This is a genomic window from Pseudomonas sp. ANT_J12 (genome assembly GCF_008370045.1).
Lineage (GTDB): Bacteria > Pseudomonadota > Gammaproteobacteria > Pseudomonadales > Pseudomonadaceae > Aquipseudomonas.
Genome location: NZ_VOBN01000006.1, coordinates 114575 through 345260, shown reverse-complemented (window position 1 = coordinate 345260; position 230686 = coordinate 114575). Strand labels below are relative to the sequence as shown.

The window sequence follows — 230686 nt, the reverse complement described above, 5'->3', positions numbered from 1 at the left end:
CTGCGAACGTCTGACGTTGTCACTGCGGGCGGCTCACAGACTGCTCAAAGTCGCCCGTACGTTGGCGGACCTTGAACAGGTTAACGGGATCAACCGCGAGCACTTGGCGGAAGCGTTGCAATATCGACCTGCCTCAACATAACCAATGGGCATCACCGCAAATAATTTATGCAGATCACTATTTACAGGGAGCATCAGAAATACATGGATCTACTAAAAAGTCATTGGATCAGATTTGTTTATTGCCTGTTAAGCATTGCTATCGTATGGGCGGCGCTCTTACAGCAGGAATTTGTTGTTGGCTCCCCGACCACCCTGAATAACTTTTCCTACATTGGCACTGTAATTACGATCGTCGCGCTCATCATTTCAATATCTGAAGTTTTGCACACTGTTCGTTACTCACGCAGTATCAGTGCAGAAGCCAACAGAATACTCAAGGACGCAAAAGCCGTAGAGGGCGCCTCAGCCGTCAGTGAATGCATTGCGACGCTCAATGAAACAGCAGGTTATGTTGACACCGAAAACTACCCATTGGCGCTGAAGTGCTATCAGCATTTCAGGATTCTGTTTGCCAAAATACCCGGTACAGGTCAGGAGTTCGAAAGGATTGACACTATCCTTGGAGAAACAGAAATCAGTATCAGAAAAGGAGTTTTCGCGACGGCAACCACCCCGCTCGAAAAGCCGGTCAGAATCCTTCTTCATCACAATCTTGAAAACATCAAAGAAAACCTAGAAAAAGTTAATCCAGCCAGAGGGCGCCAATATGCTACCGCCTAGATTTTTCGATTTCATCAAAGCACTCACCGCGAGAACGGAGCGGGGTGAATTCACCTGGAGTTACGACGACAACAATTCGTTTGTGAAACTCAAAGAAAAGGAATTTTCTCTTTCATTGCGTTACAGCTTCAACGCCGATGAGAAGTATGCGGAGTACGTCATTTATTACATCGATGAGATCAGAAATAAGGAACACCGGTTTTATACCAACCAAACCTGGAATGACTTCGATTTCATCCGGCGTCTGTTCGACGCTGCACAAGCCTCAGAAATGAGACTTCCCTTCTAGCCCTTTAATGAGCAGCGGAAACAGGTATCCACCGCTCATCTCGTAAGGCCGCTTATTCTTTGGACAAATCCACCAACGGCGCCTGCCTCACCTCAGTCGCCCGTCCACCCTGAATCTCACTCACCCGCGCCAATGCCTTATCCACAGCCCCTTTATCCGCCAACAAGCTATAGCGAATCTGGAACTGCTTCTGCTCTTTCACCCCAATCGTCGGCACCAAACCGAGCGGCCGTTGATACCGACGGTTGTAGGAAAAACTCGTCCCCGGCTCCAGCCCCGTCACATACCCCTGCCCTTGGGTATCGGTGTTTTTCCACAACGAGAACACCGGCAACTGATGAGTATTGAAGCCCACCGAAACCCCAAGGCTGCCCGCCTTGTTGTGCAGCACGGTCAGGGTGTCGCCCTTGGCGTCGCCGTACGGCACGACGTTGTAAACCGTTTCGTCGTAATCCTTGGTCGGCGCACGGTAAGTCTGCCAGTCCGGCAAGTCACCCTTGGCCTTGTCGTTGAACGGCGAAACCTGTTTCACCGGTGCGACAAAACGGGCGCCTTGTTCAAGGAACGGAGTGCTGAAATTGCTGTGGTACAGCGCCTGATACTCCTTCGGATAGTCGCCGTTGTTGGTCAAGGTATCGTTGAGGGCAAACGCCACGCTGCCGGGCTCGGTGACCAGTTCGGTATGCACCGAGAAATCGACTTTCTTGAACGCCTGTTCCTTCAACTCGCCGCGCAGGCTGATGGCGTACGGCGGCTTTTCATCTATATGCAGGGTGACTGTGCTGGCCGGGATGTTGGCGGCGCGGCCATGGAGGGTCAACAGTTCGCCATTGTCCAGGCCGGGGTGGCCGACCCATTCGTAGCCGCAGCGGGCGACGAGTTCGTTGAAGCCTTCGAGCCAACCGAGACCGCCACGACCATTGAGTTCGATGAAGGACGGATTGACCACGTCCTTGACCGGCGAATCCCAACCCATGCGCACATTGCCTACAGACGCTTGCAGGACGTTCATCCCGCGAGTCGGCACCACCGAGAGTTTCAGCGTGCCGTTGTCGATGTCGACGATGCTGACGCCCTCCTGCCGACCACCGTGCAAGGTGCGCAGGGTCACGGAGAAGGGTTTGTCGGTTTTCACCCCCAGTTGCTGGCTGGTGATTTGCCAGTTCTGGGCAGCTTTGTCGGTGTCGAGGAGGACGTAATCCCAGGCCATGGCGTGGGAAGCGGCGGACAGCGCGCCAAGGGTGATGACAAGTTTGAGCGGGGTCATGGGGGAAGCCTTTCTTGGATTTGTGTATTTTTTATAGCGCTGATGAAACGATTCAGCAAGGTTAAAAAATGCACACGTCCCGGCGCTCCCCAGCAAATACACATCAACCTCAAGCAGCCTCTTGATTCTTGCACTAGTCTCAAACGGTTTTGGACCATCGACTGATTGACGGCGACATCATAATGACATTAAGGTCGCCAGCTAAATGCAGGAGCAAGTACAGACATGTTTGTCTGACATTTTGCGCAACGGATCATATGGAGTTTGGATGCGCGGGGCACTATTACGCAGCGGTAAGAGCGGGTCATTCACTGCCCTGGGCGAAACAGGTCAACCGGTCTACCGGGCAGCCCTGCAATTGCGCGAAGCCATTCGCCGCAAGAACCCCGAGCTGGTCGATCACCTGGCCATTCCTCAAAGCGATGAACTCGGTAACCAGATCGACTGGTACAGCGGCCTCGACGGCGATGTGATCCCGTGGAGCAGCGCCACCGAAGAGGAGCGCGCGCCTGCCCGTCGCCAACTGGAAGCCCTGAAGACGGCGCTCGACGAGTTGAGCCTGCGTTTCCTGGGCACTGACCCGGCCGAACAGCAGCAAGGCGATAAAGCCGTGTTCGGCAAGTTGCTCAAGCGCGTCATTCATTTCCCCGACGAAAACTTCGTTTACCTGGTGCAAGGCAAACCGGTGCTGACTTTCTGGGGTTTCGAGCATGCCGGTGCCGACCGCAATCGCGATCCATTGCACTGCCTCTATTCGGTTCCGCCCGTATTCACCCTGCCACCGGTGGTCGAAGCGCCGGTGGTTGCGCCTGTCGTGCCGGTGGTGATCGCTCGTCCGTGGTGGCGTCGCTGGTGGTGGCTATTGCTGCTGCCCTTCTTGCTGCTGCTGTTGTGGCTGTTGCTCGGCTTGCGCGGTTGCGTGCCGATTCCGCTGGTGGCGGTTGATCTGCTGCCAACGGGCCTCGTCCCGGTAGATAACCAACGGGAAGAACCACAACTGACCGGCACAGCCACGACGCTGAATGGCGTTCCCGTGACCGGCACCGTCGCAGGCTCTACCACCGCTGCTGCCGTGGAAGGCACCCACGGTGTGGAAGCGCCAGCGGTCGAAGGCGACGAGGCGGACGCTGCGCCTGCCGACATCACCCAGGACCCGGCAGCCGAAGCCCCGGCCACGCCACCTGAAAACAAAACTGCGCCGCCAGCCGTCACACCGCCCGACGCGGAAAAAGCCGCTGCCGCCAAACCCGGCCCGGCGCTGAGCATTCCACCGGACGCCGCCGACGGTGCCGCCGACTTCCTCGATGGCCAGTACCGCGCGGGCGCCGGCATTCAGGACCGCCGAACCGGCAAGCCGCTGCGCCTGGAATACCAGTTCAAGGACGGTAAAGGCGAAGTCACCGTGCACCAGGCCGACGGCTCGAAATGCAGCGGCCCGGTCACCGCCGCCATGAAGGGGGGCAGTCTGGCCATCGACAGCCAGGGCCAGGCCGTGTGCGGCGATGGCAGCACCTACGACATGCCCAAGGTCAACTGTCGCAAAGGGGCGACTACGGTCGCGGACTGCACCGGCGGTTACGGAAAAGATCAATTCCCCATGTCCATGCGGCAAGCGGGCGAATAAATACGGAATAACCTGACATGTTGCCTGAAGTCACCCAATTCGAAGACACCGTCACCCTGGTCAGCGACACGGGTATCCAGTTCATGGATTTCGCCCTGCGCCTGGATCCTCGCAAGGAACCGGCGGGCGAGTTCGCGCCGATGATCAGCGGGCTGATCTGCCGGCTGATGTACAACGAAGAGAAAGACTTCTACTTCTACGAGCCCGAACCGGAAAAGGTCGAGAAGGCCAAACCAGCGTTCAGCGTCGACATGAAAAGCAGCCTGGAGCTGCTCGACGGTGTCTGGCTGCCGATCCCGTTTTTCCGCTTTATGCCGCCGTACCGCTTCGACGAAGGCCCGAGCAACTGGTCGCGCATGCGCCTGGTGAAACTGGCCACACCCGATATCGACGGCAACACCCACCGACTGACCATGGCCTTCGACAGCCGCGTCATGCCCAAGCGTGACGGCACCGCCTACCTGGCGCCGAACGAAGAAGACATCAGCTCCGGCGTGTCCTTCAAACTGGCGACCAAAGCCAGCGAAACCCGTTGGTTCCTGTCCCAGCCGTGGGTCAACGAATGGCTGCTCGAAGTGTTCAACGAAGGCAACGCCCACCGCTCCCGGGAAGAGCTGGACATCGACATCCGCGCCAACCATCACCTGGCGCACTACCTCAATTTGCTGAGCCTGTTGAGCAAACCGTCAGTGGCCGCGCAGTCGACGGCGCGGCCGAAGGTCGAAATCCCCGAACTGAAGGTGGTCGCCAACGACAGCAATGGCCTGGTCAAGCCGATCCTGGTGGATCTGGTACTGGACGTCGGCAACTCTCGCACCTGCGGCATCCTGATCGAAAACCACGGTCAGGCCGGCTCCGGGCTTAAGCAGAACTACGTGCTGGAACTACGTGACCTGATCACCCCCGAGCACACCTACAACCAACCGTTCGAAAGCCGTGTGGAATTCGCCCAGGCGAATTTCGGCAAGGACCATTGCTCGGTCAAGAGTGGCCGCCACGATGCGTTCCAGTGGGCAACCATCGCCCGGGTCGGTAATGAGGCTGGCCGCCTGGCCAGCCGCCGTCGCGGCACCGAAGGTTCCACCGGGCTGTCGAGCCCGAAACGTTACCTGTGGGACGAAAACGCCTACGGCCACGGCTGGCGTTTCAACTGCTCGTACATCAAGACCGACAACGAACCGTACGCCACGGCGGCGCCGTTCTCGCACCTGATCAATGAAACCGGCGAGGCGCTCTACAGCCTTGAAGAAGACGATCGCCTGCCGGTGTTCATGCCCCGTTACTCGCGCAGTTCGCTGATGACCTTCATGCTCGCCGAAGTCCTGGCCCAGGCGCTGTCGCAGATCAACAGCCCGGCCCAGCGCTCGCGCCAGGGTCACACCCGTTCGCCGCGCCAGCTCAATAGCATCACTCTGACCGTGCCGCCGGGGATGCCCCAGGCCGAGCGCAGCATCCTCAACGAACGCATGTTGCAAGCCATCGGCCTGGTGTGGAAAAGCCTCGGCTGGCATGCCGGCGAGGAAGATCCGCATCAGGACCCGGCCATCAGCCCGCGCACGCCGATCCCGAGTATCCGCGTCGAATGGGACGAAGCCTCCTGCGGCCAATTGGTGTACCTGTACACCGAGGTCAACGAGAACTTCGCCGGTCACCCGGAAGAGTTTTTCGACACCATCGCGCGCCCCGACAAGTCCGACCGCGAGCGCATCACGCTGGCGACGATCGACATCGGCGGCGGCACCACCGACCTGGTGATCACCGACTACCGCCTCGACCGCGCCGGCAACACGGGCAGCGGCAGCAACGTGCACATCGTGCCGGAACAGCGTTTCCGCGACGGTTTCAAAGTCGCTGGCGACGACATCCTGCTGGACGTGATCCAGGACTTCATCCTGCCGAGCTTCGAGAAAGCCTTGCAGAACGCCGGGGTCAAGGCCCCGGATTCGCTGATGTCGCGCTTGTGCGGCGATGAATCGGTCAGCGCCCAGGACATGATCCTGCGCCAGCAATTGAACCTGCAGGTGTTCTCGCCGCTGGGTCTCGCATTGCTCAAGGCCTACGAGCATTACGACCCGCAAGTGCCGCAGGAAGTCAGCCCGCAAAGTTATCGCCAACTGCTGGGTGACAACGCGATCAGCCAGACCGTGCTCGATTACGTCAACGCCGCCGTACGCCGCGATGTTGGCGGCCAGAGCGGTTTCGACCTTTATGAAGCGCCGATCAGCTTCGACCTGCAAAAGCTCCACGCCGCGTTCCTCAACGATCAGATCAACATCACCAAGATCCTCGGCGCACTGTGTGAAGTGGTCGCGCATTACCCCTGCGACGTCCTGCTGCTGACCGGCCGCCCTTCGCGCCTGCCCGGCATCCAGGCCTTCATCCGCAAGGTGTTGCCGCTGCCACCGGGGCGCATTCTGGCATTGCAGAACTACCGCACTGGCGGCTGGTATCCGTTCCACAAGAATGGCCGGATCGACGACCCGAAAAGCACCGCGTCGGTCGGCGCGATGCTGTGCCTGCTGTGCGCCAACCACAGCGTGCCGAACTTCTATTTCCGCTCCTCGGCGCTCAAACCGTATTCGACGGTCAAGCACATCGGCGTCATCGACCTGAACAACGTGATCAAGGATGCCGACGTGCTGTACCGCGACATCCAGTCCGAAGACTACAAAATCAAGCTGCCGGAAATCGGCACGGGCGACGACGCCGACACGCCGCAACTGGAAATGCGCGGCGACCTGCGCCTCGGTTTCCGCCAGTTGGCCGCCGACCGCTGGGCCGCTTCGCCGCTGTACACCTTGCGCTTTACCAAAGCCGGCCGGGAGAAGTTCTCCCGCGCGGTCGGTGAAAACGGCAGCGCGCCGCTGCTCAAGGTGCGCTTTGAGGTCAAGGCTGCGGACAAATACACCCGCAAGCAGGATCTGGTCAGCGATCGCCTCTCGGTACGCGACATTGAATCCAACAGTAACAACGTCAACTTCAACCCGCGCAGCGACCTCGAGCTGGAACTCAACACAATGCTCGACGCCGGCCTGAGCGAGACCAAGTACTGGCTCGACAGTGGAAGTGTGAAACGCAAATGAATGACCTGACCCCCGATCAACAAAAGCTCTCTGCCAGTTGGGCCGCTGTTTATGAAGGTGCCGGTCAGGCGCTGGAATGGATTGGCCAGACGCGCGTCAACGCGCCCCGCCTGGACAGCGAAGCCGACAACCTGAACATCCGCCTGCACCGCGCCCGCAACCTGGCCCACAGCCTGGGTCGCGTGGCCTGCACGCCGATGACCATTGGCTTCTTCGGTTTGTCCCAGGCAGGCAAGTCCTACCTGATCTCGGCCCTCGCGGCCGGGCAGAACGGCAAGCTGGAAACCCATTACGGCGGCCAGCGCCTGGACTTCATCAAGCACATCAACCCGGTGGGTGGCGGCAAGGAAGCCACCGGCCTGGTGACGCGCTTCAGCCGTCGTGCCACGCCGAGCACGGACGATCAGTTTCCGGTCGAGCTCACACTGTTCAAGGAAATCGAACTGGCGAAGATTCTCGCCAATTCCTGGTTCAAGGACTTCGATCTGGAGCGGATTTCCTACGAGATCGACGAAGAACGCATCCAGCGTGTGCTCAAGCCGTTCGAAGGTCGGGAAAACGGGCCGATCCAGCCCGGGGTCAACGCTGACGACCTGGTGTCGTTGTGGGATTACCTGCGGGACAACTTCCGCAACTCGGTGAAGAAACTCGAACACCTGTATTGGCCGAAGGCCTTGCAACTGGCACCCCGCCTGAATTTCCAGGAGCGCGCCGAACTGTTCGCCATCCTTTGGGGTGAACAGAGCGAGTTGACCCGGGTGTACCAGCAACTGGCCGGCGCCCTGCACAAGCTGGGCCTGCCCGAGACCGTGTTCGCACCGTTGAAGGCCTTGGTGAGTTTCGAAAACGACACCTACAGCCAGCGCGACAGCATCATGAACGTCGACATCCTCGAACGCTTCGGCAGCCCGCGGGACTTGCCGATCGACGTGCGGCCCCGGATCGACGGGCGCCTGCAAAACAGCCAGGGCATTCCCGTCGCGCAACTGGCGGCCTTGACCGCCGAAATGACCTTCTGCCTGATCGAAGCCCCGGCCGACGACATCGTCAACCAGGTCGATCTGCTGGACTTCCCCGGCTATCGCGGGCGCAAGAAGTTGCACGAAATCGCCGACTCCAACGACCCGGAATCCGCGACCAAGGACAATTCCGTCTCGCAGCTGATCCTGCGCGGCAAGGTCGCGTACCTGTTCGAACGCTACACCGACAACCAGGAAATGAACGCGCTGGTGGTGTGCACCGGTTCGACCAAGCAGAGCGACGTCAACGACGTGGGCCCGGTGCTGACGCGCTGGATCGAGAAAACCCAGGGCGCCGACGCCGCCGCGCGCAGCAAACGCAGCACCGGCCTGATCTGGGCGCTGACCATGCTCGACCTGCGCATCACCAACTCCCTGAGCCTGACACCGGATCAGTACGACGAGAGCTGGAACGGCATGGTCAAGCTGACCATGCTCGAGCGCTTCGGCAGCCTGAGCTGGATGAACGACTGGGCCGGCACGCCGTTCCAGAACACCTTCCTGGTGCGCAAACCGCGCATGGATGCGGCGTTCATCGGCCAGGACGCCAGCGGCGCCGAAACCGGGATCAATGCCGGCTATCAAGAACGCATCGATGCCCTGGGCAGCAGTTTTGCGAGCAACGCACTGGTGTGCAAACACATCAACGCCCCTGCCAACACCTGGAAGGAAATGCTGCGCAACGATGACGGTGGCATCAGCCACTTCAGCGGCAGTTTCAAGGGCGTGGCCAACATCGATTTCAAACTGCAACGCATCCGCGAGCAACTGGACGAGTGCCTCGAAGGTCTGACCACCCACGGCCTGAGCACCTGGTATCACGCTGACGGTGATGGCGCCGCCGCCGCCAAGAAAGCCCAGGCGCAGATGATTCTGTCAGGCCTGGGTCGTCGCCCGGCGGTACTGGGCGAGTTCATCGATCAACTCGACATGCCGAGCGAAGAGGTACGCGACCTGTACCTCAGCGGCGTGTACGAAACCGAGGACGAATCCGCCGCCAGCGATGAACCGGTCGCTCCGACCGCAAACCAGAGCCTGTACGGCAATGACGCCGGTTTCGACTTCGATTTCGGCGACGACCTGGGCCACGACACACCGCCCAGCAGCAAGACCGGCGCCCCGGCACCGGAACTGCAAAGCAACGAACACCGCTTTGCCAAAGCCGCGTTCAAGGCCTGGATCGCGCACCTGCGTGAACTGACCACCCGGCAAAGCCTGCTCAACCTGCTGGGCCTGGAAAAAGCCTTGCTCGAAGCGGTGGTCGACGAACTGATCACCGCCGGTTACCGCCAGGACCTGCCGGGGCAACTCAGCCGTGCCGTGCTCAAGCGTGCGCAAAGCGGCGCGCGAAGGGATCAACTGGTCGAGCGCCAGGTCCTGGAAGTGCAACGGGTCCTGCGGGATTTCGTGTCCTGGTTCGGCTACATCCAGAAACCGGTGAGCGAGCGGCCGATCAGCCGCGCCGGGGCCAAGGCACCGTTGTTTTCGTTCTACTCCGACATCGGCCCGGGCCAGGTGCCCGTGCTGCCGGCGCAACCGGCGAACCAGGCGCAGCGGTTCCTGGGCGACTGGCTCTCGGGTCTGGCCTACATCACGATGGACAACGCCGGCCATGGTGCCGGTCGCGAAATCACCCCTGAACAGAACGAACGGCTGGGCCATGTGCTCTCAGCCTTCGCAGCGAGATAAGCAATGCCAATTCGTGTCGACCTGCTCGCCTTAGAGCCCAATGTGCCTGGCCAGGCCAACCTCACTGTGAAGAAATGGCAGGGTGGCGAAGAACGGCTGGAGTTTTCCATCCAGCGTAATCAGGACGGCTTCTACCTCCAGGACAAAAAGGCCTGGAGCAACAATCCGTTCTGGTTCCAGGTCGCACGCTTCAACGTCGCGGCCAGTGGCGAAGCCCTCGAAACCCCGGTCGGTGCGGATGTGCTCGACCCGTTGCTGGAAGGCAGCGCCGGTTCGCAATTCCAGATCGAACTGCGTGAACAAGGACTCGGGCATTCCGACAAAGGCGTGGTGCGCCCTGGCGTCGGGCTGCTGCCGTCCACGGCTGGCGGCCAGACCCGCCCGACTTACGGCGGCGCAGAATTGACGGCGCCAAAGGAGCCGGAACCCGAGATCCCGGAACTGCCTGAACTGATCCTGCCAACGGCCGAGCCGGAAGCGGAGCCGGAACCGCTGGTTGCCGAACCCGTCTACACCCCGCCACCGGCCCCGGTGAAAAAGAGCAACAAAGGCCTGATCGCCTTGTTGATCGTGGTGCTATTGCTGCTGGCCGCGGGCGCCGGGTTCTGGTTCTACAAACGCACCCCGGCGCCTGCCCCGGTGGTCGCAGCTGCCGCACCGGCCACGGCCAACGCCGAAGCCTGCACCCTCGACAGCATGAACAGCCTGCCCGAACTGACCTTCGTCCAGACCTGCATCAAGGCCGCGCCCGACAGCGCCAAGCTGCTGGAGATCATCAACCAGGCCAAGGCCGGCAAACACTGCGGCGTCGCCCAGCGCCTGTACGCCAACCGCGCCCAGGCCGGTGATCCGCTGATCGCCAATGCCTATGCCCGCGAGTACGACCCGAAATACCTGAAGGCCAGCGAGTGCTTCCCGGTCGCGGACAACGCCACCGCTGCCTATTGGTACGAAACCATCCTGACCCAGGACCCGAACAACGCCGAAGCCAAGCAGCGTTTCGAGGAGTTGCAGAAGTGATGCGTTCGCCCGTGAGTCGTTTCCTGTTGAGTGGCGCCGCGTTGCTGGCGCTGTGCATCAGCCCGTTGTCCCAGGCCGATGACAAGCCGCTGATCCAGGCCGGTAAAAAGACCTTGTTCCAGCGCGTACTGACCACCCCGGGCTGCAAAATCAGCCCGACGGCCGGTGGCGCGGCAGGTGATGCGCAACCGGTGTTCAGCCGTTTCTACGTCTACGAGCGGGCCCAGGCCGCCAATGCCGAATGGCTGAAAGTCGGCCCCGACAGCTACGGCAAGACCATTGGCTGGCTGCCCGCCGCGTGCACCACCGACTGGAAGATGCAACTGACCCTGGCCTTCACCAACCCGGCCAACCGCGATCGTTTGTTGTTCTTCAAGGACCGCGCCACCGTCGAAGGCATCCTCGATGCGCCGGACCCGGTGAGCAAAGTCGCCCCGCTGCGGGCAACGCTGAAGAAGGGCCAACAAGCCCCCGGCGTGCTCGCCGAAGAACCGGAATACTTCGTCGACCTGCAAAAGCAGTTCTACCTGTTGCCGGTGCTCAGCGGCGAAGAAGTCATGACCGAGGGCGGTTTCCGCACGCGCCTGCTGAATGTGGCATCGGTGAGCAAGCCCGATGACAAGGATCCCAAGGGTGGTGCAGCCAAAAACGGCGCCACCGGTAGCAAAGAGGCCGATGAAAAGGCCGCCAGTCAACTGAAGGAATTCAGTGCGGCGGTGGTGTTTGTCATCGACTCGACGATTTCCATGGACCCGTACATCGACCGCACCCGCGAGGCGATCCGCAAGGTCTATCAACAGATCGAATCGCAGAACCTCGGCAAGCAGGTCAAGTTCGGCCTGGTGGCGTTCCGTTCCAGCACCCAGGCGGTGCCGGGCCTGGAATACACCACCAAGATGTACGCCGACCCGACCCAGGTGAAGGACAGCTCCGACTTCCTGGCCAAGGTCGCCGACCTCAAGCAAGCCAAGGTGTCGAGCAGCAGTTACGACGAAGACGCCTTCGCCGGGGTCATGCACAGCATCGACAAGATCGACTGGAGCCAGTTCGGTGCGCGCTACGTGGTGCTGATCACCGACGCCGGCGCCATCGAAGGCGACGACAAGCTCTCGCAGACCGGTTTGAGCGCTTCCCAGGTCCGCCTCGAAGCCGCCAATCCTGGCGTGGCGATTTACACCCTGCACCTGAAAACCCCGGCCGGGGTCAAGGATCACGCCAAGGCCGAGGCGCAGTACCAGAATCTGTCGACCTATCCGGGCACCAACACCTCGCTGTATTACCCGGTGAATGCCGGTGATGTGCAGGAGTTCGGACGCAAGGTCGATGCCCTGGCCACGGCCATCACCTCCCAGGTGAAAGCCGCCTACATGGGTGAAGACGCCATCGGCAGCGCGGCGAATGCCAAGCAGGATCCGGCCGAGAAGAAAATGCTCGAAGACGCCGCCCTGATCGGCCACGCCATGCAACTCGCTTATCTGGGCGAACGCACCAACAGCAAGGCCCCGCCGGTGTTCAAGGCGTGGATCACCGACCGTGACCTGATCAAGCAGAACATCCCGACCACCGATGTACGGGTGCTGCTGACCAAGTCCCAGCTCAGCGACTTGAGCGACGTGATGAAGCAGATTCTCGACGCCGCCAACGAAGGCCTGATCTCGCCAACCGAGATGTTCGATCGCCTGCGTGCGGTGGCCGCGACCATGGGTGCCGATCCGAACCAGCTCAAGCAGAACGGCAACGCCAAACTGGCGGACATGGGCGTACTCGGCGAGTACCTCGAAGACCTGCCGTACCAGAGCGAAGTGCTGAACCTGGACGAAGAGACCTGGAAGAGCTGGGATGGCCTGGCCCAGGAGAAATTCATCCGCACGCTCAACACCAAACTGCGGCACTACCAGCGCTACAACGCTGACGTCGACCGTTGGGTGGCTTTAGCCAAGGACAGCGACGCACGGGACAACGTTTACCCCGTGCCCCTGGAAATGATGCCTTAACGAGACACCGATGCTCGATATCAAGAACCTGCTGGTGCGCCGTGGTGAAGGCGCGCTGGCCCATCATGTGCGCCTGCCGCACTTGCAGGTGGGTGCCGGGGAAATCCTCGCCATCACCGGCGAGAGCGGCAGCGGCAAAAGCACGTTGCTCGAAGCCATCGGCCTGTTGCTGGCACCGGTCGAGCTCGAGCGCTTTCGCCTGGGTCCGGCGCGGGCGGGCGGGCACGAGGCGCAGGACATCGCCCGACTGCTGGCCAGCGACGACCAACCGGCCCTGGCGGCGGTGCGTTCGCGGCATTTGGGATTCATTTTGCAGAGCGGCGGTTTGCTGCCGTTTTTGAGCGTGCGCGACAACATCAGCCTGCCCCGGCGCTTGCTCGGGATGTCGACGCAGAGCGCGCACATCGACCACGCGGTCGAGGTGCTGCGCCTGCAAGGCTTGCTGGATAAACACCCCCAGGCGCTGTCGATTGGCGAACGCCAGCGGGTGGCCTGCGTGCGGGCGATTGCCCACGAACCATTGCTGCTGCTGGCCGACGAACCGACCGCCGCGCTCGATCCCCACAGCGCCCGGCGCCTGTTCGAGTTGCTGCTGAGCCTGGTGTCGAGCATGGGCCTGAGCGCGCTTGTTGTGTCCCACGACTGGGCCCTGCTGAAGGATTTCGGCTTGCCGCGACTCGGCGCTATCAGCCGTCAGGGAGAAACACTGTTTGAACCGATGGACTGATCGCCTGCGCCTGCTGGCCACCCTGGCCCTGCAAGATCTGTGGCACGACCGCAAGGTGTCGTTGTGCATCGCCGCCTCGCTGGTGGCGGTGATCGCGCCGCTGTTGCTGCTGTTCGGCCTCAAGCACGGAGTGGTCAGCCAGTTGCAGGACGAACTGCTGCGCGACCCGCGCAACCTCGAAGTGAAGATGCTCAGCAACGGCAATTACGACGGTGCCTGGATCGAGCGTTTGCGCCTGCGTCCCGAGACCGGGTTTGCCCTGGGCCAGACCCGCTCGCTCAACACCCAGGCCGACTTATTGATCGGCCTGACACGCTTTGTCGAAAGCGCGGAAATCATCGCCACCGAACCCGGCGATCCGCAGTTGAACCTGCCGCAATTCAATCCCGTCGACCATCAAGTAATCCTCAGCGCCCGCGCCGCGCAACGCTTGCAGGCCAAGGTTGGCGACAGCGTGCAACTGCGAGTGCTGCGGCGCCTGGACGGTGCCAATGAGCGCGGCGAACTGACCTTGACCGTGCTCGCGGTGCTCGACGGTGCCCGTTTCGGCCGCGCGGCGGGGTTTGTCGCCCCGCCGCTGCTGCTGGAGCTGGAGCGTTTTCGCGACGGTTATCAGGTCGCCGCGTTCGGCATCGCCACCGGCAAACCGATTGGCGACCTGCCACCGCTGTATGCCCGGGCCCGGGTCTATGCGCGGGATATCGATCAAGTCGCGCCGCTGGAGCGCTGGCTCAACGAACAACACATCGAAACCTCGAGCCGACTGGCCGACATCGACAACGTCAAAGCCATCAACCATGTGCTGGGTCTGATCTTCGGCGTGATCGCACTCGCCGCGCTGATCGGTTGTGTGGCGTCGATGGTCGGCGCGTTCCTGGCCAATATCGACCGCAAGCGCAAAAGCCTTGCGGTCCTGCGCCTGCTGGGCTTCAAACGCACGGCGGTCGGCGGTTTCGTGGTCCTGCAAGCGCTGCTGCTGAGCCTGGCCGGCTACCTCGGCGGGCTGGGGTTTTATGCGGTCGGCAGCCATTTGTTCGACTACCTGCTCGGCAGCAGCCAGGCCACCGGCACCTTCGTCTGTCACATCACTATCTGGCATGGCCTCGCCGCCCTGCTCCTGACCTTTCTGGTCGCTGCACTGGTGGCCGTGATCGGCGCCGTGCGAGCCATCAGCATCCAACCTGCGGAGAGTCTGCGTGAGCTATAAACGTTTTGGCTTGCTGTTGCCCCTGAGCCTGGGCTACGTGCTCGACGCCTCGGCGGCGGGCTGGGAAGAGAAGTATTACAACCCGATGCCCGAGGCCAGCGATGTGGTGCTGCCGATGCCATGCGAAGGCTCGATGGTGTTTCGCAAGGTGTTCATCCCGGTGGCCGGCCCCCTCGACGACTACCCGATCAACATCGGCCAGGACGGCGCGGAATACGGCTACGTGGAGCAAACCCGGCCGACGTTTATCGCCGGCAGCTTCACCGGCGCCAAGACCGACAAGTCCCGCTATTACCTGATGGCCAAGTACGAGATGAGTCAGCTGCAATACGCGGCCTTGACCGAAGACACCTGCCCCACCGCCGCCACCAAAATGCGCTTGCCGCAGGTGTCGGTGAGCTGGGTACAAGCCGTCGAAGCGTCCGACAAGTACAACCTGTGGCTGCGCAAAAACGCTGCGGACAAACTGCCGAAAGAAGATGGCGCGCTGGGTTTCCTGCGCTTGCCGACCGAAGTGGAGTGGGAGTTTGCGGCCCGTGGTGGCCTGGAAGTCGGTGCCGCGGAATTCCGTGATACGCGCTATCCGATGCCCGAAGGGATCAACGCTTACGAGTGGTTTGCCGGGGCGCAATCGTCCAACGGCAAATTGCAGTTGTCGGGCCTGCAAAAGCCCAATCCCCTGGGCCTGCACGACATGCTCGGCAACGTCGACGAGATGATGTTCGAGCCATTTCGCCTGAACAAACTCGACCGCCAGCACGGTCAGGCCGGCGGCTACGTGGTGCGTGGCGGCAACTACCTGACCGCCCAGGCCGAACTGCGTACCGCGTTGCGCAAGGAAGAGCCCTACTACAACGCCGACGGCCAGGTGAAGAACAAGACCACCGGCCTGCGCCTGGTGCTGGTCTCGCCGACCCTGACCTCCCGCGAACGCGTGGCCAGTCTCGAAAGCAGCTGGAAGAAACTCGGCACCGGCAGCAAGGAAACCGAGTCGGCGGACAAAGGCACGGTGCAGTCGCTGAACAACCTGGCCTCGGGCGTCGAGGACAAAGCCCTCAAGGAAAAACTCCAGGCCCTGGAAAACCAGTTGCGCGCCAGCAACCAGCAGCAGGAAGAAACCCGCGACCAGGCGATCCGCGCCAGCCTCAACCTGGGCGCGTTCCTGTGCACCAAGATGCTCGACGACGGCCAGTACGTGGATTTCCTGCAAAAGAACTACAAGCTCAATTGCGAATCCGCCGACAAGGACGCCAGTTGCGACATGCGCAAAGGCAAGCTCGACGAGCAGAAGGATCGCCTGCACAAACTCAGCCGCTACTACGCCAGCAGCCTGGTGGAATCGGCCACCTTGTACGGCCAGCCACTGCTGGAAGCGCAAGTGCCGGTGATGGAAGAAATCATCACCCGCAACAAACAACTGCAAGACCTCAAACCCTACTTGCGGACCCACTGGGCGAACCAGAAGACCTTCCTGCAAAAGCAGAAGATCGACACGGACGCCTGGCTGACCAGTTGCAAAACCGTGACTCAATAATTCTTCGAAAAACAACACGCCAACACCGCCACCAAGGAGTTTCACCATGTCGCGCAGCCTTTGGACTCGCTTCAAGCTACAGATCGCTTTCGTCCTCGCCGGCAGTTTGCTGCTGAGTGGTTGTGCCAACACCGGCAGTTCGATGCTCGGCGGCAGCGACGGTACCGACCCGCGCCTGACCCAGGGCAATGACGCCCAGTTCTTCAGCAAATCCGGTTACCAGGCCTGCGCCGTCGGCGCCGGTGTCGGCATCCTCGGTTGCGCCCTGTCCAACAGCAGCAACAAGGCCGTGTGCGCCATCGCCGCCGGGATCACCGCCTGTGGCGTGGCCATGGGCGCGAATTACTACCTGGATCAGCGTCGCAGCGAATACTCCGACACCACCACCCGCCTGGCGAAGATGAACAGCGACGTCGAGCAAGACACCCAGAACGTGATCGCCCGTACCGCGACCGCCCAGCAGGTGATCAACGACGATCAGGCGCGCATCGCCCAGATCAAGAAGGACATCGCCAGCAAAAAGGTCGACAAGACCAAGGCCCAGGCGCAAATCGCCGAGATCGACCAGAACATCGCGCGCCTGCGTAAAGACCTGGGCAACATGCGCACCAAAGTCACCGAGTACACCAAAGTGGCCAACGCCGAGCGGACCCAGGGCAGCAGTGCCGAAATGAAGCAAGTGGACGTGAGCATCCTGAAAATGAATGAGAAAGTCGCCGCCTTGCAAAAGGAAGTCGACGGTCTTTACAGCCAGCGCTCCGCGATCACCCTGGGCTAAGCACATGACTCTACGACAACTGGCGGTCCTCACCGCCGTCCTGGCCTTGAGCGGTTGCGCGACCAAGCCTGGCGAATGCGATGCGACCAATCGCGACAGCAGCATGCTGACCAAAATGAACTGCGACTACTCCGGTGGCTACAGCGACCAGGTCAAGCAAAAGGAACTGGTCCTGGCCGCGTCCCGTCAGGAAAACGCAATGTTCCGCCAGGTGTACGAGAACATTCAGGCCCAGCAACTGAGCACCAGGACCGACCTGGCCAGCCAGCAGAAATCCCAGGCGGCATTGAATCAGTCGCTGGGGCAATTGCTGAGCTCGCTGAAGTCCCGGCACGGCAATGAAAGCCAGATCCAGAAGCAGATTGCCGGGCTGGAACAGCAGCTCCAGGCAACACAGGTGGCCCCCACGACCAAGGCCACGCCCGCGTCGCTGGCTGCCAAGCAGGAACAGCTGAAAACACTGCAGAAGAAAGTCAATCAACTGCAATTCAGCCTCGGTTACGAAGAGTAACTTTTCACCCCCGCAGGCCTCCCTCTGGAGGCCTGCACCTTTTTCCAGGAATCGTCGTCATGCAGCGGGTCATCAGGGATGCGCAAGCCACACCGGAGGGGATGAGTGCGCTGCAAGCCAAAGTCGCCCTTATCCAGAAACACTTTCCACCGAACGTCGCCAGCCTCTTCGCCATTCCGCGAATGGGCAGCGGCGAGGTGCTGGAATGGTGGACCGAACTGGGTGGCCAACCCACGCCCTATGCCGAGCTCAACGAAGACGCGCAACGACGTTTGCTGGACACCTACGAAGTACGCCAGAAGTCCCTTGAACTGCTGGCGGACGAACTGCAAAAACGCGGTCAGCCGACCGTAGCCGACGAGTTGCGCAGCCTGCTCGGCGCGCCCGAACTGGACAAACTCTACAGCCTCAACGGCGAACCGTTGGCGGTGCGCTGGAACCAGCGTCCGCCGAGGCCGATTCCGCCGCCGGTGATTCCGGTGGCCCCCGTGGTGCCGGTCGTGGCGCCGTCGCGCCGTGGCTGGTGGGTCGCCGCCGCCTTGCTCGCGCTGCTGTTGCTGCTGTTGGCGTTGTGGCTTTACTGGTTCCTGCACCGTGAACCTGTGGTCGTGGTTGAACCCGTAGCGCCAGTGGTGACACCCGTCGAGAAACCGGTGGTCCCGGCCCCCGAGCCTGAACCCGTCGTGGTGCCCGCTCCAGAACCCGAACCGGAACCCGAGCCCGAGCCAGTCCCAACACCCGCGCCCGTTCCACCGCCAAAACCCGTGGTCGCCGCCCCGCCACCGGCGCCAACGCTGGATAACTTCGCCTGCCGTAAAAAAGCGCCGGATACCAAGATCCCGCAATTTGTGGTGGTGCTCGACACCTCGGGCTCGATGGACATGAACATCAAGTCGGTGAAGGCCGATGAGGACTGGTTCTTCAGCAACGAGCTCAACAAGTACCTGGACCCCAACCGCACCGTGCAGATCTTCGCCAAACCCACGCGCATGGACGTGGCCAAGGATTCGCTGGCGGGCATGATCAACGGGCTCGACCCGAAGATCGACACACGCCTGATCACCTACGAAGGCTGCAACAGCACGCCGGACCAGGGCGTCTTCAAGTTCGGCGACCGCCAGCGCCTGATCAACGGCATTCGCGGCCTGCGCCCCAACGACGGCACACCCCTGGCCGACAGCCTGGCCAAAGCCGCCAGCACCGTGGATGGGCGCAATAACGATGCAGTGATCGTGATGTTCGTCGACGGCGAGGACAACTGCCAGAAAGACGTATGCGCCGTCTCCCGCCAGATCGCCCAGAACCAACCGCGCCTGCGGGTCAACGTGGTGAACATCGGCACCGGCGGCCCGTCGCGCTGCATCGCGCAAAACACCGGCGGCCGGGTTTACTCCAGCAACGACGCGGCGGAGTTGGGCAAGCAATTGAAACTGGCGAGTAAGGAAGTGGCGAGTAATGCCAAGTGTAATTAGGCATTGCCGGAAATTTCCGACAACTACTCGGCGACTTGCATACGCCACTTCGGCCGCTACGGCGGCCCGGTGTTCAAATGGGTTATTCACGGGTATCGCATTGTTTGGTGTTGATGTGGTTTGAATGAGTATGCTGTTCCAACCGCAACGCAAAGGTGTATTCCCTATGCTGGGCCAGATAACGAAATCGGAGAGAAACCTGTGAGGCTCGACAAGTTGCGCGTACAGAACTTCATCGTTACGACCCATAGTCCTCAAGTGCTGAGTACCGTACGGCGTGAAAACATCCGCGTCATCGGGAAAGACGCCCAGGGCCAATTGATTGCATCACAGCCGCTTGCCATGACCTACGGTGAGCCCAGCAATAGCGTGCTGCACGGTGTGATGCAGGTTGATCCGCAGCCTCCGGTGAGTGAGAAGCCGGATTTGCTGCAGCTCACCTAATGGTGAGCGCGACGCCCCTCATTTGCGCTGAACAGATTCGATCAGTTAACCCACTGGGTCCACAGCCTGAAAACCTCAACGGGCGCCCACCTGGGCGGGACACCCTGATTGAACCTCAACGGAACCGATCAACCTCATGCCGCAGGCCTGCCGCCAGGGATTCCAGCTCCTTGGCGGTGATGGCCAGGTTCGACACCACTTCGCGCTGCTCGCTGTTGGCCAGCGCAATGCTCTGCAAGTTGCTGCTGAGCAAGGTCGCGGTGCTGCTCTGTTCCTGGGTCGCAGTGGTGATCGCCGCGAACTGCTGACCTGCCGAACGACTCTGCTCATCAATCCGCTCAAGTGCCGAGGCGACGTTGGCATTTCGGGACAAGCCTTCCTGCATCAGCACGTTGCCCTGCTCCATGGTGCTGATGGCGTTGCCGGTTTCCTGCTGGATGCTCTGGATCATTCCGGAGATTTCATCGGTCGCTTCACGGGTGCGTGACGCCAGGTTGCGCACTTCATCGGCCACTACCGCAAAACCCCGGCCCTGCTCGCCCGCACGGGCGGCTTCGATGGCGGCGTTCAGCGCCAGCAGGTTGGTCTGGTCGGCAATCGCGGTAATTACCCCGACGATCCCGCCGATTTCCTGGGAGCGCTGCCCGAGGGTGTTGATCACCGTTGCGGTGCTGTTCAGTGCGCCAGCGATTTGCTCCAGTGAAGAAGAAGCTTCCTGCATCGATGTACGACCGATCTGAGTTTGCTGTGCGTTTTCCTGGGCCATGCGCTGGGTGTTGCCCATGTTGTCGGCGATGTTCAGGGACGTGGCGCTGAATTCTTCGACGGCGCCGGCCATGCTGGTGATTTCGCCGGACTGCTGCTCCATCCCTTCATAAGCACCGCCGGACAGACCGGACAAGGCCTGGGCGCGGCTATTGACCTCTTCCGACGCCTTGCGGATGTGCTCGACCATGGTCGACAGGGCCTGGCTCATCTGGTTAAAGGCCCGGGCCAATTGACCGATTTCGTCGTTGCTCGACACATTTAGGCGCACGCTCAAATCACCGGCGCCCAAGGCTTCGGCTTGACGTACCAGGTCGCCCAGCGGTGCCAGTTTGCTGCGCAACAACCAGACCGCCGAACCCACCGCGATCAACATCGCCAACAGGCTGCCGATGGCCAGTTGAATGCCGACGCTCCAGGTCACGGCGCTGATTTCGGCTTTCGGCATGCTCGCCACTACCGACCACGGCCCGCCTTCGAACGGCACCGCAAGGCTGTAGAAATCTTCGGATTTGTCGCTCCAGAACTCGCCTTTACCCGGCGTCTTCGCCAAATCGGTAATGGTCGGCACCGCCTTATCCAGCGCTTGCACACCGGCAATCGGCACCAGCCATTTGCTCTGTTCATCCAGCAGTGCCAACGAGCCGGTCTTACCGATACGGAAGCGTTTCAGATTCTCGAACTGCGCATTCTGCGCGTCGGTGTAATCGAATCCTACGAACAGCACGGCAATCACCTTACCGCCGCTGTCACGTACGGGGGTGTACTGAGTCATGTAGGAACGTTCGAACAGCAAGGCGCGACCGACGTAGCTCTGGCCCGCGATCAAGCGCGCGTAGGCCGGGTGGGCGTGATCGAGCAAGGTGCCGATGGCCCGGGTGCCGTCCTGTTTGCTCAGGGAGGTGCTGACCCGAACGAAGTCTTCGCCGCTACGTACGAACAAGGTCGCGACGCCGGCGGTCATTTGCTTGAACTCGTCAACTTCCTTGAAGTTGTTGTTCAGCACCTCGCTGCCCAGGTGCAGGCCCGGGGTCTGCACGCCGGCCACGGTCACCGGGTCATCCGGGTGCACGCTGAGGCCGGCGCTGAAGCGCTTCTCGAACAGACCACTGAGACGCTGGGTGCTTTCCCGCAGCGTGCCGTGGAACGTGCTGAGCTGATCGGCGAGCAGGCGGGCCTCACTGGCCAGATGCTCTTCGCGGGTGGCGAGGTTGGCGGTGTCCAGCGAGCGCAGGGCGAACACGGTGCTGCCGCTGATGACAATCGCCAGAATCACGGCAAGCGCGAGACCAAGCTGTGAGGCGATCCGGGCACGGGGTTGAGACATGACAGCTCCTGGCCAAGCGACCGGATCCTCCTTGATCAGGCTCTGCGCTCAGCAAAATTTCGAATAATGGGAATAACGCGAAACCGGCACGAAGGTTCCACTAGCAGATATTCGGCGGCAAACCTGAATACTTGAGCTATTAGCCCGGTTATAGCCTGGGGCCACTATATCGTTTCAGCTCAGGCGTTCAACGTCCGGCAATTCCATGGCCCGCACTTCGCCCTGTAGGAAATCGCTGAGCCGGCGCATACGCTCACCACCGGGACGGGTTTTCGGCCAGACCAGGTAATATTTCTCACCGCTGGCAACGGCGGTCGGCCACGGCAAACTCAGACGCCCCTGGGCCACATCCTCGGCCACCATCAGCAAATCCCCCATCGACACGCCATACCCCCGGGCGGCGGCAATCATGCCCAGCTCCAGGGTATCGAACACCTGCCCGCCCTTGAGCGACACCTGATCGGCCAGTCCCATGCGCTCCAACCAATTGCGCCAGTCACGGCGGTCCGGCGCCGGGTGCAGCAGTTCGGTGGTGGCCAGTCGGGCGACGTCCCAGGGCTGGTCGTCCAGCAGATTGGGCGCGCCGACCGGGATCAGTTCTTCCGGGAACAGCAACGTCGTCTCCCAGTCCGGTGGGAAATTGCCTCGACTGAGGATCACCGCGCAATCGAAGGGTTCGTGGTTGAAGTCCACGGTGTCGATGTCCATCCAGGCGCTGGTCAGTTGCACTTCGTTGCCCGGTTGCAGGTGCCGGAAGCGACTGAGCCGCGCCAGCAGCCAGCGCATGGTCAGGGTCGATGGGGCTTTCATGCGCAGGATGTCGTCTTCGGCGCGCAAGGTATTGCAGGCGCGCTCCAGCGCGATGAAACCTTCACGAATGCCCGGCAGGATCAGCCGCGCCGACTCGGTCAACTGCAGGTTGCGCCCGCTGCGGTGAAACAGTCGGCAGGCAAAATGCTCTTCGAGCGTACGAATATGCCGACTGACCGCACTTTGGGTAATCGACAGTTCTTCCGCCGCGCGGGTAAAGGAGCTATGCCGCGCCGCCGCTTCGAATGCGCGCAGGGCATACAAGGGAGGAAGCCGACGAGACATGCAGAAAGCTCCTATAGCGGGATGGGGCCAACTTATCAGAAAGTCCGCTGGATGAGTTTTAATCATGCCACCCATCCTTTTTATCCCTTTGTGCAAACCCCGCAGTGCGCCGAGAATCGAGCCTTTCCCATTAATACTGCCAATGGAGCGTGATGACCATGCAGCATCCAGCACGTACCGAACTCTGGGCCATCCTGCGGCTGGCGGGGCCGTTGATTGCCTCGCAGTTGGCGCACATGTTGATGGTCCTCACCGACACCCTGATGATGGCGCGCCTGAGCCCCGAGGCGCTGGCCGGCGGCGGCCTGGGCGCGGCGACTTACTCGTTCGTGTCGATTTTCTGCATTGGCGTGATCGCGGCAGTCGGCACGTTGGTGGCGATTCGTAAAGGCGCGGGCGATATCGTCGGCGCCGCGCGGTTGACCCAGGCCGGGTTGTGGCTGGCGTGGTTGATGGCGCTGGTGGCCGGGCTGCTGCTGTGGAACCTCAAACCGGTGTTGCTGCTGTTCGGCCAGACCGACACCAACGTCCACTCCGCCGGGCTGTTCCTGACGTTCCTGCCATTCGCCCTGCCCGGCTACCTGAGTTTCATGGCCCTGCGCGGTTTCACCAGCGCCATCGGCCGGGCAACGCCGGTGATGGTGATCAGCCTGTGCGGCACCGTGGCCAACTTCGCACTCAATTACGCGTTCATCACCGGCATGTTCGGCTTGCCGAAAATGGGTCTGGTGGGGATTGGTCTGGTGACTGCGATTGTCGCCAACCTGATGGCTGTGGCGTTGGCGCTGCACATTCGGCGGCATCCGGCTTACGACGCTTACCCGTTGCGCCAGGGCTTGTCGCGGCCGAACCGCCAGTACCTGAAAGAACTGTGGCGCCTGGGCCTGCCGATTGGCGGCACCTACGCGGTGGAAGTCGGGTTGTTCGCCTTCGCGGCGCTGTGCATGGGCACCATGGGCAGCACGCAACTGGCGGCGCATCAGATTGCGCTGCAGATTGTCTCGGTGGCGTTCATGGTCCCGGCGGGGTTGTCGTATGCGATCACCATGCGCATCGGCCAGCACTACGGCGCCGGGCAGTTGCTCGATGCGCGGTTGTCCGGTCGGGTCGGGATCGTATTTGGCGCGGCCTCGATGGTGGCCTTCGCCATGGTGTTCTGGCTGTGGCCGAATCAGTTGATCGGTTTGTTCCTGGACCATAACGACCCGGCCTTCCGCCCGGTCATCGACCTGGCCGTGAGCCTGTTGGCGGTGGCGGCGTGGTTCGAGCTGTTCGACGGCACGCAAACCATCGCCATGGGCTGCATCCGCGGGCTCAAAGATGCCAAGACTACATTCCTGGTCGGGCTCGGTTGCTATTGGCTGATCGGCGCGCCGGCCGCGTGGGTGATGGCGTTCAATCTGAACGGGGGGCCGACGGGGGTCTGGTGGGGCTTGGCGTTGGGGCTGGCGTGTGCGGCGGTGAGTTTGACGCTGGCGTTTGAGTGGAAGATGAAGCGGATGATTCGGCGCGAGCCTGCGGTGCAGGCCAGTTTCAGGGTGATTCAGCCGGATTAGGACCCCTGTAGGAGCGAGGCTTGCCCGCGAAGGTGTCGTGTCAGTTAACAACGATGTCGACTGATACGACGCCTTCGCGGGCAAGCCTCGCTCCTACAGGGGTCGGCGTTAGCTCACGATTTCGAGGGCGGGCTGTTGGCTGCTGCCAAACGTCAGATACTCCACCAACTCCGCCAACGGCAACGGCTTGCTGATCAGATAACCCTGCACCTGATCACACCCAAACCCGCGCAACAAATCCAGCTGCTCCGGGGTTTCCACACCTTCAGCCACCACTTCCAGGTTGAGGTTGTGCGCCAGGTTGATCATCGCGTGCACCAGTTTGCGGTTCTCTTCCCGCTCCTCCATGCCGCCGACAAAGCTCTTGTCGACCTTGAGCAAGGTGATCGGCAGGCTGTTGAGGTGCACGAAGGAGGAGAACCCGGTGCCGAAGTCGTCGAGGGAAAAACGCACACCGAGGCGGCCGAGGGCGTCCATGGTCTGCTTGACCAGGTCGCTGCGGCGCATCACGGCGGTTTCGGTCAGTTCGAATTCCAGCCATTGCGCTTCGACGCCGCGCTCAGTAATCAAGCGGCTCAACGTCGACAACAGCTGACTGTCCTGAAACTGGCGGAACGACAGGTTGATCGCCATGTGCAACGCCGGCAAACCCCGTTCGCGCAACGCCTGCATGTCCCGCAGGGCCCGGGAAATCACCCAGTAACCCAGCGGCACGATCAAACCGCTTTGCTCCGCCAGCGGCACAAATTCGCTCGGTGGCAGCAAACCCCGCTCAGCGTGACGCCAGCGCACCAGGGCTTCGAGGCCGACGATCTGGCCGTCTTCAAGATTCAGGCGCGGCTGGTAATGCAGTTCCAGTTCATCGCGACGCAAGGCCCGGCGCAGTTCGCTTTCGAGGTCGGCAATGCTGCGGGCGTTGCGGTTGATGCGTTCGTTGAAGATATGAAAGGTGCAGCCCTGGGTGCTCTTGGCCTGCTGCATGGCAATGTGCGCGTGCCACATCAACGGGTCGGCGCCGGCCTGGGCCCGGGCGTGAGCAATGCCGAGGCTGGAGCCGATCAACAGGCTTTCGCCATCGATCCAGTAAGGCTCGGCCAGCGCTTCGGTGATGCGCTCGGCCATCCACTCGGCCCGTTGCGGGGCGCGGCGGGTGTCGATCAACAGGGCGAATTCATCGCTGCCCAGTCGTGCCAGTTGATCCCCGGCCTCGAGTTGGCTTTTGAGTCGCGCGACCACTTGCAGGATCAATCGGTCGCCGGCCTGATGGCCGAGGGCGTCGTTGGCGTGCCGGAAGTTGTCGAGGTCGAGGTGCCCGAGGGCCAGGCCGCGACCGTCGTTTTCCGCCAGACGCGCCGCCAGCAAGGTCTGGAAACCCTGGCGGTTGGCGATGCCGGTCAACGGGTCTTGCTCGGCCAGGCGTTGCAGGGTGTTTTCCAGCACGCCGCGTTCGCGCACATGGCGCAGGCAGCGGCGCAACATGCCAGGATCGAGCAGATCGCGCACCAGCCAGTCGCTCACACCGTCGGGCGGGGTCAGCGGTTCGTGTTCGAGCAGCAACACCATCGGCAGGCTGCACCGGCCGGGGGCGGGCTGAAGGGCCGGGATCGTCAACAACACCGCGTTGCGGTTGTCATCGAACAGACTGCTGACCGACTCCCAACTCGGCGCGCTGATCAGCACTGCCGAGCTCCCCATTGGAGCCAGACACTCGCGCAACAACGCTGTCCACGCTGGCTCTTCGGCCAGTAGCAGCAAACGCAAGGGTTCGACAGGCGTAGACAAGCTAGCTCCCTAGACTCTGCAATGATGTAGGCGGCGGGCATTATGCCGCGCCGGTAACCAATGACCAAATGACACCGGTTATCAAACACGGCTTTGTGTCTGGAATACGAACATTAGCCGCAAATTCTCCGCGCATCCTGCGTGAAAGTAACAAAACCGGCAAATAGAGATCGCGTGCTGCGTCACAAGTCGGAGAGAGCAGCACAATTCGCTGAGCCTGTTAAAATGCCGGCCCATTTCACAGATGACTCCCTGATTCCGTATGTCCCGACTCAATCCCCGGCAGCAAGAAGCCGTGAACTACGTCGGCGGCCCTCTATTGGTGCTCGCCGGTGCAGGCTCCGGCAAGACCAGCGTGATCACGCGCAAGATCGCGCACTTGATCCAGAACTGCGGCATCCGTGCCCAGTACATCGTCGCCATGACCTTTACCAACAAGGCTGCGCGGGAGATGAAGGAACGGGTCGGCACCCTGCTCAAGGGCGGCGAAGGTCGTGGCCTGACCGTGTGTACCTTCCACAACCTGGGCCTGAACATCATCCGCAAGGAACACGTGCGGCTGGGCTACAAGCCGGGCTTCTCGATCTTTGACGAGACTGACGTCAAAGCCTTGATGACCGACATCATGCAGAAGGAATACGCGGGCGACGACGGCGTCGACGAGATCAAGAACATGATCGGCTCGTGGAAGAACGACCTGATTCTGCCGCCCGAAGCCCTGGAAAACGCGCGTAATCCCAAGGAACAGACCGCCGCCATCGTCTACACCCACTACCAGCGCACGCTCAAGGCGTTCAACGCGGTGGACTTCGACGACCTGATCCTGCTGCCGGTAAAACTTTTCCAGGAACACGCCGACATCCTCGAAAAGTGGCAGAACAAGGTGCGCTACCTGCTGGTGGACGAATACCAGGACACCAACGCCAGCCAGTATTTGCTGGTGAAACTGCTGATCGGCACGCGCAACCAGTTCACCGTGGTCGGCGACGATGACCAGTCGATCTACGCCTGGCGCGGTGCCCGGCCGGAAAACCTGATGCTTTTGAAGGACGACTACCCGTCCCTGAAAGTGGTGATGCTGGAGCAAAACTACCGCTCCACCAGCCGCATCCTGCGCTGCGCCAACGTGCTGATCTCGAACAACCCCCACGAGTTTGAAAAACAACTGTGGAGCGAGATGGGCCACGGCGACGAGATCCGCGTGATCCGCTGCCGCAACGAAGACGCCGAAGCCGAGCGCGTGGCCGTCGAGTTGCTGACCCTGCACCTGCGCACCGACCGGCCGTACAGCGATTTCGCGATCCTCTATCGCGGCAACTACCAGGCCAAGCTGATCGAGCTGAAGCTGCAACACCATCAGATTCCTTACCGACTTTCCGGCGGCAACAGCTTTTTCGGCCGTCAGGAAGTGAAAGACCTGATGGCCTACTTCCGCCTGATCGTGAACCCGGACGACGACAACGCCTTCCTGCGCGTGATCAACGTGCCGCGCCGGGAAATCGGTTCGACGACCCTGGAAAAACTCGGCAACTACGCCACCGAACGCAAGATCTCGATGTACGCCGCCACCGACGAAATCGGCCTGGGCGAGCATCTGGACACGCGGTTCACCGATCGCCTGTCGCGCTTCAAGCGCTTCATGGACAAGGTCCGCGAGCAGTGCGCCGGCGAAGACCCGATCTCGGCCCTGCGCAGCATGGTCATGGACATCGACTACGAGAACTGGCTGCGCACCAACAGCTCCAGCGACAAGGCCGCCGACTACCGCATGGGTAACGTCTGGTTCCTGATCGAGGCGTTGAAAAACACCCTGGAGAAAGACGAAGAAGGCGAGATGACCGTCGAAGACGCCATCGGCAAACTGGTTTTGCGCGACATGCTGGAACGTCAGCAGGAAGAGGAAGACGGCGCCGAAGGCGTGCAGATGATGACCTTGCACGCCTCCAAGGGCCTGGAATTCCCCTACGTGTTCATCATGGGCATGGAAGAGGAAATCCTCCCGCACCGCTCCAGCATCGAAGCCGACACCATCGAAGAAGAACGCCGACTGGCCTACGTCGGGATTACCCGGGCGCGTCAGACTCTGGCCTTCACTTTTGCCGCCAAGCGTAAGCAATACGGCGAGATCATCGACTGCGCACCGAGCCGCTTCCTCGATGAACTGCCGCCGGACGACCTGGCCTGGGAAGGCAACGACGACACGCCCGTTGAAGTCAAAGCCGTTCGCGGCAACACCGCATTGGCGGATATACGCGCGATGTTAAAGCGCTAGAATCGACTACTTTTTAACCAGCCCTGGACGCACAGGCGTCCGTAGAGGAAAGCTTCATGGAAGCACTGCACAAGAAAATTCGCGAAGAAGGCATCGTGCTTTCCGATCAGGTCCTGAAAGTCGACGCCTTTCTGAACCACCAGATCGACCCGGCCTTGATGAAGCTGATCGGCGACGAATTCGCCACGCTGTTCAAGGACTCGGGCATCACCAAGATCGTCACCATCGAAGCCTCGGGCATTGCCCCGGCGATCATGACTGGCCTGAATCTGGGCGTGCCGGTGATCTTCGCCCGCAAGCACCAGTCCCTGACCCTGACCGAAAACCTGCTGTCGGCGACCGTTTATTCGTTCACCAAGCAGACCGAAAGCACCGTGGCCATCTCCCCGCGCCACCTGACCAGCAGCGACCGCGTGCTGATCATCGATGACTTTTTGGCCAACGGTAAGGCGTCCCAGGCGCTGATCTCGATCATCAAGCAGGCTGGCGCGACGGTCGCCGGTTTGGGGATCGTGATCGAGAAGTCGTTCCAGGGTGGGCGTGCGGAACTGGATGCGCAGGGTTATCGGGTTGAGTCGTTGGCTCGCGTTCAGTCGTTGGCTGGCGGTGTCGTGACCTTCATCGAGTAACCCCCGCAATGATCGTTCCCACGCTCCGCGTGGGAATGCAGCCCGGGACGCTCCGCGTCCCATCCAAGCCGAACGCGGAGCGTCCGAAGAGGCATTCCCACGCAGAGCGTGGGAACGATCAGCATGTCGTGCCAAATGTTGTAGTCGACATAACCCCTGTAGGAGCGAGGCTTGCCCGCGAAGGCGCCCTCACTGCTGGCCGGTGGCTTTCAGGCCGGTGAGCAGTAGCCGCTGAAACAAATCCTCTTTCAACCCGTCCGTGTCAGTCAGCTGCATCCGCTCCAAATGTTCCGGGTATTGCGATGCTTCAGGCGCATCCAGCGCAGCCTTGCCCAATTCCAGAATCTCGCTCAGCTTGAACTTGCTCTTCAACCAGTTCAGCGCCCGCAACACATCCCGCTCCACCTCGGTGAAATCACAGCCCAGCGGATACTCCGGAAATAAATTCGGATGCCGCGCCTGGATCGCCTGCAAACGCTGTGGATGGTTGTCGGCAAAGCGCGGATCGAGGCGGAAGTTCTTCGGCAGTTTGCCGACGTTCTGCGCCTGTTCAATCAGCCCCGGCTGGAAGCGTGAATCGCTGATATTGAGCAACGCCTCGATCACCGCCGAATCGGTCTTGCCGCGCAAATCGGCGATGCCGTATTCAGTGACGACGATATCCCGCAGATGCCGGGGAATGGTGCAATGGCCGTACTCCCAGACAATGTTCGAACTGACCTCCCCGCCCGACTCGCGCCAACTGCGCAGGATCAGCACCGAACGCGCACCTTCCAGCGCATGGCCCTGGGCGACGAAGTTGTACTGCCCGCCGACGCCGCTGAGCACCCGCCCGTCTTCCAACTGATCCGCCACACCGGCCCCCATCAGGGTCATGGTGAACACGGTGTTGATGAACCGCGCATCCAGGCGCTGCAAACGCTTGAGCTCTTCCTGGCCGTAGAGTTCGTTGATGTAGCTGATGCGGGTCATGTTGAATTCGAGGCGCTTGCTTTGAGGCAACTCGCGCAGGCGCTCGTAGAAACTGCGCGGGCCGAGGAAGAAGCCGCCGTGCACCGAGATGCCGTCGGTTTGCGCCGCTTCGTCGAGGGTGCCGTCGTTGGCCTGTTGCTGGGTCGGCACGTCCGGGTAGACCTTGCGCCGGATGATGCCGGCGTCGCCCAGCACCAGCAAACCGTTGACGAACATCTCGCTGCAACCATAGAGCCCCTTGGCGAAAGGTTCGACGCCGCCCTCGCGCTCGATCAACTGCGCCCACTGGCTCAGGTTCAGGTCAGCCAGCAGCGCCTTGTACCCGGCGTTATCCGCCTGGCGCGCCAGCAATGCCGCGGTCAGCGCATCCCCCATGGAGCCGATGCCGATCTGCAAGGTGCCGCCATCGCGCACCAGCGTACTGGCGTGCAGGCCGATGAAGTGATCCTGGAAACCCACCGGCATGTTGGGCGTCGAGAACAGCGTGGTGTTGTCCTTCTCGTCGATCAGCAGGTCGAACGCGTCCATGCCGACTTCGGCATCACCGGGCATGTAGGGCAAATCGTTGTGCACCTGGCCCACCAGCAGGATCGTCTCCCCCGCCTCACGCCGTTTGGCGATCATCGGAAACAGGTCGAGGGTGATGTCCGGATTGCAGCTCAGGCTGAGGCGATCGGGATGGTCGCCATGGCTGGCCACCAGTTGCGCCACCAGATTCAGCCCGGCGGCGTTGATGTCCCGGGCGGCGTGGCTGTAGTTGCTGCTGACGTAATCCTGCTGAGCCTGGGCGCTGTGCAACAGGCTGCCGGGTTGCATGAAGAATTGCTGGACCTGGATGTTCGGCGGCAGGCTGTCTTTTTGCAGCGGCGCCAGAAACTCCAGCTCTGGATAATCGCCGAAGACCCGTTCAATGAAGGGTTCGAGGAAGCGCTTTTGCAGGCCATCGCCCAAGGAGGGCCGGCCGAGGCACAGGGCGGTGTAGATCGTCAGCCGCCGCTCGGGCAGTTGCGCGATACGCTGGTACAGCGCGTTGACGAAGTGGTTGGGTTTGCCCAGACCCAGGGGCAGGCCCATGTGAATATGCGCCGGCAACCGCGCCAGTACGTCATCGACCGCCTGTTCGATAGAACACAACTGCACCATCTGATCCTCCCGCACGTTCCGTGAATTGGGGTTGGACCGAGCTTGCCGGGTCTTTGCTGCAAAGAATAGTCGCGCAGGCAAATCGCAGGCACAAAAAAGCCGCTCGCAAGCGGCTATTTCGCTGAAGATGGGGGCTTATTTCAGGCCGGACATCTTCTCGATTGCGCCCTTCAGCTCAGGATCGGAGCAGTCGGCGCAGGTGCCTTTTGGCGGCATGGAGTTGATGCCGGTGATGGCTTTGGCCAGCAGACCGTCAAGCCCGCCTTGTTCTTTGGCACGTTTGCCCCAGTCAGCCGCATCGCCTATTTTTGGCGAGCCCAACAGGCCGGTACCGTGGCAAGCGTTGCAATGTTTTGCAATCACTTCGTCAGGGGTCTTGGCCCCACCACCGCCGCCCGCCGAAGCCGCGACTTCCATCCCTTTGCACTCTTGACCCGTTACACAAACCTGACCCACAGGCTCAAGGCGTTTAGCAATATCGTCGTTCGTTGCAGCTTGTGCGCTCACAGCCCAAAGGGCCAATACAGTTGCTGGTGCAGCCAGCATTTTCATAATTAGGTTCACGCGTTCACCCTCAATGGTGGCTATTCACGCCCGCGGCCACGGTTCGCAGGCGGGCGCAAGTATAACGGCAAGCCCGCCACACTGAAACAACCCCAAAGTCGAAGGGGTCTTGTTGCGTGGCGTAAAACGGTTCAGGCGCCTTCGCAATGCTTACAGGACGCCTCTTTTTTAGAAGTTCGCCGGTGTGGCTGCGCTGATTAGTCGCGCCGGTGCGTCGAACGGATTCCGGAAACGGTGCGGCTTGGTACTTTCAAAGTAGTAGCTGTCGCCGGCTTCGAGCACAAAAGTTTCAGCGCCGACCACCAACTCCAGCCGCCCTTCCACCAGAATCCCGGTTTCCTCGCCCTCATGGGTGAGCATCTCGTCACCGGTGTCGGCGCCTGGCGGGTAGATTTCATTGAGGAACGCGATAGCCCGGCTCGGGTGCGCGCGGCCGACCAGCTTCATGGTCACGGCGCCATCGGAGATATCGATCAGCTCGTTGGCCTTGTAGACGATCTGGGTCGGTTTTTCCTGCAGGATTTCTTCGGAAAAGAACTCGACCATGGACATGGGAATCCCGCCCAACACTTTGCGCAGCGAACTGATCGAGGGGCTGACGCTGTTTTTCTCGATCATCGAAATGGTGCTGTTGGTGACGCCCGCGCGCTTGGCGAGCTCACGCTGCGAAAGACCTTTGAGCTTACGGATGGATTGCAGTCGTTCACCGACGTCCAATGCTGGAGCCTCCAGGGATTCAGGTTGTAAGGATATTGAGCGTTATCATGGCGACAGCGTTCAGTATTTACAACACTTTGGCCTGAATCCCATTCGGCGAGGCGACTTCCGACGCGCGTCGTTTCGTCTCAAGCCCCGGAATAGAGCAGCGGCACCCGGCGCAGGTTGCAGAAGATCTGGTACGGAATCGTGTCGGCGGCCATGGCCACTTCGCTGGCCAGGATGTTTTTGCCCCACAACTCGACGGTCGAACCGAGCCCGGCTTGCGGCACATCGGTCAGGTCGATGCAGAGCATGTCCATCGACACCCGGCCCAGCAACTGGCTGCGTTGCCCGGCGACCAGCACCGGCGTACCGGTCGGCGCATGACGCGGGTAGCCGTCGGCATAACCCATGGCGACCACGCCAATGCGCATCGGCTTCTGGGTGATGAATTTGGCGCCATAGCCAACCGGCTCGCCGGCCGGCAGTTCGCGCACGCAGATCACTTTCGATTCCAGTGTCATCACCGGTTGCAGGCGCGAGGCCACGGCGTTGGCTTCTTCAAAAGGTGTGGCGCCGTAGAGCATGATGCCCGGACGTACCCAATCGCTGGGGATCTGCGGCCAACCGAGCACCGCCGGCGAGTTGCGCAGGCTGATCTCGGCGGACAAGCCCTGGCGCGCCGCCTCGAACACCGCAACCTGCTCGGCACTGGCCTGCTCATGCAGCTCATCGGCCCGGGCGAAGTGGCTCATCAAGACGATTTTTGCCACTTTGCCGCTCGCCAGGAGCCGTTGATAACCCGACTGGAAATCCTTTGGATGCAGACCGACCCGGTGCATGCCGGAATCGAGTTTGAGCCAGACCGTGATCGGTTTGCTCAGCGCGGCTTTCTCAATCGCTTCGAGCTGCCACAGCGAATGCACCACACACCAGAAGTCGTGCTCGACAATCAGCGACAGCTCATCGGCTTCGAAAAAACCTTCCAGCAACAACACCGGCGCCTTGATACCGGCGGCGCGCAGCTCCAAGGCTTCTTCGATGCACGCCACGGCAAAGCCGTCCGCCTCGGCTTCCAGCGCCTGGGCGCAACGCACCGCGCCATGGCCGTAGGCATCGGCCTTGATCACCGCGAGGGCTTTGGCCCCCGGCGTGAGTTCACGGGCGATCTGGTAGTTGTGACGCAGGGCTTGAAGGTCGATCAGGGCACGGGCAGGACGCATGGCGGCAGACTTCTAGGCGGTCATGGGAATAAAAACCGGCGCTGGCTGACGGCGTGAACCGCCAACAGCACCGGGAGAGGGATAGTTACGACCGGTTAAGGCAGTGCGGCAACCACTGACAGCTCAACCAGGATTTGCGGTTCGCACAGCTTCGACTCAACCGTGGCACGGGCCGGGGCGACGCCTTTTGGCAGCCACTTGTCCCATACCGAATTCATGCCGGCGAAATCGGCGTTGATGTCTTTCAGGTAAATCGTCACCGACAGTATGTGGTTCTTGTCGGTGCCGGCCAGGTCGAGCAACCGCTCGATGTTGGCCAGGGTTTCACGGGTCTGCTGTTCAATCCCGGCGCTCATGTCATCGCCGACCTGCCCTGCCAGGTACACCGTACCGTTGTGGGCGACGATCTGACTCATGCGTTCATTGGTGAGCTGGCGCTGGATTGCCATGCTTTGCGGACTCCTTGATTTTGCTGCCATAACGGGAAATATCGAGGCCTTCGGCGCTGATCTGCGGCGTTTTCTTCGCCATCAGGTCAGCCAGCAAACGACCGGAACCACAAGCCATGGTCCAACCGAGGGTGCCGTGGCCGGTGTTCAGGAACAAGTTGCTGAACGGGGTGGCGCCAACGATCGGTGTGCCGTCCGGGGTGGTCGGACGCAGGCCGGTCCAGAAACTCGCCTGGGCCAGGTCGCCGCCCTGAGGATAGAGGTCGTTGACGATCATCTCCAGGGTTTCGCGCCGACGCGGGTTAAGCGACAGGTCAAAACCGGCGATTTCCGCCATGCCGCCCACGCGGATGCGGTTATCGAAACGGGTGATCGCGACCTTGTAGGTCTCGTCGAGAATAGTCGAGGTCGGGGCCATTGCCGGGTTGGTGATCGGCACGGTCAGGGAGTAACCCTTGAGCGGATACACCGGGGCCTTGATGCCCAGCGGCTTGAGCAGTTGCGGCGAGTAGCTGCCGAGGGCGAGGACGTAGCGGTCAGCGGTTTCCAGCTTGCCGTCGATCCACACGCCATTCACGCGATCACCAGCGTGGTCGAGGCGCTGGATGTCCTGGCCGTAGCGGAACTCCACACCCAGCTTCACGGCCATTTCGGCCAGGCGGGTGGTGAAGATCTGGCAGTCGCCGGTCTGGTCGTTCGGCAGGCGCAGGGCACCGGCGAGGATGTCGGTGACAGCCGCCAGGGCCGGTTCAACCCGGGAAATGCCGGCGCGGTCGAGCAGTTCGAACGGCACGCCGGACTCTTTGAGCACGGCGATGTCTTTCGCGGCGCCGTCGAGCTGAGCCTGGGTGCGGAACAGTTGTGTAGTCCCCAGGCTGCGGCCTTCGTAGGCAATGCCGGTTTCAGCGCGCAATTCGTCGAGGCAGTCACGGCTGTACTCGGACAGACGCACCATGCGCTCCTTGTTCACCGCATAACGGTTGGCGGTGCAGTTGCGCAGCATCTGCGCCATCCACAGGTATTGGTCGATGTCGGCAGTCGCCTTGATCGCCAGCGGCGCGTGGCGCTGCAGCAGCCACTTGATGGCCTTGAGCGGCACACCCGGCGCGGCCCACGGCGAGGCATAACCCGGCGAGACCTGCCCGGCGTTGGCGAAACTGGTCTCCATGGCAGCGGCCGGCTGCCGGTCGACCACCACCACTTCAAATCCGGCACGGGCCAGATAGTAAGCACTGGCGGTACCGATGACGCCGCTACCCAAGACCATAACGCGCATTTTTGTATCCCTCATCGCGGCTTACCGCTGACGTGTGTTGTGCAGACCGAAGATGTGGGCAGTTTAAAAAAGATTAGCCAGTGCATTTCACTATATAAGTGCCTATATTTGGCGACAATTCTCGGCAAAAACCCTTTTCACGGAGGCGCATCCCCTATGCGTACCAACACTCAGACCAAACGTGAGCTGGACAAGATCGACCGCAACATCCTGCGGATCCTGCAAGCGGACGGGCGCATCTCCTTCACCGAGCTGGGGGAAAAGGTCGGCCTGTCGACCACGCCCTGCACCGAGCGGGTCCGTCGGCTGGAGCGCGAAGGAATCATCATGGGCTACAACGCCCGGCTCAATCCGCAGCACCTCAAGGGTAGCCTGCTGGTGTTTGTCGAGATCAGTCTCGACTACAAATCCGGCGACACTTTCGAAGAGTTCCGACGCGCCGTGCTGAAACTGCCCCACGTGCTGGAGTGCCATTTGGTGTCAGGGGACTTCGATTATCTGGTGAAGGCGCGGATTTCCGAGATGGCGTCGTACCGCAAATTGCTGGGCGATATCTTGCTCAAGCTGCCGCATGTGCGCGAGTCAAAGAGCTATATCGTGATGGAAGAGGTGAAAGAGAGTTTGTGTTTGCCGATTCCGGATTGACCTCACGCCGATCGTTCCCACGCTCTGCGTGGGAATGCCTCAACGGACGCTCCGCGTTCGGCTCTTGGGGACGCAGAGCGTCCCGGGCTGCATTCCCACGCGGAGCGTGGGAACGATCACACGAGGACCTGCCGCGTCGAAGCCATGTACTCATGAATCTGCTTCTCCACCCGTGGATGAATCAGCTCCACCGGCCCGCGCCCGTTGGGGCATGGCAAGGTCTTGGTGGTGCCGAACAGCCGGCAGATCAGCGGCCGCTCGCCATACACGGTGCAGCCGTCGGGCCCCAGGTGGACGCAATTGAGCTCATCCATCGCCGCATCCTGCTCGGCGCGGGTCTTTCGCGGCAGGCGGGACATTTCTTCCGGTGAGGTGGTGACCGGCCCGCAGCAGTCATGGCAGCCCGGCACGCACTCGAACGAGGGGATTTGCTGGCGCAGGGTGCGAATCTTCTGACTGTTGCAGCTCATCGAAGTGGTGACCAAAAGCGGAATAGAGCGCGATTCTGACGCATCCGGCCCGATCCATACAGCCGCAACTGACCAGTGTTGCCCGCGTCGGAAGGTCCGGCTTATGCTCCGTCAACTTTTTCAAACACACGCATCAGGAATCCACGCATGAATGCCCCTGCCCGGCACACCGCCTCTTATTACGCCGCCAGCAGCCTGCCACAGCCCGATCATCCGGCGCTGCAGGGCGAGTTGACGGCGGATGTGTGCGTGGTCGGCGGCGGGTTTTCCGGGTTAAACACCGCACTGGAACTGGCGGAACGCGGCTTCAGCGTGGTGTTGCTGGAAGCCCACAAGATTGGCTGGGGCGCGAGCGGGCGCAACGGCGGGCAATTGATTCGCGGGGTCGGCCATGGCCTCGATCAGTTCACCAACGTCATCGGTGCCGACGGCGTGCGTCAGATGAAACTCATGGGCCTGGAAGCGGTGGAAATCGTCCGACAGCGAGTCGAGCGTTTTCAGATCCCCTGCGACCTGACCTGGGGTTATTGCGATCTGGCCAACAAACCTCGAGATCTTGAAGGCTTCGCCGAGGAGGCCGAAGAACTGCGCGGCCTCGGTTATCGCTATGAAACCCGACTGCTGCAAGCCAATGAAATGCATTCGGTAGTCGGCTCCGATCGTTATGTTGGCGGCTTGATTGATATGGGTTCCGGGCATCTTCACCCGCTTAACCTGGCGCTCGGCGAAGCGGCAGCCGCACAGCAATTGGGCGCAAGACTGTTCGAACAGTCGGCAGTCACTCGCATCGAGTACGGCAGCGAAGTGAAGGTCCACACCGCCCAAGGCTCCGTCCGCGCCAAAACTCTGGTGCTGGGCTGCAACGCCTACCTCAACGATCTCAACCCCGAACTCAGCGGCAAAGTGCTACCCGCCGGCAGCTACATCATCGCCACCGAGCCGTTGAACGAAGAGCAGGCGCACGCCTTGCTGCCGCAGAACATGGCGGTGTGTGATCAACGGGTAGCGCTGGATTACTACCGGCTCTCGGCGGATCGGCGCTTGCTGTTCGGCGGTGCCTGCCATTACTCGGGTCGGGACCCGAAAGACATCGCAGCGTATATGCGGCCGAAGATGCTGGACGTATTCCCGCAGTTGGCCGGGGTGAAGATCGACTATCAATGGGGCGGCATGATCGGCATCGGCGCCAACCGACTGCCGCAGATCGGCCGGCTCAAGGACCAGCCGAACGTCTATTACGCCCAGGCCTATTCCGGTCACGGGGTGAATGCCACGCACCTGGCGGGCAAGTTGCTGGCTGAAGCCATCGGCGGCCAACACAGCGGAGGGTTCGATCTGTTTGCCCAGGTGCCGCACATCACCTTCCCGGGCGGCAGGCATTTGCGTTCGCCGTTGTTGGCGTTGGGGATGTTGTGGCATCGGATGAAAGAGTTGGTCTGATAGCTCTTTAGCGTCTGTAAGGGCGCCTTCGCGGGCAAGCCTCGCTCCTACAGGTTACGCGTCGTTCGTTGGATCAACGCTAAACCGCAGGAGCGAGGCTTGCCCGCGAATGGATCGAAAGATTGACACAAGACTCAGATCCGCCAGAACGGCTTAAGCCCCTCCGCCAATGCCTGCTCCCGACTCAACCCAACATCCCGCAACTGCTCCGGGGTCAGGCTCAGCAACGCCTTGCGCGTGTGCAGACGATGCCAGAACAGACCCCAGCGCCCCAGGCAGGACGGCGCGTTGCGCATTTGCGCCTCACGGGTGCCGTGGTTCTGCCCTGCCGCCAGTTCCTGACTGTGTAACGTCAGCCGCACATCGCTCAAGCCGTTCATGTTGATCGCTCCTGTTTACTTGGGTAGCCAGAGGTTTCATCATGCGCGGACGGCGAAAAGCATTACAGATTCAAAGCCGCTGTATTATTTCCATACAGATTGACCGCTTAAACCTCTGAATCACGTATTTTTGCCCCATCTGTACTGGTTAACCGAATCACCCGCATCGAGGCAGTGTCATGACCCTTTACGTTAATCTCGCCGAATTGCTCGGCACACGTATCGAACAGGGCTTCTATCGTCCCGGCGACCGGCTGCCGTCGGTGCGGGCGTTGAGTGTCGAGCACGGGGTCAGCCTGAGCACGGTGCAGCAGGCGTATCGGGTGCTGGAAGACAGCGGGCTGGCGACGCCGAAACCCAAATCCGGGTACTTTGTGCCGGTCAGTCGCGAGCTGCCGGAACTGCCTGCCGTCGGCCGTCCGGCGCAACGTCCGGTGGATATTTCCCAGTGGGACCAGGTGCTGGAGCTGATCCGCGCCGTGCCGCGCAAAGACGTGGTGCAACTCGGTCGCGGCATGCCGGACATCACCACGCCAACCATGAAACCGTTGCTACGCGGGCTGGCGCAGATCAGCCGTCGCCAGGACATGCCCGGCCTGTATTACGACAACATCCACGGCAACCTCGACCTGCGCGAACAGATCGCCCGGCTAATGCTCGATTCCGGTTGCCAACTGAGCGCCGCTGACCTGGTGGTCACCACCGGTTGCCACGAAGCGCTGTCCACCAGCATCCGCTCCATCTGCTCACCTGGCGACATCGTCGCCGTGGATTCGCCGAGCTTCCACGGCGCCATGCAGACCCTCAAGGGCCTGGGCATGAAGGCCCTGGAAATCCCCACCGACCCGATCACCGGCATCAGCCTCGATGCGCTGGAACTGGCCCTGGAACAATGGCCGATCAAGGCCATACAGTTGACCCCCAACTGCAACAACCCGTTGGGCTACATCATGCCGGAGGCGCGTAAACGCGCATTGTTGAACCTGGCACAGCGCTTCGACGTGGCGATCATCGAGGACGATGTGTATGGCGAACTGGCCTACACCTACCCGCGTCCCCGCACGATCAAATCCTTCGATGAAGACGGCCGCGTGCTGCTGTGCAGTTCGTTTTCCAAGACGTTGGCGCCGGGGCTGCGCATCGGTTGGGTCGCACCGGGCCGGTATCTGGAACGGGGGCTGCACATGAAATACATCAGCACCGGCTCCACCGCGCCACAAGCGCAGATCGCCATCGCCGATTTCCTCAAGGCCGGGCACTTCGAACCGCATTTGCGGCGGATGCGCACCCAATACCAGCGCAATCGCGACATGATGATCGATTGGGTCACGCGCTACTTCCCCGCCGGCACCCGGGCCAGTCGTCCCCAAGGCAGTTTCATGCTGTGGGTCGAACTGCCGGAAGGCTTCGATACCCTGAAACTGAATCGTGCGCTGCACGACCAGGGCGTACAGATTGCCGTCGGCAGCATCTTTTCGGCTTCGGGCAAATATCGTAATTGCCTGCGGATGAACTACGCTGCCAAGCCAACAGCGCAGATCGAAGACGCCGTGCGCAAGGTGGGCGCGGCGGCGATCAAACTGCTTGCGGAAACTGATTGCCTCAACGACTGACCTTTATCCGAAAACCCGCGTCCATATGCCGACCCTAGCCAATCGGAACGATCCCACGTGAGCCTCAGACAGCCCCTACTCGCTCTGCTGTTACTCGCCTCGTTCCTCAGCGGTTGCGCCAGCCTCGACGTGCCCCGCGAACCGAGCCAGGCATTGCCCGCAACCGACTCAAGCTTCGGCCGCTCAATCCAGGCCCAGGCCGCGCCGCATCAGGGGCAATCCGGCTTTCGCCTGCTGTCCAACAGCACCGAAGCCTTCATGGCCCGGGCCGAGTTGATCCGCAACGCCCAGACCAGCCTCGACTTGCAGTACTACATCGTCCACGACGGCATCAGCACGCGCATGCTGGTGGAAGAATTGCTCAAGGCCGCTGATCGCGGTGTGCGGGTGAGGATCCTGCTCGATGACACCACCAGCGATGGCCTCGACCAGATTATCGCGACCCTGGCGGCCCATCCGCAGATCCAGATCCGCCTGTTCAACCCGCTGCACCTGGGGCGCAGCACGGGCGTGACGCGGACCATGGGCCGTTTGTTCGACTTGTCGCTGCAACACCGGCGCATGCATAACAAGCTGTGGCTGGCGGACAACAGCGCGGCCATCGTCGGCGGGCGCAACCTGGGCGACGAGTATTTCGATGCCGAGCCCAACCTGAACTTCACCGACATCGACATGCTCAGCGTCGGGCCGGTGGCCGAGCAACTCGGGCACAGCTTCGACCAGTACTGGAACAGCGCCCTGAGCAAGCCGATCGACGAATTCCTCTCCAGCAAACCGACGCTCAAGGACCTGAAAAACACCCGCACGCGCCTGGAAGAATCCCTGGAAGAAACCCGCAAGCAGAACCACGCGCTGTATCAACAACTGATGGTCTACGACAAATACCCACGCCTGGACATCTGGCGCCGGGAGCTGATCTGGGCCTGGAATCAGGCGCTGTGGGACGCGCCGAGCAAAGTCCTGTCCAAGGGCGAGCCCGACCCGCAGTTGCTGCTGACCACGCAATTGGCGCCGGAACTGCGCGGCGTGAGCAAAGAGCTGATCATGATTTCCGCCTACTTCGTGCCCGGCCAACCGGGGCTGGTGTACCTGACCGGGCGCGCCGACGCCGGGGTCTCGGTGAGCCTGCTGACCAACGCGCTGGAAGCCACCGACGTACCGGCGGTGCACGGTGGTTACGCGCCGTATCGCAAGGCCTTGCTGGAGCATGGCGTGAAGCTGTTCGAACTGCGTCGCCAGCCTGGCGCCGGCAGCGGCAGTGGTCCGCATCTGTTCCGGCGTTCGGCCTATCAGGGCTCGGATTCGAGCCTGCACAGCAAGGCGATGATCTTCGATCAACAGAAATCGTTTATCGGCTCATTCAATTTCGACCCGCGCTCGGTGCTGTGGAACACCGAAGTCGGCGTGCTGGTGGACAGCCCGGAGCTGGCCGCGCATGTGCGTGAATTGGCGCTGCAAGGCATGGCGCCACCGTTGAGTTATGAGGCGAAACTGGAGAAGGGGCAGATCGTTTGGGTGACCGAGGACAACGGCAAGTTGCATACCCTGACCAAGGAACCGGGAAGCCTGTGGCGCCGGTTTAATGCGTGGTTCAGCACCACCGTCGGCCTGGAGCGGATGTTGTAGTCAAGGTTTACTGATCAATTGTGGCGAGGGGGCTTGCCCCCGCTGGGCGGCGAAGCAGCCCCAAAGTTGACGACACGAATCTACCCGTTATGTCGCGGTGGATGGTTTTACGACTGCTGCGCAGCCGAACGGGGGCAAGCCCCCTCGCCACACAAGCTCGCTTCCACAGGTTTTAAGCGGGCTCGGCCACCGCGCCAAACGCCCCTTGGCGCATCAGCAAAACCACCAACCCTAACGCCCCCACCGCCATTAGCAACGGCAACGCATGCCCGCTGATCCACTGGCTCCCCGCCCCGGCCGCCAAGGGGCCGATCAGGCACCCGATTCCCCACAACTGCGCGATATGGGCATTGGCCCGCACCAGCGCATCGTCGCGATAACGCTCGCCGATCAGGATCAGCGACAGGGTGAACAATCCACCGGCACTGGCGCCGAACAACACCCACAGCGGCCAGATCAGCAACGTATCGATCAGCAGCGGAATCGCCAGGCTGGACAGCAGCAAGACTACCGCGCAGCCCGTGAACAGACTGCGCCGGGACAACCGATCCGCCAGCGCACCGATGGGAAGCTGCAGCAAGGCATCGCCGACCACCACGGTACTGACCATGGCCAGGGCGATTTCCGCAGTGAAGCCCTGGCGCAGGCAATACACCGGCAACAAGGTCAGGATCATCGCTTCAAACGCGGCGAACAGCGACACCGCCCAGGCAATCGCCGGCAACCCCCGGCAGAAGGTCCACAAATCGCCGAAGGTCACGCTGCTGGCTTCACTGCTCGGTGCGCCGCTGCGGCCCAACAGCAGCAACGGCGCCGTCAGCAATAACCCGACACCGACCCAGAAGCCGTAATCGTGTTCCGTGCCCAACGCGCCCAACAGCAACGGCCCGCCCAGTTGGCTCAACGCATAGCTGCTGCCATACAACGCCACCAGGCGCCCACGCCACTTTTCGATCACCAGTTGGTTGATCCAGCTTTCACCGAGGATAAAGACCAGGGTCAGAATCACCCCGATCATCAGGCGCAGTACCAGCCAGATCGGATAACTCGGCAACAGCGCCAGCAATCCGATGGACACCGCCCCGGCCCACAGGCACAGACGCATCAGATTCGCGGTGCCAAGACGCGCGGCCAGGTGACTGGAGATCTTCGCCCCTAGCAGCACACCAATGGCCGGCATCGCCGCCATCACACCAATGGCAAACGAACCGTAACCCCAGCTTTCCAGGCGAAACGACACCAGCGGCATGCTGACGCCCAGGGCCAGGCCGACACTCAAGACCGACGCCAACACGGCGAAATAAGTCGCCCAACGCATGTTCCACGCTCCTGTGGATAGTGTTTTTCAAACAACAGAGACGACACAGCCGGACCTTCCTTTGAGGAAAGTCCGGCTGCGGCGATAGACCTGTGGTACCGCGTCGCCCCGCCCTACGCGATCTCTGTAGGAGCGAGGCTTGCCCGCGAAGGCGTGATCAGCAACACCGCAGGCTTGAGACTTACAACTTGATCCAGGTCGCCTTCAGCTCGGTGTACTTGTCGAACGCATGCAGCGACTTGTCGCGACCATTGCCCGACTGTTTGAAACCACCGAACGGCGCAGTCATGTCGCCGCCGTCGTACTGGTTGACCCACACGCTACCGGCACGCAGGGCCTTGGCGGTCAGGTGTGCCTTGGAGATGTCCTTGGTCCACACCGCAGCGGCCAGGCCGTAGGGCGTGTCGTTGGCAATCGCAATGGCTTCTTCGGCGGTATCGAAAGCGATGACCGACAACACAGGGCCAAAGATTTCCTCCTGGGCGATTTTCATCGCGTTGTTCACGCCGTCGAAAATCGTCGGTTCAACGTAGGTGCCGCCGGTTTCCTGCAGGATGCGCTTGCCGCCGGCCACCAGTTTGGCGCCATCGGTGTGGCCGGATTCGATGTAGGACAGCACGGTGTTCATCTGCTGGGTGTCCACCAACGCGCCAACGTTGGTCGCCGGGTCCAGCGGATTGCCCGGCTTCCAGGTTTTCAGTGCTTCGATCACCAGCGGCAGGAAGGTGTCCTTGATCGAACGCTCGACCAGCAGACGCGAACCGGCGGTGCAGACTTCGCCCTGGTTGAAGGCGATGGCGCTGGCGGCGGATTCGGCGGCGGCTTGCAGGTCCGGGGCATCGGCGAACACGATGTTCGGGCTCTTGCCGCCGGCTTCGAGCCAGACGCGCTTCATGTTCGATTCGCCCGAATAGATCAGCAGTTGCTTGGCGATCTTGGTCGAACCGGTGAACACCAGGGTGTCCACGTCGTTGTGCAGGGCCAGGGCCTTGCCGACGGTGTGGCCGTAGCCTGGCAGCACGTTCAGCACGCCTTTCGGAATGCCGGCTTCAACAGCCAGCGCCGCGATACGGATAGCGGTCAGCGGGGATTTTTCCGACGGCTTGAGGATCACCGAGTTACCGGTGGACAGCGCCGGGCCGAGTTTCCAGCAGGCCATCATCAGCGGGAAGTTCCACGGCACGATGGCGCCGACCACGCCGACTGGCTCGCGAGTGACCAGACCCAGTTGATCGTGCGGAGTGGCGGCCACTTCGTCGTAGATCTTGTCGATGGCCTCGCCGCTCCAGCTCAGGGCTTGCGCCGCGCCGGGAACGTCGATGTACAGGGAGTCGCTGATCGGCTTGCCCATGTCCAGGGTTTCAAGCAGGGCGAGTTCTTCGGCGTGCTGTTTGAGCAGGCCGGCGAAACGAATCATGGTGGCTTTGCGTTTGGTCGGCGCCAGGCGCGACCACACGCCGGAATTGAAGGTGGCGCGGGCGTTTTCCACGGCGCGCTGGGCGTCGGCGGCGTCACAGCTGGCAATCTTGCCCAGCAGACGGCCATCGACCGGGCTGATGCACTCGAAGGTCTCGCTGGAGACGGCATCGGTGTATTCGCCATTGATGTAGGCGCGGCCTTCGATCTTCAGATCGCGAGCCCGTTGTTCCCAGTCGGCACGAGTCAGGGTGGTCATTCGAGTGTCCTCCTCTTGTTGAATACGAGAGCCCCGCGTTCTTCGCGGGTGCTGTCAGGAATTCTGCCCGGCACAGCCTACTATCGGCCCGAGGCACCTGCCACCCTAAACCAGTGGCCGGGGTTGTTTCAATATATTTGACACAAGGTCGGAAAACGGCCTTGCAGTGTTCATTTTAATAAACATAGACTTTGGGTCTTTTCAGCCATTGCGCCGCAATCACGGGGGATTACAACAAAATGAATATCCAGGATGTCGTCGACTTCAGCCAAGCCACCACCCAGCCCGATCGCTATCGGCCGGACCCGGCCAAAGTCCTCAAGGGCGACCCCGAGCAAGCGGTGTACAACCACTACAACAGCCCGTGCGGGCAGATGAGCGCTGGTGTGTGGGAAGGCGAAATCGGCCAGTGGCTGGTGAATTACACCGAACATGAATACTGCGAGATCGTTCAGGGCGTGTCGGTTCTGCGCGATAACGATGGCAACAGCAAGACGCTGCGGGTGGGTGATCGTTTTGTGATTCCGGCGGGTTTTCGCGGGACCTGGGAAGTGCTGGAGTCGTGCCGCAAGATTTATGTGGTGTTTGAACAGAAGGCTTGAGGATTAGTGGATTTGTGTTGTCCGGGCCGGCCTCTTCGCGGGCAAGCCTCGCTCCTACAGTTCAGTGTGATCCGCAGGGGCGAGGCTTGCCCGCGAAGGCGTCCTGACAGGCAATGCATAACCCACAGGCAACAAAAAAGGCCCGTATCTCGCGATACGGGCCTTTTTTGTAAGAGAGAAAAATCAATTACTTGATTTTGCCTTCTTTGTACATCACGTGCTTACGAACGCGCGGGTCGAACATGCGCTTTTCGAGCTTGTCCGGGGTAGTACGCTTGTTCTTGTCGGTAGTGTAGAAGTGACCAGTACCGGCGCTAGAAATCATTCGAATCAATTCACGCATGATTAGCTCCCTTAGATCTTGCCAGCTTTGCGGATTTCGGCCAGCACGACAGTGATGCCACGCTTGTCGATGATACGCATGCCTTTGGCAGATACGCGCAGACGCACGAAACGTTTCTCTTCTTCAACCCAGAAGCGATGATGCTGCAGGTTCGGCAGGAAACGACGACGGGTTTTGTTGTTTGCGTGGGAAATGTTATTCCCAGTTACCGGACCCTTACCGGTAACTTGACAGACTCTCGACATGCCTCAGCCCTCTAAAACCACATGCCCAACCCGGCATGGGTTGGCCGCTTAATCTCTCAGTCATTTGGCGCCAGGCGCCGCGTTTCTTTAGAGGTCTTACCGGCTACACCTACAGTGAAGGAACCGGGCCCCTAGAAAAGAGCGCTGCTTTATACCAGAAAGACCAGAGAGCAACAACATTCGGTGTGCGATGAATTCACAAAAAGCCCATTTTCCGGGCTACGAGCGCCTTGGACAAAGGCTGTCGTCGATGGCGACCGCTCGTCGCAGAGCATCGGCCAACACGCCAATCAAGGGCTTTATGAAACCGCGCACACCCAAATAAGGCGCCTATAGTCGCCTCAAAATGAAAATGGGGATAGTCATTTGCAAAAGAGCCCACTAGGGTAGGCCTTTTCCAGACTGCACTTGCAGATGGGCCTTCGATCTGTAAAGGAATCCGACCATGCGCCTCGCTGCCCTACCGCTGCTGCTTGCCCCATTGTTACTGAGCCCGCTGGCCCAAGCCGCCGCCCTGACCGTCTGCACCGAGGCCAGCCCTGAAGGGTTCGACGTGGTGCAGTACAACTCGCTGACCACCACCAACGCCTCGGCCGATGTACTGATGAATCGCCTGGTGGACTTCGACACCGCCAGCGGCAAAGTGGTCGCCAGCCTTGCGGACAGCTGGGAAGTCTCGCCCGACGGCCTGAGCTACGTCTTCAAATTGCACCCGCAAGTGAAACTCCACAAAACCGAGTACTTCAGCCCGACTCGCGATTTGAGCGCCGAAGACGTCAAATTCAGCTTCGACCGCATGCTCGACCCGGCTCACCCGTGGCACAAAGTCGCCCAGAGCGGCTTCCCCCATGCCCAGTCGATGCAACTGCCGGCACTGATCAAAAAGATCGACGCCCTCGATCCGCTGACCGTGCGCTTCACCCTCGATCACCCCGACTCGACCTTCCTCGCCACCCTGAGCATGGGCTTCGCCTCGATCTATTCCGCTGAATACGCCGACAAACTGCTGAAGGCCGGCACGCCCGAAAAGCTCAACAGCCAGCCGATCGGCAGCGGCCCCTTCATCTTTACGCGGTTCCAGAAAGACGCCGTGATCCGCTACAAGGCCAATGCCGACTACTTCGGTGGCAAGCCGTCAGTGGATCCGTTGATCTTCGCCATCACCCCGGACGCCAATGTGCGTTTGCAGAAACTGCGCCGCAACGAGTGCCAGATCGCCCTGTCGCCCAAGCCACTGGATGTGGTGGCCGCCAAGCAAGAGCCGACGCTGAAAGTGGAAAAGACTGACGCGTTCATGACCGCATTCGTCGGCATCAACAGTCAGCATCCACCGCTGGACAAGCCCGAAGTACGCCAGGCGATCAACCTCGCGTTCGACAAGGCCAATTACCTCAAGGCTGTGTTCGAGGACACCGCCGAAGCCGCCAACGGCCCTTACCCGCCGAACACCTGGAGCTACGCCAAGAGCCTGCCGGGTTATCCCCACGACGTGGCGAAAGCCAAGGCATTGATGGCCAAGGCCGGCCTCAAGGACGGTTTCCAAACCACCATCTGGACTCGCCCGTCCGGCAGCTTGCTGAACCCCAACCCGAGCCTCGGCGCGCAACTGTTGCAGTCCGATCTGGCGGAAATCGGCATCCAGGCCGAAATCCGCGTGATCGAATGGGGCGAGCTGATCCGCCGCGCCAAGGCCGGCGAGCATGACCTGCTGTTCATGGGCTGGGCCGGCGACAACGGCGACCCGGACAACTTCCTCACGCCGCAATTTTCCTGCGCGGCGGTCAAGTCCGGCACCAACTTCGCCCGTTACTGCAACCAGGACCTGGACAAGCTGATCAGCGCCGGCAAGACCACCAGCGAGCAAGGCGTACGCACCAAGCTCTACGAACAGGCCCAGGCGCAGATCCAGCAACAGGCGTTGTGGCTGCCACTGGCGCATCCGACGGCGTTCGCGTTGACGCGCAAGGATGTGCAGGGTTACGCCGTCAGTCCTTTCGGCCGGCAGGATTACTCCAAAATCAGCTTCAAGCCGTAAGCTGCAAGCTGCAAGCTAGAGCAGGCCGTGCACTGCTTTAGCTGGCCGCTTGAAGCTTGAAACCTGCAGCTGCTTCTACATCCAGCCGTACTCGGCCATCGACAGCGGATCACCGTCGCCGACGATGAAATGGTCGAGCACTCGCACATCAACCAGCTCCAGCGCCTCCTGCAGCCTCTTGGTCAGCATTCGGTCCGCCTGACTGGGGTCGGCGTTGCCGGAGGGGTGGTTGTGGCACAGGATCAGCGCTGCGGCGTTGTGAGCCAGGGCACGCTTGACCACTTGTCGCGGATAAACGCTGGTGTTGTCGATGGAGCCGCGAAACAGCGCTTCGAACGCCAGCACCCGATGCCTGGAATCCAGAAACAGACAACCGAATACTTCGTGAGGCTCATGGCGCAGCATCGCTTTGAGGTAATCACGAACAGCCTGCGGGTTTTCCAGCGCCGACTTCTGCCGTGAGTGTTCCGCCAGATGCCGTCGCGACATTTCCTGAACGGCCTGCAATTGAGCGAATTTCGCCGGCCCGAGCCCCAATTGTTTGCTGAATGTTTTTTGATCAGCCTCCAGCAGCGAACGCAGGTTGCCGAACTGACTCAACAAGTGTCGCGCCAGGTCCACCGCGCTTTTGCCGGAGACGCCGGTCCGTAAAAAAATCGCCAGCAGCTCGGCATCCGAAAGACTCGCCGGGCCCAACTCCAATAACCTCTCCCGCGGCCGCTCCGCCGCTGGCCAATCACGAATACTCATAACACCTCCCTGGTCTGTGGGCGCCGCTGTTCCGTAGCGGTCGCTGTGATATCGTAGCCCATCTTTTTTGCGGACGAATTCATCCCTGGGGAGGGGGTTTCGCCACGCAGTCATCAACGAAATGAAAGGCAGACCTATGCAGCGGCTGTATCGGAAACGCATCGTTCTGGGCGTCGGCGGCGGCATTGCTGCCTACAAGAGCGCCGACCTGGTTCGCCGCCTGATCGACCAGGGCGCCGAAGTGCGCGTGGTCATGACCCGTGGCGGCAGCGAGTTCATCACCCCGTTGACCATGCAGGCGCTGTCCGGGCACCCGGTCCATCTCGACCTGCTGGACCCCGCGGCCGAAGCCGCCATGGGCCACATCGAGCTGGCCAAATGGGCCGACCTGGTGCTGATCGCCCCCGCTACTGCGGACTTGATCGCCCGCCTGGCCCAAGGCATCGCCAATGACCTGCTGACTACGCTGGTGCTGGCCACCGACGCCGTGGTCGCCGTGGCCCCGGCGATGAACCAGGCGATGTGGCGCGATCCTGCGACCCAGGCCAATCTGCAACTCCTCGAAAGCCGCGGCATCAAGTCCTTCGGCCCGGCCTCCGGCAGCCAGGCCTGCGGCGACGTCGGCATGGGCCGCATGCTCGAAGCCACCGACCTCGCCCAGTGCGCGGCGGACTGCTTCCAGCGCATGGCGCTGACCGGCAAACACGTGCTGATCACCGCCGGCCCGACCCAGGAAAACATCGACCCGGTGCGCTACATCACCAACCACAGCTCCGGGAAAATGGGCTTTGCCCTGGCCGAAGCCGCAGTGGAAGCCGGCGCCCGCGTCACGCTGATCACCGGCCCGGTGCATTTGCCGACGCCGGATCGCGTGACGCGCATCGATGTGGTCAGCGCCCGGGACATGCTCGCCGCCTGTGAAGCCGCGATCCCCTGCGACTTGTTTATCGCCTCGGCAGCGGTCGCGGACTACCGTCCGGAAGTGGTCGCCCCACAAAAACTCAAGAAAGATCCTACGAACGGCGACGGCTTGTTGCTTCAAATGGTGCGCAATCCAGACATTCTGGCCAGCATCGCCACTCGCCCTGACCGTCCGTTCAGTGTCGGTTTTGCCGCCGAAACCGAACACCTGCTTGATTACGCTGCGCGCAAGCTGAAAGACAAAAACCTCGATTTGATCGTCGCCAATGACGTCGCCAACCCGAGTATTGGCTTCAACAGCGAAGAAAACGCCTGCAGCGTGATCGACCGGGACCTGCACGCCACGCTTTTCGCCCAGACCAGCAAGAGCAAGATTGCTCGCCAGCTGATCACTTTTATCGCCGACCGTCTGAACCAGGTTTAATTTACATGCACGCTTTGCAAGCCAAGATCCTCGACCCCCGCATCGGTACCGACTTCCCGCTGCCACAGTACGCCACCCCAGGCTCCGCCGGCCTCGACCTGCGCGCCATGCTGGAAAAAGACACCGTGATAAAGCCGGGCGAAACCCTGCTGATCCCCACCGGCCTGTCCGTCTACATCGGCGACCCGGGCCTGGCGGCGCTGATCCTGCCGCGCTCCGGCCTGGGCCATAAGCATGGCATCGTGCTGGGCAACCTGGTTGGCCTGATCGACTCCGATTACCAGGGCCCGCTGATGGTTTCGTGCTGGAACCGCAGCGACAAGGAATTCACCCTGGAAGTGGGCGAGCGTCTGGCTCAGTTGGTTCTTGTACCGGTGGTTCAAGCGCATTTCGAGATGGTCGAAGAATTCGTCGAAACCGAGCGCGGTGCCGGCGGTTTCGGCCATTCCGGTAGCCATTGATCCGATAGATGCCCCCTTTGTGGCGAGCGAGCTCCCTCGCCACAAGTGCATTTCAGGGTACAAATTGCACAGCCGTCATCTGGAAGGTTTACCACTGAATATCAAGGGATTGGCGGGCCAAATGCGCGCCGATGCCGCGGTCATGGCCTTTGCACACCACGAACTCTCTGTGGAAAACGCCGTCATACCCTTCAGTTTGAGCCTGCCGACAAGTTAATTCCTGGCAGGTCCAGTCACTTTCGAAATGGAGCAATCCCACAGATGAGCAGTCCAGCCCAAGTCACACCCAAGTTCCCCGACAGCATCTTCCGCGCCTACGACATTCGCGGCACCGTCCCGGAATTCTTGAACGGTGAAACCGCTTACTGGCTCGGCCGTGCCATCGGCGCCCAGAGCCTGGCTCAGGACGAACCCAATGTTTCCGTCGGCCGCGATGGCCGCCTGTCCGGCCCGGAACTGGTCGAACGCCTGATTCAAGGCCTGGCCGACAGCGGCTGCCACGTCAGCGACGTCGGCCTGGTGCCAACGCCTGCGCTGTACTACGCCGCCAACGTACTGGCCGGTAAATCCGGTGTCATGTTGACTGGCAGCCACAACCCGTCGAACTACAACGGTTTCAAGATCGTCATTGCCGGCGACACCCTGGCCAACGAACAGATCCAGGCCCTGCACGAACGCCTCAAAACCAACAACCTGACCAGCGGCAAGGGCAGCATCACCCAGGTCGAGATCCTCGATCGCTACAACACCGAAATCGTCCAGGACATCAAACTGGCCCGTCGCCTCAAAGTCGTGGTCGATTGCGGTAACGGCGCGGCTGGCGTGATCGCCCCGCAACTGATCGAAGCGCTGAATTGCGAAGTCATCCCGCTGTTCTGCGACGTCGACGGCAACTTCCCGAACCATCACCCGGATCCGGGCAAGCCTGAAAACCTCGTGGACCTGATCGCCAAGGTCAAGGAAACCAACGCCGACCTGGGCCTGGCTTTCGACGGTGACGGCGACCGCGTCGGCGTGGTGACCAACACCGGCAGCATCGTCTACCCGGACCGCCTGCTGATGCTGTTCGCCCGCGATGTTCTGGCGCGCAACGCCAACGCGGAAATCATCTTCGACGTCAAATGCACCCGCCGCCTGACGCCACTGATCAAGGAATACGGCGGTCGTCCGCTAATGTGGAAGACCGGTCATTCGTTGATCAAAAAGAAAATGAAACAAACCGGCGCTCTGTTGGCCGGCGAAATGAGCGGGCACATCTTCTTCAAGGAGCGCTGGTTCGGCTTCGACGACGGCATTTACAGCGCCGCGCGGTTGCTGGAGATCCTCAGCAAGGAAAAATCCACCGCGGAAGAGCTGTTTGCGACCTTCCCGAACGATATTTCTACGCCTGAAATCAATATCCATGTGACCGAAGAGAGCAAATTCAGCATCATTGATGCTCTGCACGACGCGAAGTGGGGCGAAGGCGCCGACCTGACCACCATCGACGGCGTGCGGGTCGACTACGCCAAAGGCTGGGGCCTGGTGCGCGCCTCCAACACCACACCGGTGCTGGTGTTGCGTTTCGAGGCTGATGACGAGGCTGAACTGCAGCGCATCAAGGACGTATTCAAAGTCCAGTTGAAGCGTGTTGCCCCTGATCTCCAACTACCGTTTTGATCTTCTGATTCACCCGGAGCCCTGAATGACCCTCGAACGCGAAGCCGCCGCCAACACCGCCAAGGTCCTGTCCGAAGCGCTGCCTTACATCCGCCGTTATGTCGGCAAGACGCTGGTGATCAAATACGGCGGCAACGCGATGGAAAGCGAGGAGCTGAAAACCGGCTTCGCCCGCGACATCGTGCTGATGAAAGCCGTGGGTATCAACCCGGTGGTGGTTCACGGCGGCGGCCCGCAAATCGGCGACCTGCTCAAGCGCCTGTCGATCGAGAGCCACTTCATCGATGGCATGCGCGTGACTGACGCGCAGACCATGGACGTGGTGGAAATGGTCCTCGGCGGCCAGGTGAACAAGGACATCGTCAACCTGATCAACCGTCATGGCGGCAGCGCCATCGGCCTGACGGGTAAAGACGCCGAGCTGATTCGTGCGAAAAAGCTCACCGTGACCCGCCAGACGCCGGAGATGACCCAACCGGAAATCATCGACATCGGGCAAGTGGGCGAAGTGGTCGGGATTAACACCGACCTGCTGAACCTGCTGGTCAAAGGCGATTTCATCCCGGTGATCGCGCCAATCGGCGTGGGCGCCAACGGCGAGTCGTACAACATCAACGCCGATTTGGTGGCCGGTAAAGTGGCCGAAGCACTGAAAGCTGAAAAGCTGATGCTGCTGACCAACATCGCCGGCCTGATGGACAAGCAAGGCACGGTACTGACCGGCCTGACCACCCAGCAAGTCGACGACCTGATCGCCGACGGCACGATCTACGGCGGCATGTTGCCGAAGATCCGTTGCGCGCTGGAAGCGGTACAGGGCGGCGTGGGCAGCTCGCTGATCATTGATGGCCGGGTACCGAATGCGATTCTGCTGGAGATCTTCACCGATACCGGTGTGGGGACTTTGATCAGCAATCGCAAGCGTCCGTAAGCGACACCTACAAAAAGACCCCGCTCAGCCTGGCTGAGCGGGGTCTTTTTTTGCCTGCGATCCCTGCGTCTATTTGTGGCAAGGAAGCCCGCCCCACAGGGAGATCAGCGTTAAACGCCGAACTGGGCGCGGTAGGCTTCTACGGCAGGCAAATGCTGCTTGAGCTGCGGATCATCGGCCAGGAATTGCAGGACCTGGGTCAGCGACACAATGCTGATGACCGGGATCTTGAAGTCACGCTCCACTTCCTGGATCGCCGACAACTCGCCGTTGCCACGCTCCTGACGGTTCAGGGCGATCAGCACGCCGGCGGCTTTGGCGCCGTCCTGGCTGTCAATGATCTGCATCACTTCGCGGATCGCGGTGCCGGCGGTGATCACGTCGTCAATGATCAGCACTTCACCGGTCAACGGTGCGCCGACCAGGCTGCCGCCTTCGCCGTGGGCCTTGGCTTCCTTACGGTTGAAGCACCATGGCAGGTCACGGCCGTGATGTTCGGCCAAGGCCACTGCAGTGGTCGCCGCCAACGGGATGCCTTTGTACGCAGGGCCAAACAGAACATCGAAGGGAATGCCGCTCTCAACGATGGCTGCCGCGTAGAAACGACCCAGTTGCGCCAGGGCCGAACCACTGTTGAACAGGCCGGCATTGAAGAAGTAAGGACTGGTGCGCCCGGACTTCAGGGTGAACTCACCGAAGCGCAAAACGCCGCGATCGATGGCAAAACGAATGAAATCGCGCTGATACGCTTGCATGAAAAAAACCCCAAATACCACGGATTTAGCTAATTAGGTTGACGCCGTGTATCATACACGCACGCGATTTTTGGGGCCATTTATGCGGATCATCAGTGTGAACGTCAATGGTATTCAGGCTGCAGTGGAGCGAGGTTTGCTCAGTTGGCTGCAAGCACAGAATGCCGACGTCATCTGCCTGCAGGACACCCGCGCCTCCGCCTTTGAACTGGACGATCCAGCCTTCCAACTGGATGGCTACTTCCTTTATGCCTGCGAAGCTGAAGTTCCCGCCCAGGGTGGCGTGGCTTTGTACTCGCGGTTGCAACCGAAGGCAGTCATCAGCGGTCTCGGCTTCGAGACGGCCGACCGCTACGGGCGCTACCTGCAAGCCGATTTCGATAAGGTCAGCATCGCGACCTTGCTGCTCCCTTCGGGGCAGAATGGCGATGAAGACTTGAACCAGAAGTTCAAGCTAATGGACGATTTCGCCCGTTATCTGGATAAACAGCGACGCAAGCGTCGCGAGTACATTTATTGTGGCTCGCTGTACGTGGCGCAACAGAAGCTGGATATCAAGAACTGGCGCGACAGCCAGCAATCCCCGGGCTTCCTGGCACCTGAACGTGCCTGGATGGACGAGATTGTCGGCAATATGGGTTATGTCGATGCCCTGCGCGAAGTCAGTCGTGAAGGCGACCAGTACAGCTGGTGGCCGGACAACGAACAGGCTGAGATGCTCAACCTGGGCTGGCGTTTCGACTACCAGTTGCTGACCCCGGGCTTGCGCCGCTTTGTACGCAGCGCACGCCTGCCACGTCAGCCACGGTTCTCGCAACACGCACCGCTGATCGTGGACTACGACTGGACGCTGACTATCTAAGCGTCGATTCGCCGATAAAAAATGCCCGTATCGCAAGATACGGGCATTTTTTTATGCATCAGTCGACATGACCCGAACCTCAGGCAACGGCAAAAAACGGCAGCGCAAGGTACAACTTGATCACGATGACGTTAATGATGTCGATAAAGAACGCACCCACCATCGGAACCACGAGAAACGCTATCTGCGAAGGCCCGTAGCGCTGCGTCACCGCCTGCATGTTAGCGATGGCCGTAGGTGTGGCACCCAGCCCGAAACCGCAGTGCCCTGCCGCCAACACCGCCGCATCGTAGTTACTGCCCATGATTCTGAACGTCACGAAAATCGCAAACAGCGCCATGACCAACGCTTGCGCAGCCAGAATGATGAAGATCGGCAAGGCCAGTGCCGCCAGGTCCCACAGTTTGAGCGACATCAAGGCAATCGCCAGAAACAGCGACAGGCTGACATTCCCCAGCACCGAGACTTCACGCTCGAATACCTGATACAAGCCCAACGCTGAAAGCCCATTGCGTAAAACGACACCCACGAACAAGACACAAACGAACGTCGGCAATTCAAGTGCCGTTCCTTGCAGCCAGCCATTCAGAAGATTGCCGGCCAATAAGCTGACGGCAATCAGGGCAAGTGTTTCGATAAACGAAAATGGCGTAATCGAGCGCTCTTTGTTCGGCTGCTCAAAGCCCTTTGGCAACTGTGGTGTTTCCTGAGGATGGCAGCCTGGTACTTGAACACGCTTGATCAGCAGGCGAGCGACCGGACCACCAATCAAGCCACCCAACACCAGGCCGAACGTCGCAGAGGCAATCGCCAGCTCGGAGGCCGACGCCAGACCATACTTCTCGCTAAACACCGTCCCCCATGCAGCGCCTGTACCGTGACCGCCCGACAACGTAATCGAACCGGTCAGCAGTCCCATCAAAGGATCGAGCCCGAGCATTTTTGCGAGGCCGATGCCCATGGCATTCTGGACGATCAGCAGTCCGGCCACCGCCAGCAGAAAAACGCCCACTACGCGACCGCCCTTCTTCAGACTGGCGAAGTCCGCACTCAAGCCGATCGTGGCGAAAAAAGCCAACATCAACGGCGTCTGTAATGAAGTACCGAAGCGGACTTCAATATCAAAAGTTCGCAATATCAGGAGAGCCAGGGCAACCAACAGACCGCCGGCAACGGGTTCGGGAATATTGTAATTACGTAGAAAACCAACACGTGTAACAAGTCCGCGCCCCAGCAAAAGCACCAAGGAGGCGGCCACAAGCGTTCCATAAAAATCGAGCTGAATCATTGGGATTATTCTTGGCTATATATATTCAAAGGCGAACTTTTTACCTGCGCACGCCTCTTGAACCGGCTGAGTTTCTCAACACTGATTGCTTGAAATTCAAGGACCTTCGATGGCTTGAATATGTCGAAATATTTCTTAGTGAATATAACGTGGGGCAACTCTATCAACCGTAAAGTCTCATTGCCAAGGACGCAGCCAATGTTGAGGCATTACAGTTGTGACTAAAGATGTAAGAGTGATCGCTGATATAGAACTGCGGCGCAGTTATCACCCGCCCCGTGCGCCAGAGATGTGAATTTAACTGCAAAAATACAAATGCCCTGACAAGTCAGGGCATTTGTTTTACAGCGCTCAATGTAAGGCGGGCCTGTCCGGCTTGATCGTTACTTGATCACCCGCCAGGTGAACGGATATCGATAAGGCACCCCTTCATTGGCTTTCACGCCAGCGATGATCGTCAGCACCAACGCGCCGATGGCGATCAGGCCCAGCAGGAAGAACCCGATGACCACCAACATCAAAAAGAACGATAGGGTCGCGGCGATGGCGACGGTGATCTGAAAATTGAGCGCTTCCTTGCCCTGCGCATCAATAAACGGATCACTCTCGCGCTTCATCTGCCAGAGAATCAACGGGCCAATCAGCGTACCAAACGGAATCCAGATCCCCAGCAAGGCGGACAAGTGACAAAACATTGCCCACTGACGAACCTCCTGGCTCGGCGTGGGTAGCAGTTGCTGATCACTCATGGCGTCCTCCTTGGTGTGGAAAGGTTCGATCAGTCAGCCAGGGCGGCTTTCTGCAGTTCGAAAATTTCATTCATGCCTTTCTTGGCCAGTTCCAGCATGGCGTTCAGCTCTTCCGGCTGGAACGGCGCGCCTTCAGCGGTGCCCTGGACTTCGATGAAGCCGCCAGTGCTGGTCATCACGACGTTCAGGTCAGTCTCGGCAGCCGAATCTTCCAGGTAGTCAAGGTCAAGCACAGGTTCGCCCTGGTACATGCCCACCGAAACGGCCGCGATCATTTGCTTGAGCGGGTCGCCGCCTTTCAGGCCGCCGCGCTTCTTGATCACTTTCAAGGCATCGACCAGCGCAACCATGGCGCCAGTGATGGATGCGGTGCGAGTCCCGCCATCAGCCTGGATCACGTCGCAATCGACGTACAGGGTGACATCGCCCAGCTTGGACATGTCCAGCGCAGCGCGCAGGGAACGGCCGATCAGGCGCTGGATTTCCAGGGTGCGCCCGCCTTGCTTGCCACGGCTCGCTTCACGCTGGTTACGCTCGCCGGTGGCGCGCGGCAGCATCCCGTATTCAGCGGTCAACCAGCCTTGGCCCTGACCTTTAAGAAAACGTGGCACGCCGTTCTCGACGCTGACGGTGCAGATGACTTTGGTATCACCGAACTCGACCAGCACAGAACCCTCGGCGTGTTTGGTGTAGTTGCGGGTAATGCGGATCGAGCGGAGCTGATCGGCAACGCGACCACTTGGACGTTTCATAGGGAATACCTGTACTGGGGACGGAAAACTGCGAAGCATTATAGAGCCGCCAGCCACGACTGGGCACTTCTAAAAAATCCGGCCGACGGTTGAAGGCGGCAAAAAGTGCCTAACCGACGGCCTGCTGCCCTTTGTCACAGGGTGTGTTTGGGCGCATCCGCCCCACTGCGCTACAATCCTGCGCCTTTGCTGCCAGTCGGCTTACATTCATTGATATCGGGTCCGCGAAGCCCTACGGGTTTCGCGCCGGCCTGCATTGCGAGGTACCTCCATGGTGCACAGCATGACCGCCTTCGCCCGTGTCGAAAACGCCGGCGTCCAAGGCACCCTGAGCTGGGAACTGCGCTCGGTCAACAGCCGCTACCTGGAACCGCACCTGCGTCTGCCGGAATCCTTTCGCGACCTCGAAGGCGCCGTCCGCGAAGCGCTGCGCCAGGGCATTTCCCGAGGCAAGCTGGAATGCACCCTGCGTTTCACTGAAGAAAGCACTGGCAAAACCCTGCAAGTGGATCGCGAGCGCGCCGCGCAATTGGTCGCGGCCGCCGAAACGATTGCCGGCCTGATCAAGAACCCGGCGGCGTTGAACCCGCTGGAAGTCCTGGCCTGGCCCGGCGTGCTGGTGGGCGACGCTACTGACCCGCAAGCCCTGAATGCCGAGGCACTGGCGCTGTTCAATCAAGGCTTGAAAGAGCTGAAGGCCGGCCGCGAGCGCGAAGGCGCGGAGCTGGCTCGCCTGATCAACGAGCGCCTGACGTCCATTGAAGAAGACGTCGTGACCCTGCGCGAACTGGTCCCGCAGATGCTCGCCACCCAGCGCCAGAAAGTCCTCGATCGCTTTGCCGACATGAAAGCCGATATGGACCCCCAGCGCCTGGAGCAGGAAATGGTCATGCTCGCGCAAAAGAGCGACGTCGCCGAAGAACTGGATCGCCTGAGCACCCACATCATCGAAGTGCGCCGGGTGCTCAAGTCCGGCGGTGCGGCCGGTCGGCGCCTGGACTTCCTGATGCAGGAACTCAACCGCGAAGCCAATACACTGGGCTCCAAAGCCTTCGATCCGCGCAGCACCCAGGCGGCGGTCAACCTCAAAGTGTTGATCGAGCAGATGCGCGAACAAGTACAGAACATAGAGTAAGGCTACCCCGACATGACCCACAGCACCGGCACCCTTTACATCATTTCCGCGCCTTCGGGCGCGGGCAAGAGCAGCCTGGTCAAGGCCCTGACCGACTCCGACCAGGAAATCCGCGTCTCGGTTTCCCACACCACCCGCGCCATGCGTCCCGGTGAAGTGGACGGCGTGAACTATCACTTCGTCTCGCGCGAAGCGTTCGTGAAGATGGGCGAACACGGTGATTTCCTGGAGCGCGCCGAAGTGTTCGGCAATCTCTACGGCACCTCGCAAAGTCACTTGCAGCAGACCCTGGACGCGGGCCACGACCTGATCCTGGAAATCGACTGGCAGGGCGCCGAGCAAGTGCGCAAGTTGATGCCGCAAGCCCGTTCGATCTTCATTCTGCCGCCGTCCCTGGAAGCCTTGCACCAGCGCCTGACCAATCGCGGCCAGGACAGCGACGAGATCATTGACGGCCGGATGCGTGAAGCGGTCAGCGAGATGAGCCACTATGTCGACTACGACTACCTGATCATCAACGACGATTTTGCCCACGCCCTGCACGATTTGAAGGCGATTTTCCGTGCCAATCAGCTGCATCAGAAGCGTCAGCAGCAGCGTAACGGAAAACTTTTGGCTGAATTGCTCGGCTAAACAGCTCTTCCCAAAACCGCTGCGGGGGCTTTACATTGGCACTTGCAGCGCGTTGAAGGGCTTGGTCAAAAAATCAGCGCTTCCCTAATCGCTGGTGATTTTTTAAACTGTTGAGTCCGCTCGCCCAACCGGGCAGCGCGCATATTGCATTCGCTCCGAGGAATACCATGGCCCGCGTAACCGTTGAAGACTGCCTGAACCACGTGGAAAACCGTTTTGAGCTGGTCATGCTGTCCACCAAACGTGCCCGTCAACTGGCCACCGGCGGCAAAGAGCCACTGGTTCAGTGGGAAAACGACAAGCCTACCGTTGTAGCGCTGCGTGAAATCGCTGAAGGCCTGATGAGCTATGAGTTCATCGCCAATGCTGAAATCGTCGAAGACGAACCGCTGTTCGCAGCGTTCGAGGACGAGTCCAACGAGGCCGTCTAAGCCTATGCCTGGTCGACGTAGCACGGCGCGGGGTCACAGCGAACGGCAGGAGTCATCATGCCGAGCATAGACGCCCTCGCCGATCGCTTATCGACCTACCTCGGCAAGGACCAGGTGAACCTGGTCCGCCGAGCGTATTTCTACGCCGAACAAGCCCACGACGGCCAACGCCGCCGCAGCGGTGAGGCGTATGTCACGCATCCCCTTGCCGTGGCGAATATTCTTGCCGACATGCACATGGACCATCAGAGTTTGATGGCCGCGATGCTGCATGACGTGATCGAAGACACCGGGATTGCCAAGGAAGCGCTGCAAGCGCAGTTCGGCGAAACCGTGGCCGAACTGGTCGACGGGGTCAGCAAACTGACCCAGATGAACTTCGAGACCAAAGCCGAAGCCCAAGCCGAAAACTTCCAGAAAATGGCCATGGCCATGGCGCGCGATATTCGCGTGATCCTGGTCAAGCTCGCCGACCGCCTGCACAACATGCGCACGCTGGAAGTGCTGTCCGGCGAAAAACGCCGGCGCATCGCCAAGGAAACCCTGGAAATCTATGCGCCCATCGCCAACCGGCTGGGCATGCACGCCATCCGCATAGAATTCGAAGACCTCGGCTTCAAGGCCATGCACCCGATGCGTTCCGCACGGATCAACCAGGCGGTCAAACGCGCCCGGGGCAACCGCAAGGAAATCGTCAACAAGATCGAAGAGTCCCTGAGCCATTGCCTGGCGATTGATGAAATCCAGGGCGAAGTCAGCGGACGGCAGAAACACCTTTACGGCATCTACAAGAAAATGCGCGGCAAGCGTCGGGCCTTCAACGAGATCATGGACGTCTACGCGTTCCGGATCATCGTCGACAAGGTCGATACCTGCTACCGCGTGCTAGGTGCTGTGCATAATTTGTACAAACCGTTGCCGGGACGCTTCAAGGATTACATCGCGATCCCCAAGGCCAACGGCTATCAGTCGCTGCACACCACGCTGTTCGGCATGCACGGCGTACCGATCGAGATCCAGATCCGCACCCGTGAAATGGAGGAGATGGCCAACAACGGCATCGCCGCCCATTGGCTGTACAAATCCAGCGGCGACGAGCAACCAAAAGGCACTCACGCCCGCGCCCGCCAGTGGGTCAAAGGCGTGCTGGAAATGCAGCAGCGCGCCGGCAACTCGCTGGAATTCATCGAAAGCGTGAAGATCGACCTGTTCCCGGACGAGGTCTACGTGTTCACGCCCAAAGGCCGGATCATGGAGCTGCCCAAAGGCTCCACAGCGGTCGACTTCGCTTACGCGGTGCACACCGACGTCGGCAACAGCTGCATCGCCTGCCGGATCAATCGTCGTCTCGCACCGCTGTCCGAACCGCTGCAAAGCGGCTCCACGGTCGAGATCGTCAGCGCGCCTGGCGCGCGGCCGAACCCGGCGTGGCTCAACTTCGTGGTCACCGGCAAGGCGCGGACCCACATCCGCCATGCGCTGAAGCTGCAACGCCGCTCCGAATCCATCAGCCTCGGCGAACGCCTGCTGAACAAGGTCCTCAACGGTTTCGACAGCATCCTGGACAAAGTCCCGGCCGAGCGCGTCAAGGCGATGCTCACCGAGTACCGCCTGGAACTGATCGAAGACCTGCTCGAAGACATCGGCCTGGGCAATCGCATGGCCTATGTGGTCGCTCGCCGCCTGCTGGGCGAAGGCGAACAACTGCCGAGCGCCGAAGGCCCACTGGCGATTCGCGGCACCGAAGGCCTGGTCCTCAGCTACGCCAAGTGCTGCACGCCGATCCCGGGCGACCCGATTGTCGGGCACCTGTCGGCGGGCAAAGGCATGGTCGTGCACCTGGACAACTGCCGCAACATCAGCGAAATCCGCCACAACCCGGAAAAATGCATCCAGCTCTCGTGGGCCAAGGATGTCACCGGCGAATTCAACGTCGAGTTGCGCGTCGAACTGGAACATCAGCGCGGCCTGATCGCCCTGCTGGCCAGCAGCGTCAACGCGGCCGACGGCAATATCGAAAAAATCAGCATGGACGAACGCGATGGTCGCATCAGCGTGGTCCAACTGGTGGTCAGCGTGCACGACCGTGTGCATCTGGCCCGCGTGATCAAGAAACTGCGCGCCTTGACCGGGGTGATTCGCATCACCCGCATGCGTGCGTAGCCCATCCATTACAAGGAGTCATTCATGACCAAGACTGTTATCACCAGCGACAAAGCCCCGGCCGCCATCGGCACTTATTCCCAGGCGATCAAGGCTGGCAATACCGTCTACATGTCGGGTCAGATTCCCCTGGACCCAAAAACCATGGAACTGGTCGAAGGCTTCGAAGCCCAGACCGTCCAGGTGTTCGAGAACCTGAAAGCCGTGGCTGAAGCCGCTGGCGGTTCGTTCAAGGACATCGTCAAACTGAACATCTTCCTCACCGACCTGAGCCACTTCGCCAAGGTCAACGAGATCATGGGCAAATACTTTGACCAGCCCTACCCTGCCCGCGCCGCCATTGGCGTTGCAGCCCTGCCAAAGGGTTCGCAGGTAGAAATGGACGCCATTCTGGTCATCGAGTAATACATCCGGCGCAGCCTCCCAGGTTGCGCCGTTTTCGTTTTGAAAGGATTCCACCATGCGCAAAGCGCTTGCCCTCTCCTTGCTCGCCGTTTTCCTCGGCGGCTGCGCCAGCAACCCTGCCGACCGTGATATCAGCGGCACCTGGATCAACCAGGTGGCCATCGATGCTGCCTCCAAGGGCGGCCCCCTGCGCGAAGCGCTCCAGGCTTACGGTCCGAACCTGGAATGGGACGTCAACACCAAGGCCAGCCAGGCCCGCTACACCAACGGTTTTGAAAACGTCGAAGGCAAGCTGCTGGCCGATGAGTCCGGCGCCTGGAAAGTCGACTTCTATGGCAGTTCCGCCAGCGAACTGCGACGTGACGGCAAGCAATTGAGCCAGGTCGCCAACGACAACGAACCGGCGCAAGTCTTCGACCGCGCCCTGATTCCAGTCCCGGAAGGCGCGCCAATTGGCGCCAGCTTCGAACGCGCGCTGTACTCGGCCTACATGGGCGGCAGCTGGAAAATCGTCAACGGCCAGGGTGAAGGCAGCACCGTGCAGTTCCAGGCGGATGGCCAGGTGGCCGGCCTGCCGGGTGCGGATCGTTATGCCCTGTGTCTGGCGGGTGACTGCGCGTCGATGAGCGGTGGCAACGACAATATGTGGCTGCAACTCAACGGCCAGGGCAACACCTGGATCTTTGCGCGTAAAGGCAAGGAACTGGAAATCTTCCAGGCCGTGAACACGGCGCAGGCGGATGAAATGCCGCAGTTCACACCGGGTGATCGCAAGTGGTTGCTGGAAAAGCAGTGATCGAATACCTGTAGGAGCGAGGCTTGCCCGCGAAAGCGTCATAACATCCAACATCTATGTCGGCTGTTACATCGCTTTCGCGGGCAAGCCTTGCTCCTACAGTTGTTTTGGGTGACTCGAAGTTAGCTGCGGTCTCCAAGAATTGCGGCATAGCCTTCGCGATAACTCGGGTACTTCGGCTCCCAGCCCAGCGCTTTCGCCCGCGCATTGCTGCAACGCTTGCTGCCAGTCCTGCGCACACTCTCGTTCTCGGCCCACTCGGTCACGCCCAGATACTCACGCAACCAGCCCACCACGTCAGCCAATGGCGCAGGCGCATCGTCGACGCCTATATAGACGTTATCCAGCGCAACTCCTCGCTGATCAGCCTCAAGCAGATACGCCATCAACCCAGCCGCATCGTCCGAGTGAATGCGGTTGCCGTATAACGGCGGGTCAATCGCCACGCGATAACCGCGACGAACCTGAGTCAGCAGAAATTCGCGTCCCGGACCGTAAATCCCGGTCAGCCGCACGATGCTCGCCGGGATGCCGCTATTAAGGGCAATTTGCTCGGCTTCCAGCATCACTTGCCCGGAATAACCAGCCGCCACAGTCGGTGAAGTCTCGTCGACCCACTCGCCCTCCTGCTGGCCATAAACGCTGCTGCTGGACACGAACAGCAACCGATTCGGCACCTGGCCGTAATCGCCCAGCCATTCCAGCACGTGCTGCAAACCCTGAATATAAGCGGCGCGATAACCTGCTTCATCGTGATCGGTGGCCGCCGCGCAATACACCAGGTAATCCACCGCACCGATTGGCCAGGTTTCCGGACAGTCTTTATTGAACAAGTCGCCGGCAACGCCAATCACCCCTTCGGGCAGGCGCGAGACGTCACGCCGCAAGCCGTGAACTTCCCAACCCGAAGCCAGTAATTGCGTGGCCAGACGACTGCCGACATCACCGCAGCCGGCGATCAAAACAGATGGCGCAGACATCAGAAAACTCCCTCAGGAAAGGTACAGATTAGCGCCCGTAAAGGACGATCGGATAGCAATGGAGGAAAAAAAGAGAAGCCATTACTTCTGTTAACAAGAATTACTTGCAATAATGCCGACCACTTTTGTTCTCGGCCTTACGAGGCCTGGAAGAACATTTACCCTATTTTTCTCTCAGGTCCGGCCAGCATGACACGCAATCAATTCCCCGCTTCGCCAACCAAACGACCTCGCGCCTGGAGCGCTGTGGCCGCCCTGCTGCTCAGCCTGATGCTGGCGCCTGTTGCCGCTTTCGCTGATGCACAAGCACCTGCCACTCCTGCTGCCACCGCTGCAGCCCCGGCGGATCACGCCGCTCCCGCCGTAGTACCTGCCGCAACCGATCCGGCCCCGGCGGTAGATGCCAACGCCGAAGACGCGCCAGAAGTCCTCGAACCGGACAATTCCCTGGGCATGGCCCACGACCTGTCGCCATGGGGCATGTACCAGAACGCCGATATTATCGTGAAAATCGTGATGATCGGCCTGGCCATCGCCTCGATCATCACCTGGACCATCTGGATCGCCAAGGGCTTTGAGCTGATGGGCGCCAAGCGTCGTCTGCGCGGTGAGATCGTCCACCTGAAGAAAGCCACCACCCTGAAAGAAGCCAGCGCCAGCGCCACCAAGCAAGGCACCCTCGCTCATCTGCTGGTCCACGATGCCCTCGAAGAAATGCGCCTGTCGGCCAACAGCCGCGAGAAAGAAGGCATCAAGGAACGTGTCGCCTTCCGCCTCGAGCGTCTGGTTGCCGCCTGCGGTCGCAACATGAGCAGCGGCACCGGCGTGCTCGCCACCATCGGTTCCACCGCGCCGTTCGTGGGTCTGTTCGGCACCGTGTGGGGCATCATGAACAGCTTCATCGGCATCGCCAAAACCCATACCACCAACCTCGCCGTCGTCGCTCCCGGCATCGCCGAAGCCCTGTTGGCTACTGCGCTGGGCCTGGTTGCCGCGATTCCTGCCGTGGTCATCTACAACGTCTTCGCCCGCTCCATCGCCGGTTACAAGGCGCAGGTGTCGGACGCCTCTGCTGAAGTCCTGTTGCTGGTCAGCCGTGATCTGGATCACCTGCCGACGGCTGAGCGCTCCACGCAACCCCACGTGGTCAAAGTAGGGTAATCAGCCATGGGCTTGCATTTGAAAGAAGGCGCAGACGACGATCTGGTCGAGAACCACGAAATCAACGTCACGCCGTTTATCGACGTGATGCTGGTGCTGTTGATCATCTTCATGGTGGCTGCACCGTTGGCCACCGTGGACATCAAGGTCGACCTGCCGGCCTCCAGCGCCAAACCGGCGCCACGGCCAGAGAAACCGGTATTCCTCAGCGTAAAAGCTGACCAGCGCCTGTTCCTCGGTGAAGACGAAGTGAAGGCCGAAGCACTCGGCGCCACCCTCGACGCCCGGACCAAGGGCAAGAAAGACACGACGATCTTCTTCCAGGCCGATAAAGGCGTGGATTACGGCGACCTGATGAGCGTGATGGACAACCTGCGCTCCGCCGGTTACCTGAAGGTGGGTCTGGTCGGGCTTGAGACGGCAGTCAAGAAATGATCACGACGCGCCATAAGCTGACGCGTTACAGCGGGAGCCTGGCCGTGGTGCTGGGCGTCCATGCGCTGGCCATTGCGCTGGCGGTGAACTGGACGGCGCGCCCACCGATTGAATTGCCTCCCCAGGCGATGATGGTCGAGTTGGCGCCGCTTCCGGCCCCACCACCGCCGGCACCGCCGAAGGTGATCACGCCGCCACAGCCACCGGCCCCGGTGGAAGAACTGCCGATCCCGAAACTGGCGCAAGTGCCTAAGGCAGAAATTGCCGTGCCGAAACCGGTCAAACCCAAGCCCACGCCGCAACCGCCCAAGCCTGTGGAGAAAAAGCCGGAGCCGCCGAAGGAAAAACCGTCCGAGGAAAAACCGAGCGACGCGCAACCGACCCAGGCCCCGACCGAGAAATCCGCACAACCGGCGCCAGGACCATCGCCCGCCCAGCAGGCCGCCAAGGCCAGTTGGCAAGGCACCCTGCTCGCGCACTTGGCCAAGTACAAAAAGTACCCGGCCAGCGCGCAATCAAGGGGCAAGGAAGGTCTGAACCGCCTGCGCTTCGTGGTCGATGGTGAAGGCAATGTGTTGTCGTTCGAACTGGTGGGCCGTTCCGGCAACGCCGACCTGGACCGGGCGACCCTGGACATGATCAAACGTGCCCAGCCGCTGCCCAAGCCACCGGCCGACATGCTGAACAACGGCTCGATCGAAATCGTTGCACCGTTTGTTTATTCGCTGGAAAAACGCCGGCGCTAAACAACACACGGCAACTGTAAGAGCGAAGCTCGCTCGCGAAGAGGCCATCACATCCAACATCCATGTTGGCTGATAAACCGCTTTCGCGAGCAAGCTCTGCTCCTACAGGTTATGCAGCGGCCATAAAGGCACCGAAAGGTGCCTTTTGCTTATCCGCCAGCGGCAAACCCGCATTGCCCTGTGTCACTCAACACACTCTCTCTGATAACGTGCGTCTATCGATTGCAGCCGGTATGCTTGGCCCGCAACTTCATGGACGCTCGCTATGACTCTTACAGAATTACGCTACATCGTTACCCTCGCCCAAGAGCAGCACTTCGGCCACGCGGCCGAGCGTTGCCACGTCAGCCAGCCGACCCTGTCGGTGGGCGTGAAAAAGCTTGAAGACGAACTCGGTGTGCTGATTTTCGAGCGCAGCAAGAGCGCCGTGCGCCTGACTCCGGTCGGCGAAGGCATCGTGGCCCAGGCGCAGAAAGTCCTGGAACAGGCCCAAGGCATCCGCGAACTGGCCCAGGCCGGCAAGAACCAACTGACCGCGCCGCTGAAAGTCGGCGCGATCTACACCGTCGGCCCGTACCTGTTTCCACATCTGATTCCACAACTGCACCGGGTCGCCCCGCAGATGCCGTTGTACATCGAAGAAAACTTCACCCACGTGCTGCGCGACAAACTGCGCAACGGCGAGCTCGACGCGATCATCATCGCCCTGCCGTTCAACGAAGCCGACGTGCTGACCCTGCCCCTCTACGACGAACCGTTCTACGTCCTGATGCCGGCCCAGCACCCGTGGACCCAGAAAGAAACCATCGACGCCGCCCTGCTCAACGACAAGAGCCTGCTGCTGCTCGGTGAAGGCCACTGCTTCCGCGACCAGGTGCTGGAAGCCTGCCCGACCCTGGGCAAAGGCAACGACGGCGCCAAGCACACCACGGTGGAATCCAGCTCCCTGGAAACCATCCGCCACATGGTCGCTTCCGGCCTGGGCATCTCGATCCTGCCGTTGTCGGCCGTGGACAGTCACCACTACGCCCCCGGCGTGATTGCCGTGCGTCCTCTGTCGCCGCCGGTGCCGTTCCGCACCGTGGCCATCGCCTGGCGCGCCAGCTTCCCGCGGCCGAAGGCGATTGAAATCCTCGCTGACTCCATTCGCCTGTGCTCGGTGGCCAAGCCACAAGCGCCGGTGGTGGCCGGTTAAGTCGCTGCCATGACCGAGTTGTCGCAAGTGTCAGTGACGGCACTCAAGGGTGTCGGTGAAGCCATGGCCGAGAAATTGGCCAAGGTCGGCCTGGAGAATCTCCAGGACGTGCTCTTTCACCTGCCGTTGCGCTACCAGGACCGCACTCGTGTGGTCCCGATCGGCCATTTGCGACCCGGTCAGGACGCCGTGATCGAAGGCACCGTCAGCGGCGCCGACGTGGTCATGGGCCGCCGCCGGAGCTTGGTTGTACGGATTCAGGACGGCACCGGCGGGCTCAGCCTGCGCTTCTACCATTTCAGCAACGCCCAGAAAGAAGGCCTGAAACGCGGCACGCGGATTCGCTGCTACGGCGAAGCCCGGCCCGGTGCCTCGGGGCTGGAAATCTACCACCCGGAATACCGCGCCATCACCGGCGACGAGCCGCCGCCGGTGGATGAAACCCTGACCCCGGTTTACCCGCTCACCGAAGGCCTGACCCAACAACGCCTGCGCCAACTGTGCATGCAAACCCTGACCCTGCTCGGCCCTACAAGCCTGCCCGACTGGCTGCCGACCGAACTGGCCCGGGACTATCAACTGGCGCCGCTGGCCGATGCGATCCGCTACCTGCATCACCCGCCCGCCGATGCCGACGTCGACGAACTCGCCCTCGGTCATCACTGGGCGCAGCATCGCTTAGCCTTTGAAGAACTGCTGACCCATCAACTGTCCCAGCAGCGCCTGCGCGAAAGCATGCGTTCCCTGCGCGCGCCGGCGATGCCCAAAGCCACCAAGCTGCCGGCCAAGTACCTGGCCAACCTCGGCTTCACGCCGACCGGCGCCCAGCAACGGGTCGGCAATGAAATCGCCTACGACCTCAGCCAGCACGAGCCGATGCTGCGCCTGATCCAGGGTGACGTCGGCGCCGGCAAAACCGTGGTCGCCGCCCTCGCCGCGTTGCAAGCGCTGGAGGCCGGTTATCAGGTTGCCTTGATGGCGCCGACCGAGATCCTCGCTGAACAGCATTTCATCACCTTCAAGCGCTGGCTCGAACCGCTGGGCATCGAAGTCGCGTGGCTGGCCGGCAAGCTCAAGGGCAAGAACCGCGTCGCGGCGTTGGAGCAAATCGCCAACGGCGCGCCCATGGTGGTCGGCACTCATGCGTTGTTCCAGGAAGAAGTGCAGTTCAAGAACCTCGCGCTGGCAATCATCGACGAACAGCACCGCTTCGGCGTCCAGCAGCGCCTCGCCCTACGGCAGAAAGGCGTGGGCGGACGGATGTGCCCGCATCAACTGATCATGACCGCCACGCCGATTCCACGGACGTTGGCCATGAGCGCCTACGCCGACCTCGACACCTCGATCCTCGACGAACTGCCTCCCGGTCGAACCCCGGTCAACACCGTGCTGGTCACCGATACACGGCGCGTTGAAGTCATCGAACGGGTGCGCGGCGCCTGTGCCGAAGGACGTCAGGCCTATTGGGTTTGCACGCTGATCGAAGAATCCGAAGAGCTGACCTGCCAAGCGGCGGAAACCACTTACGAAGACCTGACCGCCGCCCTTGGCGAGTTGAAGGTCGGGCTGATCCATGGGCGCATGAAGCCTGTCGAGAAAGCTGCGGTGATGGCCGAATTCAAGGCGGGCAACCTGCAACTGCTGGTCGCGACCACGGTGATTGAAGTCGGCGTCGACGTGCCCAACGCCAGCCTGATGATCATCGAAAACCCCGAACGCCTCGGCCTCGCGCAACTGCACCAGTTGCGCGGTCGTGTCGGTCGGGGCAGCGCCGCCAGCCATTGCGTGCTGCTCTACCATCCGCCGCTGTCACAGATCGGCCGTCAGCGCCTGGGCATCATGCGCGAGACCAACGACGGATTTGTCATCGCCGAAAAAGACCTCGAACTGCGCGGCCCCGGCGAAATGCTCGGCACACGCCAGACCGGCCTGCTGCAATTCAAGGTCGCGGACCTGATGCGTGACGCCGACCTGCTGCCCGCCGTGCGCGATGCGGCCCAGGCGCTGCTGGAGCGCTGGCCCGATCATGTCAGCCCGTTGCTTGATCGCTGGCTGCGCCATGGGCAGCAATACGGCCAAGTGTGAGCACCGTCGCAGTTTCTGGACCATGGCTTTAAACAAGCTGGTTATACTCCAGCAATTGTTTCAAAAACGGATACACACCATGACCGAAGCTGCCCTCATCCCCGAAACCCCGCACGCTCCGTCTGTTATTCGGCTGCTGCTCGGCAAGCTGGGCATCGCCTACGAAGAAGTCCTCGACCATCACGGCCTCAACGCCGCACGTAAAGTGCAGGCGGTTTTGCTGGATGATGCGGTCGGCGCACTCATGGTGCTGTTCCCGCAGAGTCAGTTGCTGGACCTCAATCGCCTCGCCGAACTGACGGGCCGCCGACTGACGGCTGTCTCGACCGAACGCCTGGAGAAGATGCTCGGCAAACACAGCCTGAGCCTGCTGCCCGGCCTGCCGGCGCTGACCAGTTCACCGTGCCTGTACGAAGAAAGCCTGCTGCGCGAGCCGAAGTTGCTGATCAACTCGGGCGAGCCGAATGTGCTGCTGGAAATCACCAGCGAAGCCTTCAAGAGCATGCTGACCAAGGCCAGCGCCGCCAACTTCGGCGAAGCCCTGACCAGCATCCGCCCGAACCTCGACCGCCCCGACGATGACCGCGAGGAAATCACCCAGGCCGTCCAGGCGTTCACCGCGCGGCGCATCCAGCAACGCCTGGAAGCCACCATCGAGATTCCGCCGCTGGCCGAAACCGCGCAAAAAATCATCAAGCTGCGGGTCGACCCCAACGCCACCATCGACGACATCACCGGCGTGGTTGAAACCGACCCGGCTTTGGCCGCGCAAGTCGTGAGCTGGGCGGCGTCGCCGTATTACGCCTCGCCGGGCAAGATTCGTTCGGTGGAAGACGCGATCGTTCGGGTGCTGGGTTTCGATCTGGTGATCAACCTGGCCCTGGGCCTGGCCCTCGGCAAGACCTTGAGCCTGCCCAAAGACCACCCGCAACACACCACGCCGTACTGGCAGCAATCGATCTACACCGCCGCCGTCATCGAAGGCCTGACCCGCGCCATGCCCCGGGCCCAGCGCCCGGAAGCCGGCCTGACCTACCTCGCCGGCCTGCTGCACAACTTCGGCTACCTGCTGCTGGCCCACGTGTTCCCGCCGCACTTCTCGCTGATCTGCCGCCACCTGGAGGTCAACCCGCACCTGTGCCACAGCTATGTTGAACAACATCTGCTGGGCATCAGCCGCGAACAGATCGGTTCCTGGTTGATGCGCTATTGGGACATGCCGGATGAGTTGGCGACTGCGCTGCGCTTCCAGCACGATCCGGGCTATGACGGCGCCTATGCCGAATACCCGAACCTGGTATGCCTGGCGGTGCGTTTGCTGCGCAGTCGCGGGATTGGCTCCGGGCCGGATGAAGACATCCCGGATGCGTTGCTGGAGCGTGTGGGCCTGACCCGCGACAAGGCCAACGACGTGGTCAGCAAAGTGCTTGAAGCCGAAGTGCTGCTGCGCGAACTGGCCTCGCAGTTCACCCAGGCCTAAAAGCTTCGCGGGCAAGCCTCGCTCCAGTAGGAGCAAGGCTTGCCCGCGATGAACCCTACCCGATCGTTCCCACGCTCCCGCGTGGTAACGCATCCCGTGACGCTCCGCGTCACAGCCCCAACACCGAACTCAAGCCTTAGGCTTAGCCTTCCTCGGCTTCAAATACTTGGTCAACCCCTGGAACCAGATCACCAGCGCCGGGTTGCCCTTGATTTGAATCGACTTGTCCTGAATCCCCGTCATAAACGCCAACTGCTTGTTCTTCGCCTGCATCGTGGCAAAGCCATACGCCGCGTCTTTAAAGGCAATCGCAAACGCCGGTTCGGCATACACCCCGGACTTGCTGGTGATGCGCTGATCCTTCACGCGAAAATGCCGCGCCACCTTCCCGTCCAGGGTCTGGAGTTGAAACACCAGTTCCTTGTCCCCCAACTGCTGTTGAAACGCAGGATTGGTCCGACTGGCCTTACCCATCAACAAACCCAGCATCCACAGAAGAAAACGAAATTTCATGCGCACAGCCTCAAAGAAAAATGAACGGCCGGCGCAGTGTAGCGACTTCAGACGATAACGACACTATTGCGTTGTGTTTGAAGAAGATGATGCGGTTTTTGGCGTCAATGACTGCCAAGTCACGCTTTTCAACTAACGAGGCAACGCCTCTACGGCCCACGATCAACGATTGATCGGCAACTGAAAACGCATCCGCTGCCCACATAGATCCAGGTCTTCTCGGAACAGACCGTAAGCCATCTCACAGTGACCAGCCACGTAGTGCTGCCATACCGGGTCAACCAGCGGCTCGCCTCCCAACCGCTGCGCTGCTGCCTCCATCGTCATGGCGTTGTCTTTACCCACCATCGCCAGGGTCGCGTTGTAGAAACCATCGTTGGTCATCCCGGTCTGCAAATACATCAATTCGTTCAGCCGGCCATTGGTGGTGTGCAGCAGACAGGACCACTTTTTGAGTGCCGCCGCCTCACCCGCCTCAGCCTTTTGATAAAGCGTTTCGCAGTATTCTTCCTTGAACTTCACCCAACTGCGCTGCACATCAATCAATAACTTCCTGTTGTCCGGGGCCAAGCTGGCCTGCGCTTTTTTGTATTGATCGTTCAATGCGGTGTCGAGTGCATCGAAGGTTTTTTGGCTGCAGATCAACCAATCAGATGTTTCAAAACTGTCGACATTGCAGTTCGGCTGGGCGAAAGCCGAGAACATGGACGCCGCCAGGACCACGCCTGCGAAATTCACAAACGCCTTCTTGCATCCGTTCATTCCACCACTCCACTGCTACGCTCAGCCACACGCGCAGGAATCTTCGACGCCTTGCCCGCGTCGCTCATTAGCGAGGCGTACTTCGTGTAAGCCTGTGCCGCCAGCGCTTTATTCTTCAGGCCCCAGTAACTGTCCGCGAGGTTGAGATAGGCCACGGTTCGGGTGGGGTTTCTGGCGATCACTGCGTTCAACAACTCAATGGACTCTTCGTAATTGCCGGTTTCACCGAAGAGAAACCCCAGGTCGTTGGACCAACCCGGCATCTGCGCGAAGTCATACTTTTGCGCGATGTAGCTGTCCGGATTGCAGTGTCCGCTGCCGCCATCCATCAGGAAGTTCGCCATCGCCGTCGAAACGGCCTCGGTCTGCCCTTTTCGATACAGCGCCAACGCCTTGTCGAGCTGTTCCGCGACGTCCGTCATCATCAATTTTTTGTATTCGCTGCCCGCTTGAATGCGCAACTCAGACAACTGTTCAAACAGCTTGCGACCATCGAAAGATGCCAAAGACATTTCGCCGATCAGGTTTTTGGGTACTTCTTCAACACTGACAAGCGAGTGATCACAGGACTCGTTGTTGACCACCTGCAATACATGTTTCAGCTCGAACTGCCTGGAGTTTTTGTTGTAGCGAAACACCAGGTTGAAGTTATAAACGGCGTTATCTTCTTCGCTGCTGACCAGTACAAGGGCGTTCCCGGCTTCGGCAGAGGACTGCTTGACCGACACGGTGTCACCTTGCAGATCGATGACCTTCAGCACGCCAGCCGGGTTGTTGATGATGTTGACGCTGAAGATGTCGCTCGTAGCCGAGGAGTATTGGCTCTTGATCAACGGCAATGCCTTGGCCGTATCCAGCAAGATGTCGTTGCCGGTGCCGTGTTCAGGTGTGATCTGCAGGCGGCGGAAGTCTGCACCGGCTGCACCGGACAGCACAGACACGTTTTGACGGGATGCGTCACCCAATAAACTGGCCTGTTGCTGTTTGATCACCGTTGGCGGGTTGGCATTGGAACTTGGCTGCGCGACCTTGCCCGTGCTCTGCGAAGCCGTTTCTTTCAAGGGCAGCGCGCAGCCGGAATCACACGCCAACTTCAAAAGCTCAGGCTCGTCCGTCCCCTCGAACACATAAGTTGCCGCGCCATTGCGTTGCCCGTCGCTGTACACCGGCACACTGACTGCCAACGAAGCGGCGGTCGAAGAGGCCGGGGCCGGATCCACAACCGTTACCACGTTTGCTTCAGCGTCCTTGCAAAGGGTATCGGCTGCCGACTCCAAGAGTGACTTCCCCGTATGCGCGCCCAACTTCGCGCTGACCGGACGGCAGTCATAGCCATGCCAGTAAGGGCCCACTTGCATCGAGATATTCTGGGAAAAAATATAGAGATGGTTCAGGACGACTTCTTTGCCGTCATAACTGAAGACCACCCAACGGCGAGACTTAGCGGAAGAGTAATTCTCACTGTCCAGAATGTACTGATTGCCGGATCGATACAGCGCGTTGGTAAACATCGCGCCGGTATATTCCGCGTCGTCGAACAGTCGCTTTCCTGAGCTGGCATCTAAAACATAGCCCTCTTCATCCAAGGCCACTGAACAACTGCCGGTCGCCTTGCCGTAATACCCACAGATCGTTGCGTGGGGGAAAACCGACTCAGCAGCACTCGCGCCAAAGCTCAATAGCGCCATCAAGCACATTGAAATCTTCAAGGTAAACAGCTTCACCACTGACACCCCTTCTCGGCAGAAGACTCAGTCAACGGGTGATGATCAAACTCAAACCGTTTCTTGGTTTTGGCATTGGTGTAGGACATGCCGTAAATCAACGCACCCTGGCGCACCATGACGTATTCACCGGTGACGGCGCCGCCCACGACTTCGACCCAGGTGGTGGTGAATTGAAAAGGCCGGCCCTCGGCCATTTCTTCTTGCTCGGTACTTTTGAACACCAGCGGGATCGACTCTTTGGACGTCCCATACTTGGCCCCGGCCCCGCTCCACTTCGCGGCTTCATCACGGTAGATCCTGAACTCAAGCTTTATGTTTTTACCCTCCAGAGATTGAAAACAGTCAATTTCCGTTTCCACTTCGCTGTGAGCGAATGCGGGGAAGGCCAGCAACATCAGCATCAATAACTTTTTCAAAGACAACTCCCTTTGCCAGATCGCTTATGAATCGGTGATTTTCAACAGCCGGAATTCGTTGTTCACAAACTCGTAATAGCGCGTTCGGTAGAGATTTTTCAGCGGTTTACCCATCAGGTCTTCTTCGGTGTCGACGGTGATGCCGTAGACGATGATCAAGTTGCTGTCGGGCCGGTAAGACAGCGCCAGCGCGTTGCCGTCGTAGGCATTCGGCAGACCCGTGGCGATTTCGCCCGTCTGCGCATCCAGCACTTCGACACACATCGTGCTGCCGCCACAGCCCATCCGGTGCAGAACGTAGTGCCCGGCGAAATTGACCTTGCCGGCGAGGGCTTGTGCGCGCGCTTCATCCATCCATTGATTGCTGTTTTCCTGGGGCACCGGGGCGTGGTTTGGGCCGGCAAACACTTCGGTGATGGTGAAGTCTGTGAAGGATGGCTCGGCGGCGAAGGATAAAGAGGTTGCACCGGCCAGGATGCAGCCCAATAAAATCGACAGTCCTTTCATGTTGTAACTCCTGAACAAATTCACTGTTCCCATTGGCATCCCGTCTCCAGAGAAGAGTCGATATTCCAGATATGAGAAAACTTGTACTGCTTGCCATTCGATTTCTTGGTGTAAGTCATGGAAAGGACTGTTACGCCCTGACTCACCATTTCGTACTCGCCGGTTACCTTCCCCTCAGAGACCTCGGTCCACATAGTGGTGGCCAGCCAAGGCCTGCCCGGGCTTACTTCTTCTTCTTGGTGGTCGGTTAAAACCAGGGGGATTGGCACACCGGATGAAGCGTATTTAACAAAGCCACCCTCCAACTTGTTCGTAGTGTCGTAATAGGTCCGAAGCTCGAATTTCACCGGGCTCCCCTCATCCAGTTCAAAACACAGATTCTCCGACACCACCTCGCACCGACCCGCCAACGGCAGCACGCCAACCACCAACAGCAGCCATCTTTTAACTTCAAATCCCTTGAAATAACCCGCCTTCAAATCGAAAAATCCTGCACTTCGTCCAGTCCCCAACACCCGTCAAAACTGAACCGGTAAATCACCTGATAACCCGTATCCGGTTTTTGCAGTTTCACCGTCGCCGATGTGTCGCTCTGGTCCACGATCTCCAGCGTCAGCCCTTGCATCGCGCGCGCCTTCGCCTCGGGGATCAGCGGGAACACCAGGTCACTGCGATCCAGCAACGTACTGACCTGCTTCGGCTCAGGCTCGGCGTCTACCGTAATCAGCTTCTTCATCGGAACGCGGGTGAAGGTTTTTTGACTGGCCGTGCTTTCCATGAAGTCGGCTAAAAACCCTTCGAAATCCTTCGAGGGACAGCCCAACACCTGGGCTTGTTCGGCAGGTTCCGGCATCAGGCAGGGCTTGGCCGGGTCAACCTGTATGCCTTGAGTGCTCAACTGCTCTGCGTTAGTGCGTGAATCTTCCTGTCCCATGTTGGCCGCCGCCAGGTAACAGGCCAGTGCCCGTGGCGAATCCTGAATGCCCAGGGTGCCACGTTGAAAGGCACTGCCCAGGTCATTGAGCGCATAGGGCGAACCTTGCGCAGCGGACCTTTTCAGCGCCGCCAGGGATTTTGCCGGGTCGGCGCAAGGACGCGGGTCGCCATACTCGCCTTCGTCACAATAAAACCCGGAAAGTGCATGACTGGCCTGGGCCAGCGTTCGGGAACCTTGGCTCAAAAGCTCGAGAATTTTGCTGTTGTCCAGGCGCGGCGCCTGCCCCGAAAGGCTGACTGACGCGGCAGCATAGGCCGCCTGGTCGTTACCTTGGGCGGCACCGTCCAGGTAACTGTCCAGGGACGAAACATACAACTGCACGTCGGCCGGATACCCCGACTCGTTCGTCAGCTTGTCATACAGCGCCCCTCGCTTGAGGGCGCGGGCACCCGGCGCAGCGCGCAGTTCCCCTTGTTGCTCGGACAGCACCTTTTCCAGCGACCAGTCTTCGACCCGCACCAATTTCCAGCAGTCGCCGAACTTGAACGTGAAGGCCTTCAGCACTTCGCCTTTGTGGTCGCGGACGAACACATAGTTGGGCAACTGAACCTGCAAACTCAGCCCGGATTTCGCGATGTAGTCCGCCGACAACTCAGTCAGAGATCGCGGCGCCAGCGTCGCCACCTGCCGTTGCACCACCAGGGGTTTCGACCCGGTGGAGACCACCGACAACTCCATCACCGGCGAAGCGACAAAGGCTGGCTGAGTATCGGGATTCGCCGTAAACGCGGTGACGAACTCCACAAAATTGGCGCTGGGGCATAGCACTGCACCCGGCTCCGCCGCAAACGCCGCCGACGACATCACCAGCGCCCACCACGCCAGGTACCCACGCTTCAAACCCGCCACAACAGAATTCCTTTTCATCAAAAAACTACTTCACCAACGTCAGTTCACCATCGCGATACAACACCTCACACCCCAGCCATGCCACATCAACTTGAGGCAACACCGCCGAAGGCTTGCGCAGTTCACGCAACAAGGTCGAGCCGTGGGACAAGCGCCCACCCATGCGCGCAATCACTGCCCGCGCGGCCTGGTAGTGCGCGTGGCGACCGGGGTCGAGGGTGTCTTCGAGCAAAATGTCGTCGCCCAGAATGCCTTGCACCTGCCCCGGATAAATCATGAAACCCGTCGCTTGCTCGGTGCCTTCGCGACCGTCTTGCCAGAAGCTGCCGTCGCGGCTGCGAATGTCTGGATGCGGCGCGAACCAATGCACTCGATCCGCCATCGGCATGGCGTGGTGCAGGCGGAAGAACACCCGCATCAGGTTGTCGCGATACCACTCGCGCACTTGCAGGTAGTAGCCGCGCAGGCCCGGCAGGCCAGTGGAATGGGCGACACGGATAAGCCCCGACCATTGCGGGAAGGCCTGCAACGGCAAGTCAGTCGGTGCCGGCCGTGGCGTGGCCGGATCGGTTTCCCAGGGCAATCGATGCGGGCTGTTTTCAAGATCTTCATACGCCGTCGGCGGCCGGCCCAGCAGATCGCCGCCGCTGCTGGCCAATGATGTGGCGATGCACAGATTGCCTTGCACCACGAACACATAGAACCGGGTGAACCAGTCGGCCAGTTGTTGGCCGTTGGCACCTTGGGCGATCAGTCCGGACAGTTCTTCGTCGAAGCGGCGCAAGCGCGGTTCCAACGTCAGCAAGTGCCCGCGGGCGATACGTTGCATGCGCAGGAACAACGGCAACGAACGCAGCATTCGCAGCGGTCGCCACGGCAGGTGCGGTGTCGCGCCACCGACTTCACCGGCATAGCTGCTGGCGGAAATCCCCCAGTCGGCCAACCGTGCCAGAAACAGGTCGTTGTTGATGTATGAGGCGCCGCCAAACACCGCGGTAAACGGCTCGTTGTCCTGCAACACCCGCGAGTCCCAACGCGCCATGATCGCCGGAATACTCGCCGCCGCACGCCGTTGCGCGTACTCCACGAACACGCTCGGTTGCGGTGGCAGGATCTCGGCAATGTTGGCGGCGGTCAGGTGCCGGCGCCAGCCGTAGTCGCTGATCGGCCGGTATTGCAGCAACCAGAGTTGCTGGCCATCCCAGGCCCATTCGACGTCGCCGGGCACGTAGTGAAAGACCCGCAACACGCCTTGCAGAAAGCGCCACAACAGGTCCGCCGTCAGGCCATGGGACGGCTTGAACGTGTCGCTGCTCCACGAATCACCGAGGCGGGAAATGATCGCGCGCTCGGGGCTGACCTGACCGTCGGCCAGCGACTCGAGATGCCCTTCGACCCACTCCAGTTCCACCGACAGATGCCGCACAAACCCGATCCCGGACACCTTGGGCGTGATGAAGCGCTGCACCACCACTTCTTCCACACCCGCCGCGCTCAACTCGGCGATGCGCGCCGACACGTTGGACGTCGGTTCGCGCAGGAACGTGGTGCTCAACCCGGCATTCGCCGCATCGGCCTGATCCTCGCCATAACTGGAGGAACGCACCGCCCACGTGGCGTCCGGTTGACTGGCGAGAAACGCCGGCAAGCGCGGATCCTGACCCTCGTTGAGCGACAGCGCCGGCGGCACCGCTTGCCCGGCCAACTCCGCCAGACGCAAGCGACCGCCCTTGGTGTGCGCAACGAATCCGCATTCGCCCGATTCCAGCCACCCGGCGAATTCTGCCGCTGAGTCGATCCACGGGTAATGGCCCCAGCCGGTTTTCAAGCTGATTGTGAGATCTGCGCGAGCCAGAATCGCCGACCACGCGGCAGCCTGCGCGATGCCGAGCACGTTGTCCTGATCGCCCCAGACCAGCTCGACCGCGTCGGTGATCCACTCCAACAGCGGCAACGCCGTGTCGGCGCGCACCAGGTCCCAGTGCGGCACAAACGCGCGGCAGCGAGCGTATCCGGCGCCCATGCGCTGGTACTGCGCGGGCGTCCAGGTCTGGTTGGAGAACTTGTGCGCGAACACGGCGGGTTTGTTCGACAGCAACCAGTGAATGGTCTTGCGAATCGGCAGCGGCGACATCAACGCCGGCAACCGTCGTTGCCACAAGAATGCGCCGACCGGCGCCAGCAACACGCTGCGGCAAAAGTGCCCCGGCTGACGTTGCAGCGCGTGCAACACCAGCAACGCATTGACCCCGACCGCCATGATCGCGCTGCCTTCAACCGTCATCGCCAGCAACGCTTGCGCGTACGCCGTAAGGTCTTCGCACGGCGCCTGTGGATTGCTGCCGAAGCCCGGCAATTCCAGCGGCACCACGTGGTAGCGCTGAAAGTGCGGCAGCGCGTCATCCCACCATTCGGCGGCGCTGCCGTTGCCGGCCAGCAGGTACATCACAGGCTTGCTCATGGACAATCCTCAGGCCAGGTCGCGCAGGGCAGCGTCGAGGGTCGGGTAACGGAAGGTGTAGCCGGCCTCGGTCAATCGGCTCGGCACCACCCGTTGACCGTCGAAAAACAACTGCGCCATCTCGCCGGCCAGTGCGCGTACGGGCGCGGCGGGAATGTGGAACCACACCGGGCGCTTCAGGGCTTTACCGACGCGGCTGGCGAACACGCCCTGACTCACCGCATCCGGCGCCACCAGGTTGTACGTGCCGCTCAAACTGTCGTCTTCGAAAGCACGGGCGATCACTTGAATCACATCGTCGCGATGCACCCAACTCATGATCTGCTGCCCATCGCCCATGCGCCCGCCGAACCCCAGGCGAAACGGAATCAGCAACGGCAACAACGCGCCGCCCGGGCCGAACACCACGCCCAAGCGCAGCACCACCTGACGCACGCCGAACTCGGTGGCCGGTTGCGCGGCGGCTTCCCACTGGGCGCATAACTCGGCCATGAAACCGTCGCCCTTGCTCGCGCCTTCATCCAGGCTTTCGCTGGCATCGCGCACGCCGTAAAAACCGATGGCCGAGGCCTGAATCCACAGCGCCGGTTTGTGCGTGGCGTTCTTCAGCCAGCACATCAGCGCTTCGGTGGTATTGACCCGACTGGCGATCAATTGCGCCTGGCGTTTCTCACTCCAACGCGGCCCGGCAACCGGTGCGCCCGCGAGGTTGATCACCACGTCGAAGGTTTCGTCGTAGCCGAGCTTGCTCAGCGAGCGCACGCACCGGGCGCGACCATCAAACAGGTACGCCGCTTTCAACGGATCGCGCGCTAGGACGCTGACCGTATGACCGGCGTCGAGCAGTTGATTGACCAGCACTTCGCCGATAAACCCGGTGCCACCGGTCACCAGCACGCGCTTGTAAGTGCCACCCGCGAACGGGTTCGACGGTTTGCCTTCGCGCTGCATGCGCAACGCCGCCAAGCCATCGCGAATCCCAGAGGCCGTCACGCCAATGGCGAACAACGTCAGCAACCAACCACGCCAGCCGAAATCAATCGCGGTCAGCCCTGTCGGCAGGCTCGCCCACTGCGCCAGTTGCACGCCGTACAGCGCAAAAAACGCCCCGCCATTCACCGCCAACACGGTGTGCATGATCCGCTCGATGGCCGGCAGTTTGCGGCTGCGATCCTCGACCACGAAATCCCACAGCGTCAGGCAAATCTCCAGGGCAAACAGCAGCGCAATCACAATCGCCCACGTGCCCTGGAACGCCAGATGCGCCATGCCCAGAAACAGAACCCCGTAGAAACACGAGCGCAGCGCATGGATCGACAACTCCAGCCGCGCACTGTGCCGATACGGCAGCGCGACGGGCAGTTCGTGGTGATAAATCGTATCCAGCGCACCCAAAATGGCCTGGGCAATCAGCAGCGCGACCGCCCAATCCAGAAGAGAAAAATCAGGCATGGTCAGCGTCACTCGGTGGGGTGTTTGAAGAGGCGGCGCGGCGGTCGTGGCGATAGAGCCAGATCAGCGGCGGCAATAAAGTCAGTAGCGCGAAGCCGTCGATCCACAGGTTCACCGACAGCTGCGCCGTCAGGGAAAACCACATGTCCTGCGGCGCCCACAGCACAATGCCGGCGATCAACCAGCCCCAGGCCATGGGACTTTTCAGGCGATTGCCGATGCGCACGAGACCGAGCATGTAGAGCGAATAACTTTGCAGCGTGGCGCCGAACACGGCGAGCCACCAGAGTTCCTGCTCGCGGGCGGCGCGCGGTGGCAGGTCCGTCCAGAAGGCGTAGTCGACGTTTTGCAGGTAGACGTCGAGCCATCCCGAAGGGCCGACCCAGGTCAGCACGATACTGACCAGCAGATGCACCAGCGCGGCGGCGGATAGCCAAGCAACCAGGGCTTGGCGAAGGGTATTTGAGGGGACTGGCATTCCGTGTCCTGAGGGCTTCCTTGAGGGGGGCAAGTCTAAAGGAAATTGGGGACAGGAAATTGGGGACAGATTTATTTATTAATGGCAGTGGCGAGCCCCCACTCATAGGCCGAAGTATCAATCAGCAACCACCCGTATCACCGCATTGCACCCAACCCCGAATGGATTTGCCCTTGGGGGTTTTGAACAAGATCTTGACCCAACCCGCCTCAACCCCTTCCTGCAACACCGAATCACCCGGGATCAAATACATCTTCGTCACCTCCGCTAAAACCGGCGAACTGTAGATGGAGGTCTTCTTGTTGATGGTGAGCGTTACTTTGTCTCCCGCTGCCCAGTGTTTATAAGCGGCGGAATTGAGTTTGGCGACGATGGCATCGGCGGTTTTATAGGGGAATGTGTAGACCAACTCCTCGGAGTCGAAATCGCGCACGATATCGCCGCCATTGCCGAAGTAGTTCGACAGTTGCTCATCCCTCACATAGCCCTTCGCCGTAGGGGAATACGCGTGAACGGTGTAGTACTCGCCCAAATAATTAACGCCGGTATCGGCTCTGATTCCGACGGCATGAATGACGAACAGCATTGGCTCGGCGTCGGGTTTGGCCTGAGCGAAGAAAGCCGCTTGAACGCGTCCAGTGGCCGCCAGAAATGGCAGGCCGCCGATGTTCGTCTTTTTACCGTCGGCGCAATTTACAAAATCGATTTCGATGGCTTTTTCGTCGGGGTCTTGGGATTCGTCTTCGGGCAGGTTGGTGTAGTTGAAAACGATAGCACCCGATTCTGTTTGCAGCGCTGGGAAGGCTTCACTTTTTGGGGGATTGCAGGTGATTCGGGCGAGGAGTTTTTTCAGGCTCAATACACCCTCTTCATAAAAGGTATTGCACTGCGAAACCACGACAAAACCCTGGGCTGTTTCTGCTTGAAGCGTATTGCAGGTTAATGAAAACCCCTCAACATCCTCCGGGCCAGGGTAGATAACGTTTCTCATGTCCAACAGCGTCCAGCCTGGCTGCTGCATTAACGCTTTTGCGGTGGGCGCAGCGTCCGAAAACTCCCTGAGTTCTTCAGCGCGAGGCACTTCGATCAGCTTGTTGTAACGCCGTGCGCTGTCGATTCCGACAACCGCCAAAATGTCCTCCAGGTTTTTCCCGGAGACGATGAAGGTGGGCAGGTTATCGAAGACGTTGGTGGACTCGGGGTTGTTGCGGGGCACGAGTTTCAGGATGTTCACGCCCCCTTCTTCAGCGCAGCTCGCGACCTTCAGATCTGTTTGCGGGACTTCGAACGGGCAAGGTGGGTCTTCAGCGAATGCATGCGCGCTGCCCAGGAACAGGCTCAGCAGGAAAGCAGCCTTCAGTGCTGCGCGGTTTTTGTTCACTAAACAATCCATGTCGATCACTCAAAAAGCCCTTGTTTAAGCTGTGCGGTGGCTGCGTTTAAAAGTGTCGGATCATCCGCTTACATTGCCTGCAAAACCATCGGATATTTCCTTCGATACGTGGGGGTGTTCGTGAACTAGGCGGGCTGCATTCATAGGGATAACCTTTCTTCGTCACCGCAAAATCGGTGACTCGGACGTGCAAGTCTGACGGAGTACACAATTTGGTTATGGCAATTCATCGAGTGTTTTCCTATGCTCGCGAGTCGTTATGGCTGCTGTGTATGGGAGACCTTCGGGTCTGCCGGGTTGTAGCTCCGCCGGTCTTGCACACCTATACACAGCTGCCACCTTTTCGAAGCGCAAGCGAAATGGTGCCAGCTCCATAAATTACGGAGTTACACCTATGATCAAACCAACACCAAATCCACCCGACGACTTATCCACATCCCCCTACGAATCCCTCGATTCCAGAAAACTCCACGAAGCCGCCGAACGCGCCCTCGACTACCACCTCGGCCCAAAACCCGACGCAAAACCCAAAACCAAGCCCCGCAAAGGCGCCCTGTTCAACGTCACCCCCGACCTCCACACCGAAACCCTCCTGGCCAACGCGTCCGAAGACCTGCTATCCATCAGCGCCATCGCCGCAGACCTCGCCGATGACGTGGAAGGCTCACGCCGCTCGGTAGCCTTGGCATTGAGTCGATTGGCGGATGGAGTGCATTTGTTGGTGGAGCGAGCGCTGGATCAAATTGATTCGCCAGATCCGGGGGCGCATCGGGCTAAGGCATAACGCGAACCTGGCTCGCCAGCCCAATAAAAAAACGGCCCTGATTGGAATTACCAACAATCAGGGCCGTTTTGTGTTGGGGATTAGGAGCCTGGACAGACCCTAGGTTCGTCCATTTGCGCTGGGTAGTTGTAAGGGTAGCCGGGAGAACCTCATCCGGTCGCGAGTTCTGATCCAAAAACCTGAGCGCACAAACGCAAAGGACGGCTCATCAAGAGCCGCCCTTCATCGTTTTGCAGTTACACGTTCTTTTCAGACGACTTCAAGCTACCAGCCTGATCGGCCACCATGTCCATCCAACCTCCGGGCTTATCCTCATCGTTAGCCGCTTTGGCCACCAGACTTGCCAAGGCACTAGCGTCTTTCTTGCGGGCTGCTTCGACTGCCTGATGGGCCACCAGGATTTTCTGAAGGGCTGGAGTGTTTGCGTTGGCTGCGGTAAGCGGCTGCAGCGCGGGTAATGCGGCGACTTTAGCCACCATGTCGCCCGGTTCTTTAGTGAACGACCTCAACGAATCCAGGTTAGTGAGCATCGGTAGTGCAATACCGGTAAGCGGGTCGAAGGCGCTGATTTCCGGAAGACCCACTTTGCCGCTGAGTACTGGCCTCGCCAAGGACGGCAGGAACAGCCCCAGCAACATGCGAGGGTCTTTCCTCTTAATGCTCAGGCCTACGCTAGCCAAGGCAATACCAACTCCGATTACTCGTCCAGCAGTAACCAAGAGTGATAGTTGCTTATTAGATTCGTTATCGAAATGAACCAGTCGAATACGGAAATAGTCCGTAAAAGGTTCTCGCGGGCCGATAGCGGAATGGTTCATAAACCATGCACGGGAGTCATGAACCTGATTATCGAACAGTGCCACTAGATCTTCCTGACCGGGTCTAGGCTTATTCGGAGCGATAAACATTTTCTCGTATCGCTTTGTGCCTTCATCATGTAGGTATGCGTATTCCTCGGCTTCGTCCTCCTCATTTATAAGGAACACAGTACCGCCTAGAAGCATGTCGGCTACGCCACCAATAGTGATTGAATCATCTACCACGCCCCACTCTTTCAGGTAGTCGTGCCGGAACTCCCCCGCTGCTCCACTCAACTGACGATGATCTAGAGGAGGCTCAAATTTTTTCTCCCAACGCATTTTGTCGACTTTTTCTTGGCCGCCGACAATTTGTATATTCAGTTGGTTTTCCTTTTCCTCAGCCTCTGTATAAGTCGGCTCAGGCTTACCCTCAGCAGCAGCAGAAGTCTTGGCATCTCTGCGTGCCTGTATCGCTTCCCAAGCATCAATTTTGGCTTTTGGCATGTCAGAGGAAGAGCTTTGAAAGAATGGTTGCTTTTCTACGCCACCGGCATAACGGTCGATTCTCCATGCGGTAATTAGCACATGCTCCTGCTTCATTACCTCCTCTAAAGCACCTCCTTTGGCTTGCGCTTGCCAAGCGTTGAAGCGTCGAACCAAGTCAGCGCTGAAATCGAATTCGCCTAAGACGGATTTCTCCATAGCACGCCACACCTCGTGATCGGGCAGAAGGGCTTCTTTGGGGACTTGCAACGGAGCACCGGCCTTGAACGCTTCAGCGTAGAGATGATGCAGAGGAATCTGGGACAACAATTCGTTGGTGCCTGCGACTGCTTTGCCTTGGTCTTTCGGTGAATACCCGCCTCCTACGTCCGAGTGCACGCCAGGATAAAAATACTCGACGGTATTATCACGATAGCCGGACGGCGCTTCTGTATCCCGCTGACCATCAATTTTTTTTGGCCGGCGGCGTATAGAGTCCAGAGGAAAACTGGCGCGCTGCTCATGAGCCGAGACCAAATGCACGCAGCGCTTTAAAAAGTGACGATCTTCGGGAACTGTTGTGTCCAGACTCGCGGTGATCAGGTCTTCAGGCAACCGCATGGTGTCGTCAGCCCACCCCATATGCCCAGCAGCGAATGGCGCACTATCAGCCAGACCAACTGCAGCAACGGTGTCGCAGAGACCAAGAAACTCTATAGACAACGGCAAGCCTGCAAAGCGGTATTCCATGACGCCACTATCGCCTTGGCAACGCGTCAACGTTTGAAGCCAGTTAGCAAAAGTACGCGCCTGAGCAGCCCCACGGGAAAATCCATATACATACAAACGCATCGCTAGGATTCGAGGCTTTTGGTCTGCCTCATTGAACTTCTTAAGCTCTTTTTCTAGATCTTGGATATGCGGCCGCATAACTGCTTCGCGCTTTTTCTCTCCATTTTCCATCAGCCCTGCCGTCATGACAGTACCTAACCAAGAAGTCGCCATGCCCTCCACCAACTCTAACGTTTGATCTGGCGAAAGCGGATTTTGCTCCGGAATAGCATCCTTTAGGGCCGCAATCAGTCGGGTTAACCCCCAATTTATTCGATTCTCACCACCATTTGCGCCGATCAGGCCGAATGAGTCTGGTACAACTTCATTGATCTCAGGAAATGTTGTCCCCACCCCTGGACTACAGTAACGATAGTACCCTGTTTGGGTTGTAGGATCTGAACCTAAACTCGCATGAAATATACGAGCTATATTGCTACACGAGGATGGACTCGAAGAGCTGTCAGCTGCGTCATTATTGTTGGTTCCATCAAACGCAATTGTTATATGCAAAGCCTTACTGCATGGCGGACCGCTTTGAATATTGCCCATAGACTGGAGCAGTTTTCGTTGTTGGTTTGTAAAGCGTGTCTCATCCGCCTTTTGTTTACGTATATTTTCCGAAACCTGATTTGGATCTGTAGGCAAACGTCCTTGCCCAGGAAACACTGGTGGCACCAATGCAGAGGCTGGACGAGATTTAATCTCTGCGCCTATTTGTTTGGACATACCTTCGGCTCCTCCATAATCATTGGAAAGTTATAAGGATAGGCAGGATCTCCGCGCTTAATGTTGTCAGCTGAAACGCGAACTTGATCACATGGAAGAAAATGCACCTTCAAAGAGCCTGCAACTTCGTATTTTGGAATATCGACAGTCACCGTGTGATGCGTATATTGAGCTGCGTGTTTTTTTAACTCTGCACGAAAAGCATCCGTACCAAGAGGAGGCCATTTGGTTGACGAATTTGAATTAGGGTCTGCCTCCCACTCAACAATGGCTCTTAATCCAGGTGTCCATACCCTTGGTATTACACCACAACAAACTTCGCTTCCTCCACCTTGATGCGGGCCTATGTTCGGTCCTCCAGCGCCATTGACGGTAAATCTATTAATAGCGGCGGAAGTATGGTTATAGCCAGTAACCGATGTAGGGAGCATTTTTGACTGCGCCTGGCAGGCAGTCATGGTTAATATGCCAGCCAGCAATAAAATCGCACGTATAAAGCGTGATCTAAACGCTCTTCCAGAACGGGATAGAGCCTTCATAGGCATATCTGGCCTCAGTAATGATCTGACGAATGGAAATGACATTCCAAAATACCTGCTGACAACTTTCCCTATTAGATTTGACATACCTTCGATCCCTCCATATTCATCGGGTAATACTTAAATGCCCGGAGAACCGGGTTGATGCTGCCTGAGAATGTAAATATTTGCCCGCGAGATAAAAATCACATTTTTTTGTCGCCATCAGGTTCACGAGCCTCTCTAAATTTCCGAACATGTCGTCGACTCCTGAATCTGAAAATAAGCCTTATCGGGATAATCCGGATGCTTAGGTGTAAAGCAAGTCGTAGAAACCTTCACCTGATCACAAACAAGAAAGTGAACTTGAAGCGCGCAAAATTCGCTACCGTACTGTGGAATTTCAACAGTCGCCTTGTGGTGAGAGACATTGACCGCGTACTTCTTATAGCCGCCCTTATCAATTTGCCCATATCTATCACGCTTAACAACTTTATCGGGATTAGGGTCTTTATCCCACTCAACGACCGCCCGAAGCACCGAATTCCATTGAGCAGGGAGTATGCTGCAGCAAACTTGACTCCCTCCACCTTGAAATGCCGAAATGTTGTGTCCCCCGGCACCGTTCACGGTGAACTTTATAATACTGGCCGAAGTATGATTAAATCCTGTTACAGGTGTTGACACCATTTCGGGATGCGTATGGCAACCGCTTAATCCCAACAGACTTACGAAAAGCAAACCACTACAACTCCGAGATCCGAAGTCCCTCAAAAGCCCAATCAAAGAACCGGACATGTCGTCGACTCCTTTACCTGAAAATACGCCTTGTCGGGATAATTCTGATGCCCAAGGGTATAACAAGTCGTGGACACCCTTACTTGATCGCAAGGAAAAAAGTGAACTTGCAAAGCGCACACTTCTTCAGCGTATTTAGGGATTTCTACAGTAGCTGAGTGATGAGAATAACCAACGGTGTGGCGAATAGCGGCCTCTTTGACAATTTGGCCGTACTGATCACGCTCTAGGGATTCGTATGGCTTTGGGTCTTTGTCCCATTCGATAAACGCTCTAAGTTCAGAGGTCCATTGAACAGGAAGTACGCCGCAGCAAACCTCACCTCCAGCCTGATTGGGTGGAATCCGAGGACCGCCAGCGCCATTGATACTGAACCGTATAATTTCTGCGGAGGTATGGTTATAACCAGTTACCGGGGCAGACACCATTTCGGGGCCTGAATGGCACCCGCTTACCCCTACCAGCACCACCAACACCCACCCACGGACCAGCCAGGAAGCCATCACTTCCCCCGCCCCCCCCGCCAACCCACTCATCAAATCAACGCCCTAACCGGCTCATCAATCACAAACGGTGAGTTCTCCACCAGCCATTGATCAATAAACGGCTCCCGCTCTTCCGGCTCTTTCAATCCCTTCTGGTTCGCCGCCAATTGGCTGCGATACAGATGACGAATAAGGCTCTCATTACGGCTTAAACCATAGTGCTGCGGGATGGCGCAGTGGTCGATGCGGTAGGCGTCGGCTTCGGTCCAGGCGAGCAGGTTGGCCACTTGTGCGTGGTCGAACATGACTGGGGCGCTGGGTGGGGCGGCGGCGTGGCGGACGTAGTTGCCGGGCAGGCTTTGTGGGCGTTGGTCGCGGTCGAGCCAGTGCCAGGAAATGATCGCGGCATGGAAGGCGTTGCTTTGCGCCGGGGTGAGGGTTTCGGCGACGGGCAGCAGCAGGCGCGGGTCGTAGTAGCGCAACACGCCTTCCGAGCGGCCCTGGTTCCATTGGGCCTGGAGGAAGCCGCGCAAGTGGTCGGCCAAGGCTTCGAATGTCCAAGGGCTGAACAGGGCGACGACGTGTTTGTTGCAGTCGACGGCGCTGATGAAGGTTTTCAGCCAGGGCCGTTGGGACGTATCTACGCGCAGCAGCAGCGGGCCGAAGTCGGCGATGGCGACTTCCGGGGTGTTTTCGAACAGTTTGGCCAGTTGCGGCGCGTCGGTTTGCTCTGCCAGTTCTTGCAGCAGCGGGTAGTCGAGGCTGGTGGCGTCGATCAGCAGGTCGAGGTGCTGGTGTTGCAGTTGCTGGGCGTTGACCCATAACTCGTCGAGCCAGTGCAGGTTGCTTGTGGTCATGAAGTCGTCCTTTATCGCGCGGCCAGGGCCTGGGCGTTTCGTTTGGCCCGGGCCAGGCATTCTTTGCAGACTGGCGGTGGCGGCATCGGCGTCGGGGCGTTGCCGAGTGCCTGGGGCGGTACGTCGCCAGCGATGTCCGTGTCGGCCGCGCCCGGCAGCACCGGCGGCTTGATCCCAATCCCGGTCCCACTCCCCGCCGACCCACCGGCATTGATCTTGATCACCGGCCCAACCACCGTAATCCCACCGGCATCCAGCTTGATAAAACTCCCCCCGGCCTTAACCGTGAGTTCCATCCCCGCCTCAATAACAATCTTGTCCCCAGCCTTCAGGTGAATCTCTTTCCCGGCACTGGTCAGCTGTGCAGTCCCGAGCTTCACGTGCTGGCTCTGGCCGATCGTCAGGTGATCGTCCATCCGCGTTTCGATCTTGCGATCGGCAATGGTGGTGCGGTGTTCTTCGGCTTTGAGTTCGGTGTAGGTGCTCTTCTCGACGGTGTCGTGGCGTTCGTTGCCGACGCGGATTTTTTGGTCGTGTTCGATGTTTTCATCCCAGTCTCGCTGGGCGTGGAGGTAGATCTGTTCGGCGCCTTTTTTGTCTTCGATGCGCAGTTCGTTGTAGCCGCCGCCTCCCGGTGAGCTGAGGGTTTTGAAGACGGTGCGGGTTTTGTTCGCCGGCAGTTCGTAGGGGACCTGGTTTTCCTTGTGGTAGAGGCAGCCGGTTACCAGGGGTTGGTCGGGGTCGCCTTCGAGGAAGGTGACGAGGACTTCCATGCCGATGCGCGGGATGGTGATGGCGCCGTAGCGGTCGCCGGCCCAGCTGGAAGAGACGCGCATCCAGCAGCTGGTTTTGTCGTCGGCCTGGCCTTCACGGTCCCAGTGGAATTGGACCTTGATGCGGCCGTACTGGTCGCAGTGGATTTCTTCGCCTTTGGGGCCGGTGACCAGGGCCGTTTGGCTGCCGAGGACGCGGGGTTTGGGGTGTTGCAGTGCCGGGCGGTAGAACACGGTCCATGGGGTGGCGAGGAAGCGGTTGCGGTAGCCCTGGTGGAAGTCGTCTTTGTTGTCGGTGGTGTCGCTGGTCACCGATTCTTCGAGGACTTGCGGTTGCTTGCCTTCGTGGAGGATTTCGGTGAGCAGCCAGAGGTCGTTCCACTCGGTGCGCGGGTGGTCGGAGAGTTCCAGGAAGTGGCCGCTGACCAAACGCGTCTGGTCGCCGTGGCCTTCGGCTTGCTGGTAGTCGGCGCGGTGGCGTTCGAGGGCGCGTTGGCTGAGGAACTTGCCGCGCGCGCGGTCGATGAAGCGGCCGGGGTAGTCGTAGTCTTCCAGGTCCGGTTCGGTGCTGTCGCCGTCGGGTTTGTAGGCGGACTCCAGTTGCAGGCGCGGTTTTTCGAAGTCGTAGTCGCGACGAGTGACGCGGCCGGTGCGGGTTTCCAGGCGCAGCTTGAAGCCTTTGATCACCGATTCTGCGGCGACCATGCCGCTGCCTTGCACATACGCGGTGGGCTGGCCGAGTTTGGGGAACACGGTCTGGTCGTCGCCGAACACCAGAAAATGCCCTTTTGGCGTGTGCTGGAAGTGGTAGTGAATGCCTTCTTCTTCGCACAGGCGCTGGACGAAGTGCAGGTCGGTTTCGTCGTACTGCACGCAGTAATCACGGTCCGGGCAGGTAACGCTCAACTGGAAGTTGTAGGCGTTGGCCTTGATGCCGTGTTCTTCGAGGATCAGCGCGATGATTTTCGGCGCCGACATCTGCTGGTAGATGCGCTGGTTGGTGCGGTGGTGCAGGTATTGCAGTTGCGGCACCAGGGAGATTTTGTAGCGGGTCAGGCGTTTACCGGCATCGCCCTGGGCGACGCGGTAGATCTGGCCGTGGATGCCGGAGCCTTGCGGGTCGAACGCCAGGAACGCCTGTTTGTGCAGGAGTTTTTCCAGGTCCAGGTCGGGGTTTTCGCTGACCAGTTCCACCTCCATGCGATAGGGCTGGCTGATGCCTTCGGTGCCGGTGAACGACAGCACTTGCAGGTCGCCCACGTAGTCTTCAACGGTCAGGCTGAAGTGCGTTTCGTTAGCTGGGTTGAACATTGGTCGGTCCCTGTTCGAGTGTCATCCGTTACGCCGAGAGACGCAGGCGTTGCAGCCAGGACGAGGTGGCGCCCATGGCGTCGCGTAGTTGAGCGGCGCTGACCGTACGATCAGCCGCGTTGAAGGTCAGCGCGTTGCGCAGGGCTGGCCAGCAGTGTTTCGGGAGGTTCTTGGGTGCGTGCAGTTCGCGCTCCAGACGTTCGTCGCGGGCCTGGGTCGAGGGCAAGCGGCGGAACGGGTGTTTGCCGCTCGCCAGTTCGTAGAGCACGCAGGCGACGCCATAGACGTCGGCGCTGGCGGTCAGCGGCTGGCCTTCGAGCAGTTCCGGGGCGGCGTAGCCGGGGGTCCAGGCGTTGAAGCGGCTGCGGCTCAGGTGCGGCAGGCCGGGCAAGATGCCCTCTTCGGCCTGGCCGAGGCCGAAGTCGAACAGGCGCACGCCCTCCTCGCTGAGCATCACGTTGCTTGGCTTCATGTCGCCGTGCAGCACGCCGCGAGCGTGGGCGTAGGCCAGCGCGTCGAGCAGCGGCAGCGCGATGTCGCGCAGTTCTTTCCACGGCAGGCCGGTGGGCCGCTCGCAGAGTAATTTGTCCAGGGTCAGCCCACGCATGAGTTCCATGGTGATGAAGGCGCGCTGGCAGTCGGTGTCGACTTCAAAGGTGTGGAAGCGCAGCACGTTGTCGTGGCGCAGGCGTCGGGTCAGGGCGAACTCGCTGTAGAGCAAGGCACTGGCGTCCGGCGATTCGGCAAATTCTTCGCTGAGGATTTTCAGCGCGATGTAAGGGTCGGGATCGCCGAACTGTTCGTTCAGCAAGTCCCGTGCGCGGTAAACCGCACCCATGCCACCGGCACCGAGCAGGCGCTCGATGCGGTAACGCCCGCCCAACACGTCGGGCAATTCGCCGACGCTGGCCCGTGTGGGCGCCAGTGCAGGTTCAGCCTGATGAGATTTGGCGAACGCAAAGTAGGTCAGGTTGTTGTCCTGCTCTTCGCTCACCAGCAGGTCGTCGATCGGTCGCATGAGTTCAGTCATTGGCGGATCACCACGGCAGTCAGATTGTCCCGGGCCGCGCCACGCAGAGCGCTGTCGAACAGACGCTCCAGCGCAACGTGCGGCGCGGTCAGGCTCAGGGCGTTGCCCAGGGCATCGCTGCTCAGGCCTTGGTACAAACCGTCGCTGCACAACAGGAACGTATCGCCGGGGTAAACCTCGAGTTCGAGCACGTCCAGCGTCAGCACATCGGCCGCCCCGACCGCACGGGTCAGGGCATGGGCCGAAGGATGGGCGCGGGCGTCTTCGAGGCTCATGTTTTGCTCGTCGATCAGTTGCTGTTGCAGCGAATGGTCCTTGGACAGCTGATACAAACGCTGGCCACGCCACAGATAGCAGCGGCTGTCGCCGGCCCAGATGCAGGCCGCGCGACTGCCTTCCACCAGCAGCGCCACCACGGTGCTACCCATGATGCTGTCGTGGCGCCCGGCGGTGACGGTCAACTCCTGACCCAAGCGGCGGTTGATCCAGTGCAAGCACTGGCGAATGCCCTTGAGTCGTTGGTCGAAGTCATCCTGCACCGGCAGTTCCGCCAGGCTGGCGACGATCAACTGGCTGGCAATGTCGCCAGCCTGATGACCGCCCATGCCGTCCGCGACCACCCACAGCCCCTGCTGTGGCGCGTCGAGGAAGGCATCTTCGTTGCGCGCCCGAACCTTGCCCGGATCGGTACGCGCAGCGCTGCGCCAGGAACTGGCAACCGCCATCAGAGTTGCACCGGCATACGGAAGGTCCGCAGCACGCCCATGTCGAACGGGTTCGGCGTGCGTTGGCTCGACAGCAGGTAGTTGGCGCGCAGGCCACCCACGTCCGCTTTGAGCACCAGCACGTCGCGACCGTTCAGGTACTCGGTCTGCATCAGGTCGAACAGACGGAACAGCGACCAAGGGCCGGTGTTCTTCTCGATACCAATCGGGCGGCCGGCCATTTTGTCGAGGACCAGGCTGGTGCGACCGTCTTCAGCATCGGTCGGCCATTTGAACGACACCGGCACGATCGGGCCGTGGCGGTATTCGATGGTCTTGTCGCCAAACTTGAACTCGGAACGGCTGACGGCCGGGTCGAGGGTGTACGGCTCCAGTTTGAATTGCACTTGCGGCTCGGCCGGGTTCTCGGCAAAGAAGCTCTGGCGAATGGTTTGCGCCGCCGCCATCTGGTCGAGGTAGACCTTGGAGATCGGCAGGCTGTGGCCATCGACGCTGCGCATGCGGTAGTTGCCCGGATCGCCGCTGACGAAGGGACGCATGTAGGTTTCGAAGAAGCGGTCGTTGATGCCTTGAGCCTTGAAGAACTCGCGGAAGTCGCTGATCGCCACGTCGCTGGTGCTGTGGGCGCTGAACGGATAACGCTTGTTGATCGCTTTGCCGTAGAAGCTGTACAGCTCGCTCTGATAACGCTGGTTCAGGTACTGGTAGGAATCGTTGAGCACCAGACGCCAGGTGTCTTCGGCCAACACGTTGAACCAGACACTGACCGGACGCGGCAAACGGTTGGACGCGTTGCGCAGGTTGCTCAGCGCATCACGCTGGCCACCCATGCGGGTCTTGGCCATTTCGAACGCGGCTTGCTCCGGCGAACTGGCGCGGGCCAGGCTGGCCACTTGCAGTTGCAGGTCGTTGAGCGCGGTCAGCGCCGGGGTCAAATCAGCGGCCGGGCCGTTGTTGTCATCCAGCAAGCGGTGCAGCGGTTCGAAGCGCCGTTGCAGGGATTTCTTCGCGGTGTCCGGCAGGTTTTTGGTCGCCGCCATGTCCGAGGCTTTGTCCGCGGCAGCAGCCGCCAGTTTGCCGACTTTGCCCAACTTGCCCTTCTGATCAGCCAGTGCGCCAGCCGCATCCGCCGCTTGATCAACCGGATCGGCTTCTGCCGGGAACCGGGTGTTCTCGCGCACTTCCACCAGCAGTTGCAGGACTGGGGAGTTGGCCGAGGTCAGGCCCGCCAGTTGCTCGGCGCCCTCGCTGAAATCGCTGATCGGTGGCAGGGCAACCTGGCCCACCGCTTCACTCCAGAAGTTGGCGTAGTCGCGGAAGTACAGTTGCTCCAGTTCGACCATCAGGCGACGCAAGTCCATGCCGCTGATGCCCGAGCCTTCGCCCAGCACCCAGTTGTCGCGCAGGATATCGGTGACCAACGCCGAGCCCTGGATCGAGAAGTACTGCTGATAACCCTGCTGGGTGTAGAAGCCCGGGATCACGTAGTCCGTGCCGACAAACAGCGCCGCTTGCGGGCCCATGTGTTGGCTCAGACGGTATTCCGGCAGGTTGCGGGCCTGCTCGCGCAGCATCCGGTAAACCACGTTGGCCAGGGACTCGCTGCGCAAGACCTGACGGGCCTGGGCCACCAGTTGATCGTTGAGCGGGTAGATAAACGGCTGCTGCAACAAGCGCTCGAAGTGCGTGTTCAAACCGTTCTGCACCGCGGTGTTACCGGCGTAACGCGTGGACCAGTCGGTGGCGACCCAATCCTTGAGCCAGCCTGCATCGCGGCGATCCTTCATGTTCAGCATCAGGTACGCGCGCAGGCTGTTGAGCAAGCGCTCGCGGTCCTGCATGTTGGCGCGGATCTGCCCTTCGAGCAGGGTCGCGACCCGTGGCAACAGTTGAGCTTGAAGCTCACGCTCATAGGCAGCCTTGACCACCGGATTAGACTCTTCGCCCTGATACAGACCGCCGCGCTCGTGGTAACTCACATCACCCTTGTTCGGGAAGACCTGAGTCGCCGCATAGCTGGTGTCGAGGGTCTTGAGCACGGCCATGGAGTCGTCACGCGCGGTCAGTGCCGAGCGCGATTGCGTCCAGTTTTGTGCCAGGTTGCGCAGGCTTTCCAGGCGCTCGTAGTTGGCCGAGAATCCACCGGCCCACAGGATGCCGAACAGCGCCAATGCCGCCAGCGCCCCCACGTACAAGGCACGCTGGCCCCAGTGGATGCGGCTGCGCTCGCGCTTGTCCAGGCCCGCCAGATCAGCTTCCGGGAAAATCACGCGGCTGAGCAAATGGTGGATGAAGCGCGAACGGCCACTGCGCAGGGTCGGCAGCACGCCGGCATTCAGCCCCAGATTGGCGCCGATGCCGGCGGTGGTCTGGTCCATTTCCTGGGTCAGGTGCGGTGCGCTGGTCAGGTAGAAACCACGCAACTGGCTGACACGCTGGTAGCGGTTGCCGGTAAACGCCATGTCGACGAACAGGCACAGGCGCTCGCCGATCTGCCCCAGTTGATGCGGGAAGTCGAGGATGCGGCCACGGCGCTGAGTGTCGCGCTCCTGGTGCATGCGCATGATCACTTGGCTGTTCAGGCGACGCAGCAGCTCTTCGAACTCGGCGCGCAGCACGGCGACATCGGTACCGCTCTGCTCTTTGCGGAAGCTGGTGCCGAGCACCTGATCGCTTTCTTCGCGGGTCAGTTGATCGAAGAACTCGTCGAAGCCGAGCAGGCGATCAGCCTTGCTCAATACGAGATAGATCGGCACGTCGACGTGCAGTTTCTGATGCACCTCTTGCAGACGGGCACGCACCTGGCGCGCCAGAGTGTCGAGGTCCTGCTCACTGCCGCCCAGCAGGGTTTCCACCGGAATGGTCACCAGCACGCCGTTCAACGGACGGTTGCGACGACGCTTGCGCAGCAGGTCGAGCAAGGTGTTCCAGGCGCTGCCATCGACCTCTTGATCCGGCTGGGTCAGGTAGCGGCCAGCGGTGTCGATCAGTACGCCGTGGTCGGCGAAGTACCAGTCGCAATGACGGGTGCCGAGGGTGTCGCGGGTCAGTTTGCGGTCGATCTTGTTGATCGGAAACTCAAGGCCCGAGAAGTCCAGCAGACTGGTCTTGCCGCTGCCCTGTGGACCGATCAGCAAGTACCAGGGCAAATCACTGCGCCAGCGCTCACTGCGACCGCGATACAGGCTCGAGGTCTTCAGGGTTTTCAGCGCGTCTTTGAAGCGCACCTTCAACTCTTTCTGCTCTTCGTCGATCAGCTCTTCACGGCGGATACGATCCTGGCCGTCTTCGGTGTCTTCGATGGCTTTCTTGCGCACACCGGCGCGCCAGCTGACGAAGACCATGGTCAGGCCCCAGATCAGGAACAGCACACTGATGGTCAGCAAGCGGGAGGTCGAACCTTCCCAGAACTTGTAGTCATCCACCGCCAGCAGCGGCCCGACGAACCACACCAGCAGCGCGAGGAACAGCACCACCAGCAAGGTCCAGACCCAGGTCTTGCGCAAGAATGCGCCGACTTTCTTGAAAAACTTTTTCATCACACGTCCCTGTTTACGGCTGCGACTGCGGCTGGACCGCGGCCGGATCTAGCTGCTGATAAGGTTGCAGAACGGTTTCGCGTTGTTCGCCCAGTACCCAGGCAAAACCCGAATACATCACCACCAGGCAGACCACGGTGAACAGCACCACCATCCACGCCGGCACGATGCGCACCAGGCTGCGGCGTTGATCGTTCAGGCCTTCCCAATGGGGTGACAGCTCACGTGGCACGTCGCCGCGCAGTTGACGGATCTGACGATACAAGGCGTCGCGGATGCCTTCGAGCTCGAGCATGCCGCGGGCTTGCACCCGGTACTTGCCTTCGAAGCCCAGGGACAGGCACAGGTACATCAGCTCCAGCATCGGCAAGTGCTTGACCGGGTTTTTCGACAGGCGATCCAGCAGCTGGAAGAACTTCTCGCCGCCGAAGGTTTCGTTGTGGAAGCTGCTGAGCAAGCTCATCTGCGACCACTCGCTTTCGTTGCCCCACGGCGTGGTCACGACGGCTTCGTCGACCACGGTACAGAGCACGTAACGGGCGGCCATCACCTGGCTGCTTTCGGCGCCGTTGTGCAGCGCGCGCACTTCAAACAGCTTCAGTGCGGAGGTCAGACGCTCGTTGAGCGCGTACATGTCTTCGCGGGTGTCGCTGTGCTTGAGGCGCACCACTTCCGACAACAGGTCGGAGGCGGCGGCCACCAGCGAATTGAGGCTGATGTTGAACGCTTCGGCCGGGCGCAGCCGCGCGGCGTAGATCATGCGTTCTTCGAGCTGTTCGAAACGCGGTGGCGCGGCGAAGTCTGTCAGCGGACTCGAAGCAGGGCCGTGGCCCTGGCGGTCGAGCAGGACGGTTTTATCGTCCTGGTTGTATTCCGTGTCCTTGATCATGTCGGTCAGTTCCTGATGGCCCAGAATTTCAGTTCAAGCTCGGCGAATTCGCCGGACACGTGGAACGCGAAGCCGCCGGAGCGCTCGAGTTGCGCCAGGTCTTCGGAACTGAGTTCGAGGATGAAATAGGTTTTGTTGGAGTGGAACGCGATCTGCCGCGGGGCCACCGGCAACGGTTTGACCTTGATGCCTGGCAGATGCAGGTTGACCAGTTGGCGGATGCGCTCCACCGGGCCGACCTTGAGGTGCGCCGGCAAGCGGTGGCGCAGTTCTTCGGAGTCGCAGTTGGCACTGGCCGCGAGCACGAACGAGGCCGAGCCCAACAGTTTGTGGTCGTGCAACGGCGAGACGATGATCCCGTACTGACGCGCTTGCAGCACCAGCTCGATGGCGTGCTGTTCGAGCACCATCGACAGCACCTGACGAATCGCTTCCATCAGTTTGCGAAAGCTCGCGCCCTGGTCGCTGTGCTGGTAACGGCTGTCCAGGCGCGGGCGTTTGCTGTCGCTGGAGAAGGTCGCCAAATCACCGAGCATGGTCAGCAGCGTGCGGTACAACTCTTCCGGGTGAACCTGCTCCAGGCCCAAGTAGTGGCGCAGCAACAGTTCGGTGCGGTTGATCAGTTGCAGCATCATGAAGTCGCCGACTTCCGCGCCACCGACCTTGCCATTGGAACGGATCCGGTCGGCGATGGTGTCGCCCCGGTGGCCGAGCATGCTGATCACTTCTTTGAGGCACGACAGCAGGTAGCTGGAGGAATGCGCCTGGATGTAAGTCGGCACGAAGTCCGGGTCGAGGCTGATCACGCCGTCGGGCGTGGTGTCGAGCACTTCGCAGATCTTCAGCTTCACGTAAGCCTGGTCGCTCTGCTGCTCGCCGAGCAACAGTTTGAAGTCCGGACGGGCGCAACTGACCTGGCTGGCGGAGTCGTCGCCGGCATTGGAGTCGGCGACTTCCGCTTCATACGCGGTGTAGCGCGCCAGCACGTCGGATTGCTCCGGGCGGCGGGCTTCGATGTGGTTGCCCGTGACCAGCGGCAGCGCCAGGTAAATCGGCGTGTTGCCGGTGTTCGGCGGTACGTCGAGCGCCAGCGGCTCGGTGTTGCCGCCCAGTTCGAACAGGCTGCCGTCCGGCAGGATCCCCGAGGCCTGGCTGATCACCAGTTTGCCCATGTTCAGGAACTGCAAGTCGATGTCCAGGTTCAGGAAGCCCCAGGTGTAACTGCCCAGCAACTGGGTGCGGGTCTTCATCTGGTGGTCGTAGTAACGATCGTTGTGCTGGAAGTGCTGCGGACGCAGCAGCATGCCTTCCTGCCAAATGACTTTATGGGAGTTCATGATCAGTCAACCGCCTTGGCGAGCGTTTCATTGGTGTTGCGGATGCCGGCCTGGTCGAGAGTCAGGTCAGCCTCGGTGAGTTCCACCGGGGTGACTTGCACCGTGTAGCGCCATTTGGTTTCCGGCAGGTCGCGGTAGGCCGCGAGGACGCCCACGTAACGGCTGCCCTCCTCCACGCTGAGCTTGAGGTCCACGGATTCGCCCGGACGCAGTTCCAGCTCTTCGGTGGCGACCAGGTCCGGGGCCAGGGATTCCTTGGCGCGTTCGTACAGGCTGAAGAAGTCAGCGTTTTCGAAGGTCACCGGGTGCTTGAGCTCAAACAGGCGCACCACGATCGGCGACGGGCGCCCATTGAGGTCCGGGTTCAGTTGATCGCTGGCGGTCAGCTTCAGGTTGAGCTTGGTCACGGTGGAATACGGCGACAGCGACGAGCAGCCGGCCAGCAGCACCAGGGCCGTCAGCGCCGTCAGCGTCTTGAAAAAAGCGGTCGAGCAGCGAGACATGCGCATCATCCTTGGTGGTCGGTGTGTAGGGTGGAAATCAGGCGGATCTGTTCTTCGTAAGCCTGGGCAAAGTCCCGGGCCAGCAAGCGTTCGCTCCAGTCATCGTCCTGGCGCAGGGCCTGGTGATAACGGCCGTAGGCTCTCCAGCGACTGCCGGAAGTGGCCAGGATCGGCTTGTTGTCGCGTTCGAAACGCAAGGTCAACTGCTCGGGCGAGAAGTGTTCCAGAGTGCCGCGAACCGCCGCACGGCTGGCGGTCAGCAACGCCACTTGGTGCGCCTGCAAATCGCGGAACGAGCGGGAGATCGCCTGCTCGGCCGGCATCTGCCCCGGTTTGTTTGGCTGCAGCAGAATCTCCAGCGCTTCACCCGGATCCACGGCAAATTTCAGCGGATTTTTCTGGTTGCCCTGAACCAGGGTCTGGGCCAGGCGCAGTTCGTTCTTCAACTCGCTACGGGTGCGCAGGCTCTGTTGCAGGCCGCCGACGCTTTGGCGCAACAGGCGCGCAGCGTGCAGCGCCAGGGCTTCGCGGGCGTCGTGGTCGAGGCCTTTAAGGTCCACGCCCAGGGCGGCACCGAAGTGTTCCCAGAAACCGTCGCTCTGACGCTCGACGGCTTTCGGCGGCGGGGCTGGCGCCGGTTCGACCGGGGCGTCGATCAGCTCCGGCACCATCAGGCTTTCCATGTCGATACGCGCGTAATCGGCGCGTTGACGGGTGTCCTCTGGCGCGTTGCGCGGGGAGATCAGTTCGTCGATTTCCGAGTACACGCGTTCCTGCTGGTCGAGGGCGTTCATCGGGTCGAGGTCGAGGAACGCATCGTCAGGAATGATGCTGCCCGCGGCCTGTGGACGGCCGACTTCGACGTCGAACGTCGCCGGGTCGCGCACCAGGCGCGCGCGGATCTCAAAGTCACCCAGCACGTAGGTGCTGCCGTGTTCGATACGCACCGCTTCGCCCTTGCGCAGGCGCGCGCCGCTCTGCCCGTCCTGAACACCGTTGCTGCTGGTGTCGGTCAGGAAGAAAGTGCCTTCGCGGTAGCTGATGTCCACATGGTGGTTGGACAGGTGACGCTTGCGGTCCGGGATGATCCAGTCGCAATCCTCGCCCCGGCCAATCACGCCACCGGCCTGCTTGAAGGTCTTCTGGCACAAATCCGTGGGCACGAACTGCTTGGTGTTCAGCATTTCGAAAACCAGTTCCATGATGATGCTCCTTGCGGTCACTTGCCGCGATTGACCGCCTGCGGATCACCCAATGGGCGATAGGTGTTGTCGTTGAATTTGTAATTGCCGCTGCAGCCGCCGAGGCCGCATAGAACGACGAGGGTCAGCAGGACGGCTTGCCAGTGACGAACAGACATCAGAGGGACTCCAGAGGTAGACAAAGTACAAAGCGCCGACCCTTACGGGTGGCGCTGTCAGAAGCGAATAAGGTGAAGCCAAGGGCTCTGGCACAAGGCCTCTGTGGCGAGGGAGCTTGCTCCCGCCCGGCTGCGAAGCAGTCGTAAAACAGCAGACGCGGTTTGACTGACACACCGCGTCGCAGAGTTTTGGGGCTGCTGCGCAGCCCAGCGGGAGCAAGCTCCCTCGCCACAGGGAATTCGCAAGCCACAGGTGGCGTTCCAATCCGAGTCCAGACGTTGAGATCAGCCATCGAAATCACCCAAATTGATATTCAAGCGCCCAAGGCGATACAGCAGCGTGCGGCGCGGCAGCCCGAGTTCTCGGGCGGCGAGCGTCTGGTTGCCGTCGTTCTTGCGCAGGCAATCGAGCAGCAGGCTGCGTTCGACCTGCTCCAGGCGTTCACGCAGGTTCAAGCCGCTGTTGTCTTCGGGCATGGCTTCCATGCGCAGGGAGAAATGCTCGGCCAGCAACTCGCCGCCCTCGCACAGCAGCACCGCGCGTTCGACCAGGCCTTTGAGTTCGCGCACGTTGCCGGGGAAGGCGTAACCGGACAGGTGATCCAGCGCCGCCTCGGACCAACGCACCGCATCGCGCTGCAAGAACGCGCAGGCCTTTTCGGCGAAGTGCCGGGCCAGGTCGAGGATGTCGCCTTCGCGCTGACGCAGGGCCGGCAACTCGATCGGGAATTGCGCGAGGCGGTAGTACAAGTCCTCGCGGAATTTGCCTTCGCTGACCAGCACCGCCAGATCCCGGTGGGTCGCGGCGATGATGCGCACGTCGATCTTGTGCGTGTCGTTGGAACCCAGCGGCCGGATCTCGCCTTCCTGCAACACGCGCAACAGCTTGGCTTGCAGGGACAGCGGCATGTCGCCGATTTCATCCAGCAGCAAGGTCCCGCCGTTGGCCGCGTCGAACAGCCCGGCGCGGTCGCGATCAGCGCCGGTGAAGGCGCCTTTGCGGTAGCCGAACAGCTCGCTTTCCAGCAGGTTCTCGGGGAACGCCGCGCAGTTCTGCACGATGAACGCCTGGGAACGGCGCGGCCCGCAATCGTGAATCGCCCGCGCGACCACTTCCTTGCCGGTGCCGGTTTCGCCGCGCAGCAGCACGGTGTACGGGCTGTGCAGGACTTTGCTGATCAGCGAATAGGTCTGGCGCATGGCCGCACTTTTGCCGATCAAGCCATAACCGCTGACACTCGGAGCACCGCGATTGACCGGCGCGGCGGCATTGGCAGGCTGACGCAGGCGTTGCAGCAGATGCAATTGGCCGAGCACGAACGACCCCAGTTGCCCAAGGGAATCGGCAAAGCCTTGCAGGGCGATGTGCCGGGGGCTGGCGCACAGCAGCAAGCCTTCGACAGCCTTCTGCTGATTGACCAGCGGCACGCACAACAGCGATTGCCACGGCGTGGCCTGCAGCGGCAGAAAACTGGTTTCGTGCAGGCTGCCGCTCAACTCGCTGAGGCACACCACGCGGTTCTGGCACAGGGCGAATTGCAGCAGTTGCTCACCGGTGTAATCCGCCGGCATGCTCGCCGCGCCTTGCAGTTGCAGGGTGCCATTGAGGCACTCGGCGTTCATGCCCAGGCAAGTGTGGGTCGCGTCCAACAGGTACAACTGGGTCAACTCGCAACCGCTGAGTTCGGCCAAACCGCGCACGAAGTCACCCAGCAGCGCAGCACCGTCCGCTGCCCGCGACAGGCTGGCGAACTGCGCCAGCAAGGCTTCGGCATAGACCAGTGGTTGCGGCACTTGAGTGAACATCACACCCACCTCAGGCGAACTCGCAAATCACGCTGGCGTTGCCGTCGAGCGTTGCGTGAACGCGCTTGAGGCTCTCACCGGTGGCCATCGCATCGAGCAAGCGGTCGGCTACCAGCGGCAGCACGTGCAGGTCCAGCAGATGGTCGATCAGACGCGCGCCGCTGTCGCTTTGGGTGCAGCGTTCGGACAGGTGATCGACGAGGTTCTGGCACCAGGTGAATTCCAGCTGACGACGGTTCAAACGCTCGCCCAGACGACCGAGTTTGATCTCGATCAGCTCGCGCAGCACCGGGCCGCCCACCGGGAAGTAAGGGATCACGCGCATCCGTGCCAGCAGTGCCGGTTTGAAGTGTTTGCTCAGCACCGGGCGAATGGTTTCTTCGAGCACTTCGGCCGATGGCCGCTCGCCGTTTTCGCAGAGGTCGGCGATCAAATCGCTGCCCAGGTTCGAGGTCATCAGGATCAACGTATTGCGGAAGTCGATCTCGCGCCCTTCGCCGTCGTTGGCCACGCCTTTGTCGAAGATTTGGTAGAACAGGTTGAGCACGTCCGGGTCGGCTTTTTCGACTTCATCGAGCAACACCACAGAGTACGGTTTCTGCCGCACGGCTTCGGTGAGCATGCCGCCCTCGCCGTAGCCGACGTAGCCTGGCGGTGCACCGATCAGGCGCGACACGGTGTGCTTCTCCTGGAACTCGGACATGTTGATGGTGGTGATAAAGCGATCACCGCCGTACAGCAAATCGGCGAGGGCCAGCGCGGTTTCGGTCTTGCCGACGCCGCTCGGGCCGACCAGCAGGAACACGCCGACTGGAGCATCGGGTTTGTTCAGGCCGGCAGCGGTGGCGCGCATCGAGCGATCCAGCGCGTGGACGGCTTGTTCCTGACCACGGATGCGCACGCGCAGGTCGGTGGCGAAGCTTGCGACCTTGGCGTTGTGCTCGCGGGCCAGTTGCGCCAAGGGCACGCCGGTCCAGGCGCTGATCACTTCAGCCACCAGACGCGGGCAGACTTCGAAGCTCACCAGCCGCTCTTTGACTTGCAGTGCCGTCAGGGTTTTGTGGGTGTCGTTAAGCGCGGCTTCCAGGGACGCGACGCTTTGCGTTTCATCCACCGGCACTTCGAGGGTTTCGATCACGGTGCCTTCGGCGTCTTCTTCAACCGTGACGGTGGGCTCAACGGCGACCGCGACCCGGGCCTTGGCCAATTGCTGACGCAGATCCAGCAGGCGCTCGGCGAGTTCTTTCTGTTCGGTCCACAGGGCTTCCAGCGCGACGCTTTCGTCCTCGGCTTCTTCCAGGCGAGCTTCCAGAGCCTCCAGCGCTTCGTGGTCGATCAGCAGACCGGCTTCGGCATCACGGCGCAGGGCCTGACGCTGACGGCCACCTTCAGCCAGTTCGCCACGCAGGCGCTCCAGGCTTTCCGGGGCGGCGGCGAGGCTGATGCGGACGCGGGCGCAAGCGGTGTCGAGCACGTCCACAGCCTTGTCCGGCAGTTGACGACCGGCAAGGTAACGGGCGGACAGTTCGGCCGCTGCAACCACCGCGTCATCGCGCAGGTAGATGCCGTGGCTCTTCTCGTAGACCTGAGCCAGGCCACGCAGGATGGTCACCGCTTCGCTGACGGTCGGTTCGTGCAGTTGCACCGGTTGGAAACGACGGGCCAGGGCCGGGTCTTTCTCGAAGTACTTCTTGTACTCCGCCCACGTGGTGGCGGCGATGGTGCGCAACTCGCCACGGGCCAGGGCTGGCTTGAGCAGGTTGGCCGCGTCGGAACCACCGGCATTGCCGCCCGCGCCGATCAGGGTGTGGGCTTCGTCGATGAAGATGATGATCGGTTTTGGCGAGGCTTTGACTTCGTCGATCACGCCTTTGAGGCGACGCTCGAATTCACCTTTGACGCTGGCACCGGCCTGCAACAGGCCCATGTCCAGGGACAGCAACTCGACGCCTTTCAACACTTGCGGCACTTCACCGGCCGCAATGCGCGAGGCCAGGCCTTCGACGATCGCGGTTTTACCGACGCCGGCTTCACCGACCACGATCGGGTTGTTTTTGCGCCGACGGGCGAGGATGTCGATCATCTGGCGGATCGCGCCATCGCGGCACAGCACCGGGTCGAGTTTGCCGTCGCGGGCCTGTTGGGTCAGGTTGTGGGTGAAGCGCTCCAGCAGGGATTCCCCCGGCACGGCGGATTTGCCAGTGGCCGGTTGTTCTTTCTGGGACAAAGCAAATTCTTTCAGGCGGTCGATGTTCAGTTTGGCCAGCAATGCCTGGTAGCGGCTGCCGGCGTAGCGCATCGGATTGCGCAGCAGCGCGAGGATCAACGCCGCTTGCTCGACCTGGGTCTGGCCCAGTTCAAGGTTGGCCACCAGCAAGGCGTCTTGCAGCCATTGCACCAGTTCCGGGGCGAACACCGGGTTGCGCGAGGCGCTGTGCTCGACCCGCGATTGCAGGGCGGCGCTCAGTTCTCCGGCATCCACTTCGGCATCTTGCAGCGCGCGTGCGAGCAGGCCATTGGGACGCTCCAGCAAGCCCAGCAGCAGGTCTTCGACGAGGATCTTGCTGCCGCCACGGGCGACGCAGCGTTCGGCCGAGCTTTCCAGGTCACGGCGGGTTTCGGCGTCCAGCGCCTGAATCAGTTGTTGCAGGTCTACGTTGCTCATTTAGTCATCTGTCCTTAATGAATTTTGCTGCCGAGGGTCACCACGCCGTCCGCTTTTTCGCGGCCGAGCCAACTGGTCCACCCCAGGCGACAGGCGTTCTGCTCACCGATGCGCAGTTCGCGGATTTCTTCCTGGCGCAGCACCAGGCGAATGTCGTAATCGAGCGGGTCACGCAGGGTGAACCGCACCAGCGCGCACAACGGCTGGTAGCCGAAACCGATGGGCAGGAATTCGTGAAAACGCAGCCAGTCGAGTTCGCGGATGTGAATGCGGAACTTGCCACTGCGGTCGCGCACGTGCTCGCCGAGGACCAGGTCTTCGCCGAGCATGCTGTTGGCGCGGCCCAAACGATTGCGCTGCTCGTCGAGGATTTCCACGCGGCGCTCGATGCACTGCTCGATGGTCAGTTCGGCGTGTTTGAAGTAGTACCGCAGCACCGCTTCGATCAACGCCGCCGAGTGCGCGCGCAAGCTGAGCAGGCCGAGGTACGGCAGCAGGCGTTTCCAGTTCAGTTCCTTGGCCTTGCGGATCTCTTCGCCGCCCAGACCGATCAACGCAAACAACTGCGCGGAGAACGGGTCAAGCGCCCCGCTCTCGAAGCTCGCGCGGTAGCGGTACTTGCGCCAGATCGGCAGCATCAGCCGTTGCAGGCGATGGTGGAACAGGTCGAGGAAGTTGCGTGTCGGGTTGCCGTCTTCGCTGTCGCCCAGGGCTTGTTCGCCGTAGAACGCCGGCAGCGGCGAACCCGAGCCGACCAGGCCGATCAGGTTGAAACGCATACGCGCGCGCAGGTGCCCGTGCTCGGTGAAAAACTCCACGCGATCAACGTCACTGCCAGGGAAACCCAGGCTCGGGTTGGCCTGGAATTCCAGCTGGTCGTACAAGTCGTCCTGGCTCAGGTGCGGGTGGGCCTCCCGCAGCCGGTCAACCACCAGCAGCACGGCCTGAAACAGCGAGTACTCGCGTATTCCTCGGGTCAGCCCGCTTAAAGCAGCGGCTGAAGGCCCATACGTGGTGTCCATTGGTACACCTCTCCCTGTGTGCTTTTTACGCGCAACTCGTGGTACGAATTGAGACTGGCGTAAAGCGCGAAAAACTCGTTAAGAACCGAAGCGAAAACGAACAGGTCGCCTTCGCCGATATACCCTTCCGGGTCGATGGTCAGCTCGGTGCGCAACCCGCGTACCGGCAACCCTCGGTGCAATCTGTCCACGTGCTGGTGCTTGATCGACTTGAGCCCGCCCAGCAGGCGTTTGCTGACTTTTTCGGCGTGTTGGTCGTAGTAGCGCGGCAGGTCGTAGGTTTCGAGAATCACCTTCAGCGCGTTGACGTCGGCCAGCGACAGGTAGTTAAGCGACATGTTGCTGATCAGCTTCCACAGGAAGTCACGGTTCAGCGGCGGCGCGTAACTGGGCGTGGCCGGGGTGATGTTGCGGAAACTCAGGAACTCCGGCGTCTCTTCGCAGGCCTGGCTGATGTCGCCGAGCTTGAGCTTGCGCGGCAGGTTCTGGTTGGTGCACATCAGCTCGATCGACAGGGTTTCGTGGGCTTCGGTGTGGCGGATGCCGAAGCTCAGGTAGGTGTCGAGGCCGTTGTGCAACGAGGACGAACGCTGGCGGATGCTGTAGTGCGGACGGCTGTTGGGCACGTCGAAACTCGGGTCGTGCTCGAAGGATTCGAACGGCACGTATTCCTGATAACCGAGGCCGCCCGGCTTCCAGCCCGTGACCGTTTCGACGGAGAACACGCCACAGTTTTCCAGGTCGTATTCCGCCGGCAGCAGCAGGTATTCGTCCTGTTTGCCATCGAGGCGGATCGGCAACGCATCGTGCTTGAACAGGTTGACGATGGGCGTGCAGTAGAGCTTCACGTTGTCCAGGGTCGGGCGCAGGCGCTGGATGCCGCTCTTGCGAATGTCGAAGCGCAATTCGAGGCCGCGCACTTGCTTGAGGGTGTCTTCCGGCAGCGCCTTGAGCAGGTCGAGGCCGTTGATGTCGACGAACAGGAATTTGTCCTGGAAGGCGAAATACTCTTGCAGGTAGCGGTAGCCGCGGAAGGTGTTCAGCGGATACGGGATCAGCGCTTCTTCTTCGGCAAACCCCACCGGCTGCACGCGGTCGCCCGGCATCTTGAACGCCATCGGCGTGCCGTTGACGCCATTGATGGGTTTGCCGGCGCCGTCGAGCGGGATCAGCTCGATGCCTTCGAGGTTGCGCAGCAGGCTCAAGTAGAGCATCTGGCTGATGTAGCGCTCGCCGGCAAAGTGCAGGCGCAAGCGGCTCAGTTCCAGCTCTCCGAGGTGGCCGTCGGCGCTCATCTCCAGCCGCAGGCTCAACAGCGAACCGTCGCCCTTCACCGAGTAATTCAGCGCAGCGAGGTCCAGCGGCAGGACTTCGGTCGGGTAGCAGGTGCGGAAGCGGCAGCGCACGTCGTCGATCGGTACGCTTTCCACCGGTGTGTCGCGCTCGACCATCAACGCCGGCCCGGAACGCTTCAGCGGGTCAAACTGCAAGATGCTGAACGCCGGCAGCGGCCGCATGTAGTTGGGCCACAGCAGGTGCATCAGCGAATGGCTGAGTTCCGGCAACTCGTCATCGAGCTTCTGGCGCAGGCGCCCGGTCAGGAAAGCGAAGCCCTCGAGCAACCGCTCCACGTCCGGATCCCGCCCGGCCTGGCCCAGGAAAGGCGCCAACGCCGGGCTACGCTCGGCGAATCGACGACCCAACTGGCGAAGTGCGGTGAGTTCGCTTTGGTAGTAGTGGTTAAAGGACACGGGTTACCTGCCTGGTAAGAAATCTCATGAATAAAACGTCCTGTAGAGCGCAACCGTGAGCCCGGAGATGACGTAGCCGACGCCCAGCAGATAGGGCAAAAACGCCACCCACATCACCATCATTCCGAGCCCGGACAGTTGCCCGAAAAGCAAAAGACCCAGCCCGCTGATCACCCAGGGCGCCGCGTAAAAAGGGATGAACATCAGCGGCGCGCACCAGATTTTCTTCACGATCTGTTGTTCGGTTGTCCTGCTCAGCTTTCGCGTTGCCCACGCGGCAAAAACGATATAGGCCAGGGACCCGAACCAGAGGACGTGGATCGTCAGGAACTGCTCCCAGTTGAATGCCGTCGGGTTCCACACCGTCGATTCGAGATAAATCAGAACCTCGAACGCGATGATCGGCACCCAGAGGGCGGCGCCCAGGAACAGGCGTCGGTTCAGACTGATCACGGGCGAACACCTGCGCTCGGGGTTTGTCCGGTGCGGCGATTCCACAACCTCTGGGCCCAACGCAATTCGATGACTTGCGTCGTCAGAATCGCCATGAACGTGACAGAACCCTGGGCCACGCCGTAGAACAACGCCCGCAGCGGATTCTCGGGCATCATCCAGAGCAGGATGAAACCCACCATCACGCTCAGTAACAGCAGCTTGGCCAACAGGTTCGGAATCAACGCGACGATCAAATTGACGGTCACAAAGATATAAAAGAGGGCGTGGCTGGCCCCGCCAATCGCGACGCCCCGGGTGGTGAACCCACCGTTGAATGCTTTATAGGCATGCACGACCGCGTCATTCAGGATCGCGTAAGCCAGACAGCCAAGGCTGTGGATCAATACGCTGATTAGAATTCGGCTCGGGGTGTTCATGCCGGGCTCACTGAGGAGTAGCAACTGCCGGCGACTTCGATCGCGACCAGTGAAATCAGGACCATGAACGTCAGCGCGCGATGCAGCCGCGACTGGCGCAGGCGTCGGCTGATCGCCGTGACCACCAACAGCAGGCTCAGTATCGCGAGGCCGCCGAACAGATCACTGTCGGCCACGTACATCAGGTAACCACGCATCTCGTCCGATACGTTGATCATGGGCAAAAGACTCCATCCTTGAGTGTCCAGATACGGCGACTGCCATCGCGTTCGGGTTTGATGCCAGGCAGGGCGTTGCGTAGGTCGTCCGCACTGAAGAGGCGCGTTTTTTCAGATCCTTTGACGGTCAGCAAGAAGTTGTCATCAACCTGTATACCGCCGTCTTCGTCGTAAGACAGGTAACTGGCCACGGCGTACTGCTTGCCCGGTGCAAGGACGCGCGGCTCCATCAGCGGCAACCAGTTGCTGGCATTCTTCGATTGAATCTGCAGCGGCACGCCGCAGGTATTCAACAGGTCAATTTCGTAGATGTACGTCAGTTGAGTCGTGCAGCCGACCAACGACAGATATCCCGCTGCCAACACTGACGCCACGAAGGAGCGAAGGCTCATCGACGAGTCCCTCCTTTGTTCGGTGTCATGGGCAGGTACGAGTCGACATACAGAAACTCGCCATCGGCACTGTTGATGCGCGCCATCGTCAGCGGCTTGCCGTCAGGGGTCTGGAACCGGATCCAGCCCTCGCTATTGAGGTCTCCGGTTTCATACCGCACCTGCACAAAGTAATCCGGCGGATTGGACCGGGTGATCTCGATGAAAAAGCCACCATCCTGCGCCCCGCGCCATACCGCATCGGGGTGGCCTGGCAGCACGGGCGCTGAAGGATTGGAGGGGCGCAGCGAGATGAACAGCGTCACCAGCGCGATGATCGCCAACACACCGATGGCGCTCAGCACATGATTGAGCCATTTCCACACCTGCATCGAACGCGTCATGGCGTGCACCAGGTGCGCACATCGCGCTTGTCGAAGCCTGCGCACTGATTGCGCTTGGCGATTGAGCGATAAGGCGCGTCGGGGGTGTAGGCGAAATAGTAATAGCGCTGCGCGTCCTCGCCGTAGAGCCAGTAGTTGCTCGAGCCCTGGTTGATTTCGTAGGGCTCGAAGCTCCAGATCGACGACTCGCTGGGAATGAAATTCGACCGGTCCATCAGCAACATGAAGGCGTTGGAAAACACAGGCGTCGCCCAGGCCAGGATCGCCGTCACCACCGCGACGGCCACAGCGAGTCCTTTGACCAGAGGATGTTTGACGGGCGCACGAGGTGCGGGGGATCGGCTCATCATCAACGACATGGCGGCACCGTCCAGCTTTCCCAGCCTTGCGCGCCGGGGTACAGCACCATTTCGCCCCGAAACTCAGGGCCCACACCGGCGTTGCCTTCGCGCATCCACAAGTACCATTCGGATGTTTTGAGTAGCACGCCGTCCTTTGTGTACACACGATAGAAGGACAGGCTGCTGAACAACTCGATTACTTGCCCGACCCTGCCAAACGCCTCGTAGTCGGGTGCATATCGGGCGATGTAGCACTTGCCCGACTCGCTCCAGTATTTCTTCAAGGGCTGTGCGGCCAAGGCACTCACGATCTTCAGGCCAAGGAAAATCAGCACGAAAAGGCCCATCAAGGCTGGGATCAATACGAGGGGCGAGGTCAATCGACGGTTGCGAATCACGATCGGGCCACTCCCTGTGCAGCGCGCCAGCGGGTAAACGCGGCATTGAGGGCGCGGGTGACCAGAATGGCGCAAAGGGTCAAACCACCCGCCAGGGCGCAATACGCCATGGCCCGTACGGGATAGCGCGGCAGCAGGTAAACCAGGATCGAGGCCATCATGAAAATCGCCACGCCAAACTGGGCGGCCAGGCGCGGGATGAAGGCCAAAACAAGATTCAGGAAAACGAAAAAGTAATAAACCAGGTACATGCCCATGCCGATGGCGACGCCACGGGAAGTCAGCCCGCCGACCAGGGTTTTATAGATCGGCACGGCGAAGCCATTCATCACGATATAGAGCACGCAGGCCATCCCATGGACGACCAACCCGATCACTCGTTGGCTATTCATGTTCAAACGCTGCCACGCAATGCTTCGCCACGATCAATCACCCAAGATCCCTCTTCCCTTTCATCCTGTAAAAAAACATCAGCACCGCGTCTGTTCAGCCTTGGCCCGGTCGGCACTGAGCACCTTGCATTGCTGGAGGTAAATAACGCCCTCCCCAGTGAACACGACCACATCATTCGCCGTGAGCGGCTCGCCGTTTTTCTCGCCAAACTTGAGCCAACCTTCGTCCCATAACGAGCCGTCGTCGTTGCGAACCTGAACGAAGTAATAAGGCGGCTCGGAGCGGGTGACTTCGATGTACTGCCCACCATCGGCACCGCCGCGCCATTTCGCATTGGGGTACTCACTCAACACCCGAGGCTCAGCCTTTGAAAAATCCATCTGGGAAACGACCAACACACTGGCGATGCAGGCCAGGAGCCCTACCACCATGAGGAAGCGTTTTACCCAGATCACTGCGATGCCTCCAACGTCATCAGACCTCAGAGTGAGTCAAGTAATAAAGTCCCAGCAGGTACATTGCCGGAATCGCCATAACGCACAAAAAATTAAAAAATTTATAAGACTTTTTTACCCTGATACGAGGGACCAGACCCGCAACTCCAACTACAAAACAAAAAATCGCCAACAACCCGAAATAATTGTTATCTACCATTCCAGAGAAGTAGCCTTCCATGTTCACTCCTTATTAAAGCCAATAAAATTCCAGCGATAAAACTCGAAGGCCTTTAAAAAATCTTCCCGTGTGGTTCCCTTATCCAAATTATGATAAGCCCAGCCAGATACGTCTTTGGTGAAATAACCTTTCTGAACAGGAAGGCCCACATATCCACCACTTTGGGGATCAGCCATATCTTTCCCTGTTAGTTTTACCCCCCAAGTAAACGGCCACACAATGGCGGCATCGGTATTTCCTTGGCGTATATCTATCCGGTCACTGGTCACGGAAACGGCCATTTGAATATGATGGGCGGTTGTCATCATCGGCCGGTCAAGCGCCTGAGCAAGAATGTCGCCGGGCTTCAAATCTTCGACTGTAGCTACTGCCGTGGTGTTTTCTACGGTGTTTTGCATCTCACGTGCGCCGTAGGTCAGCATGACCATTTCGGCGAAACCGTACATATTCGAGGCATATCGATCATGTGCAGCCGCGCTATAGTTCTCCATGTTTTTATAAGCTCTGACACCGGTCTTAAGTTTTACCGGCAGCCCGCGCTTACTGGAAAACTCTACCAAGACGCGTATTGCAAAATCCTCGCAGGTAAACTTGTAGTCGCTTACCTCCCCGTCTTTATTCCAATACTTCTCATTAATTAGTCTTTCTGCAATCATCGGCGCCTCATCGTGATAGGCCGCGATATCAGCGTCTGACCATAACTTCGTAGTTGGCCAAAAAACCTTCAAGACTACTTCTTTCCCAACCGGATCGGCTTTTGGAGTTAGAGCCACCGAGGAGACATACAACATCGAGAGAACTTCCGCAGTCATAGCAGAACCCCGTCGATGGCTGGATGAAAATCAAAGCTCTCGCCTTCCTTGCCTCCAACCATTTGAGTTCTTCCCATGGCATCTGTTTGTCCCGAGACAATTTCTCCCTTGGCATTTTTAATGTGATACGGAATCCCCTGTAATGGATTGCCGTCCTGGTCTTTCATCACAACATGCTGGCAATGAGAGAAAAGCATCAGTGGAATTGGCGCCACAAACGGCACCGGAGAATGCGAATTCCCGATAATCACCGTCCCGGAACCCGCCGTAACCTTGTTGCCATGCGTCCCGACGGAATCCACAGTCGCCGCCGCTTTACCGTTGATCAAAACCGTCGTCGCCAACCCACCCGACATCGCACCACCACACGCCGAGGCATCGCCTTGGCGGGCGGCCGCGAGGCCGTCGAAGAAGACGTCGCCGGAACCGGCGGCGATCGGGTTGGTGCCGTGGCCGGAGACCGGGCAAGCGGTGGGGTCGGTAAGGCGTGCTGCGGGTTTGCCGGACATACGGGTCTCCTTAGTCGACCTTGACTTGACCGTTGCCATTTCGGCTCACGGATAGGTGGAACGAATCGGGTTTTGCGCCAGCGACGTTACCCATGGTGTGACGACTCATTGCTCACCGACACGCTGGAACATTCCAGCTCTCGTAGCCTTTCACGGTCGGGTAGATCGCACGGCCACCCACCCACTGTGAGCGCTCATCCACGGTGAATTCGTTCTGCCAGAGCAACCATTCGGACGACTTCAACAACGTGCCGTCCTTTGCGTACACCCTGAAAAACGCTTCGCTGGTGAATATCCGGACAATCTGTCCGGCCAGCCCCAGGGCCGAGTACTGGGGAATGTACGAGTTGATGTAGCACGTCCCGGCATCGTTCCAGGTCTTGGAATAGACATGCGCCAGCCGCGCCGCCGCCATTTTCACGTAGCAGGCGCCTGAAACCGCCGCAACGGCCGCCAAGGCTATGAGCAGCAACGCCCTACGCCCCGTCATGACCACTGCATCCTGCTTCGGAATTGTCCATTGCATGCCTTAGCTGACCTTGACTTGACCGCTGCCATCCAGGCGGGCGGCAAACGTAACCTGGCGCTTGAAACCATCAACTTCCAGCAGGCCTTCGATGCTGAAGGACAGGCGAAGCTGATCGTGGTCACGCGGCAGGGAAATGACACGCACGTTGCTCAGGCGTGGCTCGTAGGCTTCGATGAAATTTTCGATGGCCAGACGGGCCTGACTCAGGGAGTCGTGCAGGCTCAGACGCATGTCATTGAGATCGGGTAGCCCGTAATCGGACAGCGTTTGCACGCTGCCCGCACGGGTGCTGAGCATCTTGGCCAGATGGGCAGCCACGGACGCCATGGCGGAGACCTCGCGGCTCCAGCCGACGCGTTTGTCCGCGTCGCCACCCAGGCGTTCGAAAAGGCTGCCGTATCCAGTCATGAGTTAGCTCCGCTTACTCTTTGTCCAGCTTGCCAACCAGCGACAGGGTGAAATCGGCACCCATGTACTTGAAGTGCGGGCGCACGTTCAGGCTGACGCGGTACCAGCCAGGCTCGCCTTCGACATCGCTGACGATGATCTGGGCAGCGCGCAGTGGACGACGGCCACGGACTTCGGCGCTTGGGTTTTCCTGGTCGGCCACGTACTGGCGGATCCACTTGTTGAGTTCCAGCTCGAGGTCGGTACGTTCTTTCCACGAACCGAGTTGCTCGCGCTGCAGCACTTTCAAGTAGTGAGCCAGGCGGTTGACGATCATCATGTACGGCAGTTGGGTGCCGAGCTTGTAGTTCAGCTCTGCGGCCTTGCCTTCTGCGCTGATGCCGAAGAACTTCGGCTTCTGCACCGAGCTCGCGGAGAAGAACGCCGCGTTGTCGGAGCCTTTGCGCATGGTCAGGGAGATGAAGCCTTCCTCGGCCAATTCGTATTCACGACGGTCGCTAACCAATACTTCCGTAGGAATCTTGGTTTCGATTTCGCCCATGCTTTCGAAGTGGTGCAACGGCAGGTCTTCAACCGCGCCACCGCTCTGCGGGCCGATGATGTTCGGGCACCAGCGGAACTTGGCGAAACTGTCGGTCAGCTTGGTGCCGAACGCGTAGGCCGTGTTGCCCCACAGGTAGTGCTCGTGGCTGTTGGCGACGGTTTCTTTGTACACGAACGATTTGACCGGGTTTTCTTCCGGGTCGTACGGGTTACGCAGCAGGAAACGCGGCACGGTCAGGCCAACGTAACGGGAGTCTTCCGACTCGCGGAAGCTCTGCCATTTGGCGAATTGCGGGCCTTCGAAGTGATCTTTCAGATCCTTCAGGTCCGGCAGGCCGGTGAAGCTTTCCAGACCGAAGAATTTCGGGCCGGCCGCCGCGATGAACGGCGCGTGAGACATGCAGGCAACGCTGGACACGTACTGCATCAGCTTCACGTCCGGCGAGCTTGGGGACATGTAGTAGTTAGCGATGATCGCGCCCACAGGCTGACCACCGAACTGACCGTATTCAGCGGTGTAGATGTGCTTGTACAGGCCCGACTGCATCACTTCCGGCGAATCTTCGAAATCGTCCAGCAGGTCTTCTTTGGAGACGTTGAGGATTTCGATCTTGATGTTTTCGCGGAAGTTGGTGCGATCGACCAGCAACTGCAGACCACGCCACGACGATTCCAGGGACTGGAAGTCCGGGTGGTGCAGGATTTCGTCCATCTGACGGCTGAGCTTGGCATCGATCTCGGCGATCATGCGGTCGACCATGGCCTTCTTGACCGGCTCACCGTTGTTCTGCGGCTTGAGCAGCTCTTCGATGAAGGCCGACACGCCGCGCTTGGCGATGTCGTAGGCTTCGTCGTCCGGCGTCAGGCGGGTTTCGGCGATGATGCTGTCGAGAATGCTGTATTCGCCGCTCTCTTTGCTCTTTTGCTGTGCTGCGCTAGTGCTCATTGTGTTGGCTTCCTTGGCTGATAGAGACTCAGGCGTCCTGGGCGGCGGCGTTCAAGCCCAGCTCACCCAGTACGCGACCGCGGGATTCGTCGTCGGCGAGAACGCCTTCGATGGCTTTGCGGAACGCAGGCGCGTTACCCAGCGGGCCTTTGAGGGCCACCAGCGCGTCGCGCAGTTCCATCAGTTTCTTCAGCTCAGGCACTTGCTCGACCAGCGAGGCCGGGTTGAAGTCCTTCATCGAGTTGACGCGCAGTTGCACGCCCAGCTCTTCAGTGCTGCCTTCTTCCTGAAGACGGTTCGGCACGTTCATCGTCAGGCTCAGCTCTTGCTTGGCCAGCACTTCGTCGAAGGTCATCTTGTCGATGCTGATCGGCTTGCGATCTTCGACTTTGCGTTCGTCCTTGCGGTGGGTGTAGTCACCGATTGCCAGTAGTTTCAACGGCAGTTCGATCTCTTCCTGTGCACCACCGGTGGCAGGTTTGAAGGTGACGTTGATGCGTTCCTTGGGGGCTACCGAGCCTTCTTTGGCCATGGCTTTTCTCCTTGCGGTTGTGGCCCTGGGGCCTATTCGAGTACCACTTCGAGATCGAGGTGGCACAGCCTGCGATAAATCTCTTCCTTGCGTTCACGCACTGCATGGTTCTGCGGTAACAACTCACAGCAGCTATGCAGCAAATGCAGCACTTCCAGCGCAAGATCGGGCTCCCAGGCGTTCAGGCCTGAGTCCTGTAATGTTTGGTCGAGGGTTTCGAGTTGGGTCCTGGCCAGTTCGTACTTTTTGGCCATGAAGCACAGCCGCGCCAGGGCGAACTGCCAGAAAAATCGCGCCCGCCCACCTTGGGCACCTTGCAGGCCCTGCTTGAGGATTTGCACGGCGGCCTTGAGGCCGTCCTTGCGCAAGATGGGCAGGACTTCTTCCAAGGCCACTTCCCAGGCCGGCTGGTTGTCGACAACTTCGACCTTGCGCGGCGCACTGGCGCTTTGCAGGTGCGGCATGACGTGGGCGCTGACCCAGGCACGGGTGGCCGGGTCGGCAAACGGCGCGCCGTCATGGAAACGCAATTCGATGATGCCGGGCAGGCGCTGAATCAAAAGCGCGAAGTGGATTTCCACTTCGCGCATAGCCATCTCTGCGTTCAGGCCCTGGAGGCATTCCCAGACCATTCGTTGGCCATCGAACCAGAACGGCGCCTTCGCCAGGCTCGCCTCCAGTTCTACCAGCAGGTCGGCGTATTTGGCCTGGTCGTAGCGATCCTGATAGGCCTTGAGCTTGTCCGCCGGCAACCCGCGCAACATGGTGATCTGCTCGGCGTTGCGCTCGGGCACCGCGTCGATGGGCAGCCACAGCAGCGTGCGATTAAGGCGCAGGGCGCGCAGGTCGGTGGCTTTCTGCTTGAGCCACCAGGCGCACAACGGACGGGCGTTTTCCTGCTGGGCGCGTAAAGCCTTGTGGGCTTCTTTTTCGTTATCGATTGGCGCGCCGGGGGTGAACAGCTGGGTCGCGGCTTGCTTGACCTGGGCCACGGCAGCCCCGACCACACCGGGTTCCGGCTGGTTGTCGGCGGCGCGCTGCACCATGTTTTTCAGGCGGCGAGAGATCGGCAGCAGCAACGGTGCGTCATCGCCCAGGTGCTCGGTGCAAGCGGCATCGAGACCTTCCAGGTGCTCCACCATCCGGCGGAACATCGGCAACTGCTCTTTGATCGCGACATTTTCGGTCAGCACTTGCTCAAGACGCGGCACCAACCAACTGATGGCCGCGGAGCGGGTACGTGCCTTGTTCGGGTGAACTTCGGCCCAGTGATTTTCCGACAAATGATGCAGCAAACCGAGGCCCGCCAGCAGCCCCTGAAAGGATTCGCGCTGGTACAAAGCCCAGGTCAGCCAGGCGCCGACCCGCAAATCCTTGGACTGGGTACGTAGCAGGTTTTCGCTGTTTTCACGGATTTTCAGCCAGTCGATCTGACCGGCTTCATGCATCGACTGGGCTTTGGCCAGCTCGCTTTCCAGGGCCTCATATTCGCTCGAAAAGCGAACATCCTCGCCCGCGAAATTCTCTTTGGAAACAGAGGCTTTTGCGAGTTCAAGGTAATGGGCGGAAAGCTTGCTTGAGTAGGACATCCATGGCCTTTATTTAGGATTACGGTCACACGCCAATCGGAGTTTCAACGGCGGCGGACAGTATCAAAGAGCTGCGATGGGACTCATCCAATTGAGTTCGTGCTCTTTCAAGTTGGCGCATCGTACTCACGATGATGGCCACTAGCAAGCATCCGATTAAACAACAAGACGAGCAGTTCAGTGCCTCGTGTAGGAGATAGCCCTATATTTGTAAGGGTATCCCCTGATATCACTTTAATATTCCCTCTGCTGACCTGCTGACCCGCAACCCCTGCTCCAGAGCGTTCGCGCAAATCCCCAGCAATCATTGGCGTTTCCGTCAACGATGTGGGCGCAAAGCATGACAAGAATTGAAAAAGATGAATGTAGGATTCTTCCGAAAAGTTACTGCGACAGACCTTCAATTTGATGAAAGACAACTGCCAATTAAAAAACGCCATTAAAGTGATGGCATTTTTATGTTTCAACAAATGCGTCCAATGCTGTCATGTGAAGGGCAATTGCACGGAGTTATCGTCCAATTGCACGCAACTTACACAATCGTGTCCTAGGAACACACGCCCACTTTAAACCCGGAAGGCTCTCACTTTATTCAAAGATTCCTCCTACATTAATCCTCTTTCCCCGTTGATAACGTGCCCGCCAGTTTTCGCGTGCACAAACCATGGACGGTTTGGATATCGCGCTTTTTTCCTCTTCAGCTTAAGGATAAGCGTATGTTCGGGCCGGCCAATGCGGCGCATTTTTCGCTTCACATCCCCGCTGTTCGTCACGATTTCAAGGTACTGGCCTTCGACGGCAGCGAAGCCATCAGCACCCTGTATGCCATCCGCGTTGAGCTGGTCAGCGAGCACCCGGATTTCGATATTGAAAGCCTGCTCAGTCAACTGGCGTTTCTGCAGTTCGGCCTCAAGGGCGAAGGGCTTCACGGCCGTATCGAGGACGTCTGGGTGGGGGACGCCGGCAAGCGCCTGACCCGTTATCACCTGACCCTGGTGCCGGCGCTGCACTATTTGCAGTTCAGTCACGACCGGCGGATTTTCCAGCACCTGACGGTGCCGCAGATCATCGCGCAGGTGCTTAAAGGGCACGGCATTCAGAGCGACGCGTTCACCTTTCATGTCAGCACCAGCCCCGTGCGCGACTACTGCACGCAGTACGGCGAATCCGACTTCGAGTTCGTCCAGCGCCTGTGCGGCGAGGACGGTATCGCCTGGCATCACCAGCATTCGCCCGAGGGCCATGTGCTGGTGTTCACCGACGACCAGACCTTTTTCCCCAAGCTGGGCGCCACCCCGTATCAGCAAGATTCAGGGATGGTCGCGGAGCATCCGGTGGTCAGCCACTTCGCCTCCGGTGTTCGCACCCGCACCAGCACCACCACGCGCCGGGACTACGATTTCCGGCGCCCCAGCCTGTTGCTGGAAAGCCGTTTCACCGCCGAGTTCAGCCCCGAGCTCGAAGACTATCGCTACCCCGTCCTGATCGAGAACGAAAAACGCGGCAGGCAACTCGCCCGGCAAGCGCTGGAGCGGCACCGTTGCGATTACCAAGTGGCCGAAGGCCAGAGCGATCAGCCATGCCTGCGCAGCGGTCACTTCTTCGACCTGACCGAACACCCGCGTAAAACCCACAACGGTCTGTGGCTGTTGCTCAGCGTGACCCACACCGGCCGACAGCCTCAGGTGCTGGAGGAGTCGGTCACCAGCGACGTCAACCCCGAGGACGGCTTCACCCAAGGCTACCGCAACCGCTTCAGCGCCATTCCCTGGGACATGCATTTCCGTCCGCCGTTGTGCCCGCGAACAACGCAACTGGTGAGCCAGACCGCCCGCGTCACCGGACCGCCCGGTGAAGAGATCTATTGCGATGAATATGGAAGGGTGAAGGTCGAACTGCCGTGGGATCGCGCGGAACTCAACAGCGAAAAAAGCAGCTGCTGGCTGCGGGTTTCCTCGAGTTGGGCGGGGCAGGAGTTCGGCGCGGTGACTATCCCGCGTATCGGCATGGAAGTCGTGGTCACGTTTCTGGAAGGCGATCCGGATCGGCCGCTGATCACCGGTTGTGTGGCCAACAAAGTGACCTCTGTGCCCTACACCTTGCCCGAGCACAAGACCAAAACCGTGCTGCGCAGCCACAGCTCGCCACACAACGGTGGCTACAACGAGCTGTCGCTGGAAGACCGCGCCGGGCAGGAAAAAATCTACCTGCGGGCGCAACGCGACATCGAGCAACTGATCCTCAATGACAGCGCCACCCAGATCGGCCACGACCGCCGCGAACAAATTACCCGCGACAGTCACAGCTTGATTGGTGGCGACCGTTTTGAGCAGGTGGACCAGCACAGCGCCAGCCTGATCAAGGGTGACGAACTGCACACCACCGAAGGCCTGCGCAACACGGTGATCGGCGGGGATGAACTGATCAGCATCAGCGGCAACAGCAGCATGACAGCGGCTGGCACGCTGGTGATTCAGGCGGGGCCGCAGGCGCATGTCACCGCCGCGAACGTGGTGATCGAGGCGGGCATGAGCCTGACGCTCACGGCTGGTGGGCATCACATCGTCATCAATGCCGGTGGGATTTTTAGCAGTGTGGCAATTGTTGAGGGTGGTTCGCCGGTAGCAGGAATGGCGGCGCAGTCGGCATTGTCGGTTATTCCGAGGTTTTTGGGAGTACATCCGCTCCTATATGAACAATGGCCCTTATTTCGATGAGCACGGTAATCACAGTGAGTCGGATGCGTTTGTAAAAAGCCAGTTAGCGGTGAGATTCAAAATGAGCGACAGCTTCAAACACACCCTGGCGCAGTTGAAACAGGCGAAGAAAGACGCCGGTGGCAAAAACTATTTACAGAGCAGCGATGTAGCAAAACTGCTACTTGAGCCACTGCTCTACCCACAGGATCGAATTCAAGAACTCACCTACAGCCTCGCTAAACGCCGTTCCCGCAACTTGTGGCCGAAAGTGGTTACCGAACGCCTGAAAGCCAACGGTCCCGACACGCGCCTTGTTGATCTGGAACCTCAACAGGACAGTGGACTTTCGAGGGAAAGTTGATTGGCTTTGCGTTGGTCAAACCACCCCATCACACCTCATCGGAATACGCACGCCCATAAAAAATGGGCATCCGACCGCAATCGATATGCCCATTTTTCAATACGGTTCTCCCCGCTACTCAGGGAGTTCGCCGCAATTATGGATTGACGCTGTCTTTCAACGACTTGCCTGGCTTGAAGGCGACGGTATTGCTGGCCTTGATTTTCACAGGCTCACCGGTTTGCGGGTTTTTGCCGGTGCGGGCACCGCGGTGGCGTTGCAGGAAGGTACCGAAGCCCACCAGCGTGACGCTGTCCTTGCGGTGCAGAGCGCCGGTGATTTCTTCGAGAACGGCGTTGAGTACGCGGTTGGCCTGCTCTTTGGTGAGGTCTGCTTTTTCAGCGATTGCAGCGGCGAGTTCTGGTTTACGCATTAGTGAAGCCCCTTTGACGGTTTTTTGTTGTTATGTCCGTGCTGTTCTCGTTGGAACAGCGCCCAAGGCGCCGCAGGTGCTCTACTCTGCGGCAGACGGGAGTGAGGATGGCACGCACGGAAGAGCCGCGCCAGTCTCGGCGCGACCTTTGTAGGGGCAAAAGCGGGGTGAATCCGACAGAACGACCGGTATTTACGCCAGCAGGGCCGGAAGCTCTTTGTTCAATGCGAGTTTTTCCATCACCGCCGCGCCTGTCAGGGCATAACCGAGCAATTTGCCCGAGTCATCGCGGCACAGGACCTTGATGTCGGCGCCCTGCCCCTCGACCGTCCAGACGCCCTCGGCGCCCCGTGGAGGCGGCGAAACCACCAACGGGCAGACCGGGGTTTTCACGGTGATCGGCATCGGGCCATAACTCACGGCCGTAGGGTTTCCCGCCAGGGTTTGTGCCAGCGCTCTCGCACAGCTCATCAGGGGCATCACGTACAACAAATTCAGCCCATCGACCTCGGCACAGTCGCCCAGGGCGTAGATATTGGCGTGGGACGTCTTCAGGTGCCGGTCGACCACCACGCCGCGATTGACCTGGACACCTGCGGCAGCCGCCAGATCAATGCGCGGCCGCAGGCCAATGGCCGAGACCACCACATCGCACGGGATGACCTGGCCGTCCGACAGATGTGCCTCCAGTCCGTCCGCCACCCGCTGCAACCGGTTGAGTACCGGCCCGAGGTGGAAGCGTGCACCGAGGCTTTCCAGCCCGGCCTGGACCGCAGCGGCGGCCGCCGGATGCAGCAAAGTCGGCATGACCTGTTCGCACGGCGCGACCAGTTGCACTTCGTAACCGCCGAGGATCAGGTCGTTGGCGAATTCGCAGCCGATCAGGCCGGCACCGAGCAGCAATACCCGGCGCTTGCCGGCCGCCGCGGCGCGAAAGCGGGCGTAGTCTTCCAGGTCATTGATCGGGAACACCGCATCAGCGCCGTCGCCTTCGATCGGTACCCGCACGGTTTCCGCGCCCCAGGCCAGGATCAGGTCACGGTAGATCACCGCTTCCTCGCCGATCCACAGGCGTTTGTGGCCCGGGTCGATGCCGCTGATGCGGGTGTGGGTGCGCACTTCGGCTTTCAACTGCTCGGCCATGACGCCCGGCTCGGCCATGCTCAAGCCGTCGGCGTCCTTGTTTTTGCCGAAGCCGGTGGAGAGCATCGGCTTGGAGTAGGAACGCCCGTCATCGGCGGTAATCAGCAGTAGCGGGGTTTCGCCATCGAGTTTGCGAAACTCCCGGGCCAGGTTGTAGCCAGCCAGCCCAGTACCGACGATCACGACAGGTGCGTTCATTCCCTTCTCCTCTTTTGTCTTAGTTGATTTCGATCATTTCGAAATCCATCTTGCCCACGCCGCAGTCCGGGCACAGCCAATCTTCCGGCACGTCCTGCCACAGGGTGCCCGGCGCGATGCCGTCATCCGGCCAGCCGTCGGCTTCGTTATAGATCAGGCCGCAGACCACACATTGCCACTTTTTCATTCAGTTACTTCCTCGGGATTCAGGCGTTTGCCGGCGCGAACGGTCGATGGGTAAAGCGTTGCCGTCCGGCTCAGGGCGTTTTGTACTGATCGAACCCGGCAGATGCAAGCCTGTTCGATGCAAGGTCGGGTCGACTCAATCAAAATCGCCGGCTGCCATGGTAAGCTCGCCGCCTCATTTGCTGCCAATAATGACTCACTGTGCCGCACTCAAAATCCCTGTTCTGGCTCCCCCAAAGCCGACTCACTCCCCTCCCCGACGCGTCTACCCTCGACTGGCTGTTCGACGAAGGCTCCCTGACCCGGCGCCTGATTGGTTTGTCGAATGACCGCTTCAGCGTCACGCCATTATTCGAAGGCTGGCAAGCCTTGCGCGCCGACGAATGCGCGGCGCTGGAACTGGAAGAAGGCAGCGAAGGCTGGGTACGCGAGGTGTACCTGCGCGGCAATGGCGAAGCCTGGGTGTTTGCCCGCAGTGTGGCGGCGCGCAGTGCGTTGCAGGGCGATGGGTTGCACATGGATGAATTGGGCAGCCGGTCGTTGGGCGAGTTGTTGTTTTGCGATCGGGCGTTCCAGCGCCAGGCCATCGAGGTTTGTCACTATCCTCAAGAATGGTTGCCGCTGGAGTCCCGAGCGCCCGAGCTGTGGGGCCGCCGCTCGCGTTTCGACCGTGGCGCCTTGAGCGTGCTGGTGGCCGAGATTTTCCTGCCGACCTTATGGCTCGCCGCCCGCGCCCATCCGGAGAACCGTTGATGTACACCCGCCTGCTCAAGTCCCTGAACCGCTTGAATCCCCGGGCCTGGGATTTCATTCAGCTGACGCGCATGGACAAGCCGATCGGCATTTACCTGCTGCTGTGGCCAACCCTGTGGGCGCTGTGGATTGCCGGCAAGGGTTCGCCGTCATTGGCCAACATCGTGATTTTCGTGCTTGGCGTGGTGCTGACCCGCGCGGGCGGTTGCGTGATCAATGACTGGGCGGACCGTAAGGTCGACGGCCATGTGAAACGCACCGAGCAGCGGCCACTGGTGAGCGGCAAGATCAGTTCCAAAGAGGCCTTGGTGTTTTTTGCCGTGCTGATGGGCATCGCCTTTCTGCTGGTGCTGTGCACCAACGCGGCAACCGTCTGGCTATCGCTGGGCGGTCTGGCGCTGGCCTTTAGTTACCCGTTCATGAAGCGATACACCTACTACCCGCAAGTGGTACTGGGCGCGGCGTTTTCCTGGGGCATGCCGATGGCGTTCACGGCCGAGACCGGTTCGCTGCCGCCAGAAGCCTGGCTGCTGTGGATTGCCAACCTGCTGTGGACGGTGGCCTACGACACCTATTACGCGATGACCGACCGCGACGATGACTTGAAGATCGGCGTGAAGTCCACGGCGATTCTGTTTGGTGATGCGGACCGGGTCATCATTCTGACGTTGCAAGGTCTGGCGTTGGGCAGCCTGCTGCTGGCCGGGTCGAAGTTCCAGCTTGGCGGCTGGTTCCATCTCGGGTTGCTGGCCGCCGCCGGGTGTTTTGCCTGGGAGTTCTGGTACACCAGGGGCAAGGACCGAATGCGTTGCTTCAAGGCGTTCTTGCACAACCACTGGGCCGGGTTGGCGATTTTCGTGGGGATTGTGCTGGATTACGCGTTGCGTTGATAAAAAGCGAAAAGATCGCAGCCTGCGGCAGCGCCTACAGGTGTATATCCGTAGGCGTTGCCGCAAGCCGCGATCTTTAACGACCTGGCGAAGCGCTTACTTCTGCGATTCGTGAACGACGTGCCAGACATCTTTCATGCCGTCACCCTTCATCTCTCCAGGTTTTTCGTCCTTCACAAACGTGTAGAGCGGCTTGCCGTCGTAGGCATATTGCATCATGCCGTCATCACGCTTGATGACCGTCCATTTGCCTTCAGCCTTGGCACCCGCCGGCGCCATCATCGGCGGCCAGTTCTTGGCGCAATCCGCGTTACACATGGACTTGCCGCCACTGTCCTTGTCGAACGTGTAAACGGTCATGCCCTTGTGATCGACCATCATGCCGCCCTTCATCATGGCCGGTTCGGCAGCGAAGGCCATCGCCGGTAACGCCAGAGCAGCGGCCAACATCAGAGCCTTAAGGGAGAACGTGAATTGAGTCATGGAAACCTTCTCTTGTGGTTGTCAGGATTCGGAATTAGAGCTTAGCCCAGGATCATGACAATCGCCGCTCGACTAAAATACTGTCACACGACTGCAATAATTCCGTTATCTAATGCGGCGCAAGACAGTTAAATGACAAGAGGAATATAGGCATGGTTGGCAGGAGCATTCTGATCGTCGACGACGAAGCGCCCATTCGCGAAATGATCGCCGTTGCGTTGGAAATGGCCGGCTATGACTGCCTGGAGGCTGAGAACTCCCAGCAGGCCCATGCCATCATCGTCGACCGCAAGCCGGACCTGATCCTGCTGGACTGGATGTTGCCCGGCACGTCCGGCATCGAGTTGGCCCGGCGCCTCAAGCGCGATGAGCTGACCGGGGATATCCCGATCATCATGCTCACCGCCAAGGGCGAAGAGGACAACAAGATCCAGGGCCTGGAAGTCGGCGCCGATGACTACATCACCAAACCGTTCTCGCCCCGCGAGCTGGTGGCGCGCCTCAAAGCCGTGCTGCGCCGTGCCGGCCCGACCGATGGCGAAACCCCGATCGAAGTCGGCGGCCTGCTGCTGGACCCGATCAGCCACCGCGTGACCATCGACGGCAAACCCGCCGAGATGGGCCCGACCGAATACCGCCTGCTGCAATTCTTCATGACCCACCAGGAACGCGCCTACACCCGTGGCCAGTTGCTGGATCAGGTCTGGGGCGGCAATGTCTATGTCGAAGAACGTACCGTCGACGTGCACATCCGGCGCCTGCGCAAAGCCCTCGGCGATGCCTATGAAAATCTGGTACAAACCGTGCGCGGCACCGGTTACCGGTTTTCCACGAAAGCATAGAAGCGGCGGCAAGCTTTAAGCTACAAGCGGCAAGCGAAAGCAGAGCCGCTTTGACTTGAAGCTTGTAGCTTGAAACTTGGAGCTGCGCTAGGACGCCCCCCTTGAACCAAAACTGGCATGGCACCCTGATTCGCCACATGCTGTTGCTGGTCACCGCCTGCTTGGTGATCGGCCTGATTTCCGGCTACTACGGCTGGAGCCTCGCCGCTGGCCTGGGCCTTTACCTGGCCTGGACCCTCAAGCAGCTGTTGCGCCTGCACGAATGGCTGCGCCTGCACAAACCCGATGAAGCACCGCCCGATGGCTATGGCCTGTGGGGCGAAGTGTTCGACAGCATCTACCACCTGCAACGCCGCGACCAACGGGTGCGCGGGCGACTGCAAGCGGTGATCGACCGGGTCCAGGAATCCACTGCCGCGCTCAAAGACGCGGTGATCATGCTCGACAGCGACGGCAACCTCGAATGGTGGAACCGCGCCGCCGAAACCCTGCTCGGCCTCAAAACCCCGCAAGACAGCGGCCAACCGGTGACCAACCTGGTGCGCCATCCGCGCTTCAAGGAATACTTCGAGCAGGACAGCTACGCCGAGCCGCTGGAAATCCCCTCGCCGATCAACGATCGCCTGCGCATTCAGCTGTACATCACCCGCTACGGCAACAACGAACACTTGATGCTGGTGCGCGACGTCACGCGCATCCATCAGTTGGAGCAGATGCGCAAAGACTTTATCGCCAATGTTTCCCACGAACTGCGCACGCCACTGACGGTGATCTGCGGCTACCTGGAAACCTTGCTCGACAACGTAGAGGACGTGAATCCGCGCTGGACCCGCGCCTTGCAGCAGATGCAGCAACAGGGCGGCCGCATGCAGACCCTGCTCAACGACCTGCTGCTGTTGGCCAAGCTGGAAGCCACCGATTACCCGTCGGACAACCAGCCCGTCGTCATCGACAGCCTGCTGAAATCGATCAAGAGCGATGCTCAGCAGCTATCCGCGCAAAAGAGTCAGAAGATCACCCTGGAGGCCGATTCCACGATTCTGCTCAAGGGCAGCGAAGCGGAATTGCGCAGCGCGTTTTCCAACCTGGTGTTCAACGCCGTGAAATACACCCCGGCCGAAGGCAATATCCGCATTCGCTGGTGGGGCGACGACCAGGGCGCGCATTTGAGCGTGCAGGATTCCGGGATCGGCATCGACAGCAAACACTTGCCACGCCTGACCGAACGCTTCTATCGCGTCGACTCCAGCCGCAACTCCAACACCGGCGGCACCGGGCTTGGGCTGGCCATCGTCAAGCACGTGCTGCTGCGCCACCGCGCGCGGATGGAAATCAGCAGCGTGCCGGGGCATGGCAGCACCTTCACCTGCCATTTTGCGCCGGCCCAGGTGACCAAATCCCAGCTGATCAGCGCTGCCGATTGATACCGGCCGGCACTCGCCCCTAGGCAATCGCCGAGTCAGCCGCTACATTGGCTGACTTGTGCCTGCCCTTCAGGCACCGCATTTCCTTCTTTTTCGAATACACGGAACCCGCAAAACCCCATCATGGACCCATCCCCTGGCTTGACCCTCGCGACACTCTTCGCCGATTTCGGCATGATTCTTTTTGCTCTGATCCTGGTTTTGCTCAACGGATTCTTCGTTGCGGCCGAATTTGCCATGGTCAAACTGCGCTCGACCCGGGTCGAGGCCATCGCTGATAAAAACGGCTGGCGCGGACATATCCTGCGCACCGTGCACAGTCAGCTCGATGCGTACCTCTCGGCGTGCCAGTTGGGTATCACCCTCGCCTCGCTGGGTCTGGGCTGGGTCGGTGAGCCGGCGTTTGCGCACATCCTCGAGCCTATCCTTGAAGCCGTCGGCGTACAGTCGCCCGAAGTGATCAAAGGCGTGTCGTTCTTTGCCGCGTTCTTCGTGATTTCGTACCTGCACATCGTGGTCGGTGAGCTGGCACCCAAGTCGTGGGCGATCCGCAAACCGGAGCTGCTGTCGCTCTGGACCGCCGTGCCGCTGTACCTGTTCTACTGGGCGATGTACCCGGCCATCTACCTGCTCAACGCCAGCGCCAACGCGATTCTGCGCATCGCCGGCCAGGGTGAGCCCGGCCCGCATCACGAACACCATTACAGCCGTGAAGAACTGAAACTGATCCTGCACTCCAGCCGTGGCCAGGACCCGAGCGACCAAGGCATGCGTGTATTGGCCTCGGCAGTGGAAATGGGTGAACTGGAAGTGGTGGACTGGGCCAACTCCCGGGAAGATCTGGTGACGCTGGAGTTCAACGCGCCGCTGAAGCAAATCCTCGCGTTGTTCCGTCGCCACAAGTTCAGCCGTTATCCGGTGTACGACAGCGAACGCCAGGAGTTCGTCGGCCTGCTGCACATCAAGGATCTGCTGCTGGAACTGGCGGCTCTGGACCACATTCCCGAGTCGTTCAACCTGGCGGAGCTGACTCGTCCGCTGGAGCGCATTTCGCGGCACATGCCGCTGTCGCAATTGCTGGAACAGTTCCGCAAGGGCGGCTCGCACTTCGCCTTGGTCGAAGAAGCCGACGGCAACATCATCGGCTACCTGACCATGGAAGACGTGCTGGAAGTGCTGGTAGGCGACATTCAGGACGAACACCGCAAGGCCGAACGCGGGATCCTTGCGTACCAGCCGGGCAAGCTGCTGGTGCGCGGCGATACGCCGCTGTTCAAGGTTGAACGCCTGCTGGGCATCGACCTGGACCACATCGAAGCCGAAACCCTCGCCGGGCTGGTCTACGAAACCCTGAAACGGGTGCCGGAAGAGGAAGAAGTGCTGGAAGTCGAAGGTTTGCGGATCATCATCAAGAAGATGAAAGGGCCGAAGATTATTTTGGCCAAGGTGTTGATGCTCGATTAAGCGATCCGGGTGAAACCGCATCGCGCCCTTCGCGGGCAAGCCTCGCTCCTACAGGTTCGTGTGATCCGTAGGAGCGAGGCTTGCCCGCGAAGGCGTCAGACCAGGCACCACATCACTGTTTGCCCAACGCAAAGTTGGGCAACGCCCCCACCGGTTGATTGAACTGGTACGGAATCGACACCAGCCCCAACCCGGTATTGCGCTGCACCACGAAGTGCAGGTGCGGCCCGCTGCTGTTGCCGGTGTTGCCCGACAATGCCAGCGCACTGCCCACCGCCACCCGCTGCCCTTCGCGCACGCTCACCGAGCCTTGCTTGAGGTGCAGGTACACGCCCATGGTCCCGTCATCGTGCAACACCCGCACGAAATTGCCGGATGGATCATTGCCGCGACCGCTCTGGCCATTCTCGGTCTTCACTACCATCCCGGCCCGCGCCGCGATGATCGGCGTGCCTTCAGGCATGGCGATGTCCATGGCGAAACGGTTCTTGGCACCGAAGTGGCTGTATTGGCCATTGGCGCCCTGACTCAAGCGAAACGGCCCACCACGCCACGGGAAGGGATATCGATAGCTCTGAGCGGCGCCTGAAGGGTCGCCCATGGAGTATTGGAAGCTCGGGGTATACACCAGCGGCTTGCCGCCGATAATCGCCGTGAGCAGCGCCAGGCGCGAGTTGCTGCGCGCCGGCAAGACCCGGCGAATCGGCTGGCTCGGCGCGCCCTTCACATTGCTCAACCCGGCAAAACTCAGCTCGACCTCCACCGGTGCATACAAATCGTTGCGCACAAACACCACGTCCACGCCCTTCTGCTTCTTGATGTCCAGGTACACCTGCCGCTCCAGGTGCTCGACCATCCGGTCCCGAAAAACGAACACCTGGGAGCCTTTCGTGGGGCGGTCGCTGTAGGAGACCACGCCATTGGCGTCGGTGGACTTGTAAATGGTCATGGCCACAGCCGAGGTGGAGGCCATGAAAAGACCACAGAAAAACAGCAGGCGCGCGAGCATGGGCAAGAGTCTGTCGAATAAGGCCTGGGAGGAGCCTAGCAGCTGAGATGGACCAGCGTAGTCGGCAGATGTTTCAAATGATCGTCCCCACGCGGAGCGTGGGAACGATCAGAGCGGTGTGGTGAATGGGATGGCCACTTCGCGGGCAAGCCTCGCTCCTACAAGGTTTGTGTCGTCCGCAATGAGCGCGACACCTGTAGGAGCGAGGCTTGCCCGCGAAGGCGGACTGTCAGGCGCCGACGATCACGCGCCCGGTACGAAATGCTTCTGCGCCGTACCACGGGCAATCAGGCGGGAGATGTAGTCGAGCTTCTGTGCGTCTTTATCGACGAAGCGGAAGGTCAGTTGCAGCCAGTCGCTGTCGGGCTTTTGCTCGTGGGCGACGATGGCGTGCAGGTAGCCGTTGAGGCGCGCGGTTTCAGCGTTGTCGCCCTGCTCCAGGTCGAGCACGGCGCTTTCGAGCACTTGCGGCAGGATGTCGGTGCGTTTCACTACCAGCAGCGCTTCCTTGAGGCTCAAGGCCTTGATCACGCAGGGCTGGGTGCCACTCGACAGGCGCAACTGGCCTTGGCCACGGCCACCCGCCGGTGCTGCCGAAGCGGCGCCAGGTGCCTTGACCGGCGGGCTGTTGAGCAACCCACGGGATGGTGCAGCGGCGGGTGCCGGGGCGGCAGCGACAGGTTTGGCGAACGGGTTGACCGGGGCAGCGGCTGGCGCGGCCACGGCAGCCTTGCCGCCAGTGAGTGCGCTCAGGGAATCGTTGCCGAACGCCGAGTTCATTTTGGTCGGGGCGCTGTTCATCAAGGTGTCGAGCTTGCCGACCTTGTTCAGCGCCTGTTTGACCTTGGTCAGCAGTTGCTCGTTGGTGAACGGCTTGCTGACGTAGCCGGAAACCCCGGCCTGGATCGCCTGGACCACATTTTCCTTGTCGCCACGGCTGGTCACCATCACGAACGGCATGGTCTTGAGGTTGTCCTGCTCGCGGCACCAGGTCAGCAGTTCCAGGCCGGACATTTCCGGCATTTCCCAGTCACACAGAACCAGGTCGAACGCTTCGCGCGCCAGAATCGCCTGAGCCTTCTTGCCGTTGACCGCGTCTTCGATCCGGATACCCGGGAAGTAGTTGCGCAGGCACTTCTTCACCAGGTCACGAATGAACGACGCATCGTCCACGACCAACACACTGACCTTACTCATCCACAACCCCTTAAAAAAATCCCGGCAAGCATACCGCTTTGCTGATGGCACATTGCCTTAAATCTTCAGTCACGCCGGGACTTTTCGTTCGCGGGTGCTGCTTCCACATTCAAAAACCACAAACAAAAACGCCCGGCCAAAAGGCCGGGCGCTTTTCTCAGGCAATCTTACTTATCGTCAGCTATGCCCGGAACATTAGCGGTTTCGCCACTTGTGCCTTCAACTTCTTCTTTCATGCGCTTGAGGCCAAGGTGCCGCACGTCGGTGCCGCGCACCAGGTAAATCACCAGCTCCGAGATGTTGCGCGCGTGGTCGCCGATACGCTCCAGGGAACGCAGCACCCAAATGATGCTCAAGACCCGCGAGATAGAGCGCGGGTCTTCCATCATGTAGGTCGCCAGCTCACGCAGCGCGGTCTTGTATTCGCGGTCGATGATCTTGTCGTACTGCGCCACCGACAACGCCAGGTCGGCGTCGAAACGGGCAAACGCGTCCAGTGCATCGCGAACCATGTTGCGCACCTGGTCGCCGATGTGGCGAACCTCGACGTAACCCCGTGGGGCCTCGCCTTCTTCGCACAACTGGATGGCGCGACGGGCGATCTTGGTCGCTTCGTCACCGATGCGTTCCAGGTCGATCACCGATTTGGAAATGCTGATGATCAACCGCAAGTCGGACGCCGCCGGCTGACGACGGGCGAGAATGCGCAGGCATTCTTCGTCGATGTTGCGTTCCATCTGGTTGATCTGGTCGTCGATCTCACGCACTTGCTGGGCCAGGCCGGAGTCGGCCTCGATCAGCGCGGTCACTGCGTCGTTGACCTGCTTCTCCACCAGCCCGCCCATGGCCAGGAGGTGGCTGCGCACTTCCTCCAGCTCAGCGTTGAACTGTGCAGAGATGTGGTGGGTTAAGCCTTCCTTCGAAATCATCTTTTGCTCCGCGATAGCTGTGAGCTGCAAGCTACAAGCTGCAAGCTGTGTTGTGTCGTACTCGGACCGCTTTTACTTGCCGCTTGAAGCTTGCGGCTTGCAGCTATTCCTAGCCATACCGGCCGGTAATGTAATCTTCGGTCTGCTTCTTCGCCGGATTGGTGAACAAGGTGTCGGTGTCGCCGAACTCCACCAGTTTGCCCATGTACATGAACGCCGTGTAGTCGGAAACCCGCGCGGCCTGTTGCATGTTGTGGGTCACGATGACGATGGTGAACTTGGATTTCAGTTCGTAGATCAGCTCTTCGACTTTCAGCGTGGAGATCGGGTCGAGGGCCGAGCATGGTTCGTCGAGCAGCAGCACTTCCGGCTCCACGGCGATGGTGCGGGCGATCACCAGACGTTGCTGCTGACCACCGGACAGGCCGAGTGCCGACTCGTGCAGGCGGTCTTTGACTTCATCCCACAGCGCCGCGCCTTTCAACGCCCACTCGACGGCTTCATCAAGAATGCGTTTCTTGTTGATGCCCTGGATGCGCAGGCCGTAAACAACGTTTTCGTAGATGGTTTTCGGGAACGGGTTCGGCTTCTGGAACACCATGCCCACACGGCGACGCAGCTCGGCCACGTCTTCGCCCTTGCGGTAGATGTTGTTGCCGTAGAGGTTGATCGCGCCTTCGACGCGGCAGCCGTCCACCAGGTCGTTCATGCGGTTGAAGGTGCGCAGCAGCGTGGACTTGCCGCAACCGGACGGGCCGATGAAGGCGGTCACGCGCTGTTTCGGGATGTTCATGCTGACATCGAACAGCGCTTGTTTGTCGCCGTAGAACAGGCTCAGGCCCGGCACTTCGATGGCCACGGTTTCCTGCGCAAGGCTCAGGCTCTGTTTGTCGCGGCCCAGAGCGGACATGTTGATGCCGTGGGTATGTGTTTCGTGCTGCATGGTCTCACTCCGTTCGTAGCTGCAAGCTTTTAGCTGCAAGCTGCAAGTTTGAGCAAAAGCGGCGTGTAGCTTGCCGCTTGTGGCTAATGGCTTTAGCTATCCAACGCTTTGTATTTTTCGCGCAGGTGGTTGCGGATGTAGACCGCCGACAGGTTCAACGTCGCGATCACCAGCACCAGCAACAGTGCCGTGGCGTACACCAGCGGTCGTGCGGCTTCGACGTTCGGGCTCTGGAAGCCGACGTCATAAATATGGAAGCCCAAGTGCATGATCTTCTGGTCAAGGTGCAAGTACGGGTAGTTGCCGTCCACCGGCAGCGACGGCGCCAGTTTCACCACACCTACCAGCATCAGCGGCGCCACTTCACCGGCGGCGCGGGCCACGGCGAGGATCATGCCGGTCATCATCGCCGGGCTGGCCATCGGCAGCACGATCTTCCACAAGGTTTCAGCCTTGGTCGCGCCGAGGGCCAACGAGCCTTCACGCACGGTGCGAGGAATCCGCGCCAGGCCCTCTTCGGTGGCCACGATCACCACCGGCACCGCCAGCAATGCCAGGGTCAGCGAAGCCCAGAGCAGGCCTGGCGTACCGAAGGTCGGTGCTGGCAACGCTTCGGGGAAGAAGATCCGGTCCAGCGAACCGCCAAGTACGTACACGAAGAAGCCCAGGCCGAACACCCCGTAAACGATGGCCGGGACGCCCGCCAGGTTGTTCACGGCGATGCGGATAATCCGCGTCAGCGCGTTCTGCTTGGCGTATTCACGCAGGTACACCGCCGCCAGCACGCCGAACGGGGTCACGATCATCGCCATGATCAGGGTCATCATCACGGTGCCGAAGATCGCCGGGAAGATCCCGCCTTCGGTATTCGCTTCGCGCGGGTCGTCGGACAGGAATTCCCAGACCTTGCCAAAGTAGAAGCCGATCTTGGTAAAGGTGCCCATGGCGTTCGGCTGGTAGGCGTGAACCACTTTGCCGATGCCGATTTCGAGCTCTTTGCCGTTGGCGTCGCGAGCGGTGAGGCTGTCGCGGTTGAATTGGGCGTGCAGATCGCTCAGGCGCGCTTCGATGTCCTGGTAACGGGCGTTCAGTTCAGCCTTTTCGGCGTCCATGTCCGCTTGCGCGGTAGCGTCCAGTTTGCCGGCCAGTTCCAGCTTGCGACCGTGCAGACGGATACGTTCCAGACCGGCGTTGATCGCGCCGATGTCGGATTTCTCCAGGGTCTTGAGCTGTGCCGCAAGTTTGTTGACGCGATCGACACGGGCCTGCAACTCCGGCCACGCGGCCTCGCCCTCGGCGATCACCTTGCCGTCCTGTTTGACGTTGACCAGGTAACCGTAGAAGTTGCCCCACTCGCGACGCTCGATGGCCATCAGCTCGGGTGGCGTCTTCTGGTTGGTCAGCCACTCGCCGACGATCCAGGTGAAGTCGTTGCCGTTCAAGTCACGGTTGCCGACCTTGATCAGCTCGCGGGTCATGAACTCCGGGCCCACATCGGGCACCGGCAGGCCAGCGCTTTTCAGGCGCTCGCGGGGCACTTCTTCTTTCTGCACCACTTCGCCGATCACCAGGTGATTGGCCTGGCCCGGGACGTCGTAGCTGGCGTGGATCAGGTCCGCCGGCCAGAAGTGACCGAGGCCGCGCACGGCAATCACGGCCAGCAAGCCAATGGTCATGATGACCGCGATGGACACCGCGCCACCGCTGATCCAGACGCCGGGGGCGCCGCTCTTGAACCATCCATTCAGGGAGTTCTGTTTCACAGACTTCTACCTTTCTTAAAGCGACGAGTATTTCTTGCGCAGACGCTGACGAATCAGCTCCGCGAGGGTGTTCATGACGAAGGTGAACAACAGCAGTACCAGCGCCGAGAGGAACAGCACGCGGTAGTGGCTGCCGCCGACTTCCGACTCCGGCATTTCCACCGCAACGTTGGCCGCCAGGGTGCGCAGGCCTTCGAACAGGTTCATTTCCATGACTGGGGTGTTACCGGTGGCCATCAGCACGATCATCGTTTCACCGACCGCGCGGCCCATGCCGATCATCAGTGCCGAGAAAATGCCCGGGCTGGCGGTGAGGATCACCACGCGGGTCATGGTCTGCCACGGTGTGGCGCCGAGGGCCAGGGAACCGAGGGTCAGGCCGCGAGGCACGCTGAACACGGCGTCTTCGGCGATGGAGTAGATGTTCGGGATCACCGCGAAACCCATGGCCAGGCCGACTACCAGGGCGTTGCGCTGGTCGTAGGTGATGCCCAGGTCGTGGGAGATCCACATGCGCATGTCGCCGCCGAAGAACCAGGTTTCCATGTACGGGCTCATGTACAGCGACAACCAGCCCACAAACAGGATCACCGGGATCAGGATCGCGCTTTCCCAGCCGTCCGGCACTTTCAGGCGGATCGACTCAGGCAGGCGACTGAAGACGAAACCGGCCACCAGGATGCCAATCGGCAGGAGCATCAATAGGCTGAAGATGCCCGGCAAATGCCCTTCCACATAAGGTGCGAGGAACAGGCCGGCGAAGAAACCGAGGATCACCGTCGGCATCGCTTCCATCAGTTCGATCACTGGCTTGACCTTGCGGCGCAAGCTCGGGGCCATGAAGTAGGCGGTGTAGATCGCGGCAGCGACGGCCAGCGGTGCGGCCAGCAACATGGCGTAGAACGCGGCCTTCAAGGTACCGAAGGTCAGCGGCGACAAACTCATCTTCGGTTCGAAGTCAGTGTTGGCTGCAGTCGATTGCCAGACGTATTTAGGTTCGTCGTAGTTCTCGTACCAGACCTTGCTCCACAGGGCGCTCCAGGAAACCTCCGGGTGCGGGTTGTCGAGCAGCAGCGGTTGAATCTTGCCGCCTGCTTCGACGATCAGGCGGTTAGCCCGTGGCGACAGACCGAAGATCCCTTGGCCATCGACCACCTGATCGACCAGCAAGGTGCGGTGCGCGGTGCTGTGGAACACACCAAGCTTGCCGGAGGCGTCGAGGGCAACAAAACCTTTGCGACGTTCTTCGGCGCTGATTTCAACGATCGGCGTGGTGCCCATCTGGAAGGTGCGGATCTGCTTCAGGCGCAGTTCGCCATCCGGGTCGCGAGCCATAAACCACTGGGCCAGGCCACCCTTGGAGTCACCGAGAATCAGCGAAATACCGCCCACCAATTGGGTGCTGGCCGTGATTTGCGCTTCGCCGTCTTCAAGCAATTTGTAGCGACCGTTAAGGCTCTTGTCGCGCAGGCTGAACACATCGGCCTGGGCGCGCCCGTTAATCACGTACAACCACTGTTGGCGCGGGTCGACGAAGATGTTCTTCACCGGCTCGGTCATTTGCGGCAGATCGATACGCTTCTGCTCGTTGGTGACTTCACCGGTCATCATGTTTTCTTCGCTGGTCAGCGACAGCACATTGAGTTGCGAACCGGTGGAGCCAACCAGCATCAGCGTGGTGTCGGTGGCGTTGAGGCTGACGTGCTCCAGCGCACCGCCCGCTTCGTTCAACGCAATCGGGGTTTCGCCGTACGGGTACTCGACGGCTGGTGAAATGGTCTTCTTGCCGTCCGGGTAACTGACTTTATAGGTGTGACGGAACACCAGCACCTGACCATTGGACAGACCGACCGCCACCAGCGGATGGCCAGGCTGGTCTTCGCCAATCGAGGTCACGGTGGCACCGGCCGGAATTGGCAGATCGACGCGCCGCAGTTCGGCGCCACTGTCGATATCGAAGAAAAGAGCCTGGCCCTTGTCGGAAACCCGCATGGCGACCTGGTTCTGTTCTTCCAGAGAGATCATCAGCGGCTTGCCGGCGTCTTGCATCCAGGCAGGCGTGATGGCGTCCTTGGCCGTCAGATCAGCCCCCTGAAACAGGGGAAAGACGACGTAACCAAGGAAGAAGAAGATCAGCGTGATCGCACCGAGGACGGCGAGGCCGCCAATGAGCACGTACCAGCGGGTCAGGCGATCTTTGAGCGCGCGGATGCGACGCTTGCGTTGCAGTTCAGGCGTATTGAAGTCAATTCGCTTGGGGGGATTGTTAGTCATGGTGGAATTGGCCAGATCATTCATGCGCACACCCTAGCGATCCTGTATGACAGAAAGATGACAATGCAGTGACGCAACAAATCCGCCGCCAGCGGGAACTGGCAGAGGACCGGAAATTTGGGAGCCGGTATTGACCGGCATTTGTAGGAGCGAGGCTTGTGTGGCGAGGGGGCTTGCCCCCGTTGGGGAGCGAAGCGCGCCCATCGAATCAGCCATCGCATTATCGTCGTCGACCGATTTATGACTGCTTCGCAGTCAAACGGGGGCAAGCCCCCTCGCCACCCAAGCTTCGCTCCTACACAGGTCCGGGGCGAGCCCCGGACCTAGGGTTTTACTTTTTTGCGACTTCAGCGCCGCCTTCCGCCAGACCCAGGTCAGCCAGTGCTTTTGCAGCAACCTTGGCCGGCAGTGGGATGTAGCCGTCTTTCACTACAACTTCCTGGCCCTGTTTGGACAGAACCAGTTTCACGAACTCGGCTTCCAGCGGGGCCAGAGGCTTGTTCGGGGCCTTGTTGACGTACACGTAGAGGAAACGCGACAACGGGTATTTGCCGTTCAGGGCGTTTTCTTCGCTGTCTTCGATGAATTCAGTGCTGCCCTTCTTCGACAGAGCCACGGTTTTCACGCTAGCGGTTTTGTAGCCGATGCCCGAGTAACCGATGCCGTTCAGCGAGGAGCTGATCGACTGCACGACCGAAGCCGAACCTGGTTGTTCGTTGACGTTTGGCTTGTAGTCGCCTTTGCACAGGGCTTCTTCTTTGAAGTAGCCGTAGGTGCCGGACACCGAGTTACGACCGAACAGCTGAACCGGCTTGTTGGCCAGGTCGCCGGTCACACCCAGGTCGCCCCAGGTTTTAACGTCGGCTTTAGCGCCGCACAGACGAGTGGACGAGAAGATCGCGTCGACTTGTTCCATGGTCAGGTGCTGGATCGGGTTGTCTTTGTGTACGAAAACAGCCAGGGCGTCCACGGCAACCGGGATAGCGGTTGGCTTGTAGCCGTACTTCTGCTCGAAGGCCGCCAGTTCGGTGTCCTTCATCTTGCGGCTCATCGGGCCCAGGTTAGAGGTGCCTTCAGTCAGCGCAGGTGGCGCAGTGGCGGAGCCAGCGGCCTGAATCTGGATGTTTACGTTCGGGTATTCTTTTTTGTAGTTCTCAGCCCACAGGGTCATGAGGTTGGCCAGGGTATCGGAGCCGACGCTGGACAGGTTGCCCGATACACCAGTGGTCTTGGTGTAGCTCGGGATCGCAGGGTCAACAGCGGCGAACGCGTTGGCAGTCGCAACGCCAGCAGCGACAAAAGTCATTGCCGCCATCAAACGCTTCAGTTTCATGCCTTACTCCTAGCAGATAGGGTGTGTTAAGTCGGGGCCAAGTATCAGCAGGCCGTGTGAACACTCTATGGCTGAAATATGACAATTGGATGAAAGGCCAGCATGTCGTGACAGATCGTTCCCACGCTCTGCGTGGGAATGCATCCTGGGACGCTCTGCGTCCGCTGTGAGATGTGACGCGGAGCGTCACGGAATGCATTCCCACGCAGAGCGTGGGAACGATCGGTTGCTGGCTTAACGCCCCTCCTTCCAAAGATACGCACCCACCAAAATCCCGACCCCACAAATAATCGCCACGTAATAGGCCGGCCCCATCGGGCTCTCCTTGAGCAGCAACGTCACAACCATCGGCGTCAGTCCACCAAAAATCGCGTAGGCCAGGTTGTAGGAGAACGACAGCCCGCTGAAGCGCACCACTGCCGGGAAGGCCTTGACCATCACGTACGGCACGGCGCCGATGGTGCCGACGAGCAGGCCGGTCACGGCGTACATCGGGAACAGCCAGTCCGGGTGGTTGAACAGGCTGTGGTAGAAGGTCCACGAACTGATCAGCAACGCGGCGCTGCCGAACACGAACACCCGGCCGGCGCCGAAGCGGTCGGCCAGTGCGCCGGAGGCCACGCAACCCAGGCTCAGGAACACGATGGCCAGGCTGTTGGCCTGTAATGCGGTGGTCGGCGAGAAGTGGTAGACGGTCTGCAGCACGGTCGGGGTCATCAGGATGACGACGATGATGCCGGCGGACAGCAACCAGGTCAGCAGCATGGAAATCAGGATCGCCCCGCGATGGTCGCGCAGCACCGCGCGCAGCGGCACTTCTTCGGCCAGGGCCTTGCGCAGTTGCAGCTCGGCGAACACCGGGGTTTCGTGCAACCAGCGGCGCAGGTAGACCGAGAACAGGCCGAACACGCCGCCCAGCAGGAACGGGATCCGCCAGGCGTAATCCGCGACTTCGACCGGGGTGTAAATACTGTTGATCGCCGTGGCCACCAACGAACCCAAGAGGATACCGGCCGTCAGGCCGCAGGTCAGGGTGCCGCAGGCGTAGCCGATGTGCCGCTGGGGCACGTGTTCGGAAACGAAGACCCAGGCACCGGGCACTTCCCCGCCAATCGCCGCGCCCTGGATCACGCGCATCAGCAACAACAGGATCGGCGCCCACAGGCCGATCTGCGCATAGGTTGGCAGCAGACCCATGATCAGCGTCGGCACGGCCATCATGAAAATGCTCAGGGTGAACATTTTCTTGCGCCCCAGCAGGTCACCGAAGTGCGCCATGACGATGCCGCCCAACGGCCGTGCCAGGTAGCCGGCGGCGAAGATGCCGAAGGTCTGCATCAGGCGCAGCCACTCGGGCATGTCGGCCGGAAAGAACAGTTTGCCGACCACCGTGGCGAAGAACACGAAGATGATGAAGTCGTAAAACTCCAGCGCGCCGCCCAAGGCGGACAGCGACAAGGTCTTGTAATCGTTGCGGGACAACGGACGTGCGGATTGCGTCGGCTGCGCAGTGCTCGAGGGCGCTGTGGTCATGGCAAGGGCTTCTCTTATAGTCGGATCTGCAACCCCAACAACGCTGGCGGAGGCTTGGGCAGGTCCGGCACGATAGCAAATTGTTCGAAAAAGCACATAGAGGTGCGTATTTGACGGTCGAAATGAGAACCGGACGGTCGTCTCGGAGTCTACCGACCGATATACTCGCAACCTTGCACCTGCTTTTGTAAGGGGTTGCTGTGCGAAAACGCCTGCCAGGCTTCACAGGCGATTTCGCAGAGTTTCCCTTTAGGCGCCTTATGAAAAACGTGACGAACGTAGTATGTTCGGGGCTGAATCGTTTTTTCTGAGACGGCTATTCACCTTGAAGTACTAATGAAGAGTCACGGGTCAGAGGCACCCCCGGCATGATAGAGCTCGAACAAGAAGATCCGATCCCGCAAGGCGACCTGGCCCTGCAAATCACCGCGCTCCCGCGCGAAACTAACGGCTTTGGCGATATTTTCGGCGGCTGGCTGGTGGCGCAGATGGATTTGGCCGGCACCGCGATGGCCAGCAAGGTCGCCGGCGGCCGCGTGGCGACCGTTGCCATCGACCGCATGGCGTTCCTGGTGCCGGTGGCAGTGGGCGCGCAGCTTTCCTTCTATACCCAGGCGCTGGAAATCGGCCGCAGCTCGATCCAGATGATGGTCGAGGTCTGGAGCGACGATCCGCTGTCCAGCGAGTGGCGTAAGGTGACTGAAGCGGTGTTCGTGTTCGTCGCCATCGACGGCAGCGGTCGCACCCGTTCGGTTCCGCCCCGCGCACGTTAAACACGGCGCGGGGTTTGCGGTCCATTGCAGTCATTGATCCTGATTGAGAGTTGTCCCCATGAGCACGCCCAACGTTGAAGCCGTCAAACTGGATGAACTGAACTGCTGGCGCATCCGCCACGGTCAGGCCGAATTGCTGGTGGCCCAGCAAGGCGCGCACATCCTCAGTTACCAATTGGCCGGCCAACCGCCGCTGATCTGGCTCAACGACGAGGCCGTGTTCAAGACCGGCAAAAGCATCCGCGCCGGTGTGCCGATCTGCTGGCCGTGGTTCGGCAACTTCGATCGCAACCCGCCGAACGTCAAGGCCATGCGCGTCAGCAACGAGCCGGCGGGCGCCCATGGTTTTGTCCGGGCGACGGATTGGGAACTGGGTGGCATCGAAACCGAGGGCGAAAGCCTGAACGTGGAGTTCCTCCTGCCGTACCCCGAAGGTGGTTTCCCGGGCTGGCCGCATCAGGTGGACTTGACGTTGAGCATTCGTCTGGACGAGCAACTGCACATCAGCCTGACCAGCCACAACCGCGGTGCTGAGGCGGTGTCGATCAGCCAGGCATTGCACAGTTATTTCGCCGTCAGCGATGTGCGCAACGTGCAGGTTGAAGGGCTGGATGGCTTGAGTTACATCGATACGACGAAGGACTGGAGCACGGCCACTCAGGCCGGGGATCTGGCCTTTACGGGCGAGACAGACCGTATCTACCTGAATACCCCGTCGAAGCTGAGCCTTGTCGACGCGGCCTGGGAACGGCGCATCGAGCTGACCAGCAGCGGTTCGCGCACGGCGGTGATCTGGAACCCGTGGATCGATCGCGCGGCGGCGTTCAGCGACATGGCCGACGATGGCTGGCAGCGCATGCTGTGCATCGAGACCGCGAATGTGATGGATGACGTGGTGAACCTGGCGGCGGGTGCCAGTCATACCCTGGGTGTGAGCATCGGTAGCAAACCGCTTTAAAAGCTTCGCGGGCAAGCCTCGCTCCTACAGGGGATTGGTGCCGCCACAATTTTCGTGGTCGGACCTCGCCCCTGTAGGAGCGAGGCTTGCCCGCGAATCGATCCACCAAACGCTACAAATCTGATTCTTTCACCACCCGCACCTTCGCCGCATCCAGCGCATACGCCGCGTCAGCCAGGTCGTTGTTGACCTTCTCGATCTTGAGCGTGCCCGTCACCCACAGCGGTGTGTAGATATCGTCCAGCTTCAAGCCTTTCGGATAACGCACCAGCACCAACTGGTTAGGCGGCGGTGGCGGCACGTGGATGCAGGCGCCCGGGTACGGCACCAGGAAAAACAGCGTGCTGCGACCCTTGGCGTCGGACTCCAGCGGCACCGGGTAACCACCGATGCGAATGTTCTTGTCGTTCATCGACGGCACGGTTTTGGTCGAGTACATCACCGCCGGCAGGCCCTTGCTCTGCTTCATGCCACCCTTTGAGGTAAAGGTGCCATCGCCTTCGGGGGTGTTGTGGTCGATTTCGGGCATGGCCTCGAGGGCTTTCTGGTCCGACTTGGGCATCAGCTCCAGCCAGTCGGTTTCCGGCAGCTCGCCGGCATGGGCAAGGCCCGAGCCCAATAAAAGGATAGTCAGCAGAAGACGGCGCATGGAGGTGCTCGACATAAGAAAGGACGGTATGAATGGCGAGCATTCTAGCCCTCTCTGCCTGCGCAGCAGAGAGGGCTTTGTCGCATCAATCAGTTCTTTTTGATCAAGCCGTAGAGCACCAGCAACACCACGGCGCCAACCAGCGCACCGAGGAAGCCTGCGCCCTGGCCCGCCTGGTAAATGCCCAGAGCCTGGCCGCCGTAAGTGGCCGCCAGCGAACCGCCGATACCGAGCAGGATGGTCATGATCCAACCCATGCTGTCATCGCCCGGTTTCAGGAACCGAGCCAGCAGGCCGACGATCAAGCCGATAAAGATGGTTCCGATAATTCCCATGGCATTTCCCTCTGATTGGTTGGTTATGCCAAAGACTAGACAGACTTTGGCATCCTGCCATCAGAGAACGGCGGACTCTGAAGGTTCCGCCGCTGCCACATGAAACTATTCGGCGATCAGCGCTTCGACCTTGAGGATCTGCGCCGCGAGGGTCTCGCGATCGGCGCAACGCAGGTTGGCGTGACCAACCTTGCGCCCGGCCTTGAACGCCTTGCCGTAGTGGTGCAAATGGCAGTCGTCGATGGCGATCACTTTCTCGACCGGCGGAACAACGCCGATGAAGTTGAGCATCGCGCTCTCGCCAATCTTGGCCGTCGAACCCAATGGCAGACCGGCAACGGCCCGCAGGTGGTTTTCGAACTGGCTGCACTCGGCGCCTTCGGTGGTCCAGTGCCCGGAGTTGTGCACGCGCGGGGCGATTTCGTTGGCTTTGAGGCCACCGTCGACTTCAAAGAACTCGAACGCCATCACGCCGACGTAATTCAGCTGCTTGAGCACACGGCTGGAATAGTCTTGCGCCAGGGCTTGCAGCGGGTGATCGGTGCTGGCCACGGACAGCTTGAGGATGCCGCTGTCGTGGGTGTTGTGAACCAGCGGATAGAAGCGGGTTTCGCCATCGCGAGCACGCACGGCGATCAGCGAGACTTCGCCAGTGAACGGCACGAAGCCTTCCAGCAGGCAAGCGACGCTGCCCAGTTCGGCGAAGGTGCCGACCACGTCTTCCGGTTTGCGCAGGACTTTCTGGCCCTTGCCGTCGTAACCCAGCGTGCGGGTTTTCAACACGGCCGGCAGACCGATGGACGCCACGGCAGCGTCCAGATCAGCTTGCGACTGGATGTCGGCGAACGCCGGGGTGGGAATCCCCAGGTCCTTGAACATGCTCTTCTCGAACCAGCGATCACGGGCGATGCGCAGGGCTTCGGCGCTCGGGTAGACCGGGACGAATTGCGAGAGGAAGGCCACGGTTTCGGCCGGGACGCTTTCGAACTCGAAAGTCACCAGATCGACTTCATCAGCCAGCTGACGCAAGTGATCCTGATCGCCGTAATCGGCCCGCAGGTGTTCGCCCAACGCAGCCGCGCAAGCGTCCGGCGCCGGGTCGAGGAAAGCGAAGTTCATGCCCAGCGGAGTGCCCGCCAGCGCCAACATGCGGCCCAACTGGCCGCCACCGATTACACCGATTTTCATCGTCAACAACCTCAGGCGATGCGTGGGTCTGGATTGTCCAGGACGCTGTCTGTCTGCTCAGCACGGAAGGTTTTCAGCACCGCGTGGAACTGCGGGTGCTTGGCGCCGAGGATACTCGCCGACAGCAGGGCTGCGTTGATCGCGCCAGCCTTGCCGATGGCCAGGGTGGCGACCGGAATGCCCGCGGGCATCTGCACGATCGACAGCAGGGAATCGACGCCGGACAGCATCGACGACTGCACCGGAACGCCCAGCACCGGCAGGTGGGTCTTGGCCGCACACATGCCTGGCAGGTGGGCCGCGCCACCGGCACCGGCGATGATCACCTCGATGCCACGCGCCTCGGCCTCTTCGGCGTACTGGAACAGCAGGTCCGGGGTGCGGTGGGCAGAGACCACTTTCACCTCGTAAGGGATGCCGAGCTTTTCCAGCATATCGGCGGTGTGGCTAAGGGTGGACCAATCGGACTTGGAGCCCATGATCACGCCAACCAGTGCACTCATCGTCGTGCCTCTTCTCTCTGGGCGCCCGCAGGCGCGTCAAAAACAACAAGCCACGCAGAAATGCGTGGCTTGATTGTACGAAAAATGGCCGGACGAACCGGCCGAAGGCCGCGCAGTATACCTCAATGAAGCAGATAAACAGCCCCCGGGACGACCATCTGTCATCCGGCGCAAAGTGCCGGTTTTATTGACTCGAAGGTCAGCGAAAAACAGCGTAAATCGATCGTTCCCACGCTCTGCGGGGCAACGCCTCCTGTGACGCTCTGCGTCACGCTTTTTGGGACGCGGAGCGTCCCGGGCTGCATTCCCACGCAGAGCGTGGGAACGATCATTGCCCGGTCGTGCCTTGCGCGGCGCCCCCTTCAAGCTTGCGCCACAACAACCGCACATTCGCCTTGCGCACCAGCGCGCAGCGGTACAAACGAATCTCCAGCGGCACATGCCATTGCGGGCCGCCGCACACCACCAGTTCACCGCGCGCCAGTTCGGCGCGCACGCTCAGTTGCGGCACCCAGGCAATGCCCAGGCCTTCCAGCGCCATGCTTTTCAGGCTGTCGGCCATGGCGGTCTCATAAATGGTGGTGAAACGTAGCGCCCGCTGGCGCAGCAACATGTTCACCGAACGGCCAAGAAACGCGCCGGCGCTGTAGGCCAGCAGCGGCACACTGCCTTCGCCTTCCAGATCGAATAACGGTTTGCCCTCGGCATCAGCGGCGCACACCGGCAGCATTTCGGTATGGCCCAGGTGCAACGACGGGAAAATCTCCGGGTCCATCTGCAACGCCGCATCGGGGTCGTAGAACGCCAGCATCAAGTCACAGCCGCCCTCGCGAAGCGCATGCACCGCATCGCCGACGTTGGTGGCCACCAGCCGCGTGGCAATGTTCAGGCCTTCATTACGCAACTGCGCGATCCATCGCGGAAAGAACCCCAGCGCCAGCGAGTGAGCGGCCGCGACCTGCATCACCTCGCCCTGCCCGCCTTCCAGGTGATGCAGATGGCGCAACACTTCGCCCAGCTGCTCGACCACCGTCCGCGCGGTCACCAGGAACAATTGCCCCGCTGCCGTCAGCTCGACCGGCGTGCGCGAACGGTTGACCAATTGCAGCCCCAACGCGGCTTCCAGGCTGCGGATCCGTCGGCTAAACGCAGGCTGGGTCACAAAACGGCGTTCCGCAGCCTGAGAAAAGCTGCGGGTGGCGGCCAGGGCACTAAAGTCCTCCAGCCATTTGCTTTCCAGATTCATCAGATCCTCCCGGACACGCACCAATTTAGGTCACACGCTCGCCGCACACGCGGCGTCACACGGGCATTATGCCGAATGTGCATAGGCCAGCGCTTAACAGCATTGGCCCAAAAATCTCCACAAGCCTAGCATTCACAGCGTTCCGGCACAGTCCGGGTCCATATTGAGATGATTTCTATCATGTCCTCCGCTGCATCTTTCCGCACAGAAAAAGACCTGCTTGGCGTACTCGAAGTACCTGCTCAAGCGTATTACGGCATCCAGACCCTGCGAGCGGTGAACAACTTCCGTCTCTCCGGCGTTCCGATTTCGCATTACCCGAAACTGGTGGTCGGCCTGGCGATGGTTAAACAAGCCGCCGCTGATGCCAACCGCGAGTTGGGTCACCTGAGCGAAGCCAAGCACGCTGCCATCAGCGAAGCCTGTGCACGACTGATCCGCGGCGATTTCCACGAAGAGTTCGTGGTGGACATGATTCAAGGCGGCGCTGGCACTTCGACCAACATGAATGCCAACGAAGTCATCGCCAACATCGCGCTGGAGGCCATGGGTCACCAGAAGGGCGAATACCAATACCTGCACCCGAACAACGACGTGAACATGGCGCAGTCGACCAACGACGCCTATCCGACCGCGATCCGCCTGGGTCTGCTGTTGGGTCACGACGCGCTGCTGGCCAGCCTCGACAGCCTGATCCAGGCGTTCGCTGCCAAAGGTGTTGAGTTCAGCCACGTATTGAAGATGGGCCGTACCCAACTGCAAGACGCCGTGCCGATGACCCTCGGCCAGGAATTCCGCGCGTTCGCCACCACGCTGGGCGAAGACCTGGCCCGTCTGAAGACGCTGGCCCCGGAACTGCTGACTGAAGTGAACCTGGGCGGCACCGCCATCGGCACCGGCATCAACGCTGACCCGCGTTACCAGCACCTGGCCGTGCAACGCCTGGCCCTGATCAGCGGTCAACCGCTGGTGCCGGCCGCCGACCTGATCGAAGCCACTTCCGACATGGGCGCCTTCGTGCTGTTCTCCGGCATGCTCAAGCGCACCGCGGTCAAGCTGTCGAAGATCTGCAACGACCTGCGCCTGCTGTCCAGCGGCCCACGCACCGGCATCAACGAAATCAACCTGCCGGCTCGTCAGCCAGGCAGCTCGATCATGCCTGGCAAAGTCAACCCGGTGATTCCGGAAGCGGTTAACCAGGTGGCGTTCCAGATCATCGGCAACGACCTGGCCCTGACCATCGCGGCCGAAGGCGGCCAGTTGCAACTGAACGTGATGGAGCCGCTGATCGCGTTCAAGATCTTCGACTCGATCCGCCTGCTGCAACGCGCCATGGACATGCTGCGCGAGCACTGCATCGTCGGCATCACCGCCAACGAAGAGCGCTGCCGCGAACTGGTCGAGCACTCGATCGGCCTGGTCACCGCGCTGAACCCGTACATCGGCTATGAAAACGCCACCCGCATCGCCCGTATCGCCCTCGAAAGCGGGCGCGGCGTGCTGGAACTGGTGCGCGAAGAAGGCTTGCTCGACGACGAAATGCTCGCCGACATCCTGCGCCCGGAAAACATGATTGCTCCGCGTCTGGTGCCTCTGAAGGCTTAACCGAACGCTGCACACGCTCACCAGGTCGAGGGACTAGACACCTCTCACCTTTTGAGGGCTTGGGGATTTATTCCCCGAGCCCTTTTTTTTAACTGTTTACAGGCCCGACCGTATAGATCGTGCCTGGATCGACTTCTGTAGGAGCAAGGCTTGCCCGCGATGGCGCCCGCAAAATCGCCATCGCGGGCAAGCCATGCTCCTGCAAGAGAAAGGACCTCGTTTCATCGCTTGCACCACAACCGTGCAGACGGGCGTCGCACTGATAGGTATAGTGCCGCCCCTCTTCGCGTGAGCGGTCGTCGGTAACGAGGCCCAAACCCATGCGAAACCCGAACTAATAACAACCCGCGATATGGAACCGGGACGAACCCTCGCCTCACCTGTCATGCCTTGCGCACGTCGGTGTAACGCGATGTTTCTGCCTCTCCAGCATTTGCTTAAACAAAAAACAGCGAGGAATAATCCATGCTCGAAGTCATCAACGACTTCCTCTCAGGGAAAGTACTGATCGTGCTCATTGTCGGGCTCGGTAGCTACTTCACGATCCGCTCGCGTTTCGTTCAATTGCGCCACTTCTTCCACATGTTTGCGGTATTCCGTGACAGCCTCAAAAGCAGCGCCGGGCAACTCAGTTCGTTCCAGGCCCTGATGCTCAGCCTCGCCGGCCGCGTCGGTGCGGGCAACATCGCCGGTGTCGGCATCGCCGTGACCCTCGGCGGGCCAGGTGCGGTGTTCTGGATGTGGGTGACCGCGCTGGTCGGCATGTCCAGCAGCTTCTTCGAATGCTCCCTCGGCCAGCTCTATAAGCGCTGCGACTCCGACGGCACTTACCGTGGAGGCCCGTCCTATTACATCCAGCATGGCCTGCAGAAACGCTGGTTGGGGATGATCATGGCGTTCCTGCTGCTGATCACCTTCGGTTTCGCGTTCAACGGCCTGCAATCCCACGCCGTGACTCACTCACTGCAAAACGCCTTCGGCTTCGACACCGCCTACTCCGGCCTGGCCCTGGCCCTGCTGCTAGGCCTGGTGTTCGTCGGTGGCATCAAGCGCATCGCCAAGGTCGCTGACCTGCTGGTGCCGGTGAAAACCCTGGTGTACATCGGCGTGACCCTCTACGTGATCGTGCTGCAATTCGACCATGTTCCAGCGATGCTCATGACCATCGTCAAAAGTGCCTTCGGTATGGACCAGGCCTTCGGCGGCCTGATCGGCAGCGCCATCGTCATGGGCGTGAAGCGTGGCGTGTTCGCCAACGAAGCCGGCCTGGGCAGTGCGCCAAACGTGGCCGCCGTGGCTTCGGTCGAACACCCGGTTGCTCAGGGCGTGGTTCAGGCGTTCAGCGTGTTCCTCGACACCTTCGTGATCTGCACCTGCACCGCGTTGCTGATCCTGCTCTCGGGCTTCTACACCCCGGGCTTCGAAGGCGACGGCATTGCCCTGACCCAGAACTCCCTGGCGGCCGTGGTCGGAGACTGGGGCCGCATCTTCATCTCCGTGGCCCTGTCGTTGTTCGTGTTCACCTCGATCCTCTACAACTACTACCTGGGCGAGAGCAACCTGCGCTTCTTGATGGGCGCCAAGGACAGCCGCATGGCCGTCATCACCTACCGCGCTATTGTGCTGCTGCTGATCTCGTGGGGTGCCGTCGAAAACCTCGGCACGGTGTTCGCCTTCGCCGACATCACCATGACCATGCTCGCGTTCGTGAACCTGATCGCGCTGTTCCTGCTGTTCAAGGTCGGCATGCGCATCCTGCGTGACTACGATGACCAGCGCGCTGCCGGCATCAAGACCCCGGTGTTCGATTCGAGCAAGTTCCCGGATCTGGACCTGGACCTGCAAGCCTGGCCAGCCAACCCGCCAGCCGCTGCGCCAAAAGCAGCCGTTGAGCCGCAAGGCGTACCCGCAGCGCAACGCTGATCGGTAAAAAACCGGGCGCCTCCCCTGCGCCCGACGTGACACAACGTACGGCCGGCGTCATGCTCGGTCGTATGTTGTTTTCGCTTTCGGAGAACCTCCATGAATGCCTCGACCTACCCTGCCGCCCAGCACGTCATGGTGCTCTACACCGGCGGCACCATCGGCATGCAAGCCAGCGCCCACGGCCTGGCCCCGGCATCCGGTTTCGAAGTGCGGATGCGCGACTACCTGCACAACCAGCCTGAACTGGTGGTGCCGCAGTGGCGCTTTCGCGAGATGAGCCCGCTGATCGACAGCGCCAACATGACCCCGGCCTATTGGCAGCAACTGCGCGAAGCGGTGGTCGATGCCGTGGATGTACAGGGCTGCGACAGCGTGCTGATCCTGCACGGCACCGACACCCTCGCCTACAGTGCCGCCGCCATGAGCTTCCAGTTGCTCGGCCTGCATGCCCGCGTGTGTTTCACCGGCTCGATGCTCCCGGCCGGCGTGACTGACAGCGATGCCTGGGAAAACCTCAGTGGTGCGCTGGTTGCCTTGGGCCATGGTCTGGCGCCGGGCGTGCACCTGTACTTCCACGGCGAACTGCTGGACCCGACCCGTTGCGCGAAGGTGCGCAGTTTCGGTCGTCATCCGTTCAAGCGGCTTGAGCGTCAGGGTGGCGGCGTGAAGGCGGCTTCTCTGCCGGCAGCGCTGACCTACAACCAACCCAAGCAATTGGCGAACGTCGCGGTACTGCCGCTGTTCCCCGGCATTGGTGCCGACGTGCTGAATGGCCTGCTCGACAGCGGCATTCAAGGCTTGGTGTTGGAGTGCTACGGCAGCGGTACCGGGCCAAGTGATAACCCTGAGTTTCTCGCCGCGCTGGAACGGGCGCGGGACAACGGCGTGGTGGTGGTGGCGGTGACGCAGTGCCATGAAGGCGGGGTCGAGCTGGATGTGTATGAGGCGGGCAGTCGCCTGCGCGGTGTCGGCGTGTTGTCGGGTGGCGGCATGACCCGAGAAGCGGCGTTCGGCAAGCTCCATGCGCTGCTCGGCGCCGACCTGGATAACGCCAACGTGCGACGCCTGGTCGAACTGGATCTGTGTGGCGAGTTGAGCTGATCGACCGTGACTTGCCGGCGCCTGCCATGTGGCAGGCGCCGGCTAGCCGTGCGGCTTACTTCTTGACCTGATAATCCTGGCCCCACACACGCACCGTGGTGGACGTCTCAATCGGCCCTTCAAAGGTGAATTTCTGGCGTACCGCCGCTTTGGGCGGAACGGTGACCTCATCCGGGTTATCCAGGCTGGCGGTCAGCCCGTTGGCGTAACCGTCCTGATCGATCGCCAGCAAGGCGCCGGTCTGCTTGAGGTTGATCAAGCGCAGTTGGCTGTCGCTGCTGTTCTTGAAGCCCAGGGTGACAATAAACGTGTCGCCGACGGCCTCGGTCTTCAGCACTTGAACATCGATGCGGTCCTTCATTTGTTCGCGAGAGGAAACAATCGCAGCGCCGTCAACGCCTTGTGCCGATTGACGCCCATCGAGCACCCCTTCACTGACCCCGCCCAACAGGTTCTTGCCGGCCGAAATCGCCGACGAGACCGCCGCCTTGGCCGAATCCTTGATGCTGCTGCCGTCGGCCGGCTCGCCTTCGGCAAAGCACAGCGAGCTGAGCAACAGGCTGGAGGCCAGGAGGATGGAGCGCGATGGAGTGAATGTCATACCTAGTCCTTTATGGTTGTTTGCCACGCCACCCGAGGGTGAATGGCAGGCAGGTTGCACCAATCGGCTATCGGCGGCAAGCAGGCGCCCACCGGGGCGGCATGCAACTTGCTCCCTTCCGGCAGACCTCATGGACGGAAGCGAACATGCTGCACTCCCACCTCACCACGCTCAACGCCGTCTCCCTGGTGCTCAACGCCTTCAAGGCCCAAGGCCTGTCCAGCGAAGCGCTGCTCGCGGGCAGCGGCATCAGCGCGGCGGACCTGAGCCGGGCGGACACGCGCATCACCACCAACCAGGAGATGCAGGTTTGCGCCAACGCGGTCGCGCTCAAGCGCGACATTGGCCTGGAACTGGGCCGGCGGATGCACGTTTCGTCGTACGGCATGCTCGGTTATGCGCTGCTCACCAGTGCCACCTTCGGTGACGCTTTGCGCCTGGCGATCCGTTATCCGGCGCTGTTGGGAACACTTTTCGAGCTGAGCCTGGAAGACGATGGGGAGCGCATCTGGTTCGTCGCTGCCGATTACCGGGAAAGCCCGGCACTGGCGGTGTTCAATGCCGAGTTCTGCCTGGTGTCGCTGAAAGTCATTTGCGACGACCTGCTCGGCCATCCGCTGCCACTCTTGGCTGCACGCTTCGAACACGTGGCGCCGGACTATCAGGCGACTTACGCCGAACACTTCGACTGCCCACTGAGCTTCGAGGCGCGGGACAACGCGTTTGCCTTCGAGCGCAAGTGGCTCGACCAACCCCTGCCGCTGGCGGACGTCATCACCCATCAGGCCATGGCCGATCGCTGCCGCAAGCAGAACACCGAGTTCACCGGGCGCCAGGCGTGGCTGGGACGGATTCGCCAGTTGCTGCGTGCGCAGTTGAATGCGGCGCCGGGGCTTGAAGGGTTGGCGGTGCAGATGAATTGCTCGGCGCGGACGTTGCGCCGGCACCTCAAGGATCTGGGCTGCAGTTATCAGGAACTGCTCGATGAGCTGCGGTTTGAGCAAGCCAAGCAAATGCTTTGCGAGGATCAGTTGCCGATCTATCGGATTGCCGAAGCGTTGGGGTTCAGCGAAACCGCGAGTTTTCGCCATGCGTTTGTGCGCTGGAGTGGTGTGGCGCCCAGTCAGTTCCGGCCTTAGTGCTGATCGTGCTGATCGTTCCCACGCTCCTGCGTGGGAATGCCTCTTGGGACGCTCCGCGTCCCGGTGACGCGGAGCGTCATGGGCTGCATTCCCACGCGGAGCGTGGGAACGATCAAGGGGTGCGCGCCCAACCCTGGGGCATTGTCGCGCCAATAAGGGGCGAATTTCGGTCAGATCTTTTGGCCATATCAATCCCCTTTTGGCCTTTCCTGCCGTTCTCCCAAACGCCGCGCCCCGCAAGACTGTGTTCAACCGAATCAGCCTGCGGAGAACAAGAAAATGCTGACGATCTACTCGGACGATCACCACCTGCACCACGGCCGTTGTGAATTGATGGACGGGCAGCTAATGCCCTGCTTCGAAATGCCTTCCCGTGCCGACCACGTTCTACAGCGCGTGCAAGACCGCGAACTCGGCCCGGTGCAAGCGCCACAGGATTTCGGCCTGGTGCCGATCCAACGCATCCACGACCGCGACTACCTCGACTTCTTCAAAGGCGCCTGGGCACGCTGGACCGAGTTCAATACTGACGGCGACTTGCTGCCCTACACCTGGCCGGCCCGCACCCTGCGCCGGATCAAACCCGCCAGCCTGCACGGCCAGCTCGGTTATTACAGCTTCGACGGCGGCGCCCCGATCACCGCCGGCACCTGGCAAGCGGCGTACAGCGCAGCCCAAGTCGCATTGACCGCCCAAGCCGCCATTCAATCCGGCGCCCGCAGTGCTTTCGCGTTGTGCCGTCCACCGGGACACCACGCCGCCAGCGACTTGATGGGCGGTTATTGCTACCTCAACAACGCCGCCATCGCCGCCCAGGCGTTCATCGATCAGGGCCACAAGAAGGTCGCGATCCTCGACGTCGACTACCACCACGGCAACGGCACGCAATCGATTTTCTACGAGCGCAGCGACGTGCTGTTCACCTCGATCCACGGCCACCCGGAAGCTGAATTCCCGTTCTTCCTCGGCTACGAAGATGAGCTCGGTGAAGGCGCCGGCGAAGGTTTCAACTTCAACTACCCGTTGCCCGCCGGCTCCGGCTGGGACACCTGGAGCGCCGCGCTGGAGCAAGCCTGTAAGGAGATCGAGAAGTACGGCGCCGACATCGTCGTCGTGTCCCTGGGCGTGGACACCTTCAAGGACGACCCGATCTCCCAATTCAAGCTCGACAGCCCGGATTACCTGGCCATGGGCGAGCGCATTGCGAAGCTCGGCAAGCCGACGCTGTTCGTGATGGAAGGCGGCTACGCGGTAGAAGAAATCGGCATCAACGCCGTGAACGTTCTTGAAGGTTTTGAAAGCGCCCAATGAGGAATTAGAACAATGAACAGACTCAAGCGTTTTATCGCTCCAGCGCTGTGCGCGACGCTGCTCAGTGGCGCCGTGCACGCCGAAGAGCGAACGTTGCGCGTCTACAACTGGTTCGACTACATCACCCCCAAAGCCCTGGACGATTTCAAGGCGCAGAACACCCAGACCAAACTGGTCTACGACATCTTCGACACCAACGAAGCGCTGGAGGCCAAGCTGCTGACCGGCAACTCCGGGTATGACGTGGTGGTGCCGTCCAACGTGTTCCTGGCCAAGCAGATCGAAGCCGGGGTGTTCCAGCCGCTGGACCGCAGCAAGCTGCCGAACTGGAACCACCTCGATCCCAAGCTGATGAAGCTGATCGAAGCCAACGACCCCGGCAACAAATTCGCCGTGCCCTACATGTACGGCACCATCCTGATCGGCTTCAACCCGGACAAGGTCAAAGCTGCGCTGGGCGCCAATGCCCCGGTGGACAGCTGGGACCTGATCTTCAAGGAAGAGAACATCAGCAAGCTCAAGCAGTGCGGCGTCGCCCTGCTCGATTCGCCATCGGAGATTTTGCCGCTGGCCCTGCAACACCTCGGCCTGGACCCCAACAGCAAAAAGCCTGCGGACTACGACAAGGCTGAAGCGCTGCTGATGAAGATCCGGCCGTACGTCACCTACTTCCATTCCTCCAAGTACATGGCCGACATCGCCAACGGTGACATCTGCGTCGCGGTCGGTTATTCGGGCAGCTTCTCCCAGGCCGCCAACCGCGCCAAGGAAGCCAAGAACGGCGTAGTCGTCGATATGCGCCTGCCGAAAGAAGGTGCGCCGATCTGGTTCGACATGCTCGCGATCCCCAAAGGCGCGAAGAACACGGAAGACGCCTACACCTTCATCAACTACCTGCTGCAACCGCAAGTGATTGCGCCGGTCAGCGATTTCGTCGGCTACCCGAACCCGAACAAGGACGCCACGGAGCTGGTCGACCCGGCCATCCGCAACAACCCGAACCTGTACCCGACCGAATCGGCGATGAGCACGCTCTACACCCTGCAACCGCTGCCGCGCGATGCCGAGCGCGCACGGACCCGGGCCTGGACCAAGATCAAGTCCGGGACCTGATAGCACAGCCCTGAGATGTGACAAAACCTGTAGTGAGGGGGCTTGCCCCCTCACCACAACGAGCTTCCTCACCACAGATTTGGTGTGGCGATAAATAATTACCACCTCAACCCGCGCCCCGTTCCCTACCGTCGTCGTTCCCGCTCCGGTCACAAGGAAACGACCATGACGCCGACGTCCACGCCCGACCGTCAAAACGCCGAAATACTGCTCCAGGAAAAAAATGCGCTGATCTCCCAGACCAATCAGGGGCCCGGCCTTCAAGAGGTCGGCGCCAAGCTGTTGCGCCATGCCTTGAACGAGCAGTACCCGGAACTGGCGATTGATCCGGACCGCACCTTGATCGTCACGCCGCAATGGCAAACCACCACCGACACGCAGACGCGTCTGGCGCCACACACCGAGACACTGACCGCCGCGTTACTGCGCCAGAGCCAGTCCTCGCAGGTCGCCAATTTCATCGAAGGCGAGCACTTCCTCACCCCCGCGCCATTGACCGAACCGGCGATGCAACTGGCCGTCAGCATCGAAGACATTGCCCTCGTGCTGAACAACTATGCGCCGCTGCTGTACATCGAATTCCAGCAGCAGCAACTCGACTACTGGAACACTTCGGTTAAGCACAAACCTCGCTGGCATGAACTGAGCGACACCCTGAGGAAGGCGTTGAACCTCCAGCACGTCAACGGCTGGACGGCTGAGCAGTGCGAGGTCGCCCGTGCCGTTTCCGCCCACCCGGACAAGGCTGAGCGTTCCCGAGCCAATACAGCGATCCCGGGCATTCAGGCCTGCCTCATCGATATCGACTACAACGAACCGGACAACCACCGCCACCTGCTGCTGGGCGGTGCGATCGTCTTGAAAGCCGTGCATAACCAGCTCGACATCCTGTTGCTGTACACCATCGAAGGTGGCTACGAAACGTTCGAATCCATGGCCGCACTGGGCGCGTCCCTGCCCGCGCGCATCGCCATGGAAACCGCCGGAAAGTCATTGCAATGGCGCTTGTTCGAGCCGGACGGCAACGTGTTCGACCACATGGCCTGGGCACTGATCGCCGCTCAACTGGAGGCCATCGCGACGCTGATATCAGCCCCCGACGCGCAAAGTGCTTTCTTTGCGTCGAGCGCCCATGGGGTCGGGCGCTTCAACGAAGAGGAAAAAAAATACCTCGACCAACTTGAAGCCGCCATTCCCGACTGGCTGTCGAAAGCGTCGGCCACCGAGTTGCAAGACTACGGCCATTACCTGTCGACTCAGGGCCGGCTGCGCAACACCTACGGTCTGAATGACATCAAGTTGATCCGGGATTACGCCCAGGAGCAGATGCGCAACGCGATCGTTGCGAACCGGCGCGAGCATCACGCCAACGACGCCGCCCAACTGGCGCTTGATGAACTGCGGATCAGCATTACCAACAGCTTCACCGTCGGCGCTTTCACCCTGCCCAACCCCCACGATACCCAGGTCGAAACCCTCGGCGAATTTGCCCTGCAGAACACCCCGCCCTACCAGGCCGACATCACGTTCAACAACAACCAGCCTTGCCCGCCATGGCTCACCGTGGACTACCTCGGGACCATGGCCCGCCAGGTCAACGTCGGCAAACACTACCCGGCGTTGCTCAAGACCCGGCTGATTGATGACGCCCACCAGGCACGACTCCAGCAGCAACGTTACGTCAGCCTGTTGCCCGACCTGCTCAGGCTCAAGGCCCTGGAATGCAAACTGCAAAACGAGGGCGGCGTCGACGAGACGGGCTATCGCTATATCTGCGAGTTGATGGACATCGCCCAGGGCCATGCTCGCAAGCATCCGATCGACATCACTCTCCGCCCGCTGAGCTTTATTCCCCGCTATCGCGCCCTGTCGACGGCCGACACTGTGGCCAATATGTTTATCATCGGCCCGCGCCATCCCCACGAGGGGCCGTGCCTGCTGTATCGCCCGGCGCTGGAACGGCCATTGCTGCAATTCGCGTCGTTACAGAACCTGATTTACGCCATCCACCAACCCGGTGAATTGCGTGACTCGGTGCTGGCCTGGCTGCCCACGCCCGCCCTCAGTTTTGAATACGCTCAGTACGTATTTCCCGTCGGCCTGCCTTCGCCCTGGCTGGCGACAGAAACGGGCGTCGAACTGCTGCTGAATCTGGACCTGAGCGGCCCGATCAGCCTGGGTTCCGAGGTGATCACCGCTAACCTGCTCGCCACGCTCTTCACCAGCAACGCCCACACGCTGGTCGAACAGGCTGACCGCCAATCCCTGTCCAATGGCGAACGCCGCTGGGCGCTGCTGCGGGACAGTGGCTGGGCGATTTTCAACGTGGCGTCGACGTTCCTGACCGGCCCGGTGGGGACTGCGGTCTGGGTCTGGCAAGGCATCGAGCAATTGCAGCAGGGGCTGGCGGCCCATGAGCGGGGCGACAGCCTGGTGGAGTGGACGTCTCTGGGGGATGTGCTGATGACCGTGGGCATGCTGCTGATCCATCAGGCCAACCTGCGCCGCACCCGCGATGAAGTCGAGCATTGGCGCGACAAACGCAAAGACTCGGCGCCACGCCACCTGACGTTGCGCCCCACGCCCCCGCCCGCGCTGACCACTATGACCCTGGAACCCACCGCGCTGGCCGGCGAGCTCCCCGCCGAACACGCCACAGCGCTGGAAGCCGGCGAATCGGTGCCGCGCCGCACCCCGTCGGCCCTGGGGGTTTATCTGGACAGCGTCAAAGTCAGCGCGCCGGACCTGGCCCACAAAGACGTGGCCATCCTCAACCAGGCGCCGCCGTATCTGTACCAACTCAACGACAAACACTACGCCCGGGTCGTCAATCGCTGGTTCCAGGTGCTGATCAATGACGATGAACAGGTGCAGATCTTCAATCCGAAAAACCCGTCACGCAGCGGCCCGCTGTTGACCCACGACCTGCACGGCAACTGGTACGTCGATACGCGGTTGCGCCTGCGCGGTGGCGGGATGAGGAGTCGGCTCAAGGCCATCAAACTGGACAAGGCCCAGCGCAAGGAGGCCCTGCAGGAAAAGATCCAGGCCTTCAAAAACCGCGAAAGTGCCATACAGGCCGAAATCAATGCGCTTCAGCAGGGGATGTCTGAAGCCAGTGACCAGCAATTCGATGCCCACGCCCTGCGCCTGGTCGACAGGCTCGACGTGTTGATCGACGAACACCGGGAAGCCCTTGAACACTTGAAGCAGTGGCGCGAACTGGGCGGCACGGTCGGCTACACCTATGACCTGCTGCGCCTGACGACCTTGCTCGAGAAACACCTGTCCCTGTGGTTTACGCTCAAGAGCAGCCAGTACTCCATCACCATCGCACCGATGACCGGCGAAGGCTCGATCAACCCCGAGCTGGCCGTGGGCGCCAGCGTTCCGGCCGCACAAAAGGCCATCCAGTTGAGCCAGGCGATCATTGAACGCACCGAGCAGGCCTACCAAGCCGTGGCCGGTCTCAAGGTCCTGGGGCGCACGGCACGGGAGACGTCCCAGACGATCCGTCAGTTGCTGCCGCGACACTCACCCCTGGACTACAAGGCCAACGAAATCGGCCTGGCCTACGATCTCTGCGTGCAAGAACAGGCCAGCGCGCAAATGCCTCAAGCCCGGGCCGCCGTGGCGAACATCGTTATCGAAGCCTCCGAGGCCAGCCAAACACTCACGGACTTGATGAGCGCACCGCCCGTCGAGCAAACGACCGAGCAACGCATCGCAACACTGACGCCACTGCTGGACATCTACGCCGACACGCTTCAGCGCATCGAGGACCTGCCCGGCCAATACCCGGGCATGACCCATCCCCAGGCATTGGCGCGCTTGCAGGCGCTGATCAAGGAATTCCAGGCCCTGGCGCAATCCCAGCTCTACGACCTGCTGCCCGAGGACGAGCTGCCGTTCGAGCGGGGCGCCACCGCCGCCGCGACGGCCGGCCCGTCGCACCTTCCGGGCAAGGTGCTGAAGACGCGGCCGCGAGATCCGCTGCCGGCCAGCGAGTCCAAACCCGAGGCGGCCCTGTTCAAGAAGTTCGCGCCCAAAAGTGGCGGGGCCGGTAAACCGGTGAGAACCGACAATGACGTCATCGTCGACGGGTTGGCGCTGAACCTCGGGCTGGAGGGTTTCATCACCCGCACCCGCGAGGACGCCCAACGGGCGAAGCGGATTCCGGCGGACATGCAGCACCTGTTCGATTCCCAGGCCCTCAAGTACGAGGAGGAAGCCACGGCGGTCGAGACGGCCATGGCGAACATTCGAGCGGCCAGCGGTATGCCGCCACCGGTCGGCACGTTGAGCCTGGAACTGCGCAATGGCGCTACCCGCCTGCGCAGCAGCGGGATCGAGGTGCGAGCCTCCATGTTGAAACAACGCAAACCGCGCCTGGAGTATTTCCAATGGTTGCATGACAACGCTCAGGTCCGGCTGGTGCGCAACCAACAGGGGCGGGTCAAAACCAAATCCCGGGGCGACTACTTCCAGGAGTACCGGATACTCGACATCGCGCGCAACGACCAGCCGCTGTGGCTGGCTCACTTTCACTATGCCGCCCTCGATAGTCCGGCCAACCAGCCCACCGCCGCGCACTTGAAAGTCGCGGACACGTACCTGGACACTCTGGACCCGGCGCTTCGACAGCAACTGACGTCGATCGAACCCGTGGATTACGTGTTTCGCCGGATCAGCGATCCGGCCACGCGCCGGTTATTTCTCGCCCTCGAACCACCGCCCCCCGCGTCGCCCCTGGCCTAGCAAGACCAGGCGGTACGCAGGCGCTTGAGTGCGCAGGCGATGTCGGCCTCCGGCACGGCGGCGAAGCCCAGCACCAGGCCGGCCCGCTGATCCAGTGGTCGCGTTGAATCGGGCAGCCAATAGCTGCTCAAACCGTTGATCTCGACCGCAACGGCGGCGGCTTTTTCGATGAGTTCCTGTTCACGGGCCAGGCTGTCGACCGGCACCGTCATGTGCAACCCGGCGGCGACGGTCGGCAAACTGCCCACGCCGGGAATGTCCTTCGGCCAACCGGCCAACAGCGCATTGCGCCGACTCAGGGCCGCACGGCGCATCCGGCGGATGTGGCGCTGGAAATGTCCGGCCGCGATGAACTCGGCCATGACCGCTTGGGTGCTGACTTCCGAATGCCGCACATCCACGGCGCGGCGACGGGAGAACGCATCCACCAACCCCGGTGGCAACACCAGGTAGCCGAGGCGCAAGGCCGGGAACGCCACTTTGCCGAAGGTCCCGACGTAGAGCACTCGGCCCTGGCGATCCAGTGCCGCCAACGGCGCCAACGGTGCGCCGCTGTAGCGGTACTCGCCGTCGTAATCGTCCTCGACGATCCAGCCCTGGGTGCGCTCGGCCCACGCCAGCAATTCCAGGCGCCGGGCCAGGCTCATGATCACCCCGGTCGGGTACTGATGGGATGGGGTCACGTACGCCAGTCGGCAATCCTTCAAACCTTCCAGTTCGGCGCAATTGATGCCCTCACTGTCCACCGACACCCCGCGCAATCGGCCCCCGGCCACGGCGAAGGCATGACCGGCCGCGCGATACCCCGGATTCTCGATCGCCACTCCATCGCCCGGCTCGACCAGCAGCTGTGCACAAAGGCTAATCCCCTGCTGTGCGCCACTGGTGATCACAATTTGCTCAGCCGTGCACTGCATGCCCCGGGAACTGCGCAAATACGCGGCAATCATCCCGCGCAGGCGCGCATCGCCCGCCGGGTCGCCGTAGCACAACTGCTGCAGATCCGGTTTGCGCCAGAAAGCCGCGTTCAGCTTGGCCCAGACCTCGAACGGAAACAGATCGAAGGCCGGCACGCCCACGCGAAAAGCCTTCGGCGGACCACTCGGTGGCAGGGCCAAATGGTTGTTTTCGACCCGCTGCAAAGCACCGCTGTGGATAACTTTACTGGATGGAATCACAGGTAAATCCAGCCAATTTGTGGATAAGGCTGGGGATAACCCTGTTGACAACCCTGTGGATACTTTTGCGGATAGTTTTTTTGCCGGCAGCACGGTTTGCGGCAACTGCGCGACGTAAGTGCCGTCGCCGACCCGCCCTTCGATAAAGCCCTCGGCGTAGAGCTGATCGTAGGCGCGGACCACGCTGTTACGGGAAATCGACAACGCCGCCGCCAGGTCGCGACTGGCTGGCAAACGCGTGCCACTGGCCAGGCGCCCGTCGAGCACGCGCACGCGCAAGGCCTGGTAGAGCTGACGGCTGAGCCCTTGGCGGGGATCGAGTTCGATACCGGCAGGGTTGAAGGACAAGGACAGCGGCGCATCGGTCATGGCCTGAACCTATCAAGAATGGACCTATGAAATTGGTCGGTAATGGCTCTTACAACAGACCAATAGCCTGCCTAGGATGGAGCCATTCGCCAAGGGATATTTCCATGTACAACCCCAGCTCGTTTGCCATCAAAGATTTGCCGGACTTGCAGCAGCAGATACTCGCCACCCGCCTCGCCATCCTGGTGACCCACGGCGAGCAAGGTTTGCAAGCCAGTCATATCCCGGTGCTGCTGGACGCCGAACAGGGTCCGAATGGCACCCTCTACGGGCACTTCGCCAAGGCCAATCCCCAGTGGAAAGACTTGCAGAACGGTGCCGAGGCGATGGTGATTTTTGCCGGTGCCGACGCCTACGTCAGCCCGGGGTTTTACCCGAGCAAAGCCGAGCACGGCAAAGTCGTGCCGACCTGGAACTACGTGGCCGTGCACGCCTACGGTGTGGCAGAAGTGTTCACCGACGCCAATCGCCTGCTCAACCTGGTCAGCGCCCTCACCGATCGCCACGAAGCGAGCCGCGCCCAGCCCTGGAAAGTCGCTGACGCCCCCGCCGACTACATCGACGGTATGCTCAAGGCCATCGTCGGTTTCGCCTTGCCGATCCAGCGCCTGGAAGGCAAACGCAAACTGAGCCAGAACCGCAACGCCGCAGACATCGCCGGTGTGCGCGAAGGGTTGGCTGCCAGCCCCGACGCGCAGGACCAGGCCCTCGCCCACTTGATGCGTTAAGGAATGAACATGAGTCAGATCGAGATTCGCCAGGTCACTGCCGACGACCACGCCGCGTGGTTGCCGTTGTGGCAGGCCTACCTGCGCTTCTACAACACCGAATTGCCGGAAGTCGTGAGCCAAAGCACCTGGCAGCGCATGCTCGACCCGAACGAGCCGACCCACTCCGCCCTCGCCTGGGCCGATGGCAAAGCGGTGGGCATGGTGAACTTCATCTACCATCGCTCGAACTGGAGCATCGAAAACTCCTGTTACCTGCAAGACTTGATCGTAGAGCCCGAAACCCGTGGCACCGGCGTCGGTCGCAAACTGATCGAGTTCGTCTACGCCACCGCCAAAGCGGACGGTTGCTGCAAGGTTCACTGGCTGACCCACGAGTCCAACGCCACTGCGATCCAGCTCTACGAGCGCATCGCCGAACGCCCAGGCCTCCTCCAGTTTCGCAAAGCCCTTTAAGGTTCAAGGAGAACAACAATGACCACTTCACTCGCAGACTGGAAAGGCGTCCCGGCCCCCACGGTTCAACTACTGGAAGGGCGCTTCATCCGCCTGGAAAAACTCGACCCGGCCCGCCACGCCGACGGCTTGTTCAAAGCCCTGCAAGGCCCTGGCGCCGACCCGAAACTCTGGGACTATTTGCCTTACGGCCCCTTCCCGGAACGCAGCGTATTCAACGACTGGCTGAACAACCACGCGGCCAACAGCGACCCGTATTTCTTCACCGTGATCGACCGTGCCAGCGGCGACGTGCAAGGCATCCTCAGCCTGATGTCCATCGTCCCGGCCCAGGGCCGCATCGAAATCGGCCACGTGACTTTCGGTGCGTCGATGCAGCGTTCACCGAAAAGTACCGAGGCGGTTTATCTGCTGGCCAAGGAGTCGTTTGCCCTGGGCTACCGGCGTCTGGAGTGGAAATGCAACAACGGCAACGCCCGCTCCAAATACGCGGCCGAACGGTTGGGGTTCAGTTTTGAAGGGGTGTTTCGCCAGCACATGGTGGTCAAGGGACAGAATCGCGATACGGCTTGGTATTCGATTCTGGATTCGGAATGGCCGGTGGTTGGGGCGGGGTTTGAGCGATGGCTTTCAGATGAAAACCAGACGGATTCAGGGCAAGTGAAAACCTTGGCCGAGTGCCGCGCCTAGTGATCGTTCCCACGCTCTGCGTGGGAATGCAGCCGGGGACGCTCTGCGTCCCAAAGCGGACGCAGAGCGTCCATTGAGGCATTCCCACGCAGAGCGTGGGAACGATCTTTTCAGACGAGTTTCTGGGCCAGCACGGCGATATGCTCCGGCCCGATCCCGCAGCACCCGCCTAAATGGCTGGCCCCACGCTTCTGCCAATCCGCCGCCCAGTGCAGGTAACCCGGCGGATCGAGATCGTCGCGCAACGGGTCCAACCCGTCGTTGGCCGTGGCCTCTTTCGGTTGCGGCGGGAAGGCGTTGGCGTATGCGCCGATGTGAATATTCACACCCAACCGCTCGAACGTTTTCCGCGCTGCATCAATCGCCGCGCCGATGACTTCCGGCTGGCTGCAGTTGAACAGTAACGTCTCGACACCCAGCTCAGCGGCCACGGCGGCTGCTTCGGCCACCGGCTCGCCGGAACGCAAGCGCGGCACGTCGTCGGTGTCTTCATCCTTCAAGGTAAACGACAGCCAGAACGGTTTGCCATCCTTCGGCAGCCCGGCGTGGATCGCCCGCGCCTCAACGATCGAGCTCTGGGTTTCCGCCAGCCAGAGATCCACATGCGGCCCGAGCCCTTTCACCAGCGGCGTCAGCAATTCCGTGACCCGCGCAGCGTCGAACAGGTCCGGGCGGTAGGAACCAAACAACGGCGGCAACGAACCGGCCACGCGTACCGGTTTACCCGCCGCCTCCACCGCACGCCGGGCCAACTCGCCAGCCAACGCCGCGAGCGCCTGGCCTTCAGCGGCAAAGCGCTCTTCGCCGATATGGAACGGCACCACCGCATAGCTGTTGCTGGTGATGACGTTTGCACCGCTTTCGATATAGGCCGCGTGCACCGCCTCGACGGCTTGCGGCGCTTCGCTCAAGGCCAGCGCCGACCACTCGGGCTGCCTGAATGGTGCCCCACGGCGCTGTAGCTCACGACCCATGCCGCCATCCAGAATCACTGTGCTTCCTGCGCCCATATGCTTTTCACTCATAAGCTTATGAAAATAACTCACTACCAGAGTCGTTCTTATAACTATTTAATACGTAACATCTGGTTAATAACAACCTCTTTTTTCAGGGATCGACTGTGAAATTTCAACCGCTATTGGCCTTGGGCCTGACGATTCTGGCTGCCTCCACTCAAGCCTTTGGCGGCGCCACGCTGGATCGCGTCGAGCAGAAAAAAGAACTGGTGGGCGTGCTGATGGAAAGTTATCCACCGTTCTCGTTCCTCAACGACCAGAACCAGCTCGACGGTTTCGACGTCGATGTGGCCAAAGCCGTGGCCGAGAAACTCGGCGTGAAACTGCGCCTCGAAACCCCGTCCTGGGACGTGATTGCCGCCGGCCGCTGGAGCGGTCGCTACGACATCTGCATCTGCTCCATGACCCCGAGCAAGGCACGCGCCGAAGTCTTCGATTTCCCGGTCGAGTACTACGCATCCCCGGCGGTGATCGTGGTCAACGCCAAGGATGACCGCATCCATAACGCCAAGGACCTGAGTGGCAAGAAAGTCGGCCTCACCAGCGCCTCCAGCTACGAAAGCTACCTGAACAAAAACCTGGTGATCGAAGGCGCCGAAGACACGCAGTTGCAGTACCCGTTCGAGGACGTGCAGATCGCTCCGTATGACACCGACAACGTGGCCTTCCAGGATTTGGGCCTGGGCGCCGGTGTTCGACTGGACGCGATCCTCACCAACCTGGTGACCGCGCAACCGCGCCTGAACGAAGACAAACGCTTCAAACTGGCGGGCGAGGCGCTGTACTCCGAGCCGAACTCGGTGGCCATTGAAAAGGGCGATGCGCAGTGGGACGGCAAAGTACGTGAAGTCTTCGCGCAGCTGAAACAGGACGGCACGTTGAGCAAGCTCTCGCAAAAATGGATCGGCGCCGATATCAGCAAATGACTTCTTTCCCGACACCTCCTCAGCCGCCGCAACCCGTCGCTGAGTCACGGCTGCAACGGATCTTCGGATTTCGCACGCGGCTGTACCTGACCTGGGCGGCGATGCTCGGCTTGTTCGCCAGTTTTTTCCTGAGCTTCGACCTGAAGTTCTCGATCATCCTCGACAAACTGCCCAACCTCGTCGGCCTGCACCTGGCGCCCAACGGCTTTCTGCAAGGCGCGGCGCTGACAGTGTTTCTCTGCGCCTGCTCGATCGTCGCCTCATCGCTGCTGGGCTTCATCACTGCCTTGGGGCGGCTGTCGAAAAGCGCCGTGGCGTTCGGCATTGCGAGTTTCTACGCGTCGTTCTTTCGCGGCACGCCGCTGCTGATCCAGATCCTGCTGATCTACCTCGGCCTGCCGCAACTGGGCATCGTGCCCGGCGCCATCGCCGCCGGGATCATCGCCCTGTCGCTGAACTACGGCGCTTACCTGAGCGAAATCTTCCGCGCCGGCATCCTCGGCGTCCCCCACGGCCAACGGGAAGCCTCCCTGGCCCTGGGCATGCGCGAAACCGTGATCTTCTGGCGCGTCACCCTGCCCCAAGCCATGCGCACCATCATCCCGCCGACCACCAACCAATTCATCTCCATGCTCAAGGACTCGTCGTTGATCTCGGTGATGGGGGTGTGGGAAGTGATGTTTCTGGCGCAGTCGTATGGGCGCTCGAGTTATCGGTATATCGAGATGCTGACGACCGCGGCGGTGATTTATTGGGTGATGTCGATAGGGTTGGAGCTGATACAGGCGCGGATGGAGCGGCATTACGGCAAGGCGTATTTGAGTCGTAGCTGAGTCTCCTGAGCAAACGCGAAACCTGTGGCGAGGGAGCTTGCTCCCGTTGGGCTGCGGAGCGGCCCCATGATCAAAAGATCGCAACCTTCAGCAGCGCCTACATTGTCCAGATACGCATTAAATTGCGTATAGATGCCTCGAAATCCGAAGTATCTGCAAAAGATTGCACTTAACCAACGACATCATTCTGTAAAAACCCTCGGCTATACAACACAGCCCGCTTATAACAAAAAGGCTGTCCACCCCATGCCCTTCTCGCCCCAGCGTCTCGCCCTGACCATCGCCCTTCTCATCAGCGCCACCGCCGCCCACGCCAAAAACGTGCAGATCGACACCGCCACCACCGCCGCGCAAACCCTCGGCGGTAATGACACGCTGACAATTTCCGCGCCCGGCAGCATCACCAACAGCGGCAAGGCCGTGAGCTTGAAGGACAGCACCAGTGGTGTCGGCGTGGTGGTCGATAACGCGGGCAAGATCGTGTCCACCGGTGGCCGGGCGATCGACAGCAGCGGCGACCTGACCCAGGCGCGCAACTACAGCATTTATAACCGCAGTGGCGGGCAGATCCTCGGGTTCAACGACGCGTTGCGCATCGACAGCAACTTCGCCAGCGGCAGTCTGTTGATCGATAACAGCGGCATCATTCGCTCCACCACTGGCCAGGGGCTGGACCTGGATGCGCTACGTAGCAACAACGTGAAAACCACAATCATCAACCGCGCGGGCGGGCTGATTCGCGGGGATGCCAGCGACGGCATGAAGACCGGGGCCAACGCGACGATCACCAACTATGGCGAGATCTCTACGGGTGATTCGCACAACGCCGACGAGAAGTTCGACGGCATTGATATCGACACGGCAACCGGCGTGACGGTGACCAACTACGGCACCATTTCCGCCGGACGCCACGGCATCACCACCGACCTCGGCGCCACACTGGTCAACTACGGGCAGATCACCGGGCGCAACGGTTCGGGATTCGGCTCCGATGGCGACGGCACCGTCATCAACCACGGCACGATCACCGGCGCGTATTCGGGGCTGCAACCCAACGGTGACGGCGATGGCGTGGACATCGACAAGATCGCCCACATCGAAAACTACGGCACCATTCAAGGCGTCGGCGCGGGCGGCGTGGACAAGGGTGGTTTCGCCAATGGCAGTGAAGGCATCGCGCTGGGCGGCGGCTATGTATTGAACGCCAAAGAGGCGCTGATCAGCGGCGCCAACAGCGCCATTCTGGTGGACGATGGCAGCGGCGGTTCGGGGGCGGCAGCGACCACCCTGGAAAACTTCGGCACCATCCAGGGCCTCGACGGTTTCGGGGTGAAGTTCGTCGGCGAGTTTGCCGACAGCGTGATCAACGGCGGGACCATCAGCGGCAGCAACGGCCTGGCCCTGGACCTGGGTGGCGGCAACGACAGCCTGACCCTGCGCAACGGCAGCCGCTTCGTCGGTGTGGTCGATGGCGGCAGCGGTTATGACCGAGTGGTGATGGACGACGTGGCGGGCGGCAGTTTCGGTGCCAGTCGCAACTTCGAATGGCTGGAGGTCAAGCAAGGCGCCTGGACCCTGACCGGCAGCGGTGATTTCAGCGACGGCGGCGCGGTGCGCAATGGCGCGACGCTGCTCAACCAGGGCGGCATTGCCGGCACACTGACCGTGGATCAGGGCGGCGTGTATGCCGGCGGCGGCTCGGTAGGCAATCTGCTGGTCAACGGTACGTTGCAGACCAATACGCAACTCGGCACTGCAACCATCACTCACGATTTGACCTTCGGCAGCGGCGGCACCCTGGCCTATGGCGTGAATGCCGACGGTACCAGCGCCCCTGTAATAGTCGGCGGCACCGCCAATCTGAACGGCGCGACCCTGGCGGTAAACCCCGGCAGCGGCACTTACCCGTGGCAAAGCCATTACACCGTGCTGCAAGCCGCGAGCGTCAACGGCACCTTCGGCAAGGTCATCAGCGACTACGCGTTCCTCACGCCAGCCCTCGCCTACACCCCGACCCAGGTCGATCTGACCTACACCCGCAACGACATCGCCTTCAATGAATTCGCCGCCACCGGCAACGGCAGCAACGCCGCCAACAGCCTGGCCTCGATGGGCAAAAACAACGCGCTCTACAACGCGCTGCTCAACACCACCAACGCCACGGCCGGCGCGGCGATTGAGCAACTGGCCGGCGCGAGCAACGCCAACCTGACCAGCGCCACCCTCGGCGCCAGCAGCCAGATTGGCGGCAGCATGCTCTCGGCGATGCAGCAAATGGGCGGCGGATCAGGCTTGCTTGTGGGCCTCGATTCCCGGGACACACCGGTGCTCGCCTCCACCGGCGTTCCATCCGAAGCCCGCAACCTCAACGACCCGAATGCCCAAGGCCGACTCTGGCTGCAAGCCATCGGCGGCTACGGCAAGCTCGACGGCGAACACGGCAACAGCGGTCTGGAACAACGCACAAAGGGCAGCGTGCTCGGTGCCGATTGGGCACTCAATCCGCAATGGCGCCTGGGCGTGTTGGGCGGTTATTCGAAAACCGATCTGGATGCCACCGGCGTCGACGGCAATGTCGAGAGCTGGCACGCCGGGGTCTACGCCCTGCGCCAAAGTGGCCCGTTCGCGTTGCGCCTCGGCGCGGCCTACAGCGGCCATCAAGGCGAAAGCAAACGCACCGTCGCGTTCAACGGTTTCAACGACCGGCCAAAAGGCGATTACGACGCCGACAGCCAACAAGCCTTCGCTGAACTGGGTTACGCCATGGGCAGCGGCCGCCTCAGCGCCGAACCCTTCGCCAACCTCGGCTACCAGCGCTATCACCGCGACAGCTACAAAGAGAAAGGGGGCGCCGCCGCGCTGCAAGTCGACGAACAAACCCAAGACAACTTCAGCAGCACCTTCGGCGTTCGCCTGGCACACCTGAGCACCCTGGACAACGGCATGAGCCTGACCCCGCGCATGACCGCTGGCTGGAAGCACACGTATGGCGATGTCAGCAGCTCGACGCGCCAGGCCTTCGTGGTCGGCGGCACGGCGTTCAGTGTCGATGGCAGTTCGCTGGATCGCGACAGCCTGGTGCTGGAGGCGGGGCTGGATCTGGGGATCTCGGCGCGGCATACCCTCGGCGTTGGCTACAGCGGCGAGATTGGCAGCAACAGCCGCAATCATGGGTTGATTGGGCAGTGGCAGATGAGTTTCTGAGATTTCGCCAATCGAAGCTTCCGGGAATGTTGTAGGCAAGTTCGCCTGATCATCGGTGAAATCGCTGGTGGTCAAGGCTCGGTGTTGATTCGGCTACAAGCGGTTCAGCTACGCCTTGCACAACGCCAGGAATCGCCCGGCATCCAGACATCGGCATCGGATTTTAGAGTTTGGCCTCCTTACAACTGAGGCCTAGCCCATGTCCGATCAGCGCAAATTCCGACCACAACACCTCCCACTTGCTATTGCTCTGGCGCTGGGAGGTGCTGAATTTTCCATGGCTCAAGAGCTGACTGGCAGAGCCGAACCACCGGTCGACGCCAAGATAATAGAGCGGCATGAGTCCGAGCCGAGAATCGATCTGGAGGCTCTTCTTCCAACTTTCACCAAGGTTCACGACGCCGTTCCTAATGTGATCGATTCACCCGAGACGGTTGTACAAGGAACAGACGCCAACGACCTCATTACCCTGAAGAACGGCGGTAGCATCAAAGGCCCGGCGGATGGAGGAGGAGGCATCAACGTCATACACCTTGAGGCCTCTGACGGTGGTGTTCTGGGAGAAACAAAAAATACCACCGGCCTGGTCAGTCATCTGGGTTCATGGACGCTGACCAGCAAGAGCGATTTCCATGACGGCGTGGTGGTGTTGAATGACGGCATCCTGACCAATAACGGGAAGATCCTCGGCCGTGCGATTGCGGTCGGACAGCTCTTCAATAAAGGCACCATAGATGGCCACGTCGATGTCAGGGAACGCGGCACTTTCGCGGGTTCCGGGACCGTCGGAAGCTTGCAAGTACACGGTCGCGTCGACGTCAATAAAATGCATGGCGCCCCACGGGTCAGAGGGGACTTGAACCTGTCAAAGACAGGTGTATTGGCCTACGAGGTCAATCCCGAAGGCAAAGGCCAAACGATCAGAGTCGGTGGCACTGCCAGGCTGGGCGGCTCCACTCTGAAAATCGTTGCGATGCCGGGCGAATATCTGCAAAGCAACCGCTACACCGTTATCGAGGCGAAGGATAAAGTCGAAGGTGAATTCGGCGAAGTCCTCAATGACTTGGCATTTATGGCACCGACCCTCAGGTACAACAATAAAAGCGTTGGCCTGACCTATGCTCGTAACGAAGTACCTTTCGAGAGTCTCGCCACTTCCGAAAACGGACGGGAGTTCGCCAAAAATATCTCCGAGCCGGAACACGTTCCCGATGCTCAATTACCCTCTGACATCGTAAATACCAGCGTCGCGGACGTGACGCCATCCGCCGACGTTCCCGCACCAGCTCCACAGCCAATCGCCGTCACCGATACTTCTGACACAGAGCCACATCCATCTGCCGTCGCCGACACTTCTAGCACGGCGCCACAACCAGCCACCGTCGCCGACACTGCTAGCACGGCGCCACAACCAGCCACCGTCGCCGACACTGCTAGCACGGCGCCACAACCAGCCACCGTGACGAATGCAGCCGTCACCGCCCTGCTAGCCACCAACACTGAGACAGCCTCCTACGCCCTCGAACAACTGGCCGGCTCCAGCAACGCCAACCTCGCCAAAGCCACCTTGAGCAGTGTTGACCCGGTCAACGGCAGCCTGCTCTCTGCCATGCGCCAGTTGGGTACCAACAACTTGAGTTCACGAAACAATGCACCGCGTTTGGCGGCCGGCAGCGAAGACAACGGCCGTGTCTGGCTGCAAGCACTCGGTCATGGCGGCAAACTGGATCGAGACGTTGAACCGCTGCAACACTCGACCAAGGGGCTGCTACTGGGCGCGGATTGGAGCCTCGATGATGAATGGCGCCTGGGGTTGATGGGCGGAACATCCCGGACGCAAATGGACAGCAAGGAACTCGACGGCAATCTCGACAGCTGGCACCTGGGCGCCTATGCGTTGAGGCAGAACGGCCCGATGTCCCTGCGCCTAGGCGCGACTTACAGCAACCACGACGGAAGCACTGCACGCCGAATTGCCTTCGCCGGTTTCAGCGATCGCCCCAAAGGCAGCTACGACGCCAGCACCCAGCAAGCCTTCGCCGAAGTGGGGTACAACCTGGGCCGCGCCAACGTCAGCATCGAACCCTTCGCCAGCCTTGGCTATCAACGCTACCAGCGCGACGGCTACACCGAGAAAGGTGGGGCTGCGGCGCTGAAGGTTCACCAGCAATCCCAAAGCAATATGAACAGCACGTTTGGCCTGAGGGTGGCGAAGGTCGAGACCCTGGATAACGGCATGCGTCTGACGCCGCGATTCAGTGCTGGCTGGAAGCACACCTATGGCGATACCTACACGGCAACGCGCCAGCGACTGGTCACTGGCGGCAGCAACTACACCGTTTATGGTGCGGAGCTGGATCGCAATAGTTTGCTGGTGGATGCGGGGCTGGATCTTGGGGTTTCGGCAAACCACAGCGTGGGCGTAGGCCTGACTGGCGAGGTCGGCAGCGACAGCCGCAACCACGGCGTCATGGGCCAGTGGCGCATGGCGTTCTGATCAACACCTGACACACCACAAACCCTGTAGGGCGAGCGGTGCGACGATTCGACTTGCCCGCGAAGAGGCCGGAACTTTCAACATCTGTGTTGATTGGTACACCGCCTTCGCGGGCAAGTCGAATCGTCGCACCGCTCGCTCCTACACGGGTCAAATACCGGGCAAAAAAAAGGGGAGCACATGCCCCCCCGAGGTTTAAAGCGGTGTGATCCGGGCTGTTAAATCAGCCTTCGATCTCGATCAGGATTTCGCCCGGGTTCACCCGGTCGCCCTTGGCCACGTGGATGGCGGTGACTTTGCCGGCGATGGCGGCTTGCACTTCGGTTTCCATCTTCATCGCTTCGGTGATCAGCACGGACTGGCCAGCTTTCACGGTGTCGCCTTCCTTGACCAGCACATCGACGATGTTGCCCGGCATGGTGGTGCTGACGTGGCCCGGCGCCGTGGCTTGCTTGCGCTTGCTGCTGCCGCCGCTGACGAATTCGTTGAGCGGTTCGAACACCACTTCTTCCGGCATGCCGTCGATGGATAGGTAGAAGTGACGCTTGCCTTCGGCCTTCACGCCCACACCGGTGATGTCGACGCGGTAGGTTTCGCCGTGGACGTCGATGACGAACTCGGTCGGCACGCCTTCGCCACTGGCCGAGGTCACGCCGCCGGCTTCAGGAATGGGCAGCAACACTTCAGGTGTCAGGGTGCCGGCGTTGCGCTCTTCGAGGAACTTGCGGCCGATGTCCGGGAACATGGCGTAGGTCAGCACGTCTTCTTCGGACTTGGCCACGGCACCAATTTCGGCACGCAACTTGGTCATTTCCGGCTTGAGCAGGTCGGCCGGACGAACGTCGATCACCTCTTCGCTGCCGATGGCCTGGCGACGCAGTTTCTCGTTCACGGTGCCCGGCGCCTTGCCATAGCCGCCTTGAAGGTAGAGCTTCACTTCGTTGGTGATGGTTTTGTAGCGCTCGCCGGCCAGCACGTTGAAGAACGCCTGGGTACCGACGATTTGCGAGGTCGGCGTCACCAGCGGCGGGAAGCCGAGGTCTTCGCGAACCCGCGGGATTTCGGCCAGCACTTCGCCCATGCGATTAAGTGCGCCCTGCTCTTTCAGCTGGTTGGCCAGGTTGGAAATCATCCCGCCCGGCACCTGATTGACCTGCACGCGGGTGTCGACGGCGGTGAATTCGCTTTCGAACTGGTGGTACTTCTTGCGCACGGCGTAGAAGTACAGGCCGATCTCTTGCAGCAGCTCCAGATTCAGGCCGGTGTCGAACTCGCTGCCTTTAAGGGCCGCGACCATCGATTCGGTGCCCGGGTGGCTGGTGCCCGAGGCGAAGCTGGAGATCGCGGTGTCGATGTGGTCGGCACCGTTTTCGATGGCCTTGAGTTGGCACATGGTGGCCATGCCCGAGGTGTCGTGGGAGTGAATGAACACCGGCAGCGACTGCTCGGATTTCAACGCTTTGACCAGTTCGCCAGTGGCGTACGGGGTCAGCAGGCCGGCCATGTCCTTGATCGCCACCGAGTCGCAACCCATGGCTTCCATTTGCCGGGCTTGGGCCACGAACGCGTCGATGGTGTGCACCGGACTGGTGGTGTAGGCGATGGTGCCCTGGGCATGTTTGCCGGCGGCTTTTACGGCTTCGATGGCCACGCGCAGGTTACGCACGTCGTTCATGGCGTCGAAGATGCGGAACACGTCGATGCCGTTGACCGCGGCCTTGGCGACGAAGGCTTTGACCACGTCGTCGCTGTAATGGCGGTAGCCCAGCAGGTTCTGGCCACGCAGGAGCATTTGCAGACGCGTGTTAGGCAGTGCGGCGCGCAGTTGGCGCAGGCGCTCCCATGGGTCTTCCTTCAGGAAGCGTACGCAGGCGTCGAACGTCGCACCGCCCCAGCATTCCAGCGACCAGTAGCCGACTTTGTCGAGCTTGTCGCAGATCGGCAGCATGTCTTCGGTGCGCATGCGGGTGGCGAGCAGCGATTGGTGGGCGTCGCGCAGGATGGTGTCAGTAACGAAGATCTTCTTAGTCATTGGTATCTCCTCAGAGCTTCAAGCTCCAAGCTACAAGCCGCAAGAAAAAGCCAATCTGCTCTTACTTGCCGCTTGCAGCTAAAAGCTTGCCGCTGTTTATTCATAAACCCGCGTGTGCGGCGATGGCGGCAGCGATGGCCAGGGCCAGCTCTTCGGGTTTGCGCTTGATCGAGTAGTTGGTCAGTTCAGGGTGGGCTTCAACGAAGCTGGTATTGAACTGACCGCTACGGAATTCCGGGTTGCGCAGGATTTCCTGGTAGTACGCGGCGGTGGTCTTGACCCCTTGCAGACGCATGTCGTCGAGGGCGCGCAAGCCACGGTCCATCGCCTCTTCCCAGGTCAACGCCCACACCACCAGTTTCAGGCACATGGAGTCATAGAACGGCGGAATGGTGTAGCCGGTGTAGATCGCCGTGTCGGTACGTACGCCGGGGCCGCCGGGTGCGTAATAACGGGTGATCTTGCCGAAGCTCGGCAGGAAGTTGTTTTTCGGGTCTTCGGCGTTGATCCGGAACTGCAACGCAAAGCCACGGTGCTGGATGTCTTCCTGCTTCACCGAAAGCGGCAGGCCCGACGCAATGCGGATCTGCTCACGCACAATGTCGATGCCGGTGATTTCTTCGGTGATGGTGTGTTCCACCTGCACCCGGGTGTTCATCTCCATGAAGTACACCTCGCCCTCGGCGAGCAGGAACTCCACGGTGCCGGCGTTCTCGTAGCCCACGGCCTTGGCTGCGCGCACCGACAGGTCGCCGATATAGGCGCGCTGTTCCGGGGTCAGCTGCGGGCTCGGGGCGATTTCGATCAGCTTCTGGTTACGACGCTGAATCGAGCAGTCACGCTCGAACAGGTGCACCACATTGCCAAAGCTGTCGCCCAGGATCTGCGCTTCAATGTGTTTCGGGTTGACGATGCATTTTTCCAGGAACACTTCCGCCGAACCAAAGGCCTTGGTCGCTTCGGAAATCACCCGGGGGAAGGCTTGTTCGAGTTCATCGCGGCTGTTGCAGCGACGAATGCCGCGGCCGCCACCACCGGAGGTGGCTTTGAGCATCACCGGGTAACCGATGCGGTCGCCTTCGACCAGCGCCTCGGCGATGTCCGCCACGTTGCCCTCGGTGCCGGGAGTGACCGGGACGCCAGCCTTGATCATGCTGCGGCGTGCTTCGGTCTTGTCGCCCATGCGGCGAATGACTTCAGCCGATGGACCAATGAATTTGATGCCGCGTTCGGCGCAGATGTCTGCCAGTTCGGCATTTTCCGAAAGGAAACCGTAGCCGGGGTGCAATGCATCGCAACCGGTTTCCACGGCCAGGTTCACCAGCTTGCGCGGGTTCAGGTAACCGGCCAGCGGGTCGGCACCGATGCTGTGGGCTTCGTCCGCACGTTTGACGTGCAAGGCGTGCCGGTCGGCGTCGGAGTAGACCGCGACCGAGCGAATGCCCATCTCGGCGCAGGCACGCACGATTCGTACGGCAATCTCACCACGGTTGGCGATCAGGATCTTTGTTATCACTTGGAGGTTCCCTTGAGCCGGTGGTACCCACGACCTGCTAGACCAGGTCGACGCGTGACTAAATGTTTCGATTTAGTCGCAGCCCCACACTAGCCCCCATGAGGGATTAACAAAAATGATTAATAATTGGGTTAGCCATAAGTAAAGACTTATAGTTGAGGCATCAGCCTGTGGCCGGAGCCTTCGAATAATGCGTAAGTCATTGATGCGTATGACATTGCGTCAACTGCAGATTTTCAATGAGGTCTGTGATCTGAGGTCCTACAGCCGCGCGGCTGAGGAAATGTCTCTCACACAACCTGCCGTGAGCCTACAGATTCGTCAACTTGAGGAGCTGATCGGTCAGCCGTTGTTCGATTACGTCGGCAAAAAACTCTACATGACCGAGGCGGCGGAAGCGCTTCAGCGCGCCAGCCGGGACATTTTCGGACGCCTGGAAAACCTCGACATGCAGCTGTCGGACATGCAGGGCTCGTTGCAGGGTCAGCTGAAACTGGCAGTGGAATCCAGCGCCAAGTACTTCGTGCCGCACCTGTTCGCCGCCTTCAAGCGCCAGCACCCGGAAGTGAACCTGCACCTGACGGTCGTTAACCGTGGCCAGGTGATCCGGCGCCTGTCGGATAACCGCGATGATCTGGTGATCATGTCGATGGTGCCCCAGGACATGGGCCTGGAATTCCTGCCGTTCCTCAATAACCCGATCGTGGCCGTAGCGCCGCCGGATCATCCGCTGTGCCACATGGGACCGCTGCGTTTGCAGGATCTGGAGCCGTACACGCTGCTGATGCGCGAGCCGGGTTCTGGTACGCGGATGGCGTGCGAAGAGTATTTCAAAGAGAAGCGCGTGCACTTCACCCAGACCCAGGAGGTCGCGTCGGCGGAAGCCCAGCGTGAGTGTGTGTTGGCGGGTCTGGGCCTGGCCTTGTTGACGCGCCACGCCCTGAACCTGGAGTTGGCGACCGGCGCGCTCATTGAGTTGCCGGTCGAGGAGCTGCCGCTGTATCGCAGTTGGTGCCTGGTGCAGGCCAAAGCCAAACGCCTGTCACCGGTGGCGCACGCCTTCCTGGCGTTTATCCGCAGCGAACGGGTGCAAATCAGCGCGTTGGTTGAGCGTTTCGACGGGAAGTTGCCGGTGCTGCCTGCCAGTAATTGAGTTCCAGGTCGTCCGGGAAATCGCCGATTTCGGCCAGAAGCTGACGGCGTTCGCAGCGATCTTCGATAGCGCGGCGAAATTCCATGCGGCGCTGGTCTTCTTGCTGGCGACGGGTTTTGAGGGCGCTGTTGCGTTCTTCGTAGGGCTGGGCCATTGCAGGTCTCCCAAGTCGAGTACGGGAGTTACACGATGAACGCGGGGGATGACGGTTTGGCGGCGGGTGGGTTACAGGGAGATGAAAGTTTGTGCTTTGGCACATTGCATTGTGGCGAGGGGGCTTGCCCCCGTTGGGTCGCGGAGCGGCCCCAGAGATTTTGCGACTGCTGCGCAGCCGAACGGGGGCAAGCCCCCTCGCCACAAGAGCCGCGCAGTGATCAATCGTCCAGCGCTTTCACCGATTTAGGCGACAGCCGCAAGCTGCGAAGGCTGCGCTTGACGCTCTTGAGGTGGTTGACCAGGCTCGGCCCGCGCGCCATGGCCACGCCCATCGCCAACACGTCGATCACCACCAGGTGGGCGATGCGCGAAGTCAGCGGCGTATAGATTTCGGTGTCTTCGTGCACATCGATCGCCAGGTTGACGGTCGACAGCTCGGCCAATGGCGTCTGGCTCGGGCACAAGGTGATCAGCGAAGCGCCGCTTTCGCGGACCAGATTCGCCGTGATCAACAAATCCTTGGAACGCCCGGACTGGGAAATGCAGATCGCTACGTCAGTTGGCTTCAGGGTCACCGCCGACATCGCCTGCATGTGCGGGTCGGAATACGCCGCGGCCGTCAGCAGCAAACGGAAGAACTTGTGCTGGGCATCCGCCGCCACTGCACCCGACGCGCCAAAGCCATAGAACTCAACGCGCTGCGCCTGGGACATCAGCGACACCGCCCGCTGCAATTCCACCGGATCGAGCTTCTCGCGAACCTCCATCAACGTGTGCAGGGTCGTGTCGAAGATTTTCAGGCTGTAGTCAGCGACCGAATCGTCTTCATGAATCGCGAACTGCCCGAAACTCGCACCGGCTGCCAGGCTCTGCGCCAGCTTCAGTTTCAAATCCTGGAAACCGGAGCAACCGATAGCACGACAAAAGCGCACGATGGTCGGCTCGCTGATCCCCACGCTGTGGGCCAGGTCGGCCATGGAGCTGTGCATCACCGCCGCAGGGTCAAGCAGCACATGGTCGGCGACCTTGAGCTCCGACTTGCGTAACAGGTGACGGGACTGGGCGATGTGTTGCAGCAGATTCAAAGGGGTGGACTCTTTGTTATTGGCAGTTGCCGGGGATGTAGCACGCTTGTAGTTATACTACATGAATCGGCTTTTTGCCTGCTCAATGCGTAACTCAATGCCCCCATTCCACGCGTCGCGCGCTCCATGTAGCACTTACAGGGGTTTTGCGTCCGCGCGCAGCAGCTCAGCCAGATCAGCGGCTTCCACTGGACGACTGATCAAATAGCCCTGCACTTCATCGCAGCGCTCGGCTTGCAGAAACTCCAGTTGCTCGACGCGCTCCACGCCTTCGGCCACGACTTTGAGCGACAAGCCATGGGCCATGGCGATGATCGCCCGGGTAATCGCCGCATCCTCGCCGCCCTCCCCCAAGCCACGGATAAACGCCTGATCGATCTTCACGTAATCCACCGGGATGCGCTTTAGATAACTCAGGGACGAATAACCGGTGCCAAAATCGTCGATTGCCAGTTTCACCCCCAGATCGCGCAGTTGCTGGAAGGTCGCGATGATGTGTTCGACGCTGTCCAGCAATTGGCTTTCGGTGAGCTCCAATTCCAGGTAATGCGGCGCCAGGCCGGTTTCTTCCAGCACCTGACGCACCAGGCTGACCAGTTTGCCCTGACGCAACTGATGCACCGACAAATTGACCGACACCCGGATCGGTTCAAGCCCCTGGCGCTGCCATTCGCAGGCTTGCCAGCAGGCCTGGCGCAGCACGAACTCGCCGATCGGACCAATGAGCCCGGTTTCCTCGGCCAGGCCAATGAAATCGTTGGGCGGCACCCGGCCCATGGTCGGATGGTCCCAGCGCACCAGCGCCTCGGCAGCGTTCAAGCGGCCGGTGGCGAGGCACAGTTTCGGCTGGTAGAACACCTTCAACTGCTTTTCTTCGATGGCTTTGCGCAGTTGATTCTCGAGTTGCAAACGCTCAAGCGTGCTGGCTTGCAGGCTGTCGGTGTAGAACTGGAAATTGTTGCCGCCCAGGTGTTTGGCGTGTTGCATGGCCATGTTCGACTGGCTCACCAACGCGGAAATCTCCCGCGCATTGTCCGGCAACATGCTGATGCCCATGGACGCGCTGACCACCAGTTCATGCCCCTCCACCGTCACCGGCAAACGCAGCTTGGACGACAAGCGCGTCGCCACCCGGGCCAGGCTCGACAAGTTGCCATAGGCATCAAACAACACCGCGAACTCATCCCCGGAGAGCCGCGCGATGGTGTCCGCTTCCGGCAGCGCATTCACCAGCCGCCGGGCCATTTTCTGCAATAACTGGTCGGCGATTTCATGGCCGAGGCTGTCATTGAGCAGCTTGAAACGATCGAGATTGATGTGCAGCAACGCCAAACTGCGTCGCCCGCCCTGTCGCACCCGTTGATGGGCCTCGTGCAGCCGTTCGCGGAACAGCGAGCGGTTGGCCAGGCCGGTGAGTTCGTCGTAATGAGTCAGGTAGCGCATGCGCTCTTCGGATTCGCGCCGCGCGGACAGATCGGCGAAGAAGCCGACAATATGACTGACCTTTCCGCGACTATCGCGCACCGCGTTCAATTGCAGCCACTGTGGATACAGCTCGCCGTTCTTGCGGGTTTCTACCAGTTCGCCTTGCCAACTGCCGTGCTGCTCCAAGGCTTGATGAATCGCGCTGTAGTGCCGACGGGCATCACGACTGCAAGGCAACTCGACGACGTTGCGCCCCAGCATGTCCTCGATGTCGTAACCGGTGACACGGCTGAAGGCCTGGTTGACTGCGATCAGCGCGTAATTCGGATCGAAGATCACGATGCCCTCGCTGGCCGCTTCGAACACCGTCGCCGCCAGTTGTCGCTGTTCCTCCTGGCCTTTGCTGGCGCTGATGTCGCGACGGGTCCCGACCATGCGCACGACCCGGCCATTTTCGCTGCGCTCCACGGCCCGGCCCCGGTCTTCGATCCAGACCCAATGGCCATCGCCATGGCGCACGCGGTATTCGATCTGGTAATCCTCGCTACGGCCCTTCAAATGCTCGACCAGCGCGCGCTTGAGGGGTGGCACGTCATCGGGGTGCAGCCGCGGCCGGAGGTGGCTGAGCATGGCGGTCACGTATTCCGGCGCCAGGCCGAACAACTCCTGAATTTGCGTGTGATGGACTTCATCGGTTTGCAGGTTCCAGTCCCACAGTCCCAATTCGCTGGCCTTCAACGCCAGCGCCAGGCGCGCTTCGCTTTTGCTCAGGGCTTGGGTGGCGGTGTTCAGTTCCTGGCTACGCTCGGCCACGCGGTTTTCCAGTTCGACCTGGGCTTCGCGCAGCTCTTCTTCGGCGCTGCGGCGCTGATCGATTTCCTTGGCCAGTTCGTGATTGAGTTGCTCGCCCTGGGTTTGAGCAAGCTGCAAATGCTCGATCAACGCCTGATTCTGAAAGCGCCGAAGCAAGCCGCGATCAATCAGCCGATTGACCTGCCAGGCCACGACACTCAAAGCGCCCAGCAGAATCAGCCCGAACCATCCCCAGCCCTGCTGCTGGACGTCGCCACCCCAGAACATATAGCCGATGGCCGGCAACAGGCAGGGCAAGGTAAAGGAGAGAAACGCAGGAAGGCTGACGGCGTAGGCCACGCTGGCCGACAGCGCGGCGGCACCAATCAGGCCGAAGACCCAGGCTTGCTGGATGAAGGTGTCGGCAGGGACCAGGGCGATGCCGGCGCCGGCGAGGGTCAGGCCGGTCATGGCCGAGCCGAGCAAAAACATGCGGATCCAGATCGGATGGGCCTGGCGGTTGGGAATCGCCGAATCGAAGGCCGCCACCTGGATCACCCGCAGCGCCACCAGTGACAACAACCAGACCAGCCAGACGCTGACCAGGAAGTAGCGCTGCGGGCTCCAGAGCAAACCGGCGCAGACCAGGCCATTGATCAGCATGAACAGCGTCGGCAACAGCGAGCCCTGGTACAGCAGGCGCGTGCGCTCGACCGCCATTTCCATGGCGTACTGTTTACGGATAACCCGGGGCTCCACGGAGGGGCCCGACAGGTCGGAGCTGAGGGTCATAGGCAATTTTCTTGTTCTTATATGGAGCGTGGTGAGCCCGAATTCTGCACGGAGCATACACAAGCAATGGCGATGACCAAACTGCTCCAGATCACAAAGTAGACCAAAGTCTCGACCGACGGTGTCGCTGAAAAAGTGCCCGAGCGAGCCCCGCCGCCGCCTGCAGCCAGTGACCGACCGGTCGTCCTCCCTCGATCTTTCATCGGCTAAATCAAAGCGATGTTTGCCCGGTGTGGCGCCGCCCCCTAGAATGCCCCGATGCGCGATGATCTCTCCCTTCTGCTGAACTCCCTCAACGATGCCCAACGCCAGGCCGTAGCTGCCTCCGTGGGTCGTCAGTTGGTCCTGGCCGGTGCTGGCTCCGGTAAAACCCGAGTGCTGGTGCACCGTATCGCCTGGTTGATCCAGGTCGAAAACGCCTCGCCCCACTCCATCCTGTCGGTGACCTTCACCAATAAGGCCGCTGCCGAGATGCGTCATCGCATCGAGCAGTTGATGGGGCTGAACCCGGCCGGCATGTGGGTCGGCACCTTCCACGGCCTGGCGCACCGCTTGCTGCGGGCGCATTGGCAGGAGGCCAAGCTGAGCCAGACCTTCCAGATTCTCGACAGCGACGATCAGCAACGACTGGTCAAGCGGGTGATCCGCGAGCTGGGCCTGGATGAACAACGCTGGCCGGCCCGTCAGGCCCAGTGGTTTATCAACGGGCAGAAAGACGAAGGTCTGCGCCCGCAACACATTCAAGCCAGTGGCGACCTGTTCCTGGCGACCATGCGCAGCATTTATGAAGCCTACGAGGCTGCGTGCGTGCGTGCCGGCGTCATCGACTTCTCCGAACTGCTGCTGCGCGCCCTCGATCTGTGGCGCGACAATCCCGGTCTGCTGGCGCATTACCAGAAACGCTTCCGGCACATCCTGGTGGACGAGTTCCAGGACACCAACGCCGTGCAGTACGCGTGGTTGCGTCTGCTGGCCAAGGGCGGCGACAGCCTGATGGTGGTCGGCGACGACGACCAGTCGATCTACGGCTGGCGCGGGGCGAAAATCGAGAACATCTATCAGTATTCCGACGACTTCCCCGATGCGGAAACCATTCGCCTGGAGCAAAACTATCGCTCCACCGCCGGCATCCTCAAGGCTGCCAACGCCCTGATCGCCAACAACACCGGGCGCATGGGCAAAGAGCTGTGGACCGATGGCGGTGAAGGCGAAGCGATCAACCTGTACGCCGCGTTCAACGAGCACGATGAAGCACGCTATGTGGTGGAAACCATCGAAAGCGCGCTGAAAACCGGCTTGGCCCGCAGCGATATCGCGATTTTGTACCGCTCCAACGCCCAATCCCGCGTTTTGGAAGAAGCCTTGCTGCGCGAGCGCATTCCGTATCGCATCTATGGCGGTCAGCGCTTCTTCGAGCGGGCGGAAATCAAGAACGCCATGGCTTATATGCGGTTGCTGGAAGGCCGTGGCAACGATGCGGCGCTGGAACGGGTGATCAACGTGCCGGCTCGCGGCATCGGCGAGAAAACCGTCGAAGCGATCCGCGACCACGCCCGTCACAGCGATGTGTCGATGTGGGAAGCGATGCGTCTGCTGGTCGCCAATAAAGGCCTGACCGGTCGTGCGGCTGGCGCACTCGGGGCGTTTATCGAGCTGATCGAGAACCTCGCCGCCAAGTGCCTGGACATGCCGCTGCACCTGATGACCCAGACCGTCATCGAGCAGTCCGGGCTGATTGCCTACCACGAAGCGGAAAAAGGCGAGAAAGGCCAGGCTCGGGTGGAAAACCTTGAGGAACTGGTCAGCGCCGCGCGCAACTTCGAGAACACCGAAGAAGACGAAGACCTGACGCCACTGTCAGCGTTCCTCGGTCATGCGTCGCTGGAAGCTGGCGACACCCAGGCCGACGAGCATGAAGACAGTATTCAGCTGATGACCCTGCACAGCGCCAAAGGCCTGGAATTCCCTTACGTGTTCCTTGTGGGCATGGAAGAAGGCTTGTTCCCGCACAAGATGAGCCTGGAAGAACCCGGTCGTCTTGAAGAAGAACGGCGCCTGGCCTACGTCGGCATCACCCGGGCCATGCAAAACCTGGTGATGACCTATGCTGAAACCCGACGCCTGTACGGCAGCGAGACCTACAACAAGGTGTCGCGTTTCGTACGGGAAGTGCCGAAAGGCCTGATCCAGGAAGTGCGGTTGTCCAACAGCGTCAGCCGTCCGTTCGGCGGTGGCCAGCAGCAGAGTTCCAGCAGTCTGTTCGGCGGCAGCGAGATCCCGGACACCGGTTTCAGCCTGGGCCAAGCCGTGCGGCATTCGGTGTTTGGCGATGGCGTGATCCTGAACTTCGAAGGCGCCGGGGCCCAGGCTCGGGTGCAGGTGAACTTTGGTGAAGGCAGCAAGTGGTTGATGCTGGGTTACGCAAAGCTGGAAGCGATCTAGTACAGCCAGATCATTCCCACGCTCGGCGTGGGAATGATCAATGGAGGAACGTTCATGGGCTCAGGCTTCTTTTCCTCCTGGACATTCTGGGCCCTGTTGTCGGCGGTATTCGCCGCCATGACCGCCATCTTTGCGAAGATCGGCATCGAAAACGTCAATTCCGACTTCGCCACCCTCCTGCGCACGATGGTGGTACTCGTCAGCCTGGCCTTGATTTTGTACGCCACGGGCCAATATCAGTCATTAGGATCAATCTCTGCCAGGAGCTATCTATTCCTGCTGCTGTCTGGGCTGGCGACCGGTGCGTCATGGATCTGCTATTTCCGTGCGCTGAAACTCGGCCCGGCCTCGTTGGTCGCTCCCGTCGACAAACTCAGCGTGGTGCTGGTGGCGGTGCTCGGGGTGATCCTGCTGGGCGAAAGACTGGACCTGCGCCAATGGGGCGGGATCGGCTTGATCACGGCCGGTGTGGTCCTGCTGGCGCTGCGACGCTAGGTTTTCTTCCTACAACACTTATCCACTTGTCCTACGGACGAAAGGTAAAAGGCCCTATTGCGCTGACTGAAGCTGAACGCAACCTGTCAGGCAAAAGCCCGAAACACTCTGCCGCTAGCCAGTGACACTTCAGCTGTGCAACATGGCCGGCGTGCAATCCACAAATGGGAATTCCCCTTATGAAACGTTTTCTTAGCATCGCCATGGCGCTGTGTATCGGCCTGACGATGAGCCTCGACGCCAATGCCAAACGCTTTGGCGGCGGCAAAAGCGCCGGCGCTGCGCCGACCCACCAGACCAGCCAGATGGCGCCTTCTTCGGCTGCGGGCGGCGCTGCTGCAACCGCAGGTGCTGCCGGTGCCGCAGGCGCTGCGGCCAAAGCCGGCGGTGCTTCGCGCTGGCTCGGCCCTCTGGCCGGTCTCGCGGCTGGTGGCCTGCTGGCCTCCATGTTCATGGGCGGCGGCTTCCAGGGCATGCAGATCTTCGACATCCTGATCATGGCCGTCATCGCCTTCCTGATCTTTCGTTTCATCGCCGCACGTCGCCGCAAGCAACAGGAGCACCTGGCTCCGGCTGGCGCGCCGATGCATCGCGAAACGTTCGAGAACAAGCCGGCCGGCGGTTCGATCTTCGGTGGCTCGGCAGCACCTGCCGCTCGTCCGGTGATCAACGCTCCCGCCTGGTTCAATGAACAGAACTTCATCGAAGCGGCCCGCAGTCACTTCCAGTCGCTGCAGCAGCACTGGGACGCCAACGAAATGGACAAGATCGCCGAGTTCGTGACCCCGCAAATGCTGGAGTTCCTCAAGCGCGAACGTGCCGACCTGGGCGACGGCTTCCAGTCGACCTACATCGATAACCTCAATGTCCAACTGGACGGCGTGGATGATCGTGCGGACAAGACCATCGCCACCCTGACCTTCAGCGGTTTGTCGAAGACCTCGCGTTTCGACCAGGGCGAAGTGTTCAGCGAAAGCTGGAACATGGAACGCGCACAGGGTGAGAACCAGCCTTGGCTGGTCGCCGGTATCCGCCAGAACGGCTGAACCGACGCGCGTTAAGCCTGTCGCAATGTTATCCCTATAAAAAGCCCCGGCCTCGGCCGGGGTTTTCTATTTCGCGGTTGCATCTATAGCGAGCTACTGTATAAACCGCCCCAACTAAACCGCGCCATCAGCAAGAGGATCCCGGACGTGGAAGAAATCATCGAACAACTGCGTGAAGCCAACGAACCGGTACCGGTCCCCTTGGAGTTGCCGGACGAAGATCAGATCGTGGAAATCGAAGAACAGCTGTTCATCGACATCCCGTTCGTCTTCAGAGAATTTTTGCTGACCGTCAGCGACGTGGTCTACGGCAGCCTGGAGCCGGTCACCGTTACCGACCCCCAATCCCACACCTACCTGCCGGACGTTGCCGCCAACGCCTGGGACGCTGGCGTGGACCGCAGCATGATCCCGATCTGCCAGGACGGTGACGACTACTACCTGGTCGAAGAAGACGGCACCGTGGTGCTGTGGCAAGCCGAAGAAGAACTGATTGCCGAAGAAACCTGGGAATCGGTCTGGCACTGGGCGCGGGACGTCTGGCTGGAAAGCTGATTCGCCCGGAGCCCCCGCCGTTCAATGCCCGGACGATTCCTTGTGGTTGTCCAGGGTTTCCAGCAAGGCCACCTGCATGCGCGTGTGCACGCGGATGAACCAGCGCCAGAGCAGCGCCGCTACGGCGGCCGTGACCACGGCGATCAGCACCAGCAACTTGTTGGTCGGCAGAATACTGGCCGACAAGGCTGCCAGCAGCAGGAAAATCACCAGCAGCGAGAGGATCGGGATCACTTCGGCGATCACCCGGCGCACTCGCTGCGTGTGACGGCCCGCCATCTCCGGCTTCACGCCCATCTCCGCCAGCAGCATCGACAGCGCCTTAAGCTTGCGATAGGCGGCGATCAGGAAGGGCAGCGACAACAGCAACGCCCCGCCCCAGATCAACGCTTTTTGCCAGCTCGGCTCGCTGATCCAGGCTTGCAGGTACTCCGACATGCGCTCGGCGAAAAACGCGCCCGAAAAGAAGATCGCGATCACCAGCGCCAGATTGACCCCCACCTGCAACAGAATCCGCCGAATCATCGACGCCAGCAGTGCGCCCTCGCCTTGCGGCTGAATGCTGCGCAGCCATTCGCCATACATCCCCAGCACGCGGCTCAGGCGCCCCGGCATGACCGCCGCCAGCTTGATCGACAGTGGGTCGGCGGCGCGGATCAGGTAGGGCGTCAGCAGCGTGGTAATCACCGACACCGCCACGGCCACTGGATAGAGGAAATTGCTGGTGACCTGCAACGTCATGCCCAACGCGGCGATGATGAAGGAAAATTCGCCAATCTGTGACAGACCCATCCCGACCCGCAGTGAGGTACGTCCGTCATTGCCGGCGATAAAGGCGCCGAGGCCGCAGGACAACATCTTGCCCAACACCACGGCCACAGTGATCACCGCGATCGGCCAGGCGTATTGCAGCAGGATCAGCGGGTCGAGCATCAGCCCGATGGCCACGAAGAAGATCGCGCTGAACAGGTCGCGAACCGGCTCGATCAGGCGTTCGATCTTCAGTAACTGCCGGGATTCGGCCATGATCGCCCCAATCAGGAAGGCGCCGAGGACCATGCTGTATTCGAGTTTGACCACCAGCAGGCAGAAGCCGAAACACAAGCCCAGCACGGTGATCAACAGCATCTCGTTGCTTTCGAACTTGGCCACGTAGGCCAACAGGCGTGGCACCAGCAGGATGCCGATGACCAGTGCGACGATCATGAACAGCGAGAGTTTGCCGACAGTGGAGAACACTTCGCCCGAGCTGACGGTACCGCTGACGGCGATGCTCGACAGCAAGGCGATGATGCCGATGCCGAGAATGTCTTCGACAATCAGCACGCCGAAGATCAACTGGGCGAAGCGCTCGTTCTTCATCTTCAGATCGTTGAGGGCCTTGACGATGATGGTGGTCGAGGAAATCGCCAGGATCGCCCCGAGGAACAGCGAATCCATGGTGTTCCAGTCAAACCAGCGGCCGATTTCGTAGCCGATCCAGATCATCAGCACGATTTCCAGGAACGCCGCGATAAACGCCGTAGCCCCGACCTTGAACAGCTTGCGCAGGCTGAACTCCAGGCCCAGGCAGAACATCAGGAAAATCACCCCGAGTTCGGCGAGGGTCTTGATCGTCTCTTCGTCGTGGATCAGGCCGAACGGCGGGGTGTGCGGGCCGATGATGAAACCGGCGACGATGTAGCCGAGGACCACCGGTTGCTTGAACCGGTGAAAGAGCACGGTCACCACACCTGCGACCAACATGATCACTGCCAGATCCTGGATGAAACTGATGGCATGCATGGTATGGGGCTCCTTGAAATCGACTTCCCGGAGCGTAACACCGCGACTTCCGGCAGAAAGGCGGTGCAATATATGGAAACAGATCGATCCGCGCGTGACGGCAGCCCCCTGCCCGGCGTCCCGATAACTGTTGGTTTTGAAAAGCCGACCACGCACCCGCAGAGGTGCGCTCCCGAAATCCTGCCTTGACCCGTGAGAACGCTATGGAACCCGGAAACGCCCAACTGTCGATGACGGTATTGATGACCCCCGACATGGCCAACTTCTCTGGCAATGTCCACGGCGGCACCCTGCTCAAATACCTCGACGAAGTGGCCTACGCCTGCGCCAGCCGTTATGCCGGCCGCTACGTGGTGACCTTGTCGGTGGACCAGGTGATTTTCCGCGAGCCGATTCATGTCGGCGAGTTGGTGACCTTCCTGGCGTCGGTCAACTACACCGGCAACACCTCGATGGAGGTGGGTATCAAGGTGGTGACCGAAAACATTCGCGAGCGCTCGGTGCGCCACACCAACAGTTGCTTCTTCACCATGGTCGCGGTGGATGACCAGCGCAAACCGGCCGTCGTCCCGCCGCTGCAACCGCAGAACAGCGAGGACAAGCGCCGCTTCATCCAGGCCCAGCAGCGTCGGCAGATTCGTCAGGAACTGGAAAAGCGCTATCAGGAGATCAAGGGCGACGTCTGAAGCGTTTGGCTTGAGATCGCTTTCGCGGGCAAGCCTCGCTCCTACGGATTTGCGTCGTACACATGATGTGTGATCAACCCAAACCTGTAGGAGCGAGGCTTGCCCGCGAAGCTTTTAAAGGCTGATCGGCGTCGCCTCGAACCGCACCCGCGGATGCGCGATCCGGTCCTGCGCCCGCACCAGTTCCAGCTCATAGCTGGCGCAGGCCTGGGTTTCCAGCAGCACTTCATGCACCGCGGCCGCGGTGAATTCGAACGCCGCCACCAGGCTGTCCCCCAACAGCACGCGGGCCAGGAACAGCCCGGACGTCAGGTCACCGACCCCTACCGGCTGACGCGGAAACGCCAACAACGGCCGACGCAAATGCCAACTGCCCTCAGCGGTCACCAGCAGCATCTCGAACACGTCTTCCGGTTTGCCGGGATAGTCCAGATGTTTGACCAGTACTGCCTTCGGACCGCGCGCCAACAGCGCTCGCGCCATGGCCAGGCAATCGAACAACGACTGCGGCTTGCGCCCCGAGAAGCTGTCCAGCTCCAGCTGATTCGGGCACATGAAGTCCGCCACGGCGGCGGCTTCCTCCAGCAGGAAGTCGCTGACCTCGGCCGGTACGCTGCAACCCTTCTCCGGATGGCCCATTACCGGGTCGCACAGGTACAACGCCTTCGCGTTGACCGACTTGATCCGTGCCACGCCAGTAAGGATCGCCCGGCCCTGGGCCGCACTGCCAAGGTAACCGGACAGCACCGCATCGCAGTTGCCCAGTTCACCGATCGCGGCGATGCCTTCCACCAGCTCCGGGATCTGGTGCGGCGGCAGAATTTCCCCCGCCCACTGCCCGTATTGCGTGTGATTGGAGAATTGCACGGTGTTGAGCGGCCAGACATTCACCCCGACCCGCTGCATCGGGAAAACCGCGGCGCTGTTGCCAGCGTGGCCGAACACCACGTGGGACTGAATGGCGAGCAGATGGGGCGTACGTTTCATGCGGTGAGTTTCCGTAAAACGATTGAAATTCGAGCCGCGCAGTATGCGACTAAACACAGCCTGTACGACAGACCGGCGACACAGTTAAGCTGGCACTATCTTGTTGGAGCACTTTGTTGATGCTGACCCTCGGAAATATCTTCGTGCTAATGCTGCTCGCCACTGGCGCCGCATGGCTGTGGCACAACCACGGCTTGCGCGAGCGCGCGCTGGAGCGGGTCAAGCAGCATTGCGCCAAGCTCGAGATCGAGTTGCTCGACGGCAACGTGGCGCTGAAAAAAATCGGTTTTATCAAAGATGCGAACGGTCGTCGACGGTTGGCGCGTGTGTATAACTTCGAATTCACCGTGACCGGCGAAACCCGCCATACCGGGACCATCACCCAATTCGGTGCGCACAGCGCGCAGATTGAACTGGCGCCCTACCCGATGCCGTTTGACGACACGCCGCCGGTAGTTGAAGTGGTGAAGCCGCGGGGTGAAGTGATTGAGATGAGCCAGTGGCGGCAGGAACACACTAAGTGGCGGCCTTGATTGTCCGGCAGTCGGCAAGCGCTCGTTGCAATGTATCTACATCCTGCGGCTCGCTAAAAATCAGCTCAATCCGCGAATCCTGACGCCATTCGCTCGGCCGCCACTCCAACGCCGAGTTATCCACCGCATTCGCTGAAATCCAACCACCGCCACTGTGGATAACCAGCTTCGCCCGCCGCCAGGCAAGGCTTTCAAGCCACTTGCCGATGAGCGCTGCATCAAACGTCTGGCTCGGGTGCCAACGCCAGCCAATGCTCCAGCCACCCTCCTGTTCCTGACTCAAGCAAATGGGGAACGCGGGGGCGGTCCAGATGGCCGGCATCTGCGCCAATCCCTTGGGCGCGACGAAGTTATCCACACCCGCGACAGCCTGACTCTCAAGCCCCGGCAACTCGCTCAATGGCAAGACCGCTTGCTGCGTCCAATACAGCCGACGTGCTGGCAACTGCCCAGTGATTCGCTGACGATCAGCGTCATCGAGGTGTTCTGACTTGTTCAGCAGCAACAAACCCGCGCTGATTAGCGCCTCCTGTTGCGCCGCCGGCAACGGTTTTCCGGCCGCCAGCGCCTGGGCATCCAGCACCAGCACACACGGCTGCACCGCCAGCACTCCAAGCCACGGCGCCTCGCTCAACTGCCGCAGCAACTGCGCCGGATGCCCCAGCCCGGAGGGCTCGATAAACAGCCGATCCGGTCGCGCCTTGCGCAGCAACCGCCCAAGGCCGATCTGGAACGGCGCACCATTGACGCAACACAAACAGCCCCCGGCCACTTCGCCCAGTGCGATACCATCGGCGTCCTGGGTCAGCAGCGCGGCATCGAGGCCGATCTGGCCGAACTCGTTGATCAGCACCGCCCAGCGCTCATTCGCCGGCCGCTGCGCCAGCAGGTGCTTGATCAGGCTGGTCTTGCCGGCACCCAATGGGCCGGCGATGACATGAGTGGGGATGTTCTGCAACATGGTCGAAGGTTTCTGAGGAGGTAGAGAATGCGGTTGATGGGATTGTCGTTGCTGTTGGCGCTGGTGTCGGGCGAGGCGCTGGCCCAGGCCTGCGTGGTACATAGCACGGCGGAACGACTCGACGTGAAAGTCTGCCAGCAGAACCGCAACATCCCGGAAAAACTCTTCGCTGACGGCTTCTGCCAGCCGAATCTTCCCGGGCAGAAAGTCGAGGTGCAATACGTCGACCAATGCCCCACCGGCGCTTTTGGGGTGTGCAACAACGCCCAAGTCGCCAATATGCCCTACCGCCAGGATATTCACTATTACGGCGTGGCCACCGATGCGGCGTATTTACAGCCGTTTTGCGAGGCGCAGAGCCAGGGTCACTGGCTCAAGCCCTAGTTGAGCCAGTCGAGTGTCAGGATCAACCGACGCTCGCCGGGCGCCGGTTCCGGTGAGCGATGGATCAAACCGAAGCCTTCGTTGCCGTGCCACTTCTCGCCTTTGAGCAACGCTACATCGCCGCTGCTGACTTGCTGGATCTGCGACTGCGGTTCAGCTTCCGGTTTGCCCAGTTGCCGGCGATCCATCGCGCCTTCTTTCAGCCACTGGCTGCCGACGCCGGCATAAGTGGTGATCAGCCGAACCGGCACGTGATCGACGTGGAAGCGTGGGCACATGGCTTTGTCGAGCACGCGCAGGCGCAGGCCGATGCGCTTGGCGCCCAACAAACAGGCGAAGGCACTGACCAGCCAGGAGACGTCGGTGATAAAACCTTCGTAGCCTTGCAGATCGCTGAAACCTGAAGCCAATCCGCGCAGGTTGGGCTCGGCGTCTTCGCTGGCAAGTTCCAGTGATAGCGATTCGGCCAGGGGCTCGTTCAGCGACAGCAGCAGACGGGCGAAATCGGCGATGTGCACCGGGAGTTGGCGCTGCCAGACGGCGAGATTGGCGTCGTCGTGGAGGATTTTGGTCAGGACTTTCGGGTTGGCGCCGTGGTGCTGGCGAGTTGGCCGAATCAGGGTCAGCATCAGGCAGCCTCTTCGTGCCAAGGGCCAAACGGATCCGGTAACAGGCGCCAGCTCTCGATCCCTTGGGCCATTTCATCGTCGGTCAGCAGGCAGTTATCGAGCTCGGCGGTGAGTTGCGCGAAGTCGATGTTCTGGCCGATGAACACCAATTCCTGGCGGCAATCGCCGGTGCTGGCGGTCCAGTTTTCCATGATTGCGGCAGTGCTTTCTTCATCCTGCGGCCATTGGGTTTTCGGCACGAAACGCCACCAGCGGCCAGCAAATCCATGACGCATCAACCCGCCGGCCTGGGACCAGCTGCCGGCGTCCATGTGCTTGCTGGCCAGCCAGAAAAAACCCTTGGAGCGCAGCAGTTTGCCGTTGACCCACGGGCGGTCGATGAAACTGAAAAACCGCTGCGGGTGAAACGGCCGGCGTGCGCGGTAGGCTGTCGAGGCGATGCCGTACTCTTCGGTTTCCGGCACGTGCTCGCCGCGCAATTCCTGCAACCAGCCTGGCGCCTGAGCGGCTTTTTCGAAGTCGAAGCGGCCGGTGTTGAGGATTTTTTCCAGCGGGATTTCGCCCATGACCATCGGGATGATTTCCGCCTGTGAGTTGAGCCGTTCGAGGATCGCGATCAGCTCCTGGCGCTCGCTGCTGCTGATCAAATCGATCTTGCTGATCAGGATCACGTCGGCGAATTCGATCTGCTCGATCAGCAGGTCAGTGATCGAGCGCTCATCCTCCTCGCCCAGGGTTTCACCCCGGGACGCGAGGCTTTCGGCGGCCTGGTAGTCGAGCAGGAAGTTCATGCCGTCGACCACCGTGACCATGGTGTCGAGCCGGGCGATGTCGGCCAGGCTCTGGCCTTCGTCGTCGCGGAAGGTGAAGGTTTCCGCCACGGGCAGCGGCTCGGAAATGCCGGTGGATTCGATCAACAGGTAATCGAAACGACCCTCCTTGGCGAGTTTGCTGACCTCGTCCAACAAGTCTTCACGCAAGGTGCAGCAAATGCAGCCGTTGCTCATTTCCACGAGCTTTTCTTCGGCGCGGTTCAGGCTGACATCGCGCTGGACTTCGCTGCCGTCGATATTGATTTCGCTCATGTCGTTGACGATCACGGCAACACGCAGGTTTTCGCGATTACGTAGTACGTAATTGAGCAACGTACTCTTGCCGGCGCCGAGAAAGCCCGACAGGACGGTCACGGGGAGACGATGGGGCATCAGGTATTCCTCACAGGATGTGGCCGGTCGACGCCCGTTTGTGGCGTTCGCGCAGCTCTTCACGTTCTTGGGGCACAAGGGCAAGTATGTTTTTAATGTTATAGTATAACAACACAAATAAACCACTCCCCTCTTGTCCGCCAAGACAAAGGGCACGATGCTTGAGCCGTTCGCTCCTCGAGAAATGCCATGGGAAACGCCCTGAAGTGCGCGCTGTTGAGCCTATCGCTATTGATGACCGCCGATGCCTGGGCACAGATCCCAAGCCTGGCCACCTGCACCCGCAGCGCCAATCTGCTCGCGTGTGTCGATCCCGATGGCAACGCCTATAGCGTCAATACCGTCGGCAGCACGATCTACCTGCGAGGCTTTGAAGTGCTCGGCAAACGCTATTGGGCGCAGACCAGCAGCCGCTACGGGCAACTGACCTTTTTCACCGGCCTCGCCTCCGACGGCGAAGCTTGGGTCGGCTACAGTCGCCGCGTCGGCTGGACCACCATCAATCGGTTTTCCAGCTCCGGCGGCAGCAGTGGCAAGTTCACCTGTAGCCGGATAACGGGCTGCTAGACCCGGGCTTTTTTCTGTTCCTGCTGCCAGGCGATGTAGCTGTTCATCGGCGGGTTCTTCTGGAAATAGCGCTGCAAACCTTCGAACAAACCGTCAGCGACAGCCTGCTGATGCCGCGCCGTGACCAGTCGCTGACTGTCGCGAGCGTTGGAAATAAAGCCGGTTTCCACCAGGATCGACGGCACGTCCGGCGACTTCAGCACCGCGAATCCGGCCTGTTCCACGCGTTTCTGATGCAGCGTGGTGATGCCCGCGAGGCTACCAAGCACGGTGCTGCCCAGTTGCAGGCTGGCGGCGATGGTCGCGTTCATCGACATGTCGAGAATCACTCCGGCGAGCATCGGGTCTTTGTCCTTGAGATTGAGCAGGCTGGTTGCACCGAGCAAGTCCGCGCCGTTCTCGCGCTGCGCCATGAACCTGGCCGTGGCCGAGGTCGCGCCGCCTTCGGACAGGCAATACACCGAGGCGCCGGACGCGGTGAGCCGTGGCGCGGCATCGGCGTGCACCGAGATGAACATGTCGGCGTTGTGCTTGCGGGCAATCTCCACGCGCTTGCGTAGCGGGACGAAGAAGTCGTCGTTGCGCACCAGTTTCACGTCGAAGCCCTTCTCGCGTTTCAGTCGTTTGGCCAGCAACTGCGCGATCGACAGCACCACGTCTTTCTCCCGCTCACCTTTGGCGCCGACTGCGCCAGGGTCTTTGCCGCCGTGACCGGGATCGACCACCACGATGATGTCGCGCTTGGGGTGAGCCTTGTCGATGATCGGCGCAGCGGCAATTTGAAGTGGCGCGGCGGTCTTCAGATCGAGCACCAGTCGATGGCCCTGCCCGTCCTGTGGCGGTAGCTGGAAGCTGTTGAGCTGCACCGGTTCGCTGAGGTCGAGAACGATCCGCGTGTCGCCCTGGCCGAAGTGACCGGAGCGAATGGAACGGATCACCGTGTTGTTCAGCACCAACTGACTGAAATCGCCGCTGAGACTGGCGCCATTCAGATCGATGATCAGCCGCTCGGGCGCGCTCAGGGAAAACGTCTTGAATTGCACCGGTCCGCTCAGATCGAACACCAATCGCAACTTGTCATCCGAACGCCAGAGCCGTGCGTTGCGTATCTGCGTGGCCGAAACACCAAAGGGTAAAGCGAAGGCCGCGCTGGCCAGAATCCAGTTGAGCAAGTGACGTCTGTGCATGGTGAAAGCCCGCTCGTGAAAAAGGCATCGTCGATTTGAATGTAATAATATAACATGCCAAATCAACTCCCACGATGGACCTGCTCATGAATGCGCTGACTCTGCCGGATATCGCCGCGCAGGCCTCACGCCAAGCCCTGCCACTGGAGTGGGTGGGCATGTGCGGCATTGCTCTTCCTGTTTTATTCGATGGCCAACGGCTGAGTGCGAAGGCGGATGCCGGCGTCAGTCTCGACGATGGAGAAGCGCGCGGTATTCATATGTCGCGGTTGTATCTGGCGTTGGAAATGCTTGAGCAGGGCAACCTCACGCCGGGATTACTGCGCAAAGTGTTGCGGCGTTTTCTCGACAGCCATGAAGGATTGTCCTCCAGCGCCTACCTGAAAATTCACGCTGACTTGCTGTTAAAAAGGCCGGCGCTGATCAGCCCATTGGCGGGCTGGAAAAGCTATCCAGTGAGCATCGAAGCGCGATTGAAAAACGAAATGTTCCACGTGGAACTAAAAATCGACGTGGCCTATTCCTCGACGTGCCCGTGTTCAGCCGCGTTGTCGCGCCAACTGATCCAGCAGCAATTCGTCGATGATTTCGTCAACACACCCCTGCAACATGCCGACGTTTTGGCCTGGCTCGGCTCCACAAAAGGCATCGTCGCGACACCGCACAGCCAACGCAGCACCGCTCACTTACAGCTGCGTCTTGACGATTACCTCGACGACTTACCGTTGATTGCGATCATCAACGACGCCGAAGCCGCCCTCGGCACAGCCGTGCAAACCGCGGTGAAACGCGCCGACGAACAAGCCTTTGCCCTGGCCAACGGTCAGAACCTGATGTTCTGCGAAGACGCCGCGCGACGCTTGAACCTGGCCCTGAAACGCTCCCCCGGCATCAACGGCATCCACCTGCGAGTTGTGCACGCGGAAAGCCTTCACGCCCACGACGCCGTCGCCGAGAGTCGCTGGAACTGGGAGTCCGCCACATGATCCGCTGCCAATCCCTACGCTGGGGCGCACCCGGTCAACCGCTCACGCCGGCCGTCGACTTCGAGCTACCCAAGGGCAGCCTGACCGCCGTAATCGGCACCAATGGCTCAGGCAAAAGCAGCCTGCTGAAAGTCATCGCCGGCCTGCAAAAACCACTGGCCGGAAAAATTGAACTGGATGTTCCCCGCAAGGGCGGCCTCTCGTTCCTGCCCCAGCAACAACACCTGGACCGACAATTCCCCATCAGCCTCCAAGAGCTGGTAGCCGCCGGATTCTGGGGCAGCAAGCAGACGCCTGAAGCGCGCAGGCAAAAACTCAAAGCCGTGCTGGAAGACTGGTGCCTGTCAGGCCTGGAACATCGCCCATTGATGGCCCTTTCCGGAGGCGAATTACAACGCGCCCTGCTCGCCCGTTTGAGTCTCGCCGAAGCGCCTCTTCTGCTGCTCGACGAACCCCACGCCGCCCTCGATGAACTTGGCCAGGAACTGCTCTGGAAACACATCCACGCCTGGCACGCCAACGGTCGAACCCTGGTGGTCGTGTGCCATGACCTCGCCGCCGTGCGCCAACACATCCCCCGAACCCTGCTGATCAAAAGCAGCGGCTGCAGCCTCGGGCTCAGCACCGAGCTGATCCGCCAACAACCGCAAACGCAGGTGGCTTGATGATTGTCGCCGCACAGCTTTGGCAACCGTTCCACGAGTTCGTGTTCATGCGCCGGGCGCTGCTTGGCGGTCTGGTCCTGGCGTGCAGCACCGCGCCACTCGGAGTGTTTCTGATCCTGCGCCGCATGAGCCTGATCGGCGATGCGGTCGCTCACGGCATCCTGCCCGGCGCGGCGTTAGGCTTCTGGTTTGCCGGCCTCAGTCTCCCGGCGCTGACCATCGGCGGCCTCGGCGCCGGCCTGAGCATGGCCGGTCTCGCCGCTTGGATCACCCGCCGCACCGGCCTGCGGGAAGACGCCAGCCTCGCGGCGATCTACCCAATCTCCCTGGCCAGCGGCATCCTGATCCTCGGCATCGCTGGCAAACGCCTGGACCTTTTGCACCTGCTGTTCGGCTCGGCGTTGGCCGTCGATGGCCCGACGTTGACCGGCATGCTCTGGGTCTCCGGCTTCAGCCTGATCACCATGGCGCTGATCTACAAACCGCTGCTGCTGGACACCCTCGACCCGCTCTTTCTGCAAACCGTCAGCCGTCTCGGGCCGCTCGCCCACGGGGTATTTCTGACGCTCGTGGTGCTGAATCTGGTGATCGGTTTCCAGGCCATCGGCGCGCTGATGGTGGTCGGTTTGATGATGTTGCCCGCCGCTGCTTCGCGATTCTGGAGCCGTCGTTTGCCGGTGCTGATGGCGATCGCCGCCATGCTCGGCTGCCTCTCGGTGTGGTTCGGTTTGCTGCTGTCGTTCTACTACTCGCTGCCCAGCGGCCCGGCCATCGTGCTGGTGGCTGGGGGTTTGTATCTGCTGTCCGTGGTGTTCGGTCCGGTGCACGGCTTGCTGCGCCGCCCGCCTTTGCTCACATCCCAATGAGGTGTTTCCCGATGCGCGCTTTACTCGTGCTGTTCAGTTTGATGCTGTCGATGTCGCTGTCCGCCGCAGAAAAACTGCAGGTGGTCACCAGTTTCAGCATCCTCGCCGACATGACCCATCAGGTCGGCGGCGAGCATATCCAGATCACCAACATGGTCGGCCCGGACGCCGATGCCCACACCTACGAGCCGACCCCGGACGATGCCAAAGCGCTGCTCAAGGCCAGGCTCATCATCAAGAACGGCCTCGGCTTCGAGCCGTGGCTGGACCGCCTGGTGACCAGCACCGAAACCAAAGCCCCGGTGATCAGCGCCAGCCACGGTGTGATTCCGCGCTCCCTGGATGAAGACGGCGAAACCGTTCCCGACCCGCACGCCTGGCACAACCTGGCGAACACCGAGTTGTACATCGCCAACATCACCAAAGCGTTGATCGCCGCCGACCCGGCCAACAAAGCCGACTACCAGCGCAACAGCCAGGCCTACCTGAAACAGATCTACGCCCTGCTCGCCGAAGCCAAGGCCAAACTCGGTTCGCTGCCACCGGGTAACCGCAAGATCGTCACGTCCCACGATGCGTTCGGCTATCTCGGCCAGGCTTACGGTATCGACTTCATGGCGCCCCAGGGTCTGTCCACCGAGCGCGAACCTTCCGCCGCCGAAGTCGCAGCGTTGATCACCCAGATTCGCCAAGCGAAGGTCAAAGCGGTGTTTATGGAAAACATCAAGGACGCGCGCCTGCTCAAGCAGATTGCCGATGAAAGCGGCGCGCACATCGGCGGCACTCTTTACTCCGATGCGCTCGCGGCAAGCGGCCCAGCCAGCACCTTCGCCGGACTGTTCGAATACAACCTCAACACCCTCTACGACGCGTTGAGCAAGCCATGATCCGCAAGAACCCCTCAGGTCATCTGCCGGTGATTGCGGAATCCGCGTACGTGGATAAAACCGCGATCATCTGCGGCAAAGTGGTGATCGGCGAGAACGTATTCGTCGGTCCCTATGCAGTCATTCGCGCTGACGAAGTCGATGCCTCGGGTGACATGGAGCCAATCACCATCGGCGCCAATTCGAACATCCAGGACGGCGTGGTGATCCATTCCAAGTCCGGCGCGGCGGTGACCATCGGCGAGTTCAGTTCCATCGCCCACCGCTCCATCGTCCACGGTCCCTGCACCGTCGGCGACCGGGTGTTCATCGGCTTCAACAGCGTGCTGTTCAACTGTTCGGTGGGTAACGGCTGCGTGGTACGGCACAACTCGGTAGTCGACGGCCGGGACTTGCCCGCGGCCTTCTATGTGCCGTCCACTACGCGAATCGGCCCCGGCACCGACCTTTCGCAGTTCCCGCCGGTGAGCGTCAGCGCCTCGGAGTTTTCCGAGGATGTGGCGCGCACCAACGTTGATCTGGTGCGCGGCTACAAAGCCCTGCAGAACGAGTTCTGACCATGAGCAGCGTGCTGATTCGCAATGCCCGTTTGGTGAACGAAGGTCGCGTGTTTGACGGCGACCTGCTGGTGAGCAATGGCCGCATCGTCAAGATCGCCGGCAGCATTGAAGGCGAAACCGCGCGCGTGGAAATCGATGCGCGGGGCCAATGGCTGCTGCCCGGCATGATCGACGACCAGGTGCATTTCCGAGATCCCGGGGCGCCGGACAAAGGCAGTTTCTACACCGAATCCCGAGCAGCGGTGGCCGGTGGCATCACCAGTTTCATGGACATGCCCAACACCCAACCGGCCACCCTGACCCTCGAAGCACTGGACGATAAAAAGCGCCGCGCCGCGATCAATTCGGTGGCCAACTACGGCTTTCACTTCGGTGTGAGCAACGACAACCTCGACACCGTGGCCGCGCTCAATCCTTGCGAAGTCGCCGGGGTGAAGGTGTTCATGGGCGCGTCCACGGGCAACATGCTGGTGGACGATCCGCGGATTCTTGAACGCCTGTTCGCTGAAGTGCCAACCCTTCTGCTGGCCCACTGCGAACACACGCCCAGCATCGACGCCAATGCGGCCACCCTGCGAACGCTGTACGGTGAACACCTGACGGCCGAGGCCCATCCGCTGATCCGCAATGCCGAGGCCTGCTTTGTTCCTCCTCAATGGCCGTGGACCTGGCCAAACGGCACGGCACCCGCCTGCACGTTTTGCACCTGACCACCGCGCTCGAACTGGCCTTGTTCGAAGACAAACCGCTGAGCCAGAAACACATCAGCGCCGAAGTCTGTCTGCATCATCTGCTGTTCGATGATCGCGATTACCCGAGCCTCGGCAACCTGATCAAGTGCAACCCGGCAATCAAGTCCCAGACCGACCGTGACGCGCTGCGCCAAGCCCTGTTGAGCAATCGGCTGGACGTGATCGGCAGCGATCATGCGCCGCACACCTGGGGCGAAAAACAACGGCCTTACACTCAGGCGCCGTCCGGCCTGCCGCTGGTACAACACGCCCTCCCCGCGCTGTTGGAACTGGTGGCGGATGACGTGCTGCCCATCACCACCCTCGTGGCCAAGACCAGCCACCGGGTCGCCGATCTGTTCGCGATTCCCGACCGAGGGTATTTGCGCGAAGGCTATTGGGCGGACCTGGTGCTGATCAAATCCGAGCCCGACGGCGTCGCCGTGTCCCAGCATCCGATCCTCTCGCAGTGCGGCTGGACACCCTTCGCCCAGCATCGTTTTCGCTACAGCGTCAGCACCACCCTGGTGTCGGGGCAAATTGCCTGGCACGCCAATCGTCTACATGACAGCTGCCAGGGTTTGCCCCTGCGCTTCATGCGTTAACACCCCAGTACCGAGAACCTGACCATGATCCACATCACCCTGCCCGACGGCTCTCTGCGTGAATACGATCAGCCGCTGTCCGTGTACGAACTGGCGGCGAGTATCGGTTTCGCGCTGGCCAAAGCGGCTGTGGCCGGTCGGGTGGACGGCGTGTTGGTGGACTGTGGGTTCATGCTCCAGGGCGATGCGCGGGTCAGTATCGTCACGCCTCAGGAGCCCGATGGACTGGAGATCCTGCGCCGTTCCTGTGCGCTGATGCTGGCCATGGCGGTCAAGCAACTGCACCCCAGCGTGCTGTTGCTCAAGGGGTCGGCAATGGGGGACGGGTTCTTCTATGAGTTTGCGTTGCAGCGGATGTTAACGGTGGCTGACCTGACACCGATTGAGGAGAGGATGCGCACGCTGGCCGCGACCAACCATTCCATTCGACAGCGGCCTCTCTCTGCGACCGAACGTCACTCGGTGTACCGCTTGGGCGACGGCGACTACCTGAGCAAGGGCCCCCCACGTCCCCGCCACCCGAGTGCTGCAAGCTTTTACCCTGGATCATGTCGGAGGCACGTCGCTGCAACGGATCTACGGCACTTGCTGGCCCACCCAACAGGAACTGGAGCAATGGCAAGTACCGCCTCAGGTGATGGTGGTGAACATCGATGAACGCCAGATCGATTACACCCAGTCGGTGACCGAGCAGCTGCGACGCAGTGGCGTGCGTGCCCATGCGGATCTGCGCAACGAGAAGATCGCTCACAAAATTCGCGTGCACAGTGAACGCAACGTGCCGTACCTGCTGGTGGTCGGAGCGAAGGAAAAGGACGGGGGGTTTGTCAGCGTGCGCAGTTGTGGCGGGGAGGATTTCGGTCGGATGCGGATTGATGAGGTGTGCGGGTTTTTACATCCTAAAGATTGTGGAGTTTGAAAGGACGCCTTCGCGGGTAAGCCTTGCTCCTACGGACATCACCGTCCGTAGGAGCAAAGCTTGCTCGCGATTGCTTTTAGGCTCTCGGCTTAACAGTCCCGCAATCCTGCCCCAGCCAAACGGCGCGGGTATCCAGACTGCCCTTCTGCTGAATCCCGGTCGCATTGAACGTGCCGTTCACCTTGGTGGTGAACTCACGATCGCTGAGGAACGTCGCCACACCCGCACCCTGCGCTTTCGGGCAACTGAAGCGGAATTTCCACTGGTTACCGGTGCGATCCGTGATTTCCTGCTTGCAGCCCGATTGCGGATCGGTCAGCGGAATGTTGTCGGAGGCAACTTGCGCCTGCGTCAGGCACGCACGAATCCCTTTGCCGCCCATGGTGATGCCCTGCTTCTCCAGCTGCGCCCGTTGTGCCGGGGTCATCTGGCCCTGCAACTGACCGAGGATCAGTTGCAGATCCGGCAGGTTCTGGTCATCGACTTTCATATTGCTCGTGGTCAACTCCCACAAACCCGGTTGCAGCATCTGCGCCTGAGCCGCCACAGGAAGGGACAAACCAAGGGCCATGGCCAAACCCAGCAGACGAACGTTCATCGAGTAACTCCTGATCATTAGTGGCCTTTAGACGTCAGCCACGGGCTTCGGTTCATGGGCCAATTAAATAGCGACATTCTGCACGGAACATGGTCTGTTACGTATTGAATCTTCAGGAGCAAGGTTGCCCCATGGATTATTTTGGACCGCATGTTTTCGGATACCTGATCGCGCTATTGCACACGCTGGGCCTGATTGCCGCCATCCACGCCGTGTTGACCGTTCGGACCGCCCAAGGCTCGATCGCCTGGGCCCTGTCGTTGCTGTTCATTCCCTACCTGACACTTATCCCGTACCTGGTCTTCGGCCGCAGCACCTTTGATGGCTACATCAAGGCGCGGCGCCAGGCCAACGAGGAAATGCGCAAGGCCATCTCCGAGCTGAACTGGCGTCCGTGGGTCGAAGAAGCCCTGACCGCCCGCGCCTCCAATGCCTACGCCTCCTTGCGGGCGATGCCGAAACTGGGGCGCATGCCGTGCCTGGCGAACAATGAAGTGCGCCTGTTGATCAACGGCACGGCGACCTTCGAGGCGATTTTCCAAGCGATCAGCCATGCCAAAGAAGCCGTGCTGATCCAGTTCTTCATCATCCACGACGACCGACTCGGCCAGCGCCTGCAAAGCCTGCTGCTGAAAAAAGCCGCCGAAGGCGTGGCGGTGTACCTGCTTTACGACCGCATCGGCAGCCACTCGTTGCCCCACAGTTACGTGCAGCCGTTGCGTGATGCCGGTGTCGAGGTCAAGGCGTTTGCCACCCGCAGCGGCTGGCTCAACCGTTTCCAGGTCAACTTCCGCAACCACCGCAAGATCGTGGTCGTGGACGGTGTGCTCGGTTTCGTCGGCGGGCACAACGTCGGCGACGAATACATGGGCGAGAAACCGCCCCTGGCGCCGTGGCGCGATACCCACGTGCAAGTGAGCGGACCGGTGGTGGCATGCATGCAGGAATCCTTTGCTGAAGACTGGTTCTGGGCCGCCCGCACCTTGCCGCCGCTGATCCTGCCAGACGTCTACCCGGACGACGGCGTGCTCTGCCAATTGCTCGCCAGCGGTCCGGCGGATTCCTACGAAACCTGTTCCCTGTTCTTCGTCGAAGCCATCCACGCGGCGACCGAGCGGGTATGGATCACCAGCCCCTATTTCATCCCGGACGAAGCCGTTTTCGCAGCCTTACGCCTGGCTGTGCTGCGCGGTGTCGATGTGCGATTGCTGCTGCCATCGCGCCCGGATCACCGCATTGTCTACGCCGCCTCCAGCCTCTACGCCTTCGAAGCCGTGCGCGCAGGCGTGCGGGTGTTCCGTTATGAACCCGGTTTCCTGCATCAGAAAGTGGTGTTGATCGATAGCGAGATCAGCGCCATCGGCAGCGCCAACCTGGACAACCGTTCGTTCCGGCTGAATTTCGAAGTGATGCTGCTGACCGTCGACAGCGCGTTTGCCGCCGAGGTGGAACAGATGCTCAACGACGATTTCGCCGTTTCCCACGAAATCGCCAAAGAAGAAAGCCGGGAGACCCACCGCCTGCAACAGATCGGCATGCGGGTCGCCCGGCTTATTTCCCCGATTCTCTAGGGGTTGTAGATGTCGTCGCGGGTCCAGGGCAGTTCATGGCTGCCGTCCGGGTGCGCTTTGACCGCGAGAATCTGGTGCAGGTTGATCCAGCCCTTGGCGAACGCATAAGCGCAGCCGGCCAGGTACAGGCGCCAGATCCGCAGCGCCTGTTGCGGCACCTCTTTGGCGGCGGCTTCGAGGTTGTCTTCCAGGCGTTCGCTCCAGTGGTCGAGGGTGCGTGCGTAATGCAGGCGCAGGCTCTCGACATCGACGATCTCCAGGCCGGCTTCGCTGATCTCGGCAGAGATCATCGACAGGTGCGGCAGCTCGCCGTTGGGGAACACGTACTTCTCGATGAAATCGCCGGCACCGCGTCCCACGGGACGGCCATCGGTGTACTTGGCGGTGATCCCGTGATTCATCACCAGACCGCCCTCCTTCACCGCGCCGAACAGGATTTTGCAGTACTCGGCCAGGTTCGCATGACCGACGTGTTCGAACATGCCGACGCTGACCACTTTGTCGAAACGCCCGTCCTGGGGCAGATCGCGATAGTCGAGCAGTTGAAGCTCAATCAAATCCTCCAGGCCTTCTTCTTTAACCCGTTCGCGGGCCAGGGCCAGTTGCTCTTTACTCAGGGTGATCCCGAACACCTTCGCGCCAAATTCCCGGGCCGCGTAGCGTGCCAACCCACCCCAGCCGCAACCGACATCCAGCAGATAGTCACCCGGTTGCAGGCGCAGCTTGCGGCACAGGTGGCGGAATTTGGCTTGCTGGGCTTGCTCCAGGGTTTCACTGCCGGTTTCGAAATAGGCGCAGGAATAGGCCATGTCGCTGTCGAGCCACAGCTGATAAAACGCATTGGAAAGGTCGTAGTGGTAGGAAATCGCCTTGGCGTCGGTTTCCTTGTCGTGGGCTAGGCGCACCGGCTGACTGTCGGCCTCGCCCAGCAAGGCCTGACTCCACTCATCGCAGACGCGGATCACGTCGCTGATGGAGCCTTCAAGCTCAAGTTTGCCTTCGACAAACGCCGCTCCCAGCGAATCAAGGCTTGGGTGGGTCAACTGGGTAACCATCTGTGGGTCCTTTACCACAATGGTGACGCTGGGCGTCGGGCCCAGATTGAATTCATGGCCATCCCAGAGTCGCAGACGAAGCGGTAACTGCAGATTCTGTAAGGCCGGTGGAAGTTGCGCGAGCATGGAAAATCCCCCCTTATTTCAGACGTCTGATGTGAGGGTAGACCATCCTAGAAAAATAGCTGGCTATCGATTTAATAGCCTTTTTCTATATAGCTCGCGACGCTTCGAACCGCCGTCGTGATCTGAAAACCAATGGTCCACACCTAGATGACTACGAAGTGAGCACACAGTTCTAAAAAGTTTAGAGCGCCGATATCTCCCGGTTTAGAGCGTTCCCCAAGGGTATATCAGACTTCATCTTTCAATTTGAGCAGCGGCTCCTGAAACCGCAGCAACCGTCCGGCGTTGCCCAATACCAAGAGCGTGCTCAAGTTGTGCAGCAACGCGGCAATCATCGCCCCCGCTGCGCCGAGCCAGCCGAATGCGGCGAAGGCGACGATTGCCAGGGTCCAGCCCAATCCGATGATCACGTTGACCTGCAACGTCTGCCGGCACTGACGACTCAAACGCACGCAAGTGCCGAGCCGGCGCAGGTCGCTGCCGATCAGCACAATGTCCGCCGAGGCCAGCGCAATGTCCGCCCCGCCGGCACCCATCGCCACGCCGACGACGCCGGCCTTCAGCGCCAGGGAGTCGTTGATGCCGTCGCCGACCACCATCGGCCGGAAGCCATTGCCGATTTCCGTCATCACCCGATTGAGTTTGTCTTCGGGCAAGGCCTGGGCTTCGACGTCGCTGATGCCGACGTCCCGGGCCAGGGTATGCGCGACGCTTTGCCGATCCCCCGTGAGCAGCAACTGCCGTCCCAAACCCAGCTCGCGCAATTCATTCAAGGCAAAGCGTGCTTCCGGTTTGATCGTGTCTGCCAGTAGCAGCCACGCGAGGAATTCGCCATTGAGTGCCAACCCGGCAATCGGCCCGTCGTGATCGGGCACGACCGAAGTGGCGATGCCCAATTGTGCGAACAACTCCGGACGCCCGAGCGCCGCTTCGCCCTGTTCGGTCATCGCCACCACGCCCAACCCCTGGCGCTCGTGAATGTCCGAGAGCAGCAGGAAATGCTCCTGAGTGACCAGACTGGCCAACGCGCGACTGACCGGGTGACTGCTCGCCGAGCCAAGACTGGCCGCGAGTTTGAGTACGTGGCCGCGATCTTCCAATGGACTGTCGATGGATTGCAGGCGCAAGGTGCCGAAGGTCAGCGTCCCGGTTTTATCCACCACCAGTGACGTCAGGTCCGCCAGCTCTTCGAGGAACGCCGAGCTGCGAATCAGGATCCCGTGACGCGCCGCCACCGCCACCCCGGCAATCGCCGTGGCCGGTGCCGACAACACCAGCGCGCAGGGGCAAGCGGCGACCAACACCGCGAGCATCGCCTGCGCATCGTTGGTCACGAACCAGGTCACCGCCGCCAGCAACAACACCAACACCATGTAGCTGCCGGCGTAACGCTCCAGCAAACGGGTGATCGGCGGCTTGGAACGTTCGGCGCTTTGCATCAGCGCGATGACTTTGCCGAGGGTCGATTCGTTGCCGGTGCGGGTCACTTCAATGCGCAGCAAACCATCGAGGTTGATCGCGCCACCGAACACGGTCATGCCGACCACCGCCTCCAACGGCACCGACTCGCCGGTAATCGATGCGGTGTCGAGGCTCGCCTGACCGGACAACACCCGGCCATCCGCCGGCACGCGATCTCCGGCGCGCACTTCGACAATATCGCCGGCCTTGAGCGTGCCGTTATCGACTTCGACAATGGCCCCGTCAGCCTGCACTTTGCGCGCGTGACTGCGGGTCAGTTTGCCGAGGGCATGAATCGCTTCCTGGGAACCGATCACGCTGCGCTCTTCCAGCACGTGGCCGAAGATCATGATGATCGGCAGCAACGCGGCGGTGAGCAAATCACCGGTGGCCCAGGCGCCGAGCATCGCCAGGGCGATCAACTGATCGGTGATCCCGTGCAGGCTCGGGTAACGCAAGCTGTACCAGGCCGAGCGCATCACCGGCACGGCCACCAGGATCGAGGCAAAACCCAATAGCAATTGGCTGACGCCGGTTTGCTCCGGCGAGACCCAACGCCAGATCAGCCCCAACGCGAGCAAGCCCAGGGCAAGCATGGCCAGGGTCAGTTGGCGCGCGGCGCTGCGTTGCTCGGCCGAGGACAACATGCTCGGTGCGGCGGCGGTTTGGGCGGTCATTGTGCAGCTCCCTGAATGATCAGGTGGGAATCGTCTTTCGGATCGACCGTGGTCACCGAGCCGGCCTGACCGAGGATCTTCGGCATCCGCTCACGGTAAATGCGCAGGAGCATTTGCGGGTCGGTGCCTTGCTGTTGCGCCTGAGCCAGACTCAATACCGTGGCGGTATCGGCCGACGCTTTGGCCAGTCGTTCACTGGCTTGGGCATGGGCAACCTGCAGGGTGCGGTCGGCTTGTTCGTTGGCGGTCTGGGTGAGCTTCTCGGCGTCGGTGCGAGCGTTGGCCACGGCTTTGTCGGCCTGCTGACTGGCAGTGAGTACGGCGTTGAACGCATTCACCGCCGGGCCGGGCAGACTCGATTGCACATCGACCCGGGCGACTTCAATACCAATCCCCTGCCCCGTCGCAGTCAGTTCGGCGAGGCGTTGATTGATGCTTTGCACCAAGTCACCGCGCAGGCGTTCGCGGCGTTCGGCGGCTTTGTTGTCGGTGCCGATCAGTTCGGGGCGCGCCACCAGGATGGTGTCCAAGTCGCGAGCGGCAGTGAGCGCCACCGCGCTGCGCGTGACCAAGCGATCCAGCGCCGGCAGCACATGTTCGCCTTGCAGCACGAACGCGTACGGCTCGGTGACTTTGTAAAACACCCGCACATCCAGTTGCACCACACCGGCATCACCGGTCAACAGATAACCGGAGCCGGCGAGTGCATCACTCAGCGGCGTGGCAAACGTCGCCACCCGATCCGCCTGTAACGCCACATCGCTGCGCAGCAGATTTTCCACTCGACGCTCAATCACCCGATCCGCTGCCGGCAACAAAATCACCTGCTCAAACGGACGCGGCCACGCCAACAACAGACCGGCATTCTGAATGCGATCCAGCGCACCAAAGTGCAACACCACGGCGCGATTCTGCGGATCAATCTGCCGCACATTGGAGAATGCCCACGCCAAAGCCGCCAGCACCGTCACCGCGTAAAGCGCCAAAAAAGCCAGACGCCCGGCCTGAATCCAGGGGCTGCTTAACTCATTTGTTCCACGTGGAACCAAATTCATGGCTGCGACCCGGACTTGTTATCAAGGCTCGGCGGGCCGTCCACCAACACCCGGAATGGGGCGGCATCGGTGCGCAAAATCAGTTTGGTGCCCGGTGAAACAATCGTGCCCAAGGTGTCGAGGGAGCGCAGCAAGTTGTAGAGCTGCGGCGATCCGGCGTAAGCGCGGCCATAAATCTGTGCGGCTTCGACCCGGGATTGCGCCTCGATGTCGGCGGCTTTCACCGTGGCATCGGCCTGCACAATGCGCGCGTCCCGTTCGGCGGCAGAACGGATTTGCGCCGCTTCGCGTTTGCCGATGGCCGTGCGTTCGGTGGCGATTGTTTCACGCTCGGCGCGCATGCGATCGACGGTGGCAGTCAGCGTGACCGATGGCAGCGTCAGGCGTTCGATGCCGACTTGCAGCACGCGCACGCCATAGGTGGTGAGCAACTGCTGATCAATCTGCTGACGCAACTGCGCTTCGAAATCGGCGATGTGCACTTGGTTGGCATCGGTGTTTACCAGGTTGGCCAGGTCAAAACTGCTGGCGGTGGTTTCCAGCGCGGAACCAACAAACGTGCGAATCTGCCGCGCCGCTTCATCCGGCTGGTTCTGCACTGCGCGCATAAAGCGCTGCACATTGTCCGGGTCCCCCTGCACCTTCCACGCCACGTACGCCTGCACGATGATGCGCAAACCGTCCCGCGTACCGACATCCTGCAAACCGCTGGACGTCGTGCGCAGGCGCAAATCCACCGGAATCGCCGCTTCAAACGGCGCCGGCCAACGCCAGCCCAATCCCGGTTCCAGCAACACCCGCGACGGATTGCCGAAACGGGTGATCACCGTGGCCTCCCCCGAACGCACTTGCACCAGGCTCGCCGCTGCAATGGCGAACGCCACCAGCAACGCCGCCCAGCCCATGCGTCGCCAAGGGAACGGCCCGGCTTCCTGGGGATCGCCGTGGTGATGGTGATGATGACCGTGGTGATGCCCGCCATGGCTGTGATCGTGGCCAGTGTGGTCATCGTGATCGTGAGTATTCGACTGGCTCAATGGGTGGCTCCTGGCTGAGCGGTGTTACGCGGCGACGCAGGGTCAGCCGGCAGCGTGAACGTACGCAGGTCAATGGTCGGCGCGTTGCTGCTGCCGCCCAGGCGATGATCGAGCACCAGCAACTTGGCATTGGCCAGGCCCTGGGTCAGCTGACTGAAATATTGTTCCAGCACAAAGGCCTGGCCGGCGCTGGCGTAGGCTTTGCGTTCGGCACTGAAGCGCAGGTCGGACGCCTGGGCCGTCGCGTTGATTTCCCGGGCGCTGGCGGTGGCTTGATCGCGGGCGATGCTGGCTTGCATCTGCGCCTGGTTGCTGGCTTGCGCTGCGGCACCGCGCTCACGCGAGATCAACGCTTGCGCACCGATCTGCGCCGCTTGCACCGCGTGATAGGCATTGGCGGCGCCGGCCGGCGGGTGAATCGCCTCGACCACGGTGGCGAGAATTTCCACGCCGCTGTCGAGTTTTTTCAGGTCAGCCTGCACGGCGCGACCGATCTCTTCGCCCAGCCCTACCCGGTCTGCACCGAGCAAACCGTCGAGGGTGCGCGAGGCGAAGTCGTGCACCAGAATCCGGCTGGCGGTGCTGCGAATCAGCGTCGGTACATCCGCGCTGTTGTAGGTCGCGGCCAACGCGTCCTTGTCGTTCAAGCCGATGCGATACACGAAACGCACGTCCATGTTGACGATCTGGAAGCTCTGTTTGTCGGCGCGGCTGCTGGCAATGACCTGGGATTTATCGTTCACATGACTGGCATCCCACAAGCGATTGGCAATCGCCGGCGCCGGGCCTTCTGCCGGTTCGAGCACCACGAGCGTGGTGGCTTCACCGCTGGTGGCCAACTCATGGACCACACCGTTCTCGACGCTCAGCACCCGGCCCAACGGCCACGGCAAACCGGCGTGCAAACCGGGACCGAACACCTCCACCGGTTTGCCGAAACGCTCGTAGATCCCGCGCCCTTGCAGCGGTATTTCATGAATCCCGGTCAGCGCCCAACCAACCATCGCCACCACCGCCAGCACCGGCAAGAAGGCCCGGCGCATGTAGGTGAAGGCCCAGATTTGTCGCAGATCGATGCCGAAGCGGTTATGCAATTCGTGCTGCAAGGCCAGCAACGGTTGTGGTGGCCAGCGCAGCATGTCCGCGACAAAGCTGCGCGCCAGCAATGACGGTTCAAGTTGTTCCCGTTGCGGACTGAACAGCGACAGCACCGCGCGCAGCAATAATTCGATCGCCACCAACCCCGGCAGCAAACCGATCAGCACCGCCAGGCGTACCGGCCAGACTGAGGTTTCATTGCCGAACAGCAGGCACAGCGCGCTCACTACCAAGCCGATAATCGCGACGCGCGTGAGCTGCGCCAACGCCCCGGCTTCGGGCCATTCGGCGCTGTTTTCCTGAGCCAGTTGACGCTCCAGTACCAGCAGACCGAACGCCAGCAGCAACGACAGCACGGCGCCTACACTGGCGGACAAGCCCAGCGCTGCGGGGGTCAGCGCCAGGTTCCAGACCTGGCCAATGCTGTACAGCGTCAGCACGCTCCAACCGGCCAGCCACAACGTCGGCGCACCGATCTGCCCCAGCAGATGCACCCAGCGCTGGCCGATCCGGTCCAGCAAGCGTTCGTACCAACCTGCCGGCGCGACCACTTCTTCCTCTACAACCACCGGCACCGACACCACCGGATTCATCGCGCGAGCTCGCCATTGCGTCACCCACCACGCCGATTGCAAACCGGCGACCAGCACCAGCAACCCGCCGCTCTGGTTGACCAACAGCGCGCCCCACAGTGATTGCGGCGCAAACAGCGCGACAAAAAACGCCAGTACCAGCCCAGCCGCCGCCAAAGCGCTCAAACCGATGGCGTACTGACGCAACCGTCGCCCGTGGAACAACGCCTGCTGAAAGCGCGGCAGCCCGGCTACTTGAGTTCCATCGACATCAAGATCGACTTGCATACCACCCCAGTGTTTATCGTTGCTGACGTCAAAGCCCGTCACATCTCGTTACCTTATAACGAAAGGCGTGAAATTTCCGTTCTAAATCGCTCTATCTAAAGGTGCACAACCTGTCGCTTGGCTGAAGCCTTGACCGAAATACCGTTGAGCGCACATATTACGTTCGTAATTTTTAGCAACAGCTACGACCGATCCGGTCCCTTCACTCCAGGAGTAACAGCATGAGCACCTATGACATCGTGATTCTGGGCGGAGGCCCGGGTGGTTATAACGCGGCGATCCGTGCCGGCCAACTCGGTTTGAAAGCCGCGTGCGTCGAAGGCCGTGCCACCCTCGGCGGCACCTGCCTGAACGTCGGCTGCATGCCGTCCAAAGCGCTGTTGCACGCCTCCGAACTGTATGACGCGGCCATGGGCGCGGAGTTTGCCAACCTGGGGATCGAGGTCAAACCGACCCTTAATCTCGCGCAAATGATGAAGCAGAAAGATGAAAGCGTTGCCGGGCTGACCAAGGGCATCGAGTTTCTGTTTCGCAAGAACAAAGTCGACTGGATCAAAGGCTGGGGCCATATCGACGGGCCGGGCAAGGTCACTGTCACCGATAGCCAGGGCGCCAAGACCGAGCTGAGCGCCAAGGACATCATCATCGCCACCGGCTCCGAGCCCACTCCCCTGCCCGGTGTCGACATCGACAACCAACGCATCCTCGACTCCACCGGCGCGCTGTCCCTGGCTGAAGTACCGAAGCACCTGGTGGTGATCGGTGCCGGGGTGATCGGCCTGGAGCTGGGTTCGGTCTGGCGGCGCCTGGGCGCGCAGGTGACGGTGGTCGAGTTTCTCGACCGGATCTGCCCCGGTGTCGACGGCGAGGCCGGCAAAACCCTGCAGCGCTCGCTGACCAAGCAAGGCATCAGCTTTAAGTTGAGTTCGAAAGTCACCAGCGCCACCACCTCGGCCAACGGCGTGCAGCTCAGCGTCGAACCCGCCGCCGGGGGCACCGCCGAGTTGCTCGAAGCCGACTACGTGCTGGTGGCCATCGGCCGTCGGCCTTACACCCAAGGCCTGGGGCTGGAGAACGTCGGCCTCGCCACCGACAAACGCGGCATGCTCGCCAACAAAGTGCACCGCACCGAAGCCGCTGGCATCTGGGTGATCGGCGACGTCACGTCCGGGCCGATGCTCGCGCACAAGGCCGAAGACGAAGCCATGGCCTGCGTCGAGCAGATTGTCGGCAAGGCCGGCGAGGTCAATTACGACCTGATCCCCAACGTGATCTACACCAAACCGGAACTGGCCAGCGTCGGCAAGACCGAGGAACAGCTCAAGGCTGAAGGTCGTGCCTATAAGGTGGGCAAGTTCCCGTTCACCGCCAACAGCCGGGCGAAGATCAATCACGAGACCGAAGGCTTCGCCAAAGTGCTGGCCGATGAGCGCACCGACGAAATCCTCGGCGTGCACCTGGTGGGTCCGAGCGTCAGTGAAATGATCGGTGAATATTGCGTGGCCATGGAGTTCAGCGCGTCCGCCGAGGACATTGCCCTGACCTGCCACCCACACCCGACCCGCTCCGAGGCGTTGCGCCAGGCGGCGATGAATGTGGAGGGGATGGCGACGCAGATGTAATTTTTCGCAGAGGATCGTTCCCACGCTCCGTGTGGGAATGCCTCAAGGGACGCTACGCGTCCAGTGACGCGGAGCGTCACGGGCTGCATTCCCACGCGGAGCGTGGGAACGATCCTAGGTGACCGGCAAATGCTCCAGAGGCAACGCCCCTGGCGTCTTCACCGTGTGAATCGCAAAGTTGCTGCGGATATCACTCACCCCCGGCAACTTCAGCAACCGCCCGGTGAGAAACCGGTCATAGGCGCGCAGGTCTGGCACCACCACTTGCAGCAGGAAATCCGATTCCCCGGACACTAGGAACGCCGAAATCACCTCCGGCAGCGCCGTCACCGCCTCGCGGAACGCGTCAGCCTGTTCATCGTTGTGCCGTTCGACCTTGACCCCGACAAACACCGTCAGCCCCAGCCCCACTTCGTCGCGATCGAGGTTGGCCTGATAGCCGCGAATCACCCCCGCCTCTTCGAGCATCCGCACCCGGCGCAAGCACGGTGACGCCGACAATCCGATCTCATCTGCCAATTGCACATTGCTCAGGCGCCCGTCCCGTTGCAGGGCGGCGAGGATTTTGCGGTCGTAGGCGTCCAGTTTCATGGTTTGGCAGATCCCGATAGTCAGCGCGTCATTGCGTGGCAGGTTATGCCAATCCGCGAGACTTTAGTAGCCAACTACGCAAGCACCTGCCCCGCCCTCCCGCCCTAGACTGGCCCTACCAAATCGACAACGAATGGGGTGCGACATGGCGGGACTCTGGCTGTTTTTCATGGCGCTGGCGGTGGTCTATCTGCTGCCCGGCCCGGACATGATCCTGCTGCTGCAAACCGGTGCCCGCCAAGGCAAAAGCGCAGCGCTGGCCACGGCGATTGGTTTGGGCATCGCCCGGGGTTGTCATGTGGCGTTGGCGGCGCTGGGGCTGGCGGCGTTGTTCAAGGCTGCACCCTGGACCTTCGACGTGGTGCGCCTGGCCGGGGCCGCGTACCTGTTGTGGATCGGCATTCAATGCCTGCGCAGCACGATGCTGCCGAACCTGAATGGCGCCGACGCAACGGTGGAAAAACCGCGCTGGCGCGAATCGATCCAGCGCGGATTACTGACCAACCTGCTCAACCCCAAGGCGTTGCTGTTCTGCTCGGTATTGCTGCCGCAGTTCATCAACCCCCAGGCCGGCCCGGTACTCGCGCAGTTCGCCACGCTGGGCGTGCTGCTGGTGGGCGTTGGCTTGCTGTTCGACAGCGCCTACGCCCTGGTCGGCGCCGCGCTGGGCCGTTGGCTGCAACGCAGTCCATCGGCCCAACGGGTCCAGCAATGGCTGTTCGGCAGCCTGTTGATCGGGTTCGCGGTGAGGCTGACCTTTGTTCAACAGGCGTGAGCCTTACTGCGCTTTGCGGCGCCGGCGGTTGATCAACAGCAAGGCCGCCGCCACCACGACCACCACACCGCCAAACTGCACTGGCTTCTTGTACGGCCGCAGTGCTGAACGCACGGAATCCGTGGCCTGGGTCACGTAGCGTTTGCTGGCGTTCTGGAAGTCCGGGGAGCGACACTGATGGCCGAAGTCCCCGGCCCAGTACACGTAAGGGCCTTCGTCGACGTAGCGTTGATAGATCGCGCTCTGCTCCTCAAGACTGGAGTTCCAGCTATACGCCGTGCACAGCACAGCCGCAAAGGCCTGACTGGTGTGCGGCAAGTTGTCGGCGGCGCGACTGGCCAGGGCCGTGGCGACGAATCGGTAGTGAAAGCGCACGTCTGGCTGAGCCGCGCTGGCCTGTTGGCGCTGGACCTCACCCTCGGACACCAGCGGCCCGACTTTCAGCTCGGCAGTCTCCAGGCTGAAGTTGCCACCGAACAAACTGGCGTAATCCGGTGACATCTCATAGCCGAGGATCTCCATCCCCCATTGTCGAGCCATGCTACCGGCGTTGAACAACGCGGCGGCGCGAGTGGTGGGCCACCAGGCCGCATCGGCCTCCTGACGTTGCTCTGCGTAGGCCTTGGCCTTGTTCTGCAATTCGACGTTGTCGAAGTACCCCGGCGCTTCGTCGTAATGCTCCTCGCGCAACAACCGCCGCCCGAGCAAATCGCGCAGGCTCGCGGCCACCGGCAACGGCGCATAGTTGTCCCGTTGCTCCTGGGTCTGCGGCGGTACGGCGGGCACGTTGGTGTCGACGTAATGCTTGAGCTCATCCACGGTCAGCACCCGCTCGGCCACGGTGGCCGCGTCGAGCCAATAGACGCCATTGCTGCGATAGAGCTGATCGAAGGCTTGCAGGTAATCCCCGCGTTGCAGGGCAAGGATCGCGCTTTCACCCTCGACCCGGCATTTGGGCTGGACGACGACGTCGTTGTAATCCCACTCCGGGAGACGCGCCTCGCCCCAGGCTTCATTCTGCGGGAACGCCTGGGCCGCTTTCGCATAGGCGGCGGTGGCGGCGGTTTTATCGCCCTCGCGCAGGGCCAGTTTGGCCCGCACCCACCAGGCCAGGCCGCCGTCGCCCGCGTGTTCGACGAAGGCCTTGGCGCTGGCGTAGTCGCCCTGTTGATAATTCAGCGCGGCCAGGCGATCCGCATTGTCGAGGCTGCCGCGCGTGCTGCCTTGCAGCAGTTGGATGAGTTTTTTCTCGCCCGGCGGTTGCCCGTCAAATGACCAGCCGACGCGACTGAGCAAGGATGCAGTGACCAATTGCTGCACGGTCTTGCCTTTGAGCAACGCGGTCAACTCATCGTCAGGCAGCGCCGTGAGTTCGCCCATCAACTGCTTGAGCGAGGCGTAACCCACCGCCGAACCGTGGATGTGTTGCGTGGCATAGAGTTCGATCGCGCGGTTCCAGTCACCCGTCGTGCGCACCACGCGCGCTTCTTCGCCGAGGCTGGCGACGCCCAGTTCCAGCGGATCGCTGAAGCCATCGATGCTCAGTTGACGGGTCTGCTCGAAGGCTTTTTGCGCCTGGGCTAACAGATCTGGCTCGGCGTCTGCTTCGGCGCTCATTTCATACAACGCCCGGCCCAGCGAATACGCGGCCCAGGTGCTGCGCAACGGCCGTTGCTCCACCGGCAGGGCCAACACTTTCTGGAAATACTCGGCAGCGACCTGATACTCCCCGGCGTTGAACGCCACGGCGCCCGCCAGGTAAAGCCGCAGATCCACCGGCAGGCTCGCGCCCTGAACCTCCACCTGATGCGCATCGGTCAGCGTGCGCAGTTGCTTGACCAGCGCTTGTTGTTCCGCGCTCAAACCGGCCTGCTCGGCCTGGTCCCGTTGCTCGGTGTAGGACGGCGTCTCGCCATAGCCGTTGTCCGGGCTGTTGGTGGCCGCCGTGACATTCTTCAGCCCGGCGATGGCATGCCCGAGGCGACTGATCTCGAATTTGAAGTTACCTTCCGGCAACTGCGCCAGTGACCCGGCGCGGTCTTCCAGCAGGCGCATCGGGAAATCCGGCCCGCAGGCCAGCGCCGAACCCAGCGGTAAACCGAGGCTCAGGCAGAGCAGATGGCGGGGCCAGTTACGGGTGAACATTCGAACCTCCTTGATCAATGTGGGTGCAGCGTGCCCAACCGATGGCGCGTTGGCCGCCGGCGGCAATTCGACCGTCGCGCAGGCGGGTGAAGGTAAGCAGATCCGGGCTTTGTTGCAACGCATAACCGGCCAGGGCATCGGCGCCGTCACAGCCGTGCACCGCCAGCGTCAGGCGTTCGGGCCAGGCGTTGTCGAGATTGCCCTGGTTGCTGACGGCGATGTCATAGAGGCCGCCTTGTTCGGAAAGTTGCAGGTTCAGGCGACTGTCGAGGGCATCACCGCGAGCGACGGCGCCGAGGGTGGTCAGGCTCCAGGCCCGGCGATCACCGGCCAACGGCAGGCGAAACCAGATCAGCCCGGCAAGGTGCGGCGGCGGATCGTTGCGCAGGTCCAGGGCCAGCGTGCTTAGTTGCAGTGGATCGGCCAACAGTTCCCGGCGCTCACCACCGTGTTCGATGGGCACTTCGCTTTCCACCACCGGTGCGCCGTCGGCCCCCGGCAACAACGCCACGCCATAGGCCGGCAGGGCCAGATAGAAGGGTTTCTGCGTCACGCGACCCCAGGCCTTGGCCCATTGCCGGGCCTGATCCACGTCGAACAAGCCCCGGCGCGGATCACTGACCGCATGCACCTGCAAGACGCTGCTATCGACGGTCGCCAACAAGTCGGGCAAATCAGGGCTGTCGAGCCAGGCTGGTAACGCGGTGATGCTCAGCGGCAGAGACGCCGGCAGTGCCGCTTTTAGTTGCGTGAGGAATGACCGATAAACCGGCAATCGAGCGTTGCCGGCATCGTGATCGATTTCCACGCCAGTCACGGTCAAGCCCTGGGTTTGCCAGTCGTCGAGCACTTGCCGGACTTGGGCAATGATCTCGTCCTGATCCAGCGCCTTGAGCTGGCCGTCCAGGCGAATCACCGCAATCAGCGGCCGCGCATCCTGATTGAGCAACGCCGAATCAATCCGCGCCCGCTTCCAGCCGTCCTGGGGAAAGGCCTGCAACGCCAGCACGCGCAAGGTCGAGAAATCGGCATGGCTGTTCCGCAACGCGGCTTCGTGGGCCGGGGTCCATTGCCGTTGCCAGACATAGAGTTGTTGATCGAGTGGCGGGGCGTGGGGCTGGTCGCAGCCGTTGAGCAAGGTGAAAGCGGCAAACAGACCCAACAGGCGAATAAAGAACGACATCACATCCCTGATCCCTACAAACACAGGCCGACAGGGTAATGCAGTCTAAGGCCTGACAGATAACCTGTGGCGAGGGAGCTTGCTCCCGCTGGGCTGCGAAGCGGCCCCCTGCACCCTTCCAGACAAACCGGGTTGCCTGATATTACGACTGCTGCGCAGTCGAGCGGGAGCAAGCTCCCTCGCCACCAAAGCCCCCTGCTCTCAGCAAGCCCCTCGCCACAAAAGCTCGCTCTCACAGTGGATCGCCTTTAGGGCTTACGCGCGATGATCACCTGACTTTTCGCCACCACCGCATCCAGTGCGTGTTTGATCTGCGCGCCCCGGGGCGAATCGAGGATCGCCTGCCAGGTATCGGCCCAATGATTGAGCAAGGGGTGATCGGGGCTGCTGAAATCGACCTTGGCTTCCCAGAACAACAGCATCCACATCGACCAGTAGAACCCGTACTGGCTGTGGCTCAGGACTTCCAGGCCGGCATCGCTGACCATGGCCTTGAACTGTTCTTCGCTGATGATGCGAATGTGGTTGGGCTTCTGGAAGTACTCCGGCGCGGCGATGTCTTTTTGCAGGTCTTCGGAGCTGGGGTGCGGCACGCTGAGCAGGTACAGCGCCCCCGGTTTGCCGACCCGCACCAACTCGGCAAGGAACTGCGCCGGGTCGTCGACGTGCTCAATGACTTCGGTGGACACCACGCGGGTGGCGGTGCCATCGGCAATCGGCAGCGGATTGCAGTCGGTGACATGGCATTCGACGTCCCGGGCCGGGGTGTCGCCCAGGCGCTGGCGAGTCGCCTCGACCTTGGCCGCGTCGATGTCGGCAATGATGATCTTCGCCCCACGCATGCCGCAGAAATGCACGTTACCGCCATCACCGCAGCCCACGTCGAGCAACGTGTCCTCGGCGGTCACCGGGAAACCGGTGAACAGCTCGCCGGTTACCTGATTGAACCAGCCGCTGAGCATCGCATCGTGCAAGCCGAGCATGTACGGGTCGACCTTGTCCGGCACCGGCGCCACGGGCTGCGTGGGCGCGGGTGTGCCCGCCGTGAGTCTCTTCAAAATGCTCAGCATGAGGTAGCTCCAGGAGATGGGACGGCGTTTCGGGACGTGCCCAGGCGTTGCACCAACGCGGCGCCACGATTGCGCATGGGCATTTCGACGAAGCGGTAATTGAGCTCGCTCAACAGGGCGATCAGCCCGCCGGCGATAAGGATGGTCAGGATCGGATGACCCGCCGGGCTCGGCAGACCGGCGCCCTGCAATCGGAAGATCACTTCTCGCACCAGTGCATAGGCAGGAATGTGGATCAGGTAAATCCCGTAGGAGCGGCTGCCGATCCACACCATCAGATTTTTCAGCAGACCGCGCGGCATCAGGTAGTCACGGTTGTAGGACGCGACCCAGACCAGCACCGCGCTGAGCACGGCAATCGCACCGATGCGGTAGCTGGTGAAGGTGAAGCGGTCGGTGGCAATCACGCTCAACGCCAGCGCTACCAGCACCAGGAATGACACACCCGCCCAAGGTCGGCGCAGGAAGGTCGGTTCCCAGCGCACATAACCTGGCCGGGCGCTCCACATTGCCAGGAGGATGCCCAGGGCCAGTGCGTCGGTGCGCACCACCATCAGCAGCGGCGTGCGCAGGGTAAACAACTGCACCGCGACCAACGCCAGCAAGGCCCAGACCAGGTGCTTGCGACAGATCAGGATCAGCAGCGGGAACAGCAGGTAGAACTGCTCCTCCAGCGACAAACTCCAGTAGACGAAACTGGTGCCGTATTCGTAGCGATAGAAGCTGTCGGCGAAACGGAAGTTGGCAAACTGCGCGACCCCGGCCAGGGTCGCCTGGAGGTTGGCGTGTAACGTGCCGAACGCGCCGGAGCGGTTGATCAACACACAGGCCAGCAGCATCAGTGCCAGCCACAGCCACGCCGACGGCAACAAGCGAAAGGCCCGGCGCAGCCAGAAGTTGCGCGTCTGCTGCCAGTATTCCTGGCGTGTGCTGCAACCCTGCAAGGCGGGGATCAGGCTGCGGGCGATGACGAAACCGGAGATGGCGAAAAACAGATCGACGCCCCACCAGGGTTGGCCCCAGCCATGGATTTTTTCCAGCAGCGGCACCGGGTCGGTGAACAGGCTGCCCGTCAGGTGATGAAACAACACGCCCAGCACCGCAATGCCGCGCAGCAGCTCGATGTCCATGATTCGTTTGCTGCCGTTCATATCTCGGGGGTTTCCTCGGCAGAGACAGCGCGGGTTTCGAACAGGTCGGCAAAGAACACCTTCAGGCGTTGCTCGGCGGTGGCCTGGCTGCAGAAGGTTTTGAGGCTGGCCACCGCGTGGGCGGACATCCGGCCATAGCGCTCGGGATCATCCCGGGCCACGTCATAACTGCTGCGATACGCCGTGCACAACGATGCCCAATGGGTGATGTAGCGCAACGTGCGGAACGCCCGGCGCGGGTCATGGGGCCAGGCGGTCAGTTCGTCAGTGGTGTCGATGATGAACGCGTTGTCGGCATCCAGGTAATCGAGCATCGCCGTGGTGCGTGGCGCCACCGCCGGTTTGCCGCAGGACATGAATTCCATCAGCGGCAAGCACTGCCCTTCGCCGTACGCGGTGTTGACCACGTAACTCGTGGCCTCGACCAGACGCTCGTAATCCACATCCGCCAGATAACCGTAGATCAGCACGATCCGGCAGCGGTAAGACTGGTTCTTGTACAAATGGTGAAGGATGTCGGCCAGGGCTTCTTCGGCATCGTGGTGGGTCAGTTTCAGCACCAGGGTCGCGTCCGGCGCTTCGCGGAACGTCACGCAAAAGGCACTGAGCATGTCTTCCCAGTTCTTGCGCCCGTCGCTGGGGTTGAACACCGAGGTGTAGATCACGCCATCGAGGAGCAACTCATGCTCACTGGCCGGCGCGTCGAAATCGATGCCCTCCCCCGTGCGCAAATGTGCCGGGCCAAAGGCTTGCAGATCGAGTTGACGACTGTCCGCCACCAAGCCCTTGATCTTCAACGTCACCTGATTGGCCAGCGGTTGACGCTGCAACTGCGCGCCACGGGCGGCGAACCGGTCCCACACCGGGGCGGGCACGGCGACGATCGGATAATCCGCGCCCATGGCCTCGCGCACGGCGTTGACCGTGTAGCTGGAATGGGTGATCGCCGCACCGCACGCCCGCAATACGCTGCGCCAGTCGTTGCGCGGCTCGCCGTCGAACGGTTCGTTGGGAATGGTGCTGAATTCCCACGCAAACACCGGCAGGGTCGGGCAGGCCAGGTTGACCGGCGTGCGATGGGGCGGCGAGAACGACAGGAACACGCACGGTTCGCCCCGGGACAGGCAGTCGAGGTACAGGGCATCGACTTCGGTCTGGGGATCGCTGACTTCCACCACCCGACCCAAGCGTTCCAGCACCGGCCGGTATTCCTTGAGCACGAAGTAATAGCTGTACTCGGAACGGCCGAGGTTGAGGGCGATGGTGTGCTGGTTGGTTTCTGAATGAATGATGATCAGCATGAGGCGTTATCCGTCACGGTCGCAGGCGCCGGGGCCTGGGTGGCCAGGCCGAAGAAGTCCGCCAGGCGCTGCTGCACCGGGGTGAACGCGCAGTAAGCGTGCATGCGCTCGATGGCGGCCCGGGACATTTGCTGGTAGTCCTGGGGTTGTTCCTTGGCCATCCGGTAGCTGTTTTCGTAGGCGGTTTTCAGTGAACCCCAGTCCGGTCGATAACGCAGGGTGCGGTAGATGATGCGTGTGTCCTGGGGCCAGATCGTCAGTTCTTCGCTGGACTTGACCACAAACGCCACGTCCTCATCGATGTAGTCTTCCATCGCGGTGTGGTCCGGGGCGATCACCGGTTTGCCGCAGGCCATGAACTCCATCAGCGGCAGGCACAGGCCTTCGCAGCGTGAAGCATTGACGTAGAAACTCGCGGCTTCGTAGAGCCGGGCGTACTGCGGATCGTCCAGATAACCGTGCATCACCACCACCCGACAAGCGAACGGCGACAACTGCGCGAGCAGCGTCATCAGCTCGTCGTAGTAGGACGACAGGTCGCTCTGAGTAATCTTCAGCACCAGGGTGGCGTCGTCCTTATCGCGCAAGGCCCAGCAGAACGCGGTGATCAATTGGTGCCAGTTCTTGCGACCGTCCTTGGGGTTGAACACCGTGGCGTAGACCACGCCTTCGACTTGGGTTTCGACCAGGGCGGTGGTGTCTGGCCAGGTCCGTGGTACGGGTTCGGGCAACACAATCGGCAACGGGCCGGCGATGTTTGGCAGGGCGTTGGCCAGCCGGTCATGGGCCGCGTCCGATAACAGATCGCGGATCCCTTCCCAATACCACTGCTTGAGAAAATGCATGCGATGCACCGGCACCGGTTGCCCTTTGCCCAGGTCAAGTGCCCACAGACGCAAGAAGTGACGGGCAATGACGAAGCGGCGCTTGAGCGTCAGCGGCGGTGGCCGCAGGGCCTCCAGCGCCGCCAACTCTTCAGCCGTGGGTGGCGCTGGAATCAATGCATCGGCATTGAGCCCGAGGGTACGCGTGTCGAAGAGGCAGCCCTTGATGTCCAGGGTCGAACCCGGATTGACCGGGGCGCTGGTATGACGGCTACGAATGTCGGCGAAGTTTTCCCACAACGGCGTGGGCAAGACCAGCACCGGGAAGTCTTCGCCCATGGCCCGGCGAATGGCCCGGGCCGTGTGACTGGAGAGCGTGATCACCCGCCCCTGGCGCGCCAGCATGTGCGTCCAGTCCTGGCGTGGGTCGTTGTCCCATTGCTCGTCGGGTATCGAATCGAACTCCCAGGCCACCACGCAAATCGTCGGGCATTCCAGGTCATTGGGGGTTTTCTGCGGCGGCGTGAAGGACAGGAACAGGCTGTCTTCGCCAGCGGCGAGCAATTGTCGATAGAGAGGATCGACCTCGGCGACGGAGGACACCACATGCACCCGCCCAAGGCTTTCGAGCACAGGGCGATAAGCCTTGAGCACGAAGTAATAGCTGTATTCGGGACGCCCGAGACTCTGGCTGATGGAGCTGTCGTTGACGTCCGAGTAAAGTATGAAATTCATGGCATCCCACGATGAAACCGCCAACCCGACGGCCCCACTCTATGACGGCCAAGCCAGGATCGAGTCGGTACTTACCGGTCGTCGTCCTTCGTCTTCTTGCCCGTCTACGTTCTTGTTTTAATGGTCAGCTTCACGAGGGCGGGAACGACTTTCATACCCCACCGCACGAACGCTGAATAATCGTGACGAGGGGCATTCTAAACACATCCGTTGAGGATTCGTGAACCGCCCGGCGAGAATAAATCGAGCTACGCTAACGAGAACTGACCAGTCACGGTTGGACCTGTTGAAATTGCCGAGCAATTGGCACAGATTGGCAACCAAATAACTACAACAAAGCATTTCGCCTGTCTTTCGACCAAGGAATTTACCCGGTCCGTCAGACATCTCCGTAAAGCCTGTGGGGAATGGACGAAGTGTATGACCAGGGGATCGCTGTTTGAAAAAGCGTCTGTTCGTGACGGGTCTGAGTGGATTCGTAGGACAACACATCCAATCGCGTCTGAGTGCTGTCGCCTCGGAATGGGAACTGCTGCCTACCCCGTCACGCTATGACCTGGGCAACCCGCAAACCCTCGAAGGCCTGTGGCCCGAGATGCCCGACGCGGTCATTCATCTGGCCGGCCAGACCTTCGTTCCCGAAGCCTTCCGGGATCCGGCGCGCACCCTGAACATCAACCTGCTCGGCACCCTGAACCTGCTGCAAGCCCTCAAGGCGCGCGGTTTCAGCGGCACCTTCCTGTACGTCAGCTCCGGCGACGTCTACGGCCAGGTCAGCGAAGCCCAGTTACCGATCACCGAACTCCAGCCCCCCGGCCCGCGCAACCCCTACGCGGTGAGCAAACTGTCGGCGGAATTCCTCAGCCTGCAATGGGGTTTGAGCGAAGGCTGGCCGGTTTTGGTGGCGCGTCCGTTCAACCACATCGGCACCGGGCAGAAGGACAGCTTCGTCATCGCCAGCGCCGCGCGGCAAATCAACCGGATCAAACAAGGCCTGCAAGCGCCACAACTGGAAGTCGGCGACATCGATGTCACCCGTGACTTCCTCGACGTCGGCGATGTGATCTCGGCCTATCTCGCCCTGCTGGAAAAAGGCACGCCGGGCCAGGTCTACAACATTTGCTCGGGGCGCGAGCAAAGCATCCGCAGCCTGATCGAACAGCTGGGGGATCTGGCCCAGGTCGACCTGCAATTGATTCAGGACCCTGCGCGCATGCGTCGCGCAGATCAGCGTCGCGTTTGCGGCAGCCATGCCAGGCTGGCCCAGGCCACCGGATGGACGCCTGAAATCACAACACAACAATCCCTGCGGGCGATCCTGTCCGACTGGGAGAAGCGAGTGAAAGAAGAATGACAAAAAGTGCACTGATCACAGGGATCACCGGCCAGGACGGCGCGTACCTCGCCAAACTGTTGCTCGACAAGGGCTACAAGGTCCACGGTCTGGTCGCCCGGCGCAGCAGCGATTCGCGCTGGCGCCTGCGCGAGATGGGGGTCGAGGGCGACATCGTTTACCTGGACGGCGACATGGCCGATGCCTGCTCGGTGCAGCGCGCGGTGATCAAGTCGGCGCCGGACGAGGTCTACAACCTGGCCGCGCAAAGTTTTGTCGCTGCGTCCTGGGACCAACCCGTGACCACCGGCATCGTCGACGGTTTGGGCGTGACTCACCTGCTCGAAGCGATCCGCCAATTCAGTCCGCACACGCGCTTCTATCAAGCCTCCACCAGCGAAATGTTCGGCCTTATCCAGGCCGAGCAGCAGGACGAAAACACACCGTTCTACCCGCGCAGCCCTTACGGCGTGGCCAAGCTCTACGGCCACTGGATCACCGTGAACTACCGCGAAAGCTTCAACCTGCACGCCAGCAGCGGGATCCTGTTCAACCACGAATCGCCGCTGCGTGGCATCGAGTTCGTGACCCGCAAGGTCACCGACGCCGCCGCGCGCATCAAGCAAGGCAAACAGCACGAATTGCGCCTGGGCAACATCGACACCAAGCGCGACTGGGGCTTTGCCGGCGACTACGTCGAAGCCATGTGGCTGATGCTGCAACAGGACAAGGCCGACGACTACGTGGTCGCCACCGGCGTGACCACCACCGTGCGTGAAATGTGCCGCATCGCCTTCGAGCACATTGGCCTGAACTACCGCGACTACGTGAAGATTGACCCGGCGTTTTTCCGCCCGGCCGAAGTCGACGTGCTGCTCGGCAACCCGGCCAAAGCCCAGCGTGTCCTGGGCTGGAAGCCAAAAACCGATCTGGATACCTTGATCCGCGCGATGATGGACGCGGACATGAAACGCGTCGCCAAGGAGTAGGCCATGCTGATTCCTGTGATCCTCTCCGGCGGTGCCGGGACCCGTTTGTGGCCGGTGTCCCGCGAAGGCCATCCGAAGCCGTTCATGACCCTGCCCGACGGCCAGTCGCTGCTGGGCAAGACGTACCGGCGCGCGGCGGGCCTGCTCGATGGTTGGGGCGACATCGTCACGGTGACCAACCGCGAGTACTACTTCCAGAGCAAGGATCACTATCAGGACGCGCAACTGGCGCGTCATCGCGGGCACTTCCTGCTGGAGCCGACGGGCCGCAACACCGCCCCGGCCATCGCGGCGGCGGCGCTGTCGCTGCAAGCACTGCACGGGGACGAGGCGATCATGGTGGTGATGCCGGCCGACCACCTGATCATCAATGTCAACGCGTTGCAGAGTGCGGTCGAGCATGCGGTGACGCTGGCCAAGAGCGGTCACCTGGTGACCTTCGGCGTGGTGCCGACGGCGCCGGAAACCGGCTTCGGCTACATCGAAACCGGCGCCCCGCTGGACGACAAAGGCGCGGCCAAGGTCCAGCGTTTCGTCGAAAAACCTGACCTGCAAACCGCGACGCATTACCTGGAAAGCGGCAACTTCCTGTGGAACTCGGGGATGTTCTGCTTCTCGGTGGCCACGTTGCTGGCCGAGTTGCAGGTCCACGCCCCCGATTTGCTCGAACAGACCCGCGCCTGCATGGCCGTCAGCGCCCCGGTGGAAACCGGCGGTTGCTTGCAACAGGAATTGTCGCCGACGCTGTTTGCCGAGATCACCGACATCTCCATCGACTACGCCTTGATGGAGCGTTCGGACAACGTCGTCGTGGTGCCCGCCGGTTTCGACTGGAGCGACATCGGTTCCTGGAGTGCGCTGGCCGCGCTGATACCGCCGGATGCGCAGAACAATCGCGCCAGCGGCGATGCGGTGTTTGTCGACAGCCACAACAACTTCGTCCAGAGCGAAGGCCGGCTGGTCGCCGCCGTGGGTGTGGATAACCTGATCATCGTCGACACCGCCGACGCCGTGCTGGTGGCCCATGCCGACCGCGCCCAGGATGTGCGCCGGGTGGCCAAGCAGCTCAAGGACAAAAAGCACGAAGCCTATCGCCTGCACCGCACGGTCAGCCGGCCGTGGGGCACCTACACCGTGCTCGAAGAAGGTACGCGCTTCAAGATCAAGCGCATCGTCGTCAAGCCCGGCGGCAAGTTGTCGCTGCAAATGCACCATCACCGCAACGAACACTGGGTGGTGGTCGAAGGCATGGCCAAGGTCACCAACAACGGCACCGGCACCCACTTGGTGGCCAAGAACGAATCCACTTTCATTGCCGCCGGCCACAAGCATCGCCTGGAGAACCCGGGGGTGATCGACCTGGTGATCATCGAAGTGCAAAGCGGCGAATACCTGGGAGAGGACGACATCGTCCGCTTCGAAGACCAATACGGCAGGACGGTTTAAATGCTGCTTTCCCTGTACCGCTCGCTGTGGGGTTATCGAGGTTTCATCCTCGGCAGCGTCCAGCGAGAGTTTCAAGCGCGTTATCGCAATTCGCTGTTCGGTGCCCTGTGGCCCGTGCTCAACCCGCTGTCGATGATCATCGTCTACACCGTGGTGTTTTCCCACATCATGCGCGCGCGCCTGCCGGGGGTGGATGACGGCATGGCCTACAGCGTTTACCTGTGTGCCGGCCTGCTGGCTTGGGGACTGTTTACCGAAATCACCCTGCGCAGCCAGAACATGTTTCTGGAAAACGCCAACCTGTTGAAGAAAATCAGCTTCCCGCGGATCTGCCTGCCGGTGATTGTGTTGATCAATGCCGGCATCAACTTCGCGATCATCATGGGCCTGTTCCTCGGTTTCCTGCTGATCACCGGGCGCTGGCCGGGCATGGCGATGCTGGCGCTGTTACCGTTGATGGCGTTGCAAATGATGTTCTGCGCCGGACTGGGGATGGTGCTTGGCGTGTTGAATGTGTTCTTCCGCGATGTCGGGCAACTGTTCGGTATCTGCCTGCAATTCTGGTTCTGGCTGACGCCCATCGTGTACCCGATGAGCATCCTGCCGGACTGGGTCCAGCGCCTGCTGCAACTCAACCCCCTGACCAACCTGATCGCCAGCTACCAGAACATGTTCCTGTACGGGCAATGGCCGGTCTGGAGTTCACTGCTGCCGATTTTCATCACCGGCGTGGTGTTCTGTCTGATCGGGCTGCGGCTGTTTCGCCAGCGGGTCGGCGAAATGGTGGATGAACTCTGATGGGGCATATTCGCGTCACGGGCCTGGGCAAGGCCTACAAGCAATACCCGAACCGCTGGAGCCGACTGGCCGAGTGGCTGATCCCGTTTTCCCGGCTGCGCCACCAGCAGCACTGGGTGCTGCAAGACGTCGAGTTCGAGATTGCCCCCGGTGAAGCGGTGGGCATCGTCGGGGCCAACGGTGCGGGCAAAAGTACCTTGCTGAAGATGATCACCGGCACCACCCAACCCACCTGCGGCAAGATCGAAACCGAAGGTCGCGTGGCGGCGCTGCTGGAACTGGGCATGGGTTTTCACCCGGACTTTACCGGCCGCCAGAATGCGTTCATGGCCGGGCAATTGCTGGGCATGCAGGTCGCCGAGATTGAAGCGCTGATGCCCGAGATCGAGCATTTCGCCGAAATCGGCGAGGCCATCGACCACCCGGTCCGCACCTATTCCAGCGGCATGCAAATGCGCCTGGCTTTCAGTGTCGCCACCGCGCGGCGCCCGGACATCCTGATCGTCGACGAAGCGCTGTCCGTGGGCGATGCCTACTTCCAGCACAAGAGCTTCGAGCGTATCCGCAGCTTCCGCAAGGCCGGCACCACGTTGCTGATCGTGTCCCACGACCGCTCGGCGATCCAGTCGATCTGCGATTCGGCAATCCTGCTCAAGGACGGCCGCATGGCCATGTACGGTAAACCCGAAGCGGTCCTGGACTATTACAACGCCCTGATGGCCGAACGCGAAGGCCAGGTCGTGCGCCAGGAAATGCTCGCCGGTGGCGAAGTGCAAACCGTGTCCGGCACCGGCGAAGCCGGGATCCTCAGCGTGCGCCTGCTGGACGAAAACGATCGCTCCATCGACGCCGCCGAAGTCGGGCAAGCCGTGGTGCTGGAAGTGCAGGTCGAAGTCCGCCAGGACATCGAGCGCCTGGTCCTGGGCTTCATCCTCAAGGATCGCCTGGGCCAGATGATGTATGGCATCAACACCCATCGCCAGGACAAGGCGCTGACCGACCTGCACGCCGGCGAACGCTTCACCTACCGCTTTGCCTTCGTCATGGGCCTGGGCAAGGGCAACTATTCGGTGTCCCTGAGCCTGTCGCGGCTGGACTCGCACCTGGACCGCAACTACGAATGGCGCGATTACGGACTGGTGTTCCACGTGATCAACAACCGGCATGAAGACTTCGTCGGCTGCTCGTGGCTGGCGGCGAAAACCACCATTGCCCGCACCGGCTCGACTGTCACGGAACGTTTGCCATGACCCGTCTATTGGTTGAATGCACCCACGTCTTCCAGCACCCCAAGGTCAACTCGGGCATTCAGCGGGTGGTGCGCAACGTCGTCAATCAACTGCCGCCCAGCGTGGACGGTGTCGAGTGCATTCCTGTGGTGATGCTCAAGGGCAAGCTCTATCGGGTGCTGAAACTGGGGGCTTTGAACATCCCGTTTTTCGATGAGCTGATGACGTTTGCCGGACGCCTGGAACGCCTGGCCCATCGTTTCTGGCAACTGCACCAGCGCCTCGATCAGCGTTGCACCTCACGATTCGCCCGACGCCTGCTGTACGTGGCTTATCGTCTGACGGCGCTGGCCTGTTTCAGCGTGCCGTTGCGGCTGGTCGACCGGGTCAACCAATATCAACTGCCCAAGCGTTGCGCGCCGTTACAGCATCAGCCCGGTGACCAACTGGTGTTGCTCGATTCCTCCTGGCACACCGATTTCTTTCCGTTTGCCGAACAGCTCAAACGCGACGGCGTGGGCATCGTGTCGGTGATCTACGACTTGATCCCGCTGACGCACCCGCAGTTCTACGACACACGGCTGGTGGAGGTTTTCAGCGAGTGGTTCGACTGGATCAGCAAGACCGCCGACGGCTATATGGCGATCTCCGCCACGGTGCGTGATCAAGTGCGCGCGGAATTGCAGCGACGAGTCGGCCCAGCGAAAGCCGACGCTCTGTGGTTCGACTATTTCCACCTCGGCTCCGAACTCGACCTGCGCGAAGCCAATGCCGCCGTCGAGCCGCGCCTGATGCGCATGTTCGACACCCCGGAGCCGGTGTTCCTGATGGTCAGCACCATCGAACCGCGCAAGAACCACGACTACCTGCTGGACGCCTTTGAACTCGCCTGGGCGGCGGGCTCCAAAGCCCGGTTTTGCATTGCCGGGCGCATCGGCTGGAAGTGCGACGCCCTGCTCGCCCGGGTACGCAACCATCCGCAGTTGAACAAACGGTTGTTCATGTTCAACGACCTGAGCGACACCAGCCTCGAATACGCCTATTCCCACGCCCGTTCGCTGGTCTTTGCGTCCTGGGTCGAAGGCTTCGGCCTGCCCCTGGTGGAAGCCATGCAGCGCGGTTTGCCGGCCATGGGCAGCGACATTCCGGTGTTCCGTGAAATCGGTGGCGAGTTCATGGCCTACTTCGACCTGGCCGCGCCGCAAAGCCTGGCCGATCTGGTCGTCCGTTTCGAAAGCAGCGGCCAATTCCCGGCCGCCCGCCCCGTCGCCGACTGGCGCTGGATTGGCTGGCGTGAAGCCAGTGCGCAACTGGTCGAACGGACCCTGCGCAATCTTGAAGCAATACCGGCCGAGCCAGAGAGGCAACATGCAAATTGCCCTTAACGCCCGGATCCTCCAGGCCCCGCGCACCGGCATCGGCCACTATGTCGCCGAACTGGTGGGCGCCCTCGCCGCCGAACCCGACGTCGAGCTGGCGCTGTTCCACGGCTGGGGCTGGAGTTCGACGCTGCCCGACGCGACCATGCCCGGCTACTCGCGCCTGACGCCGTTGCTGCGACAAATTCCCGGGGCTTACCAGGCGCGACGCTGGCTGGCGCAGAAACGCTTCGATCAAGGCCGGCCGCCGTCGATTGACCTCTATCACGAACCCAGTCTGTGGCCGCTGTCGTTCGACGGCCCGACGATCATGACCCTGCATGACCTGACGCACCTGCATTACCCCGAGACGCAGCCGCCGGCACGCCTGCGCGAAATCGAGCGGCGACTGGCTGAAGGGGTGCAACAGGCGCGGCTGATCCTGACTGACTCGCAGTTCATTGCCGACGAAGCCCAGGATTATTTCGCCCTGCCGGCCGAGCGTTTTATCGTCGCGCCGCTGGGCGTCGCGGCGCGTTTTCATCCGCGCGACGCCGCCGACATCGACACGGTGCTCAAGGCGCATGGCGTCGAGGCGCGAGAATACTTCCTGTGCGTCGGCACCCTGGAACCGCGTAAAAACCTGACCCTGGCCCTGCGCGCCCATGCCCTGCTGCCGCAAGCGCAGCGCCAGCAATACCCGCTGTTGATCGTCGGCATGGCCGGTTGGCAGCGCGAGCACTTCAACGACGAGCTGCGACAGGCATTGGCCGCCGGTCACGTGTGTTTGCTCGGTTATCTGCCCGACGAGCACGTGGCGCAACTGCTGGCCGGGGCGCGGGCGCTGATTTTCCCGTCGATCTACGAAGGCTTCGGCCTCCCCGTGCTGGAGGCCATGGCCAGCGGCACGCCGGTGATTGTGGTGCGGCATTCGGCCATGCCGGAGGTTGCCGGCGCTGCGGGCAACTATATTCAACCCGACGACCCACAAGGCTTGCGCGATGCCATGAGCCGACTGATCGACGATAAAACGCATTGGCAGGTATGCCGAGAAGCGGGACTGCAACAAGCGAAGCTTTTTTCCTGGGAGCGTTGCGCGAAGATCACAGCCCGCGCCTACCGCCAGGCTTTGGGAGGTTAAATGCGAGTTCTTCATTTTTACAAAACGTCCCTGCCCGACACCGTCGGCGGGATCGAACAAGTGATCTTCCAACTGTGCGAAAGCTGTGCCCAGCAAGGTATAGAGGGACAAGTGCTGTCACTGAGCAGCGACCCGACACCGCCCGTGGTACAAGTCGGACAACATGAGGTCCATCGAGCCAAACTCGATCTTCAGTTTGCGTCCACAGGTTTCTCCCTGAGCGTCTTCAAACAGTTTCGCGAGCTGGCGGCCGAGGCCGACGTGGTCAACTATCACTTCCCCTGGCCGTTCATGGATGTGGTGCACTTTGTCAGCGGGATGCGCAAACCCAGCGTCGTGACTTACCACTCCGACATCATCCGCCAGAAGACATTGCTCAAACTCTACCGGCCCTTGATGAACCGCTTTCTCGCCAGCGCCGACCGCATCGTGGCGGCCTCGCCCAACTACCTGCACACCAGTGATGTGTTGCAGCAGTTCCAGGACAAGACCCGCGTCATTCCCTATGGCTTGAACAAGGCCGGTTATCCACAACCTGACGCCGAACGCATGGCCGGTTGGCGGCAAAAACTTGGGGATAAGTTTTTCCTGTTCGTGGGGGTGATGCGCTACTACAAAGGTTTGCACATCCTGCTCGACGCTATGAAAGACCTGGATTACCCGGTGGTGATCGTCGGTGCCGGCCCGAAGGAATTGGAACTGCATGCCCAGGCCAAGGCCTTGGGCCTGCGCAATATCCATTTCCTCGGGCGCCTGGGCGATGAAGACAAAGTGGCGCTGCTGCAACTGAGCTACGCCATCGTGTTCCCGTCGCACCTGCGCTCCGAGGCGTTCGGCATTTCGCTGCTGGAAGGGGCAATGTACGGCAAACCGATGATCTCCAGCGAGATTGGCACCGGCACCAGCTACATCAACATCCACAACGAAACCGGGCTGGTGGTGCCTCCGAGCAATCCACTGGCGTTCCGCGAGGCGATGCGAACCTTGTGGGACAACCCGGTGCGCGCGGCGCAGATGGGGATGAAGGCGGAGGCGCGGTATCGGCAGTTGTTTACCGCCGAAGACATGGGGCGTAAGTGGACGGCGCTGTATCAGGAGCTGCTGGAAGAGAAATCCCTGTCCTACGCCTGACCCCGTCACAACCTGTAGGACCCAAGCTTGCTCGCGATGGCGGCGCCAGATTCACCCGTGTTGTCGACTGATACACCGCTTTCGCGAGCAAGCTCTGCTCCTACAGGGATCAGCGGGGTTATAAGTCCAACACCAGTGGCTGCGAACTCTGGGCCGGAATCGCACAACAAATCAGCACCTGCCCCTCATCCGGCACCTCGGCGGGAGGCTGTGGATAATTCACCTGGCCGCTGATCAACCGGGTCTTGCAGGTCCCGCACGAGCCGCCGCGACAACTGAATTCCGGACGCAAGCCACGGCTCTCCGCCAATTCCAGCAAACTGCCGCCGTCCGGTTGCCAGCGGGCCTCTTTGGCCGAACGCTGGAACACCACCGGCACCGAGGTGGTGGCCGCCGGCGGTTGTTCGATGACGATGGCATCCGGGTCCGGCTGGCGACGCAATGTCGAAGGGCCGAACGTCTCGGCGTGAATTCTCGAATCGCGAATATCCAGTGCCCGCAGGCCGTCGTATACCCCTTGAGTGAATGCCCCCGGCCCGCACAGGACAAAATCCACTTCATCGAAATCTTCGACCTCAAGCATGCCGTGCAGCAACGCCGTGTCGATGCGCCCGGTCAGGTCGAAGTCCTCGCCCTCCCGCGCCTCGGTTTCCGGTTGGCTGAGCAGGCGCAGCACGCGCACAGTATCGCCAGCGCCTTCCAGCAAACGGTCCAGCTCTGCACGGAACGGTTGGTCGGCCAGGGTCCGCGAACTCTGGAAGAACCAGGTCGGCCGAATCCGCCGCGTGCGCCAGCCCTGATAAACCACCTCGCGCAGCATCGACAGCAACGGTGTGATGCCGACCCCGGCCGCCAACAACACCAGCGGCCGACGCTCATGGGGCGCCACGGTGAAATGCCCTTGAGGCGCCCGGGCTTCCAGCACATCGCCGACACGGATCTGTTCATGCAGGTGCGAAGACACCAGACCGTCGCGCTTCACACTGATACGGAAAAAGTCGTCGGACGGCGCACTCGACAGGCTGTAGGTGCGGATATGCACCTCGTCGCCGATCTTGAAGCGCAGCGGCAAATGCTGCCCGGCCTGGAACACTGGCAATCCGGCGCCATCGGCAGGCTCCAGATAGATCGAGCGGATGTTCTGGCTTTCCGCTTCGATGCGCGTCACCCGCAGTGGCCGCCAGGCGTCACCCAGGGCTTGGGCTTGCAGGCGAGCGGCGGCCAGTTCCCAGGTGCCGGTCATCAAACTGTTGGGCGACATTCCGTCGAAACGCCAGCGCAGGGCCAACGCCGCCGGGCGCCGCACAACGTGTTCGACGTCCAGCGTCCACAACCGCTCGGCGCCCTGGAAGGCCTCAATCTGCGGGCCGTCGAGGATGACTTCGGTACGACCGCTGAGCTGCAGCACCTCGCCCGAATTGAAATCGATGAACAGCAAACCAGCCCGTGGATTGATCAGCAAATTACCCAAGGTGTTGAAAAACAAGTTGCCGGCAAAGTCCGGGATGGTCAGGCGATTGCCTTCGACACGGACAAAACCCGGTTGGCCGCCACGATGGGACACGTCCACCGAGCGCCGGCCCTCGACGTCCACGTAACTGGCGACAAACAAGGTATCGGCCTGGGTGATCATGGTTCTGGCCGCGTCATCCAGCGCGTCGAGGTGCTGGGCGATGCGGGTCGATGGATCCGCCAGCGGCACCGTACGAAACTGCCGCAATTGGATGTATTGCGGGCAATTGCCGAAAGACTGATCCACCGAGACACCGAAACCGCTCGCAGTCATCCCGCCAACCCGACCATTGAGCCGATTACGCCGCCGGGTGTGCAGTTCGATGCCGAGCAGACCAATGGCGGCGCCGTCCTGCAATTGCGCCGG

202 protein-coding genes and 5 pseudogenes (2 of these 207 cut by a window edge) are annotated in these 230686 nt (G+C 60.8%); 93 read left to right on the top strand and 114 right to left on the bottom strand.

All coding sequences use genetic code 11. The features are described from left to right. From FQ192_RS16435 to FQ192_RS16425, 3 genes and pseudogenes are all read left to right on the top strand, one after another. A pseudogene (locus FQ192_RS16435) lies at window positions 1-142 on the top strand (ATP-binding protein) (its annotated part extends 509 nt beyond the left edge of the window); the annotation flags it as partial. 62 nt (window positions 143-204) lie between these two features. Further along, complete coding sequence (locus FQ192_RS16430; protein WP_149659511.1) at window positions 205-783, top strand: hypothetical protein; 579 nt, start codon at window positions 205-207, stop codon at window positions 781-783. 82 nt (window positions 784-865) lie between these two features. After that, window positions 866-1072 carry a hypothetical protein gene (locus FQ192_RS16425; RefSeq protein ID WP_178129131.1) on the top strand — a complete coding sequence of 69 codons (207 nt, stop codon included), beginning with the start codon at window positions 866-868 and terminating at the stop codon, window positions 1070-1072. A gap of 52 nt (window positions 1073-1124) precedes the next feature. On the opposite strand, the gene FQ192_RS16420 is transcribed toward FQ192_RS16425, so the two are convergent. Next, window positions 1125-2339, bottom strand: coding sequence for an aldose 1-epimerase family protein (locus FQ192_RS16420; protein WP_149659509.1), 1215 nt, complete (start codon window positions 2337-2339; stop codon window positions 1125-1127). A 268-nt stretch (window positions 2340-2607) separates the two neighbouring features. On the opposite strand from FQ192_RS16420, the gene FQ192_RS16415 reads away from it, so the two are divergent. The 12 genes from FQ192_RS16415 to FQ192_RS16360 all read left to right on the top strand — a co-directional run bounded on the left by FQ192_RS16415 (window position 2608) and on the right by FQ192_RS16360 (window position 19441). Then, the gene (locus tag FQ192_RS16415) at window positions 2608-3963 is read left to right on the top strand and encodes an SrfA family protein (protein ID WP_149659508.1); all 1356 of its coding nucleotides are present in this window, start codon (window positions 2608-2610) and stop codon (window positions 3961-3963) included. 17 nt (window positions 3964-3980) lie between these two features. Continuing rightward, on the top strand, window positions 3981-7046 hold the full coding sequence (locus FQ192_RS16410) for a virulence factor SrfB (RefSeq protein ID WP_149659507.1): 3066 nt from the start codon (window positions 3981-3983) through the stop codon (window positions 7044-7046). Beyond that, window positions 7043-9754 carry a putative virulence factor gene (locus FQ192_RS16405; protein ID WP_149659506.1) on the top strand — a complete coding sequence of 904 codons (2712 nt, stop codon included), beginning with the start codon at window positions 7043-7045 and terminating at the stop codon, window positions 9752-9754. The genes FQ192_RS16410 and FQ192_RS16405 overlap by 4 nt, the downstream gene beginning before the upstream one ends. Window positions 9755-9757: 3 nt before the next feature. Then, window positions 9758-10774, top strand: a complete 1017-nt coding sequence (locus tag FQ192_RS16400) for a hypothetical protein (RefSeq protein ID WP_149659505.1) — start codon at window positions 9758-9760, stop codon at window positions 10772-10774. Beyond that, window positions 10774-12768, top strand: a complete 1995-nt coding sequence (locus FQ192_RS16395) for a vWA domain-containing protein (protein WP_178129142.1) — start codon at window positions 10774-10776, stop codon at window positions 12766-12768. The genes FQ192_RS16400 and FQ192_RS16395 overlap by 1 nt, the downstream gene beginning before the upstream one ends. A gap of 10 nt (window positions 12769-12778) precedes the next feature. Further along, window positions 12779-13495 carry an ABC transporter ATP-binding protein gene (locus FQ192_RS16390; protein WP_149659504.1) on the top strand — a complete coding sequence of 239 codons (717 nt, stop codon included), beginning with the start codon at window positions 12779-12781 and terminating at the stop codon, window positions 13493-13495. Further along, a complete protein-coding gene (locus FQ192_RS16385) occupies window positions 13479-14702 on the top strand; it encodes an ABC transporter permease (protein ID WP_149659503.1) in 1224 nt (407 codons plus the stop codon). Before FQ192_RS16390 ends, FQ192_RS16385 begins: the two co-directional genes overlap by 17 nt. Continuing rightward, the gene (locus FQ192_RS16380) at window positions 14692-16236 is read left to right on the top strand and encodes an SUMF1/EgtB/PvdO family nonheme iron enzyme (protein ID WP_149659502.1); all 1545 of its coding nucleotides are present in this window, start codon (window positions 14692-14694) and stop codon (window positions 16234-16236) included. The genes FQ192_RS16385 and FQ192_RS16380 overlap by 11 nt, the downstream gene beginning before the upstream one ends. A gap of 46 nt (window positions 16237-16282) precedes the next feature. Continuing rightward, window positions 16283-17014: a hypothetical protein gene (locus FQ192_RS16375; protein ID WP_133835417.1), complete on the top strand. Its 732-nt coding sequence runs from the start codon at window positions 16283-16285 to the stop codon at window positions 17012-17014. A 4-nt stretch (window positions 17015-17018) separates the two neighbouring features. Beyond that, a complete protein-coding gene (locus FQ192_RS16370; protein WP_149659501.1) occupies window positions 17019-17525 on the top strand; it encodes a hypothetical protein in 507 nt (168 codons plus the stop codon). Window positions 17526-17584: 59 nt separating this feature from the next. Beyond that, window positions 17585-18997 carry a VWA domain-containing protein gene (locus FQ192_RS16365; RefSeq protein WP_149659500.1) on the top strand — a complete coding sequence of 471 codons (1413 nt, stop codon included), beginning with the start codon at window positions 17585-17587 and terminating at the stop codon, window positions 18995-18997. Between the two features lie 201 nt (window positions 18998-19198). Continuing rightward, entirely contained in the window at window positions 19199-19441 is a 243-nt protein-coding gene (locus FQ192_RS16360) for a hypothetical protein (protein ID WP_306108891.1), read from the top strand. 115 nt (window positions 19442-19556) lie between these two features. Here FQ192_RS16360 and FQ192_RS16355 read toward each other — a convergent pair whose 3' ends face one another. Continuing rightward, window positions 19557-21533, bottom strand: a complete 1977-nt coding sequence (locus FQ192_RS16355; RefSeq protein ID WP_149659499.1) for a methyl-accepting chemotaxis protein — start codon at window positions 21531-21533, stop codon at window positions 19557-19559. A 174-nt stretch (window positions 21534-21707) separates the two neighbouring features. After that, on the bottom strand, window positions 21708-22628 hold the full coding sequence (locus tag FQ192_RS16345; RefSeq protein WP_149659498.1) for a LysR substrate-binding domain-containing protein: 921 nt from the start codon (window positions 22626-22628) through the stop codon (window positions 21708-21710). Window positions 22629-22786: 158 nt separating this feature from the next. On the opposite strand from FQ192_RS16345, the gene FQ192_RS16340 reads away from it, so the two are divergent. Next, complete coding sequence (locus tag FQ192_RS16340; RefSeq protein ID WP_149659497.1) at window positions 22787-24184, top strand: NorM family multidrug efflux MATE transporter; 1398 nt, start codon at window positions 22787-22789, stop codon at window positions 24182-24184. Window positions 24185-24292: 108 nt separating this feature from the next. On the opposite strand, the gene FQ192_RS16335 is transcribed toward FQ192_RS16340, so the two are convergent. Next, window positions 24293-25966 (bottom strand): bifunctional diguanylate cyclase/phosphodiesterase, encoded by a 1674-nt coding sequence (locus tag FQ192_RS16335; RefSeq protein WP_149659496.1) that lies wholly within the window; start codon window positions 25964-25966, stop codon window positions 24293-24295. Between the two features lie 262 nt (window positions 25967-26228). Here FQ192_RS16335 and rep point away from each other — a divergent pair, with 262 nt between their 5' ends. Together rep and FQ192_RS16325 are read left to right on the top strand one after the other, a co-directional pair. Further along, the gene (gene rep / locus FQ192_RS16330; protein WP_092276241.1) at window positions 26229-28238 is read left to right on the top strand and encodes a DNA helicase Rep; all 2010 of its coding nucleotides are present in this window, start codon (window positions 26229-26231) and stop codon (window positions 28236-28238) included. Between the two features lie 56 nt (window positions 28239-28294). Beyond that, window positions 28295-28867: a xanthine phosphoribosyltransferase gene (locus FQ192_RS16325; protein ID WP_020799401.1), complete on the top strand. Its 573-nt coding sequence runs from the start codon at window positions 28295-28297 to the stop codon at window positions 28865-28867. Between the two features lie 189 nt (window positions 28868-29056). Here the strand turns inward: FQ192_RS16325 and FQ192_RS16320 are convergent, their stop codons facing one another. From FQ192_RS16320 to dadA, 6 genes are all read right to left on the bottom strand, one after another. Next, window positions 29057-30982 (bottom strand): acetyl-CoA hydrolase/transferase C-terminal domain-containing protein, encoded by a 1926-nt coding sequence (locus tag FQ192_RS16320; RefSeq protein WP_149659495.1) that lies wholly within the window; start codon window positions 30980-30982, stop codon window positions 29057-29059. A gap of 135 nt (window positions 30983-31117) precedes the next feature. Continuing rightward, window positions 31118-31534: a cytochrome c5 family protein gene (locus tag FQ192_RS16315; protein WP_149659537.1), complete on the bottom strand. Its 417-nt coding sequence runs from the start codon at window positions 31532-31534 to the stop codon at window positions 31118-31120. A gap of 180 nt (window positions 31535-31714) precedes the next feature. Continuing rightward, window positions 31715-32263 (bottom strand): cupin domain-containing protein, encoded by a 549-nt coding sequence (locus FQ192_RS16310; RefSeq protein ID WP_047226150.1) that lies wholly within the window; start codon window positions 32261-32263, stop codon window positions 31715-31717. Between the two features lie 128 nt (window positions 32264-32391). Continuing rightward, on the bottom strand, window positions 32392-33468 hold the full coding sequence (gene alr, locus FQ192_RS16305) for an alanine racemase (protein ID WP_149659494.1): 1077 nt from the start codon (window positions 33466-33468) through the stop codon (window positions 32392-32394). A gap of 95 nt (window positions 33469-33563) precedes the next feature. Then, window positions 33564-33917: a RidA family protein gene (locus FQ192_RS16300; RefSeq protein ID WP_149659493.1), complete on the bottom strand. Its 354-nt coding sequence runs from the start codon at window positions 33915-33917 to the stop codon at window positions 33564-33566. Beyond that, complete coding sequence (gene dadA, locus FQ192_RS16295) at window positions 33889-35193, bottom strand: D-amino acid dehydrogenase (RefSeq protein ID WP_149659492.1); 1305 nt, start codon at window positions 35191-35193, stop codon at window positions 33889-33891. The genes FQ192_RS16300 and dadA overlap by 29 nt, the downstream gene beginning before the upstream one ends. 156 nt (window positions 35194-35349) lie before the next feature. On the opposite strand from dadA, the gene FQ192_RS16290 reads away from it, so the two are divergent. Beyond that, window positions 35350-35838 (top strand): Lrp/AsnC ligand binding domain-containing protein, encoded by a 489-nt coding sequence (locus FQ192_RS16290; protein WP_010465173.1) that lies wholly within the window; start codon window positions 35350-35352, stop codon window positions 35836-35838. 116 nt (window positions 35839-35954) lie between these two features. Here FQ192_RS16290 and FQ192_RS16285 read toward each other — a convergent pair whose 3' ends face one another. Beyond that, a complete protein-coding gene (locus FQ192_RS16285) occupies window positions 35955-36308 on the bottom strand; it encodes a YkgJ family cysteine cluster protein (protein ID WP_149659491.1) in 354 nt (117 codons plus the stop codon). A 147-nt stretch (window positions 36309-36455) separates the two neighbouring features. On the opposite strand from FQ192_RS16285, the gene FQ192_RS16280 reads away from it, so the two are divergent. Continuing rightward, complete coding sequence (locus FQ192_RS16280) at window positions 36456-37748, top strand: FAD-binding oxidoreductase (RefSeq protein ID WP_149659490.1); 1293 nt, start codon at window positions 36456-36458, stop codon at window positions 37746-37748. Between the two features lie 134 nt (window positions 37749-37882). On the opposite strand, the gene FQ192_RS16275 is transcribed toward FQ192_RS16280, so the two are convergent. Further along, window positions 37883-38128: a DUF1127 domain-containing protein gene (locus FQ192_RS16275; RefSeq protein WP_149659489.1), complete on the bottom strand. Its 246-nt coding sequence runs from the start codon at window positions 38126-38128 to the stop codon at window positions 37883-37885. 179 nt (window positions 38129-38307) lie between these two features. On the opposite strand from FQ192_RS16275, the gene FQ192_RS16270 reads away from it, so the two are divergent. Both FQ192_RS16270 and FQ192_RS16265 read left to right on the top strand, forming a co-directional pair. Continuing rightward, window positions 38308-39741 (top strand): PLP-dependent aminotransferase family protein, encoded by a 1434-nt coding sequence (locus FQ192_RS16270; protein WP_149659488.1) that lies wholly within the window; start codon window positions 38308-38310, stop codon window positions 39739-39741. Between the two features lie 57 nt (window positions 39742-39798). After that, window positions 39799-41367 carry a phospholipase D family protein gene (locus tag FQ192_RS16265; RefSeq protein WP_149659487.1) on the top strand — a complete coding sequence of 523 codons (1569 nt, stop codon included), beginning with the start codon at window positions 39799-39801 and terminating at the stop codon, window positions 41365-41367. Window positions 41368-41539: 172 nt separating this feature from the next. Here FQ192_RS16265 and FQ192_RS16255 read toward each other — a convergent pair whose 3' ends face one another. Together FQ192_RS16255 and FQ192_RS16250 are read right to left on the bottom strand one after the other, a co-directional pair. Next, window positions 41540-42685, bottom strand: a complete 1146-nt coding sequence (locus FQ192_RS16255; RefSeq protein ID WP_149659486.1) for an MFS transporter — start codon at window positions 42683-42685, stop codon at window positions 41540-41542. Window positions 42686-42866: 181 nt separating this feature from the next. Continuing rightward, complete coding sequence (locus FQ192_RS16250) at window positions 42867-44360, bottom strand: aldehyde dehydrogenase (RefSeq protein WP_054048467.1); 1494 nt, start codon at window positions 44358-44360, stop codon at window positions 42867-42869. 239 nt (window positions 44361-44599) lie between these two features. Between FQ192_RS16250 and FQ192_RS16245 the strand changes: the two genes are divergently transcribed. Further along, the gene (locus FQ192_RS16245) at window positions 44600-44962 is read left to right on the top strand and encodes a cupin domain-containing protein (RefSeq protein WP_123515785.1); all 363 of its coding nucleotides are present in this window, start codon (window positions 44600-44602) and stop codon (window positions 44960-44962) included. 187 nt (window positions 44963-45149) lie between these two features. Here the strand turns inward: FQ192_RS16245 and rpmG are convergent, their stop codons facing one another. Together rpmG and rpmB are read right to left on the bottom strand one after the other, a co-directional pair. Beyond that, window positions 45150-45305 (bottom strand): 50S ribosomal protein L33, encoded by a 156-nt coding sequence (gene rpmG, locus FQ192_RS16240; RefSeq protein ID WP_008150173.1) that lies wholly within the window; start codon window positions 45303-45305, stop codon window positions 45150-45152. A gap of 11 nt (window positions 45306-45316) precedes the next feature. Beyond that, window positions 45317-45550 carry a 50S ribosomal protein L28 gene (gene rpmB / locus FQ192_RS16235; protein ID WP_007894701.1) on the bottom strand — a complete coding sequence of 78 codons (234 nt, stop codon included), beginning with the start codon at window positions 45548-45550 and terminating at the stop codon, window positions 45317-45319. A 445-nt stretch (window positions 45551-45995) separates the two neighbouring features. Here rpmB and FQ192_RS16230 point away from each other — a divergent pair, with 445 nt between their 5' ends. Continuing rightward, the gene (locus tag FQ192_RS16230) at window positions 45996-47585 is read left to right on the top strand and encodes an ABC transporter substrate-binding protein (protein ID WP_149659485.1); all 1590 of its coding nucleotides are present in this window, start codon (window positions 45996-45998) and stop codon (window positions 47583-47585) included. 75 nt (window positions 47586-47660) lie between these two features. Here FQ192_RS16230 and radC read toward each other — a convergent pair whose 3' ends face one another. After that, window positions 47661-48335 (bottom strand): DNA repair protein RadC, encoded by a 675-nt coding sequence (gene radC / locus FQ192_RS16225; RefSeq protein WP_149659484.1) that lies wholly within the window; start codon window positions 48333-48335, stop codon window positions 47661-47663. A 136-nt stretch (window positions 48336-48471) separates the two neighbouring features. On the opposite strand from radC, the gene coaBC reads away from it, so the two are divergent. The 4 genes and pseudogenes from coaBC (at window position 48472) to argB (ending at window position 52731) form a co-directional block, all read left to right on the top strand. Beyond that, window positions 48472-49680 (top strand): bifunctional phosphopantothenoylcysteine decarboxylase/phosphopantothenate--cysteine ligase CoaBC, encoded by a 1209-nt coding sequence (coaBC, locus tag FQ192_RS16220; protein WP_149659536.1) that lies wholly within the window; start codon window positions 48472-48474, stop codon window positions 49678-49680. Between the two features lie 5 nt (window positions 49681-49685). Next, window positions 49686-50141 carry a dUTP diphosphatase gene (gene dut, locus FQ192_RS16215; RefSeq protein ID WP_123403789.1) on the top strand — a complete coding sequence of 152 codons (456 nt, stop codon included), beginning with the start codon at window positions 49686-49688 and terminating at the stop codon, window positions 50139-50141. Window positions 50142-50426: 285 nt separating this feature from the next. Beyond that, a pseudogene (locus FQ192_RS16210) lies at window positions 50427-51800 on the top strand (phosphomannomutase/phosphoglucomutase); the annotation flags it as partial. A 25-nt stretch (window positions 51801-51825) separates the two neighbouring features. Continuing rightward, complete coding sequence (gene argB, locus FQ192_RS16205) at window positions 51826-52731, top strand: acetylglutamate kinase (protein WP_123403785.1); 906 nt, start codon at window positions 51826-51828, stop codon at window positions 52729-52731. A 110-nt stretch (window positions 52732-52841) separates the two neighbouring features. On the opposite strand, the gene pyrE is transcribed toward argB, so the two are convergent. Further along, entirely contained in the window at window positions 52842-53486 is a 645-nt protein-coding gene (pyrE, locus tag FQ192_RS16200; protein WP_133835392.1) for an orotate phosphoribosyltransferase, read from the bottom strand. Between the two features lie 82 nt (window positions 53487-53568). On the opposite strand from pyrE, the gene FQ192_RS16195 reads away from it, so the two are divergent. Continuing rightward, window positions 53569-54348 (top strand): exodeoxyribonuclease III, encoded by a 780-nt coding sequence (locus FQ192_RS16195; RefSeq protein ID WP_007934608.1) that lies wholly within the window; start codon window positions 53569-53571, stop codon window positions 54346-54348. 79 nt (window positions 54349-54427) lie between these two features. Here FQ192_RS16195 and gltS read toward each other — a convergent pair whose 3' ends face one another. From gltS to rph, 3 genes are all read right to left on the bottom strand, one after another. Beyond that, window positions 54428-55636, bottom strand: a complete 1209-nt coding sequence (gene gltS, locus FQ192_RS16190; protein ID WP_149659482.1) for a sodium/glutamate symporter — start codon at window positions 55634-55636, stop codon at window positions 54428-54430. Between the two features lie 383 nt (window positions 55637-56019). Beyond that, window positions 56020-56385: a DUF4870 domain-containing protein gene (locus FQ192_RS16185; RefSeq protein ID WP_149659481.1), complete on the bottom strand. Its 366-nt coding sequence runs from the start codon at window positions 56383-56385 to the stop codon at window positions 56020-56022. 29 nt (window positions 56386-56414) lie between these two features. Beyond that, a complete protein-coding gene (gene rph / locus FQ192_RS16180; protein ID WP_046030686.1) occupies window positions 56415-57137 on the bottom strand; it encodes a ribonuclease PH in 723 nt (240 codons plus the stop codon). A 271-nt stretch (window positions 57138-57408) separates the two neighbouring features. Here rph and FQ192_RS16175 point away from each other — a divergent pair, with 271 nt between their 5' ends. From FQ192_RS16175 to FQ192_RS16150, 6 genes are all read left to right on the top strand, one after another. After that, window positions 57409-58272, top strand: a complete 864-nt coding sequence (locus FQ192_RS16175) for a YicC/YloC family endoribonuclease (RefSeq protein WP_149659480.1) — start codon at window positions 57409-57411, stop codon at window positions 58270-58272. 12 nt (window positions 58273-58284) lie between these two features. After that, window positions 58285-58905 (top strand): guanylate kinase, encoded by a 621-nt coding sequence (gene gmk, locus FQ192_RS16170; protein ID WP_149659479.1) that lies wholly within the window; start codon window positions 58285-58287, stop codon window positions 58903-58905. Window positions 58906-59072: 167 nt separating this feature from the next. Next, window positions 59073-59336, top strand: a complete 264-nt coding sequence (gene rpoZ, locus FQ192_RS16165) for a DNA-directed RNA polymerase subunit omega (protein WP_007894670.1) — start codon at window positions 59073-59075, stop codon at window positions 59334-59336. A 57-nt stretch (window positions 59337-59393) separates the two neighbouring features. Beyond that, a complete protein-coding gene (gene spoT / locus FQ192_RS16160; protein ID WP_149659478.1) occupies window positions 59394-61499 on the top strand; it encodes a bifunctional GTP diphosphokinase/guanosine-3',5'-bis pyrophosphate 3'-pyrophosphohydrolase in 2106 nt (701 codons plus the stop codon). A gap of 24 nt (window positions 61500-61523) precedes the next feature. Further along, on the top strand, window positions 61524-61904 hold the full coding sequence (locus FQ192_RS16155; protein ID WP_003229509.1) for a RidA family protein: 381 nt from the start codon (window positions 61524-61526) through the stop codon (window positions 61902-61904). 55 nt (window positions 61905-61959) lie between these two features. After that, entirely contained in the window at window positions 61960-62700 is a 741-nt protein-coding gene (locus tag FQ192_RS16150; RefSeq protein ID WP_149659477.1) for a hypothetical protein, read from the top strand. Window positions 62701-62822: 122 nt separating this feature from the next. Here the strand turns inward: FQ192_RS16150 and FQ192_RS16145 are convergent, their stop codons facing one another. After that, a complete protein-coding gene (locus FQ192_RS16145) occupies window positions 62823-63680 on the bottom strand; it encodes an SDR family oxidoreductase (protein WP_149659476.1) in 858 nt (285 codons plus the stop codon). 189 nt (window positions 63681-63869) lie between these two features. Here FQ192_RS16145 and exbB point away from each other — a divergent pair, with 189 nt between their 5' ends. The 6 genes from exbB to FQ192_RS16115 all read left to right on the top strand — a co-directional run bounded on the left by exbB (window position 63870) and on the right by FQ192_RS16115 (window position 70782). Then, window positions 63870-64841: a tonB-system energizer ExbB gene (gene exbB, locus FQ192_RS16140; protein ID WP_149659475.1), complete on the top strand. Its 972-nt coding sequence runs from the start codon at window positions 63870-63872 to the stop codon at window positions 64839-64841. A gap of 6 nt (window positions 64842-64847) precedes the next feature. After that, entirely contained in the window at window positions 64848-65276 is a 429-nt protein-coding gene (gene exbD, locus FQ192_RS16135) for a TonB system transport protein ExbD (protein WP_149659474.1), read from the top strand. Then, complete coding sequence (locus FQ192_RS16130) at window positions 65273-66022, top strand: energy transducer TonB (RefSeq protein WP_149659473.1); 750 nt, start codon at window positions 65273-65275, stop codon at window positions 66020-66022. Before exbD ends, FQ192_RS16130 begins: the two co-directional genes overlap by 4 nt. A 265-nt stretch (window positions 66023-66287) precedes the next feature. Further along, window positions 66288-67217 carry a hydrogen peroxide-inducible genes activator gene (locus tag FQ192_RS16125; RefSeq protein WP_123408680.1) on the top strand — a complete coding sequence of 310 codons (930 nt, stop codon included), beginning with the start codon at window positions 66288-66290 and terminating at the stop codon, window positions 67215-67217. A gap of 9 nt (window positions 67218-67226) precedes the next feature. Further along, window positions 67227-69302, top strand: coding sequence for an ATP-dependent DNA helicase RecG (gene recG / locus FQ192_RS16120; protein ID WP_054048424.1), 2076 nt, complete (start codon window positions 67227-67229; stop codon window positions 69300-69302). Between the two features lie 79 nt (window positions 69303-69381). After that, a complete protein-coding gene (locus FQ192_RS16115; RefSeq protein WP_149659472.1) occupies window positions 69382-70782 on the top strand; it encodes an aminoacyl-tRNA deacylase and HDOD domain-containing protein in 1401 nt (466 codons plus the stop codon). A gap of 129 nt (window positions 70783-70911) precedes the next feature. Here the strand turns inward: FQ192_RS16115 and FQ192_RS16110 are convergent, their stop codons facing one another. The 11 genes from FQ192_RS16110 to FQ192_RS16060 all read right to left on the bottom strand — a co-directional run bounded on the left by FQ192_RS16110 (window position 70912) and on the right by FQ192_RS16060 (window position 82337). Beyond that, the gene (locus FQ192_RS16110; RefSeq protein ID WP_133835380.1) at window positions 70912-71295 is read right to left on the bottom strand and encodes a helicase; all 384 of its coding nucleotides are present in this window, start codon (window positions 71293-71295) and stop codon (window positions 70912-70914) included. A 162-nt stretch (window positions 71296-71457) separates the two neighbouring features. Further along, the gene (locus FQ192_RS16105; RefSeq protein WP_149659471.1) at window positions 71458-72057 is read right to left on the bottom strand and encodes a lysozyme inhibitor LprI family protein; all 600 of its coding nucleotides are present in this window, start codon (window positions 72055-72057) and stop codon (window positions 71458-71460) included. Continuing rightward, on the bottom strand, window positions 72054-73781 hold the full coding sequence (locus tag FQ192_RS34455) for a bacterial transcriptional activator domain-containing protein (RefSeq protein WP_256672291.1): 1728 nt from the start codon (window positions 73779-73781) through the stop codon (window positions 72054-72056). Before FQ192_RS34455 ends, FQ192_RS16105 begins: the two co-directional genes overlap by 4 nt. Next, a complete protein-coding gene (locus FQ192_RS16095; RefSeq protein WP_256672290.1) occupies window positions 73778-74200 on the bottom strand; it encodes a hypothetical protein in 423 nt (140 codons plus the stop codon). Before FQ192_RS16095 ends, FQ192_RS34455 begins: the two co-directional genes overlap by 4 nt. 24 nt (window positions 74201-74224) lie before the next feature. Further along, window positions 74225-74707, bottom strand: coding sequence for a hypothetical protein (locus FQ192_RS16090; protein WP_149659470.1), 483 nt, complete (start codon window positions 74705-74707; stop codon window positions 74225-74227). A 20-nt stretch (window positions 74708-74727) separates the two neighbouring features. Next, window positions 74728-75186, bottom strand: a complete 459-nt coding sequence (locus FQ192_RS16085; protein WP_149659469.1) for a hypothetical protein — start codon at window positions 75184-75186, stop codon at window positions 74728-74730. Next, the gene (locus FQ192_RS16080) at window positions 75183-76553 is read right to left on the bottom strand and encodes a tetratricopeptide repeat protein (RefSeq protein ID WP_149659468.1); all 1371 of its coding nucleotides are present in this window, start codon (window positions 76551-76553) and stop codon (window positions 75183-75185) included. Before FQ192_RS16080 ends, FQ192_RS16085 begins: the two co-directional genes overlap by 4 nt. A gap of 25 nt (window positions 76554-76578) precedes the next feature. Continuing rightward, window positions 76579-79014 (bottom strand): alpha/beta hydrolase, encoded by a 2436-nt coding sequence (locus tag FQ192_RS16075; RefSeq protein ID WP_149659467.1) that lies wholly within the window; start codon window positions 79012-79014, stop codon window positions 76579-76581. Between the two features lie 9 nt (window positions 79015-79023). Then, complete coding sequence (locus FQ192_RS16070; RefSeq protein WP_149659466.1) at window positions 79024-80466, bottom strand: TIGR01777 family oxidoreductase; 1443 nt, start codon at window positions 80464-80466, stop codon at window positions 79024-79026. After that, the gene (locus FQ192_RS16065; RefSeq protein ID WP_149659465.1) at window positions 80459-80944 is read right to left on the bottom strand and encodes a cell division protein; all 486 of its coding nucleotides are present in this window, start codon (window positions 80942-80944) and stop codon (window positions 80459-80461) included. The genes FQ192_RS16070 and FQ192_RS16065 overlap by 8 nt, the downstream gene beginning before the upstream one ends. 121 nt (window positions 80945-81065) lie before the next feature. Beyond that, window positions 81066-82337 carry a hypothetical protein gene (locus tag FQ192_RS16060; protein ID WP_149659533.1) on the bottom strand — a complete coding sequence of 424 codons (1272 nt, stop codon included), beginning with the start codon at window positions 82335-82337 and terminating at the stop codon, window positions 81066-81068. A gap of 394 nt (window positions 82338-82731) precedes the next feature. Between FQ192_RS16060 and FQ192_RS16055 the strand changes: the two genes are divergently transcribed. Continuing rightward, entirely contained in the window at window positions 82732-83121 is a 390-nt protein-coding gene (locus FQ192_RS16055) for a DUF6124 family protein (RefSeq protein WP_149659532.1), read from the top strand. Between the two features lie 236 nt (window positions 83122-83357). On the opposite strand, the gene FQ192_RS16050 is transcribed toward FQ192_RS16055, so the two are convergent. The 36 genes from FQ192_RS16050 to FQ192_RS15870 form a co-directional block, all read right to left on the bottom strand. Beyond that, window positions 83358-85964, bottom strand: coding sequence for a DUF2235 domain-containing protein (locus FQ192_RS16050; protein ID WP_149659464.1), 2607 nt, complete (start codon window positions 85962-85964; stop codon window positions 83358-83360). Further along, a complete protein-coding gene (locus tag FQ192_RS16045; protein ID WP_149659463.1) occupies window positions 85949-86503 on the bottom strand; it encodes a DUF3304 domain-containing protein in 555 nt (184 codons plus the stop codon). The genes FQ192_RS16050 and FQ192_RS16045 overlap by 16 nt, the downstream gene beginning before the upstream one ends. A gap of 222 nt (window positions 86504-86725) precedes the next feature. Further along, the gene (locus FQ192_RS16040) at window positions 86726-87280 is read right to left on the bottom strand and encodes a DUF3304 domain-containing protein (RefSeq protein ID WP_149659462.1); all 555 of its coding nucleotides are present in this window, start codon (window positions 87278-87280) and stop codon (window positions 86726-86728) included. Continuing rightward, on the bottom strand, window positions 87265-87708 hold the full coding sequence (locus FQ192_RS16035) for a DUF3304 domain-containing protein (RefSeq protein ID WP_256672295.1): 444 nt from the start codon (window positions 87706-87708) through the stop codon (window positions 87265-87267). The genes FQ192_RS16040 and FQ192_RS16035 overlap by 16 nt, the downstream gene beginning before the upstream one ends. Before the next feature lie 107 nt (window positions 87709-87815). Next, window positions 87816-88622, bottom strand: coding sequence for a DUF4123 domain-containing protein (locus FQ192_RS16030; protein WP_149659460.1), 807 nt, complete (start codon window positions 88620-88622; stop codon window positions 87816-87818). A gap of 11 nt (window positions 88623-88633) precedes the next feature. Further along, on the bottom strand, window positions 88634-90706 hold the full coding sequence (tssI, locus tag FQ192_RS16025) for a type VI secretion system tip protein TssI/VgrG (protein ID WP_149659459.1): 2073 nt from the start codon (window positions 90704-90706) through the stop codon (window positions 88634-88636). Window positions 90707-90734: 28 nt separating this feature from the next. Beyond that, entirely contained in the window at window positions 90735-91736 is a 1002-nt protein-coding gene (locus tag FQ192_RS16020; RefSeq protein WP_178129129.1) for a serine/threonine-protein kinase, read from the bottom strand. Further along, complete coding sequence (locus FQ192_RS16015; protein WP_149659458.1) at window positions 91733-92461, bottom strand: PP2C family serine/threonine-protein phosphatase; 729 nt, start codon at window positions 92459-92461, stop codon at window positions 91733-91735. Before FQ192_RS16015 ends, FQ192_RS16020 begins: the two co-directional genes overlap by 4 nt. Continuing rightward, complete coding sequence (gene tssM / locus FQ192_RS16010) at window positions 92461-96000, bottom strand: type VI secretion system membrane subunit TssM (protein WP_149659457.1); 3540 nt, start codon at window positions 95998-96000, stop codon at window positions 92461-92463. The genes FQ192_RS16015 and tssM overlap by 1 nt, the downstream gene beginning before the upstream one ends. Window positions 96001-96013: 13 nt before the next feature. Beyond that, window positions 96014-96889, bottom strand: coding sequence for a type IVB secretion system protein IcmH/DotU (gene icmH, locus FQ192_RS16005; protein WP_123515720.1), 876 nt, complete (start codon window positions 96887-96889; stop codon window positions 96014-96016). 5 nt (window positions 96890-96894) lie between these two features. Continuing rightward, complete coding sequence (gene tssK / locus FQ192_RS16000) at window positions 96895-98226, bottom strand: type VI secretion system baseplate subunit TssK (protein WP_133835362.1); 1332 nt, start codon at window positions 98224-98226, stop codon at window positions 96895-96897. 2 nt (window positions 98227-98228) lie between these two features. Then, window positions 98229-98729 carry a type VI secretion system lipoprotein TssJ gene (tssJ, locus tag FQ192_RS15995; RefSeq protein WP_149659456.1) on the bottom strand — a complete coding sequence of 167 codons (501 nt, stop codon included), beginning with the start codon at window positions 98727-98729 and terminating at the stop codon, window positions 98229-98231. A gap of 5 nt (window positions 98730-98734) precedes the next feature. Continuing rightward, window positions 98735-99931 carry a type VI secretion system-associated FHA domain protein TagH gene (gene tagH, locus FQ192_RS15990; RefSeq protein WP_133835360.1) on the bottom strand — a complete coding sequence of 399 codons (1197 nt, stop codon included), beginning with the start codon at window positions 99929-99931 and terminating at the stop codon, window positions 98735-98737. Between the two features lie 17 nt (window positions 99932-99948). Then, entirely contained in the window at window positions 99949-100089 is a 141-nt protein-coding gene (locus FQ192_RS15985) for a hypothetical protein (protein WP_008030659.1), read from the bottom strand. Window positions 100090-100374: 285 nt separating this feature from the next. Next, window positions 100375-101895, bottom strand: a complete 1521-nt coding sequence (locus tag FQ192_RS15975; protein WP_149659454.1) for a sigma-54-dependent Fis family transcriptional regulator — start codon at window positions 101893-101895, stop codon at window positions 100375-100377. Window positions 101896-101905: 10 nt separating this feature from the next. Beyond that, window positions 101906-104560, bottom strand: a complete 2655-nt coding sequence (gene tssH, locus FQ192_RS15970) for a type VI secretion system ATPase TssH (RefSeq protein ID WP_149659453.1) — start codon at window positions 104558-104560, stop codon at window positions 101906-101908. A 14-nt stretch (window positions 104561-104574) separates the two neighbouring features. Then, entirely contained in the window at window positions 104575-105582 is a 1008-nt protein-coding gene (gene tssG, locus FQ192_RS15965) for a type VI secretion system baseplate subunit TssG (protein WP_149659452.1), read from the bottom strand. Next, window positions 105546-107333, bottom strand: a complete 1788-nt coding sequence (gene tssF, locus FQ192_RS15960) for a type VI secretion system baseplate subunit TssF (RefSeq protein WP_123515708.1) — start codon at window positions 107331-107333, stop codon at window positions 105546-105548. The genes tssG and tssF overlap by 37 nt, the downstream gene beginning before the upstream one ends. Before the next feature lie 24 nt (window positions 107334-107357). Next, entirely contained in the window at window positions 107358-107786 is a 429-nt protein-coding gene (locus tag FQ192_RS15955; protein ID WP_256672289.1) for a hypothetical protein, read from the bottom strand. Then, the gene (locus FQ192_RS15950; protein WP_149659451.1) at window positions 107783-108205 is read right to left on the bottom strand and encodes a hypothetical protein; all 423 of its coding nucleotides are present in this window, start codon (window positions 108203-108205) and stop codon (window positions 107783-107785) included. The genes FQ192_RS15955 and FQ192_RS15950 overlap by 4 nt, the downstream gene beginning before the upstream one ends. Then, the gene (locus FQ192_RS15945) at window positions 108202-108423 is read right to left on the bottom strand and encodes a hypothetical protein (RefSeq protein ID WP_149659450.1); all 222 of its coding nucleotides are present in this window, start codon (window positions 108421-108423) and stop codon (window positions 108202-108204) included. Before FQ192_RS15945 ends, FQ192_RS15950 begins: the two co-directional genes overlap by 4 nt. Then, a complete protein-coding gene (locus tag FQ192_RS15940) occupies window positions 108420-108815 on the bottom strand; it encodes a hypothetical protein (protein ID WP_149659449.1) in 396 nt (131 codons plus the stop codon). The genes FQ192_RS15945 and FQ192_RS15940 overlap by 4 nt, the downstream gene beginning before the upstream one ends. Then, complete coding sequence (locus tag FQ192_RS15935) at window positions 108812-109198, bottom strand: hypothetical protein (RefSeq protein WP_149659448.1); 387 nt, start codon at window positions 109196-109198, stop codon at window positions 108812-108814. The genes FQ192_RS15940 and FQ192_RS15935 overlap by 4 nt, the downstream gene beginning before the upstream one ends. After that, complete coding sequence (locus FQ192_RS15930) at window positions 109195-109548, bottom strand: hypothetical protein (protein ID WP_256672294.1); 354 nt, start codon at window positions 109546-109548, stop codon at window positions 109195-109197. The genes FQ192_RS15935 and FQ192_RS15930 overlap by 4 nt, the downstream gene beginning before the upstream one ends. Continuing rightward, entirely contained in the window at window positions 109548-109937 is a 390-nt protein-coding gene (locus FQ192_RS15925) for a hypothetical protein (protein ID WP_178129127.1), read from the bottom strand. The genes FQ192_RS15930 and FQ192_RS15925 overlap by 1 nt, the downstream gene beginning before the upstream one ends. Then, entirely contained in the window at window positions 109934-110329 is a 396-nt protein-coding gene (locus FQ192_RS15920) for a hypothetical protein (RefSeq protein ID WP_149659446.1), read from the bottom strand. The genes FQ192_RS15925 and FQ192_RS15920 overlap by 4 nt, the downstream gene beginning before the upstream one ends. A 78-nt stretch (window positions 110330-110407) precedes the next feature. Further along, window positions 110408-110785: a hypothetical protein gene (locus FQ192_RS15915; protein ID WP_149659445.1), complete on the bottom strand. Its 378-nt coding sequence runs from the start codon at window positions 110783-110785 to the stop codon at window positions 110408-110410. A 19-nt stretch (window positions 110786-110804) separates the two neighbouring features. Further along, window positions 110805-111005, bottom strand: a complete 201-nt coding sequence (locus FQ192_RS15910) for a hypothetical protein (protein ID WP_149659444.1) — start codon at window positions 111003-111005, stop codon at window positions 110805-110807. A 2-nt stretch (window positions 111006-111007) separates the two neighbouring features. Beyond that, a complete protein-coding gene (locus tag FQ192_RS15905) occupies window positions 111008-111817 on the bottom strand; it encodes a hypothetical protein (protein WP_149659443.1) in 810 nt (269 codons plus the stop codon). Beyond that, the gene (locus FQ192_RS15900) at window positions 111814-112326 is read right to left on the bottom strand and encodes a PAAR domain-containing protein (RefSeq protein WP_149659442.1); all 513 of its coding nucleotides are present in this window, start codon (window positions 112324-112326) and stop codon (window positions 111814-111816) included. Before FQ192_RS15900 ends, FQ192_RS15905 begins: the two co-directional genes overlap by 4 nt. 112 nt (window positions 112327-112438) lie before the next feature. Beyond that, a complete protein-coding gene (locus FQ192_RS15895; protein WP_256672288.1) occupies window positions 112439-112852 on the bottom strand; it encodes a hypothetical protein in 414 nt (137 codons plus the stop codon). A gap of 3 nt (window positions 112853-112855) precedes the next feature. Continuing rightward, window positions 112856-113263, bottom strand: a complete 408-nt coding sequence (tssE, locus tag FQ192_RS15890; RefSeq protein ID WP_133835348.1) for a type VI secretion system baseplate subunit TssE — start codon at window positions 113261-113263, stop codon at window positions 112856-112858. A 13-nt stretch (window positions 113264-113276) separates the two neighbouring features. Next, window positions 113277-114752 carry a type VI secretion system contractile sheath large subunit gene (gene tssC, locus FQ192_RS15885; protein WP_149659441.1) on the bottom strand — a complete coding sequence of 492 codons (1476 nt, stop codon included), beginning with the start codon at window positions 114750-114752 and terminating at the stop codon, window positions 113277-113279. Between the two features lie 28 nt (window positions 114753-114780). After that, the gene (gene tssB, locus FQ192_RS15880; protein ID WP_149659440.1) at window positions 114781-115284 is read right to left on the bottom strand and encodes a type VI secretion system contractile sheath small subunit; all 504 of its coding nucleotides are present in this window, start codon (window positions 115282-115284) and stop codon (window positions 114781-114783) included. A gap of 32 nt (window positions 115285-115316) precedes the next feature. Beyond that, complete coding sequence (gene tssA / locus FQ192_RS15875) at window positions 115317-116873, bottom strand: type VI secretion system protein TssA (protein WP_149659439.1); 1557 nt, start codon at window positions 116871-116873, stop codon at window positions 115317-115319. A 107-nt stretch (window positions 116874-116980) separates the two neighbouring features. Continuing rightward, window positions 116981-117340 (bottom strand): hypothetical protein, encoded by a 360-nt coding sequence (locus tag FQ192_RS15870; RefSeq protein WP_149659438.1) that lies wholly within the window; start codon window positions 117338-117340, stop codon window positions 116981-116983. 249 nt (window positions 117341-117589) lie between these two features. Between FQ192_RS15870 and FQ192_RS15865 the strand changes: the two genes are divergently transcribed. Together FQ192_RS15865 and FQ192_RS15860 are read left to right on the top strand one after the other, a co-directional pair. Continuing rightward, window positions 117590-119590, top strand: a complete 2001-nt coding sequence (locus FQ192_RS15865; protein ID WP_149659437.1) for a type VI secretion system tip protein VgrG — start codon at window positions 117590-117592, stop codon at window positions 119588-119590. A 61-nt stretch (window positions 119591-119651) separates the two neighbouring features. Then, complete coding sequence (locus FQ192_RS15860; protein WP_149659436.1) at window positions 119652-119933, top strand: hypothetical protein; 282 nt, start codon at window positions 119652-119654, stop codon at window positions 119931-119933. 136 nt (window positions 119934-120069) lie between these two features. On the opposite strand, the gene FQ192_RS15855 is transcribed toward FQ192_RS15860, so the two are convergent. The 3 genes from FQ192_RS15855 to FQ192_RS15845 form a co-directional block, all read right to left on the bottom strand. After that, a complete protein-coding gene (locus tag FQ192_RS15855; protein WP_003213368.1) occupies window positions 120070-120345 on the bottom strand; it encodes an HU family DNA-binding protein in 276 nt (91 codons plus the stop codon). 192 nt (window positions 120346-120537) lie between these two features. After that, window positions 120538-121686, bottom strand: coding sequence for an NAD(P)/FAD-dependent oxidoreductase (locus FQ192_RS15850; protein ID WP_149659435.1), 1149 nt, complete (start codon window positions 121684-121686; stop codon window positions 120538-120540). A gap of 19 nt (window positions 121687-121705) precedes the next feature. Then, entirely contained in the window at window positions 121706-121873 is a 168-nt protein-coding gene (locus FQ192_RS15845) for a rubredoxin (protein ID WP_007954349.1), read from the bottom strand. 200 nt (window positions 121874-122073) lie between these two features. Between FQ192_RS15845 and FQ192_RS15840 the strand changes: the two genes are divergently transcribed. Next, on the top strand, window positions 122074-122625 hold the full coding sequence (locus FQ192_RS15840; protein ID WP_149659434.1) for a chorismate lyase: 552 nt from the start codon (window positions 122074-122076) through the stop codon (window positions 122623-122625). Continuing rightward, window positions 122625-123515, top strand: a complete 891-nt coding sequence (gene ubiA, locus FQ192_RS15835; protein WP_149659433.1) for a 4-hydroxybenzoate octaprenyltransferase — start codon at window positions 122625-122627, stop codon at window positions 123513-123515. Before FQ192_RS15840 ends, ubiA begins: the two co-directional genes overlap by 1 nt. 96 nt (window positions 123516-123611) lie before the next feature. Here the strand turns inward: ubiA and FQ192_RS15830 are convergent, their stop codons facing one another. Next, window positions 123612-123998: a hypothetical protein gene (locus tag FQ192_RS15830; RefSeq protein WP_149659432.1), complete on the bottom strand. Its 387-nt coding sequence runs from the start codon at window positions 123996-123998 to the stop codon at window positions 123612-123614. Window positions 123999-124150: 152 nt separating this feature from the next. Between FQ192_RS15830 and phoB the strand changes: the two genes are divergently transcribed. The 3 genes from phoB to FQ192_RS15815 all read left to right on the top strand — a co-directional run bounded on the left by phoB (window position 124151) and on the right by FQ192_RS15815 (window position 127728). Next, entirely contained in the window at window positions 124151-124840 is a 690-nt protein-coding gene (gene phoB / locus FQ192_RS15825) for a phosphate regulon transcriptional regulator PhoB (protein ID WP_008150066.1), read from the top strand. Between the two features lie 137 nt (window positions 124841-124977). Beyond that, a complete protein-coding gene (phoR, locus tag FQ192_RS15820) occupies window positions 124978-126264 on the top strand; it encodes a phosphate regulon sensor histidine kinase PhoR (protein WP_256672293.1) in 1287 nt (428 codons plus the stop codon). A gap of 123 nt (window positions 126265-126387) precedes the next feature. Then, window positions 126388-127728 carry a hemolysin family protein gene (locus tag FQ192_RS15815; protein ID WP_149659430.1) on the top strand — a complete coding sequence of 447 codons (1341 nt, stop codon included), beginning with the start codon at window positions 126388-126390 and terminating at the stop codon, window positions 127726-127728. Window positions 127729-127840: 112 nt separating this feature from the next. Here the strand turns inward: FQ192_RS15815 and FQ192_RS15810 are convergent, their stop codons facing one another. The 8 genes from FQ192_RS15810 to FQ192_RS15775 all read right to left on the bottom strand — a co-directional run bounded on the left by FQ192_RS15810 (window position 127841) and on the right by FQ192_RS15775 (window position 138709). Then, entirely contained in the window at window positions 127841-128737 is an 897-nt protein-coding gene (locus FQ192_RS15810) for a peptidoglycan DD-metalloendopeptidase family protein (RefSeq protein WP_149659429.1), read from the bottom strand. Between the two features lie 243 nt (window positions 128738-128980). Then, entirely contained in the window at window positions 128981-129934 is a 954-nt protein-coding gene (locus FQ192_RS15805) for a response regulator (protein ID WP_149659428.1), read from the bottom strand. 167 nt (window positions 129935-130101) lie between these two features. After that, entirely contained in the window at window positions 130102-130863 is a 762-nt protein-coding gene (gene phoU, locus FQ192_RS15800; protein ID WP_149659427.1) for a phosphate signaling complex protein PhoU, read from the bottom strand. 109 nt (window positions 130864-130972) lie between these two features. Next, window positions 130973-131806, bottom strand: coding sequence for a phosphate ABC transporter ATP-binding protein PstB (pstB, locus tag FQ192_RS15795; RefSeq protein WP_149659426.1), 834 nt, complete (start codon window positions 131804-131806; stop codon window positions 130973-130975). A 92-nt stretch (window positions 131807-131898) separates the two neighbouring features. Further along, window positions 131899-133569 carry a phosphate ABC transporter permease PstA gene (gene pstA / locus FQ192_RS15790; protein WP_149659425.1) on the bottom strand — a complete coding sequence of 557 codons (1671 nt, stop codon included), beginning with the start codon at window positions 133567-133569 and terminating at the stop codon, window positions 131899-131901. A 15-nt stretch (window positions 133570-133584) separates the two neighbouring features. Beyond that, window positions 133585-135618: an ABC transporter permease subunit gene (locus FQ192_RS15785; protein WP_178129136.1), complete on the bottom strand. Its 2034-nt coding sequence runs from the start codon at window positions 135616-135618 to the stop codon at window positions 133585-133587. Between the two features lie 556 nt (window positions 135619-136174). Continuing rightward, the gene (locus FQ192_RS15780; protein ID WP_149659423.1) at window positions 136175-137176 is read right to left on the bottom strand and encodes a phosphate ABC transporter substrate-binding protein PstS; all 1002 of its coding nucleotides are present in this window, start codon (window positions 137174-137176) and stop codon (window positions 136175-136177) included. A gap of 234 nt (window positions 137177-137410) precedes the next feature. After that, the gene (locus FQ192_RS15775; RefSeq protein WP_149659422.1) at window positions 137411-138709 is read right to left on the bottom strand and encodes an MFS transporter; all 1299 of its coding nucleotides are present in this window, start codon (window positions 138707-138709) and stop codon (window positions 137411-137413) included. Window positions 138710-139077: 368 nt separating this feature from the next. Between FQ192_RS15775 and FQ192_RS15770 the strand changes: the two genes are divergently transcribed. Both FQ192_RS15770 and FQ192_RS15765 read left to right on the top strand, forming a co-directional pair. Further along, window positions 139078-139482, top strand: a complete 405-nt coding sequence (locus FQ192_RS15770; protein WP_007896491.1) for an acyl-CoA thioesterase — start codon at window positions 139078-139080, stop codon at window positions 139480-139482. A 58-nt stretch (window positions 139483-139540) separates the two neighbouring features. Further along, window positions 139541-140440, top strand: a complete 900-nt coding sequence (locus FQ192_RS15765) for a D-hexose-6-phosphate mutarotase (protein ID WP_149659421.1) — start codon at window positions 139541-139543, stop codon at window positions 140438-140440. A 112-nt stretch (window positions 140441-140552) separates the two neighbouring features. Here FQ192_RS15765 and FQ192_RS15760 read toward each other — a convergent pair whose 3' ends face one another. The 5 genes from FQ192_RS15760 to FQ192_RS15740 form a co-directional block, all read right to left on the bottom strand. Next, the gene (locus FQ192_RS15760) at window positions 140553-141089 is read right to left on the bottom strand and encodes a DUF3299 domain-containing protein (RefSeq protein ID WP_149659420.1); all 537 of its coding nucleotides are present in this window, start codon (window positions 141087-141089) and stop codon (window positions 140553-140555) included. A gap of 89 nt (window positions 141090-141178) precedes the next feature. After that, on the bottom strand, window positions 141179-141424 hold the full coding sequence (locus FQ192_RS15755) for a GlsB/YeaQ/YmgE family stress response membrane protein (protein ID WP_149659419.1): 246 nt from the start codon (window positions 141422-141424) through the stop codon (window positions 141179-141181). Between the two features lie 105 nt (window positions 141425-141529). Then, window positions 141530-142612, bottom strand: a complete 1083-nt coding sequence (locus tag FQ192_RS15750) for a 5-(carboxyamino)imidazole ribonucleotide synthase (RefSeq protein WP_149659418.1) — start codon at window positions 142610-142612, stop codon at window positions 141530-141532. An 11-nt stretch (window positions 142613-142623) separates the two neighbouring features. Continuing rightward, window positions 142624-143115 (bottom strand): 5-(carboxyamino)imidazole ribonucleotide mutase, encoded by a 492-nt coding sequence (gene purE / locus FQ192_RS15745; protein WP_019694319.1) that lies wholly within the window; start codon window positions 143113-143115, stop codon window positions 142624-142626. 328 nt (window positions 143116-143443) lie between these two features. Further along, window positions 143444-144361, bottom strand: coding sequence for a LysR substrate-binding domain-containing protein (locus FQ192_RS15740; RefSeq protein WP_133835322.1), 918 nt, complete (start codon window positions 144359-144361; stop codon window positions 143444-143446). Between the two features lie 180 nt (window positions 144362-144541). On the opposite strand from FQ192_RS15740, the gene aspA reads away from it, so the two are divergent. The 3 genes from aspA (at window position 144542) to FQ192_RS15725 (ending at window position 148993) form a co-directional block, all read left to right on the top strand. Next, a complete protein-coding gene (gene aspA / locus FQ192_RS15735; RefSeq protein WP_133835321.1) occupies window positions 144542-145966 on the top strand; it encodes an aspartate ammonia-lyase in 1425 nt (474 codons plus the stop codon). 465 nt (window positions 145967-146431) lie between these two features. Next, window positions 146432-147889 (top strand): sodium:alanine symporter family protein, encoded by a 1458-nt coding sequence (locus FQ192_RS15730; RefSeq protein ID WP_149659417.1) that lies wholly within the window; start codon window positions 146432-146434, stop codon window positions 147887-147889. 99 nt (window positions 147890-147988) lie between these two features. Beyond that, complete coding sequence (locus FQ192_RS15725; RefSeq protein WP_149659416.1) at window positions 147989-148993, top strand: asparaginase; 1005 nt, start codon at window positions 147989-147991, stop codon at window positions 148991-148993. Between the two features lie 55 nt (window positions 148994-149048). Here the strand turns inward: FQ192_RS15725 and FQ192_RS15720 are convergent, their stop codons facing one another. Further along, entirely contained in the window at window positions 149049-149594 is a 546-nt protein-coding gene (locus tag FQ192_RS15720; RefSeq protein ID WP_149659415.1) for a hypothetical protein, read from the bottom strand. Between the two features lie 146 nt (window positions 149595-149740). Between FQ192_RS15720 and FQ192_RS15715 the strand changes: the two genes are divergently transcribed. The 4 genes from FQ192_RS15715 to FQ192_RS15695 all read left to right on the top strand — a co-directional run bounded on the left by FQ192_RS15715 (window position 149741) and on the right by FQ192_RS15695 (window position 157918). Continuing rightward, window positions 149741-150733 (top strand): AraC family transcriptional regulator, encoded by a 993-nt coding sequence (locus FQ192_RS15715; protein ID WP_149659414.1) that lies wholly within the window; start codon window positions 149741-149743, stop codon window positions 150731-150733. Window positions 150734-151015: 282 nt separating this feature from the next. Continuing rightward, window positions 151016-152047: a histone deacetylase family protein gene (locus tag FQ192_RS15705; protein ID WP_149659412.1), complete on the top strand. Its 1032-nt coding sequence runs from the start codon at window positions 151016-151018 to the stop codon at window positions 152045-152047. A gap of 12 nt (window positions 152048-152059) precedes the next feature. After that, a complete protein-coding gene (locus FQ192_RS15700; RefSeq protein WP_149659411.1) occupies window positions 152060-153160 on the top strand; it encodes a polyamine ABC transporter substrate-binding protein in 1101 nt (366 codons plus the stop codon). Window positions 153161-153325: 165 nt separating this feature from the next. After that, entirely contained in the window at window positions 153326-157918 is a 4593-nt protein-coding gene (locus FQ192_RS15695; protein WP_149659410.1) for a dermonecrotic toxin domain-containing protein, read from the top strand. Here the strand turns inward: FQ192_RS15695 and FQ192_RS15690 are convergent. After that, window positions 157915-159465 carry a PLP-dependent aminotransferase family protein gene (locus FQ192_RS15690; RefSeq protein ID WP_149659409.1) on the bottom strand — a complete coding sequence of 517 codons (1551 nt, stop codon included), beginning with the start codon at window positions 159463-159465 and terminating at the stop codon, window positions 157915-157917. The genes FQ192_RS15695 and FQ192_RS15690 overlap by 4 nt on opposite strands. Before the next feature lie 104 nt (window positions 159466-159569). Here FQ192_RS15690 and FQ192_RS15685 point away from each other — a divergent pair, with 104 nt between their 5' ends. Genes FQ192_RS15685 through FQ192_RS15675 form a run of 3 tightly spaced genes read left to right on the top strand, consistent with a single transcriptional unit; the run spans window position 159570 to window position 161339 of the window. Then, window positions 159570-160193, top strand: a complete 624-nt coding sequence (locus tag FQ192_RS15685) for an FMN-binding negative transcriptional regulator (protein ID WP_149659408.1) — start codon at window positions 159570-159572, stop codon at window positions 160191-160193. Window positions 160194-160202: 9 nt separating this feature from the next. Continuing rightward, window positions 160203-160649, top strand: coding sequence for a GNAT family N-acetyltransferase (locus FQ192_RS15680; RefSeq protein WP_149659407.1), 447 nt, complete (start codon window positions 160203-160205; stop codon window positions 160647-160649). Window positions 160650-160667: 18 nt separating this feature from the next. Further along, a complete protein-coding gene (locus FQ192_RS15675; protein WP_149659406.1) occupies window positions 160668-161339 on the top strand; it encodes a GNAT family N-acetyltransferase in 672 nt (223 codons plus the stop codon). Between the two features lie 110 nt (window positions 161340-161449). On the opposite strand, the gene FQ192_RS15670 is transcribed toward FQ192_RS15675, so the two are convergent. Then, on the bottom strand, window positions 161450-162349 hold the full coding sequence (locus FQ192_RS15670; RefSeq protein WP_149659405.1) for a homocysteine S-methyltransferase family protein: 900 nt from the start codon (window positions 162347-162349) through the stop codon (window positions 161450-161452). 110 nt (window positions 162350-162459) lie between these two features. Here FQ192_RS15670 and FQ192_RS15665 point away from each other — a divergent pair, with 110 nt between their 5' ends. The 4 genes from FQ192_RS15665 to FQ192_RS15650 all read left to right on the top strand — a co-directional run bounded on the left by FQ192_RS15665 (window position 162460) and on the right by FQ192_RS15650 (window position 169815). Beyond that, window positions 162460-163281, top strand: a complete 822-nt coding sequence (locus tag FQ192_RS15665; protein WP_133835307.1) for an ABC transporter substrate-binding protein — start codon at window positions 162460-162462, stop codon at window positions 163279-163281. Next, window positions 163278-164114: an amino acid ABC transporter permease gene (locus FQ192_RS15660; RefSeq protein WP_149659404.1), complete on the top strand. Its 837-nt coding sequence runs from the start codon at window positions 163278-163280 to the stop codon at window positions 164112-164114. The genes FQ192_RS15665 and FQ192_RS15660 overlap by 4 nt, the downstream gene beginning before the upstream one ends. A 246-nt stretch (window positions 164115-164360) precedes the next feature. After that, the gene (locus FQ192_RS15655) at window positions 164361-167318 is read left to right on the top strand and encodes an autotransporter domain-containing protein (protein ID WP_149659403.1); all 2958 of its coding nucleotides are present in this window, start codon (window positions 164361-164363) and stop codon (window positions 167316-167318) included. 199 nt (window positions 167319-167517) lie between these two features. Then, entirely contained in the window at window positions 167518-169815 is a 2298-nt protein-coding gene (locus FQ192_RS15650) for an autotransporter domain-containing protein (RefSeq protein ID WP_149659402.1), read from the top strand. Between the two features lie 223 nt (window positions 169816-170038). On the opposite strand, the gene oadA is transcribed toward FQ192_RS15650, so the two are convergent. Next, window positions 170039-171847 (bottom strand): sodium-extruding oxaloacetate decarboxylase subunit alpha, encoded by a 1809-nt coding sequence (gene oadA, locus FQ192_RS15645; RefSeq protein WP_149659401.1) that lies wholly within the window; start codon window positions 171845-171847, stop codon window positions 170039-170041. Window positions 171848-171947: 100 nt separating this feature from the next. Continuing rightward, window positions 171948-173363: an acetyl-CoA carboxylase biotin carboxylase subunit gene (locus tag FQ192_RS15640; RefSeq protein WP_123408613.1), complete on the bottom strand. Its 1416-nt coding sequence runs from the start codon at window positions 173361-173363 to the stop codon at window positions 171948-171950. A gap of 205 nt (window positions 173364-173568) precedes the next feature. Here FQ192_RS15640 and FQ192_RS15635 point away from each other — a divergent pair, with 205 nt between their 5' ends. Then, window positions 173569-174516, top strand: a complete 948-nt coding sequence (locus FQ192_RS15635) for a LysR family transcriptional regulator (protein WP_166655962.1) — start codon at window positions 173569-173571, stop codon at window positions 174514-174516. Here the strand turns inward: FQ192_RS15635 and FQ192_RS15630 are convergent. The 3 genes from FQ192_RS15630 to FQ192_RS15615 form a co-directional block, all read right to left on the bottom strand. Then, complete coding sequence (locus tag FQ192_RS15630; RefSeq protein ID WP_149659400.1) at window positions 174458-174670, bottom strand: PA3496 family putative envelope integrity protein; 213 nt, start codon at window positions 174668-174670, stop codon at window positions 174458-174460. The two genes, FQ192_RS15635 and FQ192_RS15630, sit on opposite strands and share 59 nt — an antisense overlap. Before the next feature lie 220 nt (window positions 174671-174890). Then, complete coding sequence (gene hexR, locus FQ192_RS15620; protein WP_008027445.1) at window positions 174891-175757, bottom strand: transcriptional regulator HexR; 867 nt, start codon at window positions 175755-175757, stop codon at window positions 174891-174893. 135 nt (window positions 175758-175892) lie between these two features. Continuing rightward, window positions 175893-178766, bottom strand: coding sequence for an EAL domain-containing protein (locus tag FQ192_RS15615; protein WP_149659398.1), 2874 nt, complete (start codon window positions 178764-178766; stop codon window positions 175893-175895). Window positions 178767-179024: 258 nt separating this feature from the next. Here FQ192_RS15615 and uvrD point away from each other — a divergent pair, with 258 nt between their 5' ends. The 4 genes from uvrD (at window position 179025) to FQ192_RS15595 (ending at window position 183304) form a co-directional block, all read left to right on the top strand. After that, window positions 179025-181208, top strand: a complete 2184-nt coding sequence (gene uvrD, locus FQ192_RS15610; protein ID WP_149659397.1) for a DNA helicase II — start codon at window positions 179025-179027, stop codon at window positions 181206-181208. Window positions 181209-181262: 54 nt separating this feature from the next. Then, entirely contained in the window at window positions 181263-181703 is a 441-nt protein-coding gene (locus FQ192_RS15605; protein WP_133835297.1) for an EamA family transporter, read from the top strand. A gap of 179 nt (window positions 181704-181882) precedes the next feature. Continuing rightward, a complete protein-coding gene (locus FQ192_RS15600) occupies window positions 181883-182749 on the top strand; it encodes a Tim44 domain-containing protein (protein ID WP_149659396.1) in 867 nt (288 codons plus the stop codon). 147 nt (window positions 182750-182896) lie between these two features. Beyond that, complete coding sequence (locus FQ192_RS15595) at window positions 182897-183304, top strand: SMI1/KNR4 family protein (RefSeq protein WP_007943369.1); 408 nt, start codon at window positions 182897-182899, stop codon at window positions 183302-183304. 21 nt (window positions 183305-183325) lie between these two features. Here the strand turns inward: FQ192_RS15595 and FQ192_RS15590 are convergent, their stop codons facing one another. After that, window positions 183326-185089, bottom strand: a complete 1764-nt coding sequence (locus FQ192_RS15590) for a cation:proton antiporter (RefSeq protein WP_149659395.1) — start codon at window positions 185087-185089, stop codon at window positions 183326-183328. Between the two features lie 203 nt (window positions 185090-185292). Here FQ192_RS15590 and FQ192_RS15585 point away from each other — a divergent pair, with 203 nt between their 5' ends. After that, window positions 185293-185775 (top strand): acyl-CoA thioesterase, encoded by a 483-nt coding sequence (locus FQ192_RS15585; protein WP_028620392.1) that lies wholly within the window; start codon window positions 185293-185295, stop codon window positions 185773-185775. A gap of 114 nt (window positions 185776-185889) precedes the next feature. Here the strand turns inward: FQ192_RS15585 and pdxY are convergent, their stop codons facing one another. Further along, window positions 185890-186762, bottom strand: a complete 873-nt coding sequence (gene pdxY / locus FQ192_RS15580; protein ID WP_149659394.1) for a pyridoxal kinase PdxY — start codon at window positions 186760-186762, stop codon at window positions 185890-185892. A gap of 119 nt (window positions 186763-186881) precedes the next feature. Between pdxY and FQ192_RS15575 the strand changes: the two genes are divergently transcribed. After that, window positions 186882-187295 carry a DUF3301 domain-containing protein gene (locus tag FQ192_RS15575; protein ID WP_054048264.1) on the top strand — a complete coding sequence of 138 codons (414 nt, stop codon included), beginning with the start codon at window positions 186882-186884 and terminating at the stop codon, window positions 187293-187295. Here FQ192_RS15575 and FQ192_RS15570 read toward each other — a convergent pair. After that, on the bottom strand, window positions 187279-188256 hold the full coding sequence (locus tag FQ192_RS15570) for a GTP-binding protein (protein WP_149659393.1): 978 nt from the start codon (window positions 188254-188256) through the stop codon (window positions 187279-187281). The two genes, FQ192_RS15575 and FQ192_RS15570, sit on opposite strands and share 17 nt — an antisense overlap. 27 nt (window positions 188257-188283) lie before the next feature. Between FQ192_RS15570 and FQ192_RS15565 the strand changes: the two genes are divergently transcribed. Further along, window positions 188284-188640: an NADH:ubiquinone oxidoreductase gene (locus FQ192_RS15565; protein WP_149659392.1), complete on the top strand. Its 357-nt coding sequence runs from the start codon at window positions 188284-188286 to the stop codon at window positions 188638-188640. On the opposite strand, the gene FQ192_RS15560 is transcribed toward FQ192_RS15565, so the two are convergent. Continuing rightward, the gene (locus FQ192_RS15560; protein WP_149659391.1) at window positions 188637-189269 is read right to left on the bottom strand and encodes a DUF1826 domain-containing protein; all 633 of its coding nucleotides are present in this window, start codon (window positions 189267-189269) and stop codon (window positions 188637-188639) included. The two genes, FQ192_RS15565 and FQ192_RS15560, sit on opposite strands and share 4 nt — an antisense overlap. Further along, on the bottom strand, window positions 189269-190474 hold the full coding sequence (zigA, locus tag FQ192_RS15555; RefSeq protein WP_149659390.1) for a zinc metallochaperone GTPase ZigA: 1206 nt from the start codon (window positions 190472-190474) through the stop codon (window positions 189269-189271). Before zigA ends, FQ192_RS15560 begins: the two co-directional genes overlap by 1 nt. Before the next feature lie 189 nt (window positions 190475-190663). Between zigA and FQ192_RS15550 the strand changes: the two genes are divergently transcribed. Beyond that, a complete protein-coding gene (locus FQ192_RS15550; RefSeq protein WP_149659389.1) occupies window positions 190664-191041 on the top strand; it encodes a glutamine synthetase in 378 nt (125 codons plus the stop codon). Here FQ192_RS15550 and FQ192_RS15545 read toward each other — a convergent pair. Then, window positions 191038-192228 carry an N-acetylmuramoyl-L-alanine amidase gene (locus FQ192_RS15545; RefSeq protein WP_149659388.1) on the bottom strand — a complete coding sequence of 397 codons (1191 nt, stop codon included), beginning with the start codon at window positions 192226-192228 and terminating at the stop codon, window positions 191038-191040. The genes FQ192_RS15550 and FQ192_RS15545 overlap by 4 nt on opposite strands. A gap of 86 nt (window positions 192229-192314) precedes the next feature. Between FQ192_RS15545 and folE2 the strand changes: the two genes are divergently transcribed. From folE2 to FQ192_RS15510, 7 genes and pseudogenes are all read left to right on the top strand, one after another. Continuing rightward, window positions 192315-193214 carry a GTP cyclohydrolase FolE2 gene (gene folE2 / locus FQ192_RS15540; protein ID WP_149659387.1) on the top strand — a complete coding sequence of 300 codons (900 nt, stop codon included), beginning with the start codon at window positions 192315-192317 and terminating at the stop codon, window positions 193212-193214. Further along, complete coding sequence (locus FQ192_RS15535) at window positions 193211-193879, top strand: metal ABC transporter ATP-binding protein (RefSeq protein WP_149659386.1); 669 nt, start codon at window positions 193211-193213, stop codon at window positions 193877-193879. The genes folE2 and FQ192_RS15535 overlap by 4 nt, the downstream gene beginning before the upstream one ends. Continuing rightward, window positions 193879-194745 (top strand): metal ABC transporter permease, encoded by an 867-nt coding sequence (locus FQ192_RS15530; protein WP_149659385.1) that lies wholly within the window; start codon window positions 193879-193881, stop codon window positions 194743-194745. Before FQ192_RS15535 ends, FQ192_RS15530 begins: the two co-directional genes overlap by 1 nt. An 11-nt stretch (window positions 194746-194756) precedes the next feature. Beyond that, window positions 194757-195632, top strand: coding sequence for a metal ABC transporter substrate-binding protein (locus tag FQ192_RS15525; protein ID WP_149659384.1), 876 nt, complete (start codon window positions 194757-194759; stop codon window positions 195630-195632). After that, window positions 195629-196189, top strand: a complete 561-nt coding sequence (locus FQ192_RS15520; RefSeq protein ID WP_149659383.1) for a DapH/DapD/GlmU-related protein — start codon at window positions 195629-195631, stop codon at window positions 196187-196189. The genes FQ192_RS15525 and FQ192_RS15520 overlap by 4 nt, the downstream gene beginning before the upstream one ends. Before the next feature lie 2 nt (window positions 196190-196191). Beyond that, a pseudogene (locus FQ192_RS15515) lies at window positions 196192-197528 on the top strand (dihydroorotase). 24 nt (window positions 197529-197552) lie between these two features. Continuing rightward, a pseudogene (locus FQ192_RS15510) lies at window positions 197553-198447 on the top strand (His/Gly/Thr/Pro-type tRNA ligase C-terminal domain-containing protein). Between the two features lie 76 nt (window positions 198448-198523). Here FQ192_RS15510 and FQ192_RS15505 read toward each other — a convergent pair. After that, the gene (locus tag FQ192_RS15505) at window positions 198524-199045 is read right to left on the bottom strand and encodes a DUF3617 domain-containing protein (RefSeq protein WP_054617102.1); all 522 of its coding nucleotides are present in this window, start codon (window positions 199043-199045) and stop codon (window positions 198524-198526) included. 27 nt (window positions 199046-199072) lie between these two features. Between FQ192_RS15505 and FQ192_RS35040 the strand changes: the two are divergent. Together FQ192_RS35040 and cls are read left to right on the top strand one after the other, a co-directional pair. Then, window positions 199073-199153: pseudogene (locus FQ192_RS35040) on the top strand (CRISPR-associated DxTHG motif protein); the annotation flags it as partial. A gap of 23 nt (window positions 199154-199176) precedes the next feature. After that, the gene (gene cls / locus FQ192_RS15495; protein WP_149659382.1) at window positions 199177-200616 is read left to right on the top strand and encodes a cardiolipin synthase; all 1440 of its coding nucleotides are present in this window, start codon (window positions 199177-199179) and stop codon (window positions 200614-200616) included. Here cls and cfaB read toward each other — a convergent pair. From cfaB to hflK (FQ192_RS15470), 5 genes are all read right to left on the bottom strand, one after another. Continuing rightward, entirely contained in the window at window positions 200613-201797 is a 1185-nt protein-coding gene (cfaB, locus tag FQ192_RS15490; RefSeq protein ID WP_149659381.1) for a C17 cyclopropane fatty acid synthase CfaB, read from the bottom strand. The two genes, cls and cfaB, sit on opposite strands and share 4 nt — an antisense overlap. A 227-nt stretch (window positions 201798-202024) precedes the next feature. After that, window positions 202025-203935, bottom strand: coding sequence for a heavy metal translocating P-type ATPase (locus FQ192_RS15485; RefSeq protein WP_149659380.1), 1911 nt, complete (start codon window positions 203933-203935; stop codon window positions 202025-202027). Continuing rightward, window positions 203932-204990 (bottom strand): protease modulator HflK, encoded by a 1059-nt coding sequence (gene hflK / locus FQ192_RS15480; RefSeq protein ID WP_149659379.1) that lies wholly within the window; start codon window positions 204988-204990, stop codon window positions 203932-203934. The genes FQ192_RS15485 and hflK (FQ192_RS15480) overlap by 4 nt, the downstream gene beginning before the upstream one ends. Then, window positions 204987-206027, bottom strand: coding sequence for a protease modulator HflC (hflC, locus tag FQ192_RS15475; RefSeq protein WP_149659378.1), 1041 nt, complete (start codon window positions 206025-206027; stop codon window positions 204987-204989). Before hflC ends, hflK (FQ192_RS15480) begins: the two co-directional genes overlap by 4 nt. Beyond that, window positions 206024-207985 carry a protease modulator HflK gene (gene hflK, locus FQ192_RS15470; protein ID WP_149659527.1) on the bottom strand — a complete coding sequence of 654 codons (1962 nt, stop codon included), beginning with the start codon at window positions 207983-207985 and terminating at the stop codon, window positions 206024-206026. Before hflK (FQ192_RS15470) ends, hflC begins: the two co-directional genes overlap by 4 nt. 221 nt (window positions 207986-208206) lie before the next feature. Between hflK (FQ192_RS15470) and lpdA the strand changes: the two genes are divergently transcribed. Continuing rightward, the gene (gene lpdA / locus FQ192_RS15465; protein ID WP_149659377.1) at window positions 208207-209607 is read left to right on the top strand and encodes a dihydrolipoyl dehydrogenase; all 1401 of its coding nucleotides are present in this window, start codon (window positions 208207-208209) and stop codon (window positions 209605-209607) included. Between the two features lie 114 nt (window positions 209608-209721). Here lpdA and FQ192_RS15460 read toward each other — a convergent pair whose 3' ends face one another. Next, window positions 209722-210198: an Lrp/AsnC family transcriptional regulator gene (locus FQ192_RS15460; protein ID WP_149659376.1), complete on the bottom strand. Its 477-nt coding sequence runs from the start codon at window positions 210196-210198 to the stop codon at window positions 209722-209724. Between the two features lie 145 nt (window positions 210199-210343). Between FQ192_RS15460 and FQ192_RS15455 the strand changes: the two genes are divergently transcribed. Further along, entirely contained in the window at window positions 210344-210973 is a 630-nt protein-coding gene (locus tag FQ192_RS15455) for a LysE family translocator (protein ID WP_149659375.1), read from the top strand. 3 nt (window positions 210974-210976) lie between these two features. Here the strand turns inward: FQ192_RS15455 and FQ192_RS15450 are convergent, their stop codons facing one another. The 6 genes from FQ192_RS15450 to FQ192_RS15425 form a co-directional block, all read right to left on the bottom strand. Beyond that, window positions 210977-213118 (bottom strand): hypothetical protein, encoded by a 2142-nt coding sequence (locus tag FQ192_RS15450; RefSeq protein WP_149659374.1) that lies wholly within the window; start codon window positions 213116-213118, stop codon window positions 210977-210979. Next, window positions 213105-214301: a DUF3142 domain-containing protein gene (locus FQ192_RS15445; protein WP_149659373.1), complete on the bottom strand. Its 1197-nt coding sequence runs from the start codon at window positions 214299-214301 to the stop codon at window positions 213105-213107. The genes FQ192_RS15450 and FQ192_RS15445 overlap by 14 nt, the downstream gene beginning before the upstream one ends. A gap of 248 nt (window positions 214302-214549) precedes the next feature. Next, the gene (locus tag FQ192_RS15440; protein WP_149659372.1) at window positions 214550-215371 is read right to left on the bottom strand and encodes a class I SAM-dependent methyltransferase; all 822 of its coding nucleotides are present in this window, start codon (window positions 215369-215371) and stop codon (window positions 214550-214552) included. Further along, window positions 215365-216522 (bottom strand): acyltransferase, encoded by a 1158-nt coding sequence (locus tag FQ192_RS15435; protein WP_149659371.1) that lies wholly within the window; start codon window positions 216520-216522, stop codon window positions 215365-215367. The genes FQ192_RS15440 and FQ192_RS15435 overlap by 7 nt, the downstream gene beginning before the upstream one ends. Continuing rightward, complete coding sequence (locus tag FQ192_RS15430; protein ID WP_149659370.1) at window positions 216519-217823, bottom strand: glycosyltransferase; 1305 nt, start codon at window positions 217821-217823, stop codon at window positions 216519-216521. Before FQ192_RS15430 ends, FQ192_RS15435 begins: the two co-directional genes overlap by 4 nt. Beyond that, window positions 217817-219382, bottom strand: a complete 1566-nt coding sequence (locus tag FQ192_RS15425) for a glycosyltransferase (RefSeq protein ID WP_149659369.1) — start codon at window positions 219380-219382, stop codon at window positions 217817-217819. The genes FQ192_RS15430 and FQ192_RS15425 overlap by 7 nt, the downstream gene beginning before the upstream one ends. A gap of 439 nt (window positions 219383-219821) precedes the next feature. Between FQ192_RS15425 and FQ192_RS15420 the strand changes: the two genes are divergently transcribed. From FQ192_RS15420 to FQ192_RS15385, 8 genes are read left to right on the top strand one after another with little or no spacing between them, the layout of a single operon-like run. Then, the gene (locus FQ192_RS15420; protein WP_149659368.1) at window positions 219822-220736 is read left to right on the top strand and encodes a GDP-mannose 4,6-dehydratase; all 915 of its coding nucleotides are present in this window, start codon (window positions 219822-219824) and stop codon (window positions 220734-220736) included. Beyond that, entirely contained in the window at window positions 220733-221704 is a 972-nt protein-coding gene (gene gmd, locus FQ192_RS15415; RefSeq protein WP_149659367.1) for a GDP-mannose 4,6-dehydratase, read from the top strand. Before FQ192_RS15420 ends, gmd begins: the two co-directional genes overlap by 4 nt. 3 nt (window positions 221705-221707) lie before the next feature. Then, the gene (locus tag FQ192_RS15410; protein WP_149659366.1) at window positions 221708-223150 is read left to right on the top strand and encodes a mannose-1-phosphate guanylyltransferase/mannose-6-phosphate isomerase; all 1443 of its coding nucleotides are present in this window, start codon (window positions 221708-221710) and stop codon (window positions 223148-223150) included. Next, complete coding sequence (locus FQ192_RS15405; RefSeq protein ID WP_149659365.1) at window positions 223151-223948, top strand: ABC transporter permease; 798 nt, start codon at window positions 223151-223153, stop codon at window positions 223946-223948. Then, window positions 223948-225198, top strand: coding sequence for an ABC transporter ATP-binding protein (locus FQ192_RS15400; protein WP_149659364.1), 1251 nt, complete (start codon window positions 223948-223950; stop codon window positions 225196-225198). The genes FQ192_RS15405 and FQ192_RS15400 overlap by 1 nt, the downstream gene beginning before the upstream one ends. After that, window positions 225195-226562 carry a glycosyltransferase family 1 protein gene (locus FQ192_RS15395; protein ID WP_149659363.1) on the top strand — a complete coding sequence of 456 codons (1368 nt, stop codon included), beginning with the start codon at window positions 225195-225197 and terminating at the stop codon, window positions 226560-226562. Before FQ192_RS15400 ends, FQ192_RS15395 begins: the two co-directional genes overlap by 4 nt. Then, window positions 226546-227676: a glycosyltransferase family 1 protein gene (locus FQ192_RS15390; RefSeq protein ID WP_149659362.1), complete on the top strand. Its 1131-nt coding sequence runs from the start codon at window positions 226546-226548 to the stop codon at window positions 227674-227676. Before FQ192_RS15395 ends, FQ192_RS15390 begins: the two co-directional genes overlap by 17 nt. After that, a complete protein-coding gene (locus tag FQ192_RS15385; RefSeq protein WP_149659361.1) occupies window positions 227677-228807 on the top strand; it encodes a glycosyltransferase family 4 protein in 1131 nt (376 codons plus the stop codon). Between the two features lie 118 nt (window positions 228808-228925). On the opposite strand, the gene FQ192_RS15380 is transcribed toward FQ192_RS15385, so the two are convergent. Continuing rightward, window positions 228926-230686, bottom strand: the 3' portion of a protein-coding gene (locus FQ192_RS15380; protein ID WP_149659360.1) for a pyridoxamine 5'-phosphate oxidase family protein. The gene runs 270 nt beyond the window's last position; 1761 of the gene's 2031 nt are visible here — the last part of the coding sequence; its start codon lies off the right edge, out of view — the gene reads right to left on this strand; it ends in the stop codon at window positions 228926-228928.

Excerpts from the sequence above, each read along its gene's own strand:
- FQ192_RS15930 (WP_256672294.1), bottom strand. The coding sequence starts at position 109,548 with ATGATGAGCCGATCCCCCGCACCTCGTGCGCCCGTCAAACATCCTCTG.
- FQ192_RS16405 (WP_149659506.1), top strand. The coding sequence starts at position 7,043 with ATGAATGACCTGACCCCCGATCAACAAAAGCTCTCTGCCAGTTGGGCC.
- tssM (WP_149659457.1), bottom strand. The coding sequence starts at position 96,000 with ATGAAAAAGTTTTTCAAGAAAGTCGGCGCATTCTTGCGCAAGACCTGG.
- FQ192_RS15850 (WP_149659435.1), bottom strand. The coding sequence starts at position 121,686 with ATGAACGCACCTGTCGTGATCGTCGGTACTGGGCTGGCTGGCTACAAC.
- aspA (WP_133835321.1), top strand. The coding sequence starts at position 144,542 with ATGTCCTCCGCTGCATCTTTCCGCACAGAAAAAGACCTGCTTGGCGTA.
- FQ192_RS15845 (WP_007954349.1), bottom strand. The coding sequence starts at position 121,873 with ATGAAAAAGTGGCAATGTGTGGTCTGCGGCCTGATCTATAACGAAGCC.
- spoT (WP_149659478.1), top strand. The coding sequence starts at position 59,394 with ATGCCGAGCATAGACGCCCTCGCCGATCGCTTATCGACCTACCTCGGC.
- FQ192_RS15755 (WP_149659419.1), bottom strand. The coding sequence starts at position 141,424 with ATGGGAATTATCGGAACCATCTTTATCGGCTTGATCGTCGGCCTGCTG.
- pyrE (WP_133835392.1), bottom strand. The coding sequence starts at position 53,486 with ATGCAAGCGTATCAGCGCGATTTCATTCGTTTTGCCATCGATCGCGGC.
- FQ192_RS16185 (WP_149659481.1), bottom strand. The coding sequence starts at position 56,385 with ATGAGTGATCAGCAACTGCTACCCACGCCGAGCCAGGAGGTTCGTCAG.
- FQ192_RS16255 (WP_149659486.1), bottom strand. The coding sequence starts at position 42,685 with ATGCGTTGGGCGACTTATTTCGCCGTGTTGGCGTCGGTCTTGAGTGTC.
- pdxY (WP_149659394.1), bottom strand. The coding sequence starts at position 186,762 with ATGAAACGTACGCCCCATCTGCTCGCCATTCAGTCCCACGTGGTGTTC.
- FQ192_RS16045 (WP_149659463.1), bottom strand. The coding sequence starts at position 86,503 with ATGAAGGCTCTATCCCGTTCTGGAAGAGCGTTTAGATCACGCTTTATA.
- radC (WP_149659484.1), bottom strand. The coding sequence starts at position 48,335 with ATGAGTATTCGTGATTGGCCAGCGGCGGAGCGGCCGCGGGAGAGGTTA.
- FQ192_RS15720 (WP_149659415.1), bottom strand. The coding sequence starts at position 149,594 with ATGACATTCACTCCATCGCGCTCCATCCTCCTGGCCTCCAGCCTGTTG.
- FQ192_RS15390 (WP_149659362.1), top strand. The coding sequence starts at position 226,546 with ATGCAAATTGCCCTTAACGCCCGGATCCTCCAGGCCCCGCGCACCGGC.
- FQ192_RS16270 (WP_149659488.1), top strand. The coding sequence starts at position 38,308 with ATGACCCTTTACGTTAATCTCGCCGAATTGCTCGGCACACGTATCGAA.
- FQ192_RS15405 (WP_149659365.1), top strand. The coding sequence starts at position 223,151 with ATGCTGCTTTCCCTGTACCGCTCGCTGTGGGGTTATCGAGGTTTCATC.
- FQ192_RS15700 (WP_149659411.1), top strand. The coding sequence starts at position 152,060 with ATGAACAGACTCAAGCGTTTTATCGCTCCAGCGCTGTGCGCGACGCTG.
- FQ192_RS15430 (WP_149659370.1), bottom strand. The coding sequence starts at position 217,823 with ATGCTGATCATCATTCATTCAGAAACCAACCAGCACACCATCGCCCTC.
- oadA (WP_149659401.1), bottom strand. The coding sequence starts at position 171,847 with ATGACTAAGAAGATCTTCGTTACTGACACCATCCTGCGCGACGCCCAC.
- pstB (WP_149659426.1), bottom strand. The coding sequence starts at position 131,806 with ATGCAGCACGAAACACATACCCACGGCATCAACATGTCCGCTCTGGGC.
- FQ192_RS15670 (WP_149659405.1), bottom strand. The coding sequence starts at position 162,349 with ATGGGCGCAGGAAGCACAGTGATTCTGGATGGCGGCATGGGTCGTGAG.
- FQ192_RS15865 (WP_149659437.1), top strand. The coding sequence starts at position 117,590 with ATGTTCGGGCCGGCCAATGCGGCGCATTTTTCGCTTCACATCCCCGCT.
- rpmB (WP_007894701.1), bottom strand. The coding sequence starts at position 45,550 with ATGTCGAGAGTCTGTCAAGTTACCGGTAAGGGTCCGGTAACTGGGAAT.
- FQ192_RS15815 (WP_149659430.1), top strand. The coding sequence starts at position 126,388 with ATGGACCCATCCCCTGGCTTGACCCTCGCGACACTCTTCGCCGATTTC.
- FQ192_RS15450 (WP_149659374.1), bottom strand. The coding sequence starts at position 213,118 with ATGTTCACCCGTAACTGGCCCCGCCATCTGCTCTGCCTGAGCCTCGGT.
- FQ192_RS16125 (WP_123408680.1), top strand. The coding sequence starts at position 66,288 with ATGACTCTTACAGAATTACGCTACATCGTTACCCTCGCCCAAGAGCAG.
- FQ192_RS16280 (WP_149659490.1), top strand. The coding sequence starts at position 36,456 with ATGAATGCCCCTGCCCGGCACACCGCCTCTTATTACGCCGCCAGCAGC.
- FQ192_RS15660 (WP_149659404.1), top strand. The coding sequence starts at position 163,278 with ATGACTTCTTTCCCGACACCTCCTCAGCCGCCGCAACCCGTCGCTGAG.
- FQ192_RS15485 (WP_149659380.1), bottom strand. The coding sequence starts at position 203,935 with ATGACCGCCCAAACCGCCGCCGCACCGAGCATGTTGTCCTCGGCCGAG.
- FQ192_RS16115 (WP_149659472.1), top strand. The coding sequence starts at position 69,382 with ATGACCGAAGCTGCCCTCATCCCCGAAACCCCGCACGCTCCGTCTGTT.
- tssK (WP_133835362.1), bottom strand. The coding sequence starts at position 98,226 with ATGAACTCCCATAAAGTCATTTGGCAGGAAGGCATGCTGCTGCGTCCG.
- FQ192_RS15570 (WP_149659393.1), bottom strand. The coding sequence starts at position 188,256 with ATGTTGCAGAACATCCCCACTCATGTCATCGCCGGCCCATTGGGTGCC.
- FQ192_RS16365 (WP_149659500.1), top strand. The coding sequence starts at position 17,585 with ATGCAGCGGGTCATCAGGGATGCGCAAGCCACACCGGAGGGGATGAGT.
- coaBC (WP_149659536.1), top strand. The coding sequence starts at position 48,472 with ATGCAGCGGCTGTATCGGAAACGCATCGTTCTGGGCGTCGGCGGCGGC.
- FQ192_RS16030 (WP_149659460.1), bottom strand. The coding sequence starts at position 88,622 with ATGACCACAAGCAACCTGCACTGGCTCGACGAGTTATGGGTCAACGCC.
- FQ192_RS16430 (WP_149659511.1), top strand. The coding sequence starts at position 205 with ATGGATCTACTAAAAAGTCATTGGATCAGATTTGTTTATTGCCTGTTA.
- FQ192_RS16075 (WP_149659467.1), bottom strand. The coding sequence starts at position 79,014 with ATGAGCAAGCCTGTGATGTACCTGCTGGCCGGCAACGGCAGCGCCGCC.
- FQ192_RS15650 (WP_149659402.1), top strand. The coding sequence starts at position 167,518 with ATGTCCGATCAGCGCAAATTCCGACCACAACACCTCCCACTTGCTATT.
- FQ192_RS15730 (WP_149659417.1), top strand. The coding sequence starts at position 146,432 with ATGCTCGAAGTCATCAACGACTTCCTCTCAGGGAAAGTACTGATCGTG.
- phoU (WP_149659427.1), bottom strand. The coding sequence starts at position 130,863 with ATGATTTCGAAGGAAGGCTTAACCCACCACATCTCTGCACAGTTCAAC.
- FQ192_RS16090 (WP_149659470.1), bottom strand. The coding sequence starts at position 74,707 with ATGAAAGGACTGTCGATTTTATTGGGCTGCATCCTGGCCGGTGCAACC.
- FQ192_RS15440 (WP_149659372.1), bottom strand. The coding sequence starts at position 215,371 with ATGCTGAGCATTTTGAAGAGACTCACGGCGGGCACACCCGCGCCCACG.
- tagH (WP_133835360.1), bottom strand. The coding sequence starts at position 99,931 with ATGGAACTGGTTTTCGAAATGCTGAACACCAAGCAGTTCGTGCCCACG.
- phoR (WP_256672293.1), top strand. The coding sequence starts at position 124,978 with ATGCTGTTGCTGGTCACCGCCTGCTTGGTGATCGGCCTGATTTCCGGC.
- rep (WP_092276241.1), top strand. The coding sequence starts at position 26,229 with ATGTCCCGACTCAATCCCCGGCAGCAAGAAGCCGTGAACTACGTCGGC.
- FQ192_RS16315 (WP_149659537.1), bottom strand. The coding sequence starts at position 31,534 with ATGAAAATGCTGGCTGCACCAGCAACTGTATTGGCCCTTTGGGCTGTG.
- FQ192_RS16070 (WP_149659466.1), bottom strand. The coding sequence starts at position 80,466 with ATGCCTGATTTTTCTCTTCTGGATTGGGCGGTCGCGCTGCTGATTGCC.
- cls (WP_149659382.1), top strand. The coding sequence starts at position 199,177 with ATGGATTATTTTGGACCGCATGTTTTCGGATACCTGATCGCGCTATTG.
- FQ192_RS15860 (WP_149659436.1), top strand. The coding sequence starts at position 119,652 with ATGAGCGACAGCTTCAAACACACCCTGGCGCAGTTGAAACAGGCGAAG.
- FQ192_RS16245 (WP_123515785.1), top strand. The coding sequence starts at position 44,600 with ATGAATATCCAGGATGTCGTCGACTTCAGCCAAGCCACCACCCAGCCC.
- FQ192_RS16035 (WP_256672295.1), bottom strand. The coding sequence starts at position 87,708 with ATGGTGTCTGCCCCGGTAACTGGTTATAACCATACCTCCGCAGAAATT.
- FQ192_RS15750 (WP_149659418.1), bottom strand. The coding sequence starts at position 142,612 with ATGAAAATCGGTGTAATCGGTGGCGGCCAGTTGGGCCGCATGTTGGCG.
- FQ192_RS15550 (WP_149659389.1), top strand. The coding sequence starts at position 190,664 with ATGGGAAACGCCCTGAAGTGCGCGCTGTTGAGCCTATCGCTATTGATG.
- tssA (WP_149659439.1), bottom strand. The coding sequence starts at position 116,873 with ATGTCCTACTCAAGCAAGCTTTCCGCCCATTACCTTGAACTCGCAAAA.
- FQ192_RS16375 (WP_133835417.1), top strand. The coding sequence starts at position 16,283 with ATGTCGCGCAGCCTTTGGACTCGCTTCAAGCTACAGATCGCTTTCGTC.
- FQ192_RS15410 (WP_149659366.1), top strand. The coding sequence starts at position 221,708 with ATGCTGATTCCTGTGATCCTCTCCGGCGGTGCCGGGACCCGTTTGTGG.
- FQ192_RS15535 (WP_149659386.1), top strand. The coding sequence starts at position 193,211 with ATGATCCGCTGCCAATCCCTACGCTGGGGCGCACCCGGTCAACCGCTC.
- FQ192_RS16040 (WP_149659462.1), bottom strand. The coding sequence starts at position 87,280 with ATGTCCGGTTCTTTGATTGGGCTTTTGAGGGACTTCGGATCTCGGAGT.
- rpoZ (WP_007894670.1), top strand. The coding sequence starts at position 59,073 with ATGGCCCGCGTAACCGTTGAAGACTGCCTGAACCACGTGGAAAACCGT.
- FQ192_RS15560 (WP_149659391.1), bottom strand. The coding sequence starts at position 189,269 with ATGCTGACCCTGATTCGGCCAACTCGCCAGCACCACGGCGCCAACCCG.
- FQ192_RS15445 (WP_149659373.1), bottom strand. The coding sequence starts at position 214,301 with ATGTCGTTCTTTATTCGCCTGTTGGGTCTGTTTGCCGCTTTCACCTTG.
- FQ192_RS16355 (WP_149659499.1), bottom strand. The coding sequence starts at position 21,533 with ATGTCTCAACCCCGTGCCCGGATCGCCTCACAGCTTGGTCTCGCGCTT.
- FQ192_RS16250 (WP_054048467.1), bottom strand. The coding sequence starts at position 44,360 with ATGACCACCCTGACTCGTGCCGACTGGGAACAACGGGCTCGCGATCTG.
- FQ192_RS15945 (WP_149659450.1), bottom strand. The coding sequence starts at position 108,423 with ATGATCAACGTATCGGACGAGATGCGTGGTTACCTGATGTACGTGGCC.
- FQ192_RS15530 (WP_149659385.1), top strand. The coding sequence starts at position 193,879 with ATGATTGTCGCCGCACAGCTTTGGCAACCGTTCCACGAGTTCGTGTTC.
- FQ192_RS15785 (WP_178129136.1), bottom strand. The coding sequence starts at position 135,618 with ATGCAAGACGCCGGCAAGCCGCTGATGATCTCTCTGGAAGAACAGAAC.
- FQ192_RS15740 (WP_133835322.1), bottom strand. The coding sequence starts at position 144,361 with ATGAATCTGGAAAGCAAATGGCTGGAGGACTTTAGTGCCCTGGCCGCC.
- FQ192_RS16105 (WP_149659471.1), bottom strand. The coding sequence starts at position 72,057 with ATGAACGGATGCAAGAAGGCGTTTGTGAATTTCGCAGGCGTGGTCCTG.
- FQ192_RS16325 (WP_020799401.1), top strand. The coding sequence starts at position 28,295 with ATGGAAGCACTGCACAAGAAAATTCGCGAAGAAGGCATCGTGCTTTCC.
- rph (WP_046030686.1), bottom strand. The coding sequence starts at position 57,137 with ATGAAACGTCCAAGTGGTCGCGTTGCCGATCAGCTCCGCTCGATCCGC.
- FQ192_RS15565 (WP_149659392.1), top strand. The coding sequence starts at position 188,284 with ATGCGGTTGATGGGATTGTCGTTGCTGTTGGCGCTGGTGTCGGGCGAG.
- exbB (WP_149659475.1), top strand. The coding sequence starts at position 63,870 with ATGACACGCAATCAATTCCCCGCTTCGCCAACCAAACGACCTCGCGCC.
- uvrD (WP_149659397.1), top strand. The coding sequence starts at position 179,025 with ATGCGCGATGATCTCTCCCTTCTGCTGAACTCCCTCAACGATGCCCAA.
- recG (WP_054048424.1), top strand. The coding sequence starts at position 67,227 with ATGACCGAGTTGTCGCAAGTGTCAGTGACGGCACTCAAGGGTGTCGGT.
- argB (WP_123403785.1), top strand. The coding sequence starts at position 51,826 with ATGACCCTCGAACGCGAAGCCGCCGCCAACACCGCCAAGGTCCTGTCC.
- FQ192_RS16290 (WP_010465173.1), top strand. The coding sequence starts at position 35,350 with ATGCGTACCAACACTCAGACCAAACGTGAGCTGGACAAGATCGACCGC.
- folE2 (WP_149659387.1), top strand. The coding sequence starts at position 192,315 with ATGAATGCGCTGACTCTGCCGGATATCGCCGCGCAGGCCTCACGCCAA.
- FQ192_RS15770 (WP_007896491.1), top strand. The coding sequence starts at position 139,078 with ATGATAGAGCTCGAACAAGAAGATCCGATCCCGCAAGGCGACCTGGCC.
- FQ192_RS16145 (WP_149659476.1), bottom strand. The coding sequence starts at position 63,680 with ATGTCTGCGCCATCTGTTTTGATCGCCGGCTGCGGTGATGTCGGCAGT.
- FQ192_RS15690 (WP_149659409.1), bottom strand. The coding sequence starts at position 159,465 with ATGACCGATGCGCCGCTGTCCTTGTCCTTCAACCCTGCCGGTATCGAA.
- FQ192_RS16275 (WP_149659489.1), bottom strand. The coding sequence starts at position 38,128 with ATGAACGGCTTGAGCGATGTGCGGCTGACGTTACACAGTCAGGAACTG.
- FQ192_RS16390 (WP_149659504.1), top strand. The coding sequence starts at position 12,779 with ATGCTCGATATCAAGAACCTGCTGGTGCGCCGTGGTGAAGGCGCGCTG.
- FQ192_RS16130 (WP_149659473.1), top strand. The coding sequence starts at position 65,273 with ATGATCACGACGCGCCATAAGCTGACGCGTTACAGCGGGAGCCTGGCC.
- hflK (WP_149659379.1), bottom strand. The coding sequence starts at position 204,990 with ATGAATTTGGTTCCACGTGGAACAAATGAGTTAAGCAGCCCCTGGATT.
- FQ192_RS15935 (WP_149659448.1), bottom strand. The coding sequence starts at position 109,198 with ATGACGCGTTCGATGCAGGTGTGGAAATGGCTCAATCATGTGCTGAGC.
- FQ192_RS16015 (WP_149659458.1), bottom strand. The coding sequence starts at position 92,461 with ATGGCGGTTGCCAGTTCCTGGCGCAGCGCTGCGCGTACCGATCCGGGC.
- FQ192_RS15715 (WP_149659414.1), top strand. The coding sequence starts at position 149,741 with ATGCTGCACTCCCACCTCACCACGCTCAACGCCGTCTCCCTGGTGCTC.
- dut (WP_123403789.1), top strand. The coding sequence starts at position 49,686 with ATGCACGCTTTGCAAGCCAAGATCCTCGACCCCCGCATCGGTACCGAC.
- FQ192_RS15680 (WP_149659407.1), top strand. The coding sequence starts at position 160,203 with ATGAGTCAGATCGAGATTCGCCAGGTCACTGCCGACGACCACGCCGCG.
- FQ192_RS16340 (WP_149659497.1), top strand. The coding sequence starts at position 22,787 with ATGCAGCATCCAGCACGTACCGAACTCTGGGCCATCCTGCGGCTGGCG.
- purE (WP_019694319.1), bottom strand. The coding sequence starts at position 143,115 with ATGAGTGCACTGGTTGGCGTGATCATGGGCTCCAAGTCCGATTGGTCC.
- FQ192_RS15675 (WP_149659406.1), top strand. The coding sequence starts at position 160,668 with ATGACCACTTCACTCGCAGACTGGAAAGGCGTCCCGGCCCCCACGGTT.
- icmH (WP_123515720.1), bottom strand. The coding sequence starts at position 96,889 with ATGATCAAGGACACGGAATACAACCAGGACGATAAAACCGTCCTGCTC.
- FQ192_RS15725 (WP_149659416.1), top strand. The coding sequence starts at position 147,989 with ATGAATGCCTCGACCTACCCTGCCGCCCAGCACGTCATGGTGCTCTAC.
- FQ192_RS15950 (WP_149659451.1), bottom strand. The coding sequence starts at position 108,205 with ATGAACACCCCGAGCCGAATTCTAATCAGCGTATTGATCCACAGCCTT.
- FQ192_RS15435 (WP_149659371.1), bottom strand. The coding sequence starts at position 216,522 with ATGAACGGCAGCAAACGAATCATGGACATCGAGCTGCTGCGCGGCATT.
- FQ192_RS15575 (WP_054048264.1), top strand. The coding sequence starts at position 186,882 with ATGCTGACCCTCGGAAATATCTTCGTGCTAATGCTGCTCGCCACTGGC.
- FQ192_RS15630 (WP_149659400.1), bottom strand. The coding sequence starts at position 174,670 with ATGGCCCAGCCCTACGAAGAACGCAACAGCGCCCTCAAAACCCGTCGC.
- FQ192_RS15655 (WP_149659403.1), top strand. The coding sequence starts at position 164,361 with ATGCCCTTCTCGCCCCAGCGTCTCGCCCTGACCATCGCCCTTCTCATC.
- FQ192_RS16370 (WP_149659501.1), top strand. The coding sequence starts at position 17,019 with ATGACTCTACGACAACTGGCGGTCCTCACCGCCGTCCTGGCCTTGAGC.
- FQ192_RS15695 (WP_149659410.1), top strand. The coding sequence starts at position 153,326 with ATGACGCCGACGTCCACGCCCGACCGTCAAAACGCCGAAATACTGCTC.
- phoB (WP_008150066.1), top strand. The coding sequence starts at position 124,151 with ATGGTTGGCAGGAGCATTCTGATCGTCGACGACGAAGCGCCCATTCGC.
- FQ192_RS16345 (WP_149659498.1), bottom strand. The coding sequence starts at position 22,628 with ATGTCTCGTCGGCTTCCTCCCTTGTATGCCCTGCGCGCATTCGAAGCG.
- FQ192_RS15585 (WP_028620392.1), top strand. The coding sequence starts at position 185,293 with ATGGAACCCGGAAACGCCCAACTGTCGATGACGGTATTGATGACCCCC.
- FQ192_RS15395 (WP_149659363.1), top strand. The coding sequence starts at position 225,195 with ATGACCCGTCTATTGGTTGAATGCACCCACGTCTTCCAGCACCCCAAG.
- tssG (WP_149659452.1), bottom strand. The coding sequence starts at position 105,582 with ATGGACACCACGTATGGGCCTTCAGCCGCTGCTTTAAGCGGGCTGACC.
- tssC (WP_149659441.1), bottom strand. The coding sequence starts at position 114,752 with ATGAGCACTAGCGCAGCACAGCAAAAGAGCAAAGAGAGCGGCGAATAC.
- FQ192_RS16050 (WP_149659464.1), bottom strand. The coding sequence starts at position 85,964 with ATGTCCAAACAAATAGGCGCAGAGATTAAATCTCGTCCAGCCTCTGCA.
- FQ192_RS15590 (WP_149659395.1), bottom strand. The coding sequence starts at position 185,089 with ATGCATGCCATCAGTTTCATCCAGGATCTGGCAGTGATCATGTTGGTC.
- FQ192_RS15895 (WP_256672288.1), bottom strand. The coding sequence starts at position 112,852 with ATGCAATGGACAATTCCGAAGCAGGATGCAGTGGTCATGACGGGGCGT.
- FQ192_RS15605 (WP_133835297.1), top strand. The coding sequence starts at position 181,263 with ATGGGCTCAGGCTTCTTTTCCTCCTGGACATTCTGGGCCCTGTTGTCG.
- FQ192_RS15940 (WP_149659449.1), bottom strand. The coding sequence starts at position 108,815 with ATGAGCCTTCGCTCCTTCGTGGCGTCAGTGTTGGCAGCGGGATATCTG.
- FQ192_RS16400 (WP_149659505.1), top strand. The coding sequence starts at position 9,758 with ATGCCAATTCGTGTCGACCTGCTCGCCTTAGAGCCCAATGTGCCTGGC.
- FQ192_RS15855 (WP_003213368.1), bottom strand. The coding sequence starts at position 120,345 with ATGCGTAAACCAGAACTCGCCGCTGCAATCGCTGAAAAAGCAGACCTC.
- FQ192_RS16285 (WP_149659491.1), bottom strand. The coding sequence starts at position 36,308 with ATGAGCTGCAACAGTCAGAAGATTCGCACCCTGCGCCAGCAAATCCCC.
- hflK (WP_149659527.1), bottom strand. The coding sequence starts at position 207,985 with ATGCAAGTCGATCTTGATGTCGATGGAACTCAAGTAGCCGGGCTGCCG.
- tssH (WP_149659453.1), bottom strand. The coding sequence starts at position 104,560 with ATGAGCAACGTAGACCTGCAACAACTGATTCAGGCGCTGGACGCCGAA.
- FQ192_RS16320 (WP_149659495.1), bottom strand. The coding sequence starts at position 30,982 with ATGGTGCAGTTGTGTTCTATCGAACAGGCGGTCGATGACGTACTGGCG.
- FQ192_RS15775 (WP_149659422.1), bottom strand. The coding sequence starts at position 138,709 with ATGACCACAGCGCCCTCGAGCACTGCGCAGCCGACGCAATCCGCACGT.
- tssB (WP_149659440.1), bottom strand. The coding sequence starts at position 115,284 with ATGGCCAAAGAAGGCTCGGTAGCCCCCAAGGAACGCATCAACGTCACC.
- FQ192_RS15780 (WP_149659423.1), bottom strand. The coding sequence starts at position 137,176 with ATGAAACTGAAGCGTTTGATGGCGGCAATGACTTTTGTCGCTGCTGGC.
- FQ192_RS15525 (WP_149659384.1), top strand. The coding sequence starts at position 194,757 with ATGCGCGCTTTACTCGTGCTGTTCAGTTTGATGCTGTCGATGTCGCTG.
- FQ192_RS16420 (WP_149659509.1), bottom strand. The coding sequence starts at position 2,339 with ATGACCCCGCTCAAACTTGTCATCACCCTTGGCGCGCTGTCCGCCGCT.
- FQ192_RS15705 (WP_149659412.1), top strand. The coding sequence starts at position 151,016 with ATGCTGACGATCTACTCGGACGATCACCACCTGCACCACGGCCGTTGT.
- rpmG (WP_008150173.1), bottom strand. The coding sequence starts at position 45,305 with ATGCGTGAATTGATTCGAATGATTTCTAGCGCCGGTACTGGTCACTTC.
- FQ192_RS15685 (WP_149659408.1), top strand. The coding sequence starts at position 159,570 with ATGTACAACCCCAGCTCGTTTGCCATCAAAGATTTGCCGGACTTGCAG.
- FQ192_RS16175 (WP_149659480.1), top strand. The coding sequence starts at position 57,409 with ATGGTGCACAGCATGACCGCCTTCGCCCGTGTCGAAAACGCCGGCGTC.
- FQ192_RS15600 (WP_149659396.1), top strand. The coding sequence starts at position 181,883 with ATGAAACGTTTTCTTAGCATCGCCATGGCGCTGTGTATCGGCCTGACG.
- dadA (WP_149659492.1), bottom strand. The coding sequence starts at position 35,193 with ATGCGCGTTATGGTCTTGGGTAGCGGCGTCATCGGTACCGCCAGTGCT.
- FQ192_RS15905 (WP_149659443.1), bottom strand. The coding sequence starts at position 111,817 with ATGACTGCGGAAGTTCTCTCGATGTTGTATGTCTCCTCGGTGGCTCTA.
- gmd (WP_149659367.1), top strand. The coding sequence starts at position 220,733 with ATGACAAAAAGTGCACTGATCACAGGGATCACCGGCCAGGACGGCGCG.
- FQ192_RS15615 (WP_149659398.1), bottom strand. The coding sequence starts at position 178,766 with ATGACCCTCAGCTCCGACCTGTCGGGCCCCTCCGTGGAGCCCCGGGTT.
- FQ192_RS16415 (WP_149659508.1), top strand. The coding sequence starts at position 2,608 with ATGCGCGGGGCACTATTACGCAGCGGTAAGAGCGGGTCATTCACTGCC.
- tssJ (WP_149659456.1), bottom strand. The coding sequence starts at position 98,729 with ATGTCTCGCTGCTCGACCGCTTTTTTCAAGACGCTGACGGCGCTGACG.
- lpdA (WP_149659377.1), top strand. The coding sequence starts at position 208,207 with ATGAGCACCTATGACATCGTGATTCTGGGCGGAGGCCCGGGTGGTTAT.
- FQ192_RS15520 (WP_149659383.1), top strand. The coding sequence starts at position 195,629 with ATGATCCGCAAGAACCCCTCAGGTCATCTGCCGGTGATTGCGGAATCC.
- FQ192_RS15900 (WP_149659442.1), bottom strand. The coding sequence starts at position 112,326 with ATGTCCGGCAAACCCGCAGCACGCCTTACCGACCCCACCGCTTGCCCG.
- FQ192_RS15460 (WP_149659376.1), bottom strand. The coding sequence starts at position 210,198 with ATGAAACTGGACGCCTACGACCGCAAAATCCTCGCCGCCCTGCAACGG.
- FQ192_RS16395 (WP_178129142.1), top strand. The coding sequence starts at position 10,774 with ATGCGTTCGCCCGTGAGTCGTTTCCTGTTGAGTGGCGCCGCGTTGCTG.
- tssE (WP_133835348.1), bottom strand. The coding sequence starts at position 113,263 with ATGACTGGATACGGCAGCCTTTTCGAACGCCTGGGTGGCGACGCGGAC.
- FQ192_RS15425 (WP_149659369.1), bottom strand. The coding sequence starts at position 219,382 with ATGAATTTCATACTTTACTCGGACGTCAACGACAGCTCCATCAGCCAG.
- cfaB (WP_149659381.1), bottom strand. The coding sequence starts at position 201,797 with ATGCTCGCGCAACTTCCACCGGCCTTACAGAATCTGCAGTTACCGCTT.
- gmk (WP_149659479.1), top strand. The coding sequence starts at position 58,285 with ATGACCCACAGCACCGGCACCCTTTACATCATTTCCGCGCCTTCGGGC.
- FQ192_RS15810 (WP_149659429.1), bottom strand. The coding sequence starts at position 128,737 with ATGCTCGCGCGCCTGCTGTTTTTCTGTGGTCTTTTCATGGCCTCCACC.
- FQ192_RS15545 (WP_149659388.1), bottom strand. The coding sequence starts at position 192,228 with ATGCACAGACGTCACTTGCTCAACTGGATTCTGGCCAGCGCGGCCTTC.
- tssI (WP_149659459.1), bottom strand. The coding sequence starts at position 90,706 with ATGTTCAACCCAGCTAACGAAACGCACTTCAGCCTGACCGTTGAAGAC.
- exbD (WP_149659474.1), top strand. The coding sequence starts at position 64,848 with ATGGGCTTGCATTTGAAAGAAGGCGCAGACGACGATCTGGTCGAGAAC.
- FQ192_RS15635 (WP_166655962.1), top strand. The coding sequence starts at position 173,569 with ATGCGTATGACATTGCGTCAACTGCAGATTTTCAATGAGGTCTGTGAT.
- FQ192_RS16150 (WP_149659477.1), top strand. The coding sequence starts at position 61,960 with ATGCGCAAAGCGCTTGCCCTCTCCTTGCTCGCCGTTTTCCTCGGCGGC.
- FQ192_RS16410 (WP_149659507.1), top strand. The coding sequence starts at position 3,981 with ATGTTGCCTGAAGTCACCCAATTCGAAGACACCGTCACCCTGGTCAGC.
- zigA (WP_149659390.1), bottom strand. The coding sequence starts at position 190,474 with ATGCCCCATCGTCTCCCCGTGACCGTCCTGTCGGGCTTTCTCGGCGCC.
- FQ192_RS16020 (WP_178129129.1), bottom strand. The coding sequence starts at position 91,736 with ATGACTGAACTCATGCGACCGATCGACGACCTGCTGGTGAGCGAAGAG.
- FQ192_RS15975 (WP_149659454.1), bottom strand. The coding sequence starts at position 101,895 with ATGTTCACTCAAGTGCCGCAACCACTGGTCTATGCCGAAGCCTTGCTG.
- FQ192_RS15455 (WP_149659375.1), top strand. The coding sequence starts at position 210,344 with ATGGCGGGACTCTGGCTGTTTTTCATGGCGCTGGCGGTGGTCTATCTG.
- FQ192_RS15920 (WP_149659446.1), bottom strand. The coding sequence starts at position 110,329 with ATGAATAGCCAACGAGTGATCGGGTTGGTCGTCCATGGGATGGCCTGC.
- FQ192_RS15760 (WP_149659420.1), bottom strand. The coding sequence starts at position 141,089 with ATGCGCCGTCTTCTGCTGACTATCCTTTTATTGGGCTCGGGCCTTGCC.
- FQ192_RS15385 (WP_149659361.1), top strand. The coding sequence starts at position 227,677 with ATGCGAGTTCTTCATTTTTACAAAACGTCCCTGCCCGACACCGTCGGC.
- gltS (WP_149659482.1), bottom strand. The coding sequence starts at position 55,636 with ATGATTCAGCTCGATTTTTATGGAACGCTTGTGGCCGCCTCCTTGGTG.
- FQ192_RS16110 (WP_133835380.1), bottom strand. The coding sequence starts at position 71,295 with ATGAAATTTCGTTTTCTTCTGTGGATGCTGGGTTTGTTGATGGGTAAG.
- FQ192_RS16300 (WP_149659493.1), bottom strand. The coding sequence starts at position 33,917 with ATGGCAATCCAGCGCCAGCTCACCAATGAACGCATGAGTCAGATCGTC.
- FQ192_RS15985 (WP_008030659.1), bottom strand. The coding sequence starts at position 100,089 with ATGTCTGTTCGTCACTGGCAAGCCGTCCTGCTGACCCTCGTCGTTCTA.
- FQ192_RS16060 (WP_149659533.1), bottom strand. The coding sequence starts at position 82,337 with ATGGATTGTTTAGTGAACAAAAACCGCGCAGCACTGAAGGCTGCTTTC.
- FQ192_RS15830 (WP_149659432.1), bottom strand. The coding sequence starts at position 123,998 with ATGACTCAATTCACGTTCTCCCTTAAGGCTCTGATGTTGGCCGCTGCT.
- FQ192_RS16065 (WP_149659465.1), bottom strand. The coding sequence starts at position 80,944 with ATGCCAGTCCCCTCAAATACCCTTCGCCAAGCCCTGGTTGCTTGGCTA.
- FQ192_RS15400 (WP_149659364.1), top strand. The coding sequence starts at position 223,948 with ATGGGGCATATTCGCGTCACGGGCCTGGGCAAGGCCTACAAGCAATAC.
- FQ192_RS15765 (WP_149659421.1), top strand. The coding sequence starts at position 139,541 with ATGAGCACGCCCAACGTTGAAGCCGTCAAACTGGATGAACTGAACTGC.
- FQ192_RS15910 (WP_149659444.1), bottom strand. The coding sequence starts at position 111,005 with ATGGAAGGCTACTTCTCTGGAATGGTAGATAACAATTATTTCGGGTTG.
- FQ192_RS16195 (WP_007934608.1), top strand. The coding sequence starts at position 53,569 with ATGCGGATCATCAGTGTGAACGTCAATGGTATTCAGGCTGCAGTGGAG.
- FQ192_RS16055 (WP_149659532.1), top strand. The coding sequence starts at position 82,732 with ATGATCAAACCAACACCAAATCCACCCGACGACTTATCCACATCCCCC.
- FQ192_RS15805 (WP_149659428.1), bottom strand. The coding sequence starts at position 129,934 with ATGAGTAAGGTCAGTGTGTTGGTCGTGGACGATGCGTCGTTCATTCGT.
- alr (WP_149659494.1), bottom strand. The coding sequence starts at position 33,468 with ATGCGTCCTGCCCGTGCCCTGATCGACCTTCAAGCCCTGCGTCACAAC.
- FQ192_RS16230 (WP_149659485.1), top strand. The coding sequence starts at position 45,996 with ATGCGCCTCGCTGCCCTACCGCTGCTGCTTGCCCCATTGTTACTGAGC.
- FQ192_RS16155 (WP_003229509.1), top strand. The coding sequence starts at position 61,524 with ATGACCAAGACTGTTATCACCAGCGACAAAGCCCCGGCCGCCATCGGC.
- FQ192_RS15505 (WP_054617102.1), bottom strand. The coding sequence starts at position 199,045 with ATGAACGTTCGTCTGCTGGGTTTGGCCATGGCCCTTGGTTTGTCCCTT.
- ubiA (WP_149659433.1), top strand. The coding sequence starts at position 122,625 with ATGTACACCCGCCTGCTCAAGTCCCTGAACCGCTTGAATCCCCGGGCC.